Genomic DNA, 227,389 nt, shown 5'->3' with positions numbered 1-227,389 from the left:
GAGGTCGCCAACCCCTCGCCCTCGGCGCGGCCGTCCTCGAACTGGATGATGAGCGGCTGATCCAGCGCCACCACCTCATCCCACCCGGACGGATCGGCACCACGATCCACCCGAACCCACGGACCGGGCCCGAGGTCCGCCCACACCACCTGCGGCGTGAACAGGCTCCTCGGAACCCGCCGCATCACCTCACGCCAGTCGGCCACATCCCCTACTTCCGCCCGTCGTGAGGATTGCCCCGCGTCCCGTCCCCCTTGCCGCCGTGCCCGGTGCCCTTCGTGCTGTCACCTGACCCACCGGGGGTCTTGCCGTCGTCACTCGACCCGCCCTCGCGCCGTCCCATGGCCTCGCTCCTCTCGTCGTGCCGGCGTGGCCGGCCACCGCACCGCTGTCCGGACGCGACCACCCGTAGCGCCATGCCCAGCACGCTACGTAGGCGGTCGTAACGCGGGCCACGAGGTTGCCCGAGTTTGCCCTTAGTGGCTTTCGAGGCTCTCCAGCGCGGAGCCGATGATCTGGTTCGCTCTCTCACCATGAACTGCGAGCGCGAACAGCCGGTCCCATGCCGCCAGGTACATGGCGACTTCGGTCGGTTGCGTGATCGAGAGGTATCCGGACACGAGCTCCACGTTGACCTGCTCGGCGTTGGTGATCAGGAAGGACTCCTCCGGCCAGACACCCGGGCCGTTGATGGTCCGATCGGCTTGCCGCGGAATGATGCCCAGGGACACGGCGGGCCGGCGCATGGCCTTCAAAAGGTGGCGGAGCTGGGCGATGTGGGTGGTGCGGTCGATCGTCCGGTGCCACAGCACCTCTTCTTCCAAGACGAAGGCGAACCGTGCCCCTGGACGTCGCAGGACCCGTTGGCGGTCCATCCGCTCCGCCACCGCTTCGGCTATGTCGCGTTCGGCGTCGTCGGCCTCCACACCCTGCTCTATGAAGACGGCCCGCAAAGCGGCCCTCGTGTATGGCTCGGTCTGGAGCAGGCCGGGCAGTGCCTTGGTCGCATAGGCGCGCATCTGATTCGCACGCTCGTATCGGTCCCGTACCGACTCTTGCGCGCGCCGCAGGCCGCCGCGGTTCAACTGCTTGTAGGTCAGCCAGGTGCTCGTCACAGACCGCAGTTCGGCCAGCAGCTCCTCCACGCGAGCCGGCGGCACATCGCAGACCCGGCACCAGGTGCGCAGATCCTCGGCCGAGATGGGTCGTGTTGCGTGCTCGATCTTGGATACCTTCGAGACGCCGTGCCAACCGGCCAGCTCGGCCAGTTTTCGGCCGGTCAGCCCGGCGTCCTCGCGGATCTCTCGAAGCTGGTCGGCCAGGCGCTGCCGGGCGGCCTGGGCCGATGACGATGTGGACACGTTCCGAAGTTATGTCGGGTTCGTTCGAGACTCAGCTCGGCTGGTAGTCCTTGTGCGGAGTGGCCCGCTCCCACACTTGCTCGAACGCGGCGATGCACCGCGTCACCACGTCAGGATCATTCGTGAACACCTCGTCCTCGGTGTCCGTACCGTCGCCCGCGCAGAAGTTGAACGCGACCACCCGCCCGTCGAACATCCAGAAGTCGGCACCCGGCAACATGAGGTCGAACGCCCGCCGTCGTGGCAGCCAGCGGACTTCCTCCCCCGCCGCCTGGTTCTCGTCGGTGAGCATGTGCTCCCACCGGATGTAGTCGGTCACCGGCTCCGACACCACCCGAGCCCTCCGAATCTTCGCACCGCGCCCGACCGCCGAAGTGACGATGTCGAGCCAGGCGCTCCGGTCGTACCGGCCTGAGCCGCCCGCCAACCAGTCCTGGAAACCAGGGTGCTCGGTGTCGTACGTATCGCGCATCTCCAGGTGCACGGCCGAGTGCCGGACTCCGGCGAACAGGTCCATCAGGTCCACCGGCCCGTGTCCGATCCGCCCGGCCTCGTACGTGCCCGCCGCCGCCTCCGCGATGATCGAAGCCATCCGGGCAGGCAGGCGGACCACCGTCTCATCGGCACCGAGCGGGCTGTGCTTGGCCACCTCGGCGAGGGTCACCGGGTCGGTGACGGTCTTGCCTTGAAAGTAGAAGTCGCCGCTGTCGGGGTGCACGTAGACGGCAGGGCACTTCAGGTCCGGGGAATCGGGGTCCATACCAACGAAAGCCAGCGACACGCGCACCTCCTGGATCGGGTTTGCCGTTAGTTGCCCACCAAGCTTCATGCCCGCCCAGTGGGCCGAGCAAGGCGGCCGGACATGTGACTGGCCAAAACGCACCGGGAGTATAGCGACGACCGCATACGCGTCTGGGGAACGACGACCCCGTCCGATGATCGGCTCGGCACATCCATGCCACGGGCTCTCAGGCGTCAGGCAGGGTGCTGCCATTCGTCTTCGAGGATGGAGTGGACGATCGAGTCCCGCCAGGTGTCGCCGATCTTGATATGCCCCCGGATCCGGCCTTCCTCGATCATGCCGAACTTGCGCATGAGATGGTCGGACACAACACGGTGAGCTCGCATCGGTAACGCCGCAGGGCAGATTCGGCGCAGCAGGGGTTAGGTTAGTGAGCTAGAGGTCGAGCTGCCCGGTCTTGATCCTGGCGACCAGGTCGGCGAAGGACTTCAACTCGATCGCGACGTGGCGTCCATCCTGTGGATCCTTGCTGTCTCGCATGCCGACGCCTTCCGCGAGGGCAGCCAGTTCCACGCAATCCCCGCCTCCGGTGGTGCCGCTGTAGCTGGCTTTGCGCCACTGCGTCATCGATATCCCTCCATTGCTCGGCATGCACCTCCCGAACGTTGTCCAGCCCCGCTCCGCCTTCAGTAATTCTGCGGGGCACGGTTGCAGAGCTATGGGTCGAGTCGACCGGTCTTGATCCTGGCTAGCAGGTCGGCGAAGGTCTGCGGCTTGAGGGTGAGGTGCCCAACCTGGGGAGCCTTACTGTCGCGCATGCCGACTCCTCTGGCGAGAACCGCCACCTCCACACAGTCGGACTCGTTGTGTACACCGCTGTGGCTGGACTTGCGCCAGGCGATCATGCGTATGTCTCCATCGTCTTGCGGATGAGATCCTTACTCAAGGCGCGCGACAGGGAGTCCGCCCCTATTTCGTCGAACCGTATCCGACGTTCGGCTACTTCGGTGGGGTCCTGGGTCGTTCTTCCCCCTCCGCAAGCCTCCATATAGGCGACATCGCCCTCCTTGACCGTGATCACCTTGAACGACCCCTCCAGCGCAACATGCGCGCCGACCGAGCGGGGAAGGATCCGGACGGCGACGTTCGGGAGTTCGGCGACCTCGAGAAGCGCACCGAGCTGATCCCGCATAACACCTGGCCCGCCGACAGGCCAGTCCAGAGCGTTCTGGCTAAGGATGACCCACAGGTGAGCGGGGTTCTCCTTTGTCAGCACGGCCTGTCTGGACATGCGGTTCCTCACCCCGGCCTCCACGTCCTTAGACCGGCGGCCTTCGGTGAGCAAGGCGCGGGCGTAGTCCTCGGACTGGAGGAGGCCGGGGACGACCATGGCCTCGTAGGTCTTGATGACGCTGGCTCTCTGCTCGTAGATCACGTGGGCCTTGAACCAGTTCGGGTCGTGGCCGGCCCGGGCGTACTTCACCAGCCGCTGGAAGTGCTTGTTCAGGTCCCACAGTTCGTCGAGGATCTTGGCCTTGGTCATGTCCAGCTTGAGGCGCCCGGCTTCGAGGTTGGAGACAGCCTGGCGGTTGACGTGAAGGAGGCGGCCTAGCTGGGCACAGGAGAGGCCGGCCTTGTTCCGGTAGAAGTACAGGTCAACGGCTATCCAGTCCCAGAGCGAGTTGTCCGGGTCGAGTGACTCTCGGAGGGGCATTGATCACCTTCTGGTGTCTCTGATGTCCCACTGAGGCAGGCCAGATTACTGAATGCAAGGGAGCCTGTGTGCTGAGTCACAGAATTCTCGCCTGGAAGGAGATCGGGAGATGTCCGCAGTCACGGGGGTTGGGGCGGTTGTAGCGCGGGATCTGCTTGCTACGCGGGCCTCGGTGGGCTTGGCGCGGTCGGTGGCTTCGGGTTCCCTGCAGACGTGGGGGCTGGAGCGGTTCGAGGAGCGGGCGCTCGCGATCGTGAGCGAGTTGGCGACGAACGCCGTCGCCGTCTCCGCTCCGACCGACACCGTTCGGCTCTACCTCGCGGCCCTGACCGAACGCCTGGTGATCGGGGTCTCAGACGCTGCTGTCGGCCGGGCGCCCCAGGCGCGGCAGGCGGTCTCGACCGTGGAGGAGATCGACCGGGCGGGCTCGGACGAGTTCGGTGGCTGGGGGCTGATGCTTGTGGCCGCCTACGCGGACGCGGTGTGGACCGAACCCGCCAAGAACGGCACCGCCAAATGGGTCTGCGCCTCGATCAACCTGAGGGCGGCCCGCTGATCTCCGGTGTCCGAGGCGATCGACGGGCTGCTTCCCCAACCGCGGCGGGAAGACTCCACCTTCGTGGACTTGGGCCTGCTACTCGTACGGGGTTGGTGGGGGGTGTGGGGGGCGGAGCCCCCTGCCTTGGGGTTTGGGGCGGGAGCCCCAATGGGACTGCCCGAGCGGAGCGAGGACCGATTCACAAAAGGCGGAGCGGGGACCGATTCATCTTTCCCTCAGCGGCGTCGCCCCTGAGGAGCGGGCCTTGGTCAGCCGGTGCGGCTTACTACGTAGTCGCAGAGGCTGGTGAAGGCCCCCCTGGCGGGGATGTCGGGGAGGGTGAGGAGTTCGGAGCGGGCGTCCTCGGCCCAGCGGCGCAGGTCGGCGCGGGCGCGGTCCATGGCCGGGTGGGCGCGGAGGAGGGTCAGGGCCTCGGCGTGGAGGGTGTCGTCGGTGAGGTCGGCGGCGAGCAGCACGCGGAGGCGGGCGTCGTCGGGGCCCGTGTCGGTGCCGGCCAGGACGAGGTGCATGGGCAGGGTGCGGATGCCCTCGCGCAGGTCGGTGCCGGGGGTCTTGCCGGACTGCTCGGCCTCCGAGGCGATGTCCAAAATGTCGTCGGAGAGCTGGAACGCGACGCCGATCTTCTCGCAGGCGGAGGTGATCGTGTCCACGACGTGGGCGGGGGCGCCCGCGAGGAGGGCGCCGAACTGGCCGGACACCGCGATCAGTGAGGCGGTCTTGTCGGCCACGACCTGCAGGTAGTGCTTCAGCGGGTCGGCCTCGGGGCCGGGGCCGACGGTCTCCTGGATCTGCCCGCGCACCAGCCGGGCGAACGCCCGCGCCTGGATCCGGACCGCCTCGGGGCCGAGGTCGGCCAGCAGGTCGGAGGCGCGGGCGAACAGGTAGTCGCCGGTGAGGATGGCGACGGTGTTGGTCCACCGGGAGTTGGCGGACGGCTCGCCGCGCCGCACCGTCGCCTCGTCCATCACGTCGTCGTGGTAGAGCGTCGCCAGGTGGGTCAGCTCCACCACCACCGCGGCCGGGACGACCCCCGGCGCGGCCGGGTCGCCGAAGTGGGAGGCCAGCAGCACCAGCATCGGCCGGAACCGCTTGCCCCCCGCCTCGACCAGGTGCTTGGAGGCCTGGGCGAGCAGCGGGTCGTCGCTGTGCACCGAGTCCAGGAGCATGCCCTCGACGGCGGCGAGCCGTTCCTGCGTGTCCGTCGCGAGTCGGTCGTCGACGGGCAAACCGAACGGCCCATCCCCCGAGGGGAAAGACGATCCCCCGGCGAAAGCTCTACTCACCAAGACCCCCTACCGGAGCTACCGGACGAACATCTGTGTCGCGGCGTCCCCCGCCAGGTCCAGCACGGGCTGCGGGAGCACACCGAGTACCACAGTAGCCGCCACTCCGAGCGCCACCGCCGTCACGGTCGCCGGGCCCAGGATGACCGACGGGCCGTCCGCCTCCGGCTCGCTGAAGAACATCACGACGATCACCCGGACGTAGAAGAACGCCGCGATCGCCGAGGACAGGACGCCGACCACGACCAGCGGGGTCGCGCCGCCCTCGATCGCCGCCTTGAACACCGCGAACTTGCCGGTGAAGCCGCTGGTCAGCGGGATCCCGGCGAAGGCCAGCAGGAAGAAGGCGAACACGCCCGCCACCAGTGGGGACCGCTTGCCCAGGCCCGCCCAGCGGGACAGGTGCGCGGCCTCGCCGCCCGCGTCCCGCACCGTGGTGATCACCGCGAACGCGCCGATCGTGGTGAACCCGTAGGCCGCCAGGTAGAACAGCGTGCCCGACAGGCCGGCCTCGGAGGTGGCGATCACGCCCGTGAGGAGGAAGCCGGCGTGCGCGATCGAGGAGTAGGCCAGCATCCGCTTGACGTCGCTCTGGGTGATCGCGATCACCGCGCCGGCGATCATGGTGAGAATGGCCACACCCCACATCGCGGGCCGCCAGTCCCACCGCAGGTTCTCCAGCGCGACGTAGAACACCCGCAGCATCGCGCCGAACGCCGACACCAGCGTGCAGGACGCCATCAGCGCGGTGATCGGGGTCGGGGCGCCCTGGTAGACGTCGGGCTTCCACATGTGGAACGGGACCGCGCCCAGCTTGAACAGCAGCCCCACCGACAGCAGCGCCACCCCGGCCAGCAGCAGCGTCTCGCTGCCCGCGTCCCGGCTGAGCTGCGCACCGATCACCGACAGCCGCACCGAACCGGCGTAGCCGTACAGCAGCGCCGCCCCGTACAGGAAGAACGCCGAGGAGAACGCGCCCAGGAGGAAGTACTTGACCGCCGCCTCCTGCGACAGCAGCCGCCGCCGGCGGGCCAGCCCGCACAGCAGGTACAGCGGCAGCGACAGGATCTCCAGCGCCACGAACATGGTGAGCAGGTCGTTGGCCGCGGGGAACATCAGCATCCCCGCGACCGCGAAGGTCATCAGCGGGAACACCTCGGTCTGGGTGATCCCGGCCGCCGTCGCCTCCTGCTCGGCCTCGCTACCCGGCAGCGCCGACGCCTGGGCCGCGAAGTGCTCCTGCTTCCGCTCGATGATCAGCAGCAGGCTGATCAGCGCCAGCACCAGGATGGTGCCCTGCAGGAACAGGGTGGGGCCGTCCACCGCGAGCGCGCCCTCGGCGGCCACGGTGAACGGCTTGTCGCGCCAGGCCAGCACGATCGTCCAGACGAACCCGCCGCCCAGGCCCAGGAAGGCCAGGGCGACCTGCAGCGGGAAGCGCAGCTTCCGCCCGGCGAACGCCTCGACCAGCACGCCGGCGATGGCGACACCGAAGACCAGCAGCATCGGGGCGAGCTGGCCGTACTCGATGTGCGGCGCGCGGATCTCGCCGTCGGCGAGGACGCCGCGGGCCGGGGCGTCGAGCGCGGTGACGGCCGCGCCCAGATGACTGGTGAGGCTCATGGACGGGCTCCGTTCTCAGCGACATGGCCGGTGATCGTCGGCGCCGGGTCGCGCTGGTCCAGCCGGACCAGGGTCTGCTCCACCGAGGGGTTGATCACCTTGAGCAGCGGCTGCGGGAAGAACCCGAGCGCCACGATGATCGCGATGATCGGGGCGACCGCGAGCTTCTCCCGCCCGGTCAGATCCTTCATCCCCTTGGCCTTCTCCGCGGTCGGGCCGCCCATGGTCCGCTGGTACATCCACAGGATGTAGATCGCGGCCAGGACGATGCCGACGGTGGCGATGATCGCGGGCACCTCGTAGCGGGTGAACGTGCCGGTGAAGACCAGGAACTCCGACACGAACGGCGCCAGGCCCGGCAGCGACAGCCCGGACAGGCCCGCGACCAGGAACGTCCCGGCCAGCACCGGGGCCACCTTCTGCACCCCGCCGTAGTCGTCGATCCGGGCCGACCGGCGTCGCACGATCATGAAGCCGACCAGCAGGAACAGCGCCCCGGTGGAGAAGCCGTGGTTGACCATGTAGAGCGCGGCGCCGGACTGCGCCTGGGTGGTCATCGCGAACACGCCCAGCACGATGAACCCGAAGTGGGAGATCGAGGTGTAGGCGATCAGCCGCTTCAGGTCGACCTGGCCGATGGCCAGCACCGCGCCGTAGACGATGCTCAGGACGGCGAAGCCCAGCACGACCGGGGTGGCCCACTTGGCCGCGCCCGGGAACAGCTCCAGGCAGAACCGCAGCATGCCGTACGTGCCGACCTTGTCGAGCACGCCCACGATCAGCACCAGCGCGCCGGGCGGGGCCTGCTGCGCCGCGTCCGGCAGCCAGGTGTGCACCGGCACCATCGGCGCCTTGATCGCGAACGCGATGAAGAAGCCGAGGAACAGCCACTTGGCCGTCGTCGGGTCGATGTCCATCCGGCTCAGCTCGGAGAACAGGAACGTCCCCGCGCCCAGGCCGCCCTCGCTGGTCGGACGCGCCGACAGCGGGTACAGCCAGATGACCGCGACCAGCATCAGCAGGCCGCCGAACAGCGAGTAGAGCAGGAACTTCACCGCGGCGTAGGAGCGCTGCGCGCCCCCGTAGGACCCGATGAGGAAGTACACCGGGATCAGCATGGCCTCGAAGAAGACGTAGAAGAGGAAGACGTCGGTCGCCGCGAAGACGCCGATCATCATCGCCTCCAGCGCCAGCAGCAGCGCGAAGTACAGGCTCGCGCTGCGCTTGGCCGGGACGTCGACGCCGCCGGAGCGGTCCGCCTCGTTCCACGACGCCAGGATGACCAGCGGGACCAGGATCACCGACAGCAGGATCAGCACCAGCGCGACGCCGTCGACGCCGACCGCCCAGTGCACCCCGAACTGCTTGATCCACCAGTACTTCTCTTCGAACTGGAACCGCGGCCCGCCGGTGTCGAAACCGGCCGCCATCACCAGCGTCCCCGCCGCGACCAGCAGCGAGACGCCCAGCGCGACCTGCTTGACCAGCGTCTCGCGGGCCCGCGGCAGCACGCCCACCAGCACCGCGCCCAGCAGCGGGACGGCGATGAGGACGCTCAGCCAGGGAAAGTCTTCCATCAGACGTTCACCACCAGCAGCGCGGCCACGTTGATCGCCGCATCGGTCGAGCACAGCATAGAGAGGGCGGTCATACATTCACCACCAAGAGAGCGGCCACGATGATCGCCGCGCCGAAGAACATAGAGAGGGCGTAGGAGCGGGCGAAGCCGGTCTGGATTCGCCGGAGGCGTCCGGAGCTGCCGCCGACCCCGGCCGCCAGGCCGTTGACCACGCCGTCCACGCCGCGGCTGTCGAACCAGACCGCGAGCCGGGTCAGCCACTGGCCGGGCCGCATCAGCAGCGACTCGTTCAGCGCGTCACCGTAGAGGTCCTTGCGGGCCGCGACCGTGACGAACGATCCGGCGGGCGCCTCGCGCGGCACCGGACGGGCGCCGTACTGCCGCCAGGCGATCCCGGCGCCGATCACCATCAGCACGAACGCGGTGATGCTCGCCGGGGTGACCGGGTGGAACTCGTGCTCCCCGGCCTCGCCCACCACCGGGGCGAGGAACTCGGAGAACCCGCCCAGGACCAGGAACCCGCCGGCGAACACCGACCCGATCGCCAGCAGCATCAGCGGAACGGTCATGACCTTGGGCGACTCGTGCGGGTGCGCCTTCTCGTCCCAGCGCTTCTCACCGTAGAAGGTCATGAACATCACGCGCGACATGTAGTACGCGGTGATGCCGGCGCCGATCAGGGTGCACGTGCCCAGGATCGCCCCGGACGTGCCGCCCTTGTGGAACGCGGCCTCGATGATGCCGTCCTTGGTGAACCAGCCGGACAGCCCCGGGAAGCCGATGATGGCCAGGTAGCCGAGCCCGAACGTGGCCCAGGTGATGACCATCATGGCTCGCAGCGCCCCGTACCGGCGCATGTTCACCTCGTCGTTCATGCCGTGCATGACCGACCCGGCGCCCAGGAACAGGCCCGCCTTGAAGAAGCCGTGCGCGATCAGGTGCGCGATCGCGAACACGTAGCCGGCCGGGCCGAGCCCGGCGGCCAGCATCATGTAGCCGATCTGCGACATGGTCGAGCCGGCCAGTGCCTTCTTGATGTCGTCCTTGCCGCACCCGATGATCGCACCGGCCAGCAGCGTGGCCGCGCCGACGATGGTCACCGCCAGCTGGGCGTTCGCCGACATCTCGAAGATCGGCGCGGACCGGACGATCAGGTAGACGCCCGCGGTCACCATGGTCGCGGCGTGGATCAGGGCCGACACCGGGGTGGGGCCCTCCATCGCGTCCAGCAGCCAGGACTGCAGCGGCAGCTGCGCCGACTTGCCGCACGCGCCGACCAGGAGCAGCAGCCCCAGCGCGGTCGCGGTGCCGGTGCTCAGCTGCGAGGCCAGCCCGACGTGCTCGGCGCCCTCGCCCAGGATCTGCTCGAACCCGACCGTCCCGAACGTGCCGAACATCAGCATGATCGCGAGCAGGAAGCCCATGTCGCCGACGCGGTTGACGACGAACGCCTTCTTCGCCGCGACCGCCGCGGTCGGCTTGTACTGCCAGAACCCGATCAGCAGGTACGAGGCGAGGCCCACGCCCTCCCAGCCGAGGAACATGGCCACGTAGTTGTCGCCCAGCACCAGCAGCAGCATCGCCGCGACGAACAGGTTGAGGTAGGCGAAGAACCGGCGCCGGTCGGGGTCGTCGGCCATGTAGCCGATGGAGTAGATGTGGATCAGCGACCCGACCCCGGTGATCAGCAGGACGAAGCTGATGGACAGCGGGTCCACCAGCAGCCCGAGGTCGACCTTCAGCGCGCCGACGTCGAGGAACTCCCACAGGTGGACGGTGCGGCGCCGTTCCTCCGCCCCGTACCCGAGCATCTGGACGAACATCGCCGCGCCCACCACGAAGGAGGCCAGCGACATGGTGACGCCGAGCAGATGCCCCCACTTGTCGGTGCGGCGCCCGCCCAGCAGCAGGATCGCCGCGCCGGCCAGCGGCAGCGCGACCAGGAGCCAGGCCAGGGCCTGGATGCCTTCCGCTTTCATCCCCGACCTCTCAGTACTTCAGCAGGTTCGCGTCGTCGACCGACGAGGACCTGCGGGTCCGGAAGATGGTCATGATGATCGCCAGGCCCACCACGACCTCCGCCGCGGCCACCACCATCACGAAGAACGCGATGATCTGCCCGTCGAGGTTGCCGTGCATCCTGGCGAACGTCACGAACGCCAGGTTGGTCGCGTTGAGCATGAGCTCGACGCACATGAAGACCACGATCGCGTTGCGGCGCACCAGGACGCCCACGGCGCCGATGGTGAACAGGATCGCCGAGAGCGCCAGGTAGTGTCCCGGACTCATTTGCCAGCCTCGCCTTCGGTCTCGGAGCCGGAGCCGGCGGAACCGGACCCCGAGCCGCCGGAGCCGCCCTCGCCGCCCGGCGCCGGCAGGCCGGCCTTCACCGTGCGCTCTTCGGCGTTGGCGTCCTCGGACTCCTCCGTCACCGCCTTGACCGCGGCGACGTCCTCCTCCACGGCCTGCTCCTCGCTGCCGCCGTACAGGTCGGCGTGCCGCTCCGAGGTGTCGGTGCGGGCGGCGATGACCGGGTTGATGGACAGCTCCGAGACGCTGCCGTCGGGCAGCAGCGCGGGCATGTCGACCGCGTTGTGCCGGGCGTAGGTGCCGGGGCCGGGCAGCGGGCCCGGGTGGGCGCCGCCGACGGCGAACCGCTCGAACCGCTTCTCGGCCAGGTCGCGCTGGGTGGGCTTGGGCGTCAGCCGCTCGCGGTGCGCGAGCACCATGGCGCCCAGCGCCGCGGTGATGAGCAGCGCGCTGGTGGCCTCGAACGCGAACACGTACTTGCTGAACAGCAGCCGGGCGAGCCCGACGACGTTGCCGCCGTCGCCGTTGGCGGCCCGCAGCCCGGCCGAGTCGCCCAGCGCGGCGTTGCCGAGCCCGGCGGCCAGCAGCACCAGGAAGCCGAGCGCGGCGACCGCGGCCCACAGCCGCTGGCCGCGGATCGTCTCCACCAGCGAGTCGGTGGAGCTGACGCCGACCAGCATCAGCACGAACAGGAAGAGCATCAGCACCGCGCCGGTGTACACGATCACCTGGACGAACGCCAGGAACGGCGCGTCCTGCACCGCGTACAGCGCGGCCAGCGACAGCATCACCGTGGCCAGCAGCAGCGCCGAGTGCACCGCGCGCCGCATGAAGATCATGCCGAGTGCGGCGCAGACCGACACCACGGCCAGCAGCCAGAAGATGAACGGCTCTCCCGGCTGGGCGTCGGCGACCTGCGCCACCACGACCACGTCGGGACTGGTCACTTGGGCTCACTCCTCTCACCGGAACCGGAGCCGGGCCCGGAGGGGGCGCCCTCGTCGGACGACTTCAGGCCGAGGCGGTAGTAGTCCTCCTCGGTCTCGCCCAGCCGCATCGCGTGCGGCGGCGTCTCCATGCCCTCGCGGAGCGGGGCCAGCAGCATGTCCTTGGTGTAGATCAGGCTCTCGCGGCTGTCGTCGGCCAGCTCGTACTCGTTGGTCATCGTCAGCGCCCGGGTGGGGCACGCCTCGATGCACAGCCCGCACAGGATGCAGCGCAGGTAGTTGATCTGGTAGACGCGTCCGTACCGTTCGCCCGGAGAGTAGCGCTCGTCGTCGGTGTTGTCGGCGCCCTCCACGTAGATGGCGTCCGCCGGGCACGCCCACGCGCACAGCTCGCAGCCGACGCACTTCTCCAGCCCGTCCGGCCACCGGTTGAGCTGGTGCCGTCCGTGGAAGCGCGGTGCGGTCGGCTTCTTCACCTCGGGGTACTGGACGGTCTCGCTCTTCATGAACATCTGATGGAACGAGACCCCGAACCCCTTGACCGGGTTCAGGAAGTCAGTGAGTCCCACTTCCGACCTCCTCACGCGTGGTCGTGGTCGTGGCCGGCCGCGACGGGGTCTCCGTGCTGCGGCCGTGGTAGTGCGGGGCGTCCATCGGGGGCACCGGGAAACCGGCCGCGGCCGCGGCGCCGCCCTTCTTGGGCCCGCCGGAGCCGACGTCGGGGACGATCTGCTTGTCCTTGTCGCCCTCGCCGCGCAGCAGCTCCCACAGAACCGTGGCCACCAGCACCACGCCGGCGACGATCGCGGCGTACAGCGCGATCTGCTGCATGTCGTAGCCCTCGTTGCGCAGCGCGCGGACCGTGGCCACCAGCAGGATCCAGCCGAGCGAGGCCGGCATCAGGACCTTCCAGCCCAGCCGCATCAACTGGTCGTAGCGCACCCGCGGCAGCGAACCCCGGAGCCAGATGAAGAAGAAGATGAACAGCCCCATCTTCACCAGGAACCACAGCACCGGCCACCAGCCCGCGTTCGCGCCCTCCCACACCGTGGAGATCGGCGCCGGGGCCCGCCACCCGCCCAGGAACAGCGTCGTCGCCAGCGCCGACAGCGTGGCCAGGTTGATGTACTCCGCCAGGAAGAACATCGCGAACTTCAGCGAGGAGTACTCGGTGTGGAACCCCCCGACCAGCTCGCCCTCACCCTCGGGCAGGTCGAAGGGGATCCGGTTCGACTCCCCCATCATCGTGATCACATAGATGATGAACGAGGGCAGCAGCAGCAGGATGAACCAGCGGTCGGCCTGCGCGTTGACGATCCCCGTGGTCGACATCGTCCCCGCGAACAGGAACACCGCCACGAACGACAGCCCCATCGCGATCTCGTAGGAGATCACCTGCGCCGAGGACCGCAACCCGCCCAGCAGCGAGTACGGCGACATCGACGACCACCCGGCCAGCACGATCCCGTACACGCCCATCGACGACATCGCCAGCACCACCAGCACCGCCACCGGCAGGTCCGTGCCCTGCAGCGGCGTGTGATGCCCGAACACCGACACCGTCGGCCCGAACGGAATGATCGCGAAGGAGATGAACGCCGGAACCGCCGACATGATCGGCGCCAGCACGAACACCACCTTGTCGACCTGGCGCGGGACGATGTCCTCCTTCAACGCCAGCTTGACGCCGTCGGCGAGCGCCTGCAGCAGGCCGAAAGGCCCGGCCCGGTTGGGGCCGACCCGCAGCTGCATCCGGCCGATGACGCGCCGCTCGATCCACATCGTGATCAGCACCGTCAGGACCAGGAAGGCGAAGATCGCCAGCACCTTGCCGCCGATCAGCCACCACGGGTCGCGGCCGAAGCTCTCCAGCGTGGGGTCGGTCGGCGCGGGCCCTGCCGCGAGTACGGACGACACCCTCGTGCTCATGACGCGCCTCCGGCAGAGATCGTGACGACGCTTCCCGCGTCCGCGCCCAGATCGCGGTAGAGGGCGCAGCCGGCGGAGTTCACCGGCAGCCACACCACCCGGTCCGGAAGGTCGGGAGTGGTCTCCAGCGGCAGCGTCACCGTTCCGCGCCCGGACGCCACCGTGACCGTCCCGCCCTCGGCGGCGCCGATCTCGGCGGCGGTCGCGGGCGACAGCCGGGCCACCGCCGCCTTCGCGGTGCCCGCCAGGTACGGCTCGCCGTCCTGCAGCCGGCCCTTGTCCAGCAGCATCCGCCAGGCCGCCAGCAGCGCCTGCCCGGACTCCGGCTGCGGCTGCACGCCCGGCGACACGCTCGGCGCCGCGGGTCGCTCGCCCCGGTAGGCGCCCAGCGCGGTCAGCTCCCGCTTGGCGGCCTCCGGTTCGGGCAGCGCCAGGTGGACGTCCATCTCGCCGGCGAGCGCGTCCAGCACCCGCAGGTCCGACATCCGCCCGGCGGACCTCAGCACGGTGTCGAACGGGCGGCCGCGGCCCTCCCAGTCGACGAACGTCCCGGACTTCTCCGCGACCGCCGCGACCGGCAGCACCACGTCGGCGCGGTCGGTGACCGCGCTGACCCGCTGCTCCAGGCTCACCACGAACGGCGCGGCCTCCAGCGCGGCCAGCACCGCGCCCGGGTCGGGCAGGTCGTAGGGGTCGACGCCGCCGACCAGCAGCGCGCCCAGTTCCCCGGCGGCCGCGGCGGCGACGATGCCCGCCCCGTCCCGTCCGGGGGCGGCGGGCAGCTCGGCGACGTTCCAGGTGCGGGCGACCTCGGCGCGCGCCTCGGGGTCGGTGACCGGGCGGCCGATCGGCAGCAGCCCGGGCAGCGCCCCGGCCTCGATCGCGCCGCGCTCACCGGCCCGGCGCGGCACCCAGCCGACCCGGGCGCCGGTGACCTGCGCCAGCCGGTGCACGCTGGACAGCGCGCCCGGGCTGGACGCCAGCCGCTCCCCGACCAGGATCACCGCGCCGGGCTGCTCCAGCAGCCGCCTGGCCTCGGTGCTCTGCCCGTCGGCGACCAGCGAGCCGAGGACCTCGGCGTCCGCGCCCGGCAGCGCCGGCAGCAGCGTGCCGCCCACCTTCCGCAGACCGCGGGTGGCGAACGGAGCGACCGCGAAGACCCGCAGCCCGCTCTTGCGGAACGCCTTGCGCAGCCGCAGGAAGACGATCGGCGACTCCTCCTCCGGCTCGAATCCCGCCAGCAGCACCGCCGGGGCCTTCTCCAGGTCGGAGTAGGTCACCTCGATCGGCCGTCCCGCCACGGACGAGGCCAGGAACTCGGCCTCCTCGCGCGAGTGCGCGCGGGCCCGGAAGTCGATGTCGTTGGTGCCGAGCGCGACCCGGGCGAACTTGGCGTAGGCGTAGGCGTCCTCGAGGGTCACCCGGCCTCCGGTCAGCACGCCCGCCCGCCCCTTCGCGGCCGACAGGCCCCGGGCGGCGAGGGTGAGCGCCTCCGGCCAGGACGCGGTCTCCAGGACCCCGTCCTGGTTCCGCACCAGCGGGTGCGTGAGCCGGTCGGGCTGGGTGGCGTAGGTGAACGCCCACCGGCCCTTGTCGCAGTTCCACTCCTCGTTCACCTGCGGGTCGTCACCGGCCAGCCGCCGGGTGATCTTCCCGCGCCGGTGGTCGGTGCGCAGCGCGCAGCCGGACGCGCAGTGCTCGCACGTGCTCGGCGAGGACACCAGGTCGAACGGCCGCGACCGGAACCGGTACGCCGCCCCGGTCAGCGCTCCCACGGGGCAGATCTGCACCGTGTTGCCGGAGAAGTAGGACTGGAACGGCTTCCCGTCGGCCGCGCCCACCTGCTCCTTGGCGCCGCGCTCGAACAGGTCGATGAACGCGTCCCCGGCGATCTGGTCGGAGAACCGGGTGCAGCGGGCGCACTGGATGCAGCGCTCCCGGTCGAGCAGCACCTCGGTGGACAGCGCGATCGGCTTGGGGAAGGTCCGCTTGGCCTCGGTGAACCGCGTCTCGCCCCGCCCGTTCGACATCGCCTGGTTCTGCAGCGGGCACTCGCCGCCCTTGTCGCAGATCGGGCAGTCCAGCGGGTGGTTGATGAGCAGCAGCTCCATCACGCCGTGCTGGGCCTTGTCGGCCACCGGCGAGGTGAGCTGGGTCTTGATGACCATGCCCGGCATCACCGTGGTGGTGCAGGACGCCTGGGGCTTGGGCATCCCCCGGCCGTTGCCGGCGTCGGGGATCTCCACCAGGCACTGCCGGCACGCCCCGATCGGGTCCAGCAGCGGATGGTCGCAGAACCGCGGGATCTGGATGCCCAGCAGCTCGGCGGCCCGGATGATCAGCGTGCCCTTGGGCACCTCGATCTCGAAGCCGTCGATGGTGACGGCCACCATGTCCTCGCGCTTCTCGACCGGCGCCTCGGGCTTGGTCGCGGTCACTTGGTCCCACCTCCCCAGAGGGTGGAGGCGGCCTTGTCGAACGGACAGCCGCCCTGCTCGAAGTGCTGCAGGTACTCCTCGCGGAACAGCTTGATGGAGGACACCACCGGGCTGGTCGCGCCGTCGCCCAGGGCGCAGAACGACCGGCCCAGGATGTTGTCGGACAGGTCGAGGAGGGTCTCCAGGTCCTTCTCCTCGCCCTGCCCGGCCTCCAGCCGCTTGAGCATCTGCTTGTACCAGTACGTGCCTTCGCGGCACGGCGTGCACTTGCCGCACGACTCGTGCGCGTAGAACTCCGACCAGCGCAGCACCGCCCGCACCACGCAGGTGGTCTCGTCGAAGATCTGCAGCGCCCGGGTGCCGAGCATGGACCCGGCCGCCCCCACCGACTCGAAGTCCAGCGGAACGTCCAGGTGCTGGTCGGTGAAGATCGGGGTGGACGAGCCGCCCGGCGTCCAGAACTTCAGCCGGTGCCCGTCGCGGATCCCGCCCGCCATGTCGAGCAGCTCGCGCAGCGTGATGCCCAGCGGCGCCTCGTACTGCCCCGGCCTGGTGACATGCCCCGACAGCGAGAAGATCCCGTACCCCTGGGACTTCTCGGTGCCCATCGCGGCGAACCAATCCGCGCCGTTCTCGACGATCGAGGGAACCGAGGCGATCGACTCCACGTTGTTGATAACGGTGGGGCCGCCGTAGAGCCCCGCGACCGCAGGGAAGGGAGGCTTGAGCCTCGGTTGGCCGCGGTACCCCTCCAGGGAGTCCAGCAGCGCCGTCTCCTCGCCGCAGATGTAGGCGCCGGCGCCCGTGTGCACGACCAGTTCCAGGTCGTAGCCGGAGCCGAGGATGTCCCGGCCCAGGTAGCCGGCCTCGTACGCCTCCGCCACCGCCTGCTGCAGGCGGCGGATCACGTGCAGCACCTCACCGCGCACGTAGATGAACGCGTGGTTGGAGCGGATCGCGAACGAGCTGATGATGATGCCCTCGACCAGCACGTGCGGGTTGGCCATCATCAGCGGGATGTCCTTGCACGTGCCCGGCTCGGACTCGTCCGCGTTGACGACCAGGTAGCGCGGGTTCGGGCTGCTCGGCGGCAGGAAGCCCCACTTCATCCCGGTGGGGAAGCCCGCGCCGCCGCGGCCGCGCAGGCCCGAGTCCTTGACCGCCTGGACGATCGCGTCCGGCTCCATGGTCAGCGCCTTGCGCAGCGACGTGTAGCCCCCGGCGCGCTCGTAGCCCGCCCGGGTGAACGAGTCTTCCTGGTCCCAGTTCCTGGTGAGGATGGGGGTGAGGGTGGTCATGGCGCCGCCTGGTCTGGACTGAGGAGGGAGGGACGACCGACGAGGGAAGACCGGGCGTCAAAGCGCCATGGCCCGCCGCGCCGGAGGCGTGGCAATGAGTAGGTCATTGGTTGCGGCCCTCCTGCGAACCGGGCTTCACGTCCCCGCCGATCGGCTTGCCCGGCTCGTTCGGCGGCGGGTCGGTGATCTCGCCGGGCGTGACCGGCTCGTCCGGCCGCTCGCGGTCGGCGTCGGCGCTCGGCGCCGCCCAGCCGCGCTCCTTGGCCAGCTTCAGGCCGACCAGCGACTCGGGCCCCGCCTGGACGCCCTCGCCCGCGCGCCCGTCGGGGAACCCGGCCAGCACGCGCGAGGCGTCCTTCCACGAGCACAGCCCGGACGGGCCCCGCGAGGGACGCACGTCCCTGCCCTGGCGCAGGTCGTCGACCAGCGCCTTGGCCCGCTCGGGAGTCATGTTGTCGAAGAACTCCCAGTTGACCGTCATCACCGGGGCGAAGTCGCAGGCGGCGTTGCACTCGATCCGCTCCAGGCTGACCCGGCCGTCCGGGGTGGCCTCGTCGTGACCCACGCCCAGATGGTCGCTGAGCTCGTCCCAGATCTGGTCGCCGCCCATGATCGCGCACAGCGTGTTGATGCAGACGCCGACGTGGTACTCCCCGACCGGCGCGCGCTTGTACATGGTGTAGAAGGTCGACACCCCGGTCACCTGCGCGGGCGTGATGCCCAGCTGCTCGGCGCAGAACTCCGTGCCGCGCTGCGAGACGTACCCGTCCACCGACTGCACCAGGTGCAGCATCGGCAGCAGCGCCGAACGCGGCTTGGGATAGCGGGCGATGATCTCCTTGGCGTCCCGCTCCAGCCGCTCGCGCACCGCGGGCTCGTACTCCCGCTCGGCCTCGGCCGCCTCCACGGCCGCCTCCTGCTGTTCCGTCATCGGTCCACACCCCCCATCACCGGGTCGAGACTCGCCACCGCCGCGAATGTGCTCGGGGCCACCATGCTGCCGAACAGAGGCTGTGCACACCTCATCGGTCCACACCTCCCATGACCGGGTCGAGACTCGCGACCGCCGCGATCACGTCCGCCACCATGCTGCCCTCGCACATCGCGGGGACGGCCTGCAGGTTGGTGAAGGACGGGTCGCGGAAGTGCACCCGGTACGGCCGCGTGCCGCCGTCGCTGACCACGTGCGCGCCCAGCTCGCCGCGCGGCGACTCGATCGCCGCGTACGCCTGCCCGGCCGGCACCCGGAAGCCCTCGGTCACCAGCTTGAAGTGGTGGATCAGGGCCTCCATCGAGGTGCCCATGATGTGCGCGATGTGCCGGGGCGAGTTGCCCATCCCGTCCGCGCCGATCGCCAGCTGCGCCGGCCAGCCGATCTTCTTGTCCTCGACCATCACCGGGCCCTTGACCGACTGCAGCCGCTCCACGCACTGCTCGACGATCTTCAGGGACTCCTCCATCTCGGTCATCCGGACGAGGTAGCGGCCGTAGACGTCGCAGCTCTCCTCGGTGGCGACCTCGAAGTCGTAGGTCTCGTAACCGCAGTACGGCTGCGACTTGCGCAGGTCCCACGGCAGGCCCGTCGACCGCAGCACCGGGCCGGTGATGCCCAGCGCCATGCACCCGGTCAGGTCCAGGTACGCGATGTCCTTCGTGCGCGCCAGGTAGACCGGGTTGGCGTCCATCAGCTTGCGCATCGCCTGGATGCGCTTGGGCATCCGGTCGAGGTAGTCGCGGATCTTGCTGAGCGCGCCGCTCGGCAGGTCCTGCGCGACACCGCCCGGCCGCACGTAGGCCATGTTCATCCGCAGACCCGTGATCTCCTCGAAGAGGTCAAGGGTGTACTCGCGCTCGATGAACCCGTTGAGCATGACCGTGGTCGCGCCCAGCTCCAGGCCGAACGTGGCGATCGCCACCAGGTGCGAGGAGATCCGGTTGAGCTCCATCATCATCACCCGGATGATCTGGGCCCGCTCCGGCACCTGCTCGGTGATCCCCAGCAGCTTCTCCACGCCCAGGCAGTACGCCGTCTCGTTGAAGATCGGCGCCAGGTAGTCCATCCGGGTGCAGAACGTGGTGCCCTGCGTCCAGGTGCGGAACTCCATGTTCTTCTCGATGCCGGTGTGCAGGTAGCCGATGCCCACCCGCGCCTCGTTCACCGTCTCGCCGTCCAGCGTGAGGATGATCCGCAGCACGCCGTGCGTGGACGGGTGCTGCGGCCCCATGTTGATGACCAGCCGCTCGTCACCGAGGTCCTCGGCACCGGCCACGACCTGGTCCCAGTCCTGGCCGGAGACGTCGAAGACCTTGCCCTCGGCGGCCTGGTCGGCGGCGTAGGCGTCGTACTCGGTGTACTTGGTGGAGGGGCTCATACGTACGACCTCCGCTCATCAGGCGGCGGGATCTCCGCCCCCCGGTACTCGACGGGGATGCCGCCGAGCGGGTAGTCCTTGCGCTGCGGGTGGCCCACCCAGTCGTCGGGCATCTCGATGCGGGTCAGCGCCGGGTGCCCGTCGAACACGATCCCGAAGAAGTCGTAGGTCTCGCGCTCGTGCCAGTCGTTGGTCGGGTAGACCCCGACGATCGAGGGGATGTGCGGGTCGGCGTCGGGGCAGGTGACCTCCAGCCGCACCCGCCGGTTGTGGGTGATCGACAGCAGGTGGTAGACGGCGTGCAGCTCGGCGCCCGCGTCCTGCGGGTAGTGCACCCCGGACACGCCCGAGCACAGCTCGAACCGCAGGTCGGGCTGGTCCCGCATGGTCTGCGCGACCGCCTTGAGGTGCTCCCGCCGCACGAAGAAGGTCATCTCGCCGCGGTCGACCACGACCCGCTCGATCGCGTCGCCGAAGCCGGGCAGCGTCCGCTCCAGCTCGTCGGCGACCGCGTCGAACGGACCGGCCTCCGCCGCGCCCTCCGGGCCGCCGTACGGCCGGGGCGCCGACACCTTCGGGCTCTGCCGGACGACCAGCCCCCCGTACCCGGAGGTGTCGCCGGTGGTCTTGGCGCCGAACATGCCCATCCGCGCGACCGGCTGCTCCCGGCGCTCCTCGGGCGCCTGCGCGGGCAGCTGGTCGGCGGCCTGCTCGGCCTTCTGCTCCGGATGCTGAGAACTCACGAGACACCTCCGGGCTGGCCGAGCAGCGGGAGCCGGCGGCGCTTGGCCTCTTCCAGCTCGGCGATCTGCTCCTTGCGCTGCGCGCCGAGCTTGGTGTTCATCACCTTGTCGTGCAGCTTCAGGATGGCGTCCAGCAGCATCTCCGGCCGCGGCGGGCAGCCGGGCAGGTAGATGTCCACCGGGACGATGTGGTCCACGCCCTGCACGACCGCGTAGTTGTTGAACATGCCGCCGGACGAGGCGCACACGCCCATCGCGATGACCCACTTGGGCTCGGTCATCTGGTCGTAGATCTGCCGCAGCACCGGGGCCATCTTCTGGCTCACCCGGCCCGCGACGATCATCAGGTCGGCCTGCCGCGGCGTCGCCGAGGCACGCTCCATCCCCCACCGGGAGAAGTCGTGCCGCGGGTCGCCGGCCGCCATCATCTCGATCGCGCAGCAGGCCAGCCCGAACGTGGCAGGCCACATCGAGCTGGCGCGCGCCCATCCGGCGACCTGCTCGACCGTCGTCAGCAGGAACCCGCTGGGGAGTTTTTCCTCAAGACCCATGGCTGTTACCCCGCTCCGCACCGGCGCGCCTCATGGCGCGCGCTTCCCTCGTCGCAGGCTCCTCGGTCCAGCGCGCGCCGCGCGCCGTTGCGTCGCTCATCAATCCCACTCCAGACCACCGCGCCGCCAGATGTAGGCGTACGCCACCAGCACGGTGAGGATGAACAGGACCATCTCCACAAGACCGAAAAGCCCCAGCCGGTCGAAGGCGACCGCCCAGGGGTACAGGAAGATGATCTCAATGTCGAAGACGATGAACAGCATCGCCGTGAGGTAGTACTTGACCGGGAAACGCCCGCCGCCGACCGGCTGCGGGGTCGGCTCGATCCCGCACTCGTAGGCGTCCAGCCGCGCCCGGTTCCACCGCTTGGGGCCGGTGAGGGAGGCCATCAACACCGAGCCCGCCGCGAAGGCGAAGGCGAGCACTCCCAGCACAATGATCGGTATATAGAGATCCATGTCTCTACTGCCTCTCCTCGCTACGTACAGCGCTGTACGTGGCGCACGCCGAAGCGCGCCGCGCGGGGCGATGCGCGGCGCCGGTCGGGCGCGCCACGGCGGCGTGACCCTTTACACGTTCGTGACACCTGTCACGGACACGGGTCGCCACCCTAGCCAAGGTGATCAATAGCACTCCCCTCGGGGGGTCGGGACTGTGAGGTCCGGCCGCCTCCGCTCGCTTCAGGGCGCCCTGCGACGCCCTCTTCCCGCCGTGGTGTCCATGGGCCGTCCCACGGTCGCGTTCTGCCGCTCGCCGTTCATGGCGTGCTCCCGGTCGCCTCTCTCATGCCGCGGGCGCCACCTTCTGCATCGCGTTGATGACGCGGTCCATCGAGTCACCGCCGCGGCGGTCGGTGAGGTTGGCCAGCAGCTTGAGCGTGAAGCGCATCAGCGTCGGGTGCGGCAGCCCGTGCGCGGTCAGGAACTTCATGATCCGCGGGTCGCCGATGGCCTGCACGAAGACGCGGGCGAGGGTGAAGTAGCCGCCGTGCTCGTCCTTGAGGATGCGCGGGTACTCGTACAGGGTCCGCTCGCGCTGCGCCGGGGTGCGGCGGGCCAGCGCCTGCACCATGATCTCGGCGGCCAGCCGGCCGGACTCCAGCGCGTAGTCGATGCCCTCGCCGTTGAACGGGTTGATCATGCCGCCGGCGTCGCCGACGAGCAGCATCCCGCGGGTGTAGTGGGGCTGGCGGTTGAAGCCCATGGGCAGCGCGGCGCCGCGGATGGGGCCGGTGGCGTGGTCCTCGTCGAACCGCCACTCCTCGGGCATGTTCGCGCACCAGCCCTTGAGCATGCCGCGGTAGTCGACGTTCTGGAACGCCTTGCTGGTGTTGAGCAGGCCGAGCCCGACGTTGGAGGTGCCGTCGCCGACCGGGAACACCCAGCCGTAGCCGGGGAGGAGGCGCTGCCCGTCCCACAGCTCCAGCCACGCCTCCATGTAGTCGTCGTCGTGGCGGGGGGTCTCGAAGTAGCGGCGGACCGCGACGCCCAGGGGACGGTCGTCGCGCCGGCGCAGGCCCATGGCCAGCGAGAGCCGGGTGGAGCCGCCGTCGGCGGCGACCACCAGCGGGGCGTGGAACTCGACCTCTTCGCCCTGGTATTTGGCGGTGACGCCGGTGATGCGGTCGGTGCGCTCGTCCAGGATCGGGCCGGTGACGTTGCAGCCCTGCAGCAGCCGGGCGCCGGCCTTGGCGGCGTGCTCGGCCAGCAGCTGGTCGAAGTCCATCCGGGTGCGGACCAGGCCGTAGTCGGGGAAGCTCGCCAGCTCGGGCCAGGGCAGCTCGACCTTGACGCCGCCGCCGTAGATGCGCAGCCCCTGGTTGCGCGCCCAGCCGGGGGCGTTGACGTCGACGCCCATGGCGATCAGCGCGCGGACGGCGCGTGGAGTGAGCCCGTCACCGCAGATCTTGTCGCGCGGGAACGTGGCCTTCTCCAGCAACAGCACGTCCAGGCCGGACTGGGCCAGCCAGTAGGAGGTGGAGGCCCCGGCGGGTCCGGCCCCGACGACGATGACATCTGCCTGCCGCTGCCGGGTGGAGTCGGTCACTGCGTTCCTCTTTAGCTCGTTCGCTTGTGAAGTACTTCACAAGGATCCGGGTGGAGTCTATTCCCTCTGGGCGGTCAATGGGTACCTCTCGACCACCTCGGTTTTGGACCGGTCCGAAATTGGGTCTGTGGCCGGACCGCCCCAGGGTCAGCCCGGATTGACGGCGTGGTGCAGCGCGACGACACCGAAGGTGAGATCGCGCCAGCGCACCTCGCGCCAGCCCGCGGCCTGGATCCGCCGCGCCAGCTCCGCCTGGTCCGGCCAGGCGAGGGTCGACTCGGCGAGGTAGGTATAGGAGTCGGGATTGCTGCTGACCCGCGCCAGCGTGGGGAGACCGACCTTCAGGTGCGCGCGGTGACCGAGGCGCAGCAGCGCGTTCGGCGGGTGACTGACCTCACACACCAGCAGCCGCCCGCCCGGCCTGGCCACCCGGCGCAGCTCGCGCAGCGCCGCCTCGGTGTCGGCCACGTTCCGCAGCCCGAACGAGATGGTCACCGCGTCGAACGCCCCGTCGGAGAACGGCAGCCGCAGCGCGTCGCCGGCCACGAAGCTCAGCCTCCGCACACCCGCCTGCCGGCCCACCCCGACCCGCAGCATCCCCAGCGAGAAGTCGCAGGCCACCGTGTGCGCGCCCGCGTCGGCGAAGGGCACCGACGAGGTGCCCGTGCCGGCGGCCAGGTCCAGGATCCGCTCGCCCGGACGGGCGTCCACCGCCTTGACGACCTCCTGCCGCCAGCGCCGGTCCTGCCCGCCGGTCATGAGGCTGTTGAGCAGGTCGTAACGCTCGGCGGTCCGGTCGAACATCGCCGCGACGTCGGCCGGCTGCTTGTCGAGAGAGGCGCGGGTCATGCCCCCACCCTAAGAGCCGCCGGGGAGCGCCTCGTGCACCGCCTGCCCTACGGGGCCGCGCCCGAACTCACCGCGGGGAGGGTCAGGCGTCTTCCTTGGTGCGCGCCCGCTCGAACTTCCGGCGCCGCTCCTTCACCCCGGAGACCACCGCGGCGGACATCGCGTCGCGCTGCCCGGACAGCAGGACGAAGCTCACGACGCCGCTGATCAGCACGGCCAGCGCGAGCAGCAGCAGGCCGCGCGCCCCGATCAGGGCCAGCACGGCGGCGGTGGCCAGGAAGATCCCGAACCGCGCGAGGGTGTAGAGGAATACCGTACGCATGACGCCTCGAGACTACCCGGCCCTCCACGCGCCTCCGCTCCGGGTCGGGGTCAGGCGATCGCCTCGGCCAGCAGCGCGGGCTCCACGTTGCCGCCCGACAGCACCGATACATAGGTGTGCGCGGGCGGAAGCTCGTCCCCGCGGAAGAGATAGGCGGCGGTCGCGACGGCGCCGCCCGGTTCGGCGATCAGCCGCGCCTCCCGCGCCAGCCGCCGCATCGCCTGCCGGATCTCGTCCTCGCTCACCGCGACGATGCCGTCGACGAACTCCCGGATGTGCGCGAAGGTCAGGTCGCCCACCCGCTGGGCGCGCAGCGCGTCGGCGACGGTCCGCGCGGTGTCCTCCGGCGGCCACGCCACCGGCCGTCCCGCCAGCACGGACGCGCGGGCGTCGGCGGCCAGCTCCGGCTCCACCCCGATCACCTTCGCCTCCGGCCGCAGCCGCTTCACCGCCGCCGCGACCCCGGAGATCAGCCCGCCCCCGCCGACCGGCACCAGGACCACCTCGACGTCGGGGCGGTCCCGGACGATCTCCAGCCCGACGGTGCCCTGCCCCGCGATGATCCGGCGGTCCTCGAACGGCGGGACGAGGGTGAAGCCGTGCGCGTCCGCGAGCTTGCCGGCCGTGGCGGTCCGCGCCTCCATGGTCGGCTCCACGTAGACGATCTCCGCGCCGAGCGCCATGCACGCCTCCACCTTCACCGCCGGGGCGGTGTGGGGGACCACAAGGACCGCGCGGATCCCGAAGGCGCGCGCCGCGAACGCGACCGCCTGCGCGTGGTTGCCACTGGAATGGGCGACCACGCCGCGTTCGCGCACCCGTTCGGGAAGTGCGGAGATCGTCGCGTACGCGCCGCGCAGCTTGAACGCGCCGATCGGCTGAAGCGATTCGACCTTCACCAGCAACGCCGGATCCGACAGCGGGAACGGCACGAGCGGAGTGCGGACCGCCATTCCGGCCAGCCGTTCCGCCGCCCCTTCGATCTCTTCGAGCGACACCAGATCCGCCATGCCAGGGAGCCTATCCGGCGGGCCTCTCACCAGGGACGGTACGCACCTGGCGTGATCGAGGTGACGATTGTGCCCGATGACACACTAACTTCGCGTCATCGCCGCTGTTCAGGAGGCTACTCAGCGTGATCTTTTCCGAAAACAAGGGAGAAATCGGTCTTGACCCGCCACACTAGGAAACAGTCCACCCGCGCCGAGAGCGGGACAAAGGGGGAGAGAAAACGTGGAAAGCACCAGCGAGCGCCTGCTGACCCCCGGAGAGGTCGCCGCCCTCTTCCGGGTCGATCCGAAGACGGTTACGCGCTGGGCCGCGGCCGGTCGGATCAGCAGCATCCGCACTCCCGGGGGCCACCGCCGCTTCCGCGAGTCCGAAGTGCACGCTCTGCTCCGCGGAGAAGAGCCGGTCGCGCGCTGACACCGCGGGGGGCGACCCCCACGACCTCCGCGACGGCCCACCGGCCATCGGCAGGGGGCCCCGCCCCCCGGCACCACCCCTGGCACATCCCGGCCCGAAGCTTCGCCCAGCCCCCCTGAAGAAGTCTCGGCCCGGAGACAAGCCGGCAAGCTCCAGCACGGCAGGCGTGGCGGAAGTCCCCCGAACCTCCACGCTGTGCTTATTGCATGCGCGAGCTGCGCTCCTCGCCTGGCGGCTCGTCGCTTGTCGCGCATGCGGCGATCGCTGCATCGCTCCGACTCGCCCAGGGGCTCGCTTCGCGATCAGTTCCTCGCAGGCTCGGAACTGCCTTCGGACGCGATCGCAGCGCCTGAGCGACCGTTCGGGGCCGGGGTTACGGGCTGAGCTCGTTCGAAAGGGAAGGGCCGCGCGGCGCCTCTTTCGGTGGTCAGTCCTCGCTCCGGCCGGCCTTGTACTCCTCGAACACGCGGAGCAGTTCCTCGTCCCCGTCCCGCCACTCCCGCCGCCTGTCCTCCATCTCCTCCTCGGTGACGGACCCGGGCAGCAGCCGGTCGTAGTCGGGATCGCCGGGGCCGATCTCCACGTAGGCCTGGGCGATGATCCGCCCCTCGTCCCGGCCCTCACCGGAGTCGCCGAGGACGCTGTGAGGGACCCGGAGCGTGCCATCGGGAAGCCGGATCACGTACATCGTCGATCACCTTCGGTGCTCATCGTCGCCGGCCTGCATCAGATTCCGTACCTGCGGTTGAAGAAGAGCATGACGTCCAGCGCCATTCGGATGTCGCCGGCGAGCATATCGACCAAAGCGGGCCGCTGCCGGGCGGAGATCGCCGCGAACGCGTCGGCGAAGAACTCGCGGCGGCCCAGCGTGTCGGGCTGCCGGTGGAACTCGCTGGCGAGATGCGGCCGGCACCGCTCGTACAGCTCGCGGAACGCCGGGCTGTCGGAGCGCCAGCCGTCCTCCCCGTCGATGTCGTCGAGGGCGTGCCCGACCTCGTGCATCATCACGTCGGGGGTCGGGGACGGCCGGTCGCCCACGACGATCTTGCCGTCGCCGTACGCGCCCGCGCAGATGTCCCAGGTCGCCCGGCCGGACGGCAGCGGCCGGTCGCGCAGGTGGCCCATGTCGTCCAGCTGCGGGACGCCGCCGGGCCCGACGTAGATGCCCTCCAGCCCGCCCGCCAGCTTCACCTTCAGCTGGTCGGGCAGCGCGGCCAGGCTGTCGACGGCCCGGATCACCTCGGGCGGCGGCGGGCCCCGGCGCTCATCCCACTGCCGGTACAGGACGCTCTCCAGGACGCCACAATGGTCCAGCCCGTCGGCCATCCGCGGCGCCCCGGGCCGGCGCGGCCGAGCGCGCGGCGGCGGCTCGGCGCCGGGCTCGTCGTCGAGCTCGAAGTCGCTCCAGGAGTAGACGCGGGGGCGGGCATCGGAACCGGCCTCAGGACGGCCCGGCGCGCGTCCCGGCGGGCGCTCGGGGACCGAGCCCGGCAGGCGTGCGGCGGCGTCGGCGGCCGAGCGCGGCGTCAGGGCGTCCTGCCCCCTGGCGGCCTGCTCCCTGGCGGACCACCCCGTGGCGCCGCGTCCGCCCGCGGCCCGTCCGGCGGCGGACCCTCCGGTGGCCTGCGCCTCGCGTCCCAGGAGCTGCTGTGCCTCCTGCGCCTCGCGGCCCAGGACGTCCTGCGCCTCGCGCGCCTGCGCCTGCGGCGTCTCGCGCGGCACCCTGCGGAACCGGCCGAACCGGTCGCGCGGCTGCTTGCTCCGCGGCCTCGGCAGGAACCGGCGCGGCTCCGCGCGCCGTTCCACACGGCCCCCCGCCTCGGGCGGCGACGGGGCGTACGCGGCGTCCCTCGTCCCCCGGGGTCTGCGGTGGATGCCTTTGAAGCGCATCAGGCTCCTCTGTCAGCGGGCCCCCGTTCGCAACAAGCGTCAGGCCCCCCGAGGAAGCGTAAGCCGAACCCCGACCCCCCGTCATCCCCTCCCGTCGGCGCCACCCTCGATCAGCGTCTACGCTCATGGGCATGCCCTATGTGCTGCTCGCACTGATCCTCATCGGAGTGTGGCTTTTCGCGCTCTTCGACGTGCTCAGCACCGACGAGGCCGGCGTACGGCACCTGCCGAAGTTCGCCTGGTTCATGGTGGTGCTCCTCGGGCTGCTGCCGGGCGCCGTGCTCTGGCTGCTGGCCGGTCGCGTCCGGCGGCAGGGCGCCCTGCCCGCGGCGAGCTCCGGCGGTCCCCTGCCCGGAACGGCGAACGCCGGACCGCCCGCCGAGGCCCCGAAGGGCCCCGAAGACGATCCGGCGTTCCTGCGCGAACTCGAGCGCCGGCTCCGCGAGGAGGACTAGGCCCCTCCCGCCGCGGGCGTGCGATCGCGTCCGAAGGCAGTTCCGAGCCTGCGAGGAACTGATCGCGAAGCGAGCCCCTGGGCGAGTCGGAGCGATGCAGCGATCGCCGCAGGCGCGACAAGCGACGAGCCCCCAGGCGAGGAGCGCAGCTCGCGCATGCAATAAACACAGCCCAGCCCCGAACGGTCGCTCAGGCGCTGCGATCGCGTCCGAAGGCAGTTCCGAGCCTGCGAGGAACTGATCGCGAAGCGAGCCGTCAAGGCGAGTTCGGAGCGATGCAGCGATCGCCGCAGGCGCGACAAGCGACGAGCCGCCAGGCGAGGAGCGCAGCTCGCGCATGCTCAGGCATAAGAGTGCAGGCCGGAGAACATGTAGTTCACGCCGAAGAAGTTGAACAGCAGCGCGGCGAACCCGATCAGCGACAGGACCGCGGCCTTGCGGCCCTTCCACCCGGCGGTGGCGCGGGCGTGCAGGTACGCCGCGTACACGACCCAGGTCACGAACGACCAGATCTCCTTGGGGTCCCAGCCCCAGTAGCGGCCCCACGCCTCGTCCGCCCAGATCGCGCCCATGATGATCGCGGCGGTCCAGATCGGGAACGCGAACATGGTGACCCGCACCGACAGCCGGTCGAGCACGTCCGAGCCGGGCAGCCGGTCGAGGAAGCCGCCGCCACCGGCTGCGCTCCGCGCCTCCTGCCGGATCTTGAACAGGTAGAGGATGGTCGAGGCGCCGCCGACGGTGAACGCGCCGGTCGCGACGATCGCGGCCGAGACGTGGATGGCGATCCAGTACGAGTTGAGCGCCGGGACGACCGGGCCGACCGAGTCGTACAGCCAGATGTTGGCGACGCCCAGGCCGACGACCGCGGCGAGGGACACGAACGCGCCCAGGAAGCGGGCCTGGAAGCGCCACAGCACGATCAGGAACGCGGTCACCGCCGCGAACGTGATGGCGGTGAGGAACTCGTACATGTTGCCCCACGGCCAGCGCTCGCCCGCCAGGCCCCGGGTCACGATCACGCCGAGGTGCGCGGCCCAGCCGAGCACGTTCAGGACGACCGCCAGCCGCGCCCAGTCCACGGCGCGCCCCCCGGCCTCGGCGTCCTCGCCGGCGGCGGCTCCGGAGGTCTCCGCCTTCTCGGCGCCCGCCGCGCCCACCAGGACCTTGGCCTCGGCCTTCCGCCCGGCCCCGGCGGCGCGCGAGGCGGCACCGCGGCGCGAGAAGCCCAGGTCGGCGGCGTAGGAGACCATGGCGACGATGTACAACACCACGGTCGTCAGCATGAGCTTGTCGCTCAGGTTCGCGAGGTCGGCACTCCCCACCCTCGTCACTCCTTAGTTTCGGTCGCCGACGCGGGATCCGAGTCGCCTTCGGGCTCGTCGGTCTCGTCGGGCTTGTTCGGACCGCGCAGCGCGGACACGATGTCCTCGAACTCAGGGGTCGGGTTCCCGAGCGTGAGCCCGCCGACCTCGACCACGGTACGCCCGCCGTCCCCGGCCCTCGCACGGACCCACACCCTGCGGCGCCGCACCATGAACGAGGCCGCCACTCCGACGACCGCGAGGATGGCCGCCACCAGCGCGGGCATCCGCCCGGGGTCGTGGTTCACCGACAGGGCCGTCCACTCGCGCATCCCGTCGAAGGTGACGGACCCGGCGTTGCCCGGCAGCGTGAACGTCTCCCCCGGCTCCAGCAGCTTCTGGCCGTCCTTGACCGGCTGCAGCGTCTTGCCGATGCCCTCCAGCCGGTAGACCGACTGCGGGGTGCCGGAGTCGAGCCCGATGTCGCCCTTGAACGAGGAGATCGTGACCATCGGCCGCAGCGGCGCCGGGAACCCCGACACGATCTGCTTCTGGTCCTCGGAGGGGACGGCGGTCGGCCACAGGATGGCGTAGAACGCCAGCTGCTCGGGCTCGGCGTCGGGCGCCTTGATGACGCCCTCGGAGGTGTAGTTGCGCTGCTCCATCGGCAGGAACGGCACCGAGTCCTGGAAGGCGACGTTCCCCTTGGCGTCGCGGACCGTGAACACCGGCGCGTACCCGTGGTTGATCAGGTAGATCTTGGCCCCGCCGACGGAGAGCGGATGGTTGACGCGCAGGTTGTAGGGCTGCTCGCGCGACGCCGGCGACTCCCGGAAGCGCATCTTCGCCTGGTAGTCGGTGGCCTGGCCGCGCTTGGGGCCGCCGGTGGCGTACTCGGCGGTGAAGTCGTCCAGCGACAGCGAGAACGGCGGGAGGCGGTCGCTGTCGAACCGGCTCCCGGGCTCGAACTGGTCGTACTGGGCCAGGGCGTTGGCGAACGACTTGCCCTCGGTGACGACGACGTTGCCGCGGTACCCGAAGATGTTGCCCATGCCCAGGGCGAACAGCAGCGCCAGCAGGGCGAGGTGGAAGACCAGGTTGCCGGTCTCGCCGAGGTAGCCCTTCTCGGACGCGACCGAGCCGTCGCCGACGTCCACGCGGAAACGCCGCCTGCGCAGCACCTTGCGGGCCTCGGCGAGCACCTCCTCGGGGGCGGCGCCGGTCTCGTACGACTCCGACTGCGGCAGCCGCGACAGGTTGCGCGGCGCGGCCGGGGGACGGGCCCGCATCGCCTTGTAGTGCTGGAAGGCGCGCGGGATCACGCAGCCCGCCAGCGACACGAACAGCAGGATGTAGATGGCCGCGAACCAGGGCGCGGCGAACACGTCGAACAGCGACAGCCGGTCGAACCACGGCGCCAGCGTCGCGTGCTTCTCGAAGTACTCGGCGACCTTCTCGGGGGCCTGCCCGCGCTGCGGCAGGATCGAGCCGGGCACCGCACCGAGCGCCACCAGGAACAGCAGGATCAGCGCCGTCCGCATGGTGGTGAGCTGCCGCCAGCCCCAGCGCGCCCAGCCGATCGGGCCGAGCCCCTTGGGCCGCGGCGCCTCCCGGGGCGGCCGCCGCTCGGCCGGCCCCTCGGTGGCCGCCTCGGCGGCGTCCGTCTCGGCCGCGGTGTCCGCGGCCGGGTCCGTCGTCTTCGCCATTCTCAAATCACCGTCTCGAAGCCGCCGATCCACGACTTCAGCTCGATCGTCAGGTCGCCCCACAACCCGGTCACCAGCAGCAGGCCGATGGCGACGAGCATCCCCCCGCCGATCCGCATGACCAGCCCGTAGTGCCGCTTCACCGCGCCGAAGGCCCCCAGCGCCCGCCGGTAGGCCAGTGCCGTCAGGACGAACGGCAGGCCCAGGCCCGCGCAGTACGCCAGCGACAATAGTGCGCCGCGTCCCGCGCTCGCCTCGCTGAACGACAGCGCCTGCACCGCCGCCAGCGTCGGGCCGATGCACGGCGTCCAGCCGAGCCCGAACAGCACGCCCAGCAGCGGCGCCCCGGCCAGCCCCGCGGCGGGCAGCCGCCCCGACTTCAGCGTGCGCTGCAGCCCGGGGACGAACCCCATGAACGCCAGCCCGAACACGATGGTGGCCACGCCCAGCACCCGGGTGATCGGGTCCTGGTACTCCAGCAGCCAGCGGCCCAGCCCGCCGAACGCGGCCCCGGCCGTCACGAACACCACCGTGAACCCGGCGATGAACAGCCCCGCCCCGGCCATCAGCCGGCCGCGCCGCTGCTCGGCCAGGTCCGCCCCGGACATCCCCGTCACGTACGACAGGTAGCCGGGCACCAGCGGCAGCACGCACGGCGACACGAACGACACCAGCCCGGCCAGCACCGCCAGCGGCGCGGCCAGCAGCAGCGACCCGTTCGCCACGGTCTCCGCGGGGTTCATGGCCTCGCCCGCGCTCGACGGCTCGCGCGGCTCACTGTTCGGCGAGGAGTTTGGTGACGAGCGGGTTCAGCCTGGAGTAGGTGGTGGCGCCGATGATCCGGGCGGCCACCCGGCCCTGGCGGTCGAGCACCAGGGTGGTCGGGATCGCGTTCGGCGGCACCTCGCGGAACGCGAGCGTGATCTGGCCGTCGGCGTCGAACAGGCTCGGGTAGCCCACCTTGAACTTGCGCTCGAACGCCTGCGCGTTGGCCTTGCCGTCCTTGAACGCCACCCCGAGGAACTCGACGCCCTTGCCCTTGTGCTCGGCGTGCACCTCCTCCAGCGAGGGCGCCTCACCGCGGCACGGGGCGCACCAGGACGCCCAGAAGTTCACGACCGTGACCTTGCCCTTGAAGTCGGTGAGCGCGACCTTCTCGTCGTCGAGCGTGGTCCCCGAGGCCCGCGGCGGCGCCTTGCGGTCGGCCGCCTTGATCTCCTGGACGGCTCCGTCGCCCGCGATGAAACGGTTGTCGCTGCCGCCCGGACCGCTCTGCGAGGCGCTGGTGCCCGCGCAGCCGGCCAGCAGCGCGCACGCCGCCGCGGCAGCGGCGACGGCGCGCACCGGGGACACTCGGGGGCTCAACGGACCCTCCTACTACAAGACGTAGTACTCAATCTAGCGGCAGTGTCAGGCACCCGCGACACTGGGGCCCTTGGCGATGCCCGCCGCGGGCTCGCAGTAGGCCACCTCGACCAGCCGGGTGCCCTCGAAGGCCAGGCTCGTGACGCTGGCCAGCCCGCACTCGCGCTTGATCGGATGGTGCCAGAGCCTGCGGTGCTCGGCGTGCAGCCGTAGGATCCAGATCGGCAGCTGGTGGCTGACGCACACCGCCTCGTGCCCGCGCGCCGCCTCCCGGGCGCGGACCACCGCGCCCCGCATCCGCTTGACGATCTCCTTGTACGGCTCGCCCCACGACGGCCGGAAAGGGTTGAGCAGGTACCGCCAATGCTCGGGACGGCGCAGCGAGCCCTTCCCCACGCCGAAGGTCATGCCCTCGAAGTGGTTGTCGGCCTCCAGCAGGCCGTCGTCCACCGTCACCGGCAGGTCGAACGCCTCGGCCATCGGCGCGGCCGTCTCCACGGCCCGCTGCATCGGTGAGGAGTACAGCGCGGTCACGTCCCGTTCGCTGAACCACCGGGCCGCCGCCTTGGCCATGAGGACCCCGTCCTCGCTCAGGCGGTAGCCCGGCAGGCGCCCGTACAGGATGCCCTCGGGATTGTGCACCTCACCGTGCCGCAGCAGGTGAACGATCGTCTTGTCAGTCATCGCGTCGCCAGGTTACCCGCGTGCCCGCCCGTTACCGGCCACAGGCTCGTCCTGTCTCGTCCTGTCTCGTCCCAAGGGCCTTCCGGTCAGGTCGCCCACTCCAGCCGCTCCAGGAAGCCCCGCTCGTCGCGGGCGTATTCGTCGAAGGCCCGGCGTACCTCGGCGAGGTCGTCCACATGGGTGCGATAGAGGAGGTTCCGCGGGCTGTCCTTGTACTCCAGCTCGTACCCGGTTCCGCCGCCCGGCCGCGTCTCGGGCGAGACCTGGATGAAGTGGCGGCCGAACAGGACGAGGACGGCGAAGGGGTTCTCCGCGGGGCTCAGACGTCCCAGGACGTCCTGGACGAGCCCGCGGTCGGGATCGGCGACGACCATGCCGTCACCGGTGTGGAGCCGGGTCTCGGGATGGGCGGTCCGGGGCTCCAGGTTGTGGACGAGCCCGCGCCCGGGGTCGTAGCAGACCAGGCCGTGGGCCCTGGCGAGGGCGTACACCTGGGTGGAGATCTCGTCGGCCTGCTCCGGGGCCGTCCGGACGACCGCGTACCGCGGCCCGCCGTCGTCCAGGTCCGTGTCAGGGAAGGCCTTGGCGAACTCCTGGACGAACGCGGCCACCGCAGGGTGCGGCGGGATGCCCGTGCGGGCGTCGGGCGCGACCGTACGGGCCGCCCGATCCGCCGTGATCTGTCCAGGTTCATGCCAGATGACCAGCTCGAACGACATGCTAGGCATCCGTCCAGGATTCCAGACGTTCAGCGGCGTGGAGGGGTCAATGCGGGACGAGGGTCTGCGGGGTGGCGGTCAGGGCGATGAGGTCGGCGGGGACGGCGGCGCGGAGGGCGTCGGTGGCGGCGCGGATGCCGGGGCGGCGGGCGGCCTCCCCGCGCCAGACGGCGTAGACGCGGCGGCTGAGCGGCGAGCTCAGCCGGACCACGTGGACCTCGGACGGGACGTCGCAGCGGCCCATCCGGGGCAGGATCACGTTGCCGAGCCCGGCGGCGACCAGGGCGAGCTGGGTGGCGAACTCGTAGGCCATGTGGTCGATCTTCGGTTCGGCGTCGATCGAGCGGAGGGTGCGCAGCAGCCAGTCGCAGCAGATGCTGTCGGGCGAGGAGCTGATCCAGGGGTCGCCGGCCAGCTCCTTGAGGTCGACCTCGTCGCGCCCGGCCAGCGGATGGCCGGGCGGGAGGGCGACATCGGCGACGTCGTCGCAGATCAGGCCCTTGCAGAGGCCGTCGGGCAGGGGGAGCGGCTCGTTGTTCCAGTCCTGGACGACGGCCATGTCCAGATCGCCCCGGGCGACCAGCGGCATGCTCTGCAGCGGGTCCTCCTCGCGCAGCAGCACCTGGAGGCCGGGGTGGTCGGTGCGCAGCCGGGCGAGGGCGGCGGGGACGAGGCCGCGGATGGCGGTGGGGAAGGCCGCGAGGGTGAGGCGCCCGACGACGGCGCCGCGGTGCGCCTCCAGGTCGGCCTGGGCCTGCTCGACCAGGGACAGGATGCGTGCGGCGTGCTCGACCAGCAGCACGGCGGCGTCGGTGAGGCGCACGCCGCGGCCGTTGCGCTCCAGGAGCTTCTGCCCGGTCTCCCGCTCCAGCTTGGCCAGCTGCTGGGAGACGGCCGAGGTGGTCACGTGGAGGACGTCGGCGGCGGCGCTCACCGAGCCGTAGGTCGCGACGGCGTGCAGCGCCCGCAGCCGTTCGAGATCAAGCATGTAGTAACTCTAAAGCGTCCCCTCAAGGAGTTCTAGATTGTCCTAAATCCTGCCGGGCGCCAGCATGGGCGCATGGAGGGCATCTTCGTTCCGCTGGTCACGCCGTACACCGCCTCGGGAGAGGTGGACGCCGCGGCGCTGGAGAAGGTCGCGCGGCGCTGCCTGGAGGGCGGTGCGGCGGGCCTGGTCGCGCTGGGCACCACCGGCGAGGCCGCGCTGCTGGACGGGGCGGAGCGGCGCACCGTCCTGGAGGTCTGCCGCGCCGTCTCCATCGAGCACGGCACGCCGCTGGTCGCGGGCGCCGGGGCGATGGGCACCGCGGACACGATCGCGCAGGCCCGCGAGCGCGCCCCGCTGGCGGACGCGCTGCTGGTGGTGGTGCCCTACTACGTGCGGCCCTCGGACGAGGGCGTCCTCGACCACTTCGCCGCCGTGTGCGCGGCGGTGGACGTGCCCGTCCTGGCGTACGACGTCCCGTACCGGACGGGCAAGCGCCTCACGGCGGAGACGGCGCTGCGGCTGCTGTCCCTGGATCGGGTCGCCGGGATGAAGCTCTGCCCGGGGGCGATCGACCAGGACACGCTCGCCCTGCTGGCCGCCCGTACGGGCAAGGCCGTGCTGTGCGGGGACGACGCCTACGTCCACCCGATGCTGCATCTGGGCGCGGCAGGGGCGATCGCCGCCTCGGCCTGCCTCGCCCCGGAGGCGTTCGCGGGCATGGCCGAGGCGGTACGCACGGGCGACACAGCGCGCGCGCTGGCGCTGCACAACGCCCTCCTGCCGATGGTGGACGCCCTCTTCAGCGAGCCGTCGCCGGCCGTCCTGAAGGCGGCCCTCGCGGAGGTGGGGCTGATCGGTGACCCGTCCGTGCGGGCGCCGCTGCACCCGCCGCGGCCCGAGCCGGTCACCCGCGCGCTCTCGGCGCTACACGCGACCCGCGCGCTCGTCTAGGACGCCGGGTAGGACGCCTGGGCGGCGGCGCGGGCGGCGTGCGGGAGCGCGTCGGTGATGCGCTCCAGGGCCCGCTCGTCGTGGGCGGCGGACAGGAACCAGACCTCGTACGCCGACGGCGGCAGGTAGACGCCGCGTTCCAGGGCGGCGTGGAAGAAGGCCGCGTAGGCCTTGCCGTCCTGGCGCTGGGCTGCGGCGAAGTCGCCGACCGGCTCGTCGGTGAAGAAGATCGAGAACAGGTTGCCCGCGGTCTGCAGCCGGTGCGGCACGCCCTCCTTCTCCAGGGCCTCGGACGCGGCGGCGGCGACGAGCGCGGCCGACCGGTCGATCGCCTCGTACACCTCGGCGGTGGCGTTGCGGAGCGTGGCGAGCCCGGCGGCGGTGGCCAGCGGGTTCCCCGACAGCGTGCCCGCCTGGTAGACGGGCCCGGCGGGGGCCAGCCGGTCCATGATCTCGGCCCGGCCGCCGAACGCGGCCGCGGGCAGCCCGCCGCCCATCACCTTGCCGAAGGTCATCAGGTCGCCGGGCACGCCCTCGATCCCGTACCAGCCGGAGGCGGAGGCGCGGAACCCGGTGAGGACCTCGTCGATCACCAGCAGCGCGCCGTTGCGCTCGCACAGCGACTTCAGCAGCCGGTTGAAGTCGGGCAGCGGCGGCACCACGCCCATGTTGCACGGCACCGCCTCGGTGATCACGCACGCGATCTCGTGGCCGAACTCGCCGAAGGCGGCCTCGACCGCGCCGACGTCGTTGTAGGGCAGCACGACGGTGTCGGCGGTGGTCGCGCCGGTCACGCCGGGGGTGTCGGGCAGCGCGAGGGTGGCCACCCCGGAGCCGGCGGCGGCCAGCAGCGAGTCGACGTGGCCGTGGTAGCAGCCGGCGAACTTCACGACCTTGGAGCGTCCCGTGAAGCCGCGGGCCAGCCGGATCGCCGACATCGTCGCCTCGGTGCCGGAGTTGACCAGCCGCACCTTCTCGACCGGGGCGCGGGCGGTGATCTCCTCGGCCAGCTCGACCTCGCGGGGCGTGGGCGCGCCGTAGGAGGTGCCGAAGGCGGCGGCGTCCTGGACGGCCTCGACGACGGCGGGGTGGGCGTGCCCGAGGATCATCGGCCCCCAGGAGCAGATCAGGTCCACGTACTCGTTGCCGTCGGCGTCGGTGAGGTACGGCCCGTGCCCGGCGGTGACGAAGCGCGGGGTGCCGCCGACCGCGCGGAAGGCCCGCACGGGCGAGTTCACCCCGCCCGGAACCACCCGATTCGCCCTGTTGAACAACTGTTGGGAGACTTCAAATTCGGTCACGTGCCCAGTCTGACAGTTGCAGTTCGGCATCTGCTCTTGACCACGGCGCTAAGCGGCCGATATTCCACCAAGTACACAAAAACCCGCGGCGCCACATGGGCGTCGACACGCACCGGCGCCGGCCGTACTCGGAGGGATGGCTCGCACGTGGTTGACGGCTGGACGGTCCCGGGCTTCACCCACGTCCAGGAGCTGGGCGGCGGCATCTGCGGCCGGGTGATGCTCGCCCTCGACGATCTCACCCAGACCAAGGTCGCCATCAAGTACCTCGACTCGCGCCTGGACGGCGACGAGGCTTTCCTGTCGCGGTTCCGCGCCGTGGCGCGCAGCCTGTCGCAGCTCGAGGACCCCAACGTGGTGGACTTCTACGAATTCGTGGAGTCGCCGCAGGGCACCGCGATCGTGATGGAGCGCGTCGACGGCTTCGGCCTGCGGCGCATGATCGCCACCCAGGGCCCCACCGGGCCGCTGGCGGCCCTGGCGCTCTTCAGCGGCACCCTGCTCGGGCTCGCCGCCGCCCATGCCAAGGACGTGGTGCACGGCACGCTGCGCCCCGCCGAGATCCTCGTGGACGACGACGGCAACTGCCGGCTGACGGACTTCGGGATGGCGCGGGCGGGCACCGAGGCGCAGACCAACCCCGGATACGCGGCGCCCGAGCTGTGGGGCGGCGCCCCGGCCGGGCCCCCGGCGGACCTGTACGCCGCCACCGCGATCTTCTTCGAGTGCCTGACCGGGCATCCGCCGTACGGCGGGCGCAGCCAGTCGGCGATCTCCAAGGCGCACCGCGAGGGGCCGATCCCGGTGGAGGCCGTGCCCGGCCCGCTGCGCGCACTGATCGAGCAGGGGCTGGCCAAGGATCCGGAGCGGCGGCCCGCCTCGGCGGCCGACTTCCTCGGCGCGGTCGAGGACGCCGCCGTCGACGCCTACGGCCCGGCCTGGCTCGCCCAGGGCCGCAGCCGCCTGATCGAGCTGGCGGAGGCGACCGCGCGGCAGCCCGAGCCGGCACCCGCCAAGGCGCCCAAGGTCCCCAAGGCGCCCAAACCGGGGAAGGCCGCCAAGTCGCACAAGGCGGCGCACGCGGCGCCCGCCGCGCCGCTCGCAGCCGACGCACCCCCGGCCCCGGCCCCAGGCCCGGCTCCGGCTCCTGCGCAGCCTGCCGCCGCCGCAGCGCCGCCCGCGCCCCCGGCCCCGTCCCCCGCTCCCGGCCCAGGCTCGGGCTCGGGCTCGGTGCCGGGCGGGGAGGGCCGCGGCGGCGGAAAACGCGGCCGGTCGCTGGTCATCGCCGCCGCCCTGGCCGTCCTGGTGATCGCCGGGAGCACGGTCGGCGCCGCGGTGCTGCTCGGCGGCAAGGACGACCCCGCCCCGGTCGACCCGACCGGCAGCGCGTCCCAGCCCGCCGTGGAGCCGCCCACGCCGGCCAACCCGGCCGCCGGCGCCCTCGCCACCCGGATCGAGCAGGCGACCGCGCAGGCGCCGGGCGCCTCGTTCTCCTACCGGCGCACCGGCTGCTGCGGCGCCGCCGCACTCGCCAAGGGGACGTTCGGCCTGGTCCCCAACGGTTCGCCGTCGTACGCCATGTCGGTCTCCGGCAGCGGCGAGACCCGCCGCTCCGCCCGCGCCATCCTGGTGGGCGACGTCGCGTACGTGATGGCGGGCAAGGCGTGGCGCTCGGCACCGGCCGACGGGCAGGGCGCCGGGTACCCGTCGCTGGTCGCGCAGGCCCGCTGGGGCAGCTCGGTCGTCAACATCACGGCCCTGCTCCAGGCGAGCACGTCGTTCAAGAAGGTGGACCAGGTCTACCAGGGCACCGCACCGCTGGACCGGCTGAGCCGGATCCAGACGGTCGGGTCGATGTACGGCCGGCTCGCCGGCGCGACGGGCGCGCAGCACGTCGCGTTCGCGCTCCGGCTGGACCGTGCGGGACGCCCCGCGCACCTGTGGTTCCGGGCCCAGGGCACGGACAAGGCGCGCACGCAGGTCGTCCAGGCCACCTACACGGGGTGGGGTCGCCGGGCCGCCATCGCCGCGCCCAGCACCCCGCGCTGACCGCCGAACCGCGTAGCGCCCGTCCCTCGTCCGGGACGGGCGTTATCCGGCGGCCTCACAGCTGTCGGAGAGGACTTCCAGGAGCCGCAGCGGGTCGGGGAGCGGGTCGCCCTGCGGCGGGCGGATCCAGGCCACCTCACGGCCGTACGGGAGCACCGAGGGCGGCGCCACGACGTAGCTGTCGCGGCAGTGCCACCGCATCCCGGGGGTCTCGGCGATCGACTCGGGCGAGGTGTCCAGATGGCACGACCACCACTCGTCCTCGTCGACCGGCGCGCCGCGGGTCGCCACGAAGAACAGGTACCGCTCGCCGCCCACGGACGCGACCGGCCCCACCGGCAGGCCCTCCCCCTCGATCCGGGCCAGCGCGAGCTCGCCCGCGGCGGCCGGGACGTCGAAGACGTCGAAGACCCGCCCCGTCGGCAGGATGATGTTGGCGTCCGGGCGCTTGCCCCACCAGCGGGCCAGCTGGTCGGGGTCGATGCTGGCGTGCAGCGCCCACGCGCCCGACACCGGGTGCGCGCCGGGGTCGGGACAGCCCACCCGGTCGCACGAGCACGCCCGGTCGCCGCCGGACGGATGGGCGCCGGGGGTGCAGGGCCAGCCCAGGGCCGCGTACGCCCGGGCCGCGGACGCCATCCGGTCCCGGGCCGCCTTCTGCCGTTTACCCGAGACCGCCAGCATCGTCGTCCCCCTCTGCGTGGAGGCCAGGCGCGGGGCGCGAACTCGTAGGCAGGCGCCGCGACCGTGGCCGAGAGCAGTTCCCTTGGTAACGATGATGCCCGTGCGCCGTGTGGCGGCACACGGCGACCCCCGGGAAACGGCTCTAACTGACTAGCCGGAAGTGATTACCGGTAAACGATCACCCCGCCCCTCCTGGCGGGGGACCGCGTCAGCGCGGGAGGGTGCGGGCCACGTCGGCGGCCCAGTAGGTCAGGATGATGTCCGCGCCCGCCCGGCGGATCGCGGTGAGCGACTCCATGATCGTGCGCTCCCGGTCCACCCAGCCGTTGGCCGCCGCCGCCTCGATCATCGCGTACTCGCCGCTGACCTGGTACGCCGCCACCGGCACCTGCACGCTGTCGCGCACCCGCCGGACGATGTCGAGGTACGGCCCGGCGGGCTTGACCATCACCATGTCGGCGCCCTCGTCCAGGTCCATCCGGACCTCCAGCAGCGCCTCCTCGGCGTTGGCCGGGTCCTGCTGGTGCGAGGCGCGGTCGCCGAACTGGGGCGCGCACTCGGCCGCGTCGCGGAACGGGCCGTAGTACGCGGACGAGTACTTCGCCGAGTACGCCAGGATCGCCACGTCGTGGTGGCCGGCCCCGTCCAGCGCGGTGCGGATCGCGCCGACCTGGCCGTCCATCATCCCGCTGGGCGCCACCACGGCCGCCCCGGCCGACGCCTGCGCCACCGCGATCGCCGCGTACCGCTCCAGCGTCGCGTCGTTGTCGATCTCACCGGTGGAGGTGAGGATCCCGCAGTGCCCGTGGTCGGTGAACTCGTCCAGGCACAGGTCCGTCATCACGACCGCGTCGTCGCCCAGATCCGAGGACAGGTCGCGCAGCGCGGTCTGCACCACCCCGGCCGGGTCGTCGGCGCCCGAGCCCACGCCGTCCTTGACCGCGGGCACGCCGAACAGGATCAGCCCGCCCACGCCCGCGTCGACCGCCTCCTGCGCGGCCTTGCGCAGGCTCTCCCGGGTGTGCTGGTAGACGCCCGGCATGGACGGGATCGGCTGCGGCTCGCCGATGCCCTCCTTGACGAACATCGGCAGCACCAGATCGGCCGGGCTCAGCCGGGTCTGCGCGACCATCCGGCGCAGCGCGGGCGTGCGCCGCAGCCGCCGGGGCCGCGCCACGGGAAACCGAGCAGTCATGATCCTTCTCTCCGGGTACCGGTCGGGGCGCCGGCGGCTCACCTGCGGCGGCGGGCGCCCCGGCGCATCTGGCTGGGCTTGCGCAGCGGGTCGCCGGCCTCGACCTGGGCCGTCCTCCGCCGCGCACCGTACTCCGCCAGCGCCTCGGCGAGCGCCGACACCGACGGCTTGTCCGACATGACGTCCACGCGCAGCCCGTACTCCTCGGCCGTCTTGGCGGTCTGCGGGCCGATGCAGGCGATCACCGTCACGTTGTGCGGCTTGCCGGCGATCCCGATCAGGTTCTTGACCGTCGAGGACGAGGTGAACAGCACCGCGTCGAACCCGCCGCCCTTGATCGCCTCGCGGATCGGGGCGGGCGGCGGCGCGGCCCGGACCGTGCGGTACGCGGTGACGTCCTCGCACTCCCAGCCCAGCTCGGTCAGCCCGGCGATCAGCGTGTCGGTGGCGATGTCGGCGCGCGGCAGCAGCACCCGGTTGATCGGGTCGAGGTCCTCGTCGTAGGGCGGCCAGACCTCCACCAGGCCCTCGCTGGACTGCTGCCCGGACGGCACCAGGTCCGGCTGCACGCCGAACTCCACCAGCGCCCTCGACGTCTGCTCGCCCACGGCGGCGACCTTGAGCCCGGCGAACGCGCGGGCGTCCAGGCCGTAGTCGGAGAACTTCTCCCGGATCGCCTTCACCGCGTTGGTGGAGGTGAACACCACCCACTCGTACCGGCCGGTGACCAGGCCCTTGACGGCGCGCTCCATCTGCTGCGGGGTGCGCGGCGGCTCGACCGAGATGGTCGGCACCTCGTCCGGCACCGCCCCGTACTCGCGCAGCTGCTCCGACAGCGACGCCGCCTGCTCCTTGGTGCGCGGCACCAGCACCCGCCAGCCGAACAGCGGCTTGGTCTCGAACCACGACAGCCGGTCGCGCCAGCCCACCACGTCCCCGACGATGATCATCGCCGGGGCCTCCATGCCCTTGGTGTCGGCGGCCAGCCGGTGCAGCGTGGAGACCACGGTCTCCTGCTCGGTGGTGGTGCCCATGGTGGTCATCGCGGCCGGGGTGGTGTCGGGACGGCCCACCGCCATCAGGCCCTTGGCCACCTCCGCCACGCTGTTCTCCGCGCCCAGGATCACCAGCGTCGCCTCGGGCGAGGAGAAGCGGTCCCAGGCCACCCCGCCCGCACCGGCGTCGATGATCCGGACCTCGCGGTGCTTGGCGTCGGTCAGCGGGATGCCCGCGTACCCGGGCACGCCGGTCACCGCGGACACGCCCGGCACGACCTCGAACGGGATCCCGGCCTTCTCCAGCGCCCCGCCCTCGGCGGCCAGGCCGCAGGCCAGCCCCGGGTCGCCGTGGAACAGCCGGACGACGTTCTTGCCCGCCTTGGCGGCCCTGGCGGTCAGCTTGCCCGGGTCGGCCTCGGCCGTGTCGAGGATCTCCGCGTCAGGACGGCAGTGGGAGAGGAACTCGTCGTGGCAGAGCGCGCGGTGGACGACGACGGCGTCGGCGCGGCCCAGCGCCTCGGCGGCGCGCAGCGTCAGCAGGCCGGGGTCGCCCGGGCCCATGCCGACGAGCGCGACCGTGCCGTACCCGGCCCGGGCCCCGCTCCTGGCGGTGGTCCCCGTCTCGGGGGCGGCGGCGTCCTGCGGGTCGGTCGTGGCGGTCGGGTCGGTCGTCGCGGTCGTCGTGGTCGTCTTCGTCCCGGTCTCGCCGCGCCGCTTGGCGGGGCTCGCCGGACTCTGCTTCGCGGGGCTCAATCGCGCTCCCCCATCAACTGGTCGGCCCCCCGGTCGAGCAGTTCGGCCGCGAGCTCGCGTCCGATCCGCTCGGCCTGATCGGGGTGGCCGCTTGCGGACAGCCGAATCTGGCGGCTCCCGTCGTGGGCGACGACGGCCGCGGTCAGACGCAGCTCTTGTTCTCCTTCGGCAGCGTATGCTCCCACGGGCGCGGAGCAACCCGCCTCCAGCACCGCCAGCACCGTGCGCTCGGCGGTGACGGCCGCGCGGGTGGCAGGGTCGTCGACCGTTCCAAGCAGCTCCCGCAGCTCCGAGCGGTCCGCCCGGCACTCCAGCGCCAGCGCGCCCTGCCCGGGCGCGGGCAGCATCTGGTCGGGCTCGAAGATCTCGGCGATCTCCTCCTCCCGCCCGATCCGGCGCAGCCCCGCGTACGCCAGCACCACCGCGTCCAGATCACCCTCGGTGATCTTGCGCAGCCGGGTGTCGGCGTTCCCGCGGATCGGCACCACGTCCAGGTCGGGGCGCATCGCCCTCAGCTGCGCCACCCGCCGCGGCGAGCCGGTGCCCACCCGGGCGCCGCGCGGCAGATCGGCCAGCTTGAACGGGCCGCACAGCGCGTCCCGGGGGTCGTCGCGGCGCGGCGTCGCGGCCAGCACGATCCCCTCGGGGTCCGCGGTCGGCAGGTCCTTCAGCGAGTGCACGGCGAAGTCGACCTCGCCGGCCAGCAGCCGGTCGCGCAGCTCGTTGACGAAGACGCCGGTGCCGCCGATCTGGGCGAGCAGGGCCCTGGAGACATCACCCTCGGTGGTTACCCCGACCAGCTCCACGGCATGCCCTGTACGCTGCGTCAACGCGTCCGCGACCAGCCCCGACTGGGTCGTCGCCATCAGGCTCTTGCGCGTTCCGAGTCTCAGCGCGGTCACTGTCCCGCCCCCTTGCGCTCCCCGGCCCCGCCATCGCCCGCGATGTCGCCCGTGATGTCGCCCGTGATGTCGCTCGTGATGTCGCCGGCCATGTCGGCGCGCGCGACGGCCTCCGGGACCTTCGGATCGAGGTCGAAGAGCTCGCGCAGCGCGTCGGCGTAGGCGTCACCGCCCGGCGCCGAGGCCAGCTCCTTGACCCGTACGGTCGGCGCGTGCAGCAGCTTGTCCACCACGCGCCGGACGGTCTGGGTGATCTCCCGGCGGGCGCGGTCGTCCAGCTCGGGCAGCCGCCCGGTCAGCCGGGCCAGCTCCGCGTCCACCACCTCGGCGGCCTTGCTGCGCAGCGCCACCACGGTCGGCGCGACCGCCGCGGCACGGGCCGCGCCGAGGAACACCGCCACCTCGTCGCGCACGATCCGGCGGACCGCCTCGACCGCCTCAGGACCGATCGCCTCGGCGGCCTCCTGCGCGGTGCGCAGGTCGTCCAGCCCGGCCAGCTCGGCGCCGTCCAGGGCGCGCACGCCCGGGTCGATGTCGTGCGGCAGCGCCAGGTCGAGGAAGAACCGGCGGCGGCCGTCGGCGCCCACGCCCCGCTCGGCCAGCCGGTCGGCGGTGAGCACCAGCCCGGCCGCGCCGGTGCACGACACCACCAGGTCGGCGGCGGCCAGCTCGCCGTCCAGCGCGGCCAGCTCGACCGCGCGGGCCGGCACGGGCGCCGACTCGGCCAGCCGCACCGCGCGGTCGTAGGTGCGGTTGGCCACCACGATCTCGCGGACGCCGGCGCGGCCCAGCGTCGCCACCGCCAGCCCGCTCATCGCCCCGGCGCCGACCACCAGCGCCCGGACCTCCTCCATCGGGCCCAGATGCGCGGCCGCGACCTCCAGGCCCACGCTGACCAGCGACGCGCCGGCCTTGTCGATCCCGGTCTCGTGGTGGGCCCGCTTCCCGACCCGCAGCGCCTGCTGCAGGACGTCGTACAGCTCCCGGCCGAGCGTGCCGCGCTCCTGCGCCAGCCGGAACGCCTGCCGCAGCTGCCCGAGGATCTGCCCCTCGCCGACGACCATGGACTCCAGCCCGCACGCCACCGAGAACGCGTGCTGCACCGCCCGGTCCTCGTAGTGGACGTACAGGTGCCGCGACAGGTCGTCCAGGGGGATCCCCGAATGCCGGGACAGCAGGTTCGAGATGGCGGAGACACCGCCGTGGAACTTGTCGACCACCGCGTACACCTCGACGCGGTTGCAGGTGGACACGATCGCCGCCTCGCCGACGTGCGCGCAGTCGTGCACCTCGTGCAGCAGCTTCACCAGGTCGTCCCCGGTGACCGCCGCGCGTTCCAGCATGGCCACCGGCGCGCTCCGATGGCTCAACCCGACCACCAACACGCTCATCGCGCGCAACACCGTCCAGACTCGCTCACGCCGCGCCCGCGCCCGCGGGCCCTGCCCTGTTCCCCGCCCGTCCCGGCCACGCTCATGCCTCTACCGCCTCTACGTACTGCGTCGTCCCAGGGGGTTCATCGGCGCCGGTCAGCGGCTCGTAGTCGCCGGGGCCGCCGGCCTTGCGCTGCTCGTGGAAGGCGAGGATCTGCAACTCGATCGACAAATCGACCTTACGCACGTCTACTCCGTCGGGCACCGAGAGCACCACCGGGGCGAAGTTGAGCACGCTCGTCACGCCCGCCGCGACCACCCGGTCGCACACGCCCTGGGCCGCGGCCGCGGGGGTGGCGATCACGGCGATGGACACGCCGCGCTCGGCGATGAGGTCCTCCAGCCGGTCGATGTTCTCCACCGTCATCCCGGAGATCTCCTGGCCGACGATGGACTCGTCGGCGTCCAGCAGGCCCGCCACGCGGAAGCCGCGGGAGGCGAAACCCCCGTAGCCGGCCAGTGCCCGGCCAAGGTTACCCACACCGATGATGGCGACCACCCAGTCCTGGGTGAGCCCCAGCTCGCGGGAGATCTGGTAGACGAGGTACTCGACCTCGTAGCCGACCCCGCGGGTCCCGTACGAGCCGAGGTGCGACAGATCCTTGCGCAGTTTCGCGGAGTTGACCCCGGCGGCGGCGGCGAGTTCCTCGGACGAGACGGTGGCGACCCCGCCGTCCTGCAGGCTGTGCAGGGCGCGCAGGTACACCGGCAGACGCGCGACCGTGGCTTCGGGGATGCCACGGTCGGTGCGGTCGCGGTTGCGGTTCTGTCGAGGTGTCACGGCCTGCTCTCGGGGACTCGACGCTGGGGACGGGGCCCGAGAACCCCTCACCCCGCTCTGGGGCCCCGACGGATTCGGCACGGCCCCACGGGGCTATCCCTCAGGTTAAGCCTTTGTGAATAGGCGCACAAAGTCGCCCCCCGCGCAAGGGGTCCGGCCGATTCTCGTCGCGAACCGCCACAACCCCTGCCACCAGCGGTTTCGCGGTGATCCCCGGAGGGGCCGCCCGGTGGGGCGGGGGTCCGCCGGTGTGACCGACAAGACATTCCGGGGTCACCGAATTACAGCCGTGTCACGCGGGCTTCCGCAATTCCGCTATGGCGCCGCGCAGCCGGTCCTCGTCCACCCGCCAGAAGTCGTGCTGGACGCCGTTGATCAGGGTGACCGGGATCTGCTCCCAGTAGCGCCGGGTGTCCTCCTCGGAGAGCGTGATGTCGCGCTCCTCCCAGGCGACGCCCAGATCGGCCGCGACCCGCTCGATCACCGCGCGGGCCTCCTCGCACAGGTGGCAGCCCGGCTTGCCGTACATCGTGATCAGGATGCCGTCCACGGGGGCGCTCACCGGATCGGCCGTTCGGGGGCGGCGGGCGCCGCGCGGTGCGGACCGGTGCCCGGGCCGCGCCCGGGCTTGGGGCCGGGGCCACCGGGGCCGGACGGCAGCGGCGGCAGCTTGGCCGCGCCCAGCTTCAACTCGATGACGTTGGTGGCCAGCACGTGCGTCCGGGACTCGGCGTTGAAGCGCCGCAGATGCGCCTGCCGCTGGTGGGCCGCGAACGCGGCCTCGTCCCGGAACAGCTGGTAGAAGATCCGCTGCGTGGGCGCGTTGACCACCTCGTGGCAGGCGAAGATCAGCGTCTCCGGCTCGGCGGTGCGGGCCGCCTGCACCAGTTCCCCGGCCTGCCGGTCGAACGCCTCCTCGCGGCCGTCCAGCAGCGTGTAGACGGTGATCTGGCCGCACGCGGCGGACAGGTCGGCCCCGCCGCCCGGCGCCCCCGGCACCCCGGGGACCGCCGCCTGCTCGGGGATCAGCGCGCGCAGGTCGTCGTTGGCGGTGGCCGAGGGGGACTGTTCGGCGAAACGCCCCGCGGGCTCCTCCCCCGGCGCCGGGTCGGGGAACCTCAGCTCCCCTCGCTTGCGGGCGCGCCGCTCGGAACGCGTCTCGGGCGGGGTCGGCGCGGCGGCGTACCCCTGCTGCTGGTGCGCGTACCCCTGGTCGGCGTAACCGGGATCGGCGTAGCCGGCCTCCTCGTAGCCGGTGGCGGGCTCGTCGTACTCGCCGTCGGCGTACGCCTCCTCGTCGTACACCGGGACGGTCCGCATCGCGCCGTACCAGACCAGGCCGGCGGCGCCTCCGAGGGCGATCACCGCGAGCGCGCCGGGCAGGAAGCCGCGGGTGCCGCCGACGACCAGCACCGCCGCCAGCGCGACCAGCGCGATCGGGATCAGCAGATCGGCGGCCGCGCGGTCCTGCTTGCTCGCCAGCAGCGCCGTCACCGCCAGGCACGCCACCAGCGCGATCACCGCGATCGCGTGCGCGCCGTCGATGAGCAGCAGCGGCAGCGCGTCGTAGGTCTGCCCCGGCTTGGGCAGCTTCTTGGTGAACGAGCCCTTCGTCGGATCGACCAGCAGGATGACCACCGCGATGATGCTGTAGGAGATCGCGAACAGCCACGCGCCGAAGCGCACCTGCACGTACCGGGCGATCAGCTCGATCATGCCCAGGGCCAGCCACACCGGCGCCAGCAGCGCCGCGCCCAGCTCCGTCATCCGGAACAGCGGGCCGTTGAAGCCGATGAGGAATCCCAGCGTCATCGCGATGAGCGCCAGCGACAGCCCGACCTGCGTCGCCGACCACGCGATCAGGTAGAGCTGCCGGTCCTTGTGGGCGCGCTGGACCAGCAACCCGGTGGCCACTAAAGCACCCAGGGTCGCCGGCAGCGCGAGAAGAGCGTCGACCATCGCGCCCCATGGTGCCCGATGCGGGACGCCTACGGGTAACCGCTCCCCGTCCCGCGGCGTTGTGAGGTGAAAGTCCGTCTCCGGTGACGGTCACAGGCCGGGAGTTCGCGCCGAAACCACCATTGCCTGCCACAGCCGCGAGTACCTACAGTGGCACTCCATGCCGGAGGTCGCGTAAGCCCCGAGGAGAACTGCATGAGCAGCCTGACCCTCGACGCCCGAGCGGCGACGTACTCCCGGCCGTTTCCGCAGTACCTCCGGCGCGGCGCCCGCCGCGGCGAGGCCGACGGCGCCGGGCCCTCCGAGGCGCTCAAGGAGCTCGTGCTGCGGGCCCGGGACGGCGACGCCGAGGCGTTCGGCGCCCTCTACGACCACTACGTCGACCTCGTCTACCGGTACGTCTACTACCGGGTGGGCAGCCACCCCCTCACCGAGGACCTCACCAGCGAGACGTTCCTGCGCGCGCTGCGGCGGATGCCGTCGTTCAGCTGGCAGGGCAAGGACTTCGGCGCCTGGCTCGTCACGATCGCCCGCAACCTGGTCGCCGACCACTTCAAGTCCGGCCGCTACCGCCTGGAGATCTGCACCGCCGAACTGCTGGAGCCCCCGGGCATGCCGCAGGACGGCCCTGAACGGGTCGTGCTCGACTCGATGACCAACCTGACGCTGCTGGAGGCCGTCCGGGACCTCGGCTCCGAGCAGCAGGAGTGCGTGGTCCTGCGCTTCCTGCACGGGCTGTCGGTGGCCGAGACCGCGCTGGTCATGGGGAAGAAGACCGGGGCGATCAAGGCGCTGCAGTACCGGGCGGTGCGCTCGCTGGCCCGGATGCTGCCCGCCGACCTGCCCGTCGCGTAACCGCGGCCTCACTGCGCGGGCAGGGCCGTACGGCGCGTCCGCGAAAGTTGCACGGCTTGTTGCGCACAGCCCGTAACCGCCGCGCCGCCCCCTCGTTTTGGGAGGCGAGACCGCATTCGCATGGGGGGCTGCCATGAGAACGAGGCGGATCAGGACCACCGCGAGCGTCAGCACGCTGGAACGACTCCGCGTGCACGGCGCCGGACCGGATCCCGACTTCCGCGCCGGGCTGCGTGAACGACTCGTGGCCGCGGCCGCGGACCGCGCCGCGCCCGACCGCGCCGCGTCCGACCACGGCACACCGGACCACGCCGCGTCCTGAAACCTGCCGGGACTTTGCGACACAGCGCTCGCAATTCAGGCCGGCGACAGGGCCCCGTCAAGCCCGTTGACTAGGCTCTGGGAGCATGCGGCGATTCTGGCAGCGCGCCAAGGACGAGAATTATGTGAACGCGGGCGAGGTGGCCGCCGCGGCGGCCGACGAGCCGAGGGCGCTGCCGGAGCCCGATCCGACGGCCGCGGCCTTCTTCGACGTGGACAACACGATGATGCGCGGCGCGTCCATCTACTACTTCGCGCGCGGCCTGGCGTCCCGCAAGCTGTTCACCATGCGCGACCTGGCGATGTTCGCCTGGGGGCAGGCGTCGTTCCGGCTGCGCGGCGCGGAGAACGCCGACCACATCCACAGCGCGCGCGAGACCGCCCTCGCCTTCGTGGCCGGCCAGAAGGTCGACGACCTGGTCCGGCTGAGCGAGGAGATCTACGACGAGGTGATGGCCGACCGGATCTGGCACGGCACCCGCTCGCTCGCGCTGGAGCACCTCGAATCGGGCCAGCAGGTGTGGCTGGTCACGGCCACGCCGATCGAGGTGGCCCGGACGATCGCCCGCCGCCTCGGCCTCACCGGCGCGCTGGGCACCGTCGCCGAGACCCGCGACGGCGTCTACACGGGCCGCCTGGTCGGCAACCTCCTGCACGGCCCGGCGAAGTCGGAGGCCGTCCGCGCGCTGGCGCAGCGCGAGGGCCTGGACCTGTCCCGGTGCTCGGCCTACAGCGACTCGGTGAACGACCTGCCGATGCTCACCGCCGTGGGCCACCCGCACGCCGTCAACCCCGACTCGGCCCTCCGCGACCACGCCAAGGAGAACGGCTGGCCCGTCCACGACTTCCGCACGGGCCGCAAGGTCACCATGGTCGCCCTTCCCGCCGCGGCCGGCGCCGGCGCCCTGGCCGGCGGCGTGGCGGCGGGCATAGCCCTCCGCAAGCACTACCGCACCTGACCCCGGGCTCCCTCCATCGCCCGGGTTTCGGGCGCCCTAGGGGTCAGCCCGAGTTGAGTGAGGACGGACTCTCCCGTTGGGCGCCCCGGTCGGAGGCGGTGTCGATGACCTCGTCCAGGACGTCCCTTGAGCGTTTCAGGTCGCCGATCATCCGGTCGATGCGGTCGCGTTCGGCGGCGAGGTCGGCGACCAGGCGCGGGGTGGCGATCTCGGAGGGGCCGCCGTCCGCGTCCCGCATGCAGGGCAGCAGTTGCGCGATCTTCTTGCTGCCGAGCCCGGCGGCGAAGAGCTCCTGGATGCGGATGACCCGGTCGACCGCGCCGTCGGGGTAGTCGCGGTGGCCGCCCCCGGTACGGTCGGCGGCCAGCAGCCCCTGCGTCTCGTAGTAGCGCAGAGAGCGTTCGCTCACTCCCGTGCGCCGGGCCAGTTCTCCGATGCGCATCCGCCGCTCCACTGATGTCGGGTCTCACCGTATCCCGACGGCGGCGCCGGTCACGGACCGAGGCTCTGGAGGAGCTTTTCGGTGTACGCGGCGAGGCGGGCGGCGTCGTCCGGGTCGAGGGTCTTCAGCGACGGGTCGACCCGCTTGCCCCGGTCGACGGCGTGCAGCGGCTCGGCCGGGGGACGGTCGATCCACTCGACGATCGGCCCTACCGCGTCCGCCACGGGACGGGCGAAGAACCTGGCGAGCAGCTTGAGCCCACTACGGACCGCCGGGTTCTCGTGGCCGTCCACCCCGCTGCGGGTGAACCCGGGGTGGTACAGGACGTACCGCGCCCGGCTCCCGGTATCGGCGAACGCGACACCGAGCAGGTCGTTGGCCCGGCCCGCCTGGAGTTGTGCGCGGACCTGGCCGTAGCGGCGCGTCAGCTGCGGGTCGTCCCAGTGGATCCGCCCGGCGGTGTTGCCGACGCCGGCCACGTTGATGATCACGGGGGCGGGGGCGGCGTCCAGCAGCGGGCGCAGCCGGTGGCCCAGCAGGTGGCGGCTCAGGTAGTAGAGGGCGAAGGTGCGTTCCAGCCCGTCCGGGGTCTCCCGGCGCTTGGGGTTCACCCGGTTGGCGAACAGCGCCAGCGCGTCGACCGCGTCGTGCCGCTCGGCGATGCCGGCGGCGACGCGTTCGACCTCGGCGATCGAGGACAGGTCGGCGCGGACGAAGTGCAGATCGGGACTGGACGCCCGTTCCAGCAGGGCCCGCCCCTTGGCCTCACTGCTGCCGATCACGGTGACGCGGTCGCCCCTGGCCAGCCGCTCCAGGGCGGTGGCGCGGCCCATCCCGTCCGTCCCGCCACTGATGATCACGGTTTTCGGCACGGTGCCTCCCTAGGCTTGACTCCACTGGTCCCGATCATGGGCGGCCAGGCCGGGAGGCTGAAAGAAGGCACTTCGATGTCCGGTACGCACACCGATGTTCCCTCCGTCGTCGCGCACGAGCTGCCGCGGCCGGTGCCGCTAGACGAGTTCGCCGCGTGCCCGGTCGGGGAGGTCTTCAGGCGGGTGGGCGACAGATGGAGCATGCTGCTGGTGATCCTGCTGGGCCGGCGCTCCTACCGCTACAACGAGCTGCATCGGGCGATCGAGGGGATCAGCCAGCGGATGCTGACCCGTACGCTGCGCGGTCTGGAGACCGACGGGCTCGTCCACCGGGAGGTCCACCCGACCGTGCCGCCCAGCGTGGAGTACAGCCTCACCCCGTTGGGCCGCACGCTTCTGGAGCCCCTCTCCGCACTGGCCGACTGGGCCGTCCTGCACGAACCGGAGATCGCCAAGGCCCGTGCCGAGCGGATCAGAGGGGGCGGGCCCAGTTCTGACCTTTGAGGTCCTTGCCGAAGCTGTGGTGGGGGGCCTGGTCCACCAGTTGGAAGCCGGCGACCTGGTAGATGCGGCGGGCCGCGGTCAGGACGTCGTTGGTCCAGAGGGTGATCTCGGCGTAGCCGGCGGTCCGGGCGAAGGCGAGGCATTGGTCGACCAGGCGGGCGCCCAGGCCGTGGCCTCGGGCGGACGGGTGGACGAGCAGCAGCCGCAGCCTGGCCGTGCGGTCGTCGTCGGCCACGCAGAAGACGCAGCCGGCGCGGCGCCCGTCGACCTCGGCGATCCAGGCGGTCTCGCGGGCGGGGTCGCCGGAGCCGGCGTGGTCGGCGACGATCCGGGCCACGAGGGCCTCGAACTCGTGGTTCCAGCCGAACTGCTCGGCGTAGATCTCGCCGTGGGCCTGCACCACCCAGCCCAGGTCTCCGGGTTCGCCCAGGCGCCGTACGGCGGAGTCGGTCATGATCACTCCCTCGACTGAAACGAGTGTTTCAGTCAGACTACGATAACACCATGGCCAGCGACGAGACCGCTCCTTCGGCACGGCGGAACGAGCTGCTGGAGGCCGCCTACCGGTACGTCCTGGCGCACGGCCTGGCCGATCTGTCGCTGCGCCCGCTGGCCGCGGCGATCGGGTCCAGCCCGCGGGTGCTGCTCTACCTGTTCGGCAGCAAGGACGGCCTGGTGCGGGCGCTGCTGGCCCGGGCGCGCAGCGAGGAACTGGAGCTGCTCGAGCAGATCGGCCGCGGGCCGTACGCCTTGGAGGAGGCGGCCGGGCTGCTCTGGGACTGGCTCTCGGATCCCCGGCGCCGGTCGCTGCTGCGGCTCTGGGTGGAGGGGTACGCCCGCTCGCTGATCGACCCTGACGGCCCGTGGGCCGGGTTCGCCGCCGCGACCGTCGACGACTGGCTGGCGGTGCTGGCCACGATGCAGGACCCCGCCGACCGCGACGGCGCCCGGGACCGGACGGCCGTCCTGGCGATCCTGCGGGGCGCGCTGCTGGACCTGCTGGCCACCGGCGACGAGGAGCGCGTCACCGCCGCGGTGCGCGCCCGGCTGCACGGGAACCAAGCGCTCGCTTGACTAGTGGCTCCCGGCACGCCAGCGTGGTCGTTGATCGACGCGGCGTACGGGAGAGGGCCGATGGGCTTGCTGGACGGGCTTCGGGTGCTGGATCTGACCATGTGGCGGCCCGGGCCGTACGCCACCCAGCTGCTCGCGCAGCAGGGCGCGGACGTGATCAAGGTGGAGCCGCCCGGCGGCGAGCCGATGCGGATGTTCCGCGGCCACTTCGACCTGCTCAACCAGCACAAGCGGTCGATCGCGCTCGATCTCAAGGACGCGGCCGGACGGGCCCGCTGCCTCGATCTGGCGGCCGGCGCCGAGGTGTTCGTCGAGGGGTTCCGGCCCGGTGTCGCGGACCGGCTCGGCGTCGGGCACGAGGCGCTGCTGGCGCTGAACCCGGGCCTGGTCTACTGCTCCCTGTCCGGGTACGGGGCGGACGGCTCCCTGTCCGCGGTGCCCGGCCACGACGTGAACTACCGCGCCTACGCGGGCGCCCTCCTGGACGGGACGCCCTCGCACGAGCTCCCGGTGGCCGACATGGCGGCGGCGACGATGGCCGCGTTCGCGATCAGCGCCGCCTGCCTGAAGGCCCGCGCGACCGGAATCGGCGAACGCGTCGATCTGGGCATGGCCGACGTGATGGCGCACTGGGTGGGCACCGCCCCGGAGATGCCCACGGCGGGGAGCGGCGGGCCCGTCCCCGGTTACGGGGTGTACACGGCCAAGGACGGCGGGCAGGTCGCCCTGGGCGTGGTGTCGGAGGAGCGGCTGTGGGCGGCCACGTGCCGGGCGCTCGGGCTGACCGAGCACGTGGACGTGCCGTTCGCCGAGCGCCTGGGCCGGGTCCGCGAGCTGGACGCGGCGGTGGCGGACGCGATCGCCCGGCTCGGCCGCGACGAGGCCGTCGACCTGCTGGACGCGGCGGGCGCCCCCGTCGCACCCGTGCTGGCCAGGGCGGAGATGATGGCGCACCACCACTTCCAGGCCCGCGGCGTGATCGGGGACGGGACGGTGGGGGCGCCGTTCCGTACCGCCGTCCATCCCGGCCTTCCCCCCGGCCCGGTCGCGGAGCTGGACGAACACCGCGGCCAGGGCTGGTAACCGCCAGATATTTCGTAACGTTTCGTCGTATTCACCTGGCATGCTGGATGGGTGAGCGAGTCGGAGGAGCAAGCGGGTTACACAGCGTGACCGCGCGCGTGCTGAGTCCCGTGCTGGTGGGCCGGTCGGCCGAGCTGGGAGATCTCGAGGAGGCGCTCGCCCACGCGCCCGGCGCCGTGCTGGTCGGCGGTGAGGCGGGGCTGGGCAAGACCCGGCTGATCCGCGAGTTCGCCGCGACCGTGAGGAACGGGGACGCCGGCGTCCGGCTGCTGGTCGGCGGGTGCCTGGAGCTGGGGTCGGACGGCCTGCCGTTCGCGCCGTTCACCACCGTCCTGCGCGGGCTGGTCCGCGACATCGGCATCGAGGGCGTGGCGGAGCTGCTGCCCCGGGGCGACACCGCCGGGCTGGCGCGGCTGCTGCCGGAGTTCGGGGAGCCGGAGACCGACGCGGCCTCCGCCGAGGAGCGCGCGCGGCTGTTCGAGCTGGTGCTGATCCTGCTGGAGCGGCTGGCCGAGCGCGGCCCGGTCGTCCTGGTCATCGAGGACGCGCACTGGGCGGACCGGTCCACCCGCGACCTGCTGGCGTTCCTGGTGCGCAACGCCGACACCGCGCCGCTGCTGATCGTGACCACCTACCGCACCGACGAGCTGCACCGCGCCCATCCGCTGCGGCCGCTGCTGGCCGGGCTGGCCCGCGTGGACCGGGTGCGGCGGCTGGAGCTGAACCGGCTGTCGCGCGGCGACGTGTCCCGGATGGTGGCCGGGCTGCGCGGCGAGGAGCCGCCCGCGGCGCTGGTCGAGCGGATCCACGCGCGCAGCGAGGGCAATCCGCTGTTCGTGGAGTTCCTGCTGGAGGCCGACGACGGCGGCAAGCAGGGCGAGCTGCCCGAGTCGCTGCGCGACCTGCTGCTGGCGGGCGTGCAGCGGCTGCCGGAGGAGACCCAGGACGTGCTGCGGGACGCCAGCGGCGGCGGCACCCGGATCGAGCACGCGCTGCTGGCGGCGGTGTCCGGGCTGGACGACGCCCGGCTGACCCGGGTGCTGCGTCCCGCCGTCGCCGCCAACGTGCTGGTCGTGGACGGCGACGGGTACGCGTTCCGGCACGCCCTCATCCGCGAGGCCATCCACGACGACCTGCTGCCCGGCGAGCACACCCGCCTGCACACCCGGTACGCGCAGGCGCTGGAGGGCGAGCCCGGGCTCGTCCCGGCGCGGCGGCTGTGGGTGGAGCTGAGCCACCACTGGCTGTCCGCGCACGACGCGACGTGGGCGCTGGTCAGCGCGTGGCGGGCGGCGGGCGAGGCGCGCAAGGCGCTGGCGTACGCCGAGCAGCTCGCGATGCTCTGGCGCGTCCTGGAGCTGTGGGAGCGGGTGCCGGACGCGCCCGACCGGATCGGCGCGGCGCATCTGGACGTGCTGGAGCAGGCCGCGATCGCCGCCGACCTGGCGGGCGAGTTCGACCGCGGCATCAAGCTCGCGACCAGCGCGCTGAAGGCCACCGGCACGGGCGAGGGCACCGGCCCGCGGCGGGCCGCCCTGCTGGAGCTGCGCGGCCGGATGCGCCACCAGATGGCGCTGCCCGGCTTCGTGGAGGATCTGCAGGAGGCGGTGCGCTGCATCCCGCCCGACCCGCCGACCGAGCTGCGGGCCCGGACGCTGTCCACGCTGGCCACCTACGTGCGCCTCACCACCGACATCGAGGTGGCGCGGAGGGCGGCGGCGGAGTCGCTGGAGATCGCCCAGAGGATCGGCGCGCTGTCCGCCGAGGTGGACGCGCGGACCACCCTGTTCTGCGTCGACATCGACTACGACGCGGACGAGGCGGCGCTGACGGAGGTGGAGGAGCGCGCTAGGCGCGCCGGGAGCCCCCGCTCGCTGCTGCGGGTCGCCGTGATCAAGTCGCACTTCCTGGAGGGCGCCGGACGGCACGAGGAGGCCGTCGAGGTGGCGCACCGCGGCATGGAGCTGGCCCGCGAGTACGGCGTGGCCCGGACGCAGGGCACGTTCCTCGGCATCAACCGGGCCGAGCCGCTGGTGTCGCTGGGCCGCTGGGACGAGGCGCGCACCGTGCTGCGGCAGGCCATGGAGCAGGACCCGGCGATCACCATCCGCACCTCGCTGGTGGTGCTGGACGGGGAGGTCGCGCTGGCCCTCGGCGACCTGGCCACCGCCCGCGACCGGCTGGCCGAGGCCCGCGAGATCATGGACCTGAAGATGAAGTGGCTGAAGACCCAGGACTTCTTCGCCACGCTGCGGCTGGAGGCGCAGGTGCGGATGGCCGAGGGCCGGCCGGACGCGGCGCTGGCGGCGGTCCGCGGGGTGATCGCGACGCCGGGCCTGCCCGACGACAGCCGGTACGCGTGGCCGGTCCTGGTGATCGGCGCGGCGGCGTGCGCCGAGCTCGGGGACGCCGCGACGATCGACGGCGCGGCGGCGTTCCCGCAACTCCGGGCCAGGGTGGCGGGGCTGGACACGCGCAGCCCGGCGCAGGAGGCGTACCAGCGGGCGTTCGAGGCGGAGGCCACGCGGGTGCTGGACGAGCCCGACCCGGAGGTCTGGGACGCCTCGGCGGCGGCCTGGGAGGCGCTGCGGCGCCCGTACCAGCGGGCGGAGGCGCTGCTGCGGGCCGCGGAGGCGGCGCTGGCGCGCGGCGACCACGGCGCCGCGGCCGAGCGGCTGGACCGTGCCGCCGATCTGGCGGGCGAGCTGAAGGCGCGGCCGCTGTGCGAGCGGATCGCGGAGTGCGGGCGGCGGCTGCGGCGCCGGGACGAGGCGGCCCCGCTGGGGTTGACGCCGCGCGAGTTCGAGGTGCTGCGGCTGGTGGCGGAGGGGCAGAGCAACCGCGACATCGCCGCGGCCCTGGTCATCTCGGTGAAGACCGCCAGCGTGCACGTCTCCAACATCCTGGCCAAGCTGGAGGTCGGGAGCCGCGGCGAGGCCGCGGCCACCGCGCACCGCCTCGGCCTCTTCCAGCCCACCCGCACGGGCTGAGGCCCGCGGCCTGGCCGGTCGGTCCCGGGGGGCTGCCCCGCCGGGACCGACCGGAGCTTCGAGGCGAAGGCCGGCGACCGGGGCCTCCCCTCCCGGGCCCCCGTCACCGGACCTCCGGGCCACACGGGAACTACAGTGGCCGGCCTTCTGGAGCGCGCGCCGCGGAAGTACGCGGTACTTCACCCGCCTGGAGGAACGGCCCGTACCCCGTCCGGCCGGTTCCCATCCTGGCCGCCTAGGGATACCGAGAGGCATCGGGAGACATCCCGATACGCATACCTATTCGCCACCCACTCCCGGGCACGCCGAAAGCCCCGCACCTGCAGGACGGCACGGGGCTTTGCGGAGCGTCTGAGGAGCCGGGCGTCAGCGCGGGACGCGGGCCACGCAGAAGACGGTCTGCCCGAACGGCGGCCGGACGACCCGCTCGATGCCGCGGGTCAGCGGCACGACCGTGCGGTCGTAGATCTTCACCAGCCGCGGGTCGGGGTAGCCGACGCTGCCCCGGCGGACCGCGACCCACCAGGCGATGCCGCCCAGGAAGTTGATCGGCTTGAGCACCTCCGGCAGCAGCCCGGCCTCGCGGACGGAGGCGGCCAGGGTGGCGGGGGTGTAGCGGGTCACGTGCCCGACCTTGCGGTCGAAGTCGCCGTAGAGCTGCATGTAGCCGGGCACCCAGATGACGATCCGGCCGCCGGGCTTGGTGACCGCCGCCAGGTCGCGCAGCGCCTGGGCGTCGTCCTTGATGTGCTCCAGCACGTTCATCATGACGACGGTGTCGACCTTCTGCCGGATGCCGACCTCGGCGGGCAGTTCCAGGTCGAGGACCTCGACGTCGTCGTTGTCGGCGTAGCGCTTGCGCAGCTCACCCACGCAGTACGGGTCGTTGTCGCTGACGGCCAGGTAGTCGAGCCGGCCGGCGAACTGCTCGGAGAAGTGCCCGAGACCGGAGCCGATCTCCAGGAGGGAGCGGCCGACGTACGGCGCGACCGTCTCGTACTCGTACTTGCGGTAGTTGCGGGCCTCGTCACCGCCGAGGTGGTTCTCCAGCGCGCCCTCCCCGGCCGCCGGCTGGACGAGCTCCCCGTCCCCCGCGGCCGGCGCCGCGCGCTGTGTGCGTGAGCCGCCGCTGCTCACGAGGTTGAGGAGGGTACCGGTGATGGACTTCTTCTGACCTGGTGACTGCATTACTTCCCGCTCGCTGGGTGCGTTCGTCGCTCGCTGGCGTTCAGCCTGGCGTTCGCCCGACCGGCGGGCCGACACCTCTGCGGGGCCAGGCCGGTTCTCAGGCGCAAGGTCGCGTCAGTCTATCCACAGGGACCGCCTCCAAGCGCCGCAGGCGCGCTTTTTCACCCCCGGCACGTCGCCGCACCGGCGTTCCCGGGACGCGCCCGGATCACCGTCCGGTGCACGCCCTGGCCTGGCTGGACGGGCCGGCGCCGCCCATGAGATGCCAGGTCACGTCGCTGTAGCGGGCGGCGAAGAGGTAGTCGCGGCAGGCCCGTTCGAGGGCGTTGGGACGCCGGGCGCGCAGGATTCCGAATTCGTCGGCGACGGTGTTGAGCACGGCCGCCGCGACCGTGTCAAGGGGGACGTCGGCGCCGAGGTCGCCGAGCGCGGGGGGCGGCCCGGCCCGCCGCGCGCACGCGATGTAGCGGCGGGTGCCGGGCCCGGCCGGGACGACGTGCACCGCGGCGTGCACGAGTTCGGCGTGCCGGGTGCGCAGCCGCGCGGTCTGGACGGTCCCGTTCCAGAGCGCCGCGGCCGAAACACCGAACCGCTCGACGGCCTTGGCCACGAGCGCGCCGAGACCGACCGACGAGCCGGAGTCGGGGCCGGGGCCGACCGCCTGGACGAGGGTGAAGTTGAGCGTGCCGGGGCCGGTGTAGACGGCCTCGCCGCCGCTGGCCCGCCGGACGACGCGGACGCCGTCCTGGGCGCATCCGGCGACGTCCACGGCCCGGTCGACGTCCTGGAAGCGGCCGACGACCACGCTCGGCGCGTTCTGCCAGATCCGGAACAGCGCCACCGGACCGGTCGCGCCGTCGGCGTCGGCGTCGGGGAGCGCGAGCGAGCCCGAGCGGGCCAGCGCCTCGTCCAGGGCGAGGTTCCACGCCGGGTCGCCGGTGTCGTCGACGATCACGCTGAGCACCGCCCGCCCTCCTCCCACCGGCACCACCGAAACCACCAGCACCATGCGAAACCGATCTTTGCAAGATATCGACCTTGCCGACAGTCCACAGGAAGACGGTTTTCAGATGGTGACACTCGGGGAAAGGTGCCCGGTCAGTCGATGAAGCGGTGGACGCCCTCGCGCTCGCCCGGACCCGGCTCGGCGGCGGCGATCCACGGGCCGGGCAGGGACGGGTCGAGCACGCCCTCCTCCAGCCAGGTGAACTCGCCCGCGAGGACCTGCCGGGCCAGCTTGGAGTCGAGGTCGTCGGTGTTGCGCCAGAGCCCGTCGAACAGCTCCTCCACCCGGACGCGGGCCTGGCGGCAGAACGCGTCCGCGAGCCGCAGCGCCGAGTCGCCCGGGGCCGTCGCCGAGTCGCCGGCCAGCGGCGGGACGCCGGCTCCGGCGCGGGCGTCGGCGTGGGCGCGCACGCACACCGCGCTCATCGCGAACAGCTCGGCGCCGATGTCGACCATCCGGCCGAGGAAGCCCTGCTTGTACTCCAGCCGGCCCTGCCAGCGACCGGCCGCGTAGAACGTCGAGCGGGCCAGCTTGCGGGAGGCGCGCTCGACGTAGCGCAGGTGCCGGGCCAGCGGGCCGAACTCGGCGTACGACCCGGGCCGCTGCCCGGGGCCCGTCACCAGCGTGGGCAGCCAGCGGGCGTAGAACCCGCCCGCGCGGGCCGCGGCGCGCGCCTTCTGCTCGCGGCTGGCCTCCGGGTCGATGATGTCGCCGGCCACCGACAGGTGGGCGTCCACCGCCTCGCGGGCGATCAGCAGATGCATGATCTCGGTGGAGCCCTCGAAGATCCGGTTGATCCGCAGGTCGCGCAGGACCTGCTCGGCCGGCACCCCGCGCTCGCCCCGCGCCGCGAGCGACTCCGCGGTCTCGTAGCCGCGCCCGCCGCGCACCTGGACGAGCTCGTCGGCGACCCGCCAGGCCATCTCCGAGGACCACAGCTTGGCCAGCGCCGCCTCGATCCGGATGTCGTTGCGCTCGTCGTCGGCGAGCTGTCCGGCCAGGTCGAACATGGCCTCCATGGCGTAGGAGGTGGCCGCGATGAACGCCACCTTGCGGGAGATCGCCTCGTGCTCGCCGACGGGGCGGCCCCACTGGACGCGCTCCCGGCTCCACTGGCGGGCGATCCCGGTGGCCCACTTGCCGGCCGCGGCGCACATCGCCGGCAGCGACAGCCGGCCCGTGTTGAGCGTGGTCAGCGCGATCTTGAGCCCGGCGCCCTCGGCTCCGATGAGATTGGCCGCGGGCACCCGCACCCGGTGGAAGCGGGTGACGCCGTTCTCGATGCCGCGCAGCCCCATGAACGCGTTGCGGTTCTCGACCGTGATACCCGGGGTGCGCATGTCGACGACGAACGCGGAGATGCCGCCGCGGTGCCCCTCCCCCTTCGGGACGCGGGCCATCACGACCACCAGGTCGGCGATGACGCCGTTGGTCGTCCACAGCTTGACCCCGTCCAGGACGTAGGAGTCGCCGTCGGGCACGGCGGTGGAGCGCAGCCGGGCCGGGTCGGAGCCCACGTCGGGCTCGGTCAGCAGGAACGCGCTGATCTCCCGGGCGCAGCGCGGCAGCCAGGTCTCCCGCTGCTCGGCGGTGCCGAACAGCTTGATCGGCTGCGGCACGCCGATGGACTGGTGCGCCGACAGCAGCGCGCCCAGCGCCGGGCTCACCGAGCCGGCCAGCATCAGCGCGCGGCCGTAGTAGAGCTGGCTGAGGCCGAGACCGCCGTACCGCTCGGGAATCTTCATGCCGAGCGCGCCGATGTCGCGAAGGCCGCGGACGGTCTCTTCCGGAATGCGCGCCTCGCGTTCGATCAGGGCGGAGTCGACCTCGGTGGAGCAGAATTCCCGAAGCCGCTCCAGGAACGCCTCTCCCTTGCGCCGGGACTCGTCGTCGGCCCGCGGATGGGGATGGACGAGATCGAGCCGGAAATCGCCCAGGAAGAGTCCTTTACCGAAGCTGGGCAGGCGCCATTCGGCCTCCCGCGCCTCCTCGGCGACCTTGCGTGCGGTGCGCGCGTCCACGGCCCCGCGCGCGCCCTCTCGCGCCCTTTGCCGGGTCGTGCCGGGCCCGGTCTCGCTGGGCCCGGAAGCGCCGTTCTCGGTTGACTTGCTGCTGGTCTGGCTCATGCCGGCTCCTCGGCGGCGGCGTGCGGTCACCCGTGAATCACATCCGGGGCCGTACCCGGGGGCCGGGCCGGTCATTCGACTCCGATCAGGATTTGGACGCCGCTTGGGCGTCCGGTAACACCGCTCCCGCCGGCCGGAATGGGAACCGGGAAAGGGACCGTTCCAGCGCGGCAGAACCGCGTCCACCATCGGCCGGGAGAGCGGCGGCTTTTCCGAACCGTCCGGCTGGAAGCGCGCGAAGTCTCCGATAAGATCAGTGTGACCGAAGGCCTTGACCGTACGAGGCCAGAGGGGTTCGCTGTGCGTGATGGATGAGACACGGAGACCGACTCTCATCGCCTCGGTGCAGCGTGCGCTGCGGCTCATGGAGGCGGTGGCGTCACATCCCAACGGGGCGCCGGCCAAGCAGCTCGCCCGCGAGGCCGGGCTTCCCCTCGCCACCGCCTACCACCTGCTGCGCACGCTGGCGCACGAGGGCTATGCGATGCGGCTGTCGGACGGCGTCTGGGTGCTGGGCGAACGGGTGCAGACGCTGCACGGCCAGAGCAAGACCCAGCAGATCCTGGCCCGGATCCGCCCCACGCTGCTCGCGCTGCGCGACGAGCTGGGGGCGGCGTCCTACTTCGGCATGCACGTCGACGACGAGATCCGCATCATCGACATCGCCGACGGCCCGCGCACGCCCCGGGTCGACCTGTGGGTCGGCTTCGACGAGGCCGCGCACGCCACCGCGATCGGCAAGTGCGTGCTGCGCCAGCTCAGCGAGGACCGCCGCCGCGACTACCTGTCCCGGCACCCGCTGGTCGACCTGACCCCGCACACGATCACCGAGCCGCGGCGGCTGCTCCGGCTCCTGGCCACCCCCGCCGACCTCACCATCGACCAGGAGGAGTACGCCCTGGGCACGGGCTGCGCCGCCGTCCCGGTCAGCGACGCCACCGGCTCCGTGGTGGGCGCGCTGGCCGTGTCGTGCCGGCCGGGGCGGCTGCCGAAGATGCAGGCGGCCGCCGACCGCCTCCAGGCCACCGCCGCCCGCATCCAGCGCACCCTCACCCTCACGCTCTCCTAGGCCATGTTCCCGGGAGCGGCGATGCCCTCCTACCGGATCAGCGGCCCTGGAAGTGTGGGTCGCGGCCTACCAGGCACAGGTGCGGAGATGCCCTCCTGCCCAGTCAGCGGCCTTGGAAGTGTGGGTCGCGGCCTACCAGGCACAGGTGCGGAGATGCCCTCCTGCCCAGTCAGCGGCCTTGGAAGTGTGGGTCGCGGCCCTCCAGGAAAGCGGAGATGCCCTCCTTGGCGTCCTCGGAGCCGGCCAGTTCCACGAGCTCGCCGAGCAGGTGCGCCACCTGGTCCTCCAGGGGACGGCCCTCGATCGCGAAGAACGCCTCGCGGCCCTTGCGCAGCCCGAGCGGGCTCTTGGCGGCGATGGCGCGCGCCAGGTCGTCCACGTGGGCGTCCAGCTCGGCGCGCGGGACGACGTCGGTGACCAGCCCGATGTCCCGGCCCTCGGCGGCGGTGATCCGGCGTCCGGTGTAGTAGAGCTTGAACGCCTGCTTGGGCGGCACGTTCCGGTTGATGATCGCCATGATCATCATCGGCCAGAGGCCCACGCCGGCCTCGGGCGTGCCCAGCTTCACGTCCTCGGCGGCCACCACCAGGTCGCAGGCCGCCGCCAGCCCGAGCCCGCCCGCGACCGCGTGCCCGGCCAGCCGCGCGATGATCGGCTTGCCCAGCGCCGGGAACGCGGTGAACAGCCGGTACGGGGCGCTGGCGCGGATCGCCTCCGGATCGGCGACCGGCCGCCCGTCCCGCTGCGCCCGCCCGAGACCGCCCAGATCGGCACCCGCGCAGAAGGCCCGGTCGCCCGCGCCCGTCAGCACGATCACCCGGACGGCGTCGTCCGCCCCGGCGCGGGCGAACGCGTCCAGCAGCTCGTCGATCATCCCGTCGCTGAGCGCGTTGCGCGCCTCCGGGCGGTTCAGGGTGATCCGCGCGATCCGCTCGCCCACCTCGTACAGGATCGTCTCGTACCCGGTCTCCATGCCCCTCCTCGCACGCGGACGGCGGGCGGGGCCGCCATGGCCCCGCCCGCCGTATTCTCGCCCGTCGCGCGGAATCAGACCCGCTCGATGATGGTGGCGTTGGCCTGGCCGCCGCCCTCGCACATCGTCTGGAGGCCGAAGCGGCCGCCGGTGCGCTCCAGCTCGTGCAGCAGCTTGGTCATCAGCACGCAGCCGGTGGCGCCGAGCGGGTGGCCGAGCGCGATCGCGCCGCCGTTGGGGTTGGTCTTCTCCAGCGAGGCGCCGGTGTCCTTGGCCCAGGCCAGCGGGACGGGGGCGAACGCCTCGTTCACCTCGAAGGCGTCGATCTCGTCGATCTTCAGCCCGGACCTGGCCAGCGCCTTCTCGGTGGCGGGGATCGGGCCGGTCAGCATGTAGACCGGGTCCGAGCCGGTGACCGTCAGGGTGTGGATGCGGGCCCGCGGGGTCAGGTTGTGCTGCTTCACGGCCTCCTCGGAGGCGATCAGCAGCGCCGAGGACCCGACCGAGATCTGCGAGGCGACGGCGGCGGTCAGCGCCCAGCCCTCGCGCAGCGGCTGGAGCCCGGCCATCTTCTCCAGGGAGGTGTCGGGACGGGCGCCCTCGTCCTTGGTCAGCCCGGCGATCGGGGCGATCTCGCGGTCGAAGTAGCCGGCCTCGATGGCCTTGACCCCGCGCCGGTGGCTCTCCAGCGCGTACTCCTCCAGGTCGGTGCGGCTGAAGCCCCACTTCTCGGCCATCAGCTGGGCGCCGCGGTACTGGGAGATCTCCTGCTTGCCGTAGCGCTCGGCCCAGCCGTCGCCGTACGGGAAGGGCATGCCCTTCTCCAGCGCCATGGCGACCGAGGAGCCCATCGGCACCATCGCCATCTGCTCGACGCCGGCCGCGACGACCAGGTCCTGGGTGCCGGACAGGACGCCCTGGGCGGCGAAGTGGATCGCCTGCTGGGAGGACCCGCACTGGCGGTCGATGGTCACGCCGGGGACGTTCTCGGGCAGCCCGGCCGACAGCCAGGCGGTACGGGCGATGTCCAGGGACTGGGGGCCGACCTGCATGACGCAGCCCATGATGACGTCCTCGACCGCGGACGGGTCCACTCCGGTGCGGTCGACGAGCTCCTTGAGGACGTGGGCCCCGAGGTCGGCGGGGTGAACGTCCTTGAGGGCACCCTTCTTGGTGCCGACGGGGGTACGGACCGCGCCGACGATGTACGCCTCGGCCACTGCGCCTCCAATGTGGGTTGGGTTCCGTCCCGAAACCGAGTCAGATTCGGTCAGTCGCTACGAGAGTACATCGCACCGAGCGCAATGCCATATGACCCGGGTCTCGATGGTGCTCCTCACAAGGGTGGCACGCCGGTCAGGAGCCCGGACGGGCCGGGTGGACGGCCTCGCCGTCGGCGTCGTCCCCCAGCGACTCGTGGGCCAGCCGCGACAGCAGCCGGGCCAGTTCGGGGTGCTCCTCGGGCGACCAGCCGTCCAGGTGCCGGCACAGCCCGGCCCGGCGGGCCTCGACCAGCCGCGCCGCGGCCTCGCGTCCCCGCTCGGTGACGGCCAGCACGCGCCCCTCGCGGCGTTCCACGAGTCCCTCGTCCACCAGGCGGTCCACGTACGGCCGCCCCCGCTCGACCGGCACCCCGGCGAGCTCGGCCAGCTCGGGGCCCGGGACGGTGCCCTCCCGGGCGACCCGGCACAGCGTCCACAGGCTGCCCGCCGGCAGGGGCGGGGCGCCGGCGGGCACCGCGCCCGCGAGCGCGCCGAGCCGCACGTACAGCTCCTGCGCCTTCGGGTCGTGGCGCATCAGCTCGCTCAGCGCCCGCTCGATCTCGTGCCGGGACGAGCGGACCGTGGGCGCCGCCCCGAACCCCTCCCCGTAGTCGCGGGTCCGCGAGGTGGCCCGCAGCGGCACCTCGCGCAGGAACCAGGTCAGCGCGAACGCCGCCAGCACGACCGGGACCGCCCACCGGAACACCGGCTGGAGCGACTCGGCGAAGACGTGGACGAACTCCGCGCGGACCTGCGGCGGGAGCCGGTCCAGCACCTTCGGGTCGCCCTGCACGGCCGCCGGGTCGAAGCCCGGCGGCAGCCGGACCCGCCGCACCAGCTCCTCGGTGTTGCGGGCCAGCTCGCTGCTGAAGATCGACCCGAACACCGCGACGCCGAACGACCCGCCGATCTGCCGGAAGAACGTCACCCCGGACGTGGCCGACCCCAGGTCCCCGTACGACACCGCGTTCTGCACCGCGATCACCAGCACCTGCATGACCATGCCGAGCCCGAAGCCCAGCAGCGCGAACCGCAGGCTGGTGGACAGGGTGGAGGTGGTCTCGTCCATCCGCGAGCACAGCCACAGCGCCACCGCGATGATCGGCGTCCCCAGCACCGGGAAGACCTTGTAGTGCCCGGTCCGGCTGATCAGCTGCCCGGAGCCGATCGAGGAGACCAGCATCCCGGCCATCATCGGCAGCAGGTGCACGCCGGACAGCGTCGGCGACACCCCGTTCACCACCTGCAGGAACAGCGGCAGGAAGGTCAGCGCGCCGAACATCGCGAAGCCGACCGCGAAGCTGATCGCCGAGCCCAGCGTGAACGTGGCGGTGCCGAACAGCCGGGGCGGCATCACCGGCTCGGCGGCCCGCCGCTCCACCACCACCCAGACGGCGATGAGCACGGCCGCGAGCGCGCCCAGCCCGACGATCTGCGGGGAGAGCCAGTCGTACTGAGTCCCGCCCCAGGTGGTCAGCAGCACCAGCGCGACCGACCAGCCCACGATCAGCAGGATCCCGGCGTAGTCGATGCGGTGCCGCTCCCGTTCGGACGGCGCGTGCAGCACCACGGCGACGGCCGTGAGCGCGAGCGCCCCGATCGGCAGGTTGATGTAGAAGACCCAGCGCCAGGTCAGGTTGTCGACGAACCAGCCGCCCAGCAGCGGCCCGACCACGCTGGCCACGCCGAACACGGCGCCGAACAGGCCCTGGTAGCGGCCGCGCTCGCGGGGCGGCACCACGTCCCCGACGATCGCGACGACCAGCACCATCAGCCCGCCGCCGCCCAGGCCCTGCAGTGCCCGGAACGCGATCAGCTCGGGCATGTCGCGGGACAGCCCGCACAGCGCCGAGCCGATCAGGAAGATGACGATCGAGGTCTGGAACAGCCGCTTGCGGCCGTACTGGTCGCCGAGCTTGCCCCACAGCGGCGTGGACGCGGTCGCGGCCAGCAGGTAGGCGGTGACCACCCAGGACAGGTGGTTGAGCCCGCCCAGGTCGCCGACGATGGTGGGCAGCGCCGTCGACACGATCGTCTGGTCGAGCGCGGCCAGCAGCATCGCCAGCATCAGCGCGCCGAGGACGACGAACAGGTCGCGGCCGTGCGGCATGGTCTGCCGCGACCCGTTCCAGGCCGTCGCCCCTGCGGCCATCGTGAACCCCCCATACCATCACGTACGGGGAGTCTCTACCCAGCGACGATCGAGGCTCACGCCGCGTCCGGCGGGGACGGGCGCCGGACGGCGGACGAGAGGCGGGCGGCCCGCGGCGGGCGGCCTAGGACGGGCGGCCGGAGGTGGCCGTCAGCGGACGATGTCCTTGGCGACCTTGGCGGCGCCCAGGGCGGTGCAGCCGCCCGCGGCGGCGAGGACCCCGGCGGAGGCCCACACCGGCACGTTCTTGCGCGTGCGCAGCCCGCCCACGGTGTCGAGGGTGTCGATCGCCAGGCCGACCCGGGCCCACAGCCTGCGGTCGGAGTCCTTGCTGAGCAGGTAGCCGGCGCCGACCGCGATCTCCCGGGCGGCGAACATCCGGGTGACGAGGTCGCGGCTCCCGTCGGCGGTCTTCGCCCCGCCCAGGAGCTTGGCGGTGAGGCCGGGCGCGGCGAACGCCACCACGCCCAGCGCCACCCGGCCCCGGGCCAGGCTGAGCATGAGCTCGTCGACGCGGTCGCGACTCTGGTCCTGGTCTTCCTTCGCATCTGCCACGGAGGTGAGGTTATCCCCGTACCGGAGGGAACTCGACCCTTGGGGTAACTCCGTCCTTACTTCCGCGCGGGGCACCGCCGGGACGGGCCCGGCCGTTTAGGCTGCGGGGAGGAAACGGCACCCCTCATCCGACCCGCGCATCCCTCCGAACGCCCGAACGAAGGTGGCCATGGAAGGCATCCTCGCCCTCATCGTCGTCGCGCTGCTGGGCTCGTTCTGCGTCCGCTGGGCGGCGGGCCGGATGCGCCTGCCGATCCCCGCGCGCGCCAGCGTGCTCATCGTCCTGGTGCTGACGATCCTGCTCTTCTGGGGCAACAGCATGAACTAGTCCGGACGCCCGTCCGGTTTGTCTGTGGATTTTTCCACTCAGGTTGAAGAATTTTCGCCCGACAAGCCGAACAAACGGCCCGACCGGGGAGTCATAACCGTCGAGACCGGCTTCGAACCCGGCTCGTGCCCCCGGTCCCGTGTCTTCGGCCGGTCCCCCGGGCGGCGCGAGCGTTTCCCCGCACCCGAAGCCGCCCGGAGCCGAGGGAGAGCAGACGTGCCGCATCCGGCCACGATGACCGAGGAGCCCGGCGCGCCCATCGCCCCGCATCTCCGGCGGCTGCTGGAGTTCACCGAGCCCGCCGGCGACGACGTGTGCCTCGACGTCGCGCGCGGGCAGGGGCCGATGCCCGAGGCGCTCGGCCCCCAGGTCCGCCACGTGACGGCGGTCGACGCCCTGCCGCGCCGGTCCGCCGGACGCGACGGCGGCGGGCGGATGGCGACGGTCACGTTCGGCACCGGACCGGTGCGCATCGCCGGCGACCCCGTGCCGCCGCCGGGCCACGGCGCCCGCCCCGGCCCGGACCCGCGCGCCCAGGCCGGCGCCCAGGCCCCGCGCACCCAGGACCCCCGCGCCCAGGCCGGCGCCCAGGCCCCGCGTGCCCAAGACCCGCGCGCCCAGGCCCCGCGCGGCCGTGATCCGCGCGGCCACGACCATCCGCACGGCGGCGACGGCCGGGGCAGCGCCGTCACCGCGCACGACGGCGACCTGCTCCGCCCCCCGCGCGGCCGGGCGGCGATCCTGCGCCGCGGCACGCCCGACCCGGTGCGGGTCCGCGCCGACGCCACCGCGCTCCCCTACCGCGACGGCAGCTTCACCCTCGTCACCGCGCGCTTCTCGCTGTTCTCCCTCGGCGACCCGAACCGGGTGCTGCGCGAGTTGCTGCGGGTCTGCCGCCCCGGCGGCCGGCTGATCATCGCCGATCTGGTGCGCGGCAACCTGGCCCAGCCCGACCGCGACCGGATCGAGCGGCTGCGCGACCCCGACCACCCCGGCACCCCGTCCATCGCCGCCATCACCGACATGATCACCTCCGCCGGCGCCAGCATCCGGCGGCTGGACGTCTTCACCGTCGAGCGCCCCCTGGAGCCGTGGCTGGCCGGGGCCCGCGACCCGCGCGCCGCCGACCGCATCCGCGCCGCGCTGCTGGACGAGGTCGACGGCGGCCCCCGCACCGGCGCCAAACCCCGCGTGATCGGCGGGGAGCTGTGGTTCACCCAGTCCTGGGCGCATGTCGCGGCGGAACCGATCTGAGTCCGGCGCGTACCGTGAGGGCATGCGGGCTTGGGCAGTGGAGGAACCCGGACCGATCCAGGACGCGCCCCTGAGGCGCGTGGAGCGCGACACGCCCGAACCCGGGCCGGGCGAGCTGCTGGTCCGCGTGCTCGCCTGCGGCGTCTGCCGCACCGACCTGCACGTCGCCGAGGGCGACCTGCCCGTCCACCTGCCGGGCGTCACGCCCGGTCACGAGATCGTCGGCAAGGTCGTCGCAGCCGGGCCCGGCTGCCTGCGCGGCCCCGGCGACCGGGTCGGCGTGGCCTGGCTGCGCGGCACCTGCGGGGCCTGCCGGTTCTGCCGCCGCGGCGCCGAGAACCTCTGCCCCTACTCCGTCTACACCGGCTGGGACGCCCACGGCGGCTACGCCGAGTACGCCCTCGCCGTGGACGCCTTCTCCTACACGCTGCCCGAAGGGCTCGACGACGTGACCGCCGCGCCGCTGCTGTGCGCCGGGATCATCGGATACCGGGCGCTGCGCCGCGCCGAGCTGCCCCCGGGCGGGCGCCTGGGCCTGTGGGGCTTCGGCGGCTCCGCCCACCTCGCCGCCCAGATCGCGCTGGCCGAGGGCGCCGAGGTGTACGTCCCCACCCGCGACCCGGCCGCCCGCGAGCTGGCGCTGGAGCTCGGCGCGGTCTGGGCGGGCGACTCCTTCGACACGCCGCCGCGCCCGCTGGACTCGGCGATCATCTTCGCGCCCGCCGGCGAGCTCGTCCCGGCCGCGCTGCGCTGCCTCGACCGCGGCGGCACCCTCGCCATCGCCGGGATCCACCTCACCGACGTCCCGGGCCTCGACTACGAGCGCCACCTGTTCCAGGAACGGCAGGTCCGCTCGGTCACCGCCAACACGCGGGCGGACGGCGAGGAGTTCCTGCGGCTGGCGGCCCGGCTCCCGGTGACCGCCACGACGCACGTGTACGACCTCGACGCCGCCGACCGCGCCCTGCGGGACCTGGACGCCGGGGCCTTCACCGGAGCGGCCGTCCTCGTCCCCTGAGCGCCCCCCTGAGCGCCTCAGGAGCTCAGCGGGATCTCGAACCAGACCGCCTTGCCGTCGGAGGTCGGACGGGCGCCCCAGCGGCTGGCGAGCTGGTCGACCAGGTAGAGCCCGCGGCCGCCCTCGTCGGTCTCGCCCGCGCTGCGGATCCGCGGCAGCCGCATGTCGGAGTCGAACACCTCGACCCAGATCGCGTCCGCGCCGTGCCGCAGCCGCAGCCGGAACTCCTTGGTCGGCGGCTCGCGGCGGCCCAGGTCGGCGCCCAGGTTCCAGTCGTCCTCGTCGTAGCCCGCCGAGCCCGGCCCGGGCGCCCCGAAGTCTCCCGTGTTGAACTGCACCAGCGGCGGCCCGTCCAGGACCAGCTCGCGGCGCGGCGCCGGGGTCGAGGCGGCGTGCAGCACCACGTTGGTGACCACCTCCGACACCAGCAGGCAGGCCAGCTCGGCCTGCTCGTCGAGCATCCCCCAGGCGGCGAACGCGTCGGCGGCCATCCGCCGCGCCTCCGACACCATGATCGGCTCGGCCGGGAAGGTGCGCTCCTCGACCCCCAGCTCCTCGCCGGCGGTACGGATCACCACGATCGCGACATCGTCGTTGATCTCGCCCGGGACGGCCTCGTAGGCGGCCCTGGCGATGGCCTCCACGTCCCCGTCGGCCGCCTCGGCGACCGCGGCCCGCACCCGCTCGCGGGCCTCCTCCCGGGAGTGGTAGTCGCCGTCCTCCCGGGCCCTCCGGTCGATCAGGCCGTCGGTGTAGAGCACCAGCGTCGCGCCCGGCTTCAGCTCGGCGGTCTCCTCGCTGAAGAAGATCTCCCCGCCCATGCCCGGGGCGCGCACGCCCAGCATGGCGCCCTCGCTCTCGAACGGCAGGTCGCTCACCTCGCCGTCGACGATCAGCAGCGGCGGATCGTGCCCGGCGTTGGCGAACTCCAGCACCCGCGACCACGCGTCGTACACGAAGTAGGTGCACGACACCAGCGGCGGGCGGACCAGGTCGTCGCTGTTCCAGCCCGAGCTCATCCGCTCCGGGCGGGTCATCGTGCGGACCCACTCGTCGAGCTTGCGCAGGATCTCCGCGGGCGGCTTGTCGTCCTGGGCGAAGGCGCGCAGCGCGGCGCGCAGCTGGCCCATCACGGCGGCGGCCCGCGCCCCGCGGCCCTCCACGTCGCCGATCACCAGCCCGACCCGGCCCGCCGACAGCGGGATCACGTCGTACCAGTCGCCGCCGACCTGGGTCTGGATGCCGTGGCCGTGCGACTCCAGCGGGCGGGCCGGCTCGTACCGCCAGGCGATCTGCAGGCCGTCCAGCCGGGGCGGCCGCTCGCCGGGCAGCAGATGCTTCTGGAACGCCAGCGCGGTCTCCCGCTCCTCCTCGAACAGCAGCGAGTTGTCGACGGCCAGCGCGACCCGGCTGGCGATCGCGCCCAGCAGGTCGCGGTCGAAACCGTCGTAGTGCGGGTCGGGACGGCGGCTCAGGTTGGACAGCGCCATGCTCATCACGCCCAGCAGCTCGCCCCGCACCATCAGCGGCGCCGAGATCACCGAGGTGACGCCCATCTCGTCGCCCAGCCGCTTGCTGGACTCGGTGGGGGCGGAGAAACGGTGCTGCACCATGTCCTCGACCAGGACGGCGTCGCGGCGGCTCATCGCCTTGGCGCTGAAGTGGCCGGGCGGGTACGACACCGGCTCGCCGACCTCGGCCCAGGTGCCGGGCGGCGGCTCCCAGTCGCCGGCGTGCCGGGACACCCGGCGGTAGAGCCGGTCGCCGCTGTAGAGGTCGATGAAGCAGTGGTCGGCGAACTGCGGGACCAGCGTGTCGGCCACCCGGCGCAGCGTGGTCGCCAGCTCCAGCGAGCCGGCCAGCCGCTCCCCGATGCGCTCCAGCAGGCCGTAGCGGTCCTGCTCGCGCTGGTTGCTGCGCAGCGCCTCGCGGGCGAAGATCACGATCCCGTCGACGGCCCCGGACGGGTGGCGCAGCGGCACGGCGTGCGCGCGGGTGTAGACGGTGGTGCCGTCGGCCCGCAGGTTGCAGAAGGTGCCCTCCCACACGCCGCCCTTGAGGACGTGCCGGGCCAGCTCGGTGGCCTGCTCGTGGTCCTCCTCGGCGATGCCGAGGGACAGGATCGACTGGCCGATGACGTCGTCGCCGCCGAAGCCGAACAGCTGCCGCGCGAAGGCGTTGCCGTAGATGACGTTGCTGAAGCGGTCGCAGACGATGACCGCCATCTCCATCTGGTTCAGCACGGTCTCGGGCGGCAGGTGTGCGTCGAACGGCGACTCCCCCCAACGCTTCATGTGCTCACCCTGCTTACCGAAGCCACTGCCGTCCGGCTCCCGATGCCGTTCCCGCCGTCGATGTCGCTGCCGTTGCCGTCGTCGCCGATGTCGTCGTCTCCGCCGGCACGGACGGCCCCGCGCGCGACCCCCGGGTGCGCGTTCACCGGGCGTCGCACCGCGAACGCCGCGCGTGCCTCTTCCGTATTGAACGACGAAGTCGCCGCGGGGATACGCGAGATCGGCACGACGGCGCGGAGATCTTCGGTATAGAGCGGTCCAGGGCGGCGTTTCCCGTGCACGCGCGAACGCCCTCCGAGGCACCCTCGGAGGGCGGCGCGGAAGGCGGCGCGGCGTGCGCCGCGCAGGGCCGCGCGAAGGTCATCGGCGGCTGACGAAGACGTGCTCGGCGATGTCCTTCGGGAGGTCGGTCGTCGGATTGCCGCCCTCGTCGTCACACGTCACCCGCACCCCGTCGTCGCTCTCCCGGAGGGTCACCTCCCGCCCGGGCTGGATCCCCATCTGCTTGAGTCTAAGCATCAGGTCGCTGTCGCTCTGCACCTGCTCGCTGATCCGGCGGATCACCGCGGGGGCGCCGCCCTCGGTGGCGACCTGGGTCATCACCGACACCGGGCCGCCCTGCGCGGCGTCGGTGTGCCCGCCGAGCTCGTCCAGACCGGGGATGGGGTTGCCGTGCGGGCAGGTCGTGGGGTTGTCGAGCAGGGCGACCAGGCGCCGCTCGACCTCCTCCGACATCACGTGCTCCCACCGGCAGGCCTCGATGTGCACGTCCTCCCAGGGCAGTCCGATCACGTTGACCAGCAGGCACTCGGCCAGGCGGTGCTTGCGCATCACGCGGGTGGCCAGCCCGCGGCCGCTGTCGGTGAGCTCCAGATGGCGATCGCCCTCGACCCGCAGCAGCCCGTCGCGCTCCATCCGCGCCACCGTCTGGCTCACCGTCGGGCCGCTCTGCGAGAGCCGCTCGGCGATGCGCGCGCGAAGGGGGATGATCCCCTCCTCTTCGAGCTCGAAGACCGTCCGGAGATACATCTCCGTGGTATCGATCAGGCCGTGTGAGGTCACAGCTCCCTCCAGTCTTGTGGCCCCGAGTCTACTTCGCCCAGCACGTTCAGGGAGGCTGAGCACGCATATCCCCGGGTGGATGGGTACGGACCAACCCACCATGACCGCGTTTTCTTCCCATGACGCCGCCCCGTACCTGCCCGGTGACCCGGCGGCGCGGGCCGATCTCGAGGCGCTGCGCCGGGCCGCCGGCGGCTGCCGGGGTTGTCCGCTCTATGAGAACGCCACGCAGACCGTGTTCGGTTCCGGTTCGCCGCGGGCGCGTGCCGTTCTCGTCGGCGAGCAGCCCGGTGACCAAGAGGATCGGCGGGGCGCGCCGTTCGTGGGACCGGCCGGGCGGGTGCTCGACGAGGCCCTGGAGGAGGCCGGGATCGAGCGCGGGGACGTCTACGTGACCAACGCCGTGAAGCACTTCAAGTTCAGGCGTCCCGAGGGCGGCGGCAAGCGCCGCATCCACGAGACGCCGAACATGCGGGAGATGCACGCCTGTCGGCCCTGGCTGCTGGCCGAGCTGCGCACCGTGGACCCGGACGTGGTGGTGGCCCTCGGGGCGACGGCGGGCAAGGCGCTGCTGGGGTCGTCGTTCCGGGTGACCAAGCAGCGCGGCGCGCTGCTGCCGCTGCCCGCTCTCGATCTCATCGGGACTCCGGAGGCCGCCGAGGCCGCCGGGGACGCCGCGGAGGCCGCCGCCCCGGAGGCCGCCGCCGGGGAGGGCGTCCGGCTCCTGGCGACGATCCACCCCTCGGCGGTGCTGCGGGCCGACGACCGCGAGGCGATGTTCGCCGGGCTGGTGGAAGACCTGAAGATCGCCGCCATCGCCCTCGGGTGAGGCCCGGCGGCCCTAGTCCCTGGGATCGGCGTCCTTGCACGTGGCGCGGGCCTCGGCCGGGGGGTCGTCGCCGGGCTGGGCAGGGGCGGTGTGGCCGGTGTGATCTGTGTGGCCGTTGTTATCGGTGTGGTCGGTGTTATCGGTGTGGTCGGTGCGGTCGTCGAGGGGCTCCATCGTGGACGTGCGCGTGTCGTACCTCAGCAGCGCCGGCACGCACAGGCCCACGACCACCACCAGCACGGCGCACGCCAGCCCGCCGCCCACCCAGGACGCCGTGGCCCCGGCCAGCGCGGCCGTGGCCCCCGCGCGCAGGTCGCCCAGCCGGGGGCCGCCCGCCACGACGACGGTGAACACGCCCTGGAGCCGGCCGCGCATCTCGTCCGGCGCGTACGTCTGGAGCATCGTCTGCCGGAACACCGCCGACACCAGGTCCGCGGCGCCGCCGACCGCGAGCAGCACCACCACCAGCCACAGGTCCCCCGCCAGCCCGGCCGCCGCCACCGCCAGCCCCCACACCACGATCGCGGCGATCAGCGCGACGCCCTGGCGGTGCACCCGGCCGATCCAGCCGGAGATCAGCCCGCCCCCGAACGCGCCGAACGCGATCGCGGCGCTCAGCCACCCGACCGCCGCGCCGCCGCCGAACCGGGTCTCGGCCAGTTCGGGGAACAGCGCCCGCGGCATCGCCACGGCCATCGCGATGATGTCCACGACGAACGACATCAGCAGCACCGGCTGGGTCGCCAGGAACCGCAGGCCCTCGACCACCGAGCGCAGCCCGGGCGAGCCGGTGACCTCGCCCAGCGGCGGGACGGGCGGCAGCCGCAGCGCCGCGTACAGGCCCACGGTGAACAGCACGGCGTCCAGTGCGTACGCGGCGGAGTAGCCCCAGCGGGCCAGGATCACCCCGGCGAACATCGGCCCGGCCAGCATCCCGACCGTGCTGGCGGTGAAGTTCAGCGTGTTGGCCGTCGGGACCAGGGAGCGGTCCAGCAGCCGCGGGATGATCGCGCTGCGGGTCGGCGAGGCCACCGCGAACCCGGTGGCCTGCACCGCCACCACCGCCATGATCAGCGCCAGGTCGCCGAGCCCCAGCAGCGCCTGGATCAGGAGCAGCAGCGTCGCGGCCCAGGTCACCAGGGACGACACGAGCAGCAGCCGGCGGCGGTCCATGTGGTCGGCGACCGCGCCGCCCCACAGCCCGAAGACGATCAGCGGGACGAGGTTGGCCACCCCCAGCGCGCCGACCCAGAACGAGGACCGGGTCATGTCGTACACCTGGACGGGCACCGCCACGGCGGTGACCTGGAACCCGACGAACGACACGCCCTGCCCGAGCCACAGCCGGCGGAACGCCGGACGGCTCAGCGGCCGCACGTCGATGGCGATCCCGCCGAGCCACCGGCGTACCGAAGCGATCACGGGGACAGTCTCTCGACCTTCCAGATCGCTTCGCGGCCGGGGGTGCCGGGCGGAACGCAGCGGTAGCGGAGGCGGTCGTGCAGGCGGTTGGGGCGGCCCTGCCAGAACTCGATCGACTCGGCTACCACACGGAAGCCGCCCCAGAAGTCGGGCAGCGGGACGACGTCGTCGCCCTCACCGCCCGGTTTCTGGGCTGTGAGCTGGGCAGAGTCGGGTCGGGTGGCCGGATCCGGCCATCTTCTGGCGAGGTCGGCCCAGCGGCGTTCGAGTTCCTCGCGGCCGTCGATCACCGCGGACTGGTGCTCGCTGGCCCAGGCGCCCAGCCGCGACCCGTACGGGCGCGTGCGGAAGTAGGCGGCGGTCTCCTCCCGGGACAGCTCGGCGACCAGGCCGTTGACGATCACCTGGCGGTGCATCGTGTGCCACGGGAAGACCAGCGCCGCCCTCGGGTTCTCGGCGAGATCGCGTCCCTTCCGCGAGGTCAGGTTGGTGAAGAAGCGGAATCCGTCCGGACCGTAACCCTTGAGCAGCACCGTCCGGATGCTGGGCACGGCCTCCGCCGACGCCGTCGCGAGCACCATCGCGTTCGGCTCCGGAAGCGCCGCCAGCCCCGCCGCGTCGGCGAACCAGGCGGCGAACAGGTCCAGCGGGTCCGCCGGAAGAGTGGTCTCCGCGAGCTCCCCGCCCTCGTAGGTTTTACGGAGCCCGGCGGGATCGGGTGTCGGTTTTTCCACGAAGTACGACTCTCTCACCTGGGCTTGTGCATCTCATAGGGGCCTGGGTACTGATGGGTAAAACGGACAAGGTTCAATGGCACGGCACCGCCTTATCACTATGGGAGACGAAAGGCAGGACACATGTCCGACTTCAAACCCGGCCTCGAGGGGGTCGTAGCCTTCGAGACCGAGATCGCCGAGCCCGACAAGGAGGGCGGCGCCCTCCGGTACCGCGGCGTCGACATCGAGGACCTGGTCGGCCGCGTCTCCTTCGGTGACGCCTGGGGGCTGCTCGTCGACGACAGCTTCGACCCGGGCCTGGCCCCGGCGGAGCCGCACGTGCTGCCGGTCACCTCGGGCGACGTGCGGGTCGACGTGCAGAGCGCGCTGCCCATCCTGGCCCCGGCGTACGGCATGCGCCCCCTGCTCGACATCTCCGACGAGGAGGCCCGCGCCGACCTCGCCCGCACCTCGGTCACCGCGCTGTCGTTCGTGGCGCAGTCGGCCCGCGGCGTCTCCCAGCCCATGGTGCCGCAGAGCCGCATCGACGAGGGCACGACCATCACCGAGCGGTTCATGATCCGCTGGCGCGGTGAGCCTGACCCCAAGCACGTCCAGGCCATCGACGCGTACTGGGTCTCCGCCGCCGAGCACGGGCTGAACGCCTCCACGTTCACCGCCCGCGTCATCGCCTCCACCGGCGCGGACGTGGCGGCCAGCATCTCCGGCGCGATCGGCGCCATGTCGGGACCGTTGCACGGCGGCGCCCCGGCCCGCGTGCTGCCGATGATCGAGAAGGTGGAGCGGATCGGCGACGCCCGCAAGGTCGTCACCGACATCCTCGACTCCGGCGACCGGCTGATGGGCTTCGGCCACCGCGTCTACCGGGCCGAGGACCCGCGGGCCCGCGTGCTGCGCCGGACCGCCAGGGAGCTGGACGCCCCCCGCTTCGAGGCCGCCAAGGCGCTGGAGGACGCGGCGCTGGCCGAGCTGCGGGAGCGCCGTCCCGACCGTCCGATCGAGACCAACGTCGAGTTCTGGGCCGCGGTCATCCTGGACTTCGCCGAGGTCCCGACCGCGATGATGCCCGCCATGTTCACCTGCGGCCGTACCGCCGGGTGGGCCGCGCACATCCTGGAGCAGAAGCGCACCGGGCGGCTGGTGCGGCCCAGCGCCAAGTACGTCGGCCCCGGCACCCGTTCCATCGAGGACGTGCCCGGAGCCGCGGAGGCCCTCAAGCGCAACGCCGGCTGACCCGGTAGCCGGCGCGCCCCACCACCCCGTCCACCCCTACGCGAACGCGCTGGAGGCCCCCGGAGGATCCGGGGGCCTGCCCGTTTTCCAGCCCCTCTACCCCCCGCCGGGACGGTCACTCCTTCGGGCAGTCCCCCGCGACCTGGCCCCTGGCGACCAGGCGTCCGCAGACGGCCTCGACCTTCAGGGCGCCGTCCTGGTCGACGGTCGCCAGCAGCACCGGCTTCTCCTGGACGAGATGGCCCGTCGGGCCGCGCACGAACCGCAGCACCCCGCTCGCGCCCTTGGGCAGCGCGTCCCGGCCCTGGTCGGTCAGCGCCGCGAACACCGCGCTGGCGGTCGGCACCGAGTCCTGCTCCCCGTGCACCTGCCGCGCCACGTTGGTGATCACGGCCGCGGCGTCGTAGCTCACCGCCGCCCGGGTCTCCGACGGCTGCAGCTCGGGCAGGGCGGAGTTCCCCGCCATCGCCCGCGCGATCCGCCGGTAGTCGGAGTAGAACGTCTGCCGCTGCCGGTCCGGGCCCACCCACTGCGGCGACCACGCCTCCCACAGCGCCAGCGGCGTGTAGTACAGCCGGTAGCCGCGGCCGCCGATCTCCTTGGGGTGGTCGCTCACGTACTTGGCGATCTCGTCGTCGGCCAGCACCACCGGGTCGGCCTGCCCGCAGTTCTGCTCGATCGTGTTGACGAAGGTGGCGAACTCGTCCGAGCGCCCCGCGTAGTAGAAGGCGTCCTGCGGGGAGCGGCACGCCGCCATCGTCGCCCGCGCCACGTCGCTGGGGTGCCGGTACGCCGACATCCGCACCGTCCCGTCCGGCCGCTCCTTGAGGAACTCGGCCCGGAACCGTCCCGCCAGGTCGCGGCTGTAGAGGTCGGCCGGGTCGTCGTCGTAGATCACGTCGATGGTGCGGGCCCGCCCGCCCAGCCGCCCGTTCGCGGCCCAGTACGCGGCGTGCCGGGCCAGCCGCTGGTTGGTCGGCGCCAGCCGGAAGAAGTACGGCGAGTACGCCCCGCTCTCCAGCCGCCCGATCGCCTCGTAGCTGTTGGCCGTGCCGATCAGCGGCAGCGCCGCCTTGGACAGCACCCGGATCGCCGCGCGGGTCTGCTCCCGGCTCTGCTCGAACCCGACCACCGCCACGATCGAGCGGTCCTCCAGGGCCAGGTCGCGGATCTGCGCGGCGACCTGCGCCCCGTACCGGAACTTGGCCCCGGCGTTGGCGACCAGGATCCGCAGCCGCAGGTCAGGGCTGGCGTCGTTGAACCGCTGCTGCTCGATCGACAGGCCCACCAGCTCGCCCTGGGCGCCCGCGAGCAGGTCCAGCCGCCGGTTCCGGGTGGACGGGTCGGCGGTGACCGGCCCCAGGTAGACCAGCGTGATGTAGTCCTTCCCGGACCGCAGCACCTCGTCGTTCAGCCGCTCGATCCGGTCCAGGACGGGCTTCATCCGGTTGTCGGCGCCGCCGCTCATGCCGTCGGCGCCGAAGGTGTAGGACCCGTCGGTGATCCCCACGCACTCCCCCGACGCGGTCCGGACGATCTGGAACGCCGCGCAGTACCGGAACGCGTTCACCGAGATCACCGAGATGGACCCGGCCAGCACCGCGACCATCAGGACCCACGGCAGCCACGGGTGGGTGAGCCGGGGGCGGCGCCGTCCCGGCCGCACCGCCGGCGGCTCCCCGCCCGCGGGGAAGTCGGTCACGTCCACCCGCAGCTCGCGCCGGGTGCCCAGCTCCGCGACGCGCCGCTGCTCGGCCCGGTGCCGCTCCCACAGCCGGGCCGCCGCGACCACGTCGGCGGGCTCGCCGGAGGCCAGGTCCACCCGGACCGCCTGCGCGATCCGGTCCACCAGCCGGGTGCCGGACGGGGCGTGCGGGTCGGTGTCGGCGGGCTCGGCCGGATCCACCCCCGCGGTGATCACCAGCGGGTCGAACACCGGCCGGTCCGCGTCCCGCTGGGCGCGGGCCCTGACCCGCTCCACGGTCTCGACGAACGCGACCCCGACCTGCCCGGGCGCCAGCGCCTCGAAGATGATCACGGGGTAGCGGACCCGGGCCCAGGCCGCCCGCCGCACGTCGCGCCGGTAGTTGCGCCGCAGGTCCTCCAGGAACGCCGCCACCAGCAGCTGGTCGAGCTGCTCGGCGTGGTCGTCCGGCTCCACCGGGCGCGGGTCGCAGACCCCGAGGGCGAAGCTGAGGAAGTCGGGCGAGCCGTCGCTCAGGTACGGCTGGCGGCGGAACCAGTTGTAGCGCAGCACCCCGTACCAGCCGCGGGTCCGCGCCAGGATCTGCACGGCCACGAACGCCAGCCCGACCGTCCCCGCCAGGATCGCCGCGGCCAGGTCCACGGCCGCGGCCGTACCGGCGCTGACCACCGCGACGATCGCCACCCCGATCGGGGCGATCTGCTCCAGGAAGCCCAGGAACGTGCTGATCCGGCCGCGCCGCCCCTCGTCCATGTCGCGCAGCACGTCCCGGCCGCGGCGGCGGATCACCCGGCCCAGCTCGCGCCGCCGGCTGCTCTCGTTGTCGCCGACCGGCGGGTTGGTCAGGGTGTGGACGAGCCGGTGGTTCTCCCGCTCGGCGCGGGAGGCGTTGCGCGGCGGCTGCGGGTCGCCGGCCAGCCGGATCTCCCGCAGGTCGCGCAGCCACAGCGCCATCTCCAGGAGCGGGAAGCGCAGCGCCGGCTCCCAGCGCGGGCGGCACGCCGACTGCGACAGCTCGTGCATCGCCTCGCGCAGCACGCCGGAGATGTCGGTCGCGGCGGTGTCGGCGGCGATGTGCGAGGCGGGCGCCCGCTCGTCCTCGCAGCGCTCCTTGAACAGCTTGGCGACCCGGCCCGTCCGCCCGGCGGGGCCGAGCAGCAGGAGCAGCGGCCGCAGCCGTTCCCGGACGCGGCGCGGCGGCCGCTCCCGGAGCCGTTCGAAGAGTTCCAGCACGCCGCGGAGCCTGTCCGCGCCCAGCCCTTGGTCTCCGCCGGCCGCCGCCATGGGAGAACAGCCCCTCTCTCACTCGGCTGTCATGATCTACGCTCCGTAGGGGTATGACGCGGCGGGCCGCCGATTCGTTGGAACCTTCCGGCGGCCAAAGGAGAGGCTCAGCCGGACGGGCACGAGCCGGGAGTGCTCCCGCCGCCGCGGACCAGTTCCCCGCACACCGCGACCACCCGCAGCCCGCCCTGCGGATCGACCGTCGTCAGCAGCACCGGCTTGCCCGGGATCTGGTGGCCCTGCGCGCGCGGGCCGAACCGCAGCAGCCCGGTGGCGCCCTGCCCCAGCGCGCCCTCGCCCGGCTCGGTCAGCTCCGACAGGATCGCCGCCGCGGTCGGCAGCGTCCGCCCCCGGTCGGCGTAGACCCGCGTCGCCGCGCCGATCACCGTCCGGGCGGCGTCGTAGCCCAGCGCGGCATGGGTGCGCGACGGCCTGGCGTTGGCGGGCGCGCCCGCGCCCACCAGTTCGTTCACCACCGGATCGAACGCGCTGTAGAACAGCTGCAGCGGCTGGTTCCCCACCCACGTGGGCACCCACGCCTCCCGGGCGGCCAGCGGGCTGAAGAACAGCCGGATCGAGTCCGTGCGGCCGATGTCGCGGGCGTTGTCACTGATGTACTTGGTGACCTCGTCGCCCGCCAGGACGACCCGCCGCCCCTTGCAGTCGGTGTTGGCCAGCGTGTTGATGAACGCCCGGAACTCGTCCGAACGCCCCGCGTAATAGAACACGTCGGCCGGGTTCGCACACGCCTCCAGCAGCCGCGCCGGGACCTGGCTCGGATCCGCGTACGACCGCATGTTCACCCTCCCGGGGGCGAACGCCCTGGCGAAGTCCTCGGCGAGGTTCTTGCTGTAGAGGTCGCCCGGGCTGGTGTCGTAGAAGATGTCGGCGCTTCCGGCCCGCACCCCTGTCTGCCCGTTGCGCGCCCAGTACGCGGCGTGCACGGCCAGCCGCTGGTTGGGCGGCGCCAGGCGGAAGTAGTACGGCGAGAAGCGGCCCCTCGCCAGGGCCGTCCCGTCGAAGGTGTTGGTCGTCCCCACCATCGGCAGCGCCGACTTCGACAGCTCGTCGATCGCGTCGCCGGTCTGCTTCCGGCTGTGCCCGAACCCGACCGCCGCCACGATCGTGCCGTCCTCGACCGCCAGCCGCCGCACCTGCCGCGCCACCTCCTCCGCGTACCGGAACCGGGAACCGGTGTTGGCCAGCAGGATCCGCAGCAGCGGCAGCCCGCTGGTCTTGTTGTGCCGCTCCTGCGCGATCGACAGCCCGACCAGCTCCCCGTGGTTGCCGGCCAGCAGGTCCGCCTCCGGGTTGCGGTTCTCCGGGTCGGTGGTCATCGGGCCGAGGTAGACCAGCGTCACGTACGGCTTGCCCGAGGCCACCACCGCGTCGTTGAGCCGCGCGATCCGCCGCTCCACCCCGTCCAGCCGCTCGTTGAACACGTACGAACCGTCGCTGATCCCGATGCACTCGCCGTTGGGCGCGTGCCGCACCGTGAACGGCGAGCAGTACCGCACCGCCTGGAACGAGATGACCGACACCGAGGCGGCCAGGATCGTCCCCGCCAGGACCCACGGCAGCGCCGGATGGGTGAGCACCGGGCGGCGGCGGCCCCGGTAGACCGGTTCGGTGGACGACCCGTCCCCGCGCCCCGCGTCCACCCGGAACTCCCGCCGGGTCCCCAGCACCGCCACCCGCCGCTGCTCGCGCAGGTGCGCCTCCCAGAACCGGTGCCCGTCGTCCTGCTCCCGCACCGCGCCCAGATCGACCACGACCTGCTCGGCGGGCGCCGACCGCACCGCGGCCGCCAGCCCGGCCGCCTCCTCCTCCGACCCGGTCGCCACGGCGATCACCAGCGGGTCGAACCGCTCCTCGGCCCGGCGCAGCTCCTCGACCCGCTCGACGAAGCGGCGGCTCCGCGCCCGGCTGGGGTGGTCCTCGGGCAGCAGGTCGATCACCACGGCCGGGTAGCGCACCCGCGCCCACGCCGCCCGCCAGATCGACCGGCGGTACGACTGCCGCAGATCCTGCAGGAACGCGGCGACCAGCAGCCGTTCGAGGTCCTCGTCCAGCGGCGTCCCCGGATCGGACTCCTCCCGGTAGAACACGTCCAGCGCGAACCCGAGGAAGTCGGAGGAGCGGTTCCCGCGCAGGTAGGTCTGCTCGGCGGAGGTGAACCAGCGGTAGCGGCGCCGTCCCGACCGGTCCCGCGTGCGCGCCACCACCTGCCCCAGCACCAGCGACAGGCCCACCCCGCCCGCCAGCATCGCCGCGGCCAGGTCCAGGGTGCTGGCGGCGCCCGCGCTGACCAGCGCCACCAGCGCCACCCCGATCGGTGCCACCTGCTCCAGGTACGACAGCGCCGACGCCAGCCGGCCCTGCTGCCCGGGCCGCTCGGCCGGCACCACGATCTGCCGGCGGCGCAGGATCCCGCGGCCCAGCAGCGTCCGCCGGTCCTTGTCCTCCTCGGCCGCCTCAAGCTCACCGGCCAGCTGCCACAGGGCGCGCTGCGCGTTGGACGCGAACCGCTGGTCGGGTCGCCTGTCCCCCGCCTGCTCCAGCCGCATCCGCCGCAGCTCCAGCAGCCACAGCACCATGCTCAGCATCGGGAACCGCAGCCCCGGCTCGAACCTGGGCCGGTGCGAGGACAGCTCCCGGCTCACGTACCGCAGCAGCAGCGCCAGGTCCGTGAACGCCGGGACGTCGGAGCTGATGTGCGCGTACGGCCCCGGATCGGCCATGCAGCGCTCCACCAGCAGGTGCGAGACCTGCCGGGTCTCCCCCGTGTCCCCGATCGTGATCAGCAGCGGCCGCAGCCGGTCGCCGGCCCGCCTGCGCGGCCTCTCCCGGATCCGCTCGAAGAGGCTGAGCAGGCCCTCCAGCCGCTCCGCGCCCGGTGGACCGGCATGCCCCGAACTCACGCGACGCCTCCTCGAATTGTCAAGAAACCAGACGAACCCGATGAAACCGATCGAACACCGGGCAGGGAAGGGCTTTGCCATCATTGATGCGTGACCGATGACTACGACGCCCCCCTCGACGGCGACATCGGCCCCGCGCCCACGGTCGGCGCCACTCGTCCCGCCCCCGCCGAAGACCTGGCCCACCAGGAGCGCGAGCGCGAGGAACGCCGCCGTCGCACCAACGCCGTCTCCGGCCGCCTCGCCCTCGCCGCCGTCGCCCTCCTGCTGGCCTTCCTCGCCTACGACTCGGTCACCACCGCCCTGGAGGCCCGCCGCCGCGACGACCCCTGGATCTACCCGCCCGCCGTCATCGCCGCCCTCTGCCTCGCAGGGCTCGCCGTCATCGCCGTCTGGACGCTCCGCCGCCGCAAGTGAGCCCCGCCACGTCTCGGGATGTGAGCCCCGGCCACGAACTCCGGCCCAGGTCAACTACCCTCGTGTGAGTGACCGACAGCAACCCAGCCATTGTCCTTCCCGACGACCTCAAGCCCGCCGACGGCCGCTTCGGCTGCGGGCCGTCCAAGGTCCGCCCCGAGCAGCTGGCCGCCCTCGCCGAGAGCGGCTCGGCCTACATGGGCACCTCGCACCGCCAGAAGCCGGTCAAGTCCCTGGTCGGCCGCGTCCGCGAGGGCCTCGCGCAGCTGTTCTCGCTGCCCGAGGGCCACCAGGTCCTGCTCAGCAACGGCGGCACCACCGCGTTCTGGGACGCCGCCGCGTTCGGGCTGGTCCGCGAGAAGTCGCAGCACCTGACCTTCGGCGAGTTCTCCAGCAAGTTCGCCAAGGTCACCAAGGGCGCCCCCTGGCTGGCTGACCCGTCGGTCATCTCCGCCGACCCCGGCACCCACCCGCAGGCCCGGGCCGAGGAGGGCGTCGACGTCTACGCCCTCACCCACAACGAGACCTCCACCGGCGTCGCCATGCCGATCAGGCGGCCCGCCGACGACGGCCTCGTCCTGGTCGACGCCACCTCCGGCGCGGGCGGCCTGCCCGTGGACGTCAGCGAGACCGACGTCTACTACTTCGCCCCGCAGAAGTGCTTCGCCGCCGACGGCGGCCTCTGGGTCGCGCTCGCCTCCCCGGCCGCGCTCGCCCGCATCGAGGAGATCGCCTCCTCCGACCGCTACGTCCCCGAGTTCTTCAACCTGAAGACCGTCGTGGACAACTCGGCCAAGGACCAGACCTACAACACCCCGGCCGTCGCCACCCTCCTGCTCCTCGCCGAGCAGATCGAGTGGATGAACGGCCAGGGCGGCCTCGCCTGGACCACGGCCCGCACCGCCGACTCCGCCCAGCGCCTCTACACCTGGGCCGAGAAGACCACCTTCACCACCCCGTTCGTCACCGACCCGGCCCAGCGCTCCCAGGTCGTCGGCACGATCGACTTCACCGACGAGGTCGACGCCGCCGCCGTCGCCAAGATCCTGCGCGCCAACGGCATCGTCGACACCGAGCCGTACCGCAAGCTGGGCCGCAACCAGCTCCGCGTCGGCATGTTCCCCGCCATCGACCCCGCCGACGTGGAGGCCCTCACGGCCTGCGTCGACTACATCGTCGAGCGCCTCTAGCCGCACGAGAAGCGAGGACTCCCCGACCACCTCGGGGAGTCCTCGCTTTGCTCGGGCAGGGGCTCCCGCGTGCCGACAAGCACCGCAGAGCGGCCCCACCGGGCGACCTGCCGCGACCGAGCCGAATACCTCGCGGGCGAAGCCAACGACCCGCAAGAAGAGCCCTCCCGGAAAATCCGACCGTGCTCCCTGTGCCGCGCGTGCGTACCCTCTCCACGCTGGTACAACGACCGGGCACTACTCGAACGCCATTCTCCGGTAATGCCGTTACCCGCGGATCCCCTGGCGAAGGGGCAAGTGCGCTGACGCAGCATCGAACTCGTTGACGCTACCGCGCGGTAACTATATTATCCAAAATCAGTAAGAAGGTTACCGGCGGGGGTATTTCGCGAGAGGACCCTCATGCTTCGCGTCGTGCAGTGGGCGACCGGGCCGGTGGGACGGCACGCGATCGCGGCGGTCGTCGATCATCCCGATCTCGAACTGGCGGGGTGCCTGGTCTACGACCCAGACAAGGGCGGACGGGACGCCGGGGACATCGCCGGCATCGGTCCGGTCGGTATCACCGCGACAACGGAACGATCGGACATCCTCGCCCTCGACGCCGACTGCGTCCTTTTCATGGCGCAGGGCGATGCGGATCCGATGGGCGCGCTCGACGACATCTGCCCGCTGCTCGCCTCGGGCAAGAACGTCGTCTCGACAGCGGTGACCCCGCTGATCTACCCCGCGAGCATGGGCCCCGAGGTCGTGCGGCGGCTCGAAGAAGCCTGCGCCGAGGGCGGCACGACCTTCCACGCGACCGGGATCGAGCCGGGGTGGGCGTCCGAGGTGCTGCCCCTGGCGATGTCCGGCCTGTTCCGCCACGTCGACTCCCTGATCGTGCAGGAGCTGCTCGACTACGCGAACTACGACAACAGATTCATGTTGTTCGACGTCATGGGGTTCGGCCACCCCGCCGACTCGACGCGCTTCTTCGGCGCCGACCCGGCGGTGCTGGCCTCACCGTTCCGCGCGCCGCTGATGATGGTCGCCGAGGCGCTGGAGGCCACCATCGAGGACTTCGACTTCCATCGGGACATCTGGCTGGCCGACGAGCCGTTCGACGTGGCCGCCGGCCGGATCGAATCCGGCACGATCGCCGCCCTGCGCTTCGGCGCCACCGCCGTCATCGAGGGCCGCCGGGCGCTCACCGTCGAGCACGTGACGCGGCTCCACCCCGACGCGGCACCCGGCTGGCCGACCGGGCGGGGCTGGAAGGTCACCGTCGAGGGCCGGCCGTCCATGGTCGTCGAAGCCAAGATCGGCGTGAACGGCGAGGACGAGAACGACCAGGGATGCCTCGGTACGGCGATGCACGCGGTCCACGCGATCGTGCCGGTCTGCGCGGCACCGGCGGGCATCCGCACCTTCCTGGACCTGCCGACCATTACCGGACGGCACTCACTCCGCCGTCCGAGAACAGATCCACCCAGGCGATGATCGCGGCCAGGCACACGTACAACCCACGCGGCACCGTCTCGTCCGAACGAAGCGCCGCGTTCCCAAAACACCGACCAGTAGTGGCAAGCCGAGACAATATAGATCGTTCTGCGCATAAATCTACAATCCAGGCATGCGGTGGCGGAGACGGCGAGATCGGGCTCACAGCGGCGCGCCGCTCGGAGCATCCGGTCCCGAGCAGCACCTTGACGAAGCGGTCGAGCAGTGCCGTACGGGGCAGGGTGCCTCGGCTCTGGTGAGCGCCGAAAACGGGATCATCGGATATCTGGATCTCTTCGATGACGATGAGCCGTTCACGATCGAGATGGCGCGCGCCCTGTCCCGGCACGCGGAGGTCCTGCACAGGTTCGGTGACCCTGACCTCGCCGTGGCCGCGGCCGATCTTGCGATCCGCACCTTCATGAACCGCCGGGACGAGATCAACCGGAGCCTCGCGGCGAAAAGGATCTATGTCCCCGCCTTCGTCAAGGCCGGTCTGATCGCCGCGGACATCCACGAGAGGTTCGATCGGCACAGCATCGCCGCGAGCGCGAAGAAGTTCGCCGTGCAGGCGGCTCCCGCGTCCGCCGTGATCGAGGTGGAGCCGCCGGTGCCGCCGCTGGCCGAGATGACCTTGGCGCGGGCGCTGGACCGCGTCCACCCGCCGTCCGGCAGCGGCCCGCAACCCGCGGTGGTCGGGCAGCTCAAGAGCTCAGTGACGGCGCCGGCGGTCGACTGTTCGCTCATTTCCACGTCCCGGCGTTGCACTGCCGGAGACGCTCTTGTCGTCGCCGAACTCTTCGCCACGGGCGCCGCATCGGTCATGGAGAACGACCAGGCCGCGGGACTTCGCCTGGGGTTCGAGGCGCATGTGCTGTACGCGCACCAGTCGGAGCGGCAATCCCCGGAGCTGCGCTACAACATGGGCGAACATGGCCCGTTGTGGGCGCGGACGCTGCTGCTGTGCTCCCAGGTATGCGAACGCCACGATCTGCGTGATCTCGCCCTCGACCTCGCCTCCTGGATGGGCGGCGTGGTGAACTCCCTGGGACCGTTCGCGCTCGTGGACACCGAGACCCGATCTTTGATGCGCACGTGCCTCACCTGGCACGTCGAACTCTTGAACAAGTCCGGCGACACCGAGGCCGCGACCAACGCCGCTCGGGCGCTGCAGGGCATCGAGGGCATCGACTGAGCCCATTCCATCCATGAGCCCATGCCCGGTCCGCCGTCGATCAGTACCGTGAAGTCCTGGCGCCGCCCGGGGCCCACAGTCTGCAGGAGGAGCAATGCCGACTGAGGTTGAGCTGCGATCCCAGGACGGCCACGAGGCGCTGGGCATGCTGGACGAACTGGCCGATCTGTACGTGCAGGTTTATGCGGAGCCGCCGTACAACTCGGCGCCGAAGTTCTCCCGGGCCCGCTTCCTGGAGCGGACGCGCGAGCAGGCGACGTCGACGGGCTTCACGTTGGTCACGGCCCGGCGGTCTGGACGGTTGGTGGGGTTCTCGTTCGGGTTCTCCATGCTCGCGGGCAGTTGGTGGGCGGCCGCCTCGATGCCGTCGGCCCAGGTGCTGGATGCGTCCAAGTACGCGGTCATCGAGCTCATCGTTGACCGCGACCATCGGGGGCGCGGAACCGGCCGGGCGCTTCTGGACGCGCTCCTCGCAGGGCGCCCCGAGCAGTACGCCACGCTCGCCGCCGTGATCGAAGCGGACGCCTACGCCTGGTATCTGCGCAGCGGCTGGCGGAAGATCGCCGAGTTCCGCGCCGAGCCGCCCTACTCCGACGCCCTGATCTTGCGCCTTCCGCGAGAAGGCAACCGGAACCTGCACGCGGCCGCGCACAGCGGATGATCAGGGGATGTCGCCGCTTCCCGCCGTCGCCGGCGCCGATCCGAGTCCTGATTCCCGTCAAGGACGGGCAAGGACCTGGCGGGCGGCCTTGAGCTGCTGATCCTTGCTGGTCTTGAGCGCCCGGAAGTGCGCTGCGTGCGCGCGAACGGCGTCTTGCTGAATGCGCTTCTCCGCCGCGGCCCAGATCGACACGAGATCGGTCCTCTCTTTGCACCGCACGTCCGTCTCCGCCGCCGTGATCTCCTGACGGGAGGGACCCCCGGCGTTCATCCACCGCTTGTCGGTGATGGCCGCGAGCGGGGCCGGGTAATGAATCCCCTTCTCCTTCATGCATGCGCTCCAGGCGCGAAAAGCCGCTACGACATCGCCGTCGCGCTGGGATCGGTCGAACGTCTGGCCGATCAGCTTGTTGAACAAGGGCGCGTCGACATTCGGGGCGCCCTTCGAAAGATGTTCGCGGGCCTGCTTCAAACATCCGACCGCGTCCTCGGCCGGATCGCCGTAGGCGGCACGCCGCGCCGCGGGCGACAGTTGCGCCCTTCGATCCTTCCGTGCCGCGTTGTACCGCGCCACCGATGGCCGGTCGAGGGGGGTCTGGTAGCCGAAGATGCGGGCGATCCGCGGCTCGATGACGCCGTAACGACGGCGGTGCTGCGGTTCGATGTCCTCAGCGGCCGGGAGAGGCACGACTTTCCACGGCATCCGCCGGCCACGCATGCAGTCACGGATGAGGAGATCCTCCGCGCCCTCGATCGTCACGGTCTCGGCCGGGGAGAAGTTGTACGCGTCGAAGGGGACGACGAGTGTCCGAGCCTCGTCACCTGGGAGCGGAACCTGCACGGCAGGCGCCGTCGTCTCGCCGGGTCGAGGAGGGGATTCCGCCGTCCCCACCGAGCAGCCACCGACCGCGACGACGAGAGCCGACACTGCGATCGTCAGCCGAACGAACACGTTGAGCTCCTAGAAAAAATGCGCCGAGTGCGGCGACGGACGCGTACTCCGCCCACCCTTGCGACTACCTCATGGAGCTCGCCTTGTTGTCGAAGCCGTTGTTGCTGAAGTCATCGTCCTCGCTGTTGGGCTTGGCGGTGTAGCCCACCGCACCCGAGCAGTTACTGCTGTCATACAGTCTTACGGTCCGGTCCGTCGTATTCGTCATCGAGCTCGCGCTGTTGTTCATGGGCTTGCCGCTCAGGCTGGCGCAGTGGCCGTCCGGCCAGAACACGAAATAAGTCCCGCCCCAGAAGTTCTGGTCGTCGTGCTGGTACAGGACGAAGTCGCCGTCCTGGGCGGAGACGTCGGCCGTGTCGGCCTGAGCGCTCGCATTCGAAGTGAACAGGGTCGTGGCACTCAGCAATAGAGTTCCTACGGCGAGAACGGTCTTACGATTCACGCGTTCATGCTCCAATCGATCGATTCACCAGGCGTTTGGCGAGCCCTCCCATAGGGCACGGGACTGGCAGCCATATCGCGACCTGCCTACGTCATGCGAGTGCTCATTACGTGAGCTGAAGGAGATGCCGCCCCCAGGATTGCCCTGTAGACCCTCACGCCGTCCCCTGGCACGCCGTCCGATAGCAGGACGCCCTACCTTCGCCGGGGCGCAACCGCTGAGCGCGAGCGCTGCCGCCCGGTTGAACTCACGTATGGGAGCCCCTCTCCTCGGTAGCTCTTGCAGGCCGTGCGCTACGGCTCTACACGAGACCGTTCGGTCATTGGCCGCAACCGCAACCGATCCCGGGCAGTCGGCTCGATCCCGGCGGGCGCGTTCCCCGTTCCCGGCCGTACCGATCAGCTCGGTCGTCATCAGCAGATCCGCACAGTCATCGACCGACGCGCCCTCCAGGTAGACGACCGGGTCAGCGTCGGCCGCGCAGGAGGCCGCGCCGGGGCAACTTGTGGCGGCTGTGTGCCGCGACGCTGCGGCGGGCCGACCGGGCTGAGGGGCGGGGTGCCGGTGGCCGGGGCCAGTGCGGCTTCCACAGGCTGTCCATGAACTGCCGGGGTGGCGCTGGCGGGGGTGGGCTTCGGCGCCATTTGTGGGCTTGGCTTCTGCTTGTCGTTACGGGGTTGGTGGGGGGCGGGGCGTCCTGCCTTGGGGTTTGGGGCGGGAGTCCCAAAGGTGCGGGGCGAGTGGAGCGAGGGGCGGTTCGGTGGGGCTGGGGGCGGTTCGAGTGGGGTGTGCGGCCGAATAAGCTCGGATCCGTGAACCGTGCGCCTCGCTGGCTGCTTCCGACCGTGCTGACCGCGCTGATCCTGGCCGTGGTCCTCGGTGCGCTGCTCGGCTGACGCGCGTGATCGGGTGGGTGGGGAACGGGGGATGATCAGGGGATGTCGCCGCTTCCTTCCCGGCTCGGGCGGGCCGGTGCCGCCTGTGCGGTGTTCGGGGCCTGTACCGGGTTCGCGGTCCCGGCCGCGGCCGACGAGGACAAGGTCGCCTTCACCGTGTCCGATCCCCGGATCACCGAGTCCAGCGGGCTCGCGGTGAGCCGCCGGCATCCGGGCGTCACCTACACCCACAACGACTCCGGCGGGGTCGCGCAGGTCTTCGCGCTGGGCCCGGACGGGCGGACGCGGGCCGTGCTCACGCTGGGAGGCGCGGGCGCCCGCGACTGGGAGGCGATGGCGGTGGGCCGGGACGAGCGGGGCCGGCCGGCCATCTACGTCGCGGACATCGGCGACAACCTGGGCGGCGCCTGGCCGTACGTGACCGTCTACCGCATCCCAGAGCCGGAGACGCTGCGCACCCGCACGCTGAAGGCGACCGCGTTCCGTTTCAAGTACGAGGACGGTCCGCGCAACGCCGAGACGATGATGATCAATCCGCGGACCAACCGGCTGTACGTCGCCAGCAAGCTGTTCACCGGCGCGGTGTACGAGGCCCCGGCGCGGCTCAGCACCAGTGGCAGCAACCTGCTCCGCAAGGTGGCCGACAGTCCGCCGTTCGCGACCGACGGGGCCTTCTCGCCCGACGGCCGCACGTGCGTGATCCGCACGTATCTCGGCGCGCGCGTCTACACGGTGGACGGGAAGGGCCGTCCAGGCCGGTCGCTGACCTCGGTGGGGCTGCCCTCGCAGGAGCAGGGCGAGTCGATCACCTACTCGGCGGACGGCCGTTCGCTGCTGTCGGGGTCGGAGGGCGCCCGGCAGCGGGTCTACCAGGTGCCGCTGCCGGAGAGCGCGCTGCCGCCGAGTCCGTCGCCCGCGGCGGCGCGGGACGGCGACGGCGGGGACGATCGGCGCGACTCGAGTTCCGCGGGCCTGGGCCTGATCGCGGCGCTGGCGGTGGCCGGGGGGCTGGGCTTCCTGCTCGTGCGCAGGAGATCATGACACCTGACCTCCGGGCGGCAAATGAGTGCGGTCGCGGTCGGATCGTGACGAGGAGAGGACGGGCCTGCCCGAACCCGTGTGAGGATGCGGACTGTGGAGCATGAGCTGGTGGGCCTGCGCGGGCCGGGCGGGCGGTGGCGCCCGGTGGCGGCGGGGCCGTTCGCCGCGGCGGCGGTGGTCCTGGCCCTGCTGCCGATCCAGCCGGTGTGGCTGTGGGTGCTGCTGATCGCGGCGGTGGTGGCGGTGCCGTGGCTGCTGGGGGCGGCGCCGGAGGCCCGCCGGAGGCGGCCGCGGCCGTACTGGCGGCTGTCGGGGGCGGGCCTGGAGCGGATCGGGCCGGGCGGGCTGACCATGGTGCGGTACGAGCGGTCCCGGATCGAGAGCCTGGCGATCACGACCGGGGACGGGGTGCTCACGGTCGTCCACAAGTTCGGCCGCACGGCGGTCGGGAGCCTGGACTCGATGGGGATGGAGCCGCTGCCGTTCTTCGTGACGGCGCGGCGGCTGGGCGTCCCGATCCATCTGCTGGACGGCGACGCGACCGACCTCGCCGACCCGGCGTCGGCCGACGCGCTCGCGGTGGCGGGCAATGATCCGGCGGCGGTGCTGGGGCTGCCCCGCCACCATGTCGCCGAGCAGCGGCTGCTCGACCAGGAGGCGGAGCTGCTGGCCGCCGCGCACGAGCCGCCCTCGGACGACGGCGGCGGGCCGGGCGAGGTGCGGCTGGCGACGCCCGAGCCGCTGCCCAGCCGGCGCCGGATCGCGCTGCTGGGCGCGCTGAGCGGGGCGCTGGGGGCCGTGATGATCGTGCGGACCGCGCTGGAGGGCACCGACGGGTTCGGGGCCCGGCTGGCGGCGGGCTGCTGGGCGCTGGCGGCGATCGCGGGGATGCTGGCGGCGCGGCGGCGGCTGCTGCGCGCCACGAGGACCGATTGGACGATCTCCGCCGCGGGCCTGGAGGTGCGGGCGGGGCGCCGTCCGGTGACGCTGCCGGCCGAGCGGATCGCCGCGCTGGTCGTCGGGCCCGGGCTGCGGCCCGATCCGCTGACCGGGGAGCCGCGGCGGGCCGATCCGGCGGTGCTGGCGTTCGACCACCGGCTGCGCATGATCGCCCGGCTGCCCGCGCACGGCCTGGACGCCTTCCAGCTCGCGCACGCCCTCGACGACCACGGCCTGCGGGTGGTCACGCCCGGGGCGCGGCCGCCGCGCACCCCCGAGTACGGCCTGGAGGGGCTGCCGGAGATCTTCGCGCAGGTGCCGGGCGGCCGGCTGGTGGTCGCCGACGGCGGCCTGGGCTGGGCGGACGCGGCGGGCGACGTGGTGCTGCGGATGCCGGAGGACCGGATCGGCGGGATCGAGCTGCTGACCATCGCCGGGCACGCCTGGGTCAGGTTGTACGACGCCGACGGCGAGGAGTTCTTCGCCGCGCCGCTGTCGGCGCTGCGGATCTCGCGCACCGATCTGCGGGAGGGTGCGCGGCGCGCCGGGCTGCCGGTGACGGACGCCGAGTACGACGCCTACCTCAGCGCCGCGTTCCACTCGGCGGTGGCGACGCTGTCGTCGGACCCTGAGCCGGCGCCGGTGGCAGCCGGTGGACGGGCGGGCCGGGGCAGGGCCGAGACCGCCGACGCGGAGTCCGGGACGGGCACGGAGACGCGGCAGAGTCCGGTGAGCGCTCCGGGGGCTCTCCTGGACGCCACCCGCCGCTCCCGGATCGGCACGTACCTGGTGAGCGTGCTGCTGTGCGAGATGATCGCGGTGCTGGGCGCGGTCTGGCTGGGCCCGGACCTGGGCGGGTTCGCGGTGACGGCGAGCTGGACGATGCCGGCCGGGGTGCTGGCGGGGCTGGGCGGCTACTGGCTGTACGACCGCAACCGGGCCCAGTTGCGCGTGTCCACGGCCGGGCTGGCGGTGGTCACGCGGCGGGGCCGGGTGGAGTGGGACCTCACCCGCGACCGGGTAGGCGGCGTCGGGATCGACGAGTCGGCCGACCGGATGCCGCGGCTGGTGGTGTGGAGCCCGGCGGGCCGGGTGCTGCGGCAGGTGGGGTTCCCGCCCGACCTGGAGGAGCTGCGCCGCGCCTGCGAGCGGTACGGGCTGCCGTGGGGGCCGCCGGACGCCGACCGTCCCGCGCCGCCGCCCCCCGAGCTGTGAGGCGTCCCCGCGTTCGGTTCAGGTTTTGGGTTCGCGCAGCGACCAGGTCTTGATCGACTCGTACTCGACCTGGGTGCGGCCCTTGGCGGGCAGCCTGCTCTCCATCAGGTGGACGGAGTCGGCCGTCCACGAGCTGCCGGCGAACGCCGACATCGGCTCCAGCAGCGGCCGCACGTCGACCGGGACGCGGCAACGCGCCAGTGTCAGGTGGGGCCGGAACGCGCGGTGCTTGTCGGGCGGGGTCCCGGCGCGCCGTCCCGCCGCGGAGGTGGAGGCGGCCAGCCTGGCCAGTTTGCGGCGGTCGCCGTACAGGCCCGACCACAGCACGCGGGCGTGCGCGCCGTTGCCGGGGAAGGCGCCGACCCCGGCCAGGGAGAGCGTCAGCCGCTCGTGCCGGGCGACGGCCCGGTGCAGGCGCGGCAGCAGCCGTTCCAGGGTGCGGTCGTCGACCTCGCCGAGGAAGGTCAGCGTCACGTGCAGCAGCTCCCGGCGGATCCAGCGCAGGTCGGACGGGCCGGGCCGGTACGGGGCGAGGAACTCGTCGAGCTCGTCGAGGATGTCCGGTGGAGGTACGAGCCCCACGAAGAGCCTCATGTGAACGTCCGGGAAACCACGCGACCAGCCTTTCGCAGGGCCGACGGTTTGTCACGCGGGTGCATCCGGTCGTCGACCCCCGGTAACACAAACGACGCCCCGGGGACCGCCGCCGCCCCCGGGGCCGGTCATGCCTCCGAGTTGGCGGGACGGCGGCGCAGGGCGCGGGTCAGGGCTGGACGCAGCCCGCCGCGGGGCACCGCGAGCAGCGCCACGGCCGACGCCGCGAGCATCGAGATCAGGCCGCCCAGGACGATGCTCAGCCGCGGCCCGAACTGCTCGGCCATCCAGCCGACCATGGGCGCCCCGAGCGGGTTGGTGCCGAGGAACACGAACATGTAGAGCGCCATCACCCGTCCGCGCATCTCCGGCGCGACGGTCAGCTGGAGGGTTGAGTTGGCGGCGGTGGTGAACGTCATCAGCACGATGCCGGTGGGGACCAGCAGCACCAGGAACGACCAGTAGTACGGCATCAGCCCGGTCAGCATCTCCAGCGCCCCGAACAGGATCGCGGCGCCGACGAGCACCCGCAGCCGCGGCCGGGTGGCGCGGCGGGCGGCCAGCAGCGCCCCGGTGAGCGCGCCGAGCGCGAGCATGCTGGAGGCCAGTCCGAACGAGGACGCCCCGGTCTTGAAGACCTCGCGGGCGACCAGCGCGATGGTGATCTGGAAGTTCATCCCGAACATGGCGACGAACCCGACGAGCAGGAGCACGAGCATCAGGTCGCGGCGGCCGCGCACGTAGCGCAGGCCCTCGCGCAGCTGCCCCTTGGCGCGCTTGACCGGCTCGGACGCGTGCAGCTCGCTCTCGCGCATCAGGTACATGCCGAACAGGACGGCGCCGAACGAGGCGGCGTTCAGCAGGAACACCGGCCCGGTGCCGAGCCAGGCGATCAGCACGCCGGCGACGGCGGGGCCGACCAGCCGCGCGCCGTTGAACGTGGCGCTGTTGAGCGCGATGGCGTTCGGCAGGTCGCGCTTGCCGACCATCTCCACCACGAACGACTGGCGGCTGGGATTGTCGACGACGGTGGCCAGGCCCAGCCCGAAGGCGAGCAGGTACACGTGCCAGACCTGGGCGGTGCCGGTGATGGCCAGGACGCCGAGGATCAGGGCGAGCAGCCCCATCGCGACCTGGGTGATCATGAGCACCCGGCGCTTGGGGTAGCGGTCGGCGATCACCCCGCCCCACAGGCCGAACAGGAGCATCGGCAGGAACTGGAGGCCGGTGGTGATGCCGAGGGCGGTGCCGCTGCCGTGCGTGAGGTCCAGGACGAGCCAGTCCTGGGCGACCCGCTGCATCCAGGTGCCGGTGTTGGAGACGACCTGGCCGGTGGCGAACAGCCGGTAGTTGCGCGTCCGGAGCGACCGGAACATGCCCCCGGTCGCCGCGCCGCCGTCCTCGTCCGGGACCTGGGGAGCGGCCTCGGCGGAGTCGGTCGCGACGGCGACGGCCTCGGCCTCGGCCTCGGTGGCCTCGGCGGCGGACGGCGGGGCGGTCAGGCCCGGCTGATCTTGTCCAGGATCGGCGCGGCCTTGCGCAGGATCTCCCGCTCGTCCGGGGTCAGCTCGTCCAGGCGGCGGGACAGCCACGCCTCCTTGCGGCGCCGCTCCTCCCAGAGCAGCGCGCGGCCCTGCTCGGTGGCGCTCAGCACCACCTGGCGGCCGTCCGTCGGATGCGGGCTGCGCACCACCAGGCCCTGTTCCTCCAGGAAGGCGATCACCCGGGTCATCGAGGGCGGTTGCACCTTCTCGTGGTCGGCCAGTTCCCTCGGCGTCATCGAGCCGTGCCGCTCGATGGCCGCGAGCGCGGCGAACTGGGTGAGCGAGAGCGGCCCGGCGCCCTCGGCGCCGGGTGCCCTCAGGGTGCGCAGGCGGCGCGACAGCCGGGCGATCGAGATGCGCAGGTCTTCGGCCAGAGCCGGGGCCCTGCCCCGGGTGTGGCGCGGATTCGGTGGCGTGCTCATGGTCGTTCGCAGAAGTCATTGCTTTTGCTAACGATACGCCGCGTTTGAGTATTCCGCGACGGTTCGCCGGCAATACGCGCGAACGCGCGCGACTTCACCCTCCGATCGCTGGTAGGACCGCTGCGCCCATCGTGCCATGCCGCACCCGCCGTCACGCCACCCCGCGGCACGCCGTTTCCGCAGCGCGCCGGCCCGCGGTCCGGCGGTCCGGCGTGCGTGGCCGGCGTCAGCCGACGCCGAGCAGCTTCTTGACCGGGTCGAGCGCGAAGTACACGACGAACAGCGCCGCGATCAGCCACATCAGCGGGTGGATCTCGGCGGTCCGGCGCCGCGCCGCCTTGATCGCCACATAGCTGATGAAGCCCGCCCCGATGCCGACCGTGATCGAGTACGCGAACGGCATCAGCACGATGGTGAGGAACGCCGGGAGCGCGACGTCGTAGTCGTCCATGTCGATGTGCCGGATCTGCGTCACCATCAGGAACCCGACCACCACCAGCGCGGGCGTGGCCGCCTCGAACGGCACGATCTGGACCAGCGGCGTGAAGAACATCGCGATCAGGAACAGCAGCCCGGTGACCACGCTGGCCAGCCCCGTCCGGGCGCCCTCGGCGACACCGGCGGCCGACTCCACGTAGGTGGTGTTGGACGACACCGACCCCGCGCCGCCGCCCGCCGCGCCGACCGAGTCGACCAGCAGCACGTTGCGGATGCCGGGCAGGTTCCCCTCCCGGTCGAGCATCTTCCCCTCGGCGCCGACGCCCACGACGGTGCCCATCGTGTCGAAGAAGTCGGCCAGCATGATCGTGAAGACGAACAGCAGCGCGGCCGTGATCCCGACCCGCTCGAAGCTGCCGAACAGGCTGAACTCGCCGAGCAGCGTGAGGTTCGGGGTGCCCACGATCTTGTCGGGCAGCTCCGGCACGTTGAGCTGCCAGCCGTCGGGGTTGATGCGCGGCTTGCCGCCCGGGCCGGGACCCGCGTTGAACGGTCCCACCTTGGCCAGCGCCTCCACCACGATCGCGAAGACGGTGGTGGCCACGATGCCGATCAGGATGGCGCCCTTGACCTTGCGGGCCACCAGCAGCGCGGTCAGCAGCAGGCCGACCACGAACACCAGCGTCGGCCACCCCGACAGGCTCCCCGAGTCGCCCAGCTGGAGCGGCACCGACGACGCGCCGATCTCGCCCGGGATGCGCCGCACGAAACCGGCGTCCACGAACCCGATCAGCGCGATGAACAACCCGATCCCGACCGCGATCGCCGTTTTCAGCCCGGCCGGGATGGCCCGGAACACCGCCACCCGGAACCCGGTCAGCACCAGCACCATGATGATCAGGCCCTCGAGGACGACGATGCCCATCGCGTCCTCCCACGACATGCCGGAGGCGATGCTGAAGGCCACCACGGCGTTCAGCCCGAGCCCGGCGGCCATCGCGAACGGGTAGCGCCCGACCACCCCCATGAGCAGCGTGAGCACCCCGGCCACCAGCGCGGTCGCGGCCGCCACCAGCGGGATCGCCGCGCCCGGCTCGGTGAGGTCGCCGAGGAACTGCCCGTCGTCGTCGGCCACCGTCCCGAGGATCAGCGGGTTGAGGACCACGATGTAGCCCATCGTGAAGAACGTGGCCAGGCCGCCGCGGACCTCGCGGCCCACGGTCGATCCCCGCTCGGAGATCTTGAAGAATCGGTCCAGTCCGGCGGCCGGGGGCTGCTTCTGCTCGTCGTCAACCGTCACGGGCGCAGAGTGGCAGACCGGGCGGCCCCAGGTGAACCCCCTGATCGGCACCGATATGGCAACGGATCGATAAGCCGTTCACCTCCCGGTGACACGCGGAACGTCGGCGCGGACCGCCCGGGGCCGCCGACTAATCTGATCGGCATGACCCGTGAGCGCCGACCCGATCCGCCGCCGATGCGGACCAACGACGTCCGCATCGCCCTGGCGGGCACCGCCGGGTGGGCGATCGCGCTGGTCGTGCTGCTGATCGTCGGGCTTCCCGAGCCCGACCGCTGGTGGCTGTGGGTGTGCGGCGTCGGGATCGCCATCGGCGCCTTCGGGACCTGGTACGTCCCGCGCCTCCAGTCCGCCCGCGCCCGGGAGGCCGCCGACCGGGCCGCCCGCCGCACCCGTTCCGAGGACTGACGCGAACGCCGGGCCGGGCGGGCCTATCGGTCTTCCAGGTCGGCTTCCGCCTGGAGGGTCGGGAGGGTGCCCGGGTCCCGGAGGAGCGCCTCGGCCTGCAGTCGGTCCTCCCAGCGGCCGGTGGCCCAGGCGAGGGCGCGGGCCAGGCCCCAGGGGCCGTCCGCGTGGATCTCGCCGTCGTCGCCGTACCACCAGGGGACGGGCTGGCCGTCCACGACGAGCGTGCGCGTCTCGTGGGCGGTGTAGGCGGCGGGCGCCTCCGGCAGCACGGCCCGTACCGCGTCGGGCACCGGCCGGGTCACCGCGCCGCCGCCGGTCTCGACGGCGCCGGAGACCTCCTCGCTCGCAAGGGGGAGGTCGAGGAGGGCGGCGAGCGGTCCGGCGTGGCCCGCGGAGGCGATGACCAGCGGCTGGCCGGTCAGCAGCGGCAGCAGGTCGGGCCGGTCCAGGACGAGCGCGTCGGCGGCGTCGGCCACCTCCACCCGGCCGTCCACGATCGCCCGGACGCGCTCTGGCGGCTCGTGCGCCTCCGGGACGGCGTCCCCCTCCTGGACGGCGGCCGTGTCGGCCAGGGCCGTCCACAGGGCGCTCAGGTGCGCGCGGGAGACCGTCCGGGACGGGTCCCCCAGGCGTTCCAGCAGTTCAGTGGCGCCGCCGGGCTCGTCCAGCAGGTCGGCGAGCGAAGTGCGGACGCCGAGGGCGAGGAGCAGCTCGCGGTCGTGGGGGGCGTCCTGCGGTACGGGGTCGTACAGCCCGGCGAGGAGGTCGTCGCCCTCGTCCAGGCGGAACTCTCCGGGACGGCGCCCGTCCAGGACGGGGTGGCGCCGCAGCCACCACGCCGTATAGGACGGCACGGCCACGCGCCGCCCGTCGTGAACGGTGACGTGGGCGGGCCGGACGACCGCCGCCCGCAGGTCGGGACCGGTCAGGAGCCGGAGCGCCGCGGGCCACCCGGCGACGAGTTCGAGATCGCGGACCGCCTGGAACTCGGCGACCTGGGGCGGGAGGTCCTGCGGACCGCCGAGCCTGGCCAGGGCGTCCTCGGCCCACCCGTCCTCGCCGTCGAGGTCGTGGGACTCGTCGAGGTCGGCCAGCGCGAACAGGTCGACGTCCTCGGCGCGGGCGAGGGCGAAGCCGTCCAGGACCCCGGCGGCGGCGAGGGTGTCCGCGCCCCACCGTTCGACGAGGTCGTCCGGGGCGATGCCGAAGGGCGCGTCGTCCGCCATCACCTCGCGCAGCGGGCTGCCGGGGAGCAGCAGTTCCCCGGCCGGGTAGAGATCGCCGTCGGCGCCGGGCAGCGCCAGCTCCGCCAGCCAGGGTGCCTCGCCCGGGTCAAGGTGCGCCGCCGCGACGAGGCCGAGCACGGCCGCCGCGATCTCGTCGGGGTCGTCGGCCTCGAAGGACCCCTCCACGGCCGCGCGCACCGCCGGGTCGCCGAGCACGGCGCGCGGCCCGGCCTCCACGGCCCCGAGCCGCGCCAGCAGCGGGTGAACGGCCTCCGGGTGGACGAAGCGCAGCCCCAGCGGCCCGCCGAGCCCGGACGGATCGACGCCGTCGGCGGCGATGAGCAGCCCGCGCGGCCCGCGCACCACGCGGCCCCCGCCGTGGACGTCGTCGGGCGCCAGCGGGACGGGCAGGGCGCCCAGCGCGTCGGCGGAGGCGCCGGTGAGCGCCTCGTACAGGCGGCGCCACCAGGCGGGCGGCCGGTCGAGGGCGGCCAGCTCGTCGACGACGTCGGCCAGTTCCACGCGGCGCACGCCCAGGGCGGTGAGGGCGGCATGCCGTACGGGCCATCCGACGGGCAGCAGGCCGGGCAGGACGACCTCGGCCCCCTTCCCCTCCTCGTCCGCGAGGAGATCGAGGAGCGCGGGCGTGGCGCCGTCCACCACCACCGCGTCACGGCCCCGCGCCCGCGCCCGCTCCCCCTCAAGATCGTCGTGGTCGCCCGCGACGGGCAGCAGCGGCACCTCGGGCAGGCGGTCGAGGACGGCGCGGCGGATGCGGGCGTCCAGCTCCCCGGCCGCCACCGGGCCGGGCACCAGGTCGAGCAGGGCCGGGGCGGCCGGAAGCCCGCGCAGCAGATCCACGTAGGCGGCCGCCGCGCGCTCGACCAGGTGGTCGGTGAGCGGGCCGGGGGCGACATGGCGGCGGTCGGGGGCCAGCGGGAACGAGGCGATCAGCAGCGCGGGCAGGCCGAGCCGCTCGTCGCTGGGCGTCGGGGCGTGGACGACGGCGGGCAGCCCGTCCGGCAGGGCGCCGCCCTCCGGCAGGGCCCACCGCACCTGCCAGGCGGGACGGGCCCGCTCCTCGACGGGCCGGTCGGCCAGCAGCTCGGGCGGGGCCGTGCCGTGCGCCTCCACCGTGCGCCAGCGGACCCCGTCGATCACCACCGTTCCGAGCGCCCCCTCGGCCGGGGCCGGGGCGGCGGTGAGGGTGCGGACCGGCGCCCCGTCGATCTCGATCTCCACCGTGCGCAGCGCCGGGAGCGCGAGGAGCAGCGCCGGGCCGACCTGGTCGAGCTGGGCGCGCACGGAGGCCGCCGCCGTCCCGTCGCGCAGCGGCAGCCGCACGGCCGTGTCGAAGCCCTCGGGGATCTCCGGCAGCGCGCCGGGCGGCACGGCGAACGGCAGGCGCAGCAGCGGCACCTGCCCGCCCCGCCGCTCCAGTTCCCCGGCCAGGGACGGGATGCCCGCCACCAGCGCGCGGGCCCGCTCCAGCGACCACTCCACCCCGGCCGGAACCCGTTCCGCCCCGGAAGCGATGGACGGCGCGTCCGCGACCGCCACCACCGCCGCGAACCCGACCCCGAACCGTCCGACCGATCCGGCCTCGTCGCGCTTGGCGGAGGCCCGCAGCGTGGACAGCGCCTCGACACCGGCCGCGTCCAGCGGCGCACCCGTGTTGACCGCCGTCAGCACCCCGTGCCCCGCCCCGGCAGCGGAACCGGCGGCGGTGTCCAGGATCAGGCGGAGACGGCCCGGAACCCCGGCGCGCACGGCGGCGTCGGCGGCGTTCTGCGCCAGCTCGACGACGACCCGGTCGCGGTAGCCGCCGAGGGCGTGGTCCTCCTCGGTGTTGGCGTCCTCCCGGAACCGCGCAGGGGACTCCGTCCAGGCGCGCAGCACCCGCTCCCGGATCGCGCCCGTCGCGAACGGATCGCTCTCGGCCGCGCCGTCGGCCGCCTCGGCACCGGTCACAGTGATCTTCACCACATTCCGCCGGTCAGCTGTGGCCCAGGGCCTCCTCGGCCTCGGTGTCCCGGATCTGACCGGCCGGGACGATGTCGTACCCGAGCTCGTCGATCACCGGCGGGCCGTGCTCGGACGCCGCCGGGATCGACACCGCCTCCGAGTGCGCCCCGCAGCCGTGGTCGGCCGACACCACCCGGCCGTCGTCGGGCGCGTACTCGTTGGCGCACACCCCGAACATCTGCCGCAGCTCGCCCGCAAGCGACATGAAGAACCCGCAGGTGGAGCACTGGGCGGGGGCCGACATCGCGATCGGCGCGCGCGGCCCGGCGATCCCGTCGTACCAGCGCGAGGCGGTCTCGTCGCGGCCCTCCCGGGACAGCACGCGGGGACGGCCGAGGCCCAGCTCCCACTGCGTCTCCTGGTCGGTGCCGTCGTCGACCTGCGTGTACCCGGGCGCGAGCCGGACGTCGTCGGACGGCGTCGGCAGCAGGTCGCCGGGGCCGAGATCGCCCGGCCGCAGCCGCTCCAGCCAGGGCACCCACTCGGGCGCCAGCAGCGCGTCGTCGCCCGGCAGCAGCACGCACTCGTCGACCGTCACGAGCTTGGCGCGGGAGGCCCGCGCCACGGTGACCGCCCAGCGCCACCCCCGGTAGGCCGGGTCGAGGCAGGTGAAGTAGTGCGTGACCACCCGGTCGGCCTCGGCCCGCAGGCCGAGATGCTCGCCCACGGGAGTCGGCCGGGCCGTCTCCTCCGCCGCCTCCCGGGCCAGATCGACGGCGCCCGCGCAGGCGGGGTCGACCACGGGCGTACGGGTGCGGCGGGCCGACCCGGTGGTGGTGCTTGCGGCGCCGGTGCGCGTACCGGAACGCTCGGCGCTGGGCTGACGGAGTGGGCTCACACTCCAATTCTCACCCATGGAACGACATGGCCGCGCACGCCACCCACCGCTTCCGCGCCACCGCCCGTCCCAGGCCGGTTTCCGCCGCCGCCGCACCGCGCCGATCGGGGGCTCTCCGGGAGTGAGGGCGGGGCAACGGCGGGAACGTAGTGTTCATCATGCGCCCAGGTCGTCCCGCTGGACGGCCCGGGCGGTCCAGGGGAGGGATCAGCCGGATGGGACTACGGGCGGGGGCCGACGCGGTGGGGCGTTCCGTACGCTCCGGCGCGCGCGGCGCCGCCCGCGTGGCACGGTCCACCGGGCGGGCCGCCCGCCGCGCCGGCGGGTTCACCCGCCGCGCCGCCAACGCCCAGGGCGCGGGCCGCAGCGGGCTGGGCACGCTGATCGAGTCCACGGCGGTCCACTCGGCCGGCGACGCGATGGTCGCGGTCGCGCTGGCCGGAACGCTGTTCTTCGGCCTGGACGTGGCGCAGGCGCGCGGCCAGGTCGCGCTGTACCTGCTGGTCACGATGGCCCCGTTCGCGCTGGTCGCGCCGCTGATCGGGCCCGTGCTGGACCGGATGCGGCATGCCCGCCGGTACGCCATCGCCGGCACGTTCGCCGCCCGCGGGCTGCTGTGCTGGGGGATGGCGGCCGCGGTGCCGCACGGCGACGAGGTCACCTTCCTGCCCGCCGCGTTCGGGGTGCTGGTGCTGTCCAAGGCGTTCGGGGTGCTGCGCGCCGCGGTGACCCCCCGGGTGCTGCCGGACGGCATCACGCTGGTGACGGCGAACGCGCGGGCGGCGTTCGCCGGACTGATCACCGCCACCGTCACGGTCCCGGTGGTGGCCGGTCTGGGCGTCCTGGTCGGCACGGACTGGCTGCTGCGGCTGGCGACGGCGACGTTCCTGGCGGGCGTGATCCTCACGATGCGCCTCCCCAGAAAGATCGACGTCCCCGACAACACCCCCGAAACCACCGACACCACCGAAACCGCCGAGGCCGCCGAACCCTCCGGGGCGGGCGGGGTGCCGGACGGCGATCGGCCGCGGAAGCGGAGAGGGAGGGCATGGCGGACATTGCCGCGCGTGGGCCCGGTGGTGTCCGAGGCGATGCTCGCGAACGCGGCGCTGCGCGCCTTCTCCGGCTTCCTGATCCTCTACCTGGCGTTCCTGCTGCGCGAGGAGTCCTTCGAACAGGTGGCGGGCAACGTGGCGCTGGGGCTGCTGGCGGGCGCCGCCGGGGCCGGCGGGCTGGCCGGCACCGCGCTCGGCGCCTGGATGAAGGCCCGCGCCCCGCGCCTGATCGTCCTGGGCACGCTGGCGTTCGTCACCGCGACGGCGGCGGCCGCGGCCGTGCTGTTCGGGCTGTGGGCGGCGCTGGGCGTCGCGGCGGCGGCGGGCCTCGGCCAGTCCCTGGGCAAGCTGTCGATGGACGCGGTGGTGCAGCGGGAGATCGGCGAGGAGGTGCGGTCCTCCACGTTCGCGGTCTCGGAGACCCTGCACCAGCTCGTCTGGGTGCTCGGCGGGCTGCTCGGGCTGGGCCTGTCGATCGTGGCGAGCGGCCGGATCGCGATGTCGGCGGTCGCGGCGGCGCTGGCGCTGGCCCTGGCCGCGCTGCTGATCCGCAGTTCGCGGGACGCCCGGCGGGCCCGGCGCTCCCGTACCGCGCGCGCCCAGGACTCGGCGGGACGGCCGTCCGGCCCGGCGCCGGCGGCCGGCACCAGCCCCGAGATCCGCGCCTGACACCCGTCCCGGAGCCGCGTGGACGGCGCGCCAGGGCTCCGGAGAGCCGGCGCGCCGCCGGCGGCGATCAGGGGTGCAGGTCGTCGGCGACCGCGCGGAGCACGGTGGCGATCTTCTTGGCCTCGGCCGGGGAGGGGTGCTTGCCCCTGCGGTAGGTGTTGGAGATCCCGTCGAGCAGCTTGATGAGGTCCTCGGTGATCAGCACCATCTCGTCGGGCTTCTTGCGGCGGGCCTTGGCCACCGACTTCTCCACCGACGGCAGCGTCTCCAGAACCCGCACCGACAGCGCCTGCTGCCCGCGCCTTCCCTCGACCACGCCGAACTCCACGCGCTGACCCGGCTTGAGCGTGGACGCGCCGCCGGGCAGCGCGGAGGAGTGCACGAAGACCTCACCGCCGTCATCGCGGGTGAGGAAGCCGAATCCCTTGTCGGCGTCGTACCACTTGACCTTGCCAGTGGGCACGGGAGACCTCGTTTAGCTCTCGTCCTGAATTGGGCTAAAGATTAGTGCCTCGCCACGAGGCGGTGAACATGGCGGTGACGATGGGCGACCCCCTGCGAGCCGACTGGACAGAAGCTATCGGCGCGCGGCCGGAACGGCACCCGAATATCCACCGTAACGGGCGTTTTCGCAAGGGCGCGGACGCGTCCGCCGCGGACTCGGGATCAGCCGGCCGGGGCCGCGGTGTCCGCGCCGTACGCGCCGAGCAGCCATTCCGGGAAGGCCAGCAGGTCGGGCAGGACGACATCGGCCCCGTAGGCGGTGAGAGCGTCGGCGTCGAACGGCCCGGTGGCCACGCCCACGGCCGTCGCGGCGGCGGCGCGGGCGGCGTCCACGTCACCGGTGTGGTCGCCGACGTACACGCCCGCGCCGTGCAGCCGCAGCGCGGCGCCCTTCTCCGTGCCGAACAGGCCGCCCACGACCTCGTCCACGGGCAGCCCGAGGTGCCGGACGGTGCGCTCGGTGTCGACCTGGTTCTTGCCGGAGACCACGACCACCCTGGCCCCGCGGGCGCGGACCGCCTCCAGCGCCTCGGCGGCGCCGGGCATCGCGACGGTCGCGGGGACGGCGATTCCGGCGTACAGGGCGCGGTACCGGTCGGCCATCGCCGGGACCTCCGCGGCCGGGAACCAGTACGCCAGCTCGACCTCCAGCGGCGGCCCGATGCGCGTCACGACCGCGTCGGTGTCGATGGCGACGCCGGTCTCGGCGGCGAGCGCCGCGTAGACCGCGCTGATCCCGGTCCGGGTGTCGGCGAGGGTGAGGTCGAGATCGAACCCCACCGCGGACCACCCCGGACCGGCGGCGCCCCGGGGTCCGGGTCCGGGCACGGCACATCGCGTCGCATCTGGCTCCAGCACGTTCCACAGGGTAAAGGGATAGTTATGGCGGATTTGCCATGCGGGTGGACCGGCGGGTGGAAGCACCGCCGGGCGGACCGTCCGGAGAAGAGGCGGCGCCGGGCCGCGACGGCCGCGGGCGCCACTGCGCCCACAAGGTCGGCCTCCGCCGCTGCGCCCACAAGGTCGGCCTCCGCCTCTATGCGCACGCGCACCCGCGCTCCCCCGGTAGTGGCGATGCGACGGGATCCGAGTAGGAGAGCGCGGGAGTCCATTGCGCGTGCTGCGCGAACGCTGTTCGTTTTTCTACCGGCCGGAACTGGATCGTCCGGCTGTCTGAAACATGCGTTCCTTGGTGCCGATATACCCGTACCTTCGCCTACGAACCACACGACCAGGGAAAACGCGGACCTCGAAAGTGCCAGCGGACTTCCAAGGACCGCCGCGGCCGGTGCACCACCCGTCCCCCGGACAACGCGGCACCCCGGCAAAACAGAAACGCGAAACGCACTCGGGTGACCGATCTCAGTGACCCGCCCGAATCGGAGAAAGAGGGCGCCATGGCCGACGAACGCGACCGACCCCCGGCGACGGGGCCCGGCGGACCCCCCGAAACCCCGGCCGCACAGACCGGCACGGCCACCGACCCCGGAGTCGCCGCCGGGGCAAACCAGGGCGCGGCGTCGCACCGCCGCGGCTCACGGATGGGACGACCGCCGTCCCGGAACCTCAAGGCCGCCCGCAAACGCGCCGCCGCCGCGCTCGCCACCGCCCTCTCCGTGATCACGACGGTGGTGGTGCTGGTGCTGGCCGTGCACATCGTGTTCGTGGTGTTCGAGGCCAACACGGCCAACGACCTGGTCCGCACGGCCGGCGACCGGGCCGAGGGCCTGGCCTGGCAGTTCCGGGACGTCTTCCAGCCCGCCGACCCCAAGATCGAGGTGGTCGTGAACTACGGGCTGGCCGCCCTCGTCTACCTGATCATCGGCCGGATCGTCGTCGGCCTCGTCCGCCGCCTGGACTGACGCCCCGGGGCCTCGTCGCGGGCGCGGTCTCCGGTCAGTCCCGGAGGTCGCGTCCCGGGAAGCGGACGGTCTCGAGCGGCCAGGCCGTCGTGACCCACTCCCGGACGAACTCCTCCAGCTCCTTCTCCACGCTGGAGTCCTCCTCGTCCGCCCGCACCCAGAACACCACGACGGCGTCGGCGGACGGCTTGTCCGAGGGGGCGACGTGGATGCGGCCGAGCTGCCGCTCCTCGTCCGGGGTCATCACCACGTAGCTGAACGAGCGCCGCAGCTGCCCCTCCTTCTGCAGCCAGGCCACGTCGATCAGCGCCTGCTCGAAGGTGAACTCCTTGTCCGGCCAGCCCCACTCGGGGCCGAACCGGCCCTCCAGCCGCTCCAGGCTGCCCAGCACCGCCCCGTAGTCCTTCACGACGTCGTGGACGGTGATCGGGCGGATCCGGAACCGCGGCCCGGCGACGAGGGTCGGGACGACGAAGTCCTCCGGCAGGAAGGCCCCCCGACCCCCCTTCCGCGGAGTTACGAACATCGTCGACCCTTCCGACAACGCCCCATTCCGGCGACAGGGGCGCGAGCGCCACCGACTTTAGCCGTCCGCCGCCCGGTGCGAGACGCATCACGAATTCGGGCGCGCCGAGGCGGGCGGTCCAGAACCTCGGTCGGTGATGCCTTACTGTTCTTGCGGAGGAACACACGACCATGACCAGATCCACGCGCGACCGAATCGTGAGCGAGTCCCTGCGGCTGTTCGCCGACCGGGGCTATGCCGCGACCTCGGTCGCGGAGATCGAGGCCGCGGCCGGGCTGTCGCCCGGCGCGGGCGGCCTGTACCGGCACTTCCGCTCCAAGGAGGAGGTGCTGGCCTCCGCCATCCGCGAGCACATCGAGCGCACCCGGCGGCAGATCAGCGACGTGCTGGACCACGCCACCACCTACGAGGACCGGCCGCTGGAGATCCGGCTGCGGATGACCTGCCAGGCCGGGCTGGCGAAGATGCGCGAGGAGCAGGACCTCATCCGGGTGCTGTTCCGCGACCTCGACCAGTTCCCGCACCTGGTGGCGGAGATGCGCGAGGGGATCGTCAACCCGCTGTACGACGGCATCGCGACCTGGCTGTCCCAGCAGCCGGAGTTCGAGGGGATCGACGAGGACTGGCCCGCGGTCGCCTCGGTCCTGGGCGGCGCGGTGGTGAACTACTGGCTCGCCAACGAGTCGATGTACGAGCCCCCCACCCGCATCGACGAGAAGCGGTTCGTGTCGAGCTGGGCACGGCTGGGTCTCGGCCTGGTCAACCTGGAGCGGACTCCAGCCACCTGACCTGGGCCGTCCCCGACCCGACCGGCACTGAGCACGCCCGGCGGCTCCTACGCTGATGGGGCGGGCGCTCCGCGGTGCGCCCGCGCCGGTGCCACGAGGTTGGGAGAGGAATGGACACGTTCGCGGACTGGCTGCGCGCACGCGACGACGGCGCGTTGCGCTCCCTGCTGTCCGCACGGCCGGAACTGGTCACGCCCGTACCCGCCGATATGGCCGCCCTCGCCACCCGGGCCGCCACCCCCGCCGCCGTCTCGCGCGCCCTCGACCGGCTCGACCGCTTCACACTCGCCGTCCTGGAGGCACTGCTCGTCCTGCCCCGCCCCCTGGAGCCGGACGCGCTGACCGACGCCGTGGACGCCACCGCCGACGACGTGACGCGTGCACTGGAGACCCTGGAACGCCACGGGCTGGTCTGGGGAAACGGCCCCCAGACCCCGGCCCCCGCCCCCGGCGTCCGGCAGGGCCTGCCACACCCCGCCGGCCTGGGCCCGACGGTGAAGGAGGTCTTCGCCGGCTACGCGATCGAACGCCTCACGGCGCTGGTCACCGACCTGGACGGGCAGGAGCCCCGCGGGTTCCCCGACACGGGCCGGCTGCTGGAACGGCTCACGGCCGCCCTGTCCGAACCCGGCCCGCTGATCGCCGACGCGGGCCCGGAGGCCGCGGCGGCGCTGGACCACCTGGCCTGGGGCCCACCGGTCGGCCGCGTCGCCGACGCCCGCCGCCCCGTGCGGGTGGCGACCGCGACGACCCCCATCGAACGGCTCCTGGCCCGCGGCCTCCTCGCCGCCGAGGACGACCGCACGGTCACGCTGCCCCGCGAGGTGGCACTCCACCTGCGCGGCGGCCACCTCTTCCGGGACGTCCCCGCACAACCACCCGAACTCACCGGCCGCCGCTCCGCCCCACCCGGCACGTCCAGCAGGCCCGGCACGTCCAGCGGATCAGCCGCCTCCGGCAGACCCGGCACCTCCGGCAGGCCCAGCGGGCCCGGGGCGTCCGGTGGGCCCGGGAGTTCCGGCACGTCCAGCGGGCCCGGCGCCTCCGGCGGATCCGGCTCGGCCAACGCAGTCGGCGGCCGGGGGGCGGCGGCGGACGATCTGGCCGTGCGGACGGCCGCGGGGGAGGCGTTCACCGCGGTCCGGCTCGTCGAGGAACTGCTCGAACGGTGGGGCACCGACCCGCCGCCCGTGCTGCGCAGCGGCGGCCTGGCGGTGCGCGAGCTGCGCGCCACCGCGACGCTGCTGGAGGTCGAGGAGTGGCGGGCCGCGCTGCTGGCCGAGGTCGCCTACGCCGCCGGGCTGCTGACCCGCAGCGGCGACCTGGACGGCGAGTGGCTGCCCACACCCGCCTACGACCTGTGGCTGATGCGCGACACCCCCGGCCGCTGGACCGAGCTGGCCCGCGGCTGGCTGAAGACCGACCGCGCGCCCGGCCTGGCCGGTGACCGCGACGACCGCGACCGGCTGATCAACGCGCTCAGCGAGGCGGTGGTGCGCAGCAGCGCCCCCACCACCCGCACCGCCGTCCTGCGGGTCCTGGCGGCCGCGCCCCCGGGCCTGGCCGTGGACGCCGACGCCGTCCGCACCCGCCTGGCGTGGCTGCACCCGCGCCGCACCGGGCCGCTGCGCGACCGGCTCGTCGACTGGACGCTGCGCGAGGCGGCGGTGCTGGGACTCACCGGGTTCGGACGGCTCGTCCCGTACGCCCGCGACCTGCTGGAGGGCGACGACCCGGAACCCGGCCTGGAGAAGTACCTGCCCGAGCCGGTCGACCGGATCCTCATCCAGGCCGACCTCACCGCGATCGCGCCCGGCCCGCTGGTCACCGAGCTGGCCCGCGAGCTGGCGCTGTCGGCCGAGGTCGAGTCGACCGGCGGCGCGACCGTCTACCGGTTCACCCCGTCCTCGATCCGCCGGGCCCTGGACGCCGGCCGCACCGCCGCCGAGCTCACCGAGCTGCTGGCCCGGCACTCGGCGACCCCGCTGCCGCAGCCGCTCACGTACCTGATCGAGGACGTGGGCCGGCGGCACGGCCACCTGCGGGTGGGTTCGCTGAGCTCGTACGTGCGGAGCGACTCGGCCGCCACCCTCGACGAGATCCTCGCTGACCGCCGCTCCGGGGCACTGCGCGTCCACCGGCTGGCGCCGACCGTGCTGGCCTCGTCGCTGCCGCGCGGCGAGCTGCTGGAGGCGCTGCGGGCGATGGGCCTGGCCCCGGTCGCCGAGTCCCCCGGCGGCGGGATCATCGTGACGCGTCCCGACCAGCTGCGCGCCGATCCGCCGCCGACCGCCGAGATCGTCCGGGTGCGGCCGGGCGGGGAGCCCGCCGAGGCCTCGGTGATCGCGGCCGCGGTACGGGCGCTGCGGGCCGGGGAGGAGGCCAGCCGGCACGGCGCCGAGCAGGCCCGGCTGCGCGGCGCCGCCCCGTCCGGGGAGCCGCCCCGCTCCCCCGCCGCGGCGACCGTCGACCGGCTGCGGGAGGCCGTCCACCACGGCGTCCGGGTGTGGATCGGCTACCTCGACCAGCAGGGGCAGGCGTCCAGCCGGATCGTGGAGCCGGTACGGGTGGAGGGCGGCTTCCTCACCGGGTACGACGCCACCCGCGCCGCCGTCCACAGGTTCGCGCTGCACCGGATCACCGGCGTCTCCGAACTCGACGACGAGGGCACCGAACCCGCCTGAACAGGGGCTTCCCGAACGAATCCGCCAAAACCGAACGCAGCCGATAGCCTGCCGCGATGACCGGAAGCGCAGGATGAGGGGGATGTGAGCCGTGAGCGGCTACGGAGGGCAGCCTCCAGGATGGAACGACCCGTACGGGCAAGGGCAGGGCTGGAACGACCCCAACGCCGCCCAGCACCACCAGTCCCCTGGCTACGCCTATGGCTACGGTCCCCCGGGCGTCCCCAACACGGCCGGCGAGACCTCAGGGTCGACCATCGCCGCCCTCATCTGCAACTGCGTCGCCGTGGCGATGTGCTGCAACCTCCTCACGATCCCCGGAATCGTCACGGCCGCGATGGCGATGAGCCGCGCCCGCACCGACCCCGCCTCGTCCCGGAAGCTGACCACCTGGAGCTGGGGGATCCTCGTCGTGGCCTTCCTCCTGCCGGTCGTGATCTTCTGCGTGCTCCTCGGGGTGGACGCGGCCAACGGCGGGCTCGACGACTCCGGTCTCTGACGGCCCTCCGGGAAGACGGCCGCCTCCTCCGTCGTTTGCATAAGAGCCCGTTCCGGAACGTCCCTCCGCACCCCCGCATGTCGGGTAGCGTGCAGCACCTGCCACCGGAGCCCGAACGGGCCGTCCACGATCGATCGCCTGATGGGGGCCGCCTGCCGTGTCCGACGGACCGCTGATCGTCCAGTCCGACAAGACCCTGCTGCTCGAAGTCGACCATGTCCTGGCCGACGAGTGCCGCAAGGAGATCGCCCCGTTCGCCGAGCTCGAACGGGCGCCCGAGCACATCCACACCTACCGGGTCACCCCGCTGGCCCTCTGGAACGCGCGCGCCGCCGGGCACGACGCCGAGCAGGTCGTCGACACGCTGCTGAAGTTCTCCCGCTACCCCGTCCCGCACGCGCTGCTGGTCGACGTGGCCGACACCATGGCCCGGTACGGGCGGCTGCGGCTGGAGAAGCACCCCTCCCACGGCCTGGTCATGCACTCCTCCGACCGCTCCGTCCTGGAGGAGGTGCTGCGGGCCAAGAAGGTGAAGGGGATGCTCGGCGAGCGGGTCGGCGACGACTCCGTCGCCGTCCACCCCAGCGAGCGGGGCGCCCTCAAGCAGGCCCTCCTCAAGCTCGGCTGGCCGGCCGAGGACCTCGCCGGATACGTCGACGGCGAGGCGCACGCGATCTCCCTGGTCGAGGACGGCTGGCAGCTCCGCTCCTACCAGCGGGACGCCGCCGAGTCGTTCTGGCACGGCGGCTCCGGAGTGGTCGTGCTGCCCTGCGGCGCGGGCAAGACCATCGTGGGCGCGGCCGCCATGGCCCGCGCCGAGGCGACCACCCTCATCCTTGTGACCAACACCGTCTCCGCCCACCAGTGGAAGCAGGAGCTCATCCGCCGCACGTCCCTCACCGAGGACGAGATCGGCGAGTACACCGGGGCGAAGAAGGAGATCCGGCCGGTCACCATCGCCACCTACCAGATCATGACGACGCGCCGTAAGGGCGCCTACGCCCACCTGGAGCTGTTCGACGCCCGCGACTGGGGCCTGGTCGTGTACGACGAGGTGCACCTGCTGCCCGCGCCGATCTTCCGGATGACCGCCGACCTGCAGGCCCGCCGCCGGCTGGGCCTCACCGCCACGCTCGTCCGCGAGGACGACCGCGAGGGCGACGTGTTCTCCCTGATCGGCCCCAAGCGGTACGACGCGCCCTGGAAGGACATGGAGTCGCAGGGCTGGATCGCCCCCGCCGACTGCGTCGAGGTCAGGGTCACCCTCACCGACTCCGAACGGCTCACGTACGCGACCGCGGAGCCGGACGAGCGGTACCGCTTCTGCGCCACCACCGACACCAAGACCAACCTCGTGCGGGCCCTGGTCGATCGGCACCGGGGCGAGCAGACACTGGTGATCGGCCAGTACATCGACCAGCTCGACGAGCTGGGTGAGCTGCTGGACGCTCCGGTCATCAAGGGCGAGACGCGGGTGAAGGAGCGCGAGCGCCTCTTCGACGCGTTCCGTTCGGGGGAGATCAGCGTCCTGGTCGTGTCCAAGGTCGCCAATTTCTCCATCGACCTGCCGGAGGCGACGGTGGCGGTGCAGGTGTCGGGCGCTTACGGGTCGCGTCAGGAGGAGGCGCAGCGTCTGGGACGGCTGCTGCGGCCCAAGTCCTCCGGGCAGGGCGCCCGGTTCTACGCGGTGGTGGCGCGTGACACGCTCGATCAGGACTACGCCGCCCACCGGCAGCGTTTCCTGGCCGAGCAGGGCTACGCCTACCGGATCGTGGACGCCGACGCCGTCCTGGCCGGCGAGGAGATTTAACCGAGCGCACCCGCCCGAGAAAAAAGGGGGCGGGAAATGAGAAAGGGCCCCGCCGGTAAACCCGGCAGGGCCCTTTCCTAATATGTGTCCGGCGGTGTCCTACTCTCCCACACAGTCTCCCATGCAGTACCATCGGCGCTGAAGGGCTTAACTTCCGGGTTCGGGATGGGACCGGGTGTTTCCCCTTCGCCATAACCACCGAACGACCCACGCACACCAACCCCTGCAGGGCCGGTGGCAAGCTCGTTCGAGCCGTACGGCTCACACTATTCAAGACTCAAACACACGGGGTTCCCGTTTGTTCTCCGGGAACCACACAGGGACGCGAACACCAACCGCAGCAGACCTGCCGATCAGGGTGTGTCAAGCCACTCGGCCTATTAGTACCGGTCAACTCCACCCGTTACCGAGCTTCCATCTCCGGCCTATCAACCCAGTCGTCTACTGGGAGCCTTACCCCACCGAAGTGGGAGGGAGAACTCATCTCGAGGAAGGCTTCCCGCTTAGATGCTTTCAGCGGTTATCCCGACCGAACGTAGCCAACCAGCCGTGCCCCTGGCGGGACAACTGGCACACCAGAGGTCCGTCCGTCCCGGTCCTCTCGTACTAGGGACAGACCCTCTCAATTCTCCTACGCGCGCAGCGGATAGGGACCGAACTGTCTCGCGACGTTCTAAACCCAGCTCGCGTGCCGCTTTAATGGGCGAACAGCCCAACCCTTGGGACCTACTCCAGCCCCAGGATGCGACGAGCCGACATCGAGGTGCCAAACCATCCCGTCGATATGGACTCTTGGGGAAGATCAGCCTGTTATCCCCGGGGTACCTTTTAGCCGTTGAGCGACACCGCTTCCACACGCCGGTGCCGGATCACTAGGCCCTGCTTTCGCACCTGCTCGACCTGTCAGTCTCACAGTCAAGCTCCCTTGTGCCCTTGCACTCACCACCTGATTGCCAACCAGGCTGAGGGAACCTTTGGGCGCCTCCGTTACTCTTTGGGAGGCAACCGCCCCAGTTAAACTACCCACCAGGCACTGTCCCCCACCCGGATCCACGGGTGCGGGTTAGACGCTCAAAACGACCAGAGTGGTATTTCACCAACGACTCCACCGACACTGGCGTGCCGGCTTCACAGTCTCCCACCTATCCTACACAAGACGCTCCAAACGCCAATGCCAAGCTATAGTGAAGGTCCCGGGGTCTTTCCGTCCTGCTGCGCGAAACGAGCATCTTTACTCGTACTGCAATTTCACCGGGCCTGTGGTTGAGACAGCGGGGAAGTCGTTACGCCATTCGTGCAGGTCGGAACTTACCCGACAAGGAATTTCGCTACCTTAGGATGGTTATAGTTACCACCGCCGTTTACCGGCGCTTAGATTCTCAGCTTCGACCCGAAGGCCTAACCGGTCCTCTTAACGTTCCGGCACCGGGCAGGCGTCAGTCCGTATACAGCGTCTTACGACTTCGCACGGACCTGTGTTTTTAGTAAACAGTCGCTTCCCCCTGGCCTCTGCGACCACTCCCAGCTCCGGCAGCAAGTGCCATCACCGGACGTGGTCCCCCTTCTCCCAAAGTTACGGGGGCAATTTGCCGAGTTCCTTAACCACAGTTCACCCGATCGCCTTGGTATTCTCTACCTGACCACCTGAGTCGGTTTAGGGTACGGGCCGCCGGTACACTCACTAGAGGCTTTTCTCGGCAGCATGGGATCACTCACTTCACCTAAAACGGCTCGGCATCACATCTCACCCTTAACGGCATGCGGATTTACCTGCACACCGGGCTACATGCTTACCCCAGGACAACCATCGCCTGGGCTGAGCTACCCTCCTGCGTCACCCCATCGCTCACCTACTACCCCCTCGGGCCGACCGCTAGGCCCGGAAGAAACCCGAAGGCTCCAACCAGGATTCAGGGTCTTAGCATCAGAGGATTCAGCGTTGGCGCATACCAGCGGGTACGGGAATATCAACCCGTTGTCCATCGACTACGCCTGTCGGCCTCGCCTTAGGTCCCGACTTACCCTGGGCGGATTAGCCTGCCCCAGGAACCCTTGGTCATCCGGCGGGAGAGTTTCTCACTCTCCATTCGCTACTCATGCCTGCATTCTCACTCCCACACCCTCCACCACACGATCACTCGGCGGCTTCACCGGACGCAGGACGCTCCCCTACCCATCCCAGCAAAAGCTGAAATGCCACGGCTTCGGCGGTGTGCTTGAGCCCCGCTACATTGTCGGCGCGGAATCACTTGACCAGTGAGCTATTACGCACTCTTTCAAGGATGGCTGCTTCTAAGCCAACCTCCTGGTTGTCACGGCAACTCCACATCCTTTACCACTTAGCACACGCTTAGGGGCCTTAACCGATGATCTGGGCTGTTTCCCTCTCGACTACGAAGCTTATCCCCCGCAGTCTCACTGCCACGCTCTCACTTACCGGCATTCGGAGTTTGGCTGACGTCAGTAACCTTGTCGGGCCCATCGGCCATCCAGTAGCTCTACCTCCGGCAAGAAACACGCAACGCTGCACCTAAATGCATTTCGGGGAGAACCAGCTATCACGGAGTTTGATTGGCCTTTCACCCCTAACCACAGGTCATCCCCCAGGTTTTCAACCCTGGTGGGTTCGGGCCTCCACACCGTCTTACCGGCGCTTCACCCTGCCCATGGCTAGATCACTCCGCTTCGGGTCTACAGCATGCGACTCAAACGCCCTATTCAGACTCGCTTTCGCTACGGCTACCCGCCACCGGTTAACCTCGCCACACACCATAACTCGCAGGCTCATTCTTCAAAAGGCACGCCATCACGAACAGCCCCCGAAAGGGCTGAGGACGCTCTGACGGCTTGTAGGCACACGGTTTCAGGTACTCTTTCACGACCCCTCACCGGGGCACTTTTCACCTTTCCCTCACGGTACTGGTCCGCTATCGGTCATCAGGAAGTATTCAGCCTTACCACGTGGTCGTGGCAGATTCACACGGGATTTCACGGGCCCCGTGCTACTCGGGAACACACCCAGAAGCCACTCAGATTTCGTCTACCGGACTCTCACCGTCTACGGTCGGCCTTCCCATGCCATTCGACTACCCGAGCAGTTTGTAACTTCTTGTCAGCACGGCAGCACTGACCGGATGGTCCCACAACCCCGCACACGCAACGCCTGCCGGCTATCACACGCGCACGGTTTAGGCTCCTCCGCTTTCGCTCACCACTACTCACGGAATCACTATTGTTTTCTCTTCCTGCGGGTACTGAGATGTTTCACTTCCCCGCGTTCCCACCAACCGCCCTATACATTCAGACGGCGGCGACACCCCATGACGGGTGCCAGGTTTCCCCATTCGGAAATCCCCGGATCAAAGTCTGGTTGCCGACTCCCCGAGGCATATCGCAGGCTCCCACGTCCTTCATCGGCTCCTGATGCCAAGGCATCCACCGTATGCCCTTAAAAACTTGAACACACAAAACGATCAACAAATCGCAACAGAGAACAAGAACCCCCGAAAGGGCCCTCATTCAGAGATGCTCGCGTCCACTGTGCAGTTCTCAAAAAACAACCGGGCCATCCAGCACCAACCACACCCAACGGCATGACGGCCACCGAACCCGCGATCCAGAAGAAACAACCCAGCCCCATCACACCCGAGTCGAAGACTCTCGTGATCAGGGGCTGAAGGGTCCGTTTCCTCAGGACCCAACAGCGTGTCCAGCTCCCCACCCGCCCGACGACCAACGTTCCCACTCCCGACCCCGAAGAGTCAGGCGGTACTAGCCGGCTCGCACGAGTGGCGAGCTGAATAACCAGTGCTCCACATCTATGAGCAGCCACCCGGCAGACACTCGCTGCCGAAGACGGCCACCGACCACAAGCCCCCTAGAGGCACTCGTAGCCGACTGTGCTCCTTAGAAAGGAGGTGATCCAGCCGCACCTTCCGGTACGGCTACCTTGTTACGACTTCGTCCCAATCGCCGGCCCCACCTTCGACCGCTCCCCCCAAAAGGTTGGGCCACGGGCTTCGGGTGTTGCCGACTTTCGTGACGTGACGGGCGGTGTGTACAAGGCCCGGGAACGTATTCACCGCAGCGTTGCTGATCTGCGATTACTAGCGACTCCGACTTCACGAAGTCGAGTTGCAGACTTCGATCCGAACTGAGACCGGCTTTACGGGATTCGCTCCACCTCACGGTATCGCAGCCCTTTGTACCGGCCATTGTAGCATGTTTGCAGCCCAAGACATAAGGGGCATGATGACTTGACGTCATCCCCACCTTCCTCCGAGTTGACCCCGGCGGTCTCCCATGAGTCCCCACCCGAAGTGCTGGCAACATGGAACGAGGGTTGCGCTCGTTGCGGGACTTAACCCAACATCTCACGACACGAGCTGACGACAGCCATGCACCACCTGTCACCGGCCCAAAAGGACCCCGCATCTCTGCGAGTTTTCCGGCGATGTCAAGCCTTGGTAAGGTTCTTCGCGTTGCGTCGAATTAAGCAACATGCTCCGCCGCTTGTGCGGGCCCCCGTCAATTCCTTTGAGTTTTAGCCTTGCGGCCGTACTCCCCAGGCGGGGCGCTTAATGCGTTAGCTGCGGCGCGGAATCCGTGGAAGGACCCCACACCTAGCGCCCAACGTTTACGGCGTGGACTACCAGGGTATCTAATCCTGTTCGCTCCCCACGCTTTCGCTCCTCAGCGTCAGTACAGGCCCAGAGCACCGCCTTCGCCACCGGTGTTCCTCCCGATATCTGCGCATTTCACCGCTACACCGGGAATTCCATGCTCCCCTACCTGCCTCTAGTCTGCCCGTATCCACCGCAGACCCACAGTTAAGCCGTGGGCTTTCACGACGGACGCAACAAACCGCCTACGAGCTCTTTACGCCCAATAATTCCGGACAACGCTTGCGCCCTACGTATTACCGCGGCTGCTGGCACGTAGTTAGCCGGCGCTTCTTCTGCAGGTACCGTCACGTTAGCTTCGTCCCTGCTGAAAGAGGTTTACAACCCGAAGGCCGTCATCCCCCACGCGGCGTCGCTGCGTCAGGCTTCCGCCCATTGCGCAAGATTCCCCACTGCTGCCTCCCGTAGGAGTCTGGGCCGTGTCTCAGTCCCAGTGTGACCGGTCGCCCTCTCAGGCCGGTTACCCGTCGTCGCCTTGGTAGGCCATCACCCCACCAACAAGCTGATAGGCCGCGAGCCCATCCCCAACCGAAAAACTTTCCACCCTCACACCATGCGATGGAGGGTCATATCCGGTATTAGACCCGGTTTCCCAGGCTTATCCCAGAGTCAGGGGCAGGTTGCTCACGTGTTACTCACCCGTTCGCCGCTCGAGTACCCCCGAAGGGGCCTTTCCGCTCGACTTGCATGTGTTAAGCACGCCGCCAGCGTTCGTCCTGAGCCAGGATCAAACTCTCCATCAAGGTCCGAACGACGACTCCGAAAAGCCGCCAAACCTCAGGAAAAAATCCCAGCAAAACACCAACCCGTACACGGGCCGGTGCACTGCCTCAAAGAAATCCCCACCACGAACCCCCTACAAGAAGGGACCGCGGCCACGGGGTGGTCCGACCTAAACGGCCGGACCTATAAAGGCACTGGCTTTTAACACGCTGTTGAGTTCTCAAGAAACGGACACCCACCGCGCTGGACCCGCTTTCGCGTTTCCCGCCCCGGGGCGACTCTTTTACTTTATCAGATCCGCTCGGCCTGTCAATTCCGGGCTTTTCCGATTTGCCTTTCCAGCCCCGCTTCCGCGGGCCCTTCCGGGCGTTGGTGCTATTTCATCAGATCCGGCTCGATTGTCAAACTCGGGCCTTTTCCGATCCATCCCGATCCTGGGTACGGCGAAGCCGTTCCGGCTGGATCATGGATGGTGTGTCCCGCGGGCCGGCCGTCGTCCGACGTCCTGCTCCCCTGCGGGGCGAAGTGAACAGTATGCCCAACGAGGGTAGAGGTCAAACCGGCTGGCGCACTTCGTTGCGAGAAGTCGGCGTTCTGGCTCCGTACCGGCCCGGGCTCGGGCCCATCTACCTCGTGTTATGCCGTTCGACCCGACTTAGGTCACAAGTTGCCAACGGGGCGCTTGGCCCGTTTTTTCCGGTGCGGTCGCCGTTGTCAGGACTTGGCGAGGTACCCGCCGACGAAGAGGATCCCCTCGGCCAGGACCCACAGGGCGGCGGCGACGGTCAGGAGCGCGTCGAGTCGCTGCGGCCTGTGGCGCACGCCGGGCAGCGACCAGGAGATCATCACGACGGCGATGGCCAGGAGGGCGGGAGGCACGGAGAGCGCCACGGCCGGTTCGAAGGCGGCCGCGCAGACGGTGTCGAGCCGTCCGGCCTCACCGCAGAACGCCGCCTCACCCCACCCGCCGAGCGTCGAGAACCCCCAGAGCACGGCCAGCAGGGCGTTCGCGATCGTCGGAAGGGCCGGCGAGATCCGCCAGCCGTTCGGGCGCTCGGAAATGACCTGCACAAACGGACGGTACCTCGCCACGGCCGCGTCCGGAAGCCCGACGCTCGGCCAAAGGGGATCGGCGGATCAGGTGATGTCCTTGGACTCGTGCAGCGTCAGATCCATGGCGATCGCCGTGGTGACCACCATCGTGCGCAGCGGCTCGGGCACGGGGTCGTTGATCTCCACGCTGTACTTGTCGGCCGTGGTCAGCAGGTGCGTGGCCAGGCCCGCCCACTTCTTGCGGACGTGCCCGACGCGGCTGCCATCGGCGTCGGTCACCGTGAAGTTGTTGCGGCCCAGGTCCACGGCGATCTCGCCGAGCGTCGTCTCGTCGCCGCCGCGGATGCTGTAGCGGCGGCCGACGCGTTCGGTGCGGAAGGTGCCGACGAGCTCGCCGTCCGCCCGCAGCACCGTGGTGAGCAGCCGGCCGGCCTCCTTGTCGACGACGAGCAGCGGCGCCCCGTCCGGCGTGGTGAGCAGGACCGCCCTCGCGTGCAGCTCGGACTTGCCCGGGAAGTAGGTCTGCAGCCTCTCCGCGCGCACCGGCGTGTTGCTCTGGTCGGCGACCGCGAGGAGGGTGCCGTCGCCGTCCAGGACCTTGTACTGCGATCTGGCGAACGGCCCCCGGCGTGGCTGCTCGACCCTGAGCACCGAGGAACTGAAGGGATCGCTCATGCATTCTCCTGGCGTCATCGGACGCGTTCACGTGCCGTGCCCGTTCCGTGCCGGCCCGGTCCCGCGCGTACACGGCCCGGTCTGTAGCTCAGCGGCGATCCTGCCAAGGGCCACCGGGGAGCGGAAGACCTTTCCCTGACGTACTCCTCAACGACCGGCGCGCGTTCAGTGTCCCGGCCTGGTCGTGCTGACGGCTAGCCGATGGGCCGGTCCTTGTTCTCGTACAGCATCAGGTCGAGGGCGATAGGCGCGGCCACCACCAGGATCCGCAGGGGGTCGGGCAGGGGGGGAACATCCGAAGAGACCCCCGCCTTCAGGCGGGGGAGGAATCGACTTCTGCGGAGAGGACAAGGACCGGAGATCCGCCGCTACGACGGATCTCCGAAACCCGGGCGCGGCCTGCAGGCTGGTGCCAGCGTCTGTGCTGCCTGACCGGTGGAGACAGACCAAGCTGGCCGGGCCTTGCTGGTCGAGCGGCTGAAACACAGGACGCCCGGCCGCGTGCAACAAGATCGATCCCGCGTACATCTCACAGCGTTGCTGGCGTGCGGAACCGGGGATCGGGAGGCACGCGAGAGCCAAGCGTGTTTCCGGTGCCGGTCCTGCGGCTACGCCGGCAATGCCGCCGATGTGAACGCGGCCACGCAACATCGCCCACGAGACCAGACTCAGGCTCGTGGGCACGGCGGCCGGACCGGCCGTCGCTGCGCGGGGACGCTCCGGGTCGCCGGGGCGGACGAACCGCGAACCTCAACCCCTGCTCCTCTCCTGAGGCCACGGGTTGGAATCCCCCCTCGTTCACGAGGGGGAGGAGGTCAAAGGGGTGCATCGTGCCGAACCGGTGACCGCGGCGGCAGGACGGCAAAAGGGGGCGGTCCCAATGGGACCGCCCCCTCAGTGCCGTTCACCCGACACGGGGCGTGGACCGCTCGATCAGAAGTCCATGCCGCCCATGTCCGGGGCGCCTCCGCCGGCGGCGGCCGGGGTCTTCTCCGGCTTCTCGGCGATGACGGCCTCGGTGGTCAGGAACAGCGCCGCGATCGAGGAGGCGTTCTGCAGCGCCGACCGCGTCACCTTGGCCGGGTCCAGGATGCCCGCCTCGAACATGTTGACGTACTCGCCCGTGGCGGCGTTCAGGCCCTCACCCGGCGTCAGGTTGCGGACCCGCTCCACCACCACGCCGCCCTCCAGGCCGGCGTTCACCGCGATCTGCTTCAGCGGCTCCTCCAGGGCCCGCTTGACGATCGCGGCACCGGTGGCCTCGTCGCCGGACACGTCCAGCTTCTCGAAGGCCGGGATGCCCGCCTGCAGCAGCGCCACGCCGCCACCGGGGACGATGCCCTCCTCGACCGCGGCCTTGGCGTTGCGCACCGCGTCCTCGATCCGGTGCTTGCGCTCCTTGAGCTCCACCTCGGTCGCCGCACCGGCCTTGATCACCGCGACACCGCCGGCCAGCTTGGCCAGCCGCTCCTGCAGCTTCTCGCGGTCGTAGTCGGAGTCGGTCCCGTCGATCTCGGTGCGGATCTGGTTGACCCGGCCCGCGATCTCGTTGGCGTCGCCCGCACCGTCCACGATCGTGGTCTCGTCCTTGGACACCACGATCTTGCGCGCACGGCCCAGCATGTCCAGCGAGGTGTTCTCCAGCTTCAGGCCCACGTCCTCGGAGATCACCTGCCCGCCGGTCAGGGTGGCGATGTCGCCGAGCATGGCCTTGCGGCGGTCACCGAAGCCCGGGGCCTTGACGGCGACGGACTTGAAGATGCCGCGGATCTTGTTGACGACCAGGGTGGCCAGGGCCTCGCCCTCGACGTCCTCGGCGATGATCAGCAGCGGCTTGCCGGACTGCATGACGCCCTCGAGGACGGGCAGCAGGTCCTTGTTGGCCGACGCCTTGCCCTGGACGATGAGGATGTAGGGGTCCTCCAGGACCGCTTCCATCCGCTCGGGGTCGGTGACGAAGTACGGCGAGATGTAGCCCTTGTCGAAGCGCATGCCCTCGGTGAGCTCCAGCTCCAGCCCGAAGGTGTTGCTCTCCTCGACGGTGATGACGCCTTCCTTGCCGACCTTGTCCATCGCCTCGGCGATCATCTCGCCGATCTGCGGGTCACCGGCCGAAATGGACGCCGTCGAAGCGATCTGCTCCTTGGTCTCCACATCCTTGGCCAGCTTCGACAGCTCTTCGCTGACCCGCTCCACCGCGGCCTCGATGCCGCGCTTCAGCGACATCGGGTTCGCACCGGCGGCAACATTGCGCAGACCCTCACGGACGAGAGCCTGGGCCAGGACGGTCGCCGTCGTCGTGCCGTCACCGGCGACGTCGTCGGTCTTCTTGGCGACCTCCTTGACCAGCTCCGCGCCGATCTTCTCCCACGCGTCCTCGAGCTCGATCTCCTTGGCGATCGACACACCGTCATTGGTGATCGTCGGAGCGCCCCACTTCTTCTCCAACACCACATTGCGACCCTTGGGACCAAGGGTCACCTTCACGGCATCGGCGAGCTGATTCATCCCGCGCTCCAGACCCCGACGGGCCTCCTCATCGAACGCGATCATCTTTGCAGCCATAGGCTCCAGTCCTCCCGGAACAAGACGGCCTGATGGATCGAGCCGACGCCCGCGACGGACGACCTCCCCGACGACTGCCATTCCGCCGCCGGACTGAGGCCTCGTCGCCTCGATCCAGACTGTGGGATTGTCACTCTCCACAGTAGAGTGCCAACCGTTTTTTAGCACTCTACCCTGTCGAGTGCAAGCGGCAACCATCGTCACCAGGGGATACCTCGTCCACCATGCCAGACTTGCCCTGACCTGGGGCGGAACCGTCCGGTGCCCCGGAGGGCAGCATAGCCACCGAGTGCCCGGCCCGAGCCGCCACGTCGGCCGCCGGAACGCCGCCGTTCAGCCACAGCGTCAGGCGGGCATGCCGGAGGTCATACGGTCGCTTCGCGAGGGGCGTCTTGAGCTGGGCATCAGTGAGCACGAGCCCGCCGCCGCACGGATTCGTCGCTGACAGGGGCGAGCCGGTTCCCACCGCTGGGCACGGAACAGCCGCCTGTCTTCCGCCGTCCGAACCCTGCGACGTGCGTGAGGAGGATTGCCACCAGCTCCGGTGAGGCCGGGACCGGCCGCTTCGTGTCCTCGTCGCGTGCCTTGAGGCATCGCGGAGTCAAGAGGGCGGCGTGGGCGCCGGTCTCCAGCGGCGCGCGGCGCGCCGCGCATCGGCGCCGCCCCGGCTCGTCGCCCGGCTGACCGGCGGTCACGGGGGCGCGCCACCGCCCGGCAGAATAGGGCCATGACCTGGCGATTCTGGGGGGCTGGGCTGGAAGGGTGCGGTGCCCCGCCGCCGCTGGGGACGCGGTGGTCCGGTTCACGGGCGGCGATGTCGCTTTGCCTGGTCGCGCGTGCGCTGGAGCCAGGCCGTGGGATCGGCGTCGTACTCGCGGCAGGCGACCCGCCAGCACGCCAACTCTCGCGCGATGTGGGCGTCTGGATGGACGTAGCGCCCTCGGCCTCCATGGCCGATCATGTTCGGCGCCTCAGGTGTTGCGGTCATGTCGAAGCCGTGGAGCCGGAGCAAAGCGCTCCAGACCATCGGGTCCGTGACGGTCGCGTGCTCGCCCTCCACCCACTGGAGCGTCCAGGCGTGCACCGCTTCCCGAGTGGCCGACCCGGTCGTCAAGGCGATCCATCGGGCTTCCACCTCGGTCCGGGAGGGAGGGGCGATGCCGTCCATTGGCCAAGCTTCCCAGGCCGCTGGTCCCTCCGGTCTTCGCGTCGCCCTGGGACGACGCGAAGACCGGAGGTCACGCCCGCGGGATCAGGTGTCGTTGGCGGGCTGGGTGTAGGCGCGGCCGTCCAGGGTGGTCGTCAGCGTGCCCGTGGCCTGGAAGAAGTTGGTGAGGACGTCGATGGTCAGGTGGAACCCGTCGGGGCTGGACTTCTTGGTGCCGTGCACCCGGCCGTCCCGGCCCGTCTGGACGAGGTCGGAGTACCAGTCGACCTTGTTCAGGGTCGGGGTGGGGTTCTGGACCCCCACCTTCTCCGTGCCGTTGAGGATGCGGGCGCCGTCGTCGGAGTAGTTCGTGTAGCTGACGGCGACCGTGCTGATGATGGTGCGGCCGGCGTTCTCGGTGATGGTCACCTTGGCCGAGCCGGACTTCTTGCCCTTCAGGGTGTAGGTGCCCTGCGGCGGGTACGGCCGGGCCGGGGTCGGGCTGCCGGGGACGTACGGCGTGCCCCACGGAACGGTGTCCGAGATCGGGGCGACGGGCTTCGGCCGCAGCGGCGTGCGGCTGGTGAGGCGGGCGATCATCATGCGGGCGGTCCGTCCGCCGGGCGCGGTGGACGGCCGGCACGGGAGCGGGTTGTGGCCGCCGCAGGCGGGCGGGACGGTGAGCGCCTGCCAGTACACGATGCTCGTGCCGTCGGGCGACCACTTCGGATCCGCCCTGCCGTTCCACTCCGGGTCGTTCACGCTGCCGGGGCTGCCGTCGCCCGCCGCGTTGATCCGCTGGCCCTGGTAGGAGCCGCGGTCGCCGTACCGGTCGATGAGGTAGGGCTGGAAGAACCGCCGCTGCCCGTTGTTGCGCGTGGACGAGGTGGCGCTGGTGGTGATCAGGTCGGTGACGGGCGGGATGCCGCGCATGCCGGCCAGGAACATCTGGCGGTCGGTGCCGCGGGTGTCCATGACGGCCGTCCACCGGTCGTCGGGTGAGATGTCGACCGGGTCGACGTACTCGGGGTGGGCGGTGAGCCGGCGGACCTTGCCGGTCTTCAGGTCGGCGGCGAAGACGTCGATGTTGGACGACTCGCCCGGGTACCCGACGTAGGTGACCTCCCGGCCGCTGCCGGAGAAGCCGCGCAGTTCGCCGACCGTGATGGCCTCGGGGTTGATCCGCAGCCGGTCGGGGTGGCGGGGGTCGACGCTGACGGGCTGGGTGTCGGCCGGGTCGAACAGCCTGGTGACCTTGACCAGGTCGTAGCGCGGGGCCCGCGGCGTGCCCGTCTCGGGCGCGGGGTTGAACTTCAGGCGGGCCAGGTAGCCGTACTGGTTGAACTTCCCGTTGGTGACGGTGGCGACGTTGAAGCCCAGGTGGACGTTGTCGGGGTGCAGGCGGAGCTCGCGGATGCTCCCGCCCGGCCCGGAGCCGTCGGGGGTGACGTTCCAGCGGATGGGGTAGATGTGGGTCCGCTCAGGGGTGCACGCCTGGCTGGTGAGGCGGTGCGGGCCGCAGTCGATGATGTTCGTGCCGGCGAGCAGGCGCCTGCCGTCGTCGAAGGTCTGGGGGTAGTCCATCGCTTCGCTGCGGCCGACCGCGTTGCCGTCGGGCACCCCGCAGGTGACGCACTTCCAGGCGTCGCCGCCCGGGAAGGTCGTCCCGTCGGTCTTGACGATGATCAGCTGCCGGCCGGTGTAGACGCTCGCCGGGTCGGGCGCGGCGGGTGCGCCCGCGAAGTCCACGGTGGCGGTGACGTGCCTGCCGTCGGGCAGGAAGTCCCCCGACTGGAGGTCGACGGAGCGGCCGATGCATCCGGTCCGGTGCGGGTTGAGCGCGGGGGTGCACGCGCCTTCGCCGGTGGACGGCGTGACCGGGGGCAGCGGCAGCTCGGTGACCTTGATCGGTTCGGGCTTGGGAGCGGGCGGGCTGACGGGCCTGCCGTTGCCGGTGGCCGCCGCGGGCGCCGCGTCGACGGGCTGCCAGGCCGCGCCGCCGAGGGTCAGCGCGCCGGCCAGCAGCACGGCCGCCCAGCCCCGTGACCACCTGGTTCTTCGGCTCGTCATCGTCAGGTACGGCATGAGCACGTCCTCTCAAGGGGGGGTGGTGAGTGACCGCGGTCACACGGCGCGAGCCCAAAATAGAATCGCAATTCGGAATTCGCCTGTCAAGAACCCCGCTCTCGGTGGACGAGAACGCCATCCCGCCCAGTCCGGGCAGGGGGGAGCGCCCGGCGGGTACGCCGCTTCGCGATCCCGGTGATCTCGCGCGGACGTAGACTGCGCGCATGGAACTCAGAGACGCTGCGGGCATGCTCCTCGCGGAGTCGGCCGCCCATCCGGAGCTGCTCCGGCTCTCGCGGCACGCCTACGACGAGCTCGCCGCCGGACGCGCGGTCGACCACACCGTGCTGTCGGAGATGCTCCGCGAGGGCGCGCGCAAGGACGTCTACGGCGTGCTCAAGCGCAAGTACGGCGAGCAGGCCTTCGAGAACATGGTCATGGTGCTGGCCCGGGAGGTCGACCGGCAGGCTCCGGTCGTCGTCCGGCGCTGACCCCGGGCACGGCGAGGGCCCGGCTTCGGGGAAGAAGCCGGGTCCCGCGCGCTCGATCTATCGCCGGTCAGATGGTGCGCACGGACTCCGCCTGCGGACCCCGGTCGCTCTGCGTGATCTCGAATTCCACCCGCTGCCCCTGCTCGAGGCTGCGATAGCCGTCCATCTCGATGGCCGAGTAGTGGACGAACACGTCCCGGCCGCCGTCCACCGCGATGAAGCCGTAGCCCTTGTCCGCGTTGAACCACTTGACTGTGCCCTGCGCCATCAGCAAAACCCGCCGCTCGTCCGTGGCCCCCGGCCACGGTTGATGCTTCGGACCGACGCCCCTTCTACCGCGCGGCCCGGCGAAACCTCGACCGCGTCCCCACCGTTCTCGAAGGACCGTGACGGAGGTCGACGCGGCGTGATCGGGGTCGACCATATAGGCGCCGTGATAGGGACGACAGCCCTTATGACCGAAGACCGGACGGCCGGTAATGGTCACCGTGCGAGGCGCGTACGAGAGGGCGGACTTCCTCCTCCAGACGCCGGGATATCCGTATCCCGTAGCGGGTCTCCAGCCGGTCCCTGGCGCGTACGAATCGGTCGGCGGCCTCTTCCAGGGTGAGCGGAAGCGGCCGGATTCCCATCGGTTCGAGAAGGTGCCGGTTCATTGTGAGGAGTTCTCCACGGACGCGATCGGTCATTCCGTGGTAACGCTTGCTCACCAGCCACAGTGACCAGTCCCAGAAATGGGAATCGATCGCCGCGAGGGTGTCGGGACCGACCCGCCACGGCGGATTCCGGCTGCGCGCCACGTCCGCGAAGAGGAGATCGACCTTGACGGGGCCGGGAAAGATCAGCAGATAGGACTCGCAGTCGCCCAGCGGATCCCATTGGGCCGCGAGCGGACCGTGGGGCGCGACGATTCCGGGGAGATCGGCCGCCACTTCACCGAAGTCCTCGGCGACGACGCGGAAGTCCCAGTCGGACGCTTCGGTGGCGGTGCCGCGCGCCCGGGACCCGATGGGCTCGATCACGGCCACCCCGGGATGCGCCCCGACCGCTTCCGCGATGTCCTCCGCAACTCCCATGCCAACCCTTTACCCGGCCTAGCAGGACAAAAGCCCCCTTTCACGGGTGTTCTCGGAGAGCGACGACGATCGCCACCCGGGCACACCCGTGAAAAGGGGCCTCAGAAGTACGGCATTAGGGGCTTCCCGTTCGGGAGGCCCCCCCACCGGTCAGCCGCCGGCGACGGCCGGGATGATCGAGACCTGGGCGCCCTCGGGGGTCGGGGTGTCCAGCCCCTCGGCGAACCGCACGTCCTCGTCGCCCACGTACACGTTGACGAAGCGCCGGATCTTGCCGTTGTCGTCCAGGACGCGGGCCGCGATGCCGGGGTGGTTGGCCTCCAGGTCGGCCACCACCGCGCGCAGCGTGGCGCCCTCGGCCTTGACCTCGGCCTCGCCGCCGGTCAGGTTCCGGAGGATCGTCGGGATCCGCACGGACACGGTGCTCATTGCTGGCTCTCCAAGATGCTCTCTGGATCGGACAGGACCTACGACGACGGTACGGCGGGTCAGGCGAGACCCGAGGCGCGGAACGCCTCCAGCGACGGCGCGATGTTGGCGCTCGGCCCCACCTCGCCGGAGATGGCGTCCAGCGTCTTGAGCCCGTCACCGGAGTTGATGATGACGGTCTCGGCGGACGGGTCCAGCGCGCCGCTCTCCACCAGCTTGCGCAGCGTGGCCACGGTGACCCCGCCCGCGGTCTCGCCGAAGATGCCCTCGGTGCGGGCCAGCAGCCGGATGCCCTCGACCACCTGCGCGTCGGTGACGTCCTCGACCGCGCCGCCGGTGCGCCGGACCACGTCCAGCACGTAGGGGCCGTCGGCCGGGTTGCCGATCGCCAGCGACTTGGCGATCGTGGACGGCTTGACCGGCCGTACGACGTCGTGCCCGGCCTTGAACGCCGCGGACACCGGGTCGCAGCCGGCGGCCTGGGCGCCGAAGACCTTGTACGGCTTCTCCTCGACCAGCCCGAGCTTGATCAGCTCCTGGAACGCCTTGTCGATCTTGGTGAGCTGGGAGCCGGACGCCACCGGGACGACGATCTGGTCCGGGAGCCGCCAGCCGAGCTGCTCGGCGATCTCGTAGCCCAGGGTCTTGGAGCCCTCGGCGTAGTAGGGGCGCACGTTCACGTTGACGAACGCCCAGTCCTCCTGCTCGCCGGCGATCTCCGAGGCCAGCCGGTTGACGTCGTCGTAGTTGCCGTCCACGGTGATGAACGTGCCGGCGTACACCGCGGTGGTGATGATCTTCTGCTGTTCCAGGTCGGACGGCACGAACACCGCGCTGCGGATCCCGGCCCGGGCCGCCGCCGCGGCGACCGCGTTGGCGAGGTTGCCGGTGGACGGGCAGGCCAGCACCTTGAAGCCCAGCTCGCGGGCCGCCGCCAGCGCCACCGCGACCACGCGGTCCTTGAACGAGTGCGTCGGGTTGCCGCTGTCGTCCTTCACCCAGAGCCGCGACAGCCCCAGCGACTCGGCCAGCTGGTCGGCCCGGACCAGCCGGGTCAGGCCGGGCTCGGTGTTGGGCGTCTCGGCGACGTTGGACGGCACCGGCAGCAGCCCGCGGTAGCGCCAGATGTTGCGCGGCCCCGCCTCGATGCCCTCGCGGGTGACTCCCCCGAAGTCGTAGGAGATCTCCAGGGGGCCGAAACACTCCTCACAGGCGTAGAACGGGCCGAGCTCCCTGCTGTGCCCGCATTCGCGGCACGTCAGGGCGGTCGCTGGGCCGAGGTTCACGGAGGGGTCGCCGGAGCGGGCGGAGTTCGTGCTGGCAGGCGTGAGTGCCATGGAGCGAGGCCTTTCTCCCCATCTTCCCTGTGCCACCTTGGTCACAGGCCGGAGTTGGCACCATCTCCCGGTCGGCCCCGCAGGATCGCGAGCGCGTACGAACCAGGTGGTTGCCGGGGCTTCGCAGGGCCGGTCCCTCCACCCCTCTGGATGAGCGTTATGAAGTTGTGTGGGGCTGAGCTGGAAGACCGGCCCTTTGGCCACTGTGCTCCCTGCACCCCTCTGGTTGAGCGTTATGAAGTTGTGTGGGGCTGAGCTGGAAGACCGGCCCTTTGGCCACTGTGCTCCCTGCACCCCTCTGGATGAGCGTTATGAAGTTATGGGTTATGGATACACCAGAACCCCACCACCGACTGGGCGGTATCGGGTTCTCTGCGTGACTTTACATGATCTGACCGGTTGCCAGACAGGCGGGTCTCACCCGATGAGACGTTACCCGGCCTCGACCTTGATCATTCTTCTCTTTGACCTTGATCGCCCGTCCGGGGGGTCAGCCGACGGGGCGGCGGCCCCGGCGGAGGCGCGCCCGGTGGCGGCGGGCCGCCTCGGCCCGGGCGGCGGTCGTGGCCTCGCTCTGCGTCGGGTCGAGGAAGACGTGCCGGACGATCGGGAGGTCCTCCTGGAGCCGCCGGTCGATCTCGCCCGCGATGTCCTCGGCCTCGTCGGCGCTGATCTCGTCGGAGAAGTGCACCTTGGCGGCCACCAGCACCTCGTCCGGGCCGAAGTGCATGGTGAACAGCTCGTTCACGCCGGTCACGCCGGGCGCCGAGGCGATCTCGGCGCGGATCCGGCGCTGGGTCTCCGGCTCGACCGACTGCCCGATCAGCAGGTTGCGGCTGTCGCGGCCCAGCGCGAACGCCACCACGACCAGCAGCAGCCCGATCATGATGGAGGCGAGGCCGTCCCAGAACACCGAGCCGGTGATCTCGCGCAGCGCCAGCCCGGCGGCGGCGAACGTCAGGCCGATCATCGCGGCGGTGTCCTCGAACAGCGCCGCCTTGAACGTCACGTCCGGGGTCCGCCGCACGTGCTCCACCAGGTCCCGGCCGCTGTCCCTGGTCTCCCGGCGGGCCTGCACGTACGCCCGCAGCCAGGAGGTGCCCTCCAGCAGCGCCGCCAGTCCCAGCACGGTGAACGCCAGCCAGACGCTCTCCCCGCCGCCGGCCTCGTGGCCGGTGATTGTCAGGACGCCCTCGAAGATCGAGTAACCGGCCCCCGCGACGAAGATCCCGAACGCGGCCAGCAGCGACCAGAAGTAGCGCTCGTTGCCGTACCCGAACGGGTGGCGCCGGTCGGGCGGGCGCGCGCTGCGCCGCAGCGAGGCCAGCAGGAACCCCTGGTTGAGGGTGTCGGCGACCGAGTGCGCGCCCTCGGCCAGCATGGCGCTCGACCCGGACACGACTCCGGCGAGCAGCTTGGTGACGGCCAGGATGAGGTTGGCCGTCCCCGCGACGAGCACGGTTTTGGTGGTCTCGGACCTGCTCATCCGCGACCGGTACCCGACGGCGCGTCGGTTAACCGGCGGCCCGCGGCCTCCCGTGGCCGCCCGCCGAAGTACCCGGCGGGCGACATGGTGGTTTCCTCCGGGCCACTTTGATGGGCGCGGTTCGCAACTGAGACCCTGCCGGTATGAGCCAAGTGCTGGTGGCGTCGAACCGGGGTCCGGTGTCGTTCTCGCTGTCGGACGACGGTGCGCTGACCATGCGGCGCGGGGGCGGCGGGCTCGTGTCGGGGCTGGCCGGCGTGACGGAGGCGGGCACCGCGACGACCACGGACGGCGAGAAGGCCCCCGAGGTGCTGTGGGTGTGCGCGGCCCTCGGCGTGGGCGACCGCACCGCCTCGCGCCGCGCCCCGGACGGACGGCTCGACCTGGCCGGGCACGACGTGGGCCGCGCCGCCGTGCGGATGCTCGACATCCCCGCCGCGACCTTCGACCGCGCGTACAACGGCGTGGCCAACGCGACGCTGTGGTTCGTCCACCACCTGCTGTACGACACCCCCAGCGCGCCGCACTTCGACGCGAAGGCACGGCGCGACTGGCAGTCGTACGAGGCGTACAACGCGGCCTTCGCCGACGCCCTCGCCCGCGACGCCGCGCCCGGCGCCAAGGCCGCGATCCAGGACTACCACCTGTCGCTGGCCCCGCGGATGCTGCGCGACCGGCGGCCCGACCTGAGGATCGTGCACTTCTCGCACACCCCGTGGGCCCCGCCCGAGTACTACGGCCTGCTGCCCGACGGCATCGGCGAGCGGGTGCTGGACGGCATCCTGGGCGCCGACCACGCGGCGTTCCTGTGCGACCGGTGGGCGGAGGCGTTCCTGGACTGCTGCGCGGCGCGGCTGCCGGGCGTCAAGATCGACCGCGCCGCCCGTACGGTGACCCGCGGCGGCCGCACCACCACGATCGGCGTGCACGGCCTGGGCGTGGACGGTGAGTCGCTGCGGCGGCGGGCCGCCGAGCCGGACGTCGCAGCCCGTTCGCTGGCACTGCGCGAGCAGGTCGGCGACCGGAAGCTGATCGTGCGGATCGACCGGACCGAGCTGTCGAAGAACATCGTCCGGGGCCTGGCCGCGTACCGGGAGCTGCTGGTCGACCACCCCGAATGGCGGGGCCGGGTCGTGCACCTGGCGTTCGCCTACCCCTCCCGGTACGACCTTCCCGCGTACCGGGAGTACACGGCGGCGGTGCGGCGGACGGCCGCGCGGATCTCCGAGGAGTTCGGCACCCCATCCTGGGAGCCGCTGATCCTCCAGGTGAACGACGACTATCCGCGCTCGCTGGCGGCCTACGGCCTGGCGGACGTGCTGCTGGTCAACCCGATCCGCGACGGCATGAACCTGGTCGCCAAGGAGGGCCCGGTCGTGTCGGAGCGCGGCTGCGCGCTGGTGCTGTCACGGGAGGCGGGCGCGGCGGCCGAACTCGCCGGCGACGCGCTCATGGTCAACCCGTACGACGTGTCGCAGACCGCCGAGGCACTGCACCGGGCCCTCCTCATGCCGGGCGAGGAGCGCGCCGCGCGCTCCCGGCGCCTGGCGGACGCGGCGACCGCGCTTCCGCCGCAGCGCTGGTTCGCCGACCAGCTCGCCGCCCTCGACTGACCCCTCGCGCTACGCGAAGCGGTCGGGGACACGTGGGGCGGGTATGCGTGGGGCGGGGACGGCCGGTGCTTCTGGAGCGCGGGGCGCGGGCACGAGCGGCGCGGCGGCCGCCGGAGGCACCTGCGGGCCGGTGGCCGCGGGAAGCAGGCAGCGGACCGGGTTGGGTTCGCGGCGGCGCCGCCTGCGCTCCTGCAGGTCGGCCTTGCGGTGCGCCAGCCTCCGATGCGCGCTGATCTTCGTGAACGTGGCGAACTGCCTGGCGGACGGGCGGCACGCCTCGTCGCCGGGCTCGTAGCCGTACTCGGCGAGCCGCTCGCCGAACGCGGCCTCCGCCAGGCCCGCCTCCCACGGCTCCAGCCGTCCGGCCCAGGCGCCGACCCGGGCCGTGCCGACCGGCGACAGGGTCAGGTCGTGCCACACCTTCTGGCTCGGGACGACCCACGGCGCCGGGTCCTGCGGCTCGATCATCGCCGGGTGGAAGTCCTCGCCGAGGAACTCGCACAGGCTGGCCAGCTCCTCCACGGGGTCGGCGACGAGCCGCTCGTACTGCAGCTCGTAGTAGGCGTCGGGGCCGAGCCACGCGGCCAGCCCGCGGCCCGCGTCGATCGCCTCCCGCCACATCGCCACGGCGTGGTAGACGTCCTTCCGGAACCAGGGCATCTCCTTGAGCGAGGCCACGCAGTCCCGGCCGTCCCGGATGAGATGCACGAACTGGGCGTCCGGGAACAGCCGCAGCAGCGTGCCCGCGTACCGGACGTGGCCGGGCCGCTTGTCGCCCCAGCGCTGCCTGCCGAACCGGCGGGCGTACGCGCGGAACACGATGCCCAGCGCGGAGCCGAGCGTGGGCGGCCCCTCGACGATCTCCTCGGTCACCGCCGCCGCGTCCAGGCCGAGATCGCCGAACCGGCCCGCCTCCCGCCCGGTGATCCACTCCGCCAGCGCAAGCCTGTTGTCCCTGTCCTCCAGGTCACCGAACTCGCACCGCGCGGTGTAGGCCGCGAGCAGGAACCGGTTCTCCGCCGGGATCGCGATCCGCGGATGGGAGTGCAGCATCAGCTGGAGCAGCGTGGTTCCGGATCGGGGACATCCGATGACGAACACCGGCCGGTCGGACGGGCCGTCCAGGCCGAGGCCGCCCGGGAACGGATCGTCCAGGCCCAGGCTGCTCATGCCTGCCGTGGTTGAGGAGAGCATGAACGCATGCTGGCGGACGCCCCGGCACCCCGTCCGCCGCCTGGCAGACGGTTGCCCGGGACTTGCCGTTGCTTGACGCCCCGGCCCCGGCCCGTACCGCTCCCTCAGCCGCCCCTCAGGTGTAGGACTCGCCCAAGGTCTGCCGCACCTGCTTGCGCGCCTCGTGGATCCGCGACTTGACCGTGCCGAGCGGCAGCTTGAGCTGCTCGGCGATCTCCGCGTACTCCAGCTGGGAGACGTCGCGCAGCACCAGCGCCTGGATCAGGTCCGGCTTGCGGGCCTCCAGGTCCTCCATGGCGTCCAGGATGTCGACGCGGGAACCCGCGATGACGCTGGTACGGCGCGGGTCGGGGCGCTGCTGGGGCAGCTCGCCCGCCTGCTCCACCGACCGCCGCTTCAGCGAGCGGTACGTGGAACGGGCCGAGTTCGCCACCACGACGTGCAGCCAGGTGGAGAACCTGGACCGCCCCTCGAAGCGGTGGATGTTGCGCGCCACCTGCAGCAGCGCGTCCTGGCAGGCCTCCTCGGCGTCCTGCCGGCAGGGCAGGAAGCGCGAGCTGTGCCGCAGCACGTCCGGCTGGATCTTGCCGAGCAGCTCGTTGAGGGCCGCCTGGTCTCCCTGGGCGGCCTTGACGGCCAGCTCCTCGGTCCTCTCATCGAATGCCATCGCCGCGCCCCATGCTCGTTCGCACACACTCCCCGTTTGTTGGGCATGATACGGGAGTGTCCTTCCCTCCTACGGTCGGCCGTTACCGAATCGATCGCGTCCTCGGCTCGGGGGCGTTCGCCTCGGTGTGGCTGGGCCACGACGACGCCCTCGACTCCCACGTCGCGATCAAGGTGCTGTCCGGAAGCCTGATCGACGACCTCGACGTGCGCAATCGCTTCCTGGAGGAGGCGCGGATCCTCCGCCGCGCGGACTCGGCGCGGCTCGTGCGGGTGCACGACATCGGCGAACTGCCGGACGGACGGCCCTACTTCGTCATGTCGTACGCCGACCGCGGGACACTGGCCGACCGGATGCGAGAACGGCCACTTCCGGTCGCCCAGGCCCTTGCGCTCGCCGAGGAGATCGCCTACGGGGTCGAGGTGATCAACACCCTCGGGGTGATCCACCGTGACCTCAAGCCGTCCAACGTGCTGTTCCAGTCGGCTCCGGACGGCGGGGAGCGGCTCCTGATCGCCGATCTCGGGCTGGCCAAGGCGCTCGCGCACGCCTCGGGCGCGTTCACCCTCCCGGTCGGCACCCCCGGGTACATGTCGCCCGAGCAGGCGCGGTTCGGGGGCGGTCTGGACGTGCGGGCCGACGTGTACGGCCTGGGGGCGCTCACCTACCACATGCTCACCGGCCGTCCGCCGGGGCCGCCGCCGGTACGGGTCGCGCCGAGTTCGCTGCGGGAGGATCTGCCGCCCGCGTTCGACCAGGTCGTCCTGCGGGCGCTCGAAGTCGAGCGTGAGAAGCGCTGGCCTACCGCCGAGGCGTTCGCGGAGGCCCTGTCGACGCTGCGGCCGACCGTGACGCCCTCCGCCTCGCAGCCGATCCGGCCCACGCCCCCGCCCCCGCCCGTGGAGCCAGAGGCGCCGCAGACGATTCAGGACCAGTTCTACCCGCCTTCCTACTCGCAGGGGCCGAGCCAGGGGCCGCCCCCGCCGCCGACCGGCCATGGTCGTCCCGGCCCTCCGCCTCCGCCGCAGCAGGGGCAGGGTTACCAGCAGCCTCCCCCGTCCCAGCCTCCCGGGTATCCCGCCCCGGAGCCGCCCACGCGCGAGGACGCCCCGAGGTCGGAGGATTCGCTCCGTACCTCGGAGATGTCGCCCCCGCCGAGCCAGAGCCAGAACCCGAGGACGTTCGTCGACGACCAGGACCAGACGGTCGTCGACCACCCGAGCAGCCAGTACCGCCAGCCCCCTCCCCCTTCGCAGGGAGACGTGGACGACGGCCGTACGGTCTCGCTCCCCATGCCGCAGCCCCCGCATGGACCCCAAGGCCCCCAGGGGCCGCAGGGACCGCAGCCGCCGGAGGACGGGAAGACCGCGGTCTTCCCCGTTCAGGGCCCCACGGGCGGCCCTCCCCAGGGGCAGGGTCCTGGCCCCGGTCCTGGCCCCGGTCCTGGGCCTGTGCAGGGGCCGCTTCCCACGGGGTTCCAGCCTCCTCCGCCGCAGGGCGGCACGCCGTCCGAGGGCGGCCTGAAGGGACGGCTCAAGAAGATCGGCCTGCCCGGGCGTCCCGGCGGCACCGCGGGGCCGGGCGGCAAGAAGAACAGGGCGCCGCTGATCATCGGCGCGGTGGTGCTGGCGATCGCCCTGGTCGGCGGGCTGGCGCTCGGCACGGTGCTGAACGGGGAGGACAAGCCGACGGGGCCGGAGAAGCCGGCCGTGCCGAAGGACTTCGTCCAGCTCGCCGACGCCAGCGGCAAGATCAGGGCGGCGGTGCCGAAGGTCTGGCCGCGCGGGCAGGAGTCCACCTGGCCCCCGTCGACCGTCGGGCTGGCCGACCAGCAGCCCCGGCCGGTGCTCCGCGCCACCCCGAGCGTCCAGGGGTTCGTGGGCGACGGCAAGACCCCCGGCGTCTTCATCGGCCTCACCACCGACCTGACCGCCGGCAAGCTGCCGCCGCCGAGCGCGACCCGCCACGGCACCTGCACCAAGGGGACCCCGGAGAACTACACCTCCCCCGACAAGGCGCTGACCGGCACGATCACCCGGTACACCGGCTGCCAGGCCGGTACCCCGACGGTCGTGGAGGTCGGGCTGCGCGACAAGAGCGGCAAGTTCGGGGCGTGGGTCCGGGTCAAGGAGACCGACAACCGGAACGCCACCAAGGACATCCTGGACAACCTCAAGCTCGCCGCTCCCTGATCGAGCCTCGCACCGCTCCCTGATCGCGTCTCGCCGCGGGCAGCGGGGTCGAGCGCTGCTCCCCTGCTGATCGTCCGGCCTGCGGTGTGCCCTGCGCGCACACTGCGCCGCACACCGCCCTCTGCCACCGCATGCTGTCCGCTGTGCGCCCTCTCACGCCCTCTCCCCGTCTCGGAGTTGCATCGCGAGCGTTCACCGATATATCGTTAATGCATCGCAACCGATCAGATCAGAGGAGACTGCGATGAGACACGCACGATTCATCACCTCGGAGGAGCGGCCCCGCCGCGGCGACCCGTTCGGCCCCTGGGGCGGCGGGCCCGGCTTCGGCCACCACGGCGGCCGGGGACGCGGCGGCCGCGGCCGGCGCACCCGGCGCGGCAACGTCCGGGCCGCGCTGCTGGCCCTCCTGGCCGAGCGGCCCATGCACGGCTACGAGATGATCCAGGAACTCGACGAGCGCACCGGCGGCGTCTGGCGTCCGAGCCCCGGCTCGGTCTACCCGACGCTCCAGATGCTGGAGGACGAGGGCCGGGTCACCAGCCAGGAGCAGGGCGGCAAGCGGCTGTTCGCGCTGAGCGAGAGCGGCCGCGAGGAGGTCGCCGCGCAGCCCGCCGCGCCCTGGGAGGAGGTCACCGAGGCCGCGGGCGAGAACGCGCTGCGCGGACGCGAGGCCGTGGGGCAGCTGATGGGAGCCCTGCACCAGGTCATGAGCGTCGGCAGCGAGAGCCAGAAGGCCCGCGCGCTGGACGTCGTCAACGACGCCCGCCGCCGGCTGTACGGCATCCTCGCCGACGACCCCGAAGCCGAGTGATCACCTCGCGCCGGGCCGCCGGGCCCGGCGTCCACCGGGGACTCGACGCGCGAAGGGCCCGGGCCATGCGGCCCGGGCCCTTCCGTGCTCGTTCGCGGAGCGCGGGCGGCGGTCAGCGCGGGAAGGGCGCCTCCTTGGCCAGCCGGTCCGCCATGTAGAGCTGCTTCCAGATGTAGAGGCGCAGGTCGGACCGCCTGATCCCCTTGGCGACCGGCACGTCCACCGTCGCCCGTACGAGATAGGACGCTCCGGGCGGCATGTACCTGTCGCCGCCGTCGCCCGGCTCCAGCCGCCCGCCGGAGAGCGTCCGGACGACCTCGCTCCTGATCGGCGGCGTGCACATGGTCTCGGGCACCCCGGCCTGCCACATGCAGCGGCCGCGGGCCTGCGGCGCCACCAGGGCGCGGCGGAGGAAGACGTCGCCGGGGAAGTCCAGCAGCACCCGCTGCCGCGACGGGTTGGTCAGCACGTAGTCGATGTACGGGGAGGACGCGCGCACCGGCGCCGAGGACTGCTGGGGCGCCACGCCGCCATCGTCGGCGCCCGCCGTGACGGCCGCGATCCGGTACCGGGACCCGTCGGCGGTGCCGACCTCGACCGGCGTGCCCGTGCGCGGCGGCCGTCCCTTGGAACCGGTGCCCGGAGCGGTGCCCGAGCCGGTTCCGGAGGTGCCGCCGACCGACTGCGGCTCCGGCCTGACCTCCACGCCCGTCGACCTGGGCAGCAGCACGATCGCGCCGGCGACCAGCGCGGCGGCGGCGATGCCCGACACCAGTCCGGCGACCGCGAACGTCTTGCGCCGCCGCCTCCGCGGGCGGGGCCCCGGCCCGGGCCCGGGGTCGCCCGGCCACCCCGGGGGCGGCTGCCGCGGTGGGACGGCGGGAGCATGGTCACGCGAACGGTCGCGGCCGCGGTTCTTCTGGCCGCGTCCTCCGCGCGTGCCCAGGCGCACCTGGACGCCGCTGGTCTCGCGGGCGCCGAGCGCGCTGGACGGGCGGGCGCGCCGCGCGGGAGGGACGGGCGGTGTCACCCGCCGCTGGTCAGGGCCTCGCGGCCGACGGCGCGGATCTTCAGGCAGGCTCGGCGTTCCCGGCTCCGTGTCCACCTCACGCTCCTCTTCCTCTCCCCCCGACAGCGCACAGTCTTGCGCAGTCAGCACTCTTCACCTGCACGACCCCCCGAAGTAACGCAAAAAACGCCAATCGCACATTTCACTCTTGTGCGGATCCGACAAATCCACCGGGCGGGCGTCAGGGGTAGAGAGCGGGCGGTGCTCAGGCGGGGAGGAGCGTCCCCAGGAGGCCGACCACCCCGGCGGGGCCGTCGACCACGAGGTCGGCGCGTTCGGCCAGGGCGGTCACCTCGGCCGAGCCGCTGCAGACCTTGACCCCGGGCACCCCCTCGGCACGGTAGGCGTCGACGGCGTCGTACGCGGCCAGATCGCCCAGGTCGTCCCCGGCGAACAGCACCGCGGACGGGCCGCCGCCCCCGGGCCGCAGCCCGTCGACGAAGTCGCGCAGCGCCCTGCCCTTGTCCATGCCGGGCGGCCGCAACTCCAGGACGAACCGGCCGGGCTCCACCACCAGACCGGCACGCTCGGCCAGCGCGTCCAGGAGGCCGCGGAGGCGTTCGAGCGCGACCTGGGGCTCGGCGCACCGGCGGGTGTGCACGGCCAGCGCCTGCCCCTTGTCCTCGACGAAGACCTCGGCGGGCGCGCCGGACGCCTTCAGGATCTCGGGCACCTTGGCGCGGGCCTCGGCCACGCCGGGCGGGGGCTCGGGCACGGTCAGCTCGCCCGACTCCCAGCGTTCCAGGCCGTACTGGCCGAGCACCACGAGCCCGTCGATGCCCGCGAACCCGCCGTACTCCACCGCCACGGCGGCGGGCCGGCCGGTGATGATGACCAGCGCGCCGACGCGCGGCGCCAGGCCGGCCAGGGCGGGGGCCGCCTCGGGGTGGGCGCGGGCCGCGGCCGGATCGTCCACGATCGGCGCGAGCGTGCCGTCGAAGTCGAAACCGAGCACGGCCCGGGCCGGGTCGTCACGGAGGGCGTCGAGGCCGGCGGCACCGGCGGCCGTGAGGGGATGCGAAGGGTTCACATGACCAGTGTTGGTCACGTCAGGGCCGGATGCCGAGGCGGCGCGCGGCACGTTGCCGCTGTCGCTGCGAGCGCATCCGGCGCAGGCGCTTGACCAGCATCGGGTCGTGCTCGAGCGCCTCGGGCCGGTCGATGAGGATGTTGAGCAGCTGGTAGTACCGCGTCGCCGACATGTCGAACAGCTCGCGGATCGCCTGCTCCTTGGCGCCGGCGTACTTCCACCACTGACGCTCGAAGGCGAGGATCTGGCGGTCGCGCTCGGACAGCAGATCGGCCGGGAAGGCTTCGTCGGCTTCCAGACCTTCGGTCACCGGTTCCAGGGCTGAGCCATCGTTCATGCTTCCGTCCTGCCGGGGACTCTCTCCGGGGCCTGGCGCCTCCCTCATTGAGGTCCCCTCTGTGGTCACTAATCCCGGGTCGTCCGGGTTCGGCGGTGCCATGCTACGCGTCCCCGCCGGCATCGTCCGGCGTTCGCGCGGAACGGGCAGGGCCGTCCCCGAGAAGGGGTGTAACGCTTCCGGAAGGACGGGAACCAGGGAAGTGCGGGGTCCGTTTGAACACATGCAGGCTACATGCGTCATGCTGGGTACAACACGGGCGACGAACGCGCGGTGAACGGGAGACCATGGGAACGACCAGGGAGAACAGCTCGGCGGACGCCTTGCCCGCGGAGTTCTCCGACCCCGCCGGGCAGGCGCCCGACCCGGTGACCGACATCTCCATCGCGCTGTTCCATCTCAGGCGCGTCTGGGTCAAGCCCGATCTGATGAAACGGATCCGGGCGCAGACCTCCGCCGGTCCGGGCGGCCGGCCGCTGCAGCAGTCCAACCTCATGGTGGTGCACGCGGTCGCCGCGCTGAACGCCGCCGCGGCCGGCCCCGGCGACGAGGTCACCGTGGGCGCGGTCGCCGAGCGCCTGGAGATCGACCCGTCCACGGCCAGCCGGCTGGTCGGGCACGCCATCGACGCGGGCCTGGTGTCGCGGCGCCCGTCCCCCGTCGACGCGCGCCGCGCCAACCTCGGCCTGACCGACGCGGGCGTGCGGGTCAAGCAGGTCGCCGACCGGTTCCGCCGCGCCTACCTCGCGGAGCTGATGGCCGACTGGAGCCCCGAGGAGCGCGCCGGCTTCGCCCGCCTGCTGACCCGGTTCGCCGACGCCGCGGCGCAGGCGCCGATGGACCCCGACAGCGTCGACAAGATCTTCAGAGAGGCCATCGCCGACTGAGCCGCCCGGGTCATGTCCCGTAGCGGAGGGCCGACAGGCGGGCCTGGTACTCCTCCTCGTCGATCTCGCCGCGGGCGAAGCGCTCGGCCAGCACCGAACGGGCCCGCGTCATCGGGTCGGACGCGGCGGCCGCCGCCGCGGCGTTCGCGGTGATCCGGCGGCGCACCAGGTAGAACACCCCGATCGCCACGGCCACCCAGAACAGCCCGAAGGTGATCGGGAACACCGGCCACCAGGCGGGGGCGTCGGCCGCCCCGCCCTCGTGCCACGGCCCCGGACCCGGGCCGGGGTGGACCTGCGCCGCCAGCGCCGTCAGCGTCGTCATCATGGTCATCGACCTCCTCTTTCGCGGATGAGTCGATGCTCGGCGACGGGTCAGGCCCGCGGCATCGTCCGGCCGGAGACTCCGCGGCTACGCCCGCCGTAGTAGCGGGACGCCGCGCCCCGCGCCGCGATCACCACCAGGGCGACCGGTGATCGCCGTCCTCGCCGGACCGGGGCCGGTGGCCGTGCTCGTCCTCCGGGCGTACGGGCGGCGGAGGGTCGTGCGGCGGGGGCCGGTACGGGTCTCCCGGGCCCTTCTCCTCCTGGGGTACGCGGTCGTCCTCGTCGTCGAGACCGGAGCCTTCGAGCGCGCTGCGCCGGAATCTCTCCCACTCCTCGTCGTCGAGGATCGTGTAGTCGGTGTTCCCGGCACCGCCCGCGGGCGCCTCCTCGTACGGCGGCGGCTCCTCGTACCGGACGGGCTCCTCGTACGGGGGCGTCGGCCCGGCGGCGGGCGGCGGGGCGCCGGAGCCGTTCAGATTCGCGAGGTTGTGCGAGCCATTGACGGCGTGCCCGTTCGTCTCATGCCGGTTCGTCTCGCGTCCGGCCGGGTGCTCGGGCAGGTACGGGCGCAGCTCGCTGGGAACGGGCGGCTGCGGCCACGACGACACCGGAGGCTCCGGCGGCTGCGCGGCCCGTGGTGCCTGGAGCGGCTCGTGGGTGGGCGTCCGCGGCGGCGTCGGCCAGGGCGGGACCGCGCCGTTCCGGTACGGCGGCGCCTCCGCCACGCGGTCGGACGCGGCGGGCGGCATCCCCGAGTAGACCTCGTTGCTCTGCCAGAGCGGCGCGTTGACGGGGGCCGCCGCCTGCCGGTGCGGTGGCATCCCGTGCCCGGCCACCGCCCCGGCCTGCGGGGACGGGCGCCGGGCGCCCAGGCCGTAGTCGTCGAGATCGTCGCGGTCGTACTCGTCGTCGTAGCCGTCGTAGTCGCTCTCGGGCCTGCGGCGCTGGCGCCAGGCCAGCAGCACCCCGACGGCGACGAGCGCCCCACCGCCCCCGAGCACCGCGGCCAGCAGCCACCCGCCGTCCTCCTCGGCGGGCTCGACGGCGGGCGCCGGGGACGCGGAGGTCGCGGCGGGCTTCGCGCCGGGGCCGTGCGCGGTCTGCTCGATCCGCCCGGCGGCGGCCAGGGCGCGGACCGCGTCCAGCGGCCCCGCGCAGGCGGGCGAGCCGGTCGGCCGGTTCGGGACGACGCCCTTCACCAGCGCCTGCCGGACCTCGTCCGGGGTGAGCCTGGGGTGGCGGGCGCGGACCAGCGCGGCGACCCCGGCGACGATGGCCGAGGAGGGGCTGGTGCCCGTCCCGATGACGTACCCGCTGCTGGAGTCGGCGCTGACGATCTCGACGCCGGGCGCGCAGACGGCCACGTACGGGCGCCGGTTGCTGTCCTTCCACATCCGCAGCCGCCGGTCGAGGGCGCCGACGGCGATCACGCCCTTGTAGGCGGCGGGGAAGTTGTTGCGGTTGGGGCCGGCGCCGTCGTTGCCGGCCGAGGCGATCAGCACCACGCCCCTGCTCAGCGCGTACCGGATCGCGCTCTCCTCGGTGGAGTTGCCGTCGTAGAACAGCCGCCCGCCGCCGAGGGACATGTTGATGATGTCGGCGCCGTGGTCGACGGCGTACCGGATGCCCTGCGCCACCGCGTCCCGGTTGCGGGCGACCTGGCCGCCCTCCTGGCGCTGCGGGTCGTCGTTCTCCCAGGTCACCCGGATCGACAGGATCCGGCTCTGGGGGGCGACGCCGATGACGCCGCGCTGCTGGCCGGGGCCGTTGCCGTGCCCGGCGATGATGCTGGCCATCGAGGTGCCGTGCAGCCCCCAGAACCTGCCGCCGGGACGGCGCGTGCCGCCGGTGAGGTCGGGGCCGGTGGTGACGCGGCCGACCAGGTCGGGGTGGCGGCGGTCGACGCCGGTGTCGAGCACGGCCACGGTGACTCCGGCGCCCTTGGACAGCCGCCAGGCGCGCGGGACGCGCATCGCGCTCAGGTGCCACTCGCGGGCGCGGATCTGGTCGACCGGCGCGGCCCCGGCCGGCTGGGCGGGATCGCCGGGGGCGGCCCGCCGCGCGGCGGTGGCGGTGTCGTCGGGGAGCATCGCCGCCGGGACGGCGAAGGCGGCGACGAGCGTGAGGGCGGTGGTGGTGGCGGCGAACGCGACGCCGGGCAGGACGGTGCGGCGGGCTCGTGCGGATCGGCGACGACGACCGGCATACGACACGCCAGCGCACCTCCTCCCGGCCGCAGTACGTCGGTGGAGCCTCCCGCGACGGGCCGGCACCCGCCCGCGGGATCACCGAGCGCACCGGCCCCTGGGGCGCGGCCCCTCGTCCCGCCCCGTCGAGCCCGTGAGGCAGGAGCCAACATTGTGCCATGGGCCGGTGTCCGGGCCCGGTCACCCGGCGCATTCGGGCACGCTCCAGGACAGCGGGGGCCTTCCGCTCCCACGGCCACCTGCCCCGACCGGGCCGCCTCTGTGATCTAGTTCACCCGCCGTGCCGTTCACCCCGCGGCCGACGGGCGCCCGCCGCGCGGGCCGCCGCCCTGCGTCCACCCGGCGTTTAACGGGCCGCGCCGCGCCGGCGGCTAGCGGTATTGTGAGCCCGTCGGCGCCCGCGCCGGCAGGCCCCTGTAGCTCAGCTGGCCAGAGCAGCCGCCTTGTAAGCGGCAGGTCGCCGGTTCGAACCCGGCCGGGGGCTCCACCAGTACCTTTCTCCCGGCCCGTCCTCGGGCTCGGCCCGGCAGCCCCCGGGCGGCGATGCCGCAGGCGGCGTGCGGGCATCCGGCCTCGGCGCGGTTAGTATCGGCGTGACCTGTGGGTTCGCGGTCGCGCAGCGGTTCGCGGGAACACAGCGATTACAAGTGTCGTTGTCACCGTTGATGCCCGTTCGCCCCAAGAGAGCCATGGAAACCGATCTACCGACCCCCGCACGGACCCTTGCCCCCGACCCGCGGGCGGCCCGCCGGTGACCACCGCGCTGTCCCTGCTGCTGGGCGTGACGGTGGTGCTCGTGATCACCGCCGCGACCGGCTACTTCGTCGCCCAGGAATTCGCCTACATGGCCGTGGACCGGTCGCGGCTGAACGCCCGCGCCGGCGGCGGCGACGCCGCGGCCGGACGCGCCCTGGCGGTCACCCGGCGCACCTCGTTCATGCTGTCGGGCGCCCAGCTGGGCATCACCGTGACCGGGCTGCTGGTCGGATACGTCGCCGAACCGATGATCGGCCGCGCGCTGGGCGACGTCCTCGGCGTCGCGGGCGTGCCGGCCGGCACCGGCGTCGCGGTCGGGACGCTCCTCGCGCTCCTGCTGTCCACGCTGGTGCAGATGCTGTTCGGCGAGCTGTTCCCCAAGAACCTGGCGATCGCCCGTCCCGAGCCCGTCGCGCGCCGGCTGTCCCGGTCCACGCTGATCTACCTGAAGGTGTTCGGCTGGCTGATCTGGGTCTTCGACCAGTCGTCCAACCTGCTGCTGCGGCTGCTGCGGATCGAGCCGGTGCACGACGTCGAGCACGCGGCCACCGACCGCGACCTCGAGCACATCGTGGCCGACTCCCGGCGCAGCGGCGACCTGCCGCCCGACCTGTCGATGCTGCTGGACCGGATCCTGGACTTCCCGCGGCGGGACGTGGAGCACGCGATGATCCCGCGCTCCCGCGTCGACACCGTCGACGAGCACGAGCCGATCGCCGAGGTGAGGCGGGCGATGAGCACCGGCCACTCGCGCTACCCCGTGCTCGGCGAGGACGAGCGCGTCGTCGGCGTGGTGCACCTCGACCAGGTGCTGACCGCGGGCGACGGCACCCGCCCGGTGTCGACGATCATGCGGCCCGCCACCGTGCTGCCCACCCTGATGACGCTGCCCGACGCGCTGACCAGGCTGGCCGGGGAGCGGCAGCAGCTGGCCTGCGTGATCGACGAGTTCGGCGGGTTCGCCGGCGTCCTGACGCTGGAGGACCTGGCCGAGGAGCTGGTCGGCGAGATCACCGACGAGCACGACACCGGCGAGGAGGAGCCCACCGCCACCGCCGCCGGGAACGCCTGGATCATCCCGGGCGGCTTCCACATCGACGAGGTGGAGCGGACCATCGACCACCGGCTGCCCGAGGGCGACTACGAGACCATCGCCGGGCTGGTGATCGCCGCGCACGGCGCGCTGCCCGAGGTGGGCGCCGAGCTCGACATCCGGCTCCCGGACGACCCCGCGGACCTGGCGCGCAGCGACGATCCGCCGCCGCGGCACATCCGCGTCCAGGTGCTGGAGGTCGACAACCACGTGCCCTCCTCGATCCGGCTGGAGATCGTCGCCGGGAGCCCCGAGGACGCCGCCGGGCGGGAGCGTGAGGAACGTTGAGCAACCCGTGGGTCGTGCTCGCCGCGACCGTCGCGATCATCGCGGCGAGCGCGTTCTTCGTCGCGATCGAGTTCGCGCTGATGGCCGCCAAGCGGCACCGGCTGGAGGACGCGGCGCCGTCCAGCCGGGCCGCCCGCGCGGCGCTGCGCAGCGCGTCCGAGCTGACCGTGCTGCTGGCGGGCGCCCAGCTCGGCATCACCGCCTGCATGCTGGCGCTGGGCGCGATCACCAAGCCGGCCATGCACCACTGGCTCACCCCGCTGCTGGAGTCCTGGGGGCTGGCCCTGTGGGCGGCGGACGTGGCCGGGTTCGTGCTGGCGCTGATCATCGCCACGTTCCTGCACCTGGTGATCGGCGAGATGGCGCCCAAGTCGTGGGCGATCGCGCACCCCGAGCGGTCCGCCACGCTGCTGGCGCTGCCGATGCGCGGCTTCATGCTGCTGACCAGGCCGCTGCTGCGCGCGCTGAACAGCGCCGCCAACTGGTGCCTGCGCAAGGTCGGCGTCGAGCCCGCCGACCAGGTCGCCGCCGGGCAGGACCCGGACGCGCTGCGCCATCTGGTCGAGCACTCCGCCAACGTCGGCGCCCTCGACGCCGCCTATTCGGCGCGGCTGTCGGAGGCGCTGGAGCTCCAGGACCTGCGGATCGGCGACCTGGTCGTCACGGGCGCCGAGCTGACCGCCGTGGCGCCGTCGGCCACCGTCGCCGACGTCCAGGCCGCCAGCCACGCCTCCAGCCACCTGCGCGTCCTGGTGCGGGCGGACGGCACCGACTGGGGCGTGGTCCACGTGCGCGACACGCTGACCGAGCCCGACGACGCCGGCATCGGCCGGATGGCCCGGCCGGCGTTCCTGCTGCCGGCCGACACGCCCGTCTACAGCGCGCTGACGCAGATGCGCGAGACCAGCAACCAGCTGGCGCTGATCACCCAGGACGGCCGGGTGCTGGGCGTGGTCACCATCACCGACATCCTCCACCGCCTGTTCTCCCGGGCGGGATCGCGGCCCCTCCCGGCCGCCCGCTGAGCCGGGCCCGCGTCACGCCCAGGCGAGGTCGGCGCCGGCCGTGCCGGTGGGGTCCGCGATGGCGGCGGCGTCGGGTTCGGCGGCGCGGCGCCGGCGCGCGGACAGCCGGGTGAACGGCTCGACGCGCAGCGACAGCCGGCCGCGGGACCGCCGCTGCCGCCACACGCCGGAGATCTCGCCGTCGACCAGCAGGACGCCCGGGTTGGCGGCGGTCCGCCACACCTGCTTGCGCTGGGCCGGGTCCGGGACGAGCAGCTCGCGGTCGGCCGGTTCGGTGACGGGATCGTAGGGCGGCAGGAGGCGGACGCCGTCCGGGGCCGGCGCCGATTTGAGGGCCTCCTGGTGGTCGGCGTGCGTCCAGTACTTGGCGCCGTCCACCGTGACGGGGGTCAGCTCGGCGGCGACCGGCTCCCACCAGCGGCGGGCGGCGGCCGGGGTGAAGGCCAGCCAGGATGCCAGCTGGGCCGGGCGGGACGGGCCGGACGTCGCGAGGAAGGCCCGGACCAGTGCGGCGCGGGCGTCCGCCGGGTCCGCGGGCTCGAACGGCTCGGCCGCGCGGAAGCGGAACCGGCTCGGGAGGTCGTGGTCCACCTCGATGACCAGGCCCGCCTGGAGGGTGGCCATCCGGAACAGCTTGTCCTGGACGTGGTGCACGCCGCAGCCCTCGCACCAGGGCGCGAGCGGCGCGGCGACCCGGGGGCTGACCGTCCCGCTGAGCTCGCCCTTGGTGGGCGAGCCGCCGCCGGCGACGGCCTCGCGCATGGCGGCGGCGACCTCGTCCAGCGCGGCGCCGAAGGCGATGCCCGCGCCGGCGAGCTCGGCGCCGAACGGGCCGATCGCCTGGGGCGGCAGGTCGCGGCCGTCCTCGACGCGCAGCGCGGCGGCCAGCCGGGCCAGGTCGGCGGCGCGGTGCAGGTGCATGGCGCCCCGGATGGAGTGGACGAGCACCGTGGACGGACCGGAGGGATCGGCCGTGCCGGTGCGCAGCCGCAGGGCGGGCACCGCGGTACGGCCGGGCGGGTAGTCCTGGAGGCCGGTGGCCAGGACGGTGTCGCCGCGGCCTCCGCCGGGTGCGAGGTCGTGCGCGGTGTACCGGTAGGCCAGCACCTGCGCGCGATCCACGGCGCTCATGCCGCTGTGTTGCAGAGTCCCGGCCTACGGCGCTCGCCTGGCGGCTCGCACCTGACCGGGCCTGTGCGAGCGCGGCGTCGCTTCGCGATCCGGCCGCTGAGGCTCGCCTTCGGCGTCGCCTCACCGGCCAGGTGACGCGCTCGCGCGGTTGTCGGCATGCCCTCACGATACGGCTGGGCGGGGTGGTCCGGCGGCGTGATCGTCGTGGCGGTCCGGCCGGGCCCTTGTGGCGCCCCGCACAGTGGACTACTGTCCAGTAACCCAAAGTCTGAAGAATCTTCATGTCTCGGCGGGGCGCCGCCTCCCCCCACGTCCTCCCCACGCCCCCGGGAGGCGAGCGGCGCCGCGTTCACCCACCCCGGAGGTAGAAGATGCGCTTCTCGACGTTCCGGCGCGCCCCCCGATCCGCCGTGCTGGGCGGAGCCGTCCTGGCCGCGGCGGCGGTGACCGCCGCCACCGCCGCCCCGGCCGGCGCGGCGGCCCCCTCCCAGGCCCCCTCCCAGGCCGCCGCCCAGGCCCGGGGCCAGGCCCCCGCCCAGGCCCCGGGCCGAGCCCCCGCCGCCGCGCTGCGCGAGGTGATGTTCGTCGGCAACAACTGGGACGGGACCGCCGACGTCATCCGGTCCAGCGGGACCTTCGCCAGGATCGGCCGGATCAACGTCATCCCCGACAAGGACGAGCGCCTCCGCGAGATCTACTCCGACCCGATCCGGCTCGCCTTCTTCCTCGGCATCCGCCAGACCGTCGGCGAGGGCCACGACCAGTACGTCGACGACATGTACTCCACGCCCGACGGCTCCGCCGTCGTGGTGTCCCGCCCCAGCTTCGCCGACGTGGTCTCCGTCGACGTGACCACCGGCCGGGTGAACTGGCGCTTCCCCGTCTCCGGGTACCGCTCCGACCACATGGCCGTCTCGCCGGACGGGACGCGCGTCGCGGTGTCGGCCTCCACGTCCAACACCGTCCACGTGCTCGACATCCGCACCGGCCGGCAGGCGGGATCGTTCAAGACCGGCGACAAGCCCCACGAGAACGTCTTCTCCCGCGACGGCCGGTACATCTGGAACATGTCGATCGGCGAGGTCAACACCGACTTCGACGCCCCCTGGCTGGACTGGACCAAGGGCGACCGCCGCATCACCGTCGCGGACGCCGCCACGTTCCAGCAGGTCAAGGTGATCGACATGCGGCAGCGGCTGGACGCCTTCGGCCGCTCCGACATGTCCGACGCGGTCCGCCCGGTCGCCTTCACCCCCGACGAGTCGAAGCTGTACTTCCAGGTGTCGTTCTTCAACGGCTTCTTCGAGTACGACGTCGCCACCGACGCGATCACCCGCTGGAAGACGCTCCCGGAGAACCCGGACACCAGCGACGACCGCACCACCTTCGTCAACGACTCCCGGCACCACGGCCTGTCGATGAGCCCGCGCGGCGACAAGCTGTGCGTCGCCGGGACGATGGACGACTACGCCACCGTCGTCGACCGGGCCACGCTGCGGGAGGGCCCGCTGGTGACCGCGGCCAAGCCGTACTGGGCGACCGTCAGCGGCGACGGCCGGGCCTGCGTGATCTCCGAGAGCGGCGCCGACCAGGTCACCGCCATCGACTTCGGCACCGGCCGGAAGATCACCTCGGTGCCGGTGGGCGACCACCCGCAGCGCGTGCGCGTCGGGCACGTCCCGGCGGACTGGACCGGCCCTGCCGCCGGGTAGTCCGCCGGGACGCGCGGTCATCCGCTCACCAGGTGACGGGGAGTTCGACCGGGCCCTGGATGAGCTGGTTCGTCCGCCACCGGACCTCGGCCGGGTCGACGGCCAGCCGCAGGCCGGGGAAGCGCCGCACCAGGCCGCCCAGCGCCGTCCGCAGCTCCGTGCGGGCGAGCTGGGAGCCCAGGCAGAAGTGCGGCCCGTGCCCGAAGGTGATGTGCCGGTTGTCGACGCGGCCGAAGTCCATCGTCTCCGGGTCGTCGAACACGGCGGGATCGCGGTTGGCCGTGATCGACGAGGCCGCGACCATGCTCCCCGCGGGAATCGGCACCCCGCCGATCTCCGCGTCCCGGAGGGCCATCCGCGGGCTGGAGACCGACACCGCCGGGATGAGGCGCAGCAGCTCCTCCACCGCCGACGGCACCAGCGACGGGTCCCGGACCAGCCGCGCGTACCGCTCCGGCTCGACCAGCAGCGCGTGCACGCTGCCGCCGAGCTGGTTCAGCGTGGTCTCGTGCCCGGCGATCAGCAGCGCGATCCCCAGGCCCACCAGCTCCGGCTCGGTGATCCGGTCCTCCTGGTCGCGGACGACCAGCAGCGCGCTCAGCAGGTCGTCGCCCGGTTCGGCGCGCTTGGCCGCGACCATGTCGGTGAGGTAGGCGTGCAGCTCGCGCCGGCACCGGCCGACCTCCTCCTGGGAGCGCCCGGTCCACGACATGATCGCCTCGACCCATTCGCGGAAGGACGCGTGGTCCTCGTACGGGACGCCGAGCAGCCGGCAGATCTCGGTGAGCGGCAGCGGCGTGCACAGCACCTGGACCAGGTCCACCGGCGGCCCGGTCTCGACCATCCGGTCCAGCAGGCCGTCCACGGCCGCGGCGATCTCCTCCGCCAGGCCCTGGACGCGGCGGCGGGTGAACTCTCTGGCCACCACGCGCCGCAGCCGGGTGTGCTCGGGCGGGTCCATGTTGAACAGCGAACTGCCGGAGCCGACCTGCTTGCGCGCCAGTTCCCTGGGCGCCCCGGGACGCATCACCGCCGCGCGGCTGAACGCCGGGTCGGAGAAGAACTGCTGGGCCTCCTCGCAGCGGGTCACCAGGTAGCCGGGGTCGCCCGACATCATCCGCACCCGCATGACCGGCCCGACCTCGCGGACCTCGGTGATCAGCGGCAGGGCCTCGGCGGCCGTCGTGTCGCTCATCGCACCTCCCTCCCTCGCGGCCGCGGCGTGCCGCCGGGCAGGTTCCACGTGATGATGCGCGCGGCACGGATCCGGATGAGCTCGTCGTCGTGGTGCGGCGCCAGCCGCTCCTCCGGCCCGCGGACGGTCCGCGCCTCGGCGCTGCCGCGGATCTCGATGCCCCGGCCGAACCCGGGGCTGGGCGCCTCCGAGCCTTCCGGGGCCACGTCGTCGAGGACGAACGCCGCGCGCGGGTTCGCGAGCAGGTTGTGGTACTTCTGCGTGGTGGCCAGGTGCTTGCCGCCGATGTCGAAGGTGCCGTCGCCGGTGTTGAACCGGAAGGCCACCGGCCGCACCTGCGGGGCGCCGTCGGGACCGACCGTCGCCAGCCGTCCCAGCCGGTGCTCCCGGATGTAGCTGATCTCCCCGTCGGTGAACGGATTGCTCGTCTCGCTCATCTCTCTCCCTCGTCTGCCCTCTCCCCCGGGGCGCCTCGGGGCGCCGCGGACCGCGGTCACCAGGCGCCGAGGACGGCGCCGGTGGAGGTGAAGAGCACGGTGTGGAACGCGGCGTCGATCATGATCAGCGGGCGCGGGCGCTTCTCGAACACCATCGAGCTCGCCAGCGCGCCGCCGGCGATGCCGACGCCGGTGAGCAGCCCCGCGAGCGCACCCGCGGCCAGGCCCGCGTCGCGTCCGAGCAGGAGCGCCAGGACGAAGGCGCCGGCCACCGAGGTCAGGAACGCGAACGCGAACAGGCGGGGCAGCCCGCGGCGGCGCATCGCCGTGGAGTCGAGCCCGACCATGTGCTCCCACGGCCGGCCGAACAGGAGCGGGGAATGCCACAACCCGGCGAGCGGCACCCGGATGGCGGCGGCGGCGAACACCGCGAAGTAGTTGACCTCGTCGAGGGCGGTCAGCGTGTTCATCTGGCCTGTCCTTCCAGTCGGTCCGCCCGGTCCGGGCGGATGTACATGTGGGTCACGCGGACCGGGTCGCCGAGCGCGCGGCTCGCCTCGGCGAGCTCCCGGTGCTCGGGGCTGCGCAGGAAGCGCTGGAACGCCTCCTCGCCCGTCCAGTCGCTGATCACGTAGAAGAGGTCCGCGTCGGTGCGGTCGCGGGACAGCGACTGCGCGAGGTTGTCCGGCCACGCGAAGATCGGGGTGATCAGGCGCCGCCACGTCCGCTCGTACTCCTCGCCGCGGCCGCCGTTCACCCGGAACTCCAGGACCACCCGGAAGGTCGCGGGCGGCGGGCCGGACGACCAGTGGTAGAACTCCGTGGCCTGGGCCTCCCGCATGCTCGGGATCGCGGGGTCGTACGGGGTGAGCAGCTCGGCCATCCGCTGGTCGATCTCGCGGAACAGCGGGTCGTCGCGGGAGGCGAACATGTTGTCCTGGAGGTTCCGGTCGCCCTCGATCAGGTGCAGGTAGAGGCCGTGGTAGTGCAGCAGGGTGCGGGCCCTGACGCCGATGCGGGCCGGCAGGTCGGTGCGGTCGTGGTCGCCGAACGCCGCCGCCACGGCGTCCAGGTTCGCCGGGTCGACCCGGCGGATCATCAGCGCCCGGTGGGTCGGCCGCGATGTCTTGTCGAGCGGTGCCATGTCGTCCTCCTTGCGGGTGGGTCGCGGGTGGGTCGCGGGTGGGTCGCGGGTGGGTCGCGGATGGGGCGGCTACCAGGTGATGGGGAGCGAGAGCAGGCCGCGTCCGAACGACGCGCGGTCCCACTCCAGGTCGGCGGGCGGCACCGCCAGGCGCATCCCGGGCAGCGTGTCGAGCAGCGCGGAGATCGTGATGCCCAGTTCGGCGCGGGCGAGCTGGGCGCCCAGGCAGCGGTGGGTGCCGTGCCCGAACGCGAGATGGCCGCGGGGCCGCCGGTCGACGCGGAGCTCGTCGGGGTCGGGGAACACCTCCTCGTCGCGGTTGGCCGAGTCGATGGCCGCGATGACGGTGTCGCCGGCCTTGATGACGACATCGCCGATCGGGACGTCCTCCAGCGCCACCCGCGGGAAGCCGCCCACCGCGATCAGCGAGGTGTAGCGGACGATCTCCTCCACCGCCGCCGGGATCAGCTCCGGCTCGTCGCGCAGCCGGTCCGCCATGCCGGGGTGGGTCATCATCAGGTAGGCCGTGTCGGCGAGCTGGTTGGCCATGGCGTCGTGCCCGGCGACCAGGATGGCCATCACCAGCAGGATCGCCTGGTGCGGTGCGGCGTCCTCCCGGTCCACGGCCTGGACGAGGGCCGACACCAGGTCGTCGGCGGGGACGGCGCGCCTGGCCTCGATGAGCCGCGCCACGTACTGCCCGAGCCGCTGCCGGGTCGCCTCGATCTCCTCGCCGGCGTCGGCGGTGGACAGCAGCGCGTGCGACCACTCGATGAACCTGCCGTGGTCGGCCTCGGGGACGCCGAGCAGCCGGCACAGCACGCTCATCGACAGCGGCTGGGCGTACCCGGAGACCAGGTCGGCGGGCGGGCCCTGCCGCGCCAGCCGCGTCGCGAGCCGTTCGGCCCGCTGCGCGATCCACGGTTTGAGGTCCTCGACCCGGCGGACCGTGAACGTCTTGTTCACCAGGGCGCGCACCGCGGTGTGCTCGGGCGGGTCCAGGGCGAACAGGGACCCGGCCGGCGGGTTGATGCCCTGGAAGTCGTCCTTGTTGGCGCACGAGGCCGCCCGGCTGAGCCGCTGGTCGGCGAACACGCGGCGGGCGTCGGCGTGCCGCGTGACCAGCCACGCCCGTCCTCCGCTGGGCAGCCGCACCTGGAGGACCGGGCGCTCGGCGCGCAGCCGTGCGTACGCGGGAGCGGGATCGACGCCTTCCCAGTCGCGGAAGGGGAAGGCAGGGCACTCTTCGGCGGCGGTGGTGGTCGGGTCGGTGTCGGTCATGCGGGATCTCCCGTTCTGATGTCGCCGTCCTCGGTGAGCCCGGCGAGGAACGCGGTGTCGTGCGAGGCCTCGGAGAAGCGGGGGTGCCGCAGCACTTCGCGCAGGAAGTCGCGGTTGGTCCGGACGCCGGGCCCGGTGATCCGGCACTCGGCCAGCGCCCGGTCCATCCGCGCCAGCGCGCCCGCCCGGCCCGGCGCCCAGACCACGACCTTGGCCAGCAGCGGGTCGTACTCGGCCGGGACGGCCGACCCGGCGCTCACGTGCGTGTCGACGCGGACGAACGGCCCGGCGGGCAGGGCGACCTCCACCAGCCGGCCGGGGGCCGGGCGGAAGTCGCGGGCGGGGTCCTCGGCGTTGATCCGGCACTCGATCGCGCAGCCGCGCACCCCGTCGGGCGCCCCCTCGCCGGTGGGCCCGTGCGCGACGAGGGGCTCGCCGGCCGCCACCCGCAGCTGCTCGTGGACGAGGTCGACCCCGGTGACCATCTCGGTGACCGGATGCTCGACCTGGATCCGGCAGTTGGCCTCGATGAACCAGTACGCGCCGTCCGGCTCGACGAGGAACTCGAACGTCCCGGCGCCGTGGTAGCCGATCCCGGCGGCGCAGCGCACCGCGTCGGCGGCGATGCGGTCGAGCAGCTCGGCGGGCAGCGCGGGCGCCGGGGCCTCCTCGACGATCTTCTGGTTGCGGCGCTGCACCGAGCAGTCCCGGCTGCCGAGGTGGACGACGGTCCCGTGCCGGTCGCCGAGGATCTGGATCTCCACGTGCCGGGCGCTGCGCAGGAACCGTTCGACGAACACCCGGTCGTCGCCGAAGAGCGCGGCGGCGGCGGACCGCACCCGGGCGAGGGCGGCGGTCAGGTCACCGGGGGCGTCCACCGCCTCCATGCCCCGGCCGCCCCCGCCGGACGCCGCCTTCAGGATCAGCGGGAAGCCGGTCCGCGCCGCCTGCGCGCGGACCGCCTCGGCCGAGCCGACCGGCTCCGGCGAGCCGGGCAGCACCGCCAGCCCGGCCGCCGCGGCGACCCGGCGCGCGCTGATCTTGTCGCCCAGCGTGCGCAGCGCCTCCGGCTCGGGGCCGACGAAGGCGAGCCCGGCGTCCCGGCACGCCTCGGCGAAGTCCGCGTCCTCCGACAGCAGGCCGTAGCCGGGGTGCACGGCGTCCGCGCCGGTGATCCGCGCGGCCTCCAGGATCGCCGGGACGTTGAGGTAGCTGAGCGGAGCGGGCGGCGGCCCGATCCGCACGGCCCGGTCGGCGGCGGTCACGTGCGCGGCGCCGTCGTCGGCGGCCGAGTGGACGGCCACCGTGCCGAGGCCGAGCTCCCGGCAGGCGCGGATCACGCGCAGTGCGATCTCGCCGCGGTTGGCGACGAGCACCCGGGTCACCATGGCGCACCCACCCCCTCAGCCCGCGGGCCGGATCGACAGCAGCGGCTGGCCGTACTCCACCGGCGTCCCGTCCTCGGCGTGCACGGCCGTGACGGTGCCGGCCACCGGGGCCTCGACCGGGAGCATCAGCTTCATCGCCTCCACGATCGCGATCTGCCGGCCCTCCGCCACGGTGTCGCCGACCTCGACGAACGGCGCGGCCGACGGCTCGGGGCGGAGGTAGAAGGTGCCGACGTTGGCGGCCTTGACCTGCACCACGTCATCCGGTGCGGGTTCGTCGCGCGGTGCGGATCCGGCGGGCGGCGCGCTCCCGGCGGGCGCCTGGAGCGGCGGCGCGGGATCCTGGACGGGGCCGGGCCACTCGATCTCCAGGCCCGGCGGGTCGAGGTGGAGCACGATCCGCAGGGGCGGCCCGGGAAGGGCCTCGACGAGCCGCAGCACGTTGCGGCACATGCCGTCCAGGGCCTCGTTCGGATCGTTCTGGGGGCGGCGGCCGCGGGCGGATCCGCCCTCGGCGTCGCGTTCGGTCCTGGTCGCGTTGCTCACAGGCATGGGGCACCGTTCCCTTCCGTGCCCGCCGCCACGAGCTCGCCGTCGGGCGTTCCGGGGTCGGGCCCCGGCATGGCGGGGGCGTCGTTCTCGAGGAGGCCCGCCAGGCGCCGCTCGACCAGGTCGGCGGTCCCGCCCAGGTGGGCCAGCTCGGCCGCGACCGCGTCGCCGACCGCCCGCATCACGGCCTCCCGGTCCGGACGGCCCGCGGCGGTCACGGCCTCCGGGACGACCCCGTCGACCACCCCGGCGCGCAGCAGGCTCGCCGGGTCGAGCCGGAGCGCGGCGGCGGCCCGCGGCGCGGCCGCCTCGCCGCGCCACAGGATCGCCGCGCACCCCTCGGGGCTGATGACGGAGTACACCGCGTTCTCCAGGATCAGCAGCCGGTCCGAGACCGTCAGCGCGAGCGCGCCGCCGCTGCCGCCCTCGCCCGTGATGACGGCGACGATCGGCACCGGCAGCCCGGCCATCAGCCGCAGGTTCGCGGCGATCGCGCCGGCCTGGCCGCCGTTCTCGGCCTCGACCCGCGGATCCGCGCCGGGGGTGTCGACGAAGGTGACCAGCGGGCAGCGCAGCTTGGCGGCCAGCCCGGCCAGGCGGGCGGCCTTGCGGTAGCCCGCCGGGGTCGCCATCCCGAAGTTGCGGTCGGCCAGCTCGCCCGGCGTCCGCCCCTTCTGGTGGCCCATCACCACGACCGTCCGGCCCCGGAAGCGGGCCGGGCCGCCGACCAGCGCCGGGCAGTCGGCCCCGGTGCGGTCGCCGCGCAGTTCGTGGAAGTCGGTGCAGAGGTAGGCGATGTAGTCGAGCGTTGTGGGCCGGTCCAGTTCGCGGGCGCGCCGCACCCGGTCCCAGGGCTCGGCGGGGACGAGCAGGTCCGGGTCGCGGATCACCCCGCCGTCGCCCGCGTCGGCGGCGCGGGCGGGCGGGGCGTCGCCGTCCCGCCGCGCGCACGCGAGCAGGGACGCCAGCACCGGCCGCAGCGACCGCCGCGGGACGACCCGGTCGACGAGCCCGAGGCCGGCGAGCGACTCGGCGGTCTGGAAGCCCGGCGGCAGCGCGGTCCGCGTGATCTGCCGGACGACGCGCGGCCCGGCGAAGCCCATCCGCGCGCGCGGCTCGGCCACGATGACGTCGGCGAGGGTCGCCACCGACGCCGCCACGCCCCCGTACGTCGGGTCGGTCACCACCGTGACGGTGAGGATCCCGGCGCGGTCGAGACGGGCGAACGCCGCCGCGATCCGCGCCATCTGCCGCAGCGAGAAGATCCCCTCCTGCATCCGGGCGCCCCCGGACGCGGTGACGGTGACCAGCGGCACCCCGCGCTCCAGCGCGGCCGCGGCGGCGTCGCACAGCCGCTGCCCGGCGGCCATGCCCAGGCTGCCGCCGAGGAAGGCGAAGTCCATCGCCGCCACCACGGCGGGCCGGCCGCCGATCTCCCCGGCCGCGGCCACGACGGCCTCGTCGATCCCGGTCGCGTCGCGGGCGCGGCGGAGCCGTTCGGGGTAGGGCAGGGTGTCGTGGAAGCGCAGCGGGTCGTCCAGCGCGCTCGCGGCCCCGGGCAGCGGCACGGCCGTGCCGGGGTCGAGGAGCTGCCCGAGCCTGGCCCGCGCACCCACCCTCAGATGCGCGGCGCAGCCGGGGCACACGCGCAGGTCGCGGGCCAGCCTCGGGGCGTACTGCGGCGAGCGGCAGGCGGGGCAGAGCAGCCACTGCGGCTCGGCGGAGGTACGGCCGTTCATCTCGGCTCCTCCGTTTCCCCGGTCTCCTCGGCGGGACGGCATTCCAGGACGGTCCAGTGGCCCTCGCCGGGCCGGTTGACCAGCTCGAACCCGCACCGGCCGAGGAGCAGCCGCCATTCGTCCAGCCGCCGCTCCCGGCCGCCGAAGAGCACGAGCATGTCCAGGTCGAGGAACTTGGCGTGGTCCCAGCGGTTCCCGCCCGACACCACCTGCTCGACGACGAACAGCCGGGCGTCCCGGTCGCCGATCGCCGTCCGCACCGCCCGCAGCACCCGCTCGGCCCGGCCGTCGGGCAGGCCGTGCAGGACGGCCTTGAGGACGTAGGCGTCGCAGTCGTCCGGCAGCGGGTCGGTGAAGAAGTCCCCGCCGACGCGCAGCACCCGTTCGAGGACCCCTTCCGCGGCGAGCGTCGGGTCCACCCGCGGGATCACGCCGGGCTGCTCGAACAGCACGCCGGACGCGTCCGGGGCCCGCCGCAGCGCCGCCGCCAGGAAGTGCCCGTGCCCGCCGCCGATGTCGGCGATGCGGCCGAACCGCTCGGGCCGGACGGCGTCGAGATGCCGGTCGGTCTCCCACCGGCCCAGGTCGGTCATGACCCGGTCGAAGCACTCGCCCTCGTCGGGGTGGTCCTCGAAGTGGCGCCAGATGTCGGAGCCGAGCGCCGCGGTCGTCGCGGGCTGTCCGGTGCGGACGCTGTAGGCCAGCGCGCCGTAGGACATGGTGACGAACGGCTGCGCGCTGAGCTCGGCCAGCGGTAGCAGGCTGAACGGCCGGTCGGAGCGCAGCGCCTCGGCCAGCGGCGTGCTCTCGAACCGCCCGTCGGGCAGCTCGGCCATGATCCCGACGGACGCGGCGCAGCGCAGCACCCGGTACAGCGCGTCCGGGTGCGCCCCGCTGAGCTCGGCCAGCTCGGCGACGCCGCGCGGGCCGCCGCCGGTCAGGTCGGCGATGCCCAGCTCCGCCAGCGCGGTCACGACCGCCGCCAGCCGCAGCCCGCAGGTCAGGTACAGCAGCCGCTGCGCGTGCAGGTCGCCGGGGCCGTGCTCGGCGCCGTCCCGGGCGCGGCTCTCCAGCACCTGCTTGATGTGCGCCATCTGCACGGCCGTGTTGCGGTTGAGCCGGTCCCGCATGCCGTCCTCGGTGATCGGGGACGTGCGCTTCACCGCGAACTCCTGGATCCAGCGCATCGCCACGCCGGCCGCCTCCTGGCGGTACTCCCAGCGGATGTCCATGAACTCGAACGGGCCGGTCTCGATCCGGTGCGCCCGCACGGTGCGGGTGGCGGGGTCGGGCGTGCGCCGCGACACCCACGACCAGACCGTCCCGTCCGGGTCGGGATGGGTGGTGAGCCGGAACGTCACCGAGTCGCCGTCGTGCTCGAGGATCTCCGCGGCGGCGTACTCGGTGAACAGGTCCGGCCAGCCGGCGACGTCGTTGGTGTGCTCCCAGACAAGGTCCATGGGGGCGTTCACCAGGATCTGGTTGTCGATGCGAACGGGCATCCTCATGCCTCCCCGGTTCCGGACGCGGCGCGGTTGAGGTAGCGGACCAGAGCGGCGGGGGTGACCTTGTCGGCGAGCTCCTCGTCGTCGAGGTCCAGGCCGAAGCGCTCGGCCATCCGCGCGGAGGTCTCCAGCAGCGCGATGGAGTCGTAGCCGAGCTCGGTGAAGGTGCGGTCGGCGATGTCGCCGCCCAGGTCGACGTTCTCGTCCTCGCCGGCGCATTGGCGCAGCACGGTCACCAGGTCGGTCAGCGTGATCCGGCCGTCGTCGGTCATCTCGCCTCCTTGGGTCGGTTCCGCGCGATCCGCGGAAGCGTGGAAGGGCGCGGGGTCGTGGAAGGGTGCGGGGCCGTCGCGGCACCCGGGGGCCCGACGGGCCGCGTGGCCGCGTCAGGGCGCGTGACCTCGGCGGGGCGGGCGGTCTCCGCGGAGCGCAGGGCCCGCGCGGGGCGCGGCGCGGGCGAGGGGTGCGCGGCGCCGTGCACGGGGCAGGGCCGGGTGAGCACCAGCGCGCTGTTGAAGCCGCCCTCGCCGCGCGCCAGGATCAGCGCCCGGTCGATCCGGGCCGGCCGGGGCCGCCCGGTGACCAGGTCGATCCGGTACGCGGGGTCGGGCCGCACGCCCGCGGTGGGCGGGACGATCCCGTCCCGCATGGCCAGCAGGCAGGTCGCGACGTCCACCGCCGCGCCGCCCGCCGACAGCCGCCCGGTCATCGCCTTGGGCGCGGTCACCGGCACGCCGCGGTCGCCGAACAACCCGGCGATGGCCTCCGCCTCGACCCGGTCGAGCGCGGGCGTCCCGGCGGCGTCGGCGAACACCACGTCGATGCCGTCCGGTTCGACGCCGGCGTCGGCGAGGGCGAGGGCGGCGGCGGTGCGCAGCGTGGACGGGCGGCCCGAGCCGGGCGGCGGGTCCAGCGTCGCCGCGTACCCGGCGACCCGCCCGTAGCGGCGGCGGGCGCCGCGGGCGCGGGCGCGGTCCTCGCGTTCGAGGACGAGCACGGCGCCGCCCTCGCCGATCACGTACCCGGCGGCGCCGGCGGCGAACGGCAGGTACGCGGTCGCGGGGTCGTCGCCGGTGGACAGGTGGGGCAGGGCCAGCTGCGCGGTGACGCCCCACGAGCACACCGGGGCCTCGAACCCGCCGGTCAGCACGCCGTCGGCGCCGCGCCGCAGCGCGCGGCGGGCCTGCCCGATCGCGTCGAGCCCGCCGGCCTGGCCGCTGACCAGCACGCCGCTGGGGCCGCGCAGCCCGTGCCGGATGGAGATCTGGCCGGTGTTGACCGCGTAGAACCAGGCGAACGACTGGTACGCGCTGACCTTCTCCGGCCCGATCGACCACAGCTTGCGCAGCTCGTTCTCGCCGAACTCGAAACCGCCCGCCGAGTTGGCCGTGATGACGCCGTAGCGCAGCGACTCCTCCGGCGACGGGGACAGCCCGGAGTCCTCCATCGCCCAGTCGGCGGCGGCCAGGGCGAGCCGGGTGAGGTGGTCGGTCTGCGGCAGCAGCCGTCCGGGGAGGTGCTCGCGCGGGTCGAAGCCGGGGACCTCGCCGGCCAGCCGCACCGGGTAGCCGCTCGCGTCGAACCTGGTGATGGGGCCGATCGCGACGTGTCCGGCGAGCGTCCCGGCCCAGTGCCGCCGGGTGCCCAGCCCGCTGGGCGAGGCGATGCCGAGCCCGGTGACGACGGCGTGGTCCTCGCAGGCGCCCGCCACGGGCGCGCGGGCGGTCACGACCGCCACCGCCCGGGGGCGCCGAGCACCATGGCGCTCTGGAAGCCGCCGAAGCCGCTGCCGACGGTGAGGACCGTGTCGACCCGCAGTTCCCGCGCCGTCCCCGGGACGTAGTCCAGGTCGCATTCCGGGTCGCGGTGCCGCAGGTTCGCGGTGGGCGGCACGACGTCGTGCTCGATCGCCAGCGCGCTGGCCGCCACCTCGATCGCGCCGATCGCGCCCAGCGAGTGGCCCACGACCGACTTGATGGAGCTGACCGGGACGCGGCGGGCGTGGTCGCCCAGCGCGCGTTTGAACGCGGCCGTCTCGTGCCGGTCGTTCTGCTTGGTGCCGGAGCCGTGCGCGTTGATGTAGTCGACGCCCTCGACCGGGATCCGCGCCTGGTCCAGCGCCGCCTCGATCGCGACCGCCATCTCCGCGCCGTCCGGCCGCAGCCCGGTCATGTGGTAGGCGTTGCACCGGGACGCGAACCCGCGGATCTCGGCGATGACGCGGGCGCCGCGCGCGAGGGCCGCGCCGGGTTCCTCCAGGACGAACATCGCGGAGCCCTCCCCGAGCACGAACCCCGACCGGGTGGCGTCGAACGGCCGGCAGGCCCGCACCGGGTCGTCGTTGTCGGGCGAGGTCGCCTTGATCGCATCGAAGCAGGCCACCGTGATCGGCGAGATCGGGGCGTCGGTCGCGCCGGCCAGGACGATGTCGGCGGACCCCTCGCGGATCAGCTCCATGCCGTGCGCGACGGCGTCCAGCCCGGAGGTGCAGCCGGTCGAGACCACGCAGACGGGGCCCTCCGCGCCCGCGTCCCAGGCGACCTCGCGGGCCAGCGACGCCGGGACGAAGTAGTCGGGCAGGTGCCGCGAGGCGTAGCCGGGGTCCACGACCGGGAGCCGGCCGCCGTCGCTGACGATGCTGTACTCGCGGTCGAGCGACACCGTGCAGCCGACGGCGCTGCCGACCGAGACGCCGGTGCGGGCGGGGTCGAGGTCGCCGGGCGCCAGCCCGCTCGCGGCCAGCGCCTCCCGCGCGGTGACGATGGCGAACTGGGCGGCCCGGTCCATCCGGCGGCGCTGCCGGAGCGTCAGCCCGTGGTCGCCGGGGTCGAAGTCGATCTCCGCCGCCACCCGGGACCGGAACCGCGCCGGGTCGAAGGCCGTGATCGTGCGGAACGTGGGCCTGCCGCCGGTGACGGTCTCCCAGAAGCCGCGGGCGCCGGGCGCGCCAGGGGTCAGCACCCCGATTCCCGTGATCGCCACGCCGCGGCCCGTGCCGCGGCCCGTGCCGCGACCCGTGCCCCGGGTCATGGCAGGTCCCCGACGCGCGGCGGGACCGAGCCCGGGGACTGCGGCTCCTCGGTCTCCACGTGCCCGAGGTCGGGCCGGGGCGCCGTCGGCCCGAGGAACAGCACGGCGGTCACGGAAGTGCCGCCGCGGTTCTCGTACCGGTGCCGGGCGCCCCGGCGGATCAGGACGGCCTCCCGCTCCCCCACGGCCAGCTCGGCACCGTTGACGATCACGACCAGGTCGCCGCCGGCGACGTAGACGTGCTCGTCGGTGTACGGGTGGTAGTGCTCGCTGACATGCTCACCGGGCTCGAGGTCGAGCAGCGCGAGGAAGCCCGCCGTCGACAGCGCCGAGCCCGGGGACAGGAGCACCCGGGTGGCGCCTCCCAGCCGGCGGTTCGGCTCCACCTCGCGGGCGGTCACCCTGGTGGCTTCGAGATGGGTCTGTGGACGCTTCACTTCGTCGTCTCCCCATGCTGTTTTCCCTGGTCGGACGGTGTGCCGCCCACCTGGAACGACGCTAGGCAGGGCCGCCGACGGACCGCCGACGCGTCACCGACCGTCCACCGACACGCGGCGAGACAAACCGCAGGTCAGCGCGTTGCGGAGGGGGATGCGGGGGTGCGCGGGCAGCACGGAACGAGGTGGAACGAGGCGGAACGGGGCGGAACGGGGCGCGGCCGGTCAGCCCTCGCGGCCGCGGTACTGGGAGGCGTGGATGCCGACCAGGCCGGACACCCGGTAGCGGGACTCGCCGCCGCCGGAGTCGACCGGCTCGACGAGGTTGGCCTCGACCAGCCGGTCGAGCGCCTGGACGCCGTCGCCGCCGGCCAGCGCCAGCGCGGTGGCCTCGACGAACTCGCCGCCGCGCAGCGCGCCCAGGCGGCGCAGCAGCGCCCGCGCCCGGGGGTCCAGGGCGGCGTAGCTGGCGTCCAGGACGGTGCGCATCTGCAGGTCCTGGGTGGCGAGCTCGTCCAGCCGCCGGGTCTCGTCGCGCAGCGACCCGGCGAGCCGGGCCAGCGACTGGGACGGCCGCAGCGCCAGCCGCGCGCCCACGATCCGCAGCGCGATCGGGAGATGCCCGCACAGCGCGGCGATCTCCTCGGCGACGGCGCGCTCCCGGTCGATCCGCCCGGCGCCGATGAGCCGTTCCAGGAAGGCGAGGGCCTCGTCGGGGGCGAGCGGGCCCGGCCTGACCCGTTGGACGCCGGGCAGGTCGACCAGCCGGTGCCGGCTCGTCAGCAGGACGCCGCAGCCGCGCGTCCCCGGCAGTACGGCCGTGGCCTGGGCGGCGTCGGCGACGTCGTCGACGACGAGCAGGATCCTGCGGTCGGCCAGGCGCTCGCGCAGCAGGGCGGCGCGGCCGTCCAGGTCGCCGTGCCGGGCGGCGGACTCGCCCAGGCCGTCGAGCAGCTCGCCGAGGGCGTCCCACGGGTCGCGGGGGCGGCCGGTCGCGCCGCCGAGCCGCACGTACAGCTGGCCGCCGGGGAACCGCTCGCGCAGCGCGTGCGCGGCCTTCACCGCGAGCACGGTCTTGCCGACGCCGGGGCTGCCCACCACGGCCACGATTGGAACGGTCCCAGCACGACTGCGATCAGCGAAGTGGGCCGCGATCGCACGCAGCTCCGCGGCGCGTCCCACGAAGTCGCCGATCTCGGGCGGCAGCTGGCACGGCGCGCCCGGCCGGATCTCCCAGCGGGCGGCGGGCACGCGCACCTCGCGGTGCGGCTGCGGGCCGGGCAGCTCCACCGCGCGCCGCAGGATCGCCTGGTGGAGGTCGTGCAGCTCCTGCCCCGGGTCGAGGCCGATCTCCTCGCGCAGGACGGCGGCGCACGCGTGGTAGCACTCCAGCGCCTCCCGCTGCCGCCCCTGCCGGTAGAGGGCCTTCATCAGCAGCGCCCACAGCCGCTCCCGGAACGGTTCGGCGGTGGCCAGCTCCCGCAACTCGCCGATCACGTCGCCGCCGCCGTCGAGCTCCAGTTCCAGCTCGTAGCGGCGCTCGGCGGTGCGCAGCCGCTGCTCGACCAGCCGGGGCACGTCGCTGCGCTGCACGTGGTCGGACGGGACGTTGCTGAGCGGGCGGCCGCGCCACAGCGCCAGCGCCTCCCGTAGCAGCACGACCTCGCGCCGGGGGTCCTCCTCGCGCCGGGCCCGCTCGACCAGCGCCACGAACCGGGCGAGGTCGAGGTCGTCGTCGGCCACCTCGATGACGTAGCCGTTGGTGTCGGTGCGGATCATCCGTCCCACGGCGCCGCCGGACGCGCCGAGCGTGCGGCGCAGCCGCCCCAGGTGCACCTGGGCGGTGCCGCGCGCGTCGCTCGGCGGGTGCGCCCAGAGCCGGTCGATCAGCTCGTCGACGGTCACCAGGCCGTTGGCGTTCAGCAGCAGCGACGCGAGCAGGATGCGCTGCTTGGTCGAGCGGATGGGCAGGCGCCGGTCGCCCACGGTCACTTCGAGTGGGCCCAGCGCGCGGAAGAGCTGTTGGGGGTTCCGGTCCATCCCTTCGGGGATTTCTCTCGAGGGCGGATGTCCTTCTGGATATGCCCCACGGAGCGCAATCGGAGAGTCACCGAGGGTAGATCATTGGAAGATCTGACCAGGTGGACGACGGGGCGTCAGCGCTCCGCCGAGGCGTCCGCGACCAGCTGGGGCAGGACCCGCTCGATCAGGTTGAGCAGCACCTCCTGGAGCAGGAAGTGCACCTGGGCCCGGGTCAGCGCCTCCCGATTGAGCCACTCGCGGGTGGTGGTCACGGCCATGGCCGAATAGGCGCGGAACGCCGACCGGATCTCGGGGTGGACGCGCGACAGCGGGGTCAGGCCGACGACCTCCGTCATGTGGTCGACGGCGCGGTCGCGGGCCTCCTCCAGGATGTGCTCCAGATCGGCGTCACCGCCGGAGGAGGTCATGTCGAGCGCGGTGACCCACGTCCCGCGGTTGCGCTCCAGCAATTCCAGCCAGGCGTCGATGCTCTGCGCCACGCGCTCGCGGACGCCCGCGCCCTCCACGAACGCCGGGATCGGGATGGGCGGGACGCTCATCATCTCGCTCACGGCGGCCAGGTACAGGTCGCGCTTGGTGCCGAAGTAGTGGTTCAGCAGCCCGCGGCTCACCCCGGCGGCGGCGGCGATCTCGGTGTTGGAGACCGTCCCGTACGGGCGGCGGCTGAACAGGTCGCGGGCGCAGGCCAGGATCTGGTCACGCCGCTCGTCGGGCTCCTTGCGGACGCGGCGCGGCGCGGCGCCGCCCGGCGTGCGCTCGCTCATCGTGTCCTCACCGCCCTCCCCGCCTCGACGATACAGGCGCGCCCGGCGCCGGCCGGGCCAGCGATGTTAGCAGAGTGCCAGTAATCACTGGCACTAAGACAAGCGCACCCGATGACCGCCGCGGGCACGCGAGGACCGACGTGCCGCGTCCACAACGGCATCGCCCGCGTAGCCGCAGGACCGGCACCGGAACTAGGAGCGGATGCGGGCGACCTCGTAGAGCGCGATGCCGGCGGCGACGCCCGCGTTGAGCGACTCGGCCCGCCCCGGCATCGGGATCGTCACCAGCATGTCGCAGGTCTCGGCGACCAGCCGGCCCAGGCCCTTGCCCTCCGACCCCACCACCAGCACGAACGGCCCGGTGGCCAGCTCCAGATCGGCGACCGCGACACCGCCGCCCGCGTCCAGCCCGGCGACGAAGCAGCCCGCCTTCTGGTACGCCTTGAGCTGCCGCGACAGGTTCGTCACCTGCGCGACCGGCACCGACGCGAGCGTCCCGGCGGACGCCTTCCAGGCGCCCGCGTTCACCCCGGCGGCGCGCCGCTCGGGCACCACCACGCCCTTCGCGCCGAACGCCGCCGCCGACCGCACGATCGCGCCGAGGTTGCGCGGGTCGGTGATGCCGTCCACCGCGACGATCAGCGGCGCCGACCCCTTGAGCAGGTCGTCGGCGTGGGCGTAGCGGTACGGCCGGACCTGCAGCGCGACGCCCTGGTGGACGGCGCCGTCGGTGAGCCGGTCGAGCTCGTTCTTGCCGGTCTCCAGCAGCGGGATGCCGCGGTCGGCGGCGATCTGGATCGACTCGCGGATCCGCTCGTCGCCGCCGGACATCACATACAGCGCGGTGCCCGGCACCCCGGCGCGCAGCGCCTCGACCACCGGATTGCGGCCGGTGACCAGCTCGGGCGCCTCACCGCTGGCGCGGCGCGCGCCCGCCGGACGGCCCTGCCGCGCGGGCTCGGCGGGCTTGCCGCGTCCGACCGGCCCCACGGTCGGGGTGCCGGTCCGCTTGGCGGACTTGACCGCACGGGCCCGCTGCCGCTTGGCATGCCAGTGCCGGTCCTCCGCCTTCGGAGTGGGACCCTTGCCCTTGCCCTTGGCCATTTCTCGGTACGCCCCTCGCGCTTGCGTCTCGGCTCAGGGCGGCGCATCGGCGGACGCCCCCAGAACACTCGATTCTAGGCGCCGCGGCCACCTGGAACGTTCAGCCCCGCTTCAGCTCCCACCGGGGACCGTTCGGGGTGTCCTCGACCAGGATCCCGGCCGCCGACAGCCCGTCGCGGATGGCGTCGGCCGCGGCGTAGTCCTTGCGGGCACGGGCCGCCTGCCGCTGCTCCAGCGCCACCGCGACCAGCGCGTCCACCACCGAGCGCAGGTCGCCCTCGCCGGCGTGCGACCACTGCTCCGACAGCGGGTCCAGACCCAGCGCGCCCGTCATCGCGCGCACCACGGCCAGCTGCCGCCGCACCGCCTCCTCGTCGCCGGACGCCAGCGCGTTGTTGCCCTCGCGCACCGCCTCGTGCACGACCGCCAGCGCCTGCGGGACGCCCAGGTCGTCGTCCAGCGCCGAGACGAACGCCTCCGGCAGCTTCTCCGCCTCGGCGCCCGCGCCCACCACCTCGGCCGCGCGCGTCACGAACCCCTCGATCCGCTGGTACGCCGACACCGCCTCGGCCAGGGCCGCGTCCGTGTAGTCCATCAGCGACCGGTAGTGCGCGGAGGCCAGGTAGTAGCGGACCTCGGCGGGACGGGCCTTGCCGAGCAGGTCGGGCAGCAGCACCACGTTGCCGACCGACTTGCTCATCTTCTCGCCGTCCACCGTCAGCAGCCCGTTGTGCAGCCAGTAGCGGGCGAACCCGTCACCGGCCGCGCGGGACTGCGCGATCTCGTTCTCGTGGTGCGGGAAGATCAGGTCGACGCCGCCGCCGTGGATGTCGAACGCCGGCCCCAGGTACTTGGTCGCCATCGCCGAGCACTCCAGGTGCCAGCCGGGACGCCCCTCGCCCCACGGCGTCTCCCAGGACGGCTCGCCCGGCTTGGCCCCCTTCCACAACGCGAAGTCGAGCGGGTCGCGCTTGAGGTCCTCGTTGGGCGTGTCACCGGCCGAGCGCATGTTCTCCAGCCGCTGGTTCGACAGCGACCCGTACTGCTCCGCCCAGGACCGCACGTCGAAGTACACGTCCCCGCCGGACGCGTAGGCGTGCCCCCGCTCCACCAGCCGCCGCATCAGCACGATCATCTCCGGCACGTGGCCGGTGGCGCGCGGCTCGATCGTCGGCGGCAGGCAGCCGAGCAGGTCGTACCCCTGGGAGAAGACCCGCTGGTTGCCCTCGGCCACCGCGAACCACGGCACGCGTTCCTCCGCCGCCACCGCGATGATCTTGTCGTCGATGTCGGTGACGTTGCGGGCGAAGGTCACCTCGTACCCGGACCGGCGCAGCCAGCGCAGCAGCACGTCGTAGATGACGCCCGAGCGGAGATGGCCGATGTGCGGCGCGGCCTGCGGCGTCGCACCACAGACGTACATCCCCACGCGGCCCTCTTCCAGGGGCTCGAACGCGCGGACGGTACGGGTGCTGGTGTCGTAAAGGCGCAGGCTCACACGACCAGGTTATGGGATGGCCCGCGCACGCGCCGGGACTAGCGCGTGTAGAGGCGTTCCGCCGTCACCCGCACGATCACCCGCTCCGCCGGGCCGTGCTCCTGCCACGGGTTCCCGGTGTACGCGCGCGACAGCTCGTCGATCAGCGCGCCGTCCGCGTCGTCGGTGATCGTGGCGGTGCCGCGCACCTCGGCGTAGACGTAGGGGTCGGCGATGTCGAACACCGTCAGGTTGATCCGCGGGTCGCGCAGCAGGTTGGCGTGCTTGCGGCGGCCCTTCACGGTCGAGAACAGGATCGCGTCGCCGTCCGTCCTCGCCCACACGACGCTGGCCTGCGGCGCCCCGTCCGGGTCGACGGTCGCGACCGTCACGAAGTTCGGCGGGCTGAACAGCGTGCGGGCCTTGTCGTCCAGGGGGCGCGGCATGGTTCTCTCCTTCGTCGCTCTCGCCGATCTTGACACAGGGAATGCTACGGACGCGGGACCGCGTCCTCGTCCTCGCCGTCTCCGACGCCCGCGCCGACCTCTTCACCGGCGGCCAGAGCACGGCACAGCTCGACGAACGCGACCGTGTTGGGCACCTGCGCCGCGATCGCCGTCAGCGAGCAGACATCGTCGCGCGTGCGGACGTACACCACCCCGTTGTCGACGCCCGCCTCCCCCAACGCCGGCCACGCGAGCCGCTCGCCCTCCTTCTCGACGGCCTCCGCGCAGACCTCGAACGGCCCCATCCGCACGGTCTCACCGCCCCGCACCCGCTCCAGCAGCCTCGGCAGCGCCCGCCCGGCCACCTCCATCAGCACGGTCTCACCGAGGTCGCGCACGTCGGGAAGCCCCCGGTCCAGCACGATCTCGCTCCCGTCGGCCGCGACCACCAGGAACCGGTACCTGGTGCGCCCCTGCGTGGCGTGCCGCACCCCGGAGACGCCGACCGACACCAGGTCGTCCCACCCGTACGCGCCGCCCGGCTCCACCACGAACCCGCCGCCGAACAGGTACACGACCCGGTTCCTGGAGCGCAGCTCCGCCGGCACCCGGACGGGCTCGATCCCCCGCGACCGCGCGAAGGAGACCACCGCGCCCGCGGCTCCGACGGCGAGGACGGCCGACGCCGTCCCCAGCGCCGAGTGCCCGGCGGCCAGCAGCACCACCGCGGCCAGGACCAGCACCGGTCCGGCCAATACGGCGGGCCCCGCCCACACCAGCGCGCGCCTGAGGCCGACACGCCCGTCAAAAGCCCGTACGGGCTCCCCGAGCTTGCGATCGGCCGCCCGTTCCAGGACCGAAGGGGGAAAGGACATGGAAGTGCGACTACCCGACTCTCTACAGTTAACGGGGAAATTCGTACGACGCTAGCGCGTTATCCGGCCGCACGCGCCCACGTCCAGGCGTATTCGGGGTCCTCGCAGCGCCGCGCCGCCGGTCCGAGGCGCAATGGCCGGAATGTGTCGATCATGACGGCCGTCTCCGTCGTCCGGTCGTGGCCCTGCCTCACCGCCTCCACCACGGCCTCCACCGCACCCGGCTGCGGCCCGTGCGTGAACCCCGACGGATGCAGCGAGACCGACCCGATCCCGATCCCCGAGCCGCGCCGGGCCGAGTAGTCGCCGCCGACGTAGAACATCATCTCGTCGCTGTCCACGTTGTGATGGTTGTACGGGATCGGCACGGCCTCGTCGTGGAAGTCCAGCGGCCGCGGGCAGAACGAGCAGATCACGAAGTTCGGGCCCTCGAACGTCTGGTGCACCGGCGGCGGCGCGTGCGTCCGCTTCACGATCGGCTCGAAGTCGCCGATGTTGAACGCGTAGGGGTACAGGTAGCCGTCCCACCCCACCACGTCGAACGGATGGTGCCGGTACGTCAGCCGCGACAGCCCGCCCCGGTTCCGCACCAGCACCGGCACGTGGTCGCCCTCCACCAGCAGCGGCTCGCCCGGCCCCCGCAGATCCCGCTCGCTGTAGGGCGCGTGCTCCAGGAACTGCCCGTACTGCGACAGGTACCGCCTGGGCGGCCGGATGTGCCCCCGCCCCTCGATCACCAGAGCCCGCACCGGCCCCCGCGGCACCCACCGGTGCACGGTCCCCGTGGGCACGACCACATAGTCGCCGCTCCCGACCTCCAGCACCCCGAACGCGGACTCGAACCGCGCCGCCCCCTCCTGGACGTACACGACCTCGGCGCCCGTCGAGTTGCGGTACAGGTCGCCGACCCCGTCCCCCGCCACGAACGACAGCCGCACGTCCTCGTTCCCGAACAGCACCTGCCTGCCCCGCACCAGATCACCGCCCGCGGGCAGGTCCTGCGTCCGGTAGGCGCGCGGCTGCAGCGGATGGTTGGGCACCAGATCCGACCCGTCCGGCGCCTCCTCCACGCCCTCGCTCTTCACGATCGCCGTGGGCGCGTACCGGTGATAGAGCAGGCTCGAATCGGACGAGAACCCCTCCTCGCCCATCAGCTCCTCCGCGTACAACCCCCCGTCGGGGCGGCGGAACTGCACGTGGCGCTTCCGCGGAACCTCTCCCACGACCCTGTAGTACGGCATCGCTGCCTCCCCACGGGAACCGAACCCTCTCCCATAACGGTACGACCCGCCTCGTACCCGATACAGCGCGAGAAGATCACTCCGAAGTTAGGAGTATGCGTCCCCGAGGCTGGCTAATCTCGCCAGGGAGATCACGTGCCACGCCCCCGGAGACGAACCCGCATGGACCACCGCCCCCGCCCCCTCCTCACTGCGGCCGCCGGCCTCGTCGTGGCCGTCCTGCTCGGCGGCGCGTTCGCGCTGACCTACGACCTGCTGCGGGAGTTCGCCCTGGCGGGCCGCGCGAGCCGCCGCTGGGCCCCGGTCTACCCGGTCATGGCCGACGCGCTGGTCGTGATGACCATCCTGTCGCTGATCGTGGCCCGCAACGCCCCCTGGTGGTCCCGCTGGCTGCGCGGCGCCCTCCTCCTGCTCCTGGTCTCCGGCACCGCCGCGATCGCCGTCCAGCACGCCCTGTGGGGCTTCACGTCCCTCCCCGCCGACCCGGTACGCGCCGGCGTCGCGGTGGCCCCCCACATCATGCTGATCATCGCCGTCTGGCTGTGGTTCCGCATGATCAAACACCTCCGCCCCACCCGGAGCACCCCGGCTCCCCAGGAACCGGCCCCCAAACCGACGCCCCCGCCCCTGGCCCTGGACCCCACCGACGCCGCACCCGAGCCCAACACCACCCAACCCGACATGATCATGCCGGTCACCCTGGACAAGCACACCCCGAAGGCCGACGAACAAGACGAAGACGAAGAAGACGAGCCCGACCCCACCGAGACCACGGGAATCGACACCTCGGCCGACCTCCCGATCTGGGACTGGGACCCCCCATCAGGCTCCGTCAGAAGCTCCCCCACCCCACCCACCGACTAGCCGACGGTCATCGCACGGCGTTGATGCCGCCCTCCGCCAACGCCCCGCGACGACCGCGACGGCGACCGCGAAAACTGCCCGGCCCGGGGCGGAGGGACGGGACAGGCGCAACGATCCCGCAGCGAGCCCCCAGGCGAGCGAAGAAGCGCCCCGCGCCGTCCCATGGCTTGTGGAGGTCTCCCCCACAATGACAAGCCCCGCAACGACCGCAACGGCGACCGCCGAAAACTGTCCGGCCCGGAGCGGAGCGCTAGCGGAGTGTAGGGACGGGCAGGCGGCGGGGAGCGGGTCCGCAGCGAGCCCCCAGGCGAGCGGAGGAGGCGTTCACCGCCGTATCGGGGGGTGTGGGGGGTCGTCCCCCCACAATGACAAGACGAGAGCCACGGCCGTCGCGGCCAGGCCTTCGCCTCGGCCGGTCAGGCCCAGGCCGTCGGTGGTGGTGGCCGAGACGCTGACGGAGGCGCCGCCGAGGGCTTCGCTCAGGGTCTTCTCGGCTTCGGCGCGGCGTTTGCCGATCTTGGGGCGGTTGCCGATGACCTGGATGGAGACGTTGCCGATGGTGTGGCCGGAGGCGGTGACCAGGCGGGCGACCTCGGCGAGGAGGTCGGGGCCCGAGGCGCCGGACCAGCGGGGGTCGGCGGTGCCGAAGACGGCGCCGAGGTCGCCCAGGCCGCAGGCGGAGAGCAGGGCGTCGCAGGCCGCGTGGGCGGCGACGTCCCCGTCGGAGTGGCCGGACAGCCCTGGGCCTTCGCCGGGCCATTCGAGGCCGGCGACCCACAGCGGGCGGTCCGCGTCATGCGCGAACGGGTGGACGTCCGTTCCGACGCCCACCCGTGGCAGCCCGATGTTCAACTCAGCTGGTGAGGATCTCGTCGAGCAGTGCCTCGGCCTTGTCCTCGTTGGTCTTCTCGGCCAGCGCGAGCTCGCTGACCAGGATCTGGCGAGCCTTGGCCAGCATCCGCTTCTCGCCCGCGGACAGGCCACGCTCCTTGTCGCGCCGCCACAGGTCACGGACGACCTCGGCGACCTTGTTCACATCTCCGGAGGCGAGCTTCTCAAGATTCGCCTTGTAGCGCCGCGACCAGTTGGTCGGCTCCTCGGTGTAGGGTGCGCGCAGCACCTCGAACACCTTCTCCAAGCCTTCCTGGCCGACGACGTCCCGAACGCCCACGTCCTCGACGTTCTCCACTGGAACCTGCACTGTCAGGTCGCCCTTGTCGACCTTCAAGACCAGGTAGGTCTTTTCCTCACCCTTGATGGTGCGAGTCTCGATGGCCTCGATCCGAGCAGCCCCATGGTGGGGGTAGACGACGGTGTCGCCGACCTGGAAAGTCATGTGACAAGTACCCCTTCCGCTACTACCAGGGTAGCACGGGCCCGGCGGTGACCGCACCGACCTTATCGACATATCCGCAGGTCAACCCACATATTGGGGTCTTGACAAAGGGTATGGAGGGTGCATTCGGGCCTTGTTCGACGGCGAAATGGCAACGGAAACACCCCCGTCACGCACCGCTTCCGGGGTCCGCGCGGGGCGTGCGGAACTCGTGCCGGTTCCCCCCTGCCGCTGCGGCGGATGCGGCTCATACTGGAAGGTGAACATGGCGGGTCGCGCGGGTACGAAGCGCCCGTAAGGGCCAGAAGGGGTATTGACGCGCGGGCGGCCCGAGGATAGTGAGGTGCGGCGTGAGGCCAGACGGCGACCCCGATCCCGACGACTACGGGCTCCCCCGGGTCGACGTCGTGGTGCCGGACGACGCCCGCGAGCTCGACCGCGACGTGGTCGCCTACCACCGCGAGGAGCGCCGCCGCAGGCGCCGCGCCCGCAACCGCCGGCTGCTGCGGCCGGTCAGCCGGTACGGGGTGGCCGTCCCGATCATCGCGGGCGCGCTGCTGGTCGCGCTGATCAGCGGGGCGCTGATGACGGTGTTCGGGCCGCGCCCCGCGCCGCGTCCCACCACCGGCCTGCTGGCACCGCACCCCTCCGCGCCGCCGGGACGGGTCAACGGCATCCTGCCCGCCGGCAACGTCGCCGAGGTCGGCGGGGAGCGCCGCACGGTCGCGCTGCGCGAGCTGCGCCCCGGCGTGATCGGGATCGTGCCCCCGTCGTGCGGATGCGAGCGGATCGTGGCCGAGCTGGCCGCGCGCACCCGCGAGTACGAGCTCAACTTCTGGATGGCCGCCGACCGCCGCAAGGACCCCGCGCCCGCCGCCGAGACGCTCAAGGACCTCCAGGCGCTGGCCGGCAGCGCGCACGGCGGCACGCCCAGGGTCGTCGACGACGGCCAGGGAATCCTCGCGGGCACCTATGGCAGACCACCCGGCTCCCCGGGTCTCACGGCGGTCCTCGTCCAGCCGGACGGGGTGGTGACGCACGTGATCCACTCGCCCCAGCCGGGCGCCGATCTGAACGAGAAGATCAAGTCGCTGAGCTAGCGTCCCGTACCGCGCGGAACCGGAAAGTACCCCCCGAACCGGATCACACGCCTGACCTCGCTAGGCTTCCCCTGGCGTATCTCGCCAACCTGACAGCCTTCCAACGCCCCCTCGCGAGGAGATCGACGCCCGTGATCCGAAACAGCCGTCGAGTGGTCGCACTCGCCATCGCGGGTGCCGTCGCCATCGCACCGGTGATCTCCGGCTGCGGCGCCGGCAGCGAACCCCAGAGCGCCGCACCCACCCGCCTGACCGAGGGGGTGAACGCCTCGGTGCCCGAGAACGCCGCCCCCGCCCAGGTCGACATCCGCAACATGTTCCTGCTCGGCCCCAAGCCCGACCAGATGTTCAACGCGGGCGCCTCGGTGCCCCTGTACGGCACGATCATCAACCAGGTCAAGGGGCGCCAGGACCGGCTGGTCGGCGTGAGCTCGCCCGACTTCGCCCAGGTGCGGATCACCGGTGACGCCGTCACGCTGCCGCCCGCGCGGCCGTCCGGCGAGGGCGTGCCGGTGGCGCTGACCGGGCAGGCCCCGGCGGGCCAGCCGACCGGGCAGCCCACCGGGACGCGCTCGCCGCGGCCGGAGGGCTCGCCCTCCGCCCAGCCCACCGGCGGGACGACCGCGCAGCCGACCGCCCAGCCGAGCGGCGGCGCGACCGCGCGGCCCACCGGCGAGGCCACGGGCCAGCCGACCGGGCGGCCCGAGGCCGGCGCGACGACGTCCCCGTCGCCGGGCGGTTCGCCCGCGGCGACCGGCGGGACGGCGACGGCGCAGCCGGGTGCCAAGGCGCCGCTGATCGTGCTGTCGGGCCTGAAGGAGCGGCTGCTCGGCGGCGAGCACATCCGCGTGCAGCTGCGGTTCGAGCAGGCCGGCGGGATCGAGCTGATGGTGCCGGTGGTGCCGCAGCAGTTCGAGTACGCGGGCCTCACCGCGGTCTCCGAGGGCGTCCCGGCGCCCGGCGCGTCCCAGGGCCACGGCACCCCGGCCCCCGAGGGCCCGGGCGGGCACGGCACCGCTCCCGGCGGCCACGGCGCGAGCCCCTCGCCCGGCGCCTCGACCGCGCCGGCCTCCCCCGCCCCCGAGGGCACCGGCGGCGCGACCCCGGCCGGCGGCGGCTCGGAGAGCCCGGCCGCGGGCGGCCACTGACCTGCACCCGGCACGGCCCGGACGACGACGCGGCCCGGACGGCGGAATCGCCGTCCGGGCCGCGTCGTTTCGCCGTGCCCCTTAGGGCTCGAACTTGTAGCCGAGCCCGCGGACGGTGACGATGTACCGCGGCGTGGACGGCGTCTCCTCGATCTTGGCGCGGAGCCGCTTGATGTGGACGTCCAGCGTCTTGGTGTCGCCCACGTAGTCGGCGCCCCACACCCGGTCGATGAGCTGCATGCGGGTCAGCACGCGGCCGGCGTTGCGCAGCAGCACCTCCAGCAGCTCGAACTCCTTCAGCGGGAGCTGCACGCCGTCGCCGCCGACGCTCACCACGTGCCGCTCGACGTCCATGCGGACCGGGCCGGCCTCCAGGATGGCGGGGGCCAGCTCCTCGACCTCGCCCTGGCGGCGCAGCACGGCGCGCATCCGGGCGATCAGCTCGCGGGTGGAGAACGGCTTGGTGACGTAGTCGTCGGCGCCCAGTTCCAGGCCCACCACCTTGTCGACCTCGCTGTCCTTGGCGGTCAGCATGATGACCGGCACGTTCGAGCGCGCGCGCAGCTCGCGGCACACCTCGGTGCCGGGCAGGCCGGGCAGCATGAGGTCCAGGAGCACGAGGTCGGCACCGTTGCGCTCGAAGATGTCCAGCGCGTCGGGGCCGGTGGCCGCCACGGCGACCTCGAAGCCCTCCTTGCGCAGGTTGTACGAAAGTGCGTCGCTGAACGACTCCTCGTCTTCGACGACGAGCACACGGGTCACGGTGTTGCCTCCCGGGCGGTCTCGCTCACGGCTCCCCCTCGGGGCCGGTCGCTCTCGTTGATCGCGAACTCGGTGAACGCGAACGCGGCGTCCATGACTGCGGTGGCCGCGTTCGCCGCGGTCACGGTCGGAGTGTTCATGAGTGCCTGGTCATCGCGCCGGTCCTTCAGGGTCTCAGGGGAATCGGGGTTCGGGGTCGGGACGTTCAGGGGGCGGGCGGGGTGCGGGACGCGGCCGGGGCGGCGCCGCCCGGATGCCGGGACGGCGGGGCCTGCGGCGGCCCGTCGCCGTCCGCCGGGCCCGCGGAGGGCGGCTCCCCGTCGAACGGGTCCGGCGCGGGCCGGTCGTCCGGTTCGGGCTCCGTCGCGCGGGCCGCGCCGGGCGGACGGGCCGGCTGGAGCAGCGGCAGCCGGATCGTGAACGTGGACCCCGACCCCTCCTTGCTCCAGACGGTCACCTCGCCGTGGTGCTTGGTGGTGACGTGCTTGACGATGGCCAGGCCGAGGCCGGTGCCGCCGGTCTGGCGGGAGCGGGCCGGGTCGACCCGGTAGAAGCGCTCGAAGATCCGTTCCAGGTCGCCCTCGGGGATGCCGATGCCCTGGTCGGTCACGTTGATCTCGACGTGCAGGTCGTCGCAGCGCCGGGTGGACACCACCACCCGGGTGTTCTCGGGGCTGTAGGCGACGGCGTTGTCGATCAGGTTGCGCAGCGCGGTGACGAGCAGCTCCTCGTCGCCGCGGACCTTCTGCCCCTCCTTGCCGCCGCCGGTCACCTCGATGTTCTTGGACGCGGCCTTGATCTGGCTGCGGTCGATCGCCTCCACGATGATCTCGTCGAGGGAGACCGGGTGCAGCTCGGACAGCGGCTCGTCGCCCTGGATCCACGACAGCGTCATCAGGTCCTGGACGAGGTTGGTCAGCCGCACCGACTCGTGCTGCATGCGGCCGGCGAACCGGCGCACCGCCTCGGGGTCGTCGGCGGCGCTCTCCACGGTCTCGGCCAGCAGCGACAGCGCGCCGACCGGGGTCTTGAGCTCGTGGCTGACGTTGGCCACGAAGTCCCGCCGGATCGCCTCGACCCGGCGCATCTCGGTGAGGTCCTCGGCCAGCACCAGCACCAGCCCGTGCGAGCCGAGCGGCGCGACGCGCACCGCGAACCACCGCCCGTCGGCTCGGTGCCGGCCGCGGGACCTGCCTACCTGTATCTCGGTCTCCCGGATCTCGCCGTCGCGCCGCACCAGCCGGGCCATGGCCAGCAGCTCGTCCACCACCAGCCGGTCACCGCTGACGATGCCGAACGCGCGCGCGGCGGAACTCGCCCGCAGCACCATGTCCTCGGCGTCCACGACGACGGCGGAGGAGCGGAGCACGCTCAGCACCGAGGCCACGCCCGGCGGCAGCCCGCCCTGGGGCGTCGCCGGGACCGCCACACGCTGGGCTCGCTCGCTCACGCGCACCGCCAATCCAGTCGCGAGCCCGATCGCGAGCCCGGCAAGCCCGGCCAGGCCTGCGACAATCTCGACCTCCACATCCTGGATCGTAAGTGCCCGACGGTCCGTTCCTGCACTATGGGGCCTGGTAACGCGGGCGCGTTCGCCCAAAGTTCACCTCTTTATTCGGGTTGGTTCATGCAGGTGGGGCAAGGTGTGCGCTGGGCGAGTCCGCCCGGCGGCCGGACGAGCGCACCACCCTCGTCCCACCCGTACCGCCCGGTTCCGCCCTTGTCTGGGAGAATCTCGGAACCCTCGAGAATCTCGTCGGAATCGTCCGAATCGCCCGAACGCCCTCCTAGCCCTCCAACGCCCTCGATCTCACCCCTGGGGACACGAATTGCGCGACGCCTACCACGAGGAGCTCGACTCCCTCGCCGACAAGCTGGTGGAGATGACCCGGCTGGTCCGCTCCGCGATGGCCCGCGCGGTGACCGCGCTGCTGGACGCCGATCTGCGGCTGTCGGAAGAGGTCATCAGCGGCGACGAGAACGTCAACAAGATCGACGCGGAGATCGAGGAGACCGTTTTCGACCTGATGGCGCGGCAGCAGCCGGTGGCCGGCGACCTGCGCACGCTCATCACCACCCTGCGGATGAGCGGTGACCTGGAGCGGATGGGCGACCTGGCGGTGCACATCGCCAAGACCGCCCGGCGCCGGCACCCCGAGTCCGCGGTGCCGCCGGTGCTGCAGGCCACGGTGCTGGAGATGGGCCAGATCGCGGAACGCATGATCGCCAAGGCGGGCAGCGTGATCGCCTCGAAGGACGTCGAGATGGGCCTGGAGCTCGACGCCGACGACGACGCGATGGACAAGCTGCACCGCCGGCTGTTCGACATCCTGCTGTCGCCCAAGTGGAAGCACGGGGTGGAGCCGGCGGTCGACATCACCCTGGCCGGACGGTACTTCGAGCGCTTCGCCGACCACGCCGTGCACGTGGCCGAGAACGTCGTCTACCTGGTGACGGGGCAGCGTCCGGCGGAGATCGTCGACCTGCCCTGAGGCCGCCCTGCGGGTGCCCCTCGTCCACGCCCGAACCTGGCACGGTCCTGGCACGGTCCCGAGCAAGCGGGACCCCGGCCTGGTTTGCGCGGCGGTACGCGGGTACGCTCAGGCACCGCATGCACCTGCAGGCGCAGGGCGGTCTTTCGCAGGAGCCGCCCTGCGCCTCCAGGCAGGTATTCGTCGTAGGGCCTCCGAGGCTGTTCAGAGCCTCCGGGGCCTTACTTCTTCTTGCGGCCCCGGCCGGCCCTGCCCTTGGCGGGCTCCTTGCCCGGCGCCGGGGCGGACGCGGCGGGCGCCGCGGCCGCGCCGGAGGCCCCCTGGTTCTTGACGGCCTCGATGGCGGCCTTGGCGGCGGCCGGGTCGAGGTACTCGCCGCCGCGCTTGAGCGGGGCGAAGTCGTCGTCCAGCTCGTACACCAGCGGGATGCCGGTGGGGATGTTGAGGCCGACGATGTCGTCGTCGGAGACGTCGTCCAGGTGCTTGACCAGGGCGCGCAGCGAGTTGCCGTGCGCGGCGACCAGCACGGTGCGGCCGGCGGCCAGGTCGGGCACGATCGAGTCGTACCAGTACGGCAGCAGCCGGTCGACCACGTCGGCCAGGCACTCGGTGCGCGGGATCAGCTCGGACGGCAGCCCCGCGTAGCGCAGGTCGTTGACCTGCGACAGCGGGTCGTCGTCCTTGATCGGCGGCGGCGGGGTGTCGTAGGAGCGGCGCCAGGTCATGAACTGCTGCTCGCCGTACTCCTCGCGCGTCTGCGCCTTGTTCTTGCCCTGGAGCGCGCCGTAGTGGCGCTCGTTGAGCCGCCAGGAGCGGCGCACCGGGATCCACAGCAGGTCCGCCACGTCCAGCGCGATGTTGGCGGTGCGGATGGCCCGCTTCAGCAGCGAGGTGTGCACCACGTCGGGCGTGATGTCGGCGTCGAGCAGCAGGTCGCCGCCCTTGGTCGCCTCGCCCTCGCCCTTCGTGGAAAGGTCGACGTCCACCCACCCGGTGAACAGCCCTTCGGCGTTCCACACGCTTTCGCCATGCCGGAGCAATACCAAGGTCGCCATGACACCGAAGCTTATAGGCGGCGACCCGGGAGTCAGCCGTCGGTGCGGTTGGCCGGGTCGGCGAACGAGGCGAACGCCTGGAGGTTGGCCAGGCTCTCCCCGCGCTTGACCCGCCAGTCCCACTCGCGCTGGATGGAGGACTTGAAGCCGCGTTCGAGGGCCTTGTCGAAGTTCTCGTCGGAGTAGGTCAGCACGCAGCCCAGCAGCCGGTCGATCTCGTCGGGGCTGATGGAGGCCAGCGGCACCCGGCCGACCAGGTAGACGTCGCCGACCTCGTCGAGGGCGAAGCCGACCCCGTACATGCGGCCGTTGCGCTCCAGCAGGAACCGGTAGAACTCGGCGTGGTTCTCGTCGGGACGGCGGCAGAAGAACGCCTCGACGTGCAGGCTGTGGTCGCCGATGATCAGCCACGTCATGGTGGCGAGCTTGCGCTGCCCGGGGAGCTTGACGAAGAACGCCCCGGGCCGGGGGGTGTCGTACTCCAGCTCCGACGCCCGCAGCGTCTCCTCGATCACGGCCCCGTGATCCTGGCCGACGTCGCTTCGCTCCGTCATGCTGTCCTCCTTGTTGGGGGACGCCCCCCCCACACCCCCCGGCAAAACCGACAGCATGCCCTCGCTTCGCTCCGTCATGCTGTCCTCCTTGTTGGGGGACGACCCCCCACACCCCCCGGCAAAACCGACAGCATGCCCTCGCTTCGCTCCGTCATGCTGTCACCTCCGCGGGAAGGGTGGCCCTGTCGAGATGGGACAAGGCACCGGTATACACCTCCAGGAGGCGGTCCACGGTGGCGTCCCAGCCGAAGTTTCGGGCGTGTCGGACGGCGTGGCGGGCGAGCCGGGCGCGGCGTGCGGGCTCGGCGTGCAGGCGGCTCAGGACGGCGGCGTAGCCGGCCGGGTCGTGGCCGCGCACCAGGATCCCGGACTCGCCGTCCCGGACGGCGGTGCGCAGCCCGCCGACGGCGGACGCGACGACCGGGGTGCCGCACGCCTGGGACTCGACCGCCACCAGCCCGAACGACTCGCTGTGGGACGGGACGACGGTCACGTCGGCGGCCCGGTACCAGTCGGCGAGCTCCCCCTGCGGCGCGGGCGGCTCGAACCGCACGACGTCGGTGATCCCCAGCTCGGCGGCCAGCGACTGGAGCCCCTCGGGACGGCAGCGGGCGCTCCCGCTGGGGCCGCCGACCACGGCCACGACGAGCCGTTCGCGCAGGGCGGGGTCGTCGGCGAGCATCCGGGCGGCGGCGCGCAGCAGCACGTCGGGGGCCTTCAGCGGCTGGATCCGGCCGACGAACAGCAGGACGTAGGCGTCGGGGCGCAGGCCGAGGCGGTGCCGGGCGGTGCCGGTGCCGCCGGCGAGCCGTTCCGACCCGTGGGAGAGCAGGGCCGACTCGGGCTGGAAGAGGGAGAGGTCGACGCCGGGGCTGACGGTGGCGACGCGGGCGGGGTCGGCGCCGTAGAGGTCGATGAGCTCGCGCGCCTCCTCGGCGGTGTTGGCGACGAGCTGGTCGGAGGCGGTGACGGCCTCCTCCTCGCCGGTCACCCGCTCGTCCGGCTCGGGGGTGTCGCCGTCGGCCAGGGCGAGGTTCTTGACCTTGGCCATGGTGTGCATGGAGTGCACGAGCGGCACGCCCCAGCGCCGCTTGGCGGCCTGCCCGGCCTGCGCCGACAGCCAGTAGTGGGTGTGGACGAGGTCGTAGTGGCCGGGGTCGTAGGACGCCTCGGCGCGCAGCACGCCCGAGGTGAACCCGCACATGTGGCGGGGCAGCGCCGTCTTCTCCAGCTCCTCGAACGGGCCGGAGACGACGTTGCGCACCAGGACGCCGGGGGCGAGTTCGGTGACGGGCGGGAGGGCCCGCGAGGTGGCGCGGGTGAAGATGTCCACCTCGATGCCTCGTGCCGCCAGCCGCCTGGCCACTTCCACGATGTAGACGTTCATGCCGCCCGCGTCGCCGGTGCCCGGCTGATCGAGCGGCGATGTGTGAACGCTGACCGTCGCGACCCGGTTGATACGACGCGGCACCCGACACCACCTCCAGTGTTGCAACCTACCGATCGGGGTCGGTGTTCCCCCGATATGGGGCTCCTTTACCTTTCAATGGCCGTTCAGGGTGATTGTCCCGGTCAGCCGGTCGGTATCCGCGGGCGCCCCGGGGGTTCGTCCGCCCGCCGGGGCCTGGGAGGCTTGGACGCATGCGTAAGACGGCGGTGGTGACGGGTGCGAGCAGCGGCATCGGGGCGGCGACGGCCAGGCGGCTGGCCGCCGAGGGCTTCAACGTCGTCCTGGCCGCCCGGCGGCGGGAGCGGCTGGACGCCCTGGCCGAGGAGATCTCCGGGAGCGTGCCGGGCGCGGGCCGGATCGCGGCGGCCACCCTCGACGTGACCGACCAGGCGTCGGTGGACGCGCTGGCGGCGGCGGTCGCCGACTGCCACGTGCTGGTCAACAACGCCGGCGGCGCGCTGGGCCTGGACCCGGTGGCCGAGGCCGACCCGGCGGACTGGCAGGCGATGTACGACAGCAACGTGCTGGGGCTGCTGCGGATCACCAAGGCGCTGCTGCCCGGGCTGATCGCGAGCGGCGCCGGGCACGTCGTCAACATCACCTCCCTGGCGGCGCACCAGCCGTACGAGGGCGGTGCCGGGTACAACGCGGCCAAGCACGCGGCCTACGCGGTGAACGAGGTCATGCGGCTGGAGCTGGTGGCCGAGCCGGTGCGGATCACCGAGATCGCGCCGGGGCTGGTGAAGACCGAGGAGTTCTCGCTGGTGCGCTTCCGCGGGGACGAGGAGAAGGCCGCCAAGCCGTACCAGGGCGTGCCCGAGCCGCTGGTGGCCGACGACGTCGCCGACTGCGTGGCGTGGGCGGTGACCCGGCCGCCGCACGTCAACATCGACCGGATCGACGTGCAGCCGCGCGTCCAGGCCACCGCGCAGAAGGTGCACCGCACCGGCTGAGCCCGCCGCCCGGTTCGCTCCGGTAAGGATCATCCGCCCGTTCCCGGGTATGCGACTCCGAAGAGGGGGAGTTTTCGGGGACGGAGCGCGAGATGACCCAGCGGACCTTCGTACTGCCGCTCGACGACGCCGGAGCCGGTCCCGCCACGGTGGGCGGGAAGGGCGCGATGCTGGCGAGGCTGGCCGCGGCGGGCCTGCCGGTCCCCGAGGGCTTCCACCTCACCACCGACGCCTACCGCTACTTCGTGGACTTCCACCGGCTGCGGGACCCGATCCTGTCGGTGGCGGCGCGGGTCGATCCCGACCTGCCGGCGACGGCGGAGGCCGCGGCGCGGCGGATCGCGGAGCTGTTCCAGCCGTACGAGCCGCTGATGGAGATCGCGGCGCAGGTGCGCTGGGCGTACGCGGGCCTGGGCGAGCAGGACCACCCGGTCGCGGTGCGGTCGTCGCCGCCGCCCGGGACGGTGCCGGAGGCGGTCTCGCCGGCGGACCTGTACGAGACCGTCCTGTGGGTGCGCGGGGAGGCGGCGCTGGTGACGGCGGTCCGGCGGTGCTGGGCGTCGCTGTGGTCGGCCCGCGCCCTGGAGTACCGGATCCGCAACGGCATCGACCACGACGGGGTGGCGATGGCCGTGCTGGTGCAGTCGATGGTGCGGGCGGACGCCGCCGGGATGATGACCACGGTCGCGCCGGGCTCCCCCGCGGCCGGGCGGCGGCCGGCGACGGGCCGGATCGTGGTGAACGCCGCGTGGGGGCTGAGCGAGCCGGTGATCACCGGCCGGGTCACGCCGGACGTGTACACGGTGGAGAAGGGCAGCGGCCACGTCGTCGAGCGGCGGATCGCGGAGAAGACGACGATGACGGTGGCCTCCGAGCGTCCCGACGGCCCGCCGGTGGTGGAGGAGCCGGTGCCCAAGCGGTGGCGGCACGAGCCCGTGCTGAACGACGACCAGGCGGCGGCCCTGGCGCGGCTGGGCGAGCGGACCGAGGCGCTGTTCGGGCAGCCGGTGAGCGTCGAGTGGGCCCTGCACGACGGCTACCCGTACATCCTCGTGGCCCTTCCCGTCACGGGTGGGGCGGAACGCGGCGAGGCCGCGCCCGCGAGCACGGGATTCGCCGAGTCGGCCACGGAGGCGTGGAACGACAGCCTGGCCGGTGACCACCTGTGGTCCAACGGCGATCTGGCCGAGGCCGTCCCGGACGTGATGACCCCGTCCACGTGGTCGCTGGTGCGGCTGTTCATGGACGAGACGCTGGCCGTGCCCCGGCTCGGCGGGTATCGCGCGTACGGCAACATCGGCGGCCGCCTCTACATGGACCTCAGCGTGGCGGCGGCGCTCGCCGGCGCCTCGTCCCTGGGCATGGGGAGGGGCACGCGGGAGAGCCTGCTGGAGGAGTCCTTCGGCAGGCTGCCGCCGGAGGCGGAGATCCCGAGCCTGCCGATGTCGCGGGCGGAGATCGCCCGCGAGGTGCTGCCGAAGGCCGCGAGGGCGGCGCGGCGCGGCCGGGCCCTCCGCAGGCGGCTCCCCGGCTTCCTGGAGTCGTCGCCGGGGCGGTGCGCGGAGCTGCGCGACCGGATCGACCGGGAGGACGATCCGGGCGCCCTGCTGCACCTGTGGGGGCACGAGCTGGAGCCGTTCTTCGTCGAGGCGTGCCACATGCTGGCGGCGGCGCGGCGGGAGGGCGCGCCGCCGGCGGTCGCGCTGCGCCGCGACCTGGACCGGCTGGTGGGCGAGGGCGACGCGGACGCGATGCTGTCCGGGCTGCGGAAGCCGGACGGGCCCGCGCCGGCCGCGCTGGGCCCGGTGGACGGCCTCGCGCGGCTGCACCGCGGCGAGATCACCGAGCCGGTCTACCTGCGCGGGTGGGGGCATCGCGGCCCGCACGAGTTCGAGATCTCGATGCCGCGCACGGCCGAGGACCCGTCGTGGCTGGAGGAGCAGCTGGCGGCCGGGTCGGGCCGGGAGGCGGACGAGCGGCTGCGGGCGCGGCGGGAGCAGGGCCGGGCGGCCTGGCGGCGGTTCCGGGACCGCCACCCGGGCGAGGTGGCCGCGACGCGGCGCCGCGTCGGCCGGTGGGCGCGGGCCGCGCACGACCGGGAGTCGGCGCTGTCGGAGGTGCTGCGGATCTACGCGGTGGTGCGGGCGTTCCTGCGCCGCGCCGGGGAGCTGACGGGCCTCGGCGACGACGACGTGTTCTTCCTGACGATCGACGAGGTCCTGTCCGTGCTGGACGGCGACGCCGGGGCCGCCCAGGCGGACCTGGCGGCCCGGCGCCGCCGGACCCACGAGCGCTACACGGCGCTGGCCCCGTACCCGGTCCTGATCCGCGGCCGGTTCGACCCGGTCGGGTGGGCGGGCAGCCGCGGGCGGCGCACCGACTTCCACGACGCGACCGAGCCGCTGGCCGGGTTCCCGCCCGAGCCGGCCGCCGGCGCCGCCACCAGCGGCCTGCCCGGCGCCGCGGGGGTCGTGGAGGGCACGGTGCGGGTGCTGGACGGCCCCGAGCAGGCCGCGGCGCTGGCGCCGGGCGAGGTGCTGGTCACGGGGGTGGCCGACACCGGCTGGACGCTGGTGCTGCCGCGCGCGGGCGCCCTGGTCACCGATGTCGGCGCGCCGCTGTCGCGGGCGGCGGCGGTGGCCCGGGAGCTGGCCGTCCCGGCGGTCCTGGGCTGCGGGAACGCGACCGTGCGGCTGCGCACCGGCGACCGCGTCCGGGTGGACGGCGAGCGCGGAACGGTCGAGATCCTCAGCGGCGCGGGGAAGAAGGGCCGGCGGGTGCGACTGCTGACCAGGGAAAGGTGACCTCGCCCAGCCGCCATCGGGCCCGCCCGCCGTACGGGGGCCGGGTGATCACCGGCCGGGTGCGGGACAGCAGCGCCACCGCCTCGATCCAGCGGGCGCGGGGGCCGAACGCCGAGTGCGGGGCCGCCGCCGCCCAGCAGCGGTCGAAGTCGGCCAGGAGCGCGTGCACCCGCTCGCCGGGGACGTTGCGGTGGATGAGCGTCTTGGGGAGGCGTTCGGCGAGGTCGGACGGCCGTTCCAGGGTGGCCAGGTGCGCGGCGAACGTGATCGTGGCCGGTTCCTCGGACCCGGCGGGCAGGGTGGCCCAGACGGCGCGGCGGCCGATCTCGTCGCAGGTGCCCTCGACCAGGACGCCGCCGGGGGCGAGCCGGGCGCGCAGATCGTCCCAGGCCCGCCAGGCCGCGGGCTCCTCGTACTGGCGCAGCACGTTGAAGGCCCGCACCAGCACGGGCGGGCGCTCCACCGGGAGTTCGAAGCCGCCGCGCCGGAACGACAGGCCCTCGTACGCGCCGCCCGCCACCACGGCCTGACCGGCCGCGACCCGGTCGGGCTCGATCTCGATGCCGACGACCTCCAGGCCCGGGGCCACCACGCGGAGCCTCGTGTAGAACTCGACCGTCGTCACCGGCGACGCCCCGTACCCCAGGTCGACGGCGAGCGGGGCGCGGGCGGCGCGGAGCGGCCCGGCGGCCTGGGTGGCGGCGATCCAGCGGTCCACGCGGCGCAGCCGGTTGGGCGCGGTGGTGCCACGGGTCACCGCTCCCTGCGGCTTCACGTGGGGTTTGCGCGTGGGGACCACGCTGCGATTGTGCCGTGGTTTGCCGGTTCCGGTCACCGCCGGGCGCCGGACACCTGTTGATAACCGGGTGATCCTTCGGGAGCGTCAGGGTCGATCACTGTTCTCCGTCCCCCGCCGCGCCTCGCCCCCCGGAGGTCCCCGTGTCCGAGGTGTCCCGCCGTACGTTCCTGGGCCTGTCGTTCGCCGCCGCGGTGACCTGGTCGGTCGGCGAGGCGGTGCCCGCCTCGGCCGGGCCGCCGGACGAGGTCGCCCGCCTGTTCCAGGTGCGGAACGGTCTCCGGGCGCCGCAGGTGTTCCCGCAGAGCGTGGCGTCCGGCGACCCGTCCCCCGACGGGGTGGTCCTGTGGACGCGGGTCGCCCCGGATGCCGCCGGACGGGTCGCGTACGAGATCGCCGCCGACGCGTCCTTCGCCGCCCCGCTGGTCCGCGGCGTCACCACGGCCGCCGCAGGGCGCGACCACACCGTGAAGGTGCGGGTGGCGGCGCGGGCCCTGCGCCCTTGGACGACGTACCACTACCGCTTCATCGTCGGCGGCACCGCCAGCCGCACCGGACGCTTCCGCACGCTGCCCGCCCCCGGATCGTCCCCGGCGGGCCTGCGGTTCGGCTACATCTCCTGCCAGGATTACACCAACGGCCACTACACGGCGCTGCGGCACCTGGCCGAGGAGGACCTCGACTTCGTCGTCCACCTGGGCGACTACATCTACGAGACGACCGCCGACTCCAGCTTCCAGGGCGCCCAGGTCCGCGAGATCACGCTGCCGAGCGGCCGGACCACCGCCCAGACCCTCGGCGACTACCGCGCCCTCTACAAGACCTACCGGTCCGATCCGGACCTGCAGCGGCTGCACGAGCGGTTCGCGGTGATCCAGATGTGGGACGACCACGAGTTCGCCAACGACTCCTACGGCGCCTACGACACCGACACCGAGGACGAGGCCGCCAACTACGCGCCCGAGCGGAAGCTGGCCTCGGTCCAAGCGTGGTCGGAGTACTCGACGGCCGGTGCCCGCTTCGACCCGTCCGGCGGGCCGACCGGGGCGCTCACCGCCTACCGGACGCTGCGCTTCGGCGGGCTCATGGACCTGGTGCTGACCGACGAGCGCACCTACCGGTCCAAGCCCCCGTGCGGGCTGGGGCTGCTCGACATGTACGCGACCCCGGGCTGCCCGGAACGGCTGAGCCCCGAGCGGACCATGCTCGGCGCCGAGCAGCGCGCCTGGTTCACCGACCAGATCACCTCTTCCACCGCCACCTGGAAGGTGTGGGGGAACGAGGTGATGTGCATGCAGTTCAAGCTGCTCGACCTCTACCTGAAGCGGCTCTTCCCGGACCTGCCCGCCCGCGCCACGTCCGGCGGGCGCTTCTCGGTGTTCCTCAACCTCGACCAGTGGGACGGGTTCCCGGTGGAGCGGCAGCGGCTGCTGACCGCGTTCCGGGACGTGGACAACCTGGTCACGATCACCGGGGACCTGCACTCGTTCGGCGCCGGGTACCTGCGGCCCGACTTCGACGACCCGTCCCAGGACCCGGTGGGGGTGAGCCTGCTGGGCGGCTCGGTGACCTCGGCGAACTTCGTGGAGATGGCGACGTTCGGGCAGGGCGGGCTGATCGTGCCGCCGGAGACCGACCTGACGTGGGCGCTGCGCGGCAGCAACCCGCACCTGGAGTACTTCAACTCCGCCGCGCACGGCTACGTGGTCATGGACGTGACACCGTCGGGGATCACGGCGACGATGAAGGCCGTCCGCTCGATCCGCACCCCCGAGACACCGCAACTGCTCACGCTGCGCACGTTCCGGGTCGGCGAGGGCCGCCCCAGCCTCACGACCATGAACCGCGGCACCCGCACCTTGGACGGCGCCACCCACTGAGCACCGCTCACGCTGGCTGGCTATAAAAAGAACGAGGTGAGAAGGAGACCGAGCGATGAGCAGCTACACCAAATGGGACCGTGACGCCTACATCGCACGTGTCGGCGGCAAAGAGGAAGCCGAGCGACGCCGCAAGGCGCTCATGGCCCGTCAGAGCAGAGCCCGGCTGGCCGAGGAACGCAAGCGGGACAAGCTCACCCAGGCGCAGCTAGACGAAGAACGGCGCTTTCCGAGTTCCAGCAGCGAGACGTAGGACTTGTCGTTGCCGAGGAGTTCACCGGGCCCGGTCCGGTCGTGGCCGTTGGTGCAGCGGTGGAACCGAAGGATCTTCTCCAGGTCGCCGGTGGTCAGGACGCGCTGGGCTTGTGGGGTGGCCCAACGCCACATGGCATGGACGGTCGGCCGCCGCTCGAGGGCTGGGTCGGGGGTGCCGCCTGACATCACGGGCACATCCTGGCGAACCAGTCGCCGATGGAGCGCTTGTACCCGTCCGGCATGTGCAGGGCAGGGACCTGCGCGGCGGTGAACAGCCCGAGTTGCTTGTGCTCGTGGCTGACCACCGGCTCGATATCAGGATCGAGCACGGTGCAGCCGTAGGTGACGATGACCACGCGCCCCTCGGGCAACGCCTCCGGTAGCGGCTGGTAGATCCACATGTCCAAGAGCGGACCGGCATTGACGGTCCAACCGGTCTCTTCGGCGATTTCCCGCTCCACGGCCCCCTCGGGGTGAGGTCGGACGACTCCAAGCGTCCGCCGGGCAGCTCCCACTCGTCGCGCTCGTTCTTCAAGTTCATCGACGCCCACGCCGACTGGCTGACGGTGTTCTACCTGCCCGCCTACGCACCCGAGCTGAATCCGGCCGAGACGGTGTGGTCGCTGCTGAAACGCTCCATGGTCAACTTCCTTGCCACCGACCTGGACGACCTCGCCGGCATGATCAAGCACCGGCTCAAGATGATCCAGCACCACCCCGGCGTGATCGACGGCTGCCTGCCCCCCACAGGCCTCTCCCTCAACACCACACCCGCCATCACCAATTAACCCTGGTTAGCGAGATCCACCCAGTCCGAACCCGTACGCCGACCCGCTACACCACACGAGAAGATCGAAAGTAACCAAATGCACCCAGCATCTCACCCGCGAAGCGACGCCCAAGTCGCGCCGAGTTGCTTGAGAAAATCCTCGCCGGAAGCACCAGTAATCTCAGCGACGGCGTGCGCGAGATGCAGTGCTGGCACTGCATCTCGCGACCCAAGGACTCGAAGCTCGTCTAGGACATCCAGATAGTCGCACGGTAGCGGATCCATCCGTGAGACGAGGGATCGCTCCGCGAGATCGGCCAACGCGTCCGCCGCCGCCTCTCCTGGCCGTAGAACGTAATTCTTCCACTGGTTCGTAATCCGTCGAGATTGCTCCTTGCGTTGATGCATGCTCAGTCTCAAGCCAAGGTCGGCAGCTACCTTGGTGATTGCGGCTTCCGGACTCTCGCCCACCTTGGCCTGCCAGTTAGCCCGGCGAGTTTGATCGCGTCTTACGATGGCGGCCTTCTGGTTCAGGACCTCCACCGCCGCGTTGAGGGACTTCATCAGTAAGGTGCCGCATTGGTGCCAATCGTCTCTGGTCTCGGGATCCCGCCCCGCGCAAGCGTCTCTGAGCCATCGTTGCGAGCGATCTTCAGCGCCACGGTTGTCGGTGTGCTGGGCCGCGGTGCGCAAGTTATAAACCAGCTGATCGAACTCGTACGCCGCGCCGCTACGCCGGTTACCGATCAGAAATCCAATGTCGAGTTTCCAGCTTTCTCGCCACAACCGGTACGCCACCGACACCAGCCTTGCGAAATCTGCATCGCTGTGCACATTGGTCGGCCACGATTCCAGGAAGGAATTGTCAAATGGCAGCCCCACACAGATGCTTCGGTGGGCCGACAATACGACGCAACGGTTACGAAAATCCGTCACCTCACTTTGCATCAGCCGACCGCCTTGCGACGCCTGCAAACCGGCTGATCGGGTCAGCAAGCGCACCCCGCATATTAAATGCGATATGGAACGCAGGCAAAATCTCGCCCCTTTTTCGGTAATCGGATACCGAAAATCTTATCGGGATGAAGGGTACTTCGATGTGTAGTTCGTTGACCCAGGCGACGCCACGGCGCCCGTCTGGAGTTGCTGAGATAACTCGGCCCGTATATAGGGCTGCGGTACCGTCAGAGTTGGAGGCGAGGTATTTGGAAATGACGCGCGACGATAGGTCGCGTGACTCGTCATCAAGTTGGCGGAAGACCGCCTTTGAGCTCTGGTACTGTCCTCGGTGGAACAGGCTGAGACCGCGCAAGAAATCTCTCCGATACCGGTCGTATCCCCCAGCGTCGGGTATGGCGTCAGCTATAGTCAGGCACTCATGCCAGTCATGTTCGGTGAGTGCGACGATCTCGCGCTCACCGCGTAGGAACCGCTTGCCGGTCTTAGACTCCCAGAACAGGTCGAGCAGGAGCCGTGAGCACCGCCAGTCGGACCGCACCTCGGGTGGCGCCTGAAGCAGGACCTGTACGGCGACCTTTGGCCCATCCCCTTCCGCGCGAGCGCCAAGCAATGCAAGGAAGTAATATGCGACGGGATCGTTGTTGTTGCTGAGCGCGACCAGGTGCTTCGTCTCCATAGCTGGGTCTTCGAGCAACTCCGCTATCTCCACATTACGCAGGTCGTACTTGGCCTGCTGGGAAGGGCTGAGCGACCCAGGGTCAAGAGATGCAAGCGATGCCTGGGCATTGGCCAACAAGTCCAGTCGGTCATGCCCCTGCAGCATTCCGGACCTCACTGCGTTCCGTGTTGTCCAAGCGATGACATCAACGGGGTAGACATTCTCTGGATCAAGAGCGCGGGCCCGCAGTGCCGCCCGGGTTACATCCGTCATGAGAGCGAGCACTTGGGAAGCTGTTGCGTCCTCATCGAAATTTGTCAGCTCAAAGATCTGTGCGCCCTCAGCGCTAGCAAGTTCAACCAACAGATTTAGTCGGGACTGCGGCGATGCGTCGGCGTCCTCAAGCGTGTCCTCAAGCATCCGCTGAACGTCACGCATGAGTTGGAGCCGCTCCGCCGACGCCAGAACGCTGTTCTGCTGTGCCCACATGACGTATTCGCGGGTCAGATTGGCTTCCAACAAGGATAGTCTGGGGTGCGTCTGACCTCGGCTATGCCTTAGCTCGCCGAAAGCGGTCGCGAGTTCCAGATAGTGAGGCGCATAGCGATGATCGTCGGACTGCGGTCCGATCTTCTCCATCAGGTCGGCGATGAACTGGACCTCTCCGCCGCCCCACCGGTCAAAAAGTGGCCGCAGGTTAGTGATCAGCTGGACGGCGACCTCGACCTCGGTACGGATGGACAGGTCCTCACGGGCAAGCAACTCCGCCTCGAGTGGCGTCCGCGAGCCGAGGAACTGGTCACCAGTGTCATCCTCCGTCCAGCGAAAGATATCGAAGCGCTTGACTAGGTCAATAAGCTTACCCGCGCCATCTTTGCCGAGAACGCGCAGCGCCAGTTCAAGGGGGATGCGGAGGCCACGGCGGCCGACTGCAAGGATCATAGAAGTGATTTGCTCTGCCGCACTCCGCTCCTCGAGAGGCAGATTAATCAACTCCGCGTTCGGGCGATCCGACGGCCGCAAATCATTGATGTTGAAGCCCGCTTCGGTAAGCGCGCGCGCGACAGCAGTGAGCCGAGCCTCGCTATTATTGGAAGCGGTCATGGAGAGCTTCTCCAGCTCGATCTCGGCCGCCCGCGCCTCCTGAACGAGCCCAAGTCGCAAGCCTCGCTCGGTCTCAGGGAGCAGTCGGTAGAGCAGCGCGAGGAATGAGGAGTCGAGACCTTCCATGAGGTTGCCGGGAATGGGGATATCGAAGTCTGACAACCATTGCGTCATCCTTCGAAATTCCTCCGGGTTAAGGGTCGGTTCGACACGGATAATGCTGCGTCGCTTGTGGGCCGGCGGCGGCAGATAACTGCTGCCGACGATGAGGACTCGCTGCCCCCGCGAGCTAAGCTGTCGCTGGAGCAAGTAGTACTCATCAACGTCAACCATGCCGTCCCAGACCAGCAGCGTCGGCAGTCCGTGGCTCTGATCCGCCCACGATGCGAAGGCCTCGATGGCAGCCAACGTTGGCCGCTCGCCACGCACCGACCGATGCAGGACCGCAGCTTCACCGGAACGCGCTACCTCAAGGGCGAGTGCGCACAGCGCGATTGTCTTTCCAGTCGCGGTTTGCCCTGCAACGATAAGGGGCTCAGGAAGCCCCAACTCGTCAAGGGCCGATTGCACTCGGTGCAACAACTTGGACTCGAAGTCACGGGTCAGGTTGTAGCCACTGGCCACAGCCTTCCACTGTGGTTGCCCTTCGCCAGAACCGAGAAAATGCCGGAATCGCTCATATCTCATCGCTGATGAGGCCGATGTGAAGGGTTCGAGAAGTTCTGTGTTGACGGGTCGGGCAGCAACAACCACGCGATTCCACGTATCAATATCCACCTCAGCAAAGGTGTCGCCAACGGGGATGAACCGTCCCCCGCGCGCGTTCCGTCCGGCGTCGAGCCGCTGAAAGCGGCCAGAGTCCTCCAGCGCTGAGAGCACAGCGTTGAAGCTCTCACAATGCGTGATAAGCACCCCACGCTCTTGAGCAGCACGGATGAAGGGATTGCCGAGCAACTCGTCGGTGGCCGAGAACAGGTGCGCTTGTCCGGCCTGCAGCCGGGTCGCGAAGGTAAATAGCTCCTGTGGTCGCAACCAGTCGTCCGCGCGGTAACCATCAATGATGAGTACGCCTCGAGGCGTGATGATAGTGTCCGCGAGGGCGTTCAATATCTCAGCAGCCCTGGCCCGCGATTCCACCTCAGCGACAGCGTCGGTAGGTGGCCGCTCCTCCTCCGGCAGTCCCAGACCTCCGAACAGATGGCGCAACTGCAGTGATGTTGCCGACCTGGGGTGTCTGCCAAGCTGCGGTTGTCCGGTCGGATCTACCCTGCGCCAGTCCCGCTGGAACAGCCCATACAACCCGGAGTCTATGCGTGACGTGAACACGCCGTTCCATGGATAGTCGGCCGCGTCCGCCAACCACTGCGGTGCGGGCTGCCTCATCACGGTCCGGTCATAGTCGACATAAGCCGCATGAGCCGCCTCGGCATGCGAGCCAACGAGAGCAGGGTCCGGAACCGTTGGGACGAGATCGTCGATCGCCTGCCCGAGCAGCAGGAATGTCGGCCCCTCGACAAGGCGTCGAAGCAGTGTTGCGATCGCGGGTTCCATGCAACCGAGAGTAACGCGCTACCACGCATATTTCGTGATGCTGGCCGGATCCGATGCCTCCGGCTAGCGCGAGCTACTCGAGGACCTTGCTGTGGCTCTCCCCATGGCAGTCATTAGGTGCTGCATTCCCAGGCATCGATGCTCGACTCTGGAGCGGCTGTGTCACGATCGCAGAGCCGTGCGCCGTGGCTGGACTGGTGGCTGCTGTTGCTGTCAGCCTTCGCGGTTCAGGCGAGCTTGATGGAGTGGGGCCGACGCTGACGGTGATGTCCACGTGCCGGCCGAGCGCGGTGGCGTAGGCGCGGAGCGTCTCCAACTCCATCGCTTCGATGTCGCCGTTCTCGAGCTGGGATACCCGGGACTGTGAGGCTCCGAGGATCTGGGCGACCTCGGCCTGCGTCTTACCGATGGCCTTGCGAAGTTCCTTGCGGTGGTGTCCGGCGACATGGGCGTCCAGTTCGGCGCGTGCCTGGGCCTGGCGCTCGGGATCTGCCAGCCCGGGATTGCAGCAGTGTGCTTCGGCCTTGATGTCCTGCCAGCGGTGTCCGCTGCTCATCGTCTGGCCTCCTTCTGCTTCGCGGCCCGAGACTCGGCGTAGCGGGCCACGACCAGTGAGATGGCCTCGTCGTACCAACGGGCCGCTGCCCGGCCTTGTCACCGACTACGAGAAAGATCGCGGCACGGTCGGGGGGTGAAGATAAACAGCACCCGGATCTCTGACCGGCCACGGCTTCCGGGACGTAGCTCCTTAAGGTAACGCAGTTCGCTGTGTTCCAGGGTGTCGACGAGCGGTCGTCCCAGCGTCGACCCGACCGCGGCCAACCTGTCGATAACTTGCTCGATCAACGCTGCGGTGTCCAGGTCGGACTCGCACAGCTTTCGGCAGCCGGACCGGGGTGGCTCCGCGCAGGGCTGGCTGCTCGGAACCCTGCACGCGTCGCCGGAGACCGCACCTCTGGGACGAGGTCGAAAGTGCGTACGTTCAACCGCGGCTCGTCCGTCTCATCCTTCTCGGCGGGACGGGGTTGTGGCGTCTCTGGGACTACAGGTCGAGCTTGCCATCCTTGACCTCGCGGAGCAGACCGGCGAAGGACTCGACGGGCAGCGCCAGCCTGGGCCCCTCCGGGTCCTTGGAGTCGCGCACGCCGACACGGGCGTCCAGCCTGGCCACCTCGACGCAGGCCCCGTTGACGCTCCCCTCGCTACGGCTGGACTTACGCCACCTGATCATCTGAATCCCTCCATGATTTCCCGGATCAAGGCCAGGGACGCGTGCTTGGACTCCGCGACGTCTCCGATCCGGCGAAACCATACTTCGTATTGGGCCGTCTCCGACGCATCCCTCACAAGTCGACCAGGGCCGAGCGTCTCGGTGTAGGGAATGTCCTCGTTGCCCACCCTATACAGCTCGAACGCTCCATCTCGCCCTACATGTCCACCCGCGGACCGCCGGACGATCCTGACCGTCCACTCCGGGGACTCCGCCAATTCCAGGAGGCGAGCGAGTTGGGCTCGGTGGACATCTCGACTCCCCACTTGGTGCTCGAGCGCGTCTTGGTCTATGAGCAGCCACACCAGTGGAGGGTGGTCCCGTTCGAGGATCTTCTGGCGCTCCATGACCGCCCTGACCGCCTGCTCCACGTCCTGCCGCCCGCCCTCGACGAAGACGGCGCGGGCGTAGTCCTCGGTCTGGGCGAGGACGGGGATCCAGCCGAGGGCCCAGATCCGGATCTGGCCGGCCGTGGATTCGCTCGCCGCGCGCTCTTCCCTCCACTCGGAGGAATGTCGCGACTTCGCCCATCTGATGATCCTCCCGAGCAGGCCACCCGTGGTCCAGGCACGATCGATCCTGTCCGCCGCATCCTCCTGGAGCCTGCACTCACCCGCCTCAATTTTTGAGATCAGCGAGCGATCCCGGCCGATGATGTCCGCGATTTCTCTGTGGCCGGCATTCCTTTCCTTGCGAAGTCTGTGCAGCTCAACGGCCGCCCAGTCGTACATGTCGTGGTCGGGGTCGAGGCGGCGGGGGGTGCCGGACATGGACTCTCCCTGGTCGCGGAGGGGGTGAGTTTCATGAGTTCACCTTCCGAAGGTACGGGTTGGCGGGGCAGTCTGTGGCGCAGAACACAGAACGGGGAGTGATCGCATGACTGCGAAGGATTACCGGAATGAGGCGCCGTTCATCAGCCCTCAGGACCCGCTGCCGGAGGTGCCCGAGCCGCAGGGGCGATGGGGGGAGCCGTTCATCACCTATCGGGGACGCGAATCGGTCTGGACGGCTTGGCGGCGCCACGCCCTGACCCCCGCCGAGATCGAGGCCGGGCTGGTCCGGAACGTCATCGGCAGCACCGAGGAAGAGGTCAGGGAGAAGATCCGCGAGGCGGATGGCAAGGCCGATGAGCTGTCGCCCTCGTACCGGGGCCCGGCCCGATGAGGCCCCTGGGAACCGCCTTGATGGAGGGCGTCACGTGGATTCTTGTTCTGGCTGCCGCGTTCTCGTTCGCGGGCGGCCTGGTCGGCGCCTGGTTCCATGCGCGGTTGCATCGCTGCCGTCCGGGCCGTCACGAGATCCGGCCGGACGGGCGCCCTCCGCGTCCTGTTTCCCAAGGTCCGGTCACGGCCGCGGGTCGGGGCGAGATGCCCCCTGTCTCTCCCGTCCCCGGAGGGTCCACCTACACGTCTCCGAGGGTATGGCGGCCCCGCTGAACGGGATTCGGTAAGCGGTCCATTACGGTGATCCCACGCGTTCCGGGAGGAGAGCCGATGCCGCAGCTCGACCTGGCCACCCTGCACGAGGCGATCGCCGCCGCCGTGCCCGACCGCGAGTGCCTGGTCTGGCGCGACCGCAGGATGACCTGGCGCGAGGTCGCCGAGCGGACCCGGCGGCTGGCGCGCGTCCTGCACGGCCACGGCCTCGGCCTGCGCGGCGACCCGGCCGCCGTCCGGCCCTGGGAGTCGCCGCACGACCACCTGGCCCTCTACCTGCACAACGGCCCGGAGTACGTGGAGGGGCTGCTGGGCGCGCACAAGGCGCGGGTAGCCCCGTTCAACGTCAACTACCGGTACGTGGACGACGAGCTGGCGCAGCTGTTCGACGACGCCCGTCCCCGGGCCGTGCTGTACCACGCCCGGTTCGCCGATGTGATCGGCCGGGTCGCCGCCCGCCTGGACCCGCCGCCGCTACTCCTCCAGGTCGCCGACGACTCGGGGAACGCGGTGCCGCCCGGCGCCTTCGACTACGAGGCCGCGCTCGCCGCGGCGTCGGCCGAGTCACTGGAGGCCGAAGGGGTCCGGCCCTGCCCCGACGACCTGCACATCCTCTACACGGGCGGCACCACGGGCCTGCCCAAGGGCGTGCTGTGGCGGATCGGCGACCTGATCGCGGGCCCGCTCGGGATGCGCGACCGCGCGAACGTCCCGATCGGCGATCTCGGCCGGGCCGTGGAGCTGGCCGCCAAGGCCGACGCGCGGGTGCTGGTCGGGCCGCCGCTGATGCACGGCGCCGGGACCTGGTCGGCGCTGGGCGGCTGGTGCGGCGGCGCGACCGTGGTCTTCCCGGACCGGGTGGACGGCCTGGACGCCGACGGCCTGCTGGCCACCGCCGCCCGCGAGCGCGTCACCCGGATGCCGCTGGTCGGCGACGCGTTCGCGCGGCCGCTCGCGGACGCCGTGGAGCGCGGCGACCACGACCTCACCGCGCTCCGCACCCTGATCAACTCGGCGGCGGCGATCGACCCCGGGGTGGAGCGGCGGCTGCTGGCCGGGATGCCGAATGCCAGGATCACCGACGTGCTCGGCTCCTCGGAGTCCGGTTTCGCGGTCACCCGGCGCGGCAGCGGGAACCGGCCGTTCCGGCCCGCGCCCGGCTCCGCGGTCCTCAGCGCCGACCGCACGCGGCGGCTGACGCCCGGAGACGGCGGGGAGCTGGGCTGGCTGGCCAAGGGCGGCGCGATCCCGCTCGGCTACCTCGGCGACCCGGAGCGCACCGCCGCGACGTTCCTCACGGTCGGCGGGGAGCGGGTGGTCGTCCCGGGCGACCGGGCCCGGCTGCTGGCGGACGGCATGATCGAGGTGCACGGCCGCGAGGCCACCGTGATCAACACCGGTGGCGAGAAGGTGTTCGCGGAGGAGGTGGAGGCGGTGCTGCGCGGCCTGCCCGGGGTGACCGACGCGCTGGTGGTCGGCCGTCCCAGCGAGCGCTGGGGGACCGAGATCGTCGCGGTGCTGCGGCCCGCGGGGGCGCCGGACGACGCCGCGCTGCGGGCGGCCTGCGCCGAGCGGCTGGCGCGCTACAAGATCCCGAAGGCGTTCGTCCGGACGGACGAGTCGCTGCGGCTGCCCAACGGGAAGGCCGACTACCCGGCGGCCCGCGCCCTGGTCCCCCCGGCGTAGGAGATCCTTGCCCCATGCCCGACCTCAGCACCCTGCTCGCCGACCTGGCCGCCGAGGGCGACTCCCTCGACGCGCTGGTGGCCCCGCTGCCCGACTGGACCGTGCCGACGCCCGCCGCGGGCTGGACGGTCGCGCACCAGATCTCCCACCTGGCCTGGACGGACCGCCAGGCCGTCATCGCGGCCACCGACCCGGACGCCTTCGGGGAGATCCTGGCGGCGGCGAGGGCCGAGCGGTTCGTCGAGGAGGGCGCGGCCGAGGGCGCCGCGGAACCGCCCGCCGCGCTCCTGGAACGCTGGCGCACGGGGCGGCGAGAGATGGCCGCGGCGCTGGCGGCCGTTCCGGCGGGGGCGCGCCTGCCGTGGTTCGGGCCGCCGATGGGCGCCGCGTCCATGGCGACCGCGCGGCTCATGGAGACGTGGGCGCACGGCCAGGACGTGGCCGACGCGCTCGGCGCCGTCCGCGCGCCCACCGCCCGGCTCCGGCACGTGGCGCACATCGGCGTCCGCACCCGCGACTTCGCCTACCTCAACCGCGGCCTGGAGGCCCCGGCCGACGCGTTCCGGGTCGTCCTGACCGGGCCGGACGGCGAGGAGTGGACCTGGGGCCCCGAGGACGCCGCGCAGTCGGTGACCGGGCCCGCGCTGGACTTCTGCCTGCTGGTGACGCAGCGCCGGAACCGCGCCGACCTGGCCGTCACCGCGCGCGGCGCCGACGCCGACCGCTGGCTCGGCCTGGCCCAGGCGTTCGCGGGCCCGCCCGGCGGAGGGCGCCCGCCGAGAGGTTGACCGCGATTTGTCCGTCATGGCGTTCCGCCTTAGGCACCCTCGGACATGTCAGGGGATATGACCATCCTCATCGCCTACGACGGATCCGCCGACGCCCATGCCGCCATCGCCTACGCCGGCGGCCATGTCCGGCCGGAACCGGCCGTCGTCGTGACCGTGTGGGAGCCGCTGCTGACCCAGCTGACCCTGTCGGCGCTGGCCACGAGCGCGACGGCGGTGCCCCTGCCGGACGAGGGCGAGCAGTGGGAAGAGGAGCGCCAGGCCACCGGGGTCGCGCGGGAGGGCGCCGGGCTCGCGGCCGCCGCCGGGTTCCCCGAGGCCACGGCGCGGGCCGAACGCGGCAACGGGCCCGTCTGGGCGGCGATCGTGGACGTCGCCGAGGAGATGGACGCCACCCTCGTCGTGATCGGCTCGCGCGGCCTGTCGGCGGTGAAGTCGGTGCTGCTCGGCAGCGTGTCCAACCGCGTGCTGCACCACGCCCGGCGCCCCGTCCTCGTGGTGCCGCCCGGCCCCGGGGACGGCTGAGCGCCCCGGAGACCGGGCGGAGAGGCCCGCGGCGGGGTCAGGGCGAGATGGCGCGCTCGAACGCCTCGAAGGCGTCCTCGGTGAACAGCACGAACCGGGCGTCGTTGATCTTGGTGGGGGTGGAGCGGACCGTGCCCACCGCGATCCGCGCCGCGTCCTCCACCGGCCACCCGTAGATGCCCGCGGACACGGCGGGGAACGCGATCGACTCGATGCCCAGCTCGTCGGCGACCCGCAGCGCCTCGCGGTAGCAGGAGGCCAGCTGCTCGGAACGGTCCTCGGCGGCCGAGTAGACGGGGCCGACCGTGTGGATCACCCAGCGGGCCGGCAGCCGGCCCGCCGTGGTGGCCACCGCCTGCCCGGTCGGCAGGCCGCCCCCGTAGTGCGAGGCGCGCAGCCTGCGGCACTCGTCCAGGATCTCCGGGCCGCCCCTGCTGTGGATGGCGCCGTCGACGCCGCCCCCGCCCAGGAGCGAGGAGTTGGCGGCGTTCACCACCGCGTCCACCTGCTGCTCGGTGATGTCCCCCTGGACGAGACTGATCCGCATACCCCGTGACCTCCTGTCGGCCGAGCCCTGACGCGAAACCGGGCGCGCAATGCTGGAACCTGCTCAGTGGAGACGAAAAGTAAACCCGTGTCCAGTCAGGGCCCGGTCAGAACCGGCGGTCAGTCGTCGTCGCCGTCGTCGTCGGTGTCCGCGGTGTCGGCCGTCACCTTGCCGGACGCGGCGTCCACGTTCAGTTCGCGCTCCTTGCCGTCCGCGCCGGTCACGTCGACCTGCCAGTATCGGCCATCTTCGAACTCGACGGAGGTGACCGTGCCGGGGGCGGTCTTCAGCGCGGCCTGGACCGCGCGGGCGGCGTCCAGCTTGGCGCCCTTGAGGCCGGTGGCCTCCGCGGCGTCGTCGCCCCGGTCGTCGTCGCCGTCGTCGTCCTTGTCGTCCTTGTCCGCCCGGTTGGCGATCACCTTGCCGGTGGTCGCGTCCACGGTCACCTCGCGCCGGGCGCCGCCCTGGTCGGCCAGCACGTCGGCGTCCCAGACCACCCGGTCGCGGTCGTCGTCGTCGAGTTCCAGCGACTCGATCCGGCCCGGGACCGCCTGGAGCGCGGCCGCCGCGGCCCGCTCGGCGGTGATCTTCACATCGGCCACCCGGACGCCCGCGACGCGGTCGTCCCGGCCTTCGCCGTCCCGGCCGCCCCGGTCGTCGCCCTGGGCCGCGAAAGCGGCGCCCGCTCCCCCGGCGGCCAGCACTCCCGCCGCGACGACCGTCACCAGAATCCTCCGCATGATCCCTCCCGTGGATCGCGTTCCGCTGTGAACGACCGCCACACTGCCGGGCCTACCTGAGCCGAACCTGAAGCCACCTGAAGAAAGCTTCAGCTCGGGTTTGGCACCCTGTGGGGCATGCGCCTGCTCATCGTCGAGGACGAGAAACGCCTCGCCGCGTCCCTGGCCGGGGGCCTGGCCGCCGAGGGCTTCGCCGTGGAGGTCGCGCACGACGGCCGCACCGGCCTGGACCGGGCGCTGGAACGCGGCTACGACCTGATCGTGCTGGACATCATGCTGCCCGGCCTCAACGGCTACCGGGTCTGCGCCGAGCTGCGCGCCGCCGGGGACGAGACCCCGATCCTGATGCTGACCGCCAAGGACGGCGAGTACGACGAGGCCGAGGGCCTGGACACCGGCGCCGACGACTACCTCACCAAGCCGTTCTCGTACGTGGTGCTGCTGGCCCGGATCCGGGCGCTGCTGCGGCGCCGGTCGCGGGGCGGGGCCGTCCCGTCGATCCTGCTGGGCGACCTCACCGTCGACCCGGCGGCGCGGCGGGCGCGGCGCGGGGACGAGGAGGTGGAGCTGACCGCCAAGGAGTTCGCGGTGCTGGAGCATCTGGCGGTCAACGCGGGCCAGGTGGTGTCCAAGGCGCAGATCATGGAGCACGTCTGGGACTTCGCCTACGACGGCGACCCCAACATCGTCGAGGTGTACGTGAGCGCGCTGCGCCGGAAGATCGACGCGCCGTTCGGGCGGCGCTCCATCGTCACCGTCCGGGGCGCCGGGTACCGGCTGGCCACCGACGGCGGCGCGGGCGGGCGGGACCGGCCGTGAGGCGGATGGGGGTGCGGTCGGTACGGGCGCGGACGACGGCGGCCGCCACCGCCGTGGTCGCCGGCGCGCTGATCGTCGCCGGGCTGGCCGTGGTGCTGCTGCTGCGCGCCGACCTGGCGGGGCGGACCGGCCTGGAGGCCGAGGTCGCGGCGCGGGACGTGGCGGCGCAGCTGGCCGCCGGGACGCCCTACGACCGGCTCGACCTGCCCGACGCCGAGGACCACCCCCTCCAGGTGATCGACTCCCGGGGCCGGGTGCGGGCGGCCGACGACGACCTGCGGGCGGTCGACGGCGTCCCCGCCGGACGGCCCGTCCCCGTCCCGGCCGCGCCGGAGGACGACGACGGGGACCACGAGCGCGGCGACGACGACTCCCGGCCCGGCCGCGGCGAGATCTCCGACGATCCGCGGCTCACCGGCGGCACCGCGACCGTCGACGACCACACCGCCGACTACCGGTTCGCCACCCTGCGGGTGTCCACGCCCGGCGGGGAGACGCTCACGGTGCGGGCGGGCGCCGACCTGTCGACCACCCGGGACGCGGTCGGGACGGTCGCCCGCGCGATGCTGGTCGGCCTGCCCGTGCTGCTGGCCGTGGTCGCCGCGGTCACCTGGCTGGTCACCCGGCGGGCGCTGCGCCCGGTGGAGGCGATCCGCGCCGAGATGGCCGCGATCACCTCCTCGGGCGACCTGACCCGCCGCGTCCCGGAGCCCGGGTCGCGGGACGAGGTGGCCGGCCTGGCCGTCACCACCAACGCCACGCTGGCGGCGCTGGAGGGGTCGGTGGCGCGGCAGCGCGGCTTCGTCGCGGACGCCTCGCACGAGCTGCGCAGCCCGATCGCGTCGCTGCGGACCCAGCTGGAGGTGGCCGCCGCGCACCCCGAGCTGCTCGACCTGGACGGCCTGGTCGACGACGTCGTGCGGCTCCAGCACCTGGCCGCCGACCTGCTGCTGCTCGCCCGCCTGGACGCGGGCGACCGGCCGTCCCCGGCGGAGCGGGCCAGGCCGGTCGAGCTGGCCGACCTCGTCCACGAGGAGGCGGCGCGGCGCTCCGGCGGCGGCCGCCGCGTCAGGGTGGAGGCCGAGGTGCGGGCCTCGCCGACCGCCGCCGGTCCGGAGGGGCGCCTCGCGCGCGTCCTGGGCAACCTCCTGGACAACGCCGAGCGGCACGCCGCCGGTGTCGTCCTGCTCACACTCGACGAAGCCGGCGGTGCGGCCGTCCTGCGCGTCGCCGACGACGGGCCCGGGGTGCCGCCCGCCGACCGGGAGCGTATTTTCGAGCGTTTCGTGCGCCTGGACGACGCCCGTGCCCGCGACGAGGGCGGTGCCGGGCTGGGCCTGGCCATAGCGCGTGACCTGGTGAGGGCGCAAGGCGGTACGCTCACGGTGGGTGAGGCCCCCGCAGGGGGAGCGCTCTTCGAGGTACGGCTGCCGCTCGTGCGGCGTAACGTGCAGCGGAGAGCCGCGGATCGATGACCGTCCGTGGTCTTATGGAACGGACGAGTGGGCGCCGATTCACCGGTCCGGGTGTGACCTGGGCCGCGAGTCTGCCTAAGCTGCCGTCGGGACGACCACAATGGTGTGCAAATCGTGGAGGTACCCCCCTTGAAGATTCTCGTCGCCGGCGCGACCGGTGTGGTGGGACGCCGGCTGGTCCCGTTGCTCGTGCAGGCGGGCCACGAGGTAGCCGGGACGACCCGCCGCGCCGGGCGCGCCCGGTCCATCGCCGACCAGAAGGCCCGGCCGATCGTTCTCGACGTGTTCGACGCGGAGGCGGTGCGCGCGGTGGTCGCCGCCGAGCGGCCGGACGCGATCGTCCACCAGCTCACCGACCTGGCCGCGGAGGACTTCGACGCCAACTCCCGGCTCCGCGTGCACGGCACCCGCAACCTGGTGGAGGCGGCCGGGGAGTCCGGTGTCGAACTGATGATCGCGCAGAGCATCGCGTGGGTGTACGTGCCGGGCGAGCGGCCCGCGGTGGAGAGCGACCCGCTCGACCCCAAGCTGCCGCCGTCCGAGGGCGTCATCGCGCTGGAGGAGGCCGTCGCGTCGATGCCGCGCGGTGTGGTGCTGCGCTATGGAGCGCTCTACGGTCCGGGCACGTGGTACGCGCCGGACGGCGCGATCGCGGAGCGGGTGCGGGCGGGCAGCCTGCGGCTGGCTCCGGCGTGGACGTCGTTCGTGCACGCCGACGACGCGGCCTCGGCCGCGCTGGCGGCGCTGGACTGGCCGGCCGGTCCGGTGAACGTGGTCGACGACGAGCCCGCGACCACGGCCGACTGGCTCCCGGTCTACAGCGCGGCGCTGGGCGCGCCCACCCCGGGCACGGCGGGGCGGCACGCGGCCACGACCGGACGTCCGGTGTCGAACGCCCTGGCGCTGAGCCTGGGGTGGAAGCCGCAGGTGCCGTCCTGGCGCACCGGCTTCGCCGACATGGGGTGACGGTTCAGGAGAGCTGGAACGACCGCTTGGCCAGGCCGTGCCAGTAGCCGTCGATGACGGCCCGCCGGTCGTCGCCGCCGCCCTCGTGGGCGCCGAGGGAGACGAACAGCGGGGCGAAGTGCTCGGTGCGCGGGTGCGCGATCGCGGCCGCAGGGGCCTTGGCGCGGAAGTCGAGCAGCGCGTCCACGTCGCCGGAGGTCACGGCCCGGTCGGTCCACTCGTCGAACTCGGCCGACCAGGCGGGCGGGTCCGCGTCGGCGCCGGGGCGTATCTCGCGCAGGTTGTGGGTGGTGAAGCCGCTGCCGACGATGAGCACGCCCTGGTCGCGCAGCGGGGCGAGGCGCCGGCCCAGGTCGTAGAGGCGGCGGGGGTCCAGCGTGGGCATCGACATCTGCAGGACGGGGACGTCGGCGTCGGGGTACATCTCGACGAGGGGGACGTAGGCGCCGTGGTCGAGGCCGCGCTCCTCGTCCCGGTGCAGTCCGGGGACGAGTTTGTGCAGTTCTGCTGCGAGTTCGGGGGCTCCGGGTGCTTCGTACCGGACCTCGTAGTACCGGCGCTCGAAGCCCCAGAAGTCGTACACCAGCGGCACGGTGCGGGTGGCGCCGACGGTGGCCGGGGCCTCCTCCCAGTGCGCGGACACCATGAGGATCGACGCGGGCCTGGGCAGGTCGGCGGCCCAGCGGGCGAGCCGGGCGGTCCATTCGGCGTCGTCGGCGAGGGGCGGCGCCCCGTGGCTGAGGTACAGCACCGGCATCCTGATCACGGCTCGGCCCTCCACTCTATTGAACGTTCAAACATCGCCCATGATACTTGAGCATTCAAACATTCGCTAGACTTGCCCCATGAGCGAGCCCCGCTGGCTGGACGACGACGAGCAGCAGACCTGGCGCGCGTTCCTGTGGACCTCCCGGCTGCTGAACGAGGCGCTGGACCGCCAGCTCCAGCGCGACTCGGGCATGCCGCACACGTACTACATGATCCTCGCGATGCTCTCGGAGGCGCCCGGCCGGGCGATGACCATGACCGAGCTGGCCGGGATCGTCCGCTCGTCCCCGAGCCGCCTCTCGCACGCGGTCGCCCGCCTGGAGGAGTCCGGCTGGGTCCGCCGGGTCAAGCCCCCGAACGACCGCCGCACCACGATCGCCGAGCTCACCGAGGGCGGCTTCGCCGCCCTGGAGAAGGCCGCACCCGGCCACGTCGAGGAAGTGCGGCGCCTCCTGTTCGACCCGCTGAGCCGCGAGCAGGTCCTCCGGATGCGCGAGACCCTGAGAACCCTCCTGGCCAACCTCGACCCCGACGGCCTCACCCCCGACATCTTCGGCCAGGCCGAAGCCCCCGACTAGAAAACGACCTCGCGGGAGTCGGCTGCGGGGTGGGCCGCGGCCATCAGGCGCTCGCCCTCCTCGACCAGGGCGGCCCGGTCCGCGTCCGAGACCGGCCGGAAGAGGTCGATGCTCAACGTGACGGCCCGGCGCTTGCGCTCCATCTTCCACATGCCGTGGACGAAGCCGTCCACCAGCACGGTCGCGCGGATGATGCCGTTCACCGTGAACACGCGCCCGCGGTCCTCCTCGGTGATGATCCGGGCCCGGTCGGCGTGCGAGAGCAGCAGGTTGTCGAAGCCCGGCACGTACCGGACGGGCGCGGGCGTCTCCGGATCGGGGCGCGGCGCGCCGGGCAGGTCGTAGAGGGTCCTGCCGTTCTCGTCGGTGAACGTGACGAGCCCGGGGGCGAGGCGTTCCAGGACCTCGCCCAGGCGGGTCAGGCCGGACCAGTGCTGCGCGTCCTGCGCGGTGGCCGGCCCGAACGCCGCCAGGTACCTGCGCACCAGATCGTCGACCGACGGCTCGGCGTCCATCGGACGGCCCAGCCACGTCTCCAGCGTGGTGTGCCGGGAGACGCCGCTCGCGCCCCAGATGCCGCGCGGCGGAACCTGGACGAGCGGGAGCCGGGAGCGGGCGGCCCAGGCGAGCAGCTCGGCGTCGGCGTCCGGCCACCGTTCGGCCAGCATCTCCCGCAGCTCCTTGTCGGTGCGGGGCTCCTGCTCGAAGAAGCGGCGGGCCGCGTCCCGTACCGGCTCCAGGTCCAGCCTCTTGATGGCTCCGCCCCGCGCGCTCAGCGTGGCGCGGTCGAGGACGGCCTGGGTGAGCGGGCGGACGGCCAGCGCGTCCCGGGCGCTGACCAGGTGCAGGGTGCCGCGCATGAGCACCATCCGCAGCACGCTCCGCTCGCGCATGAGCGCGGCGAGCTCGTCGAAGTCGAAGTCCTCCAGGCGGCTCCAGAGCCCGATGTAGGGCGGGTCGGGCGCCTGCGACTGGAGGCCCACCAGGTGCTCGATGCCCTCCAGGGCGTTCCGCCGGTGCCGGCGCAGCAGCATCTGCCGTGCCAGCAGCGCCCGGTTGAGGGCCCGCTTCCCCAGTGCGTCAGTCGTCATAACGGCCCCGGAGCTCCTGCCAGGTCGGCGCGGGTCCGGGCAGCTCGGCGGCGTCCGGGGTGCGGAGCGCGTCCAGCAGCAGCTCCAGGTAGCGGTGCTGGAGGCGGTTCATGCGCGCGTCGTCGCCGATCCGGATGGTGTGGAGATGTTCCAGGAGGACCGAGATGTCGCCGACCTCGATGCCGGGCCGCAGCCCGCCCTCCCGCCGGGTGCGCTCCAGCAGCCGGGTCGTGTCGGCGTGCAGCTCCTGCCCCTTGCGGCTCATCTCCTCGGTCACGGGGAAGCTCCCGGCCAGCCGCATGGTGAGCGATCCGGCCCCGATGTCCAGGCAGCGCCGCATGAAGCCGGCGAACGCCGTCCAGGGGTCGCCGTCGTCGTCGAGGGCCTGCCGCAACTGCTCCAGGTACCGGTCCATGCCCTCGTCGGCGAGACTCTGGAGCAGCTCCTCCTTGCTCTTGTAGCGCCGGTAGAGCGCGCTGATCCCGACCCCCGCCCGCTCGGCCACCGCCGAGATCGGCGCCCCGGGGTCGGCGGTGAACACCGCCCGCGCCGCCTGCCGGATGAGCTCGTCGTTGCGCGCCGCCTGCGCCTTCCGCCCGCTCATGGGCCCCGTCCGCGTCCTCTCCATCCCCCCATACTAAGGGAACGAACCATTCCGTTCTACTCCGGGGGTGCGCGGGGGGCTTACGATCGGGGGACCCCGCCGCAGCTAGGAGGCTCCGTGTCCCGCTCGTCCCGGACATTGACCGGCCCCCAGACGATAGCGATCATGTTCGCGCTCGCCCTCGTCACCATCGTCTTCGCCGTGTTCCAGGCCCGGCCCGCCTGGACCTACGTCACCGGCACCGAGGTGACCGCCCGGGTCGAGCGCTGCGAGACCGAGCAGCGCGCCAGGGGCGAGAGCACCACCTGCGAGGGCTCCTGGACGCTCCCCGGCGGCGAACGCGGCTCCGGCACCGTCGAAGGCGCCGGGGAGGAGGACCGCGGCCGTACGGTGACGGCCCGCGCGAGCGGCGACCGCGCGACCGCCACGTCCACCGGCAAGCTGGTCGCGAGCACCGCCCTCGCACTCGCCCTGGCCGTCGCGTCGATCGCGTTCGCCGCCCTCGGCACCCGCAAGGTGCTCGCCGCCCGGCGCCGGAACCCCTGACCGGAAAAGACCTCGACGCCCGGCCGAGCCGCATGATCTCCTCGGACCATGCCCGACCTGCGCCACCACGAGATCGCCGAGGCCGACCACCGGATCCTCAACCCGTTCGCCGACGCGAAGCTGATGCTGCTCGGTGAGGTCGCCCGGCTCGGGCCCGCTACGCGGATTCTGGACCTGGCGTGCGGCAAGGGCGAGATGCTCTGCCGCTGGGCGGAGCGGTTCGGCTCGTCCGGCCACGGCGTCGATCTCAGCGAGGTCTTCCTGGCGGCGGCCCGCGAACGGATGCGGGAGCTGGACGTGGCCGCGAGGGTGACGTTCGAGCAGGGCGACGCGGGCCGGTACCGGGCCGAGCCCGGCTCGTACGACGTCGTGGCGTGCCTGGGCGCGACGTGGATCGGCGGCGGGCTCGCCGGGACGATCGAGCTGATGCGTCCCGCGCTCGCACCCGGAGGGCTGCTGCTGGTGGGCGAGCCGTACTGGACCGAGGAGCCGCCGGAGGCCGCGTACGAGGCGCTGGGCTGCGCGCCCGAGGACTTCGCGTCGCTGCCGGGCACCCTGGAGCGGTTCGAGGCCGCCGGGACGGAACTGGTCGAGATGGTCCTGGCGGACCCCGACGACTGGGACCGGTACATCGCCTCGCAGTGGTGGACGATCCACGAGTGGCTCAAGCGCAACCCCGGCCACCCCGAGGCCGCGGCGATGCGTGAGTTCGCCCACGTCGCCCGCCGCTCCCACCTGGCGTACGGCAGGCGTTACCTGGGCTGGGGCGTGTTCGTGCTCCGTTCCGAACCGGCCTGATCGGGTCGCGCATACGATGCGGAGGATGTCACCGAGACGAGCCGCGGCGCTGCGGGACGGCGACGACCGGACCCTGCGCGAGCACCTGATCACCACCGCCGAACGCATGATCTCCGAGGGCGGGACGGCGGGCCTCACGGTGCGCGGGATCGCGCGGGAGGCGGGCGTCGCCGACGGCGTCCTCTACAACCACTTCGCCGACAAGGAGGAGCTGCTGGCGCTGGCCTTCCGGGCGCACGTGCGGTCGGTGGAGGGGGCGCTCGACCCGCTGCCCCGGGCGGGCTCCGGGACGGTGGCGGCGAACCTGCGCGCCTTCGTCGCGTACGGGCTGGCGCTGCACCGGGCGATCCTGCCCGCGATGGCGGGGCTGATCGGCCGTCCCGAGGTCCTGGCGAGGTTCGCCGCGGCGGGCGAGTCCGGCGAGGACTGGCGCGACCGGCTGCTGGCCTACCTGCGCGCCGAGCGGGATCTGGGCAGGCTCGCGCCGGACGCCCGGGTCGACGAGGCCGCCGCGATGGTCGTCGGGGTGTGCCACGAGGCGGTGCTGTCGCTGCTGTTCAGCGGGGCCGAGCCGGAGCGGGACGTGGACGGCCTGGTCGCCGCCCTGCTGGACGGCATCGGCCCCTGACGTCCCGCTCCGGAGGCGGTCACGCCATGGCGGCGCGGACCTCGGCGAGGGTGCGGTCGGCGACGGCGTTGGCGCGCTCGTTGCCCTTGTCCAGGACGCGCCGCAGCAGCCCGCGGTCGAGTTCGGCGCGGCGGGCACGGATCGGCCGCAGGAACTCGTTCACCGACTCGATGACGACCTGCTTGAGCCGGGCGGCCCCGCCGTTCCCGATCTCCGCGGCGATCGCGTGCGGGTCGCGGCCCTGGCAGAGCGCGGCGATCCGCACCAGGTTGGACACCTCGGGGCGGGTCTCGGGCTCGTAGGTGATGTGCCGGTCGGCGTCGGTGCGGGCGCCCCTGACCAGCCGGGCGGTCTCGTCCGGGGTGGCGGACAGGGCGATGGCGTTGCCGCGGCTCTTGCTCATCTTGGCGCGGCCGTCCAGCCCGAGCAGGTGGGGGGTGTCGGAGAGCAGCGCTTCAGGGACGGTGAAGACCGGCCCGTAGCGTTCGTTGAAGCGGCGCGCGATGGTGCGGGTGATCTCCTGGTGGGGCAGCTGGTCCTTGCCGACCGGTACCAGGTCGGCCTTGCAGAACAGGATGTCGGCGGCCTGGTGGACGGGGTAGGTGAACATCAGCCCGCTGACGGACGCCTGGCCGGAGGCGCCGATCTCCTCCTTGACGGTGGGGTTGCGGCCCAGCTCGGCGACCGAGACCAGGGACAGGAACGGCAGCATGAGCTGGTTGAGGGCGGGCACCGCGGAGTGCCGGAAGATCGTCACCGCGCCGGGGTCGATGCCGGCGGCGAGGTAGTCGGCGACGAGCCCCTCGGCGTGCTCGGTGAGGCGGTCGGCGACGTCCCGGTCGGTGAGGACCTGGTAGTCGGCGACGAGCACGAACAGGTCGGCGCCCTCGCGTTGCAGGCGGACCCGGTTGGCGAGCGTGCCGAAGTAGTGGCCGAGGTGGAGGGGGCCGGTGGGGCGGTCGCCGGTCAGGATGGTGGGCATGGTGCTCCTCGTGGGTTCGCGGCCGCCCGCCGGGACGGTCCGCGTTCCCTGCCGAGGAACGGAGAAGGGCCGTCCGGTGCGGACGGCCCTTGGTCGTGCGTGGGTGAGCGGCCGTCCTAGGACGGCCACCAGCCCAGGCACGGACGGCGCTTCATGCCCCCGATGATACGTGTCAGGGGGCTGGAACGGGCTGCAGGTCGGCGTGCCTGACCGCGAAGCCGCCGCGGGTGACGGGCGCGAACGCGGCGGGGGCCATGCAGGTGCCGGCCTTGCCCTCCTGCCACTCGCCCTGCTCGTTCTGGTCGCCGTTGACGACGGACCAGGAGAACCCGACCCGGTCGCGCTGGACGCTGAAGCCGAGGCGCTTGCCGACCCAGTCGGCGACGGGCCCGTCCGCCTCCGTGACCACGGCGGTGAGGACGGCGTTGCCGGGGCTGGTGACCAGGCAGTCGACGTCGGCGCGGAACCGCACGGTGACGTTCTCGGCGGCGACCCAGTGGGACACCCGGACGGTGCCGCGCGCGTCGGTGGGCAGGCCGTCGGGGGCGCCCGTTCTGGGCTGGCTGTAGGGCTTCCCGACCGCGTCGAAGGAGAAAGACCGGATGTCCTTGTCGGGCCAGTAGGTGAGCCGGACGTCGCCCGCCCCGGAGACGCGGGCGTTCTTGGGGGCGGCCTCGGCGGGGGTCGTCCCGCCCGCGACGGCGGCGGCCGTGGCGAGGGCGGCGGCGGTGACGGCGAGGGCGGCGGGCTTGGCGATGCGCATCGTCGGGTCTCTCCCTGGGGGTCGGTTCGGGGCGGTGTCTCGATGCTCGGCCCTCGGCCCGTCCCGGCGGCTCCCCCGTGCGGGCGGACGCCCTCCCCCGCGCGGGCGAAGATAGGTTCTTCGACAGATAATCCGTTTCTGAATGAAGTTGTTAGTCTGGAGACATGACCACCCTCACACCGCCCGTCACCGTCCCGGACCTGTCGTTCCTGCTCCAGCACACCGGTCATGTCCTGCGCACGCAGGTGACGGCCGCGCTCGCCGAGATCGGGCTGACGCCGCGCATGCACTGCGTGCTGGTGCACGCCCTGGAGGAGGAGCGCACCCAGATCCAGCTCGCCGAGATCGGCGACATGGACAAGACCACGATGGTCGTGACGGTGGACGCCCTGGAGAAGGCCGGGTACGCGGAGCGGCGCCCGTCCAGCAAGGACCGGCGGGCGCGGATCATCGCGGTGACCGAGCGGGGCGCGGAGATCGCCGAGCGCAGCAGGGCGATCGTCGACGGGGTGCACGCCGGGGTGCTGGACGCGCTGCCAGAGGACGAGCGGGCGGTGTTCGTGCGGGCGCTGGAGCGGCTGGTCACCGGGCATCTGGCGGAGCCGGCGGACTGCCCGAGCCCGGTGCGGCGGGCGCGGCAGCGCAACGGCTGACGAAATAGATCCGCAAAGGATCGTCTCTAACAGAACTATCTGCTACGGTCTCTCCATCGGCTTCCCCTGAGGAGAGACCATGCCCGACATCGCCGCCGCCGGATCATCGACGGCGCCGCCGCGCTCACGCTGGCTCGCGCTGGCCGTGCTGTGCGCCGGAGTGCTGATGATCGTCCTGGACGGCAGCATCGTGACGGTGGCGCTGCCGGCCATCCAGTCCGACCTCGGCTTCACCCCCTCCGCCCTGACCTGGACGATCAACGCCTACACCATCGCGTTCGGCGGGCTGCTGCTCCTGGGCGGGCGGCTGGGCGACCTGGCCGGGCGGCGCCGGATGTTCGTCGCGGGGCTGGCGCTGTTCACGCTGGCCTCGGTGCTGTGCGGGCTCGCGGTCAACCCGGAGACGCTGATCGCCGCCCGGTTCCTCCAGGGCGTCGGCGGCGCGCTCACCTCCGCGGTCAGCCTGGGCATGATCGTCACGCTGTTCACCGACCCCGCCGAGCGGGCCCGCGCGATCGGCGCGTTCGCCTTCACCGGGGCCGCCGGGGCGTCCATCGGCCAGGTGCTGGGCGGCGTCCTCACCGACGCGCTGAGCTGGCAGTGGAACTTCTACATCAACCTCCCGCTCGGCCTGGCCGCGATCGTGCTGGCGCTGCGCGTCCTGGAGAACGACCGCGGCCCCGGCCTGCGCGGCGGCGCCGACGCGCTCGGCGCGATCCTGGTCACCGGCGGGGTGATGCTCGGCGTGTACGCCATCGTCGGGGCCGAGCACGCGGGCTGGACCTCGGGCCGCACGCTGGGCCTGGGCGCGCTGTCGCCGCTGCTGATCGCCGCGTTCGCCGCACGGCAGGCCACCGCCGCCAGGCCGCTGCTGCCGCTGCGGATCCTGCGGTCCCGGAACGTGGCGGGCGCCAACCTCGTGCAGTTGCTCACGATGGGGGCGATGTTCTCCTTCCAGGTCCACATCGCCCTCTACATGCAGCAGGTCCTCGGCTACGGGGCGACCGCGACCGGCCTGGCGATGCTGCCCGCCGCGGTGATGATCGGCGGGTTGTCGCTGTGGTTGTCCGCCCGGCTCATCGCCCGCTTCGGCGAGCGGAACATGCTGCTGGCCGGGCTGGCGCTGCTCCTGGCCGGCCGGCTGCTGCTGACCGGGATCCCGGTGGACGGCTCGTACGCGGCCGACCTGCTGCCCCCGATGCTGCTGACCGGCGGGGCCGGCCTGGTCCTGCCCGCGCTGACGGGGCTGGGCATGTCCGGGGCGCGCCAGGAGGACGCCGGGGTCGTCTCCGGGCTGTTCAACACCACCCAGCAGCTCGGCATCGCGCTCGGCGTCGCGATCCTGTCGACGCTGGCCGCGTCCCGCACCGAGGGGCTGACCGGGGGCGGCGCGGGCGAGGCGGCCGCGCTGACCGGCGGCTTCCAGTACGCCTTCGAGGTCGGCGCCGGGCTGCTGGTCGCGGCGATCGCGGTCGCGCTCCTCGTCCTGCGGCAGCCCAGGCCGGGCGAGGGCGTCCCGGACGAGCCGCCCGCCCGGCCCGCGGCCAGGCCGGCCCCCGTCACCGCCGAAACCGCCTGACCTCCCCATCCACGCAGAAAGAGAGATCGACGATGACGACCAACGAGAACGAGCAGACCGGCCCCGGCCGCGGCCCCGGCCCCAAGATCCTCACCGACGGCGACCTGTCCGCACTGCTCGGCGACCACTTCTTCGGCGCCCTGGCCGCCAACAAGCGCAGCGGCCACCCGCACCTGTCCACGGTCGTCTACCGGTGGGACCCGGCCGAGCGGATCGTGCGCGTCTCGTCCACGGCCGACCGGTTGAAGGTCCGGCAGCTCCGCAACGACCCGCGCGCCGCGCTCTACGTCTCCAGCCCGGACCACATGGCCTACGTGGTGGCCGAGGGCACGGCGGAGATCGCGGAGACGACCGTGCCGGGCGACGCGGTCGGGCAGGAGCTGCTGTCCCTGATCGTCCCCGAGATCACCGATCCGGCCGAGCGGGAGGGCTTCCTGAAGGCACAGGTGGAGGACCACCGGGTGGTGATCCGGCTGCGCGTGGAGCGCCTGTACGGGATGGCCCTGGACCTCCCGAAGGAAGTCCAGGACGCCTAGGGGGCTCCGGGCTCCTACCGCTTGATCTTCGTCGCCCAGGCGAGGAGGCGGCAGGATATATGTCCGAAAAGCGCAGTTCAGTGCCTGGGCAAGTCAGTTCGCCCGCCGTTCCCAGGGGTACGGGCCGAGTCGGAAAGGAAGGCATCGGGCGACCGAAGCCGATCTCTCCCAGGGAAGGACGTTCTGCGATGTCCCGAACGAACCTGTGCAATACCGTGCGCTCATCGGCTCCGACGTCTCGGCCGCGGCGGAGCCTCGGCGTCCGTATGGCGGTTCCCGTGGCCGCGGTGGCGGCCGCGGCGACCGCCTGCGGCACGTCCGGCGATGCGACCAAGTCGGACGGCGCCGCCGCGGCGAATCGTCCCGCCGCGCCGGGGGCCGTCACGTCCTCGCCGAGCATGTCCTCGCCGGGCACGTCCTCGCCGACCACCTCCGCTGCCCAGGCGACGATCGCGACGGCGACGGTGGGCAACCTGGGCCAGGTCCTGGTCGACGGCCAGGGCCGCACCGTGTACCTGTTCGAGAAGGACCAGGGCGGCACGTCCTCCTGCACCGGATCCTGCGCGGCGGTGTGGCCGCCGGTCACCAGCATGGGCAAGCCGCACGCCGGGTCGGGTGCGCAGGCGTCGATGCTCGGCACCACCAGCAGGAGCGACGGCAGCACGCAGGTGACCTACGGCGGGCACCCGCTGTACTACTTCGTGCCGGACAACGGCGTGAAGGGCAGCGCCAAGGGCCAGGGCCTCAACCAGTTCGGCGGCGGCTGGTACGTGGTGTCCCCGGACGGCAAGAAGGTCGAGAAGAGCGGTTCCTGACCTGCCGCGTCCTCGGACCGCCCCCGCTCAGCGAGGGCGGTCCGCCATCGCGGCGCGGGCCTGCCGCTCGTCAGGCGGGGTCGAGGTCGTGTGGCCGGGCGGCGGGAACCGCGGGCGCAGGGCGCGGGGCGAAGCCGCTCGCCAGCACGATGATCAGGATGACCAGGGCCGCGGGGACGGCGAAGACCAGGCGCAGGCCGTCCGTCCCGCCGATCGGGGCGAGGGCCCCGGCGATGGCCGCGCCCAGCACGAATCCCACGTAGTTGAAGACGTTCAGCCGCGCCACCGCGACGCCCAGCCCGGTCGGGTCGACCCGTCCGGCGGCGGAGAACGCCACGGGCGCGACGACGCTGAGTCCCAGGCCCGCCACGGCGAACGCGGCGATCGCGGTGGCGGCGTTGGGCGCGGCGACCACGCCGATCATCCCGGCCAGCCCGACGATCCCGCCGAGCCGGACGACCTGGACGGCGCCGCGCCTGCGGACCCCGAGGTCGGCCGCGGCGCGGGCCGCCACCATGGCGACCTGGTAGGCGACGTAGCCGAGCGGGGCGGCGAAGTCGGTGGCGTTCAGCTCGTCCTGGAGGTACTTGGCGCTGTAGCTGGAGACGGCGGCGTCGGCCAGGTAGAACAGCCCCATGGCGGTGCCCACGATCAGCACCGGGCGCCAGGGGACCTGCCGGGCGGCGGCCTTGAGCTCCTCGGCTCCGGGTTCGGCGGCCTCCTCGTCCTTGCGGTAGACCCCGCGCCCGGTGACGAGCGAGACGGTCAGGCCCAGCGCGGCGGGGACGGCGAAGCCGGGCAGCAGCGCCAGGTCGAGCCGGTTGGCCAGGGCGGCCCACAGCCCGCCGAGGATCCCGGCGACGCTCCAGACCGCGTAGAAGCCGGTGAGCAGGCTCATCCCGTAGCGCCGTTCGACCGCGACGGCCTGCTCGTTCATGGCGGCGTCGACCGCGCCGACGCACACGCCGAACAGCGCCACCGCCGCGAGCAGCGGTACGAGCCCGCCGCCGGTCAGGCCGACCAGGGTCATCGCGACGCAGACGCCCGGCTGCGCGACCCGCAGCACCGGGCCGCCGCCGGCCCGCGGGAACAGCGCGCCCGCCAGCACGCTGCCCGCGCCGGCGATCAGCGGGACCAGGAGGAGGACGAGCGCGAGCATGCCGTCGCCGAGGTCGTGCGCGTCCTGCACCTGCGGGACGCGCGTCACGAGCGAGGCGAAGCACAGCCCCTGGACGGCGAACGCGGCGTGCGCGGAGAGCCGTGCCCGGCGGTCCCGTGCGGTCATCGACGCCCTCCACGGCCAACGTGAACGAGATTCGCGTTAGCGTAGGGAGCGGGAGCCGCCGAGGTCAATGGCCCCGCACATGCGAAAGCCCCGCCCGGACGGGCGGGGCGGCGTCAGTGCGGCGGTCTCAGTGCGGCATCGCGTACAGCAGCACCGGCACCCCTGCCAGGAGGGGCACCGCGACCATGGCGGCGAAGCGGGTGGAGCGGCCCACCGGGACCGGGTCGAGCAGCCGGTTCACCCGGGCCATCACCGGGATGTCGTCGCGGTTGGCGACGCCGAGCGTGCCGGACGGGGCGGCCGCGGGCCGGGCCGCGGCGAACCGCAGCAGCGCCGTGGCCAGCTCGCGCGGCGGACGGTGCCGCTGGGCGCGGTCGTCGGCGGCCATCTCGATCAGCAGCTCGACCGCGTCCAGGCAGCGCCCGACCAGGCGGATCTGCGGGAAGACCTGGCGCAGCGAGGCGAACGGCAGCAGCACCAGGTCGTGCCGCTCGCGGGCGTGCGCGCGCTCGTGCGCGAGGACGGCGGCCAGCTCGTCGGCGTCGAGCAGTTCGAGCGTCCCGGCGCTGACCACGACCTTGGACGAGCGCACCCCGGGCACGCAGTACGCGGCGGCGCCGGGGTGGTCGAGGACGAGGGTTCCGCTGGGCACGGCCGAGTCGCTGCGGGAGACCAGCGCCAGCAGCGCCCGGTGCCGGTGCCGGGCGCGCACGACCCGGACGACCGCGTACGCGAGCATGACCAGCAGCACGGCGGTGAGGCTGATCGCGGCGAGCAGCGCGGCGACGTGCGCGGCGCCGAGCCGGCCGGCCTCGTCGTGGACGAGTCCGGGCAGGCCGCCGAGGATGCCCTTGCCGTAGGGGAGGAGGGCCAGGCCGAGGAGGGCGCCGATGGTGGCGACGCCCCAGCCGAGGCCGAGGGCCTGCCAGAGCAGGATGCCGGTGCGGGGGGCGCGCCAGGTCCACCGGGCCCCTGAGAGCAGGTGCGCCCCGCCGATGGTCCCGAGCGAGATCAGTGCGAGCAGGGCGGTGCCGGTCATCGAGGGACCTCCCAGGAGACCTCGGCCTCGAGACCGGGGTGGGATCGGACTCCTGCGGAGCAGGGCAGGGAAGGGAGATTCGCCTCCCGGGGGCGAATGCCGGTTGACCAGGCGCTATCCAGCACGTTCTCGCTCCTGTGTTCGAGCGTGCACGCTACGATCGCCCCGTGCCGCGCTACCGCCTGAACCCCACGCCCGAGCAGGAGCAAGCCCTGCTCGGGCATTGCGCGCACGCGCGGTACGTGTGGAACCTCGCCATCGAGCAGCACGCGCACTGGTCCCGGCACCGATGGGGCCGGGCACCCGGCTACAACGAGCAGTCCCGGCAGCTCACCGCGGCCCGTGCCGAGTTCGGGTGGTTGCGGGCCGGGTCCCAGACGGTGCAGCAGCAGGCGCTCCGCGATTTCGCGCAGGCGATGAGCAACTTCTTCGCCGGAACGCACAAGCGGCCCACCTGGCGTAAGCAGGGCGTGCACGAGGGGTTCCGGCAGGTCGGCGTCAAGCCGCATCAGGTCGTGCGGTTGTCGCGTAAGTGGGGTGCGGTACTGGTGCCCAAGTGCGGGTGGGTGCGGTTCCGCCTGTCGCGGCCGGTGCCGGAGGGTGTGAGGTCCTACCGGGTGACCCGTGATCGGGCCGGGCGCTGGCATGTGGCGTTCGCGCACGTCCCGCCCCCGGTCCCCGGCCCCGTCGCCGGGACCGTGATCGGGGTGGACCGGGGCGTCACCGTCAGCGCCGCCCTCTCGACCGGGGACCTGCTGAAGGTCCCCGGCCTCACCCCCGGGGAGACCCGGCGCCTGGAACTGCTGGCCCGCAAGCTGGGACGCGCCCGGCGCGGCTCCCACCGCCGCGCCAGGCTCAAGGCCGCGCTCACCCGGCTCAAAACCCGCCAGAGCGACCGCCGCAAGAACTGGGTGGAGCAGACCTCCACCACGCTGGCCCGCCAGTTCGACGTGATCGGCGTCGAGGACCTCAACGTCCGGGGCATGACCCGCTCGGCGAAGGGCACCATCGAGAGGCCGGGCCGGAATGTCGCCGCCAAGGCGGGGCTGAACCGGGGCATCCTCGCAAGCGGATGGGCCATGCTGGTCGAGCGGCTGGAACACAAGGCCCCCGGCCGCGTGTACAGGATCGATCCCGCGTACACCTCGCAGCGCTGCTCGGCGTGCAGGACCATCGACCCGAAGGCGCGTGAGAGCCAAGCGCGCTTCCGGTGCCGGTCCTGCGGCTTCGCCTGCAACACCGACGTGAACGCGGCACGCAACATCGCCCACGAGACCAGACTCCTCTGCACGCTCGTGGGCACGGCGGCCGGACCGGCCGCTGCTGCGCGGGGACGCTCCGGGTCGCCGGGGCGGACGAACCGCGAACCCCAACCTGTCCCCCTCTCCTGAGGCCACGGGTTGAAATCCCCCTCGTTCACGAGGGGGAGGAGGTCAAGCCGGTGGCTCCTTGACGACGCCGGACGTCAACGCGGCGAGGGCCTGGCGGATCACGGCGGCCTCGTCCTCGGAAACGGACTGGACGAAGTGCACTAGGGCGGCGTCACGGTCGCCGGTCTCGTTGAGGGCGCCGAGCATGAGCTCGGTGACGTAGCGCTCGCGGCTGGCCACAGGACTGTAGCGCCAGGCGCGGCCGTCGCGCTCGCGCTTGAGGAAGCCCTTCTTGGCGAGGCGGTCGAGAACGGTCATGACGGTGGTGTGCGCGAGGTCGCGGTCGCCGGCGAGGGCACGGCTGACGTCGCGGGCGGTCGCCGCGGCGGCGCCGGAGTCCTCCCTCGCCCAGAGGACCTCCATGACCGTGCGTTCAAGCTCTCCCAGACCCTTCACGCCGACCAGGGTATGCGATGGAGAGGAAGGTCACCACGCCGGGTAGTACTACCGCCTCAAGTACTACGGCTTGTAGTACTACAGTTCGTCGTATGAGCACCGTCGCTCTCCTCCTCAACGACGCCGCGGGCGGCGCGGCCACCCCGGCCGACTTCATGGCCGCCCGCCAGCAGATGGCGTTCACCCTCGGCTTCCACATCATCCTGGCCTCCATCGGCATCGGCCTCCCCGCGATCACCCTGCTGGCCGAGTGGCGCTCGCTGCGCACCGGCGACACCGTCTACGCCGAACTGGCCCGCCGCTGGATGAAGGCCGCCGGGGTGCTGTTCGCCGTCGGCGCGGTGTCGGGCACCGTCCTGTCCTTCGAGATGGGCACGCTGTGGCCCGGCTTCATGGACAAGTACGGCCAGGTCTTCGGCGCCGCGTTCGCCCTTGAGGGCATCGCCTTCTTCATCGAGGCGATCTTCATGGGCATCTACCTGTACGGCTGGGACCGGCTCTCCCCCCGCGCGCACTTCGCCACCGGCATCCCGGTGGTGGTCGCCGGGCTGCTGTCGGCCTCGTTCGTGGTCACCGTGAACTCCTGGATGAACCAGCCGCGCGGGTTCCGCCTGGAGAACGGCCAGGTCACCGATGTCGACCCGCTCGCCGCGATGTTCAACCCGGCCACGCCCGTCCAGGCAGTCCACCTGATCCTGGCCTCGCTGATGGTCTGCGGCTTCACCGTCGCGTCCGTCTACGCCGTGGCCCTGCTGCGCGACCGCCGCGCCGGGCGCGTCGACCGCTACCACCGGCTCGGCTTCGCCATCCCGTTCTCCCTCGGCGCGGTCTGCGCCCCGCTGCAGGTGCTCGTCGGCGACTGGGCCGTCCGGTTCGTGCACGACAACCAGCCGATCAAGTTCGCGGCGATGGAGGGCGTGGAGCACACCGAGGCGGGCGTGCCGTTCCGGTTCGCGGTCTTCGAGATCCCGAACGCGCTGTCGCTGATGCTGAAGTTCGACGCCGGGGCCACCCTGCGCGGCCTCGACTCCTTCCCCGCGGACCTGCGCCCGCCCGCCGAGGTCGTCAAGATCTCCTTCGAGATCATGATCGCGATCGGGACCGCGCTGCTGGCGCTGGCCGCCTGGTGGGCGCTGGCCTGGTTCCTGCGGCGCCGCGCGGCAGGCCGCGACGGCGCGCTCGCCCCTCGCCGGGACCTGCCCTGGCACCCCTGGTTCCTGCGCGCCGCCGCGCTCGCCGGGGTCGCCGCCGCGATCGCCATGGAGGCCGGCTGGACGACCACGGAGGTCGGCCGCCAGCCCTGGATCGTGTACGGGGTCATGCGCACCGAGGAGGCCGTCAACCCCAACCCCGGGCTGCGGTTCGGCCTGTACGTGGTGCTGGTCGTCTACACCGTCCTCGCCGTCGCCACCATCAGCGTCCTGCGCCGCATGCGCCGCCGCCCGCCCGACCCGTCCGAAGCGTCCACGCCCTCCCCTGAGCCCACGGAAGTCGGGAGCCCCTCATGAGCCACGGCGACATCGCCCTCGGCCTGATCCTGCTCGGCCTGTCCGCGTACCTGCTGTTCGGCGGCGCCGACTTCGGCGCCGGCCTCTGGCACCTGCTCTCCCGGCGGCGCGCCGACAAGGAGGTCATCGAGCACGCCATGGGCCCGCTGTGGGAGGCCAACCACGTCTGGCTGATCTTCGTGATGGTGATGACGTGGACGGCGTTCCCGCCCGTGTTCGCCGACGTCATGAGCGCGCACTGGATCCCGCTGTCACTGGCCGCGCTCGGCATCGTCGCCCGCGGCAGCACCTTCGTGTTCAGCAAGGCCGTGCCCGACCGCGGCTGGTACGCCTGGACCTTCGGAGTCTCCTCGATCCTCATCCCGTTCTGCCTGGGCGCGGTCGCCGCCGCCGTCACGACCGGCGGATCGTCCTGGCTGAGCCCCACGGGTCTGTACGGCGGCGTCCTCACCACCGCGCTGTGCGCCTACCTCGCCGCCGTCTACCTGATCTGGGACGCGCTGCGGCTCGGCGACCGGGACATCTCGCTGCGCTTCCGCGGCTGCGCCCTGGTCTCCGGCGCCGCGGTCGGCGTCCTGGCCCTGCCGGGCGCCGCCGCCCTCGGCGTGCGCTCCCCGCTGATCCTGCTGTCGGCGGTCGCCGGGCTGGTCTCGCTCGCGCTGCTGGTCCGCCGCTCCTACCTGGCCGTACGGGCGACCGGCGCGCTGGCGGTCGTCTCGGTGCTGTGGGGCGCGGCGGGAATGAGCGGCCTCGACCTGGAGTCCACGGTCGCGCACGACGCCGTCCTGGAACTGGTGTTCATCGCGCTCGGCGCGGGCGCGCTGATCCTCGTCCCGTCGATGGTCTGGCTGTACGTGCTGTTCCAGCGCGGGCCCGGCGAGCCGTCCAGGCCCCTCTGAGACCGCGGCGTGCCGGGTTCCACGGTCGGCAACCTCGACCCGGCACGCCGCTCGGCCCCTCCGCGTGCGGTTACACGGTGCTGGTGATGACCCGCGCGCTGAGGGCCGTCCAGTACTTGCCGTTGTCGCCCGGCTTGCCGGAGACGGTCTTCGCCTTGCCGTAGCCGCACGCCTTGAAGGTGTCCACGTCGAACTTGCCGCTGGTGCCGTACCACCGGATCTGGACGCGGGCGCACTTGCCGTCCTTGCGGGTGTCCTTCACCGTCCCCGTGGCCTTGGTGGTGGTGATGACCCCCGCGGACCTGGCCCCGATCACGTTGTTGTGGTTCCAGGTCGCCTTGACCGAGACGTCGGCCGTGCTGGACTGCGCGGCCGGCCCGGGCGCGGCGGTGTCGGCGAGCGCGGTGCCCCCGCCCGTGAGGACGGCGAACCCGACGGCGGCCCCCGCCACCGTCAGCGCCGGGATCCTCGCGACCTTCATGGTGAACTCCTCCCCGAGGGAGCTGCTTCCCCCGAATCACGTCCCCGCCCCGTGCGGGGGACGCGGGGAGATCGTCACCCGTGGCCGCCGGCGCCATTGGACCTTTCGTTCCTGCCTGAAATCGCGGCCGGATGCGGCCAACCATTCGCTTGATCAACTAGCGGCGGGGGACGATCGCGGCTGGCATGTCAGCGACATACGGGGGTATTTGCTCCATGCTGCGCATTCATTTCACGGGGGAGGATCTGGGTCGGACCCGGCTGGCCACCGGCCCGGAACCGATGTGGGAACTGCTGCTCAGCCTGCACAAACTCGCCGACCGCGAAGGACGGCTGATCTTCGACGGCTGGCGCCGGAACGTCCTGGCGGCACTGCCGCCGTGCACGCGGTGGCTCCTCCACCTCGCACCGCCCATCGGCTACTCGCCCGACTTCCTGACTCCCGCCGAGCAGGCGCCCGATGTCGGCACGGGTCTGGAACTGGTCCTGTCGACGCCCCGCCGGATCGTCCGCGGCGACATGGCCACCCTCGCCGCCCAGCAGGCGCTGCACGGCCCCGCCGCCGACCTCGCCGGCGGATCCGCCCGCTCGCTCCGCGCGCTCGCGCACGCGCTGCGCGATTATCACGCGCACGCCCTCGCGCCCTATTGGGACCGCATCCGGGCGCGCGTGCACACCGAACTCACCGACCGCGGGCGCACGTTCCTGCACGCGGGGATCGAGGCCGTCCTCACAGATCTGCATCCCGACGCCCGATGGAATTCACCGGTCCTGGAACTGCCCTACGGCAGGGAACACGACGTCCATCTCGACGGCCGGGGACTGCGCCTGCTCCCGTCATTCTTCTGCTGGAAACAGCCCTTCACTTTCTACGACACCGACCTCACACCCGTGCTCGCCTTCCCGATCGAGCACGACCCGGCCTGGCTGGCCCCGTCGCCCCGGCGCGACCCCAGGCGCCCGCTGGCCGCCCTGCTCGGCCGGACCCGCACCACGGTCCTGACCGCGCTCAGCGCCCCCGGCGGCTGCACCACCACCGAACTGGCCCGCCGCACCGGGATCTCGCTCGCGTCGGCCAGCCAGCACGCGGGCGTCCTGCGGGACGCGGGCCTCATCAGGACCGTGCGGCGGGGCGGCCACGTCGTCCACTCGCTGCGACCGGCCGGCGCGTCCCTGATCAACGCGCCCACGGACCGGGCCTCGCCGCATCCCGCATGACCGGCGCCGGGACCCCTCCCCGGGCGCGCACCTTACGCTCCGTCCATGACCGTTTCCCGGGTGTGGATACTCCTGACGGCCGGCGCGCTGGCGGTCGCGGGCTGCTCGGACGAACCGGAGGCCGCGCCGAAACCGCCCGCGGCCTCCGCGGCCTCCGCGAGCCCGTCGGCCAAGCCGACCTCCGCGTTCTGCCTCGACCTCGAACTCTTCCGGGTCGGCGCCGTCGTCTACCGGGGCGGTGTGGGCAGGGCGGTGCGCGGCGAGGAGATCGACCTCGATGAGTCGCGCCGGCAGGCGGGCAGGACCATCGCCATGGGCGAGAGGATGAAGGCGAGTGCCCCGCCCGACATCGCCCCGCAGTTCACGACGGCGCTGGAGGCGCTCAAGACCTCGTCCGGGAGGCTGAAGCCGGGCAGCGAGGTCCGCGACGTCCTCGACCCCGTGTACGGGAAGCAAGCGCAGGCCGCCTTCGACGCGGTGGACAAGTACGAGTGCCGCGCCGGAAGCTGACCCGTCACCAGCGGTCGACGTGCAGCACCTCGTCCAGGGGGACGCGCGGGGCGGGCTTGAAGGTCTCGCCCGTGAAGTACGCGGTCGGGATCAGCGCGCCCTGCCGCACATCCGACGGCAGGCCCAGCAGCTCGGCGATCTCCCGCTCGTACACCAGGTGCAGGCTGGTCCACGCGGTGCCGAGCCCGCGCGCCCGCGCCGCCAGGCAGTAGTTCCACACGGCGGGCAGCAGCGAGGCCCACAGGCCCGCCTGGTTGCCCTCAGGCGTCTTGCCACCCTCCACCCGCAGGCACGGGATCAGCAGGACCGGCACCTCGCCCATCCGCTCGGCCAGGTACCCGGCGCTGTCGCCGACCCGGCGCTGCACCTGCGCGCGGGCGGGGTCGTCCTTGTAGAGGACGTCGGCGGACGCCTTCGACGCGGCGTACACCTCGAAGGACCGCCGGTAGTACTCACCGATCGTCGCGCGCGCCTCCGGGTCGGTGACGACGATCCACTCCCAGTCCTGCCGGTTGCTCCCGCTGGGCGCCTGGAGCGCGATCTCCAGGCACTCCCGCACCAACTCCATCGGTACGGGACGGGTCAGGTCGAGGCGCTTGCGCACCGCGCGCGTCGTCGTCAGCAGTTCGTCGGGTCCGAGCGGCAGAGTCGTCATGATCCCCATCGTGCCCAGCGGCGATCCCCGCGACAACCTCGCGGCGCCGTCAAGATCGCGGCGTCCGCTCCTCGAACCACGAGGGCTCCTTCTCCGGCGCGGGCTCCGGTTCCGGAGCCGACGCGCGCCGCCGCGACGCCTTCTTCTCCAGCAGCGCCATGTAGACCATCTCCTCCTCGCCCGGGAAGACCGAGACGATCACCAGGAGGGCGACCGCCACCATGCTGACCCCGATGAGCAGCGGCGTCAGGAAGTCGGCCGCCGCGGCGCCGGATGGATCGCCCTCCCCCGGCACGGCCCGCACCCGCATCGCCGCCATGCCCGTGTAGTGCATGCCGGAGACCGCCACACCCATGATCAGCGCCGCGCCCGCGGTGGCGGAGTGGCCGCGCACCCGCAGCGTGAACCAGAGCGCGGCGGTGGCCGCCACCACCGCGATCAGCACCGACAGCAGCACCAGGAGCGGGTTGTAGGAGAGGTCGCCGTGCATGTCCATGGCCCACATGCCGGTGTAGTGCATGCTGGCGACGCCGAGGCCCGTGACGAGCCCGGCGGGCAGCACGACGCGCGCCCTCGGCCCCCCGAACCCGACCATGAACACCCCGACCCCGACCACCGCGACCGCGATCAGCGCGCTGAGCAGGGTGAGCCCGACGTCGTAGCGGATCTCCATGTCGGCCACGGTGAAGCCGAGCATGGCGATGAAATGCATGACCCAGATTCCGGTGCCGCCGATGGACAGCGCCGCCAGCGCCAGCCAGGACGCCCGGGACCGGCCTTCCGCCGCCCGCGCCCTGGCCGTGCACTGCAGGCCGAGCAGCGCCCCGATGAACGACATCAGATAGGCCGCGACCGGAGTGAACGGCCCGTAGGTGAAGTGATGAACGTGGGTCATCGAACCCGTCCCCCGCAAAATGTCCCGCGTGGCACGGGACAGCCCCCTGTTAATCGCGAAAAGGCTACCTACGGGGTCCATGAGGTTTTTGATACGCGATGACCACGTTGAGTGAGAACGCGAATTCGATGTAACGCCGCCGCGTTCCAGAACGATAGAGGCGCCTCACGACACCGCCCGCCGGCGCCCCGGCACCCCCGAACCTCCACTCACTAGCTCTGACCTGCACGAATACAGGTTTCCCCAGGTCAGAGAGCCGGATTTCCGCCCCACAGCCCGCTCCCGTCGCACCACTGGCCGCTTTTGGCCCTCCTGAGATTCTCTGAACCACCAGCACCAGTGGTCCACCGGGCTAGTCGCCCGCCGTCACGCGGGCGAGCGCGCCGATCTCCAGCGCCGTCCACAGCGCGCCGTCCGGGCCGAGCGCGATGCCGTGCGGCTCGGAGCCGGGCGTGGGCAGCTCATACCCGGTGACCGAACCGTCGGGAGCGATGGACCCGACCCGGTTGCCGCCCCACTCGGTGAACCACGGGGTGCCCGCGGCGTCCAGGACGATGGCATGCGGCCGGGCCTCCCGGTCGGGCAGCGGGTATTCGGTGATCCGCCCCTCGTGGGTGATCCGGCCGATCCGCCCCGCGGCGATCTCGACGAACCACAGCGCACCGTCGCCCGCGGCGATCCCCACGGGCGCGGCGGCCTCGGTCGGCAGCGGGTGGATCGCAACCGTGCCCTCCACGTCGATCCGGCCGATGGCGTTGGCCTGGTTGAGCGTGAACCACAGCGCGCCGTCGCCCCCGGCGGTGATGGCGGACGGGAACCCGCCGGTCACCGGGAGCGGGAACTCGGTGACCTCGCCGCCGACCGTGATCCGGCCGATCCGGTCCGCGGCGGTCTCGGTGAACCACAGCGCGCCGTCCGGGCCCGCGGTGATCCCGAACGGCCCGCACTCGGGCGTGGGCAGCGGGTACTCGGTGAGCTCGCCGCCGGTCGTGATCCGTCCGATCCGATGCGCCCGGAACTCGGTGAACCAGAGCGCGCCGTCCGGCCCCAGGGCGATGATCGTCGGCCCGCAGTCCGGATCGAGGCGGTGGCTGGACGGCTCGCCGCCGGGCACCAGCCGGCCGATCCGTCCGCTGTGGACGAGCGTGTACCACAGTGCGCCGTCCGGCCCGGTGGTGATCGCGTACGGCCCGCCGCCGGGCTCGTCCAGGGCGTATTCGCGAATGGCGATCAAGATGACCTCTCCAGAAACGGCGGCCGGGAGCTGTCCCAGTCCGGCACGTCCAGCGCGTTGAGCGCCGCGACGATCCGCTTCTCCTCGTAGACGAAATGCGTCTCCATCAGCGCGGCGAGGCTGTCCAGTTCCCGCAGCGCCTCGACGGGGTCGGTCCCGTCGACCAGCGCCTGGAGCCGCCGGAGGGAGTCGTCCACGAGCCGGTGGTCACGGCGCAACTCGTCCAGCACCGGGCGCAGCTCCGGAAACTCTTCGGCGAGCCGGGGGAACGCGCCGCCGTCCTCGCCGGTGTGGTGCCGGTCCAGGGCGGAGCAGAAGGTCAGACAGTGGGCCCGCAGTTCCCGGGGCCGAGCGCCGCCGCCGAGGGCATCACGCAGCGCTTCAAGCTCCTCGCGGAGCCAGATGTGTACTTCGATCAACTGGTTGCCGAACGCCGCCAGGCGTCCGTGGGGTGTCGCCAAGGTCGTCCCAGATGTTCCACGCCTCCATGCCCTCGGCGGTCTCCTGGCCGGGTGCACCGCGACGTTGCCAGAACACCTACCACCACCCCAAAAGATCAGTCAAACGTCCACCCGGGCATGTGCACGCGCGGCGGCGGGGATATAATTCAACTGATGATGAATTAGCTCCGATCGGGAGAAGGTGCCACGATGACGTGCACCGATCGCACCACCGTCGCCATCGCGGGCGGCGGCCCCGCGGGCATGATGCTCGGCCTGCTGCTCGCCCGCGCCGGCATCGAGGTCACCGTGCTGGAGAAGCACGGCGACTTCCTCCGCGACTTCCGCGGCGACACGATCCATCCCTCGACCCTGCGGGTCCTGGAGGAGCTCGGGCTGCTCGACCGGTTCCTCGAACTGCCGCACTTCAAGGCCCGCGAGCTGGTCGGCCAGACCGATTCCGGCAAGGTCATCCTCGTTGACCTGCGCGGCTTCGGCGCGAAGTACCCCTACATCGCCTTCGTCCCGCAGTGGGACTTCCTCGGCCTGCTCAGCGACGTCGCGCGCCGCTACCCGACCTTCCGGCTGGTCATGAACGCCGAGGCGGAGGCTCTGGTCACGGCCGGGCGGCAGGTCACCGGGGTGCGGTACCGCACGCCCGAGGGCGTCCGCGAACTCACCGCCGACCTGGTCGTCGCCGCCGACGGCCGCCACTCCCGGCTGCGCGAGGTGGCATTGCCGCGCCCGCGGGAGTTCGGGGCGCCGATGGACGTGGTCTGGTTCCGCCTCTCCCGCAAGGAGACCGACCCGGTCGCCACGTTCGGCCGGCTCGCCCGCGGCAACTTCCTGGTCAACATCAACCGGGGGACGTACTGGCAGCTCGCCTACCTGATCCCGAAGGACGGCTATCCGCAACTGGTCGCGGCCGGTATCGAACGGCTGCGGAGCAAGATCGCCGAACTGCTACCGCACCTCGCCGACCGGGTGGACGAGCTCCGCTCCTTCTCCGACGTCAGCGTGCTGACCGTGCGGGTGAACCGGCTCCGCCGGTGGTACCGGCCGGGCCTTCTGGCGATCGGCGACGCCGCGCACGCGATGTCGCCGATCGGGGGCGTCGGCATCAACCTGGCGATCCAGGACGCGGTGGCGACGGCCAATCTGCTCACGGAGAAGCTGCGCGCCCACGCCGTCACGGAGGCCGACCTGGCGCGGGTGCAGCGCCGCCGGACCTTCCCCACCGTCGTCACCCAGGCCCTTCAGGTAGTCATCCAGCGCACCGTCATCTCCTCGGTGCTGAGCGAAGACGGCGGAGCGGTCCGCATCCCGCGCCCGCTGCGCGCGCTGGCCAGAAGGCGCCTGTTCCGGCGGGTGCCGGGGCACATCATCGGTACGGGTGTGCGCCCGGAGCACGTGCGCACACCCGAAGCGATCTCACCTCGCGCGGCCTGACGATGGCACGCGGCCGGGCCTCCCGGTCGGGCAGCGGGAACTCGGTGATCCGCCCCTCGTGGGGGTGATCCGGCCGATCTGCCCCACGGCGATCTCGACGAACCACAGCGCCACCGTCGCCCGCGGCGATCCCCACGGGCGCGGCGGCCTCGGTCGGCAGCGGGTGGATCGCAACCGTGCCCTCCACGTCGATCCGGCCGATGGCGTTGGCCTGGTTGAGCGTGAACCACAGAGCCCCGTCCGGCCCGGTGGTGATCGCGTACGGCCCGCCACCGGGCTCGTCCAGCTCCAGAAACGGCGGCCGGGAGCCCTCCCAGTCCGGCACGTCCAGCGCGTTGAGCGCCGCGACGATCCGCTTCTCCTCGTAGACGAAATGCGTCTCCATCAGCGCGGCGAGGCTGTCCAGTTCCCGCAGCGCCTCGACGGGGTCGGCCCCCTCGTCCAGGCCGTCCACCAACGCCCGGAGCCGCCGGAGGGAGTCGTCCACAAGCCGGTGATCGCGGCTCAACTCCTCCAGCACCGCTCTCAGCTCGGGAAACTCTTCAGCGAGCAGGAGAACGCGCCGCCGTCCTCGCCGGTGTGGTGCCGGTCCAGGGCGGAGCAGAAGGTCAGGCAGTCGGCCCGCAGCTCCCGGGACCGCCGCCACCGAGGTACTCGCGAAGCGCTTCAAGCTCCTCGCGGAACCAGATGTGTACTTCGATCAACTGGTTGCCGAACGCCGCCAGGCGTCCGTGGGGTGTCGCCAAGGTCGTCCCAGATGTTCCACGCCTCCATGCCCTCGGCGGTCTCCT

211 protein-coding genes, 1 tRNA gene, 3 rRNA genes and 1 riboswitch (1 of these 216 cut by a window edge) are annotated in these 227,389 nt (G+C 72.2%); of the genes, 71 read left to right on the top strand and 144 right to left on the bottom strand.

Going from position 1 to position 227,389, the window contains the following annotated elements:
- From ACZ466_RS26380 to ACZ466_RS26350, 7 genes are all read right to left on the bottom strand, one after another.
- Positions 1-71 carry the 5' end (the start) of a methyltransferase domain-containing protein gene (locus tag ACZ466_RS26380; RefSeq protein ID WP_378288123.1) on the bottom strand. It extends 895 nt beyond the left edge of the window, so only the first 71 of its 966 coding nucleotides appear in the window; the start codon lies at positions 69-71; its stop codon lies off the left edge, out of view.
- A gap of 405 nt (positions 72-476) precedes the next feature.
- Complete coding sequence (locus ACZ466_RS26375; protein ID WP_378288122.1) at positions 477-1,361, bottom strand: helix-turn-helix domain-containing protein; 885 nt, start codon at positions 1,359-1,361, stop codon at positions 477-479.
- Between the two features lie 31 nt (positions 1,362-1,392).
- Positions 1,393-2,148 carry a DUF6879 family protein gene (locus ACZ466_RS26370; RefSeq protein ID WP_464043974.1) on the bottom strand — a complete coding sequence of 252 codons (756 nt, stop codon included), beginning with the start codon at positions 2,146-2,148 and terminating at the stop codon, positions 1,393-1,395.
- 188 nt (positions 2,149-2,336) lie between these two features.
- Complete coding sequence (locus ACZ466_RS26365) at positions 2,337-2,471, bottom strand: GNAT family N-acetyltransferase (protein WP_378288120.1); 135 nt, start codon at positions 2,469-2,471, stop codon at positions 2,337-2,339.
- A gap of 67 nt (positions 2,472-2,538) precedes the next feature.
- Entirely contained in the window at positions 2,539-2,730 is a 192-nt protein-coding gene (locus ACZ466_RS26360) for a DUF397 domain-containing protein (protein ID WP_378288119.1), read from the bottom strand.
- Between the two features lie 89 nt (positions 2,731-2,819).
- Entirely contained in the window at positions 2,820-3,008 is a 189-nt protein-coding gene (locus ACZ466_RS26355) for a DUF397 domain-containing protein (RefSeq protein ID WP_378288118.1), read from the bottom strand.
- Positions 3,005-3,817, bottom strand: a complete 813-nt coding sequence (locus tag ACZ466_RS26350) for a Scr1 family TA system antitoxin-like transcriptional regulator (protein WP_378288117.1) — start codon at positions 3,815-3,817, stop codon at positions 3,005-3,007. Before ACZ466_RS26350 ends, ACZ466_RS26355 begins: the two co-directional genes overlap by 4 nt.
- Positions 3,818-3,869: 52 nt before the next feature.
- Between ACZ466_RS26350 and ACZ466_RS26345 the strand changes: the two genes are divergently transcribed.
- Positions 3,870-4,373 carry an ATP-binding protein gene (locus ACZ466_RS26345; RefSeq protein WP_378288116.1) on the top strand — a complete coding sequence of 168 codons (504 nt, stop codon included), beginning with the start codon at positions 3,870-3,872 and terminating at the stop codon, positions 4,371-4,373.
- 251 nt (positions 4,374-4,624) lie between these two features.
- On the opposite strand, the gene ACZ466_RS26340 is transcribed toward ACZ466_RS26345, so the two are convergent.
- The 19 genes from ACZ466_RS26340 to ACZ466_RS26250 form a co-directional block, all read right to left on the bottom strand.
- On the bottom strand, positions 4,625-5,602 hold the full coding sequence (locus tag ACZ466_RS26340) for a polyprenyl synthetase family protein (protein WP_378288115.1): 978 nt from the start codon (positions 5,600-5,602) through the stop codon (positions 4,625-4,627).
- A gap of 75 nt (positions 5,603-5,677) precedes the next feature.
- Positions 5,678-7,282 (bottom strand): NADH-quinone oxidoreductase subunit NuoN, encoded by a 1,605-nt coding sequence (nuoN, locus tag ACZ466_RS26335; protein WP_378288114.1) that lies wholly within the window; start codon positions 7,280-7,282, stop codon positions 5,678-5,680.
- The gene (locus ACZ466_RS26330; protein WP_378288113.1) at positions 7,279-8,859 is read right to left on the bottom strand and encodes an NADH-quinone oxidoreductase subunit M; all 1,581 of its coding nucleotides are present in this window, start codon (positions 8,857-8,859) and stop codon (positions 7,279-7,281) included. Before ACZ466_RS26330 ends, nuoN begins: the two co-directional genes overlap by 4 nt.
- Before the next feature lie 70 nt (positions 8,860-8,929).
- On the bottom strand, positions 8,930-10,840 hold the full coding sequence (gene nuoL / locus ACZ466_RS26325) for an NADH-quinone oxidoreductase subunit L (RefSeq protein ID WP_378288112.1): 1,911 nt from the start codon (positions 10,838-10,840) through the stop codon (positions 8,930-8,932).
- Positions 10,841-10,850: 10 nt separating this feature from the next.
- Entirely contained in the window at positions 10,851-11,150 is a 300-nt protein-coding gene (nuoK, locus tag ACZ466_RS26320) for an NADH-quinone oxidoreductase subunit NuoK (protein WP_378288111.1), read from the bottom strand.
- Positions 11,147-12,118, bottom strand: a complete 972-nt coding sequence (locus ACZ466_RS26315; RefSeq protein ID WP_378288110.1) for an NADH-quinone oxidoreductase subunit J — start codon at positions 12,116-12,118, stop codon at positions 11,147-11,149. The genes nuoK and ACZ466_RS26315 overlap by 4 nt, the downstream gene beginning before the upstream one ends.
- Entirely contained in the window at positions 12,115-12,687 is a 573-nt protein-coding gene (nuoI, locus tag ACZ466_RS26310; RefSeq protein ID WP_378288109.1) for an NADH-quinone oxidoreductase subunit NuoI, read from the bottom strand. Before nuoI ends, ACZ466_RS26315 begins: the two co-directional genes overlap by 4 nt.
- Complete coding sequence (nuoH, locus tag ACZ466_RS26305; protein WP_464043973.1) at positions 12,674-14,047, bottom strand: NADH-quinone oxidoreductase subunit NuoH; 1,374 nt, start codon at positions 14,045-14,047, stop codon at positions 12,674-12,676. Before nuoH ends, nuoI begins: the two co-directional genes overlap by 14 nt.
- Positions 14,044-16,440 (bottom strand): NADH-quinone oxidoreductase subunit G, encoded by a 2,397-nt coding sequence (locus ACZ466_RS26300; protein ID WP_378284384.1) that lies wholly within the window; start codon positions 16,438-16,440, stop codon positions 14,044-14,046. The genes nuoH and ACZ466_RS26300 overlap by 4 nt, the downstream gene beginning before the upstream one ends.
- Before the next feature lie 41 nt (positions 16,441-16,481).
- Positions 16,482-17,783 (bottom strand): NADH-quinone oxidoreductase subunit NuoF, encoded by a 1,302-nt coding sequence (gene nuoF / locus ACZ466_RS26295; RefSeq protein ID WP_378284300.1) that lies wholly within the window; start codon positions 17,781-17,783, stop codon positions 16,482-16,484.
- Between the two features lie 103 nt (positions 17,784-17,886).
- On the bottom strand, positions 17,887-18,714 hold the full coding sequence (gene nuoE / locus ACZ466_RS26290; protein WP_378284301.1) for an NADH-quinone oxidoreductase subunit NuoE: 828 nt from the start codon (positions 18,712-18,714) through the stop codon (positions 17,887-17,889).
- A 91-nt stretch (positions 18,715-18,805) separates the two neighbouring features.
- Positions 18,806-20,155, bottom strand: a complete 1,350-nt coding sequence (locus ACZ466_RS26285) for an NADH-quinone oxidoreductase subunit D (RefSeq protein WP_378284302.1) — start codon at positions 20,153-20,155, stop codon at positions 18,806-18,808.
- Entirely contained in the window at positions 20,152-20,898 is a 747-nt protein-coding gene (locus ACZ466_RS26280; protein WP_378284303.1) for an NADH-quinone oxidoreductase subunit C, read from the bottom strand. Before ACZ466_RS26280 ends, ACZ466_RS26285 begins: the two co-directional genes overlap by 4 nt.
- Complete coding sequence (locus tag ACZ466_RS26275; protein WP_378284304.1) at positions 20,895-21,449, bottom strand: NuoB/complex I 20 kDa subunit family protein; 555 nt, start codon at positions 21,447-21,449, stop codon at positions 20,895-20,897. Before ACZ466_RS26275 ends, ACZ466_RS26280 begins: the two co-directional genes overlap by 4 nt.
- Before the next feature lie 99 nt (positions 21,450-21,548).
- Positions 21,549-21,908, bottom strand: a complete 360-nt coding sequence (locus tag ACZ466_RS26270; RefSeq protein WP_378284305.1) for an NADH-quinone oxidoreductase subunit A — start codon at positions 21,906-21,908, stop codon at positions 21,549-21,551.
- A 325-nt stretch (positions 21,909-22,233) separates the two neighbouring features.
- The gene (locus tag ACZ466_RS26265; protein ID WP_378284306.1) at positions 22,234-23,496 is read right to left on the bottom strand and encodes a geranylgeranyl reductase family protein; all 1,263 of its coding nucleotides are present in this window, start codon (positions 23,494-23,496) and stop codon (positions 22,234-22,236) included.
- Positions 23,497-23,643: 147 nt separating this feature from the next.
- Complete coding sequence (locus ACZ466_RS26260; protein WP_378284307.1) at positions 23,644-24,345, bottom strand: demethylmenaquinone methyltransferase; 702 nt, start codon at positions 24,343-24,345, stop codon at positions 23,644-23,646.
- Positions 24,346-24,427: 82 nt separating this feature from the next.
- A complete protein-coding gene (locus ACZ466_RS26255; RefSeq protein WP_378284308.1) occupies positions 24,428-24,667 on the bottom strand; it encodes a DUF4229 domain-containing protein in 240 nt (79 codons plus the stop codon).
- A 50-nt stretch (positions 24,668-24,717) separates the two neighbouring features.
- Complete coding sequence (locus tag ACZ466_RS26250) at positions 24,718-25,677, bottom strand: threonine ammonia-lyase (protein WP_378284309.1); 960 nt, start codon at positions 25,675-25,677, stop codon at positions 24,718-24,720.
- A gap of 223 nt (positions 25,678-25,900) precedes the next feature.
- On the opposite strand from ACZ466_RS26250, the gene ACZ466_RS26245 reads away from it, so the two are divergent.
- Positions 25,901-26,092, top strand: coding sequence for a BldC family transcriptional regulator (locus ACZ466_RS26245; protein ID WP_378284310.1), 192 nt, complete (start codon positions 25,901-25,903; stop codon positions 26,090-26,092).
- Between the two features lie 427 nt (positions 26,093-26,519).
- Here ACZ466_RS26245 and ACZ466_RS26240 read toward each other — a convergent pair whose 3' ends face one another.
- Together ACZ466_RS26240 and ACZ466_RS26235 are read right to left on the bottom strand one after the other, a co-directional pair.
- A complete protein-coding gene (locus ACZ466_RS26240) occupies positions 26,520-26,780 on the bottom strand; it encodes a hypothetical protein (RefSeq protein WP_378284311.1) in 261 nt (86 codons plus the stop codon).
- A gap of 38 nt (positions 26,781-26,818) precedes the next feature.
- Positions 26,819-27,982, bottom strand: a complete 1,164-nt coding sequence (locus tag ACZ466_RS26235) for a hypothetical protein (protein WP_378284312.1) — start codon at positions 27,980-27,982, stop codon at positions 26,819-26,821.
- 131 nt (positions 27,983-28,113) lie between these two features.
- Between ACZ466_RS26235 and ACZ466_RS26230 the strand changes: the two genes are divergently transcribed.
- Complete coding sequence (locus ACZ466_RS26230; protein ID WP_378284313.1) at positions 28,114-28,437, top strand: PLDc N-terminal domain-containing protein; 324 nt, start codon at positions 28,114-28,116, stop codon at positions 28,435-28,437.
- Between the two features lie 341 nt (positions 28,438-28,778).
- On the opposite strand, the gene ccsB is transcribed toward ACZ466_RS26230, so the two are convergent.
- The 7 genes from ccsB to ACZ466_RS26195 all read right to left on the bottom strand — a co-directional run bounded on the left by ccsB (position 28,779) and on the right by ACZ466_RS26195 (position 35,203).
- A complete protein-coding gene (gene ccsB / locus ACZ466_RS26225) occupies positions 28,779-29,762 on the bottom strand; it encodes a c-type cytochrome biogenesis protein CcsB (protein ID WP_378284314.1) in 984 nt (327 codons plus the stop codon).
- A 5-nt stretch (positions 29,763-29,767) separates the two neighbouring features.
- Complete coding sequence (resB, locus tag ACZ466_RS26220; RefSeq protein WP_378284315.1) at positions 29,768-31,447, bottom strand: cytochrome c biogenesis protein ResB; 1,680 nt, start codon at positions 31,445-31,447, stop codon at positions 29,768-29,770.
- 2 nt (positions 31,448-31,449) lie between these two features.
- Complete coding sequence (locus tag ACZ466_RS26215) at positions 31,450-32,190, bottom strand: cytochrome c biogenesis CcdA family protein (protein ID WP_378284316.1); 741 nt, start codon at positions 32,188-32,190, stop codon at positions 31,450-31,452.
- Between the two features lie 31 nt (positions 32,191-32,221).
- Complete coding sequence (locus tag ACZ466_RS26210; protein ID WP_378284317.1) at positions 32,222-32,812, bottom strand: TlpA family protein disulfide reductase; 591 nt, start codon at positions 32,810-32,812, stop codon at positions 32,222-32,224.
- Positions 32,813-32,857: 45 nt separating this feature from the next.
- The gene (locus ACZ466_RS26205; protein WP_378284318.1) at positions 32,858-33,496 is read right to left on the bottom strand and encodes a histidine phosphatase family protein; all 639 of its coding nucleotides are present in this window, start codon (positions 33,494-33,496) and stop codon (positions 32,858-32,860) included.
- Between the two features lie 86 nt (positions 33,497-33,582).
- Positions 33,583-34,215 (bottom strand): hypothetical protein, encoded by a 633-nt coding sequence (locus ACZ466_RS26200; protein WP_378284319.1) that lies wholly within the window; start codon positions 34,213-34,215, stop codon positions 33,583-33,585.
- 46 nt (positions 34,216-34,261) lie between these two features.
- The gene (locus ACZ466_RS26195; RefSeq protein WP_378284320.1) at positions 34,262-35,203 is read right to left on the bottom strand and encodes a LysR family transcriptional regulator; all 942 of its coding nucleotides are present in this window, start codon (positions 35,201-35,203) and stop codon (positions 34,262-34,264) included.
- A gap of 72 nt (positions 35,204-35,275) precedes the next feature.
- Between ACZ466_RS26195 and ACZ466_RS26190 the strand changes: the two genes are divergently transcribed.
- Entirely contained in the window at positions 35,276-36,154 is an 879-nt protein-coding gene (locus ACZ466_RS26190) for a dihydrodipicolinate synthase family protein (RefSeq protein ID WP_378284321.1), read from the top strand.
- Here ACZ466_RS26190 and hemL read toward each other — a convergent pair.
- Positions 36,151-37,455: a glutamate-1-semialdehyde 2,1-aminomutase gene (gene hemL / locus ACZ466_RS26185; RefSeq protein WP_378284322.1), complete on the bottom strand. Its 1,305-nt coding sequence runs from the start codon at positions 37,453-37,455 to the stop codon at positions 36,151-36,153. The two genes, ACZ466_RS26190 and hemL, sit on opposite strands and share 4 nt — an antisense overlap.
- 147 nt (positions 37,456-37,602) lie before the next feature.
- On the opposite strand from hemL, the gene ACZ466_RS26180 reads away from it, so the two are divergent.
- Entirely contained in the window at positions 37,603-39,504 is a 1,902-nt protein-coding gene (locus ACZ466_RS26180; RefSeq protein WP_464043971.1) for a serine/threonine-protein kinase, read from the top strand.
- Positions 39,505-39,546: 42 nt separating this feature from the next.
- Here ACZ466_RS26180 and ACZ466_RS26175 read toward each other — a convergent pair whose 3' ends face one another.
- The 8 genes from ACZ466_RS26175 to ACZ466_RS26140 form a co-directional block, all read right to left on the bottom strand.
- Positions 39,547-40,188: a bifunctional DNA primase/polymerase gene (locus tag ACZ466_RS26175; RefSeq protein WP_378284324.1), complete on the bottom strand. Its 642-nt coding sequence runs from the start codon at positions 40,186-40,188 to the stop codon at positions 39,547-39,549.
- Positions 40,189-40,396: 208 nt separating this feature from the next.
- A complete protein-coding gene (gene hemB, locus ACZ466_RS26170) occupies positions 40,397-41,383 on the bottom strand; it encodes a porphobilinogen synthase (RefSeq protein ID WP_378284325.1) in 987 nt (328 codons plus the stop codon).
- Between the two features lie 38 nt (positions 41,384-41,421).
- Positions 41,422-43,134 carry a bifunctional uroporphyrinogen-III C-methyltransferase/uroporphyrinogen-III synthase gene (locus tag ACZ466_RS26165; protein ID WP_378284326.1) on the bottom strand — a complete coding sequence of 571 codons (1,713 nt, stop codon included), beginning with the start codon at positions 43,132-43,134 and terminating at the stop codon, positions 41,422-41,424.
- Complete coding sequence (gene hemC / locus ACZ466_RS26160; RefSeq protein WP_378284385.1) at positions 43,131-44,000, bottom strand: hydroxymethylbilane synthase; 870 nt, start codon at positions 43,998-44,000, stop codon at positions 43,131-43,133. The genes ACZ466_RS26165 and hemC overlap by 4 nt, the downstream gene beginning before the upstream one ends.
- A 32-nt stretch (positions 44,001-44,032) precedes the next feature.
- The gene (locus ACZ466_RS26155) at positions 44,033-45,427 is read right to left on the bottom strand and encodes a glutamyl-tRNA reductase (protein WP_378284327.1); all 1,395 of its coding nucleotides are present in this window, start codon (positions 45,425-45,427) and stop codon (positions 44,033-44,035) included.
- 82 nt (positions 45,428-45,509) lie between these two features.
- Complete coding sequence (locus ACZ466_RS26150; RefSeq protein ID WP_378284328.1) at positions 45,510-46,250, bottom strand: redox-sensing transcriptional repressor Rex; 741 nt, start codon at positions 46,248-46,250, stop codon at positions 45,510-45,512.
- A gap of 292 nt (positions 46,251-46,542) precedes the next feature.
- Complete coding sequence (locus tag ACZ466_RS26145; protein WP_378284386.1) at positions 46,543-46,779, bottom strand: glutaredoxin family protein; 237 nt, start codon at positions 46,777-46,779, stop codon at positions 46,543-46,545.
- A gap of 29 nt (positions 46,780-46,808) precedes the next feature.
- The gene (locus tag ACZ466_RS26140; RefSeq protein WP_464043969.1) at positions 46,809-48,164 is read right to left on the bottom strand and encodes a putative quinol monooxygenase; all 1,356 of its coding nucleotides are present in this window, start codon (positions 48,162-48,164) and stop codon (positions 46,809-46,811) included.
- A 240-nt stretch (positions 48,165-48,404) separates the two neighbouring features.
- Here ACZ466_RS26140 and ACZ466_RS26135 point away from each other — a divergent pair, with 240 nt between their 5' ends.
- The 3 genes from ACZ466_RS26135 to ACZ466_RS26125 all read left to right on the top strand — a co-directional run bounded on the left by ACZ466_RS26135 (position 48,405) and on the right by ACZ466_RS26125 (position 50,344).
- Positions 48,405-49,064 (top strand): sigma-70 family RNA polymerase sigma factor, encoded by a 660-nt coding sequence (locus ACZ466_RS26135; protein ID WP_378284330.1) that lies wholly within the window; start codon positions 48,405-48,407, stop codon positions 49,062-49,064.
- A 133-nt stretch (positions 49,065-49,197) separates the two neighbouring features.
- Positions 49,198-49,386 carry a hypothetical protein gene (locus ACZ466_RS26130; protein WP_378284331.1) on the top strand — a complete coding sequence of 63 codons (189 nt, stop codon included), beginning with the start codon at positions 49,198-49,200 and terminating at the stop codon, positions 49,384-49,386.
- A gap of 85 nt (positions 49,387-49,471) precedes the next feature.
- Positions 49,472-50,344 (top strand): HAD family hydrolase, encoded by an 873-nt coding sequence (locus ACZ466_RS26125; RefSeq protein WP_378284332.1) that lies wholly within the window; start codon positions 49,472-49,474, stop codon positions 50,342-50,344.
- Positions 50,345-50,387: 43 nt separating this feature from the next.
- On the opposite strand, the gene ACZ466_RS26120 is transcribed toward ACZ466_RS26125, so the two are convergent.
- The gene (locus tag ACZ466_RS26120) at positions 50,388-50,786 is read right to left on the bottom strand and encodes a MerR family transcriptional regulator (RefSeq protein WP_378284333.1); all 399 of its coding nucleotides are present in this window, start codon (positions 50,784-50,786) and stop codon (positions 50,388-50,390) included.
- A 50-nt stretch (positions 50,787-50,836) separates the two neighbouring features.
- Positions 50,837-51,658, bottom strand: coding sequence for an SDR family NAD(P)-dependent oxidoreductase (locus ACZ466_RS26115; RefSeq protein WP_378284335.1), 822 nt, complete (start codon positions 51,656-51,658; stop codon positions 50,837-50,839).
- 75 nt (positions 51,659-51,733) lie between these two features.
- Here ACZ466_RS26115 and ACZ466_RS26110 point away from each other — a divergent pair, with 75 nt between their 5' ends.
- Positions 51,734-52,162 (top strand): winged helix-turn-helix transcriptional regulator, encoded by a 429-nt coding sequence (locus ACZ466_RS26110; RefSeq protein WP_378284336.1) that lies wholly within the window; start codon positions 51,734-51,736, stop codon positions 52,160-52,162.
- On the opposite strand, the gene ACZ466_RS26105 is transcribed toward ACZ466_RS26110, so the two are convergent.
- Positions 52,131-52,616, bottom strand: a complete 486-nt coding sequence (locus ACZ466_RS26105; RefSeq protein WP_378284337.1) for a GNAT family N-acetyltransferase — start codon at positions 52,614-52,616, stop codon at positions 52,131-52,133. The two genes, ACZ466_RS26110 and ACZ466_RS26105, sit on opposite strands and share 32 nt — an antisense overlap.
- A gap of 50 nt (positions 52,617-52,666) precedes the next feature.
- Between ACZ466_RS26105 and ACZ466_RS26100 the strand changes: the two genes are divergently transcribed.
- The 3 genes from ACZ466_RS26100 to ACZ466_RS26090 all read left to right on the top strand — a co-directional run bounded on the left by ACZ466_RS26100 (position 52,667) and on the right by ACZ466_RS26090 (position 57,309).
- On the top strand, positions 52,667-53,236 hold the full coding sequence (locus ACZ466_RS26100) for a TetR family transcriptional regulator (protein WP_378284338.1): 570 nt from the start codon (positions 52,667-52,669) through the stop codon (positions 53,234-53,236).
- Between the two features lie 60 nt (positions 53,237-53,296).
- A complete protein-coding gene (locus tag ACZ466_RS26095; RefSeq protein ID WP_378284339.1) occupies positions 53,297-54,319 on the top strand; it encodes a CaiB/BaiF CoA transferase family protein in 1,023 nt (340 codons plus the stop codon).
- An 86-nt stretch (positions 54,320-54,405) separates the two neighbouring features.
- On the top strand, positions 54,406-57,309 hold the full coding sequence (locus ACZ466_RS26090) for a helix-turn-helix transcriptional regulator (RefSeq protein WP_378284340.1): 2,904 nt from the start codon (positions 54,406-54,408) through the stop codon (positions 57,307-57,309).
- A 366-nt stretch (positions 57,310-57,675) separates the two neighbouring features.
- On the opposite strand, the gene ACZ466_RS26085 is transcribed toward ACZ466_RS26090, so the two are convergent.
- From ACZ466_RS26085 to ACZ466_RS26075, 3 genes are all read right to left on the bottom strand, one after another.
- Positions 57,676-58,446, bottom strand: a complete 771-nt coding sequence (locus ACZ466_RS26085) for a class I SAM-dependent methyltransferase (protein WP_378284342.1) — start codon at positions 58,444-58,446, stop codon at positions 57,676-57,678.
- A gap of 259 nt (positions 58,447-58,705) precedes the next feature.
- Entirely contained in the window at positions 58,706-59,506 is an 801-nt protein-coding gene (locus tag ACZ466_RS26080; protein WP_378284343.1) for a lipoate--protein ligase family protein, read from the bottom strand.
- An 89-nt stretch (positions 59,507-59,595) separates the two neighbouring features.
- Positions 59,596-61,629, bottom strand: coding sequence for an acyl-CoA dehydrogenase family protein (locus ACZ466_RS26075; RefSeq protein ID WP_378284344.1), 2,034 nt, complete (start codon positions 61,627-61,629; stop codon positions 59,596-59,598).
- A gap of 343 nt (positions 61,630-61,972) precedes the next feature.
- On the opposite strand from ACZ466_RS26075, the gene ACZ466_RS26070 reads away from it, so the two are divergent.
- Positions 61,973-62,698 (top strand): IclR family transcriptional regulator, encoded by a 726-nt coding sequence (locus ACZ466_RS26070; RefSeq protein ID WP_378284345.1) that lies wholly within the window; start codon positions 61,973-61,975, stop codon positions 62,696-62,698.
- Between the two features lie 169 nt (positions 62,699-62,867).
- Here ACZ466_RS26070 and ACZ466_RS26065 read toward each other — a convergent pair whose 3' ends face one another.
- The 4 genes from ACZ466_RS26065 to ACZ466_RS26050 all read right to left on the bottom strand — a co-directional run bounded on the left by ACZ466_RS26065 (position 62,868) and on the right by ACZ466_RS26050 (position 67,640).
- Positions 62,868-63,671 (bottom strand): enoyl-CoA hydratase/isomerase family protein, encoded by an 804-nt coding sequence (locus ACZ466_RS26065; RefSeq protein ID WP_378284346.1) that lies wholly within the window; start codon positions 63,669-63,671, stop codon positions 62,868-62,870.
- Between the two features lie 74 nt (positions 63,672-63,745).
- Complete coding sequence (locus ACZ466_RS26060) at positions 63,746-64,891, bottom strand: acetyl-CoA C-acetyltransferase (RefSeq protein ID WP_378284347.1); 1,146 nt, start codon at positions 64,889-64,891, stop codon at positions 63,746-63,748.
- Between the two features lie 136 nt (positions 64,892-65,027).
- Entirely contained in the window at positions 65,028-67,085 is a 2,058-nt protein-coding gene (locus ACZ466_RS26055; protein ID WP_378284348.1) for an MFS transporter, read from the bottom strand.
- Positions 67,086-67,235: 150 nt separating this feature from the next.
- Positions 67,236-67,640, bottom strand: a complete 405-nt coding sequence (locus ACZ466_RS26050) for a hypothetical protein (RefSeq protein ID WP_378284349.1) — start codon at positions 67,638-67,640, stop codon at positions 67,236-67,238.
- Between the two features lie 169 nt (positions 67,641-67,809).
- Here ACZ466_RS26050 and ACZ466_RS26045 point away from each other — a divergent pair, with 169 nt between their 5' ends.
- The 3 genes from ACZ466_RS26045 to ACZ466_RS26035 all read left to right on the top strand — a co-directional run bounded on the left by ACZ466_RS26045 (position 67,810) and on the right by ACZ466_RS26035 (position 70,240).
- The gene (locus tag ACZ466_RS26045; RefSeq protein WP_378284350.1) at positions 67,810-67,968 is read left to right on the top strand and encodes a hypothetical protein; all 159 of its coding nucleotides are present in this window, start codon (positions 67,810-67,812) and stop codon (positions 67,966-67,968) included.
- 216 nt (positions 67,969-68,184) lie between these two features.
- On the top strand, positions 68,185-69,222 hold the full coding sequence (locus ACZ466_RS26040) for a class I SAM-dependent methyltransferase (RefSeq protein ID WP_378284351.1): 1,038 nt from the start codon (positions 68,185-68,187) through the stop codon (positions 69,220-69,222).
- A gap of 22 nt (positions 69,223-69,244) precedes the next feature.
- Positions 69,245-70,240: a zinc-dependent alcohol dehydrogenase family protein gene (locus ACZ466_RS26035; RefSeq protein WP_378284352.1), complete on the top strand. Its 996-nt coding sequence runs from the start codon at positions 69,245-69,247 to the stop codon at positions 70,238-70,240.
- 17 nt (positions 70,241-70,257) lie between these two features.
- Here ACZ466_RS26035 and ACZ466_RS26030 read toward each other — a convergent pair whose 3' ends face one another.
- A complete protein-coding gene (locus ACZ466_RS26030; protein ID WP_378284353.1) occupies positions 70,258-72,534 on the bottom strand; it encodes an ATP-binding SpoIIE family protein phosphatase in 2,277 nt (758 codons plus the stop codon).
- A 360-nt stretch (positions 72,535-72,894) separates the two neighbouring features.
- Complete coding sequence (locus ACZ466_RS26025; protein WP_378284354.1) at positions 72,895-73,596, bottom strand: metal-dependent transcriptional regulator; 702 nt, start codon at positions 73,594-73,596, stop codon at positions 72,895-72,897.
- A gap of 100 nt (positions 73,597-73,696) precedes the next feature.
- On the opposite strand from ACZ466_RS26025, the gene ACZ466_RS26020 reads away from it, so the two are divergent.
- The gene (locus ACZ466_RS26020; protein ID WP_378284355.1) at positions 73,697-74,425 is read left to right on the top strand and encodes a UdgX family uracil-DNA binding protein; all 729 of its coding nucleotides are present in this window, start codon (positions 73,697-73,699) and stop codon (positions 74,423-74,425) included.
- Between the two features lie 12 nt (positions 74,426-74,437).
- Here ACZ466_RS26020 and ACZ466_RS26015 read toward each other — a convergent pair whose 3' ends face one another.
- Together ACZ466_RS26015 and pdxH are read right to left on the bottom strand one after the other, a co-directional pair.
- On the bottom strand, positions 74,438-75,847 hold the full coding sequence (locus ACZ466_RS26015) for an MFS transporter (protein ID WP_378284356.1): 1,410 nt from the start codon (positions 75,845-75,847) through the stop codon (positions 74,438-74,440).
- A complete protein-coding gene (gene pdxH / locus ACZ466_RS26010) occupies positions 75,844-76,581 on the bottom strand; it encodes a pyridoxamine 5'-phosphate oxidase (protein ID WP_378284358.1) in 738 nt (245 codons plus the stop codon). The genes ACZ466_RS26015 and pdxH overlap by 4 nt, the downstream gene beginning before the upstream one ends.
- Before the next feature lie 123 nt (positions 76,582-76,704).
- Between pdxH and ACZ466_RS26005 the strand changes: the two genes are divergently transcribed.
- On the top strand, positions 76,705-77,817 hold the full coding sequence (locus ACZ466_RS26005) for a citrate synthase 2 (protein WP_378284359.1): 1,113 nt from the start codon (positions 76,705-76,707) through the stop codon (positions 77,815-77,817).
- A gap of 115 nt (positions 77,818-77,932) precedes the next feature.
- Here ACZ466_RS26005 and ACZ466_RS26000 read toward each other — a convergent pair whose 3' ends face one another.
- Positions 77,933-80,755, bottom strand: coding sequence for an ABC transporter substrate-binding protein (locus ACZ466_RS26000; protein WP_378284360.1), 2,823 nt, complete (start codon positions 80,753-80,755; stop codon positions 77,933-77,935).
- A 158-nt stretch (positions 80,756-80,913) separates the two neighbouring features.
- On the bottom strand, positions 80,914-83,727 hold the full coding sequence (locus ACZ466_RS25995; RefSeq protein ID WP_378284361.1) for an ABC transporter substrate-binding protein: 2,814 nt from the start codon (positions 83,725-83,727) through the stop codon (positions 80,914-80,916).
- 90 nt (positions 83,728-83,817) lie between these two features.
- Between ACZ466_RS25995 and ACZ466_RS25990 the strand changes: the two genes are divergently transcribed.
- From ACZ466_RS25990 to ACZ466_RS25970, 5 genes are all read left to right on the top strand, one after another.
- On the top strand, positions 83,818-84,144 hold the full coding sequence (locus ACZ466_RS25990) for a hypothetical protein (protein WP_378284362.1): 327 nt from the start codon (positions 83,818-83,820) through the stop codon (positions 84,142-84,144).
- Between the two features lie 68 nt (positions 84,145-84,212).
- Positions 84,213-85,334, top strand: a complete 1,122-nt coding sequence (gene serC / locus ACZ466_RS25985; RefSeq protein WP_378284363.1) for a phosphoserine transaminase — start codon at positions 84,213-84,215, stop codon at positions 85,332-85,334.
- A 402-nt stretch (positions 85,335-85,736) separates the two neighbouring features.
- The gene (locus ACZ466_RS25980; RefSeq protein ID WP_378284364.1) at positions 85,737-86,816 is read left to right on the top strand and encodes an NAD(P)H-dependent amine dehydrogenase family protein; all 1,080 of its coding nucleotides are present in this window, start codon (positions 85,737-85,739) and stop codon (positions 86,814-86,816) included.
- A gap of 133 nt (positions 86,817-86,949) precedes the next feature.
- On the top strand, positions 86,950-88,011 hold the full coding sequence (locus ACZ466_RS25975) for a hypothetical protein (RefSeq protein WP_464043968.1): 1,062 nt from the start codon (positions 86,950-86,952) through the stop codon (positions 88,009-88,011).
- A 94-nt stretch (positions 88,012-88,105) separates the two neighbouring features.
- Entirely contained in the window at positions 88,106-88,672 is a 567-nt protein-coding gene (locus tag ACZ466_RS25970) for a GNAT family N-acetyltransferase (protein ID WP_378284366.1), read from the top strand.
- A 57-nt stretch (positions 88,673-88,729) separates the two neighbouring features.
- Here the strand turns inward: ACZ466_RS25970 and ACZ466_RS25965 are convergent, their stop codons facing one another.
- Complete coding sequence (locus tag ACZ466_RS25965; protein WP_378284367.1) at positions 88,730-89,623, bottom strand: hypothetical protein; 894 nt, start codon at positions 89,621-89,623, stop codon at positions 88,730-88,732.
- Positions 89,624-89,687: 64 nt separating this feature from the next.
- Entirely contained in the window at positions 89,688-90,065 is a 378-nt protein-coding gene (locus ACZ466_RS25960; protein WP_378284368.1) for a peptidase inhibitor family I36 protein, read from the bottom strand.
- 938 nt (positions 90,066-91,003) lie between these two features.
- Here ACZ466_RS25960 and ACZ466_RS25955 point away from each other — a divergent pair.
- Positions 91,004-92,002 carry a hypothetical protein gene (locus ACZ466_RS25955; protein WP_378284369.1) on the top strand — a complete coding sequence of 333 codons (999 nt, stop codon included), beginning with the start codon at positions 91,004-91,006 and terminating at the stop codon, positions 92,000-92,002.
- Between the two features lie 93 nt (positions 92,003-92,095).
- The gene (locus tag ACZ466_RS25950) at positions 92,096-94,156 is read left to right on the top strand and encodes a hypothetical protein (RefSeq protein ID WP_464043967.1); all 2,061 of its coding nucleotides are present in this window, start codon (positions 92,096-92,098) and stop codon (positions 94,154-94,156) included.
- A gap of 18 nt (positions 94,157-94,174) precedes the next feature.
- Here ACZ466_RS25950 and thpR read toward each other — a convergent pair whose 3' ends face one another.
- The 4 genes from thpR to ACZ466_RS25930 all read right to left on the bottom strand — a co-directional run bounded on the left by thpR (position 94,175) and on the right by ACZ466_RS25930 (position 98,454).
- Positions 94,175-94,750: an RNA 2',3'-cyclic phosphodiesterase gene (thpR, locus tag ACZ466_RS25945; protein WP_378284371.1), complete on the bottom strand. Its 576-nt coding sequence runs from the start codon at positions 94,748-94,750 to the stop codon at positions 94,175-94,177.
- 128 nt (positions 94,751-94,878) lie between these two features.
- Complete coding sequence (locus ACZ466_RS25940) at positions 94,879-96,126, bottom strand: MFS transporter (RefSeq protein WP_378284387.1); 1,248 nt, start codon at positions 96,124-96,126, stop codon at positions 94,879-94,881.
- 122 nt (positions 96,127-96,248) lie between these two features.
- Positions 96,249-96,716 (bottom strand): MarR family transcriptional regulator, encoded by a 468-nt coding sequence (locus tag ACZ466_RS25935; protein WP_378284372.1) that lies wholly within the window; start codon positions 96,714-96,716, stop codon positions 96,249-96,251.
- Between the two features lie 226 nt (positions 96,717-96,942).
- Positions 96,943-98,454 (bottom strand): NCS2 family permease, encoded by a 1,512-nt coding sequence (locus tag ACZ466_RS25930; RefSeq protein ID WP_378284373.1) that lies wholly within the window; start codon positions 98,452-98,454, stop codon positions 96,943-96,945.
- A gap of 144 nt (positions 98,455-98,598) precedes the next feature.
- Here ACZ466_RS25930 and ACZ466_RS25925 point away from each other — a divergent pair, with 144 nt between their 5' ends.
- Positions 98,599-98,862: a DUF2530 domain-containing protein gene (locus tag ACZ466_RS25925; protein WP_378284374.1), complete on the top strand. Its 264-nt coding sequence runs from the start codon at positions 98,599-98,601 to the stop codon at positions 98,860-98,862.
- 23 nt (positions 98,863-98,885) lie between these two features.
- Here ACZ466_RS25925 and ACZ466_RS25920 read toward each other — a convergent pair whose 3' ends face one another.
- Both ACZ466_RS25920 and ACZ466_RS25915 read right to left on the bottom strand, forming a co-directional pair.
- Positions 98,886-102,071: a sacsin N-terminal ATP-binding-like domain-containing protein gene (locus ACZ466_RS25920; protein ID WP_378284375.1), complete on the bottom strand. Its 3,186-nt coding sequence runs from the start codon at positions 102,069-102,071 to the stop codon at positions 98,886-98,888.
- Positions 102,072-102,084: 13 nt separating this feature from the next.
- Positions 102,085-102,855 (bottom strand): DUF3027 domain-containing protein, encoded by a 771-nt coding sequence (locus tag ACZ466_RS25915; RefSeq protein WP_378284388.1) that lies wholly within the window; start codon positions 102,853-102,855, stop codon positions 102,085-102,087.
- A gap of 311 nt (positions 102,856-103,166) precedes the next feature.
- Between ACZ466_RS25915 and ACZ466_RS25910 the strand changes: the two genes are divergently transcribed.
- On the top strand, positions 103,167-104,675 hold the full coding sequence (locus tag ACZ466_RS25910) for an MFS transporter (protein WP_378284376.1): 1,509 nt from the start codon (positions 103,167-103,169) through the stop codon (positions 104,673-104,675).
- Between the two features lie 67 nt (positions 104,676-104,742).
- Here the strand turns inward: ACZ466_RS25910 and ACZ466_RS25905 are convergent, their stop codons facing one another.
- Together ACZ466_RS25905 and ACZ466_RS25900 are read right to left on the bottom strand one after the other, a co-directional pair.
- The gene (locus ACZ466_RS25905; RefSeq protein WP_378284377.1) at positions 104,743-105,138 is read right to left on the bottom strand and encodes a cold-shock protein; all 396 of its coding nucleotides are present in this window, start codon (positions 105,136-105,138) and stop codon (positions 104,743-104,745) included.
- A 203-nt stretch (positions 105,139-105,341) separates the two neighbouring features.
- Positions 105,342-105,959 (bottom strand): HAD family hydrolase, encoded by a 618-nt coding sequence (locus ACZ466_RS25900; RefSeq protein ID WP_378284378.1) that lies wholly within the window; start codon positions 105,957-105,959, stop codon positions 105,342-105,344.
- Positions 105,960-106,576: 617 nt separating this feature from the next.
- Here ACZ466_RS25900 and ACZ466_RS25895 point away from each other — a divergent pair.
- On the top strand, positions 106,577-107,041 hold the full coding sequence (locus tag ACZ466_RS25895; protein WP_378284379.1) for a hypothetical protein: 465 nt from the start codon (positions 106,577-106,579) through the stop codon (positions 107,039-107,041).
- Between the two features lie 34 nt (positions 107,042-107,075).
- On the opposite strand, the gene ACZ466_RS25890 is transcribed toward ACZ466_RS25895, so the two are convergent.
- Positions 107,076-107,567 (bottom strand): GNAT family N-acetyltransferase, encoded by a 492-nt coding sequence (locus ACZ466_RS25890; RefSeq protein ID WP_378284380.1) that lies wholly within the window; start codon positions 107,565-107,567, stop codon positions 107,076-107,078.
- A gap of 170 nt (positions 107,568-107,737) precedes the next feature.
- On the opposite strand from ACZ466_RS25890, the gene ACZ466_RS25885 reads away from it, so the two are divergent.
- The 4 genes from ACZ466_RS25885 to ACZ466_RS25870 all read left to right on the top strand — a co-directional run bounded on the left by ACZ466_RS25885 (position 107,738) and on the right by ACZ466_RS25870 (position 113,348).
- On the top strand, positions 107,738-108,355 hold the full coding sequence (locus ACZ466_RS25885) for a TetR/AcrR family transcriptional regulator (RefSeq protein WP_378284381.1): 618 nt from the start codon (positions 107,738-107,740) through the stop codon (positions 108,353-108,355).
- A gap of 110 nt (positions 108,356-108,465) precedes the next feature.
- Positions 108,466-111,039, top strand: a complete 2,574-nt coding sequence (locus ACZ466_RS25880; protein WP_378284382.1) for a helicase-associated domain-containing protein — start codon at positions 108,466-108,468, stop codon at positions 111,037-111,039.
- 91 nt (positions 111,040-111,130) lie between these two features.
- Positions 111,131-111,538: a hypothetical protein gene (locus ACZ466_RS25875; protein ID WP_378284383.1), complete on the top strand. Its 408-nt coding sequence runs from the start codon at positions 111,131-111,133 to the stop codon at positions 111,536-111,538.
- 157 nt (positions 111,539-111,695) lie between these two features.
- Positions 111,696-113,348, top strand: a complete 1,653-nt coding sequence (locus tag ACZ466_RS25870) for a DNA repair helicase XPB (RefSeq protein ID WP_464043966.1) — start codon at positions 111,696-111,698, stop codon at positions 113,346-113,348.
- A gap of 86 nt (positions 113,349-113,434) precedes the next feature.
- Here ACZ466_RS25870 and rrf read toward each other — a convergent pair.
- The 8 genes from rrf to ACZ466_RS25830 form a co-directional block, all read right to left on the bottom strand.
- Positions 113,435-113,551: ribosomal RNA gene (rrf, locus tag ACZ466_RS25865) — 5S ribosomal RNA — on the bottom strand.
- A gap of 156 nt (positions 113,552-113,707) precedes the next feature.
- Positions 113,708-116,810: ribosomal RNA gene (locus ACZ466_RS25860) — 23S ribosomal RNA — on the bottom strand.
- A 448-nt stretch (positions 116,811-117,258) separates the two neighbouring features.
- Positions 117,259-118,773 (bottom strand): 16S ribosomal RNA (locus ACZ466_RS25855).
- Together the 16S, 23S and 5S rRNA genes form the textbook arrangement of a ribosomal RNA operon.
- A gap of 694 nt (positions 118,774-119,467) precedes the next feature.
- Positions 119,468-119,824, bottom strand: coding sequence for a hypothetical protein (locus ACZ466_RS25850; RefSeq protein ID WP_378293518.1), 357 nt, complete (start codon positions 119,822-119,824; stop codon positions 119,468-119,470).
- 66 nt (positions 119,825-119,890) lie between these two features.
- On the bottom strand, positions 119,891-120,481 hold the full coding sequence (locus tag ACZ466_RS25845; protein WP_378293516.1) for a phospholipid scramblase-related protein: 591 nt from the start codon (positions 120,479-120,481) through the stop codon (positions 119,891-119,893).
- 933 nt (positions 120,482-121,414) lie between these two features.
- Positions 121,415-123,046 (bottom strand): chaperonin GroEL, encoded by a 1,632-nt coding sequence (groL, locus tag ACZ466_RS25840; RefSeq protein ID WP_464043965.1) that lies wholly within the window; start codon positions 123,044-123,046, stop codon positions 121,415-121,417.
- Positions 123,047-123,848: 802 nt separating this feature from the next.
- Entirely contained in the window at positions 123,849-124,214 is a 366-nt protein-coding gene (locus ACZ466_RS25835; RefSeq protein WP_378288252.1) for a hypothetical protein, read from the bottom strand.
- An 84-nt stretch (positions 124,215-124,298) separates the two neighbouring features.
- Positions 124,299-126,278, bottom strand: a complete 1,980-nt coding sequence (locus tag ACZ466_RS25830; RefSeq protein WP_378288251.1) for a TolB family protein — start codon at positions 126,276-126,278, stop codon at positions 124,299-124,301.
- A gap of 206 nt (positions 126,279-126,484) precedes the next feature.
- Between ACZ466_RS25830 and ACZ466_RS25825 the strand changes: the two genes are divergently transcribed.
- Positions 126,485-126,751 (top strand): hypothetical protein, encoded by a 267-nt coding sequence (locus ACZ466_RS25825; protein ID WP_378288250.1) that lies wholly within the window; start codon positions 126,485-126,487, stop codon positions 126,749-126,751.
- Positions 126,752-126,818: 67 nt separating this feature from the next.
- Here ACZ466_RS25825 and ACZ466_RS25820 read toward each other — a convergent pair whose 3' ends face one another.
- From ACZ466_RS25820 to ACZ466_RS25800, 5 genes are all read right to left on the bottom strand, one after another.
- Complete coding sequence (locus ACZ466_RS25820) at positions 126,819-127,019, bottom strand: cold-shock protein (RefSeq protein ID WP_378288249.1); 201 nt, start codon at positions 127,017-127,019, stop codon at positions 126,819-126,821.
- Positions 127,020-127,203: 184 nt separating this feature from the next.
- Complete coding sequence (locus tag ACZ466_RS25815; protein ID WP_378288248.1) at positions 127,204-127,773, bottom strand: hypothetical protein; 570 nt, start codon at positions 127,771-127,773, stop codon at positions 127,204-127,206.
- Positions 127,774-127,977: 204 nt separating this feature from the next.
- Positions 127,978-128,256 carry a MoaD/ThiS family protein gene (locus ACZ466_RS25810; protein WP_378288247.1) on the bottom strand — a complete coding sequence of 93 codons (279 nt, stop codon included), beginning with the start codon at positions 128,254-128,256 and terminating at the stop codon, positions 127,978-127,980.
- Positions 128,257-128,315: 59 nt separating this feature from the next.
- Positions 128,316-129,593 carry a threonine synthase gene (gene thrC / locus ACZ466_RS25805; RefSeq protein WP_378288246.1) on the bottom strand — a complete coding sequence of 426 codons (1,278 nt, stop codon included), beginning with the start codon at positions 129,591-129,593 and terminating at the stop codon, positions 128,316-128,318.
- A gap of 15 nt (positions 129,594-129,608) precedes the next feature.
- Positions 129,609-129,750, bottom strand: a riboswitch (SAM riboswitch).
- Positions 129,751-130,083: 333 nt separating this feature from the next.
- Positions 130,084-131,079: a cation diffusion facilitator family transporter gene (locus ACZ466_RS25800; protein WP_378288245.1), complete on the bottom strand. Its 996-nt coding sequence runs from the start codon at positions 131,077-131,079 to the stop codon at positions 130,084-130,086.
- 143 nt (positions 131,080-131,222) lie between these two features.
- On the opposite strand from ACZ466_RS25800, the gene ACZ466_RS25795 reads away from it, so the two are divergent.
- A complete protein-coding gene (locus ACZ466_RS25795; RefSeq protein WP_378288244.1) occupies positions 131,223-132,692 on the top strand; it encodes an alpha,alpha-trehalose-phosphate synthase (UDP-forming) in 1,470 nt (489 codons plus the stop codon).
- 9 nt (positions 132,693-132,701) lie between these two features.
- On the opposite strand, the gene ACZ466_RS25790 is transcribed toward ACZ466_RS25795, so the two are convergent.
- Together ACZ466_RS25790 and ACZ466_RS25785 are read right to left on the bottom strand one after the other, a co-directional pair.
- A complete protein-coding gene (locus tag ACZ466_RS25790; protein ID WP_378288243.1) occupies positions 132,702-133,862 on the bottom strand; it encodes a sulfotransferase family protein in 1,161 nt (386 codons plus the stop codon).
- A gap of 139 nt (positions 133,863-134,001) precedes the next feature.
- A complete protein-coding gene (locus tag ACZ466_RS25785; protein WP_197015461.1) occupies positions 134,002-134,553 on the bottom strand; it encodes an RNA polymerase sigma factor in 552 nt (183 codons plus the stop codon).
- A 56-nt stretch (positions 134,554-134,609) separates the two neighbouring features.
- On the opposite strand from ACZ466_RS25785, the gene ACZ466_RS25780 reads away from it, so the two are divergent.
- Together ACZ466_RS25780 and ACZ466_RS25775 are read left to right on the top strand one after the other, a co-directional pair.
- Positions 134,610-136,745, top strand: a complete 2,136-nt coding sequence (locus tag ACZ466_RS25780; protein ID WP_378288242.1) for a serine/threonine-protein kinase — start codon at positions 134,610-134,612, stop codon at positions 136,743-136,745.
- A gap of 244 nt (positions 136,746-136,989) precedes the next feature.
- Positions 136,990-137,559 (top strand): PadR family transcriptional regulator, encoded by a 570-nt coding sequence (locus tag ACZ466_RS25775; protein ID WP_378288241.1) that lies wholly within the window; start codon positions 136,990-136,992, stop codon positions 137,557-137,559.
- A 112-nt stretch (positions 137,560-137,671) separates the two neighbouring features.
- Here the strand turns inward: ACZ466_RS25775 and ACZ466_RS25770 are convergent, their stop codons facing one another.
- The 3 genes from ACZ466_RS25770 to ACZ466_RS25760 all read right to left on the bottom strand — a co-directional run bounded on the left by ACZ466_RS25770 (position 137,672) and on the right by ACZ466_RS25760 (position 139,995).
- Entirely contained in the window at positions 137,672-138,589 is a 918-nt protein-coding gene (locus ACZ466_RS25770; protein ID WP_378288240.1) for a hypothetical protein, read from the bottom strand.
- 244 nt (positions 138,590-138,833) lie between these two features.
- Positions 138,834-139,658, bottom strand: a complete 825-nt coding sequence (gene otsB, locus ACZ466_RS25765; protein ID WP_378288239.1) for a trehalose-phosphatase — start codon at positions 139,656-139,658, stop codon at positions 138,834-138,836.
- A gap of 19 nt (positions 139,659-139,677) precedes the next feature.
- Entirely contained in the window at positions 139,678-139,995 is a 318-nt protein-coding gene (locus ACZ466_RS25760; protein ID WP_378288238.1) for a DUF3263 domain-containing protein, read from the bottom strand.
- A gap of 287 nt (positions 139,996-140,282) precedes the next feature.
- On the opposite strand from ACZ466_RS25760, the gene ACZ466_RS25755 reads away from it, so the two are divergent.
- Entirely contained in the window at positions 140,283-140,882 is a 600-nt protein-coding gene (locus ACZ466_RS25755) for a MarR family winged helix-turn-helix transcriptional regulator (protein ID WP_378288237.1), read from the top strand.
- Positions 140,883-140,892: 10 nt separating this feature from the next.
- Here ACZ466_RS25755 and ACZ466_RS25750 read toward each other — a convergent pair whose 3' ends face one another.
- Positions 140,893-141,216 (bottom strand): SHOCT domain-containing protein, encoded by a 324-nt coding sequence (locus ACZ466_RS25750; RefSeq protein ID WP_378288236.1) that lies wholly within the window; start codon positions 141,214-141,216, stop codon positions 140,893-140,895.
- Positions 141,217-141,337: 121 nt separating this feature from the next.
- Complete coding sequence (locus ACZ466_RS25745) at positions 141,338-143,422, bottom strand: S8 family serine peptidase (protein ID WP_378288235.1); 2,085 nt, start codon at positions 143,420-143,422, stop codon at positions 141,338-141,340.
- 404 nt (positions 143,423-143,826) lie between these two features.
- Here ACZ466_RS25745 and ACZ466_RS25740 point away from each other — a divergent pair.
- The 3 genes from ACZ466_RS25740 to ACZ466_RS25730 all read left to right on the top strand — a co-directional run bounded on the left by ACZ466_RS25740 (position 143,827) and on the right by ACZ466_RS25730 (position 146,578).
- Positions 143,827-143,903: transfer RNA gene (locus ACZ466_RS25740), tRNA-Thr, on the top strand.
- Between the two features lie 264 nt (positions 143,904-144,167).
- Positions 144,168-145,553: a hemolysin family protein gene (locus tag ACZ466_RS25735; protein ID WP_378288234.1), complete on the top strand. Its 1,386-nt coding sequence runs from the start codon at positions 144,168-144,170 to the stop codon at positions 145,551-145,553.
- On the top strand, positions 145,550-146,578 hold the full coding sequence (locus ACZ466_RS25730; protein ID WP_378288233.1) for a CNNM domain-containing protein: 1,029 nt from the start codon (positions 145,550-145,552) through the stop codon (positions 146,576-146,578). The genes ACZ466_RS25735 and ACZ466_RS25730 overlap by 4 nt, the downstream gene beginning before the upstream one ends.
- A gap of 12 nt (positions 146,579-146,590) precedes the next feature.
- Here ACZ466_RS25730 and ACZ466_RS25725 read toward each other — a convergent pair whose 3' ends face one another.
- Positions 146,591-147,709: a DNA glycosylase AlkZ-like family protein gene (locus ACZ466_RS25725; protein WP_378288232.1), complete on the bottom strand. Its 1,119-nt coding sequence runs from the start codon at positions 147,707-147,709 to the stop codon at positions 146,591-146,593.
- A 371-nt stretch (positions 147,710-148,080) separates the two neighbouring features.
- Between ACZ466_RS25725 and ACZ466_RS25720 the strand changes: the two genes are divergently transcribed.
- Positions 148,081-149,421: a YncE family protein gene (locus tag ACZ466_RS25720; protein WP_378288231.1), complete on the top strand. Its 1,341-nt coding sequence runs from the start codon at positions 148,081-148,083 to the stop codon at positions 149,419-149,421.
- A gap of 25 nt (positions 149,422-149,446) precedes the next feature.
- On the opposite strand, the gene ACZ466_RS25715 is transcribed toward ACZ466_RS25720, so the two are convergent.
- From ACZ466_RS25715 to ACZ466_RS25620, 20 genes are all read right to left on the bottom strand, one after another.
- The gene (locus ACZ466_RS25715; protein ID WP_378288230.1) at positions 149,447-150,616 is read right to left on the bottom strand and encodes a cytochrome P450; all 1,170 of its coding nucleotides are present in this window, start codon (positions 150,614-150,616) and stop codon (positions 149,447-149,449) included.
- Entirely contained in the window at positions 150,613-151,053 is a 441-nt protein-coding gene (locus tag ACZ466_RS25710; protein WP_378288229.1) for a PPOX class F420-dependent oxidoreductase, read from the bottom strand. The genes ACZ466_RS25715 and ACZ466_RS25710 overlap by 4 nt, the downstream gene beginning before the upstream one ends.
- A 56-nt stretch (positions 151,054-151,109) precedes the next feature.
- A complete protein-coding gene (locus ACZ466_RS25705) occupies positions 151,110-151,523 on the bottom strand; it encodes a DUF1761 domain-containing protein (protein WP_378288228.1) in 414 nt (137 codons plus the stop codon).
- Positions 151,520-152,197 carry a TcmI family type II polyketide cyclase gene (locus ACZ466_RS25700; protein WP_378288227.1) on the bottom strand — a complete coding sequence of 226 codons (678 nt, stop codon included), beginning with the start codon at positions 152,195-152,197 and terminating at the stop codon, positions 151,520-151,522. Before ACZ466_RS25700 ends, ACZ466_RS25705 begins: the two co-directional genes overlap by 4 nt.
- Before the next feature lie 69 nt (positions 152,198-152,266).
- Positions 152,267-153,478, bottom strand: a complete 1,212-nt coding sequence (locus tag ACZ466_RS25695; RefSeq protein ID WP_378288226.1) for a cytochrome P450 — start codon at positions 153,476-153,478, stop codon at positions 152,267-152,269.
- Positions 153,475-154,866, bottom strand: a complete 1,392-nt coding sequence (locus ACZ466_RS25690; protein WP_378288225.1) for an acetyl-CoA carboxylase biotin carboxylase subunit — start codon at positions 154,864-154,866, stop codon at positions 153,475-153,477. The genes ACZ466_RS25695 and ACZ466_RS25690 overlap by 4 nt, the downstream gene beginning before the upstream one ends.
- A 15-nt stretch (positions 154,867-154,881) precedes the next feature.
- A complete protein-coding gene (locus ACZ466_RS25685) occupies positions 154,882-155,418 on the bottom strand; it encodes an acetyl-CoA carboxylase biotin carboxyl carrier protein (protein ID WP_378288224.1) in 537 nt (178 codons plus the stop codon).
- Positions 155,409-157,154 carry a carboxyl transferase domain-containing protein gene (locus ACZ466_RS25680; RefSeq protein WP_378288223.1) on the bottom strand — a complete coding sequence of 582 codons (1,746 nt, stop codon included), beginning with the start codon at positions 157,152-157,154 and terminating at the stop codon, positions 155,409-155,411. The genes ACZ466_RS25685 and ACZ466_RS25680 overlap by 10 nt, the downstream gene beginning before the upstream one ends.
- A complete protein-coding gene (locus ACZ466_RS25675) occupies positions 157,151-158,656 on the bottom strand; it encodes a methyltransferase (RefSeq protein ID WP_378288222.1) in 1,506 nt (501 codons plus the stop codon). Before ACZ466_RS25675 ends, ACZ466_RS25680 begins: the two co-directional genes overlap by 4 nt.
- A gap of 2 nt (positions 158,657-158,658) precedes the next feature.
- Complete coding sequence (locus tag ACZ466_RS25670; protein ID WP_378288221.1) at positions 158,659-158,931, bottom strand: acyl carrier protein; 273 nt, start codon at positions 158,929-158,931, stop codon at positions 158,659-158,661.
- On the bottom strand, positions 158,928-160,388 hold the full coding sequence (locus ACZ466_RS25665; RefSeq protein WP_378288220.1) for a ketosynthase chain-length factor: 1,461 nt from the start codon (positions 160,386-160,388) through the stop codon (positions 158,928-158,930). Before ACZ466_RS25665 ends, ACZ466_RS25670 begins: the two co-directional genes overlap by 4 nt.
- The gene (locus tag ACZ466_RS25660) at positions 160,385-161,689 is read right to left on the bottom strand and encodes a beta-ketoacyl-[acyl-carrier-protein] synthase family protein (RefSeq protein ID WP_378288219.1); all 1,305 of its coding nucleotides are present in this window, start codon (positions 161,687-161,689) and stop codon (positions 160,385-160,387) included. Before ACZ466_RS25660 ends, ACZ466_RS25665 begins: the two co-directional genes overlap by 4 nt.
- On the bottom strand, positions 161,686-162,126 hold the full coding sequence (locus ACZ466_RS25655; RefSeq protein ID WP_378288218.1) for a cupin domain-containing protein: 441 nt from the start codon (positions 162,124-162,126) through the stop codon (positions 161,686-161,688). The genes ACZ466_RS25660 and ACZ466_RS25655 overlap by 4 nt, the downstream gene beginning before the upstream one ends.
- 225 nt (positions 162,127-162,351) lie before the next feature.
- Positions 162,352-164,166: an AfsR/SARP family transcriptional regulator gene (locus ACZ466_RS25650; RefSeq protein WP_378288217.1), complete on the bottom strand. Its 1,815-nt coding sequence runs from the start codon at positions 164,164-164,166 to the stop codon at positions 162,352-162,354.
- A gap of 116 nt (positions 164,167-164,282) precedes the next feature.
- Positions 164,283-164,933, bottom strand: a complete 651-nt coding sequence (locus tag ACZ466_RS25645) for a TetR/AcrR family transcriptional regulator (protein WP_378288216.1) — start codon at positions 164,931-164,933, stop codon at positions 164,283-164,285.
- Between the two features lie 192 nt (positions 164,934-165,125).
- Positions 165,126-166,037: a 23S rRNA (guanosine(2251)-2'-O)-methyltransferase RlmB gene (gene rlmB, locus ACZ466_RS25640; protein WP_378288215.1), complete on the bottom strand. Its 912-nt coding sequence runs from the start codon at positions 166,035-166,037 to the stop codon at positions 165,126-165,128.
- A gap of 100 nt (positions 166,038-166,137) precedes the next feature.
- Positions 166,138-167,535 (bottom strand): cysteine--tRNA ligase, encoded by a 1,398-nt coding sequence (gene cysS, locus ACZ466_RS25635; protein ID WP_378288214.1) that lies wholly within the window; start codon positions 167,533-167,535, stop codon positions 166,138-166,140.
- A 38-nt stretch (positions 167,536-167,573) separates the two neighbouring features.
- Positions 167,574-167,960: a PPOX class F420-dependent oxidoreductase gene (locus tag ACZ466_RS25630; RefSeq protein WP_378288213.1), complete on the bottom strand. Its 387-nt coding sequence runs from the start codon at positions 167,958-167,960 to the stop codon at positions 167,574-167,576.
- Between the two features lie 44 nt (positions 167,961-168,004).
- Entirely contained in the window at positions 168,005-168,835 is an 831-nt protein-coding gene (locus tag ACZ466_RS25625; RefSeq protein ID WP_378288212.1) for a DUF6585 family protein, read from the bottom strand.
- 59 nt (positions 168,836-168,894) lie between these two features.
- Entirely contained in the window at positions 168,895-170,142 is a 1,248-nt protein-coding gene (locus ACZ466_RS25620) for a homogentisate 1,2-dioxygenase (RefSeq protein ID WP_378288254.1), read from the bottom strand.
- Positions 170,143-170,238: 96 nt separating this feature from the next.
- On the opposite strand from ACZ466_RS25620, the gene ACZ466_RS25615 reads away from it, so the two are divergent.
- Positions 170,239-170,940, top strand: a complete 702-nt coding sequence (locus ACZ466_RS25615) for a DUF2637 domain-containing protein (protein ID WP_378288211.1) — start codon at positions 170,239-170,241, stop codon at positions 170,938-170,940.
- Between the two features lie 324 nt (positions 170,941-171,264).
- On the opposite strand, the gene ispF is transcribed toward ACZ466_RS25615, so the two are convergent.
- Together ispF and ACZ466_RS25605 are read right to left on the bottom strand one after the other, a co-directional pair.
- Entirely contained in the window at positions 171,265-171,771 is a 507-nt protein-coding gene (ispF, locus tag ACZ466_RS25610; protein ID WP_378288210.1) for a 2-C-methyl-D-erythritol 2,4-cyclodiphosphate synthase, read from the bottom strand.
- Positions 171,772-171,793: 22 nt separating this feature from the next.
- The gene (locus ACZ466_RS25605; protein WP_285701713.1) at positions 171,794-172,276 is read right to left on the bottom strand and encodes a CarD family transcriptional regulator; all 483 of its coding nucleotides are present in this window, start codon (positions 172,274-172,276) and stop codon (positions 171,794-171,796) included.
- A gap of 350 nt (positions 172,277-172,626) precedes the next feature.
- Between ACZ466_RS25605 and ACZ466_RS25600 the strand changes: the two genes are divergently transcribed.
- Entirely contained in the window at positions 172,627-173,376 is a 750-nt protein-coding gene (locus tag ACZ466_RS25600) for a hypothetical protein (RefSeq protein ID WP_378288209.1), read from the top strand.
- 131 nt (positions 173,377-173,507) lie between these two features.
- Complete coding sequence (locus tag ACZ466_RS25595) at positions 173,508-174,524, top strand: hypothetical protein (RefSeq protein WP_464043963.1); 1,017 nt, start codon at positions 173,508-173,510, stop codon at positions 174,522-174,524.
- 81 nt (positions 174,525-174,605) lie between these two features.
- Here the strand turns inward: ACZ466_RS25595 and ACZ466_RS25590 are convergent, their stop codons facing one another.
- The 3 genes from ACZ466_RS25590 to ACZ466_RS25580 all read right to left on the bottom strand — a co-directional run bounded on the left by ACZ466_RS25590 (position 174,606) and on the right by ACZ466_RS25580 (position 176,814).
- Entirely contained in the window at positions 174,606-175,277 is a 672-nt protein-coding gene (locus ACZ466_RS25590) for a winged helix-turn-helix domain-containing protein (protein ID WP_464044026.1), read from the bottom strand.
- A 5-nt stretch (positions 175,278-175,282) separates the two neighbouring features.
- Complete coding sequence (locus ACZ466_RS25585) at positions 175,283-175,426, bottom strand: hypothetical protein (protein ID WP_464043962.1); 144 nt, start codon at positions 175,424-175,426, stop codon at positions 175,283-175,285.
- Between the two features lie 65 nt (positions 175,427-175,491).
- Complete coding sequence (locus tag ACZ466_RS25580) at positions 175,492-176,814, bottom strand: sensor histidine kinase (RefSeq protein ID WP_464043961.1); 1,323 nt, start codon at positions 176,812-176,814, stop codon at positions 175,492-175,494.
- A 301-nt stretch (positions 176,815-177,115) separates the two neighbouring features.
- On the opposite strand from ACZ466_RS25580, the gene phoU reads away from it, so the two are divergent.
- Positions 177,116-177,778 carry a phosphate signaling complex protein PhoU gene (phoU, locus tag ACZ466_RS25575; protein WP_378281502.1) on the top strand — a complete coding sequence of 221 codons (663 nt, stop codon included), beginning with the start codon at positions 177,116-177,118 and terminating at the stop codon, positions 177,776-177,778.
- Positions 177,779-177,999: 221 nt separating this feature from the next.
- On the opposite strand, the gene ACZ466_RS25570 is transcribed toward phoU, so the two are convergent.
- From ACZ466_RS25570 to mshA, 3 genes are all read right to left on the bottom strand, one after another.
- Complete coding sequence (locus ACZ466_RS25570) at positions 178,000-178,833, bottom strand: phosphoglyceromutase (protein ID WP_378281503.1); 834 nt, start codon at positions 178,831-178,833, stop codon at positions 178,000-178,002.
- 32 nt (positions 178,834-178,865) lie between these two features.
- Entirely contained in the window at positions 178,866-179,387 is a 522-nt protein-coding gene (locus ACZ466_RS25565) for a type III secretion system chaperone family protein (RefSeq protein WP_378281504.1), read from the bottom strand.
- A gap of 151 nt (positions 179,388-179,538) precedes the next feature.
- Positions 179,539-180,858, bottom strand: coding sequence for a D-inositol-3-phosphate glycosyltransferase (gene mshA, locus ACZ466_RS25560; RefSeq protein ID WP_378281505.1), 1,320 nt, complete (start codon positions 180,856-180,858; stop codon positions 179,539-179,541).
- A gap of 170 nt (positions 180,859-181,028) precedes the next feature.
- Between mshA and ACZ466_RS25555 the strand changes: the two genes are divergently transcribed.
- Both ACZ466_RS25555 and ACZ466_RS25550 read left to right on the top strand, forming a co-directional pair.
- Positions 181,029-181,790 carry an SDR family NAD(P)-dependent oxidoreductase gene (locus ACZ466_RS25555; RefSeq protein ID WP_378281506.1) on the top strand — a complete coding sequence of 254 codons (762 nt, stop codon included), beginning with the start codon at positions 181,029-181,031 and terminating at the stop codon, positions 181,788-181,790.
- 92 nt (positions 181,791-181,882) lie between these two features.
- Complete coding sequence (locus ACZ466_RS25550) at positions 181,883-184,594, top strand: PEP/pyruvate-binding domain-containing protein (protein WP_378281507.1); 2,712 nt, start codon at positions 181,883-181,885, stop codon at positions 184,592-184,594.
- Here the strand turns inward: ACZ466_RS25550 and ACZ466_RS25545 are convergent.
- A complete protein-coding gene (locus ACZ466_RS25545) occupies positions 184,539-185,351 on the bottom strand; it encodes a class I SAM-dependent methyltransferase (protein ID WP_378281508.1) in 813 nt (270 codons plus the stop codon). The genes ACZ466_RS25550 and ACZ466_RS25545 overlap by 56 nt on opposite strands.
- A gap of 182 nt (positions 185,352-185,533) precedes the next feature.
- Between ACZ466_RS25545 and ACZ466_RS25540 the strand changes: the two genes are divergently transcribed.
- Both ACZ466_RS25540 and ACZ466_RS25535 read left to right on the top strand, forming a co-directional pair.
- Positions 185,534-187,270: an alkaline phosphatase D family protein gene (locus ACZ466_RS25540; protein ID WP_378281509.1), complete on the top strand. Its 1,737-nt coding sequence runs from the start codon at positions 185,534-185,536 to the stop codon at positions 187,268-187,270.
- A 55-nt stretch (positions 187,271-187,325) separates the two neighbouring features.
- Entirely contained in the window at positions 187,326-187,523 is a 198-nt protein-coding gene (locus ACZ466_RS25535; RefSeq protein ID WP_378281510.1) for a hypothetical protein, read from the top strand.
- Positions 187,524-187,710: 187 nt separating this feature from the next.
- On the opposite strand, the gene ACZ466_RS25530 is transcribed toward ACZ466_RS25535, so the two are convergent.
- Complete coding sequence (locus ACZ466_RS25530; protein ID WP_378281511.1) at positions 187,711-187,986, bottom strand: NUDIX hydrolase; 276 nt, start codon at positions 187,984-187,986, stop codon at positions 187,711-187,713.
- A 12-nt stretch (positions 187,987-187,998) separates the two neighbouring features.
- Here ACZ466_RS25530 and ACZ466_RS25525 point away from each other — a divergent pair, with 12 nt between their 5' ends.
- Positions 187,999-188,313 (top strand): transposase, encoded by a 315-nt coding sequence (locus tag ACZ466_RS25525; protein ID WP_378281512.1) that lies wholly within the window; start codon positions 187,999-188,001, stop codon positions 188,311-188,313.
- Between the two features lie 92 nt (positions 188,314-188,405).
- Here ACZ466_RS25525 and ACZ466_RS25520 read toward each other — a convergent pair whose 3' ends face one another.
- From ACZ466_RS25520 to ACZ466_RS25495, 6 genes are all read right to left on the bottom strand, one after another.
- Positions 188,406-189,296, bottom strand: coding sequence for a hypothetical protein (locus ACZ466_RS25520; RefSeq protein ID WP_378281513.1), 891 nt, complete (start codon positions 189,294-189,296; stop codon positions 188,406-188,408).
- Positions 189,232-192,567 carry a P-loop NTPase gene (locus ACZ466_RS25515; protein WP_378281514.1) on the bottom strand — a complete coding sequence of 1,112 codons (3,336 nt, stop codon included), beginning with the start codon at positions 192,565-192,567 and terminating at the stop codon, positions 189,232-189,234. Before ACZ466_RS25515 ends, ACZ466_RS25520 begins: the two co-directional genes overlap by 65 nt.
- A 73-nt stretch (positions 192,568-192,640) precedes the next feature.
- On the bottom strand, positions 192,641-193,123 hold the full coding sequence (locus ACZ466_RS25510; RefSeq protein ID WP_378281515.1) for an XRE family transcriptional regulator: 483 nt from the start codon (positions 193,121-193,123) through the stop codon (positions 192,641-192,643).
- A gap of 98 nt (positions 193,124-193,221) precedes the next feature.
- Complete coding sequence (locus ACZ466_RS25505) at positions 193,222-193,413, bottom strand: type II toxin-antitoxin system RelE/ParE family toxin (protein ID WP_378281516.1); 192 nt, start codon at positions 193,411-193,413, stop codon at positions 193,222-193,224.
- Positions 193,414-193,609: 196 nt separating this feature from the next.
- Positions 193,610-193,798, bottom strand: coding sequence for a DUF397 domain-containing protein (locus ACZ466_RS25500; RefSeq protein ID WP_378281517.1), 189 nt, complete (start codon positions 193,796-193,798; stop codon positions 193,610-193,612).
- Positions 193,795-194,607, bottom strand: a complete 813-nt coding sequence (locus tag ACZ466_RS25495; protein ID WP_378281518.1) for a helix-turn-helix domain-containing protein — start codon at positions 194,605-194,607, stop codon at positions 193,795-193,797. Before ACZ466_RS25495 ends, ACZ466_RS25500 begins: the two co-directional genes overlap by 4 nt.
- A 106-nt stretch (positions 194,608-194,713) precedes the next feature.
- Here ACZ466_RS25495 and ACZ466_RS25490 point away from each other — a divergent pair, with 106 nt between their 5' ends.
- The 4 genes from ACZ466_RS25490 to ACZ466_RS25475 all read left to right on the top strand — a co-directional run bounded on the left by ACZ466_RS25490 (position 194,714) and on the right by ACZ466_RS25475 (position 198,272).
- Positions 194,714-195,001: a hypothetical protein gene (locus ACZ466_RS25490; protein WP_378281519.1), complete on the top strand. Its 288-nt coding sequence runs from the start codon at positions 194,714-194,716 to the stop codon at positions 194,999-195,001.
- Positions 195,002-195,330: 329 nt separating this feature from the next.
- Positions 195,331-196,959 carry an AMP-binding protein gene (locus tag ACZ466_RS25485; protein WP_378281520.1) on the top strand — a complete coding sequence of 543 codons (1,629 nt, stop codon included), beginning with the start codon at positions 195,331-195,333 and terminating at the stop codon, positions 196,957-196,959.
- Between the two features lie 14 nt (positions 196,960-196,973).
- Positions 196,974-197,747, top strand: coding sequence for a TIGR03084 family metal-binding protein (locus ACZ466_RS25480; RefSeq protein ID WP_378281521.1), 774 nt, complete (start codon positions 196,974-196,976; stop codon positions 197,745-197,747).
- A 57-nt stretch (positions 197,748-197,804) separates the two neighbouring features.
- Positions 197,805-198,272 (top strand): universal stress protein, encoded by a 468-nt coding sequence (locus ACZ466_RS25475; protein ID WP_378281522.1) that lies wholly within the window; start codon positions 197,805-197,807, stop codon positions 198,270-198,272.
- 37 nt (positions 198,273-198,309) lie between these two features.
- On the opposite strand, the gene ACZ466_RS25470 is transcribed toward ACZ466_RS25475, so the two are convergent.
- On the bottom strand, positions 198,310-198,819 hold the full coding sequence (locus tag ACZ466_RS25470) for an O-acetyl-ADP-ribose deacetylase (RefSeq protein WP_378281523.1): 510 nt from the start codon (positions 198,817-198,819) through the stop codon (positions 198,310-198,312).
- Positions 198,820-198,938: 119 nt separating this feature from the next.
- Entirely contained in the window at positions 198,939-199,559 is a 621-nt protein-coding gene (locus tag ACZ466_RS25465) for a PepSY domain-containing protein (protein ID WP_378281524.1), read from the bottom strand.
- A gap of 117 nt (positions 199,560-199,676) precedes the next feature.
- On the opposite strand from ACZ466_RS25465, the gene ACZ466_RS25460 reads away from it, so the two are divergent.
- From ACZ466_RS25460 to ACZ466_RS25450, 3 genes are all read left to right on the top strand, one after another.
- Positions 199,677-200,378: a response regulator transcription factor gene (locus ACZ466_RS25460; RefSeq protein WP_378281525.1), complete on the top strand. Its 702-nt coding sequence runs from the start codon at positions 199,677-199,679 to the stop codon at positions 200,376-200,378.
- A gap of 5 nt (positions 200,379-200,383) precedes the next feature.
- On the top strand, positions 200,384-201,853 hold the full coding sequence (locus tag ACZ466_RS25455; protein WP_378281680.1) for a sensor histidine kinase: 1,470 nt from the start codon (positions 200,384-200,386) through the stop codon (positions 201,851-201,853).
- Positions 201,854-201,982: 129 nt separating this feature from the next.
- Complete coding sequence (locus ACZ466_RS25450) at positions 201,983-202,819, top strand: NAD-dependent epimerase/dehydratase family protein (protein ID WP_378281526.1); 837 nt, start codon at positions 201,983-201,985, stop codon at positions 202,817-202,819.
- 4 nt (positions 202,820-202,823) lie between these two features.
- Here the strand turns inward: ACZ466_RS25450 and ACZ466_RS25445 are convergent, their stop codons facing one another.
- Positions 202,824-203,576 carry a DODA-type extradiol aromatic ring-opening family dioxygenase gene (locus ACZ466_RS25445; protein ID WP_378281681.1) on the bottom strand — a complete coding sequence of 251 codons (753 nt, stop codon included), beginning with the start codon at positions 203,574-203,576 and terminating at the stop codon, positions 202,824-202,826.
- A gap of 88 nt (positions 203,577-203,664) precedes the next feature.
- On the opposite strand from ACZ466_RS25445, the gene ACZ466_RS25440 reads away from it, so the two are divergent.
- The gene (locus ACZ466_RS25440; RefSeq protein ID WP_378281527.1) at positions 203,665-204,165 is read left to right on the top strand and encodes a MarR family winged helix-turn-helix transcriptional regulator; all 501 of its coding nucleotides are present in this window, start codon (positions 203,665-203,667) and stop codon (positions 204,163-204,165) included.
- Here the strand turns inward: ACZ466_RS25440 and ACZ466_RS25435 are convergent.
- Both ACZ466_RS25435 and ACZ466_RS25430 read right to left on the bottom strand, forming a co-directional pair.
- Complete coding sequence (locus ACZ466_RS25435) at positions 204,162-205,256, bottom strand: winged helix DNA-binding domain-containing protein (RefSeq protein WP_378281528.1); 1,095 nt, start codon at positions 205,254-205,256, stop codon at positions 204,162-204,164. The two genes, ACZ466_RS25440 and ACZ466_RS25435, sit on opposite strands and share 4 nt — an antisense overlap.
- The gene (locus ACZ466_RS25430) at positions 205,246-205,860 is read right to left on the bottom strand and encodes a TetR/AcrR family transcriptional regulator (RefSeq protein ID WP_378281529.1); all 615 of its coding nucleotides are present in this window, start codon (positions 205,858-205,860) and stop codon (positions 205,246-205,248) included. Before ACZ466_RS25430 ends, ACZ466_RS25435 begins: the two co-directional genes overlap by 11 nt.
- Positions 205,861-206,025: 165 nt before the next feature.
- Between ACZ466_RS25430 and ACZ466_RS25425 the strand changes: the two genes are divergently transcribed.
- From ACZ466_RS25425 to ACZ466_RS25415, 3 genes are read left to right on the top strand one after another with little or no spacing between them, the layout of a single operon-like run.
- Positions 206,026-206,406 (top strand): hypothetical protein, encoded by a 381-nt coding sequence (locus ACZ466_RS25425; protein WP_378281530.1) that lies wholly within the window; start codon positions 206,026-206,028, stop codon positions 206,404-206,406.
- 48 nt (positions 206,407-206,454) lie between these two features.
- The gene (locus ACZ466_RS25420; RefSeq protein ID WP_378281531.1) at positions 206,455-207,204 is read left to right on the top strand and encodes an SAM-dependent methyltransferase; all 750 of its coding nucleotides are present in this window, start codon (positions 206,455-206,457) and stop codon (positions 207,202-207,204) included.
- Positions 207,205-207,229: 25 nt separating this feature from the next.
- Entirely contained in the window at positions 207,230-207,832 is a 603-nt protein-coding gene (locus tag ACZ466_RS25415) for a TetR/AcrR family transcriptional regulator (RefSeq protein ID WP_378281532.1), read from the top strand.
- A gap of 19 nt (positions 207,833-207,851) precedes the next feature.
- Here the strand turns inward: ACZ466_RS25415 and trpS are convergent, their stop codons facing one another.
- Together trpS and ACZ466_RS25405 are read right to left on the bottom strand one after the other, a co-directional pair.
- Positions 207,852-208,814: a tryptophan--tRNA ligase gene (trpS, locus tag ACZ466_RS25410; RefSeq protein WP_378281533.1), complete on the bottom strand. Its 963-nt coding sequence runs from the start codon at positions 208,812-208,814 to the stop codon at positions 207,852-207,854.
- 172 nt (positions 208,815-208,986) lie between these two features.
- On the bottom strand, positions 208,987-209,577 hold the full coding sequence (locus ACZ466_RS25405) for a hypothetical protein (RefSeq protein WP_378281534.1): 591 nt from the start codon (positions 209,575-209,577) through the stop codon (positions 208,987-208,989).
- A gap of 164 nt (positions 209,578-209,741) precedes the next feature.
- Here ACZ466_RS25405 and ACZ466_RS25400 point away from each other — a divergent pair, with 164 nt between their 5' ends.
- From ACZ466_RS25400 to ACZ466_RS25385, 4 genes are all read left to right on the top strand, one after another.
- Positions 209,742-210,230 (top strand): MarR family winged helix-turn-helix transcriptional regulator, encoded by a 489-nt coding sequence (locus ACZ466_RS25400; RefSeq protein WP_378281535.1) that lies wholly within the window; start codon positions 209,742-209,744, stop codon positions 210,228-210,230.
- 79 nt (positions 210,231-210,309) lie between these two features.
- Complete coding sequence (locus ACZ466_RS25395) at positions 210,310-211,809, top strand: MFS transporter (protein WP_378281536.1); 1,500 nt, start codon at positions 210,310-210,312, stop codon at positions 211,807-211,809.
- A gap of 32 nt (positions 211,810-211,841) precedes the next feature.
- Entirely contained in the window at positions 211,842-212,345 is a 504-nt protein-coding gene (locus ACZ466_RS25390; RefSeq protein WP_378281537.1) for a pyridoxamine 5'-phosphate oxidase family protein, read from the top strand.
- A gap of 266 nt (positions 212,346-212,611) precedes the next feature.
- Positions 212,612-213,160 carry a COG4315 family predicted lipoprotein gene (locus tag ACZ466_RS25385; protein WP_378281538.1) on the top strand — a complete coding sequence of 183 codons (549 nt, stop codon included), beginning with the start codon at positions 212,612-212,614 and terminating at the stop codon, positions 213,158-213,160.
- Between the two features lie 70 nt (positions 213,161-213,230).
- Here ACZ466_RS25385 and ACZ466_RS25380 read toward each other — a convergent pair whose 3' ends face one another.
- Both ACZ466_RS25380 and ACZ466_RS25375 read right to left on the bottom strand, forming a co-directional pair.
- Entirely contained in the window at positions 213,231-214,445 is a 1,215-nt protein-coding gene (locus ACZ466_RS25380) for an MFS transporter (RefSeq protein ID WP_378281539.1), read from the bottom strand.
- A 127-nt stretch (positions 214,446-214,572) separates the two neighbouring features.
- Positions 214,573-215,484 (bottom strand): M56 family metallopeptidase, encoded by a 912-nt coding sequence (locus tag ACZ466_RS25375; protein ID WP_378281540.1) that lies wholly within the window; start codon positions 215,482-215,484, stop codon positions 214,573-214,575.
- A gap of 167 nt (positions 215,485-215,651) precedes the next feature.
- On the opposite strand from ACZ466_RS25375, the gene ACZ466_RS25370 reads away from it, so the two are divergent.
- On the top strand, positions 215,652-216,875 hold the full coding sequence (locus ACZ466_RS25370) for an RNA-guided endonuclease InsQ/TnpB family protein (protein WP_378281541.1): 1,224 nt from the start codon (positions 215,652-215,654) through the stop codon (positions 216,873-216,875).
- A 42-nt stretch (positions 216,876-216,917) separates the two neighbouring features.
- Here ACZ466_RS25370 and ACZ466_RS25365 read toward each other — a convergent pair whose 3' ends face one another.
- Positions 216,918-217,310 carry a BlaI/MecI/CopY family transcriptional regulator gene (locus tag ACZ466_RS25365; protein WP_378281542.1) on the bottom strand — a complete coding sequence of 131 codons (393 nt, stop codon included), beginning with the start codon at positions 217,308-217,310 and terminating at the stop codon, positions 216,918-216,920.
- A gap of 92 nt (positions 217,311-217,402) precedes the next feature.
- On the opposite strand from ACZ466_RS25365, the gene ACZ466_RS25360 reads away from it, so the two are divergent.
- Both ACZ466_RS25360 and ACZ466_RS25355 read left to right on the top strand, forming a co-directional pair.
- The gene (locus tag ACZ466_RS25360) at positions 217,403-218,818 is read left to right on the top strand and encodes a cytochrome ubiquinol oxidase subunit I (protein WP_378281543.1); all 1,416 of its coding nucleotides are present in this window, start codon (positions 217,403-217,405) and stop codon (positions 218,816-218,818) included.
- Positions 218,815-219,717, top strand: coding sequence for a cytochrome d ubiquinol oxidase subunit II (locus ACZ466_RS25355; protein ID WP_378281544.1), 903 nt, complete (start codon positions 218,815-218,817; stop codon positions 219,715-219,717). Before ACZ466_RS25360 ends, ACZ466_RS25355 begins: the two co-directional genes overlap by 4 nt.
- A gap of 70 nt (positions 219,718-219,787) precedes the next feature.
- On the opposite strand, the gene ACZ466_RS25350 is transcribed toward ACZ466_RS25355, so the two are convergent.
- On the bottom strand, positions 219,788-220,198 hold the full coding sequence (locus ACZ466_RS25350) for a hypothetical protein (RefSeq protein ID WP_378281545.1): 411 nt from the start codon (positions 220,196-220,198) through the stop codon (positions 219,788-219,790).
- 215 nt (positions 220,199-220,413) lie between these two features.
- On the opposite strand from ACZ466_RS25350, the gene ACZ466_RS25345 reads away from it, so the two are divergent.
- Positions 220,414-221,415: an ArsR/SmtB family transcription factor gene (locus tag ACZ466_RS25345; protein WP_378281546.1), complete on the top strand. Its 1,002-nt coding sequence runs from the start codon at positions 220,414-220,416 to the stop codon at positions 221,413-221,415.
- 45 nt (positions 221,416-221,460) lie between these two features.
- Positions 221,461-221,925 (top strand): hypothetical protein, encoded by a 465-nt coding sequence (locus ACZ466_RS25340; protein WP_378281547.1) that lies wholly within the window; start codon positions 221,461-221,463, stop codon positions 221,923-221,925.
- Positions 221,926-221,929: 4 nt separating this feature from the next.
- Here ACZ466_RS25340 and ACZ466_RS25335 read toward each other — a convergent pair whose 3' ends face one another.
- The 4 genes from ACZ466_RS25335 to ACZ466_RS25320 all read right to left on the bottom strand — a co-directional run bounded on the left by ACZ466_RS25335 (position 221,930) and on the right by ACZ466_RS25320 (position 225,170).
- A complete protein-coding gene (locus tag ACZ466_RS25335; protein ID WP_378281548.1) occupies positions 221,930-222,580 on the bottom strand; it encodes a nitroreductase family protein in 651 nt (216 codons plus the stop codon).
- 49 nt (positions 222,581-222,629) lie between these two features.
- Complete coding sequence (locus ACZ466_RS25330; protein ID WP_378281549.1) at positions 222,630-223,475, bottom strand: MHYT domain-containing protein; 846 nt, start codon at positions 223,473-223,475, stop codon at positions 222,630-222,632.
- Positions 223,476-223,827: 352 nt separating this feature from the next.
- Positions 223,828-224,700 (bottom strand): Vgb family protein, encoded by an 873-nt coding sequence (locus ACZ466_RS25325; protein ID WP_464044025.1) that lies wholly within the window; start codon positions 224,698-224,700, stop codon positions 223,828-223,830.
- 5 nt (positions 224,701-224,705) lie between these two features.
- Positions 224,706-225,170 (bottom strand): hemerythrin domain-containing protein, encoded by a 465-nt coding sequence (locus tag ACZ466_RS25320; protein ID WP_378281550.1) that lies wholly within the window; start codon positions 225,168-225,170, stop codon positions 224,706-224,708.
- Positions 225,171-225,359: 189 nt separating this feature from the next.
- Here ACZ466_RS25320 and ACZ466_RS25315 point away from each other — a divergent pair, with 189 nt between their 5' ends.
- Positions 225,360-226,598, top strand: a complete 1,239-nt coding sequence (locus ACZ466_RS25315; protein WP_378281551.1) for an FAD-dependent oxidoreductase — start codon at positions 225,360-225,362, stop codon at positions 226,596-226,598.
- On the opposite strand, the gene ACZ466_RS25310 is transcribed toward ACZ466_RS25315, so the two are convergent.
- Positions 226,531-227,244, bottom strand: a complete 714-nt coding sequence (locus ACZ466_RS25310) for a Vgb family protein (protein WP_378281683.1) — start codon at positions 227,242-227,244, stop codon at positions 226,531-226,533. The genes ACZ466_RS25315 and ACZ466_RS25310 overlap by 68 nt on opposite strands.
- Positions 227,245-227,389: the final 145 nt, after the last annotated feature.

This window comes from Actinomadura rugatobispora, assembly GCF_055379765.1.
This window is presented reverse-complemented; position numbering and strand designations above follow the sequence as displayed.

Coding starts and splice junctions, on each gene's coding strand:
- ACZ466_RS26360 (WP_378288119.1), bottom strand. CDS start 2,730: ATGACGCAGTGGCGCAAAGCCAGCTACAGCGGCACCACCGGAGGCGGG.
- ACZ466_RS26355 (WP_378288118.1), bottom strand. CDS start 3,008: ATGATCGCCTGGCGCAAGTCCAGCCACAGCGGTGTACACAACGAGTCC.
- ACZ466_RS26350 (WP_378288117.1), bottom strand. CDS start 3,817: ATGCCCCTCCGAGAGTCACTCGACCCGGACAACTCGCTCTGGGACTGG.
- ACZ466_RS26345 (WP_378288116.1), top strand. CDS start 3,870: ATGCAAGGGAGCCTGTGTGCTGAGTCACAGAATTCTCGCCTGGAAGGA.
- nuoN (WP_378288114.1), bottom strand. CDS start 7,282: ATGAGCCTCACCAGTCATCTGGGCGCGGCCGTCACCGCGCTCGACGCC.
- ACZ466_RS26330 (WP_378288113.1), bottom strand. CDS start 8,859: ATGGAAGACTTTCCCTGGCTGAGCGTCCTCATCGCCGTCCCGCTGCTG.
- nuoL (WP_378288112.1), bottom strand. CDS start 10,840: ATGAAAGCGGAAGGCATCCAGGCCCTGGCCTGGCTCCTGGTCGCGCTG.
- nuoK (WP_378288111.1), bottom strand. CDS start 11,150: ATGAGTCCGGGACACTACCTGGCGCTCTCGGCGATCCTGTTCACCATC.
- nuoH (WP_464043973.1), bottom strand. CDS start 14,047: ATGAGCACGAGGGTGTCGTCCGTACTCGCGGCAGGGCCCGCGCCGACC.
- ACZ466_RS26300 (WP_378284384.1), bottom strand. CDS start 16,440: ATGGTGGCCGTCACCATCGACGGCTTCGAGATCGAGGTGCCCAAGGGC.
- nuoF (WP_378284300.1), bottom strand. CDS start 17,783: ATGACCACCCTCACCCCCATCCTCACCAGGAACTGGGACCAGGAAGAC.
- nuoE (WP_378284301.1), bottom strand. CDS start 18,714: ATGACGGAACAGCAGGAGGCGGCCGTGGAGGCGGCCGAGGCCGAGCGG.
- ACZ466_RS26285 (WP_378284302.1), bottom strand. CDS start 20,155: ATGAGCCCCTCCACCAAGTACACCGAGTACGACGCCTACGCCGCCGAC.
- ACZ466_RS26275 (WP_378284304.1), bottom strand. CDS start 21,449: ATGGGTCTTGAGGAAAAACTCCCCAGCGGGTTCCTGCTGACGACGGTC.
- ACZ466_RS26270 (WP_378284305.1), bottom strand. CDS start 21,908: ATGGATCTCTATATACCGATCATTGTGCTGGGAGTGCTCGCCTTCGCC.
- ACZ466_RS26260 (WP_378284307.1), bottom strand. CDS start 24,345: ATGACCCGCGCCTCTCTCGACAAGCAGCCGGCCGACGTCGCGGCGATG.
- ACZ466_RS26255 (WP_378284308.1), bottom strand. CDS start 24,667: ATGCGTACGGTATTCCTCTACACCCTCGCGCGGTTCGGGATCTTCCTG.
- ACZ466_RS26250 (WP_378284309.1), bottom strand. CDS start 25,677: ATGGCGGATCTGGTGTCGCTCGAAGAGATCGAAGGGGCGGCGGAACGG.
- ACZ466_RS26240 (WP_378284311.1), bottom strand. CDS start 26,780: ATGTACGTGATCCGGCTTCCCGATGGCACGCTCCGGGTCCCTCACAGC.
- ACZ466_RS26235 (WP_378284312.1), bottom strand. CDS start 27,982: ATGCGCTTCAAAGGCATCCACCGCAGACCCCGGGGGACGAGGGACGCC.
- ACZ466_RS26230 (WP_378284313.1), top strand. CDS start 28,114: ATGCCCTATGTGCTGCTCGCACTGATCCTCATCGGAGTGTGGCTTTTC.
- resB (WP_378284315.1), bottom strand. CDS start 31,447: ATGGCGAAGACGACGGACCCGGCCGCGGACACCGCGGCCGAGACGGAC.
- ACZ466_RS26215 (WP_378284316.1), bottom strand. CDS start 32,190: ATGAACCCCGCGGAGACCGTGGCGAACGGGTCGCTGCTGCTGGCCGCG.
- ACZ466_RS26205 (WP_378284318.1), bottom strand. CDS start 33,496: ATGACTGACAAGACGATCGTTCACCTGCTGCGGCACGGTGAGGTGCAC.
- ACZ466_RS26200 (WP_378284319.1), bottom strand. CDS start 34,215: ATGTCGTTCGAGCTGGTCATCTGGCATGAACCTGGACAGATCACGGCG.
- ACZ466_RS26195 (WP_378284320.1), bottom strand. CDS start 35,203: ATGCTTGATCTCGAACGGCTGCGGGCGCTGCACGCCGTCGCGACCTAC.
- ACZ466_RS26190 (WP_378284321.1), top strand. CDS start 35,276: ATGGAGGGCATCTTCGTTCCGCTGGTCACGCCGTACACCGCCTCGGGA.
- ACZ466_RS26175 (WP_378284324.1), bottom strand. CDS start 40,188: ATGCTGGCGGTCTCGGGTAAACGGCAGAAGGCGGCCCGGGACCGGATG.
- hemB (WP_378284325.1), bottom strand. CDS start 41,383: ATGACTGCTCGGTTTCCCGTGGCGCGGCCCCGGCGGCTGCGGCGCACG.
- hemC (WP_378284385.1), bottom strand. CDS start 44,000: ATGGCGACGACCCAGTCGGGGCTGGTCGCGGACGCGTTGACGCAGCGT.
- ACZ466_RS26155 (WP_378284327.1), bottom strand. CDS start 45,427: ATGAGCGTGTTGGTGGTCGGGTTGAGCCATCGGAGCGCGCCGGTGGCC.
- ACZ466_RS26145 (WP_378284386.1), bottom strand. CDS start 46,779: ATGTACGGCAAGCCGGGCTGCCACCTGTGCGAGGAGGCCCGCGCGGTG.
- ACZ466_RS26135 (WP_378284330.1), top strand. CDS start 48,405: ATGAGCAGCCTGACCCTCGACGCCCGAGCGGCGACGTACTCCCGGCCG.
- ACZ466_RS26130 (WP_378284331.1), top strand. CDS start 49,198: ATGAGAACGAGGCGGATCAGGACCACCGCGAGCGTCAGCACGCTGGAA.
- ACZ466_RS26125 (WP_378284332.1), top strand. CDS start 49,472: ATGCGGCGATTCTGGCAGCGCGCCAAGGACGAGAATTATGTGAACGCG.
- ACZ466_RS26120 (WP_378284333.1), bottom strand. CDS start 50,786: ATGCGCATCGGAGAACTGGCCCGGCGCACGGGAGTGAGCGAACGCTCT.
- ACZ466_RS26110 (WP_378284336.1), top strand. CDS start 51,734: ATGTCCGGTACGCACACCGATGTTCCCTCCGTCGTCGCGCACGAGCTG.
- ACZ466_RS26105 (WP_378284337.1), bottom strand. CDS start 52,616: ATGACCGACTCCGCCGTACGGCGCCTGGGCGAACCCGGAGACCTGGGC.
- ACZ466_RS26100 (WP_378284338.1), top strand. CDS start 52,667: ATGGCCAGCGACGAGACCGCTCCTTCGGCACGGCGGAACGAGCTGCTG.
- ACZ466_RS26095 (WP_378284339.1), top strand. CDS start 53,297: ATGGGCTTGCTGGACGGGCTTCGGGTGCTGGATCTGACCATGTGGCGG.
- ACZ466_RS26080 (WP_378284343.1), bottom strand. CDS start 59,506: ATGGTGCTGGTGGTTTCGGTGGTGCCGGTGGGAGGAGGGCGGGCGGTG.
- ACZ466_RS26075 (WP_378284344.1), bottom strand. CDS start 61,629: ATGAGCCAGACCAGCAGCAAGTCAACCGAGAACGGCGCTTCCGGGCCC.
- ACZ466_RS26065 (WP_378284346.1), bottom strand. CDS start 63,671: ATGGAGACCGGGTACGAGACGATCCTGTACGAGGTGGGCGAGCGGATC.
- ACZ466_RS26055 (WP_378284348.1), bottom strand. CDS start 67,085: ATGGCCGCAGGGGCGACGGCCTGGAACGGGTCGCGGCAGACCATGCCG.
- ACZ466_RS26045 (WP_378284350.1), top strand. CDS start 67,810: ATGGAAGGCATCCTCGCCCTCATCGTCGTCGCGCTGCTGGGCTCGTTC.
- ACZ466_RS26035 (WP_378284352.1), top strand. CDS start 69,245: ATGCGGGCTTGGGCAGTGGAGGAACCCGGACCGATCCAGGACGCGCCC.
- ACZ466_RS26030 (WP_378284353.1), bottom strand. CDS start 72,534: ATGAAGCGTTGGGGGGAGTCGCCGTTCGACGCACACCTGCCGCCCGAG.
- ACZ466_RS26020 (WP_378284355.1), top strand. CDS start 73,697: ATGACCGCGTTTTCTTCCCATGACGCCGCCCCGTACCTGCCCGGTGAC.
- ACZ466_RS26005 (WP_378284359.1), top strand. CDS start 76,705: ATGTCCGACTTCAAACCCGGCCTCGAGGGGGTCGTAGCCTTCGAGACC.
- ACZ466_RS25980 (WP_378284364.1), top strand. CDS start 85,737: ATGCTTCGCGTCGTGCAGTGGGCGACCGGGCCGGTGGGACGGCACGCG.
- ACZ466_RS25975 (WP_464043968.1), top strand. CDS start 86,950: ATGCGGTGGCGGAGACGGCGAGATCGGGCTCACAGCGGCGCGCCGCTC.
- ACZ466_RS25970 (WP_378284366.1), top strand. CDS start 88,106: ATGCCGACTGAGGTTGAGCTGCGATCCCAGGACGGCCACGAGGCGCTG.
- ACZ466_RS25955 (WP_378284369.1), top strand. CDS start 91,004: ATGTCGCCGCTTCCTTCCCGGCTCGGGCGGGCCGGTGCCGCCTGTGCG.
- thpR (WP_378284371.1), bottom strand. CDS start 94,750: ATGAGGCTCTTCGTGGGGCTCGTACCTCCACCGGACATCCTCGACGAG.
- ACZ466_RS25940 (WP_378284387.1), bottom strand. CDS start 96,126: ATGTTCCGGTCGCTCCGGACGCGCAACTACCGGCTGTTCGCCACCGGC.
- ACZ466_RS25935 (WP_378284372.1), bottom strand. CDS start 96,716: ATGAGCACGCCACCGAATCCGCGCCACACCCGGGGCAGGGCCCCGGCT.
- ACZ466_RS25925 (WP_378284374.1), top strand. CDS start 98,599: ATGACCCGTGAGCGCCGACCCGATCCGCCGCCGATGCGGACCAACGAC.
- ACZ466_RS25910 (WP_378284376.1), top strand. CDS start 103,167: ATGGGACTACGGGCGGGGGCCGACGCGGTGGGGCGTTCCGTACGCTCC.
- ACZ466_RS25895 (WP_378284379.1), top strand. CDS start 106,577: ATGGCCGACGAACGCGACCGACCCCCGGCGACGGGGCCCGGCGGACCC.
- ACZ466_RS25890 (WP_378284380.1), bottom strand. CDS start 107,567: ATGTTCGTAACTCCGCGGAAGGGGGGTCGGGGGGCCTTCCTGCCGGAG.
- ACZ466_RS25885 (WP_378284381.1), top strand. CDS start 107,738: ATGACCAGATCCACGCGCGACCGAATCGTGAGCGAGTCCCTGCGGCTG.
- ACZ466_RS25880 (WP_378284382.1), top strand. CDS start 108,466: ATGGACACGTTCGCGGACTGGCTGCGCGCACGCGACGACGGCGCGTTG.
- ACZ466_RS25845 (WP_378293516.1), bottom strand. CDS start 120,481: ATGAGCGATCCCTTCAGTTCCTCGGTGCTCAGGGTCGAGCAGCCACGC.
- groL (WP_464043965.1), bottom strand. CDS start 123,046: ATGGCTGCAAAGATGATCGCGTTCGATGAGGAGGCCCGTCGGGGTCTG.
- ACZ466_RS25835 (WP_378288252.1), bottom strand. CDS start 124,214: ATGGACGGCATCGCCCCTCCCTCCCGGACCGAGGTGGAAGCCCGATGG.
- ACZ466_RS25830 (WP_378288251.1), bottom strand. CDS start 126,278: ATGCCGTACCTGACGATGACGAGCCGAAGAACCAGGTGGTCACGGGGC.
- ACZ466_RS25825 (WP_378288250.1), top strand. CDS start 126,485: ATGGAACTCAGAGACGCTGCGGGCATGCTCCTCGCGGAGTCGGCCGCC.
- ACZ466_RS25820 (WP_378288249.1), bottom strand. CDS start 127,019: ATGGCGCAGGGCACAGTCAAGTGGTTCAACGCGGACAAGGGCTACGGC.
- ACZ466_RS25810 (WP_378288247.1), bottom strand. CDS start 128,256: ATGAGCACCGTGTCCGTGCGGATCCCGACGATCCTCCGGAACCTGACC.
- thrC (WP_378288246.1), bottom strand. CDS start 129,593: ATGGCACTCACGCCTGCCAGCACGAACTCCGCCCGCTCCGGCGACCCC.
- ACZ466_RS25800 (WP_378288245.1), bottom strand. CDS start 131,079: ATGAGCAGGTCCGAGACCACCAAAACCGTGCTCGTCGCGGGGACGGCC.
- ACZ466_RS25795 (WP_378288244.1), top strand. CDS start 131,223: ATGAGCCAAGTGCTGGTGGCGTCGAACCGGGGTCCGGTGTCGTTCTCG.
- ACZ466_RS25790 (WP_378288243.1), bottom strand. CDS start 133,862: ATGAGCAGCCTGGGCCTGGACGATCCGTTCCCGGGCGGCCTCGGCCTG.
- ACZ466_RS25785 (WP_197015461.1), bottom strand. CDS start 134,553: ATGGCATTCGATGAGAGGACCGAGGAGCTGGCCGTCAAGGCCGCCCAG.
- ACZ466_RS25775 (WP_378288241.1), top strand. CDS start 136,990: ATGAGACACGCACGATTCATCACCTCGGAGGAGCGGCCCCGCCGCGGC.
- ACZ466_RS25760 (WP_378288238.1), bottom strand. CDS start 139,995: ATGAACGATGGCTCAGCCCTGGAACCGGTGACCGAAGGTCTGGAAGCC.
- ACZ466_RS25755 (WP_378288237.1), top strand. CDS start 140,283: ATGGGAACGACCAGGGAGAACAGCTCGGCGGACGCCTTGCCCGCGGAG.
- ACZ466_RS25750 (WP_378288236.1), bottom strand. CDS start 141,216: ATGACCATGATGACGACGCTGACGGCGCTGGCGGCGCAGGTCCACCCC.
- ACZ466_RS25725 (WP_378288232.1), bottom strand. CDS start 147,709: ATGAGCGCCGTGGATCGCGCGCAGGTGCTGGCCTACCGGTACACCGCG.
- ACZ466_RS25720 (WP_378288231.1), top strand. CDS start 148,081: ATGCGCTTCTCGACGTTCCGGCGCGCCCCCCGATCCGCCGTGCTGGGC.
- ACZ466_RS25715 (WP_378288230.1), bottom strand. CDS start 150,616: ATGAGCGACACGACGGCCGCCGAGGCCCTGCCGCTGATCACCGAGGTC.
- ACZ466_RS25710 (WP_378288229.1), bottom strand. CDS start 151,053: ATGAGCGAGACGAGCAATCCGTTCACCGACGGGGAGATCAGCTACATC.
- ACZ466_RS25705 (WP_378288228.1), bottom strand. CDS start 151,523: ATGAACACGCTGACCGCCCTCGACGAGGTCAACTACTTCGCGGTGTTC.
- ACZ466_RS25700 (WP_378288227.1), bottom strand. CDS start 152,197: ATGGCACCGCTCGACAAGACATCGCGGCCGACCCACCGGGCGCTGATG.
- ACZ466_RS25695 (WP_378288226.1), bottom strand. CDS start 153,478: ATGACCGACACCGACCCGACCACCACCGCCGCCGAAGAGTGCCCTGCC.
- ACZ466_RS25690 (WP_378288225.1), bottom strand. CDS start 154,866: ATGGTGACCCGGGTGCTCGTCGCCAACCGCGGCGAGATCGCACTGCGC.
- ACZ466_RS25685 (WP_378288224.1), bottom strand. CDS start 155,418: ATGCCTGTGAGCAACGCGACCAGGACCGAACGCGACGCCGAGGGCGGA.
- ACZ466_RS25680 (WP_378288223.1), bottom strand. CDS start 157,154: ATGAACGGCCGTACCTCCGCCGAGCCGCAGTGGCTGCTCTGCCCCGCC.
- ACZ466_RS25675 (WP_378288222.1), bottom strand. CDS start 158,656: ATGCCCGTTCGCATCGACAACCAGATCCTGGTGAACGCCCCCATGGAC.
- ACZ466_RS25670 (WP_378288221.1), bottom strand. CDS start 158,931: ATGACCGACGACGGCCGGATCACGCTGACCGACCTGGTGACCGTGCTG.
- ACZ466_RS25660 (WP_378288219.1), bottom strand. CDS start 161,689: ATGACCCGGGGCACGGGTCGCGGCACGGGCCGCGGCACGGGCCGCGGC.
- ACZ466_RS25650 (WP_378288217.1), bottom strand. CDS start 164,166: ATGGACCGGAACCCCCAACAGCTCTTCCGCGCGCTGGGCCCACTCGAA.
- ACZ466_RS25645 (WP_378288216.1), bottom strand. CDS start 164,933: ATGAGCGAGCGCACGCCGGGCGGCGCCGCGCCGCGCCGCGTCCGCAAG.
- rlmB (WP_378288215.1), bottom strand. CDS start 166,037: ATGGCCAAGGGCAAGGGCAAGGGTCCCACTCCGAAGGCGGAGGACCGG.
- ACZ466_RS25630 (WP_378288213.1), bottom strand. CDS start 167,960: ATGCCGCGCCCCCTGGACGACAAGGCCCGCACGCTGTTCAGCCCGCCG.
- ACZ466_RS25625 (WP_378288212.1), bottom strand. CDS start 168,835: ATGTCCTTTCCCCCTTCGGTCCTGGAACGGGCGGCCGATCGCAAGCTC.
- ACZ466_RS25615 (WP_378288211.1), top strand. CDS start 170,239: ATGGACCACCGCCCCCGCCCCCTCCTCACTGCGGCCGCCGGCCTCGTC.
- ACZ466_RS25605 (WP_285701713.1), bottom strand. CDS start 172,276: ATGACTTTCCAGGTCGGCGACACCGTCGTCTACCCCCACCATGGGGCT.
- ACZ466_RS25585 (WP_464043962.1), bottom strand. CDS start 175,426: ATGAACACTCCGACCGTGACCGCGGCGAACGCGGCCACCGCAGTCATG.
- ACZ466_RS25570 (WP_378281503.1), bottom strand. CDS start 178,833: ATGGCGACCTTGGTATTGCTCCGGCATGGCGAAAGCGTGTGGAACGCC.
- ACZ466_RS25565 (WP_378281504.1), bottom strand. CDS start 179,387: ATGACGGAGCGAAGCGACGTCGGCCAGGATCACGGGGCCGTGATCGAG.
- ACZ466_RS25555 (WP_378281506.1), top strand. CDS start 181,029: ATGCGTAAGACGGCGGTGGTGACGGGTGCGAGCAGCGGCATCGGGGCG.
- ACZ466_RS25550 (WP_378281507.1), top strand. CDS start 181,883: ATGACCCAGCGGACCTTCGTACTGCCGCTCGACGACGCCGGAGCCGGT.
- ACZ466_RS25535 (WP_378281510.1), top strand. CDS start 187,326: ATGAGCAGCTACACCAAATGGGACCGTGACGCCTACATCGCACGTGTC.
- ACZ466_RS25515 (WP_378281514.1), bottom strand. CDS start 192,567: ATGGAACCCGCGATCGCAACACTGCTTCGACGCCTTGTCGAGGGGCCG.
- ACZ466_RS25510 (WP_378281515.1), bottom strand. CDS start 193,123: ATGAGCAGCGGACACCGCTGGCAGGACATCAAGGCCGAAGCACACTGC.
- ACZ466_RS25500 (WP_378281517.1), bottom strand. CDS start 193,798: ATGATCAGGTGGCGTAAGTCCAGCCGTAGCGAGGGGAGCGTCAACGGG.
- ACZ466_RS25495 (WP_378281518.1), bottom strand. CDS start 194,607: ATGTCCGGCACCCCCCGCCGCCTCGACCCCGACCACGACATGTACGAC.
- ACZ466_RS25490 (WP_378281519.1), top strand. CDS start 194,714: ATGACTGCGAAGGATTACCGGAATGAGGCGCCGTTCATCAGCCCTCAG.
- ACZ466_RS25485 (WP_378281520.1), top strand. CDS start 195,331: ATGCCGCAGCTCGACCTGGCCACCCTGCACGAGGCGATCGCCGCCGCC.
- ACZ466_RS25480 (WP_378281521.1), top strand. CDS start 196,974: ATGCCCGACCTCAGCACCCTGCTCGCCGACCTGGCCGCCGAGGGCGAC.
- ACZ466_RS25475 (WP_378281522.1), top strand. CDS start 197,805: ATGACCATCCTCATCGCCTACGACGGATCCGCCGACGCCCATGCCGCC.
- ACZ466_RS25470 (WP_378281523.1), bottom strand. CDS start 198,819: ATGCGGATCAGTCTCGTCCAGGGGGACATCACCGAGCAGCAGGTGGAC.
- ACZ466_RS25465 (WP_378281524.1), bottom strand. CDS start 199,559: ATGCGGAGGATTCTGGTGACGGTCGTCGCGGCGGGAGTGCTGGCCGCC.
- ACZ466_RS25460 (WP_378281525.1), top strand. CDS start 199,677: ATGCGCCTGCTCATCGTCGAGGACGAGAAACGCCTCGCCGCGTCCCTG.
- ACZ466_RS25455 (WP_378281680.1), top strand. CDS start 200,384: ATGGGGGTGCGGTCGGTACGGGCGCGGACGACGGCGGCCGCCACCGCC.
- ACZ466_RS25445 (WP_378281681.1), bottom strand. CDS start 203,576: ATGCCGGTGCTGTACCTCAGCCACGGGGCGCCGCCCCTCGCCGACGAC.
- ACZ466_RS25440 (WP_378281527.1), top strand. CDS start 203,665: ATGAGCGAGCCCCGCTGGCTGGACGACGACGAGCAGCAGACCTGGCGC.
- ACZ466_RS25435 (WP_378281528.1), bottom strand. CDS start 205,256: ATGACGACTGACGCACTGGGGAAGCGGGCCCTCAACCGGGCGCTGCTG.
- ACZ466_RS25430 (WP_378281529.1), bottom strand. CDS start 205,860: ATGAGCGGGCGGAAGGCGCAGGCGGCGCGCAACGACGAGCTCATCCGG.
- ACZ466_RS25425 (WP_378281530.1), top strand. CDS start 206,026: ATGTTCGCGCTCGCCCTCGTCACCATCGTCTTCGCCGTGTTCCAGGCC.
- ACZ466_RS25420 (WP_378281531.1), top strand. CDS start 206,455: ATGCCCGACCTGCGCCACCACGAGATCGCCGAGGCCGACCACCGGATC.
- ACZ466_RS25415 (WP_378281532.1), top strand. CDS start 207,230: ATGTCACCGAGACGAGCCGCGGCGCTGCGGGACGGCGACGACCGGACC.
- trpS (WP_378281533.1), bottom strand. CDS start 208,814: ATGCCCACCATCCTGACCGGCGACCGCCCCACCGGCCCCCTCCACCTC.
- ACZ466_RS25405 (WP_378281534.1), bottom strand. CDS start 209,577: ATGCGCATCGCCAAGCCCGCCGCCCTCGCCGTCACCGCCGCCGCCCTC.
- ACZ466_RS25400 (WP_378281535.1), top strand. CDS start 209,742: ATGACCACCCTCACACCGCCCGTCACCGTCCCGGACCTGTCGTTCCTG.
- ACZ466_RS25395 (WP_378281536.1), top strand. CDS start 210,310: ATGCCCGACATCGCCGCCGCCGGATCATCGACGGCGCCGCCGCGCTCA.
- ACZ466_RS25390 (WP_378281537.1), top strand. CDS start 211,842: ATGACGACCAACGAGAACGAGCAGACCGGCCCCGGCCGCGGCCCCGGC.
- ACZ466_RS25385 (WP_378281538.1), top strand. CDS start 212,612: ATGGCGGTTCCCGTGGCCGCGGTGGCGGCCGCGGCGACCGCCTGCGGC.
- ACZ466_RS25380 (WP_378281539.1), bottom strand. CDS start 214,445: ATGACCGCACGGGACCGCCGGGCACGGCTCTCCGCGCACGCCGCGTTC.
- ACZ466_RS25375 (WP_378281540.1), bottom strand. CDS start 215,484: ATGACCGGCACCGCCCTGCTCGCACTGATCTCGCTCGGGACCATCGGC.
- ACZ466_RS25360 (WP_378281543.1), top strand. CDS start 217,403: ATGAGCACCGTCGCTCTCCTCCTCAACGACGCCGCGGGCGGCGCGGCC.
- ACZ466_RS25355 (WP_378281544.1), top strand. CDS start 218,815: ATGAGCCACGGCGACATCGCCCTCGGCCTGATCCTGCTCGGCCTGTCC.
- ACZ466_RS25350 (WP_378281545.1), bottom strand. CDS start 220,198: ATGAAGGTCGCGAGGATCCCGGCGCTGACGGTGGCGGGGGCCGCCGTC.
- ACZ466_RS25345 (WP_378281546.1), top strand. CDS start 220,414: ATGCTGCGCATTCATTTCACGGGGGAGGATCTGGGTCGGACCCGGCTG.
- ACZ466_RS25340 (WP_378281547.1), top strand. CDS start 221,461: ATGACCGTTTCCCGGGTGTGGATACTCCTGACGGCCGGCGCGCTGGCG.
- ACZ466_RS25335 (WP_378281548.1), bottom strand. CDS start 222,580: ATGACGACTCTGCCGCTCGGACCCGACGAACTGCTGACGACGACGCGC.
- ACZ466_RS25330 (WP_378281549.1), bottom strand. CDS start 223,475: ATGACCCACGTTCATCACTTCACCTACGGGCCGTTCACTCCGGTCGCG.
- ACZ466_RS25315 (WP_378281551.1), top strand. CDS start 225,360: ATGACGTGCACCGATCGCACCACCGTCGCCATCGCGGGCGGCGGCCCC.